The sequence below is a fragment of the Chitinophaga sp. 9-1-y genome, assembly GCF_059511905.2.
The window spans coordinates 1728784-1959469 of the sequence record NZ_CM197955.1 but is presented as its reverse complement, the minus strand read 5'-3'; the positions used below and the strand labels follow the sequence as shown (position 1 = coordinate 1959469).

General features: G+C 46.6%; 187 protein-coding genes and 3 tRNA genes (2 of these 190 running past the window's edge). 71 read left to right on the top strand and 119 right to left on the bottom strand.

What is annotated here, in order from left to right; genetic code table 11:
* The 21 genes from AC5ZC7_RS07760 to AC5ZC7_RS07660 form a co-directional block, all read right to left on the bottom strand.
* Positions 1-207, bottom strand: partial view of a helix-turn-helix domain-containing protein gene (locus AC5ZC7_RS07760; RefSeq protein ID WP_496163135.1) — the beginning only. 348 nt of this gene lie to the left of the window's left edge; 207 of the gene's 555 nt are visible here — the first part of the coding sequence; it begins with the start codon at positions 205-207; its stop codon lies off the left edge, out of view.
* A gap of 89 nt (positions 208-296) precedes the next feature.
* A complete protein-coding gene (locus AC5ZC7_RS07755; RefSeq protein WP_496160161.1) occupies positions 297-1922 on the bottom strand; it encodes a SusD/RagB family nutrient-binding outer membrane lipoprotein in 1626 nt (541 codons plus the stop codon).
* Positions 1923-1937: 15 nt separating this feature from the next.
* The gene (locus tag AC5ZC7_RS07750) at positions 1938-5720 is read right to left on the bottom strand and encodes a SusC/RagA family TonB-linked outer membrane protein (protein WP_496160162.1); all 3783 of its coding nucleotides are present in this window, start codon (positions 5718-5720) and stop codon (positions 1938-1940) included.
* A gap of 181 nt (positions 5721-5901) precedes the next feature.
* The gene (locus AC5ZC7_RS07745) at positions 5902-6966 is read right to left on the bottom strand and encodes a FecR domain-containing protein (RefSeq protein WP_496160163.1); all 1065 of its coding nucleotides are present in this window, start codon (positions 6964-6966) and stop codon (positions 5902-5904) included.
* Positions 6967-7034: 68 nt separating this feature from the next.
* The gene (locus tag AC5ZC7_RS07740; RefSeq protein ID WP_496160164.1) at positions 7035-7598 is read right to left on the bottom strand and encodes a sigma-70 family RNA polymerase sigma factor; all 564 of its coding nucleotides are present in this window, start codon (positions 7596-7598) and stop codon (positions 7035-7037) included.
* Between the two features lie 193 nt (positions 7599-7791).
* Positions 7792-9579 (bottom strand): DEAD/DEAH box helicase, encoded by a 1788-nt coding sequence (locus tag AC5ZC7_RS07735; protein ID WP_496160165.1) that lies wholly within the window; start codon positions 9577-9579, stop codon positions 7792-7794.
* A 186-nt stretch (positions 9580-9765) separates the two neighbouring features.
* Positions 9766-11073: a 30S ribosomal protein S12 methylthiotransferase RimO gene (gene rimO, locus AC5ZC7_RS07730; protein ID WP_496160166.1), complete on the bottom strand. Its 1308-nt coding sequence runs from the start codon at positions 11071-11073 to the stop codon at positions 9766-9768.
* Positions 11074-11294: 221 nt separating this feature from the next.
* Positions 11295-12176: a cupin-like domain-containing protein gene (locus AC5ZC7_RS07725; RefSeq protein WP_496160167.1), complete on the bottom strand. Its 882-nt coding sequence runs from the start codon at positions 12174-12176 to the stop codon at positions 11295-11297.
* A 207-nt stretch (positions 12177-12383) separates the two neighbouring features.
* Positions 12384-13346, bottom strand: a complete 963-nt coding sequence (gene ftsY / locus AC5ZC7_RS07720; RefSeq protein WP_496160168.1) for a signal recognition particle-docking protein FtsY — start codon at positions 13344-13346, stop codon at positions 12384-12386.
* 292 nt (positions 13347-13638) lie between these two features.
* The gene (locus AC5ZC7_RS07715) at positions 13639-13812 is read right to left on the bottom strand and encodes a DUF4295 family protein (RefSeq protein WP_496160169.1); all 174 of its coding nucleotides are present in this window, start codon (positions 13810-13812) and stop codon (positions 13639-13641) included.
* Between the two features lie 75 nt (positions 13813-13887).
* On the bottom strand, positions 13888-14070 hold the full coding sequence (gene rpmG, locus AC5ZC7_RS07710; RefSeq protein WP_089896023.1) for a 50S ribosomal protein L33: 183 nt from the start codon (positions 14068-14070) through the stop codon (positions 13888-13890).
* A 30-nt stretch (positions 14071-14100) separates the two neighbouring features.
* On the bottom strand, positions 14101-14337 hold the full coding sequence (gene rpmB / locus AC5ZC7_RS07705) for a 50S ribosomal protein L28 (RefSeq protein WP_089759466.1): 237 nt from the start codon (positions 14335-14337) through the stop codon (positions 14101-14103).
* A 193-nt stretch (positions 14338-14530) separates the two neighbouring features.
* Positions 14531-15118, bottom strand: coding sequence for a carboxymuconolactone decarboxylase family protein (locus AC5ZC7_RS07700; protein ID WP_496160170.1), 588 nt, complete (start codon positions 15116-15118; stop codon positions 14531-14533).
* Between the two features lie 111 nt (positions 15119-15229).
* Positions 15230-15784 carry a peroxiredoxin gene (locus AC5ZC7_RS07695; protein ID WP_089896021.1) on the bottom strand — a complete coding sequence of 185 codons (555 nt, stop codon included), beginning with the start codon at positions 15782-15784 and terminating at the stop codon, positions 15230-15232.
* 426 nt (positions 15785-16210) lie between these two features.
* A complete protein-coding gene (locus AC5ZC7_RS07690; RefSeq protein ID WP_496160171.1) occupies positions 16211-17116 on the bottom strand; it encodes a serine hydrolase in 906 nt (301 codons plus the stop codon).
* A gap of 181 nt (positions 17117-17297) precedes the next feature.
* Positions 17298-18026, bottom strand: coding sequence for a bacillithiol biosynthesis deacetylase BshB1 (bshB1, locus tag AC5ZC7_RS07685; protein WP_496160172.1), 729 nt, complete (start codon positions 18024-18026; stop codon positions 17298-17300).
* Between the two features lie 35 nt (positions 18027-18061).
* A complete protein-coding gene (locus tag AC5ZC7_RS07680) occupies positions 18062-18523 on the bottom strand; it encodes a hypothetical protein (RefSeq protein ID WP_496160173.1) in 462 nt (153 codons plus the stop codon).
* Positions 18524-18607: 84 nt separating this feature from the next.
* Positions 18608-19231, bottom strand: a complete 624-nt coding sequence (locus AC5ZC7_RS07675; RefSeq protein WP_496160174.1) for a DUF4294 domain-containing protein — start codon at positions 19229-19231, stop codon at positions 18608-18610.
* A gap of 78 nt (positions 19232-19309) precedes the next feature.
* Positions 19310-20314, bottom strand: coding sequence for an alpha/beta fold hydrolase (locus AC5ZC7_RS07670; protein ID WP_496160175.1), 1005 nt, complete (start codon positions 20312-20314; stop codon positions 19310-19312).
* Between the two features lie 130 nt (positions 20315-20444).
* Entirely contained in the window at positions 20445-22928 is a 2484-nt protein-coding gene (gene ccsA / locus AC5ZC7_RS07665; protein ID WP_496160176.1) for a cytochrome c biogenesis protein CcsA, read from the bottom strand.
* Between the two features lie 102 nt (positions 22929-23030).
* Complete coding sequence (locus AC5ZC7_RS07660; RefSeq protein ID WP_291921763.1) at positions 23031-23429, bottom strand: cytochrome c maturation protein CcmE domain-containing protein; 399 nt, start codon at positions 23427-23429, stop codon at positions 23031-23033.
* A gap of 237 nt (positions 23430-23666) precedes the next feature.
* Between AC5ZC7_RS07660 and AC5ZC7_RS07655 the strand changes: the two genes are divergently transcribed.
* Genes AC5ZC7_RS07655 through AC5ZC7_RS07645 form a run of 3 tightly spaced genes read left to right on the top strand, consistent with a single transcriptional unit; the run spans position 23667 to position 26642 of the window.
* Positions 23667-24710, top strand: a complete 1044-nt coding sequence (locus AC5ZC7_RS07655) for an arginase family protein (protein WP_496160177.1) — start codon at positions 23667-23669, stop codon at positions 24708-24710.
* A gap of 16 nt (positions 24711-24726) precedes the next feature.
* Positions 24727-25314, top strand: coding sequence for a hypothetical protein (locus AC5ZC7_RS07650; protein ID WP_496160178.1), 588 nt, complete (start codon positions 24727-24729; stop codon positions 25312-25314).
* A gap of 32 nt (positions 25315-25346) precedes the next feature.
* A complete protein-coding gene (locus tag AC5ZC7_RS07645) occupies positions 25347-26642 on the top strand; it encodes a radical SAM protein (RefSeq protein ID WP_496160179.1) in 1296 nt (431 codons plus the stop codon).
* Positions 26643-26759: 117 nt separating this feature from the next.
* On the opposite strand, the gene AC5ZC7_RS07640 is transcribed toward AC5ZC7_RS07645, so the two are convergent.
* The gene (locus AC5ZC7_RS07640; RefSeq protein ID WP_496160180.1) at positions 26760-27647 is read right to left on the bottom strand and encodes a helix-turn-helix domain-containing protein; all 888 of its coding nucleotides are present in this window, start codon (positions 27645-27647) and stop codon (positions 26760-26762) included.
* Between the two features lie 101 nt (positions 27648-27748).
* Positions 27749-28987, bottom strand: coding sequence for an MFS transporter (locus tag AC5ZC7_RS07635; RefSeq protein ID WP_496160181.1), 1239 nt, complete (start codon positions 28985-28987; stop codon positions 27749-27751).
* Positions 28988-29129: 142 nt separating this feature from the next.
* On the opposite strand from AC5ZC7_RS07635, the gene AC5ZC7_RS07630 reads away from it, so the two are divergent.
* The 3 genes from AC5ZC7_RS07630 to AC5ZC7_RS07620 all read left to right on the top strand — a co-directional run bounded on the left by AC5ZC7_RS07630 (position 29130) and on the right by AC5ZC7_RS07620 (position 33016).
* Complete coding sequence (locus AC5ZC7_RS07630; protein WP_496160182.1) at positions 29130-30020, top strand: hypothetical protein; 891 nt, start codon at positions 29130-29132, stop codon at positions 30018-30020.
* A 155-nt stretch (positions 30021-30175) separates the two neighbouring features.
* Positions 30176-31627 (top strand): DUF5723 family protein, encoded by a 1452-nt coding sequence (locus AC5ZC7_RS07625; RefSeq protein WP_496160183.1) that lies wholly within the window; start codon positions 30176-30178, stop codon positions 31625-31627.
* A 99-nt stretch (positions 31628-31726) separates the two neighbouring features.
* Entirely contained in the window at positions 31727-33016 is a 1290-nt protein-coding gene (locus AC5ZC7_RS07620; RefSeq protein WP_496160184.1) for a glutamate ligase domain-containing protein, read from the top strand.
* Between the two features lies 1 nt (position 33017).
* Here AC5ZC7_RS07620 and AC5ZC7_RS07615 read toward each other — a convergent pair whose 3' ends face one another.
* From AC5ZC7_RS07615 to fbp, 5 genes are all read right to left on the bottom strand, one after another.
* Positions 33018-33575, bottom strand: coding sequence for an NUDIX domain-containing protein (locus AC5ZC7_RS07615; protein ID WP_496160185.1), 558 nt, complete (start codon positions 33573-33575; stop codon positions 33018-33020).
* Positions 33576-33586: 11 nt separating this feature from the next.
* Positions 33587-34114 (bottom strand): YfiT family bacillithiol transferase, encoded by a 528-nt coding sequence (locus AC5ZC7_RS07610; RefSeq protein ID WP_496160186.1) that lies wholly within the window; start codon positions 34112-34114, stop codon positions 33587-33589.
* 12 nt (positions 34115-34126) lie between these two features.
* Positions 34127-34891 carry an ATP-binding cassette domain-containing protein gene (locus AC5ZC7_RS07605; RefSeq protein WP_496160187.1) on the bottom strand — a complete coding sequence of 255 codons (765 nt, stop codon included), beginning with the start codon at positions 34889-34891 and terminating at the stop codon, positions 34127-34129.
* Positions 34892-35122: 231 nt separating this feature from the next.
* Positions 35123-35614, bottom strand: a complete 492-nt coding sequence (locus AC5ZC7_RS07600; RefSeq protein ID WP_496160188.1) for a CAP domain-containing protein — start codon at positions 35612-35614, stop codon at positions 35123-35125.
* Between the two features lie 158 nt (positions 35615-35772).
* Positions 35773-36783: a class 1 fructose-bisphosphatase gene (gene fbp / locus AC5ZC7_RS07595; RefSeq protein ID WP_496160189.1), complete on the bottom strand. Its 1011-nt coding sequence runs from the start codon at positions 36781-36783 to the stop codon at positions 35773-35775.
* A gap of 140 nt (positions 36784-36923) precedes the next feature.
* On the opposite strand from fbp, the gene AC5ZC7_RS07590 reads away from it, so the two are divergent.
* The 3 genes from AC5ZC7_RS07590 (at position 36924) to AC5ZC7_RS07580 (ending at position 41055) form a co-directional block, all read left to right on the top strand.
* Positions 36924-38192 (top strand): aspartate kinase, encoded by a 1269-nt coding sequence (locus AC5ZC7_RS07590; RefSeq protein ID WP_496160190.1) that lies wholly within the window; start codon positions 36924-36926, stop codon positions 38190-38192.
* Positions 38193-38269: 77 nt separating this feature from the next.
* Positions 38270-38545 (top strand): hypothetical protein, encoded by a 276-nt coding sequence (locus AC5ZC7_RS07585; RefSeq protein WP_496160191.1) that lies wholly within the window; start codon positions 38270-38272, stop codon positions 38543-38545.
* 65 nt (positions 38546-38610) lie between these two features.
* The gene (locus tag AC5ZC7_RS07580; RefSeq protein ID WP_496160192.1) at positions 38611-41055 is read left to right on the top strand and encodes an outer membrane beta-barrel protein; all 2445 of its coding nucleotides are present in this window, start codon (positions 38611-38613) and stop codon (positions 41053-41055) included.
* A gap of 20 nt (positions 41056-41075) precedes the next feature.
* Here the strand turns inward: AC5ZC7_RS07580 and AC5ZC7_RS07575 are convergent, their stop codons facing one another.
* The 22 genes from AC5ZC7_RS07575 to AC5ZC7_RS07470 all read right to left on the bottom strand — a co-directional run bounded on the left by AC5ZC7_RS07575 (position 41076) and on the right by AC5ZC7_RS07470 (position 67317).
* Positions 41076-42515 (bottom strand): NADH-quinone oxidoreductase subunit NuoN, encoded by a 1440-nt coding sequence (locus AC5ZC7_RS07575; protein WP_496160193.1) that lies wholly within the window; start codon positions 42513-42515, stop codon positions 41076-41078.
* Positions 42502-43953, bottom strand: coding sequence for an NADH-quinone oxidoreductase subunit M (nuoM, locus tag AC5ZC7_RS07570; RefSeq protein WP_496160194.1), 1452 nt, complete (start codon positions 43951-43953; stop codon positions 42502-42504). Before nuoM ends, AC5ZC7_RS07575 begins: the two co-directional genes overlap by 14 nt.
* 23 nt (positions 43954-43976) lie before the next feature.
* Positions 43977-45869 (bottom strand): NADH-quinone oxidoreductase subunit L, encoded by a 1893-nt coding sequence (gene nuoL, locus AC5ZC7_RS07565; RefSeq protein ID WP_496160195.1) that lies wholly within the window; start codon positions 45867-45869, stop codon positions 43977-43979.
* A gap of 10 nt (positions 45870-45879) precedes the next feature.
* Positions 45880-46188 carry an NADH-quinone oxidoreductase subunit NuoK gene (nuoK, locus tag AC5ZC7_RS07560; RefSeq protein ID WP_496160196.1) on the bottom strand — a complete coding sequence of 103 codons (309 nt, stop codon included), beginning with the start codon at positions 46186-46188 and terminating at the stop codon, positions 45880-45882.
* Positions 46185-46718 (bottom strand): NADH-quinone oxidoreductase subunit J, encoded by a 534-nt coding sequence (nuoJ, locus tag AC5ZC7_RS07555; RefSeq protein ID WP_496160197.1) that lies wholly within the window; start codon positions 46716-46718, stop codon positions 46185-46187. The genes nuoK and nuoJ overlap by 4 nt, the downstream gene beginning before the upstream one ends.
* Entirely contained in the window at positions 46715-47230 is a 516-nt protein-coding gene (gene nuoI, locus AC5ZC7_RS07550) for an NADH-quinone oxidoreductase subunit NuoI (protein WP_496160198.1), read from the bottom strand. The genes nuoJ and nuoI overlap by 4 nt, the downstream gene beginning before the upstream one ends.
* 11 nt (positions 47231-47241) lie before the next feature.
* Positions 47242-48192: an NADH-quinone oxidoreductase subunit NuoH gene (nuoH, locus tag AC5ZC7_RS07545; protein WP_496160199.1), complete on the bottom strand. Its 951-nt coding sequence runs from the start codon at positions 48190-48192 to the stop codon at positions 47242-47244.
* Positions 48193-48196: 4 nt separating this feature from the next.
* A complete protein-coding gene (gene nuoG / locus AC5ZC7_RS07540; RefSeq protein WP_496160200.1) occupies positions 48197-50890 on the bottom strand; it encodes an NADH-quinone oxidoreductase subunit NuoG in 2694 nt (897 codons plus the stop codon).
* Positions 50877-52151: an NADH-quinone oxidoreductase subunit NuoF gene (gene nuoF / locus AC5ZC7_RS07535; RefSeq protein WP_496160201.1), complete on the bottom strand. Its 1275-nt coding sequence runs from the start codon at positions 52149-52151 to the stop codon at positions 50877-50879. Before nuoF ends, nuoG begins: the two co-directional genes overlap by 14 nt.
* Before the next feature lie 2 nt (positions 52152-52153).
* Entirely contained in the window at positions 52154-52618 is a 465-nt protein-coding gene (nuoE, locus tag AC5ZC7_RS07530; protein WP_496160202.1) for an NADH-quinone oxidoreductase subunit NuoE, read from the bottom strand.
* Between the two features lie 11 nt (positions 52619-52629).
* Entirely contained in the window at positions 52630-54375 is a 1746-nt protein-coding gene (gene nuoC / locus AC5ZC7_RS07525) for an NADH-quinone oxidoreductase subunit C/D (protein ID WP_496160203.1), read from the bottom strand.
* An 85-nt stretch (positions 54376-54460) separates the two neighbouring features.
* Positions 54461-55099: an NADH-quinone oxidoreductase subunit NuoB gene (locus AC5ZC7_RS07520; RefSeq protein ID WP_496160204.1), complete on the bottom strand. Its 639-nt coding sequence runs from the start codon at positions 55097-55099 to the stop codon at positions 54461-54463.
* A 44-nt stretch (positions 55100-55143) separates the two neighbouring features.
* A complete protein-coding gene (locus AC5ZC7_RS07515; RefSeq protein WP_496160205.1) occupies positions 55144-55566 on the bottom strand; it encodes an NADH-quinone oxidoreductase subunit A in 423 nt (140 codons plus the stop codon).
* A gap of 315 nt (positions 55567-55881) precedes the next feature.
* On the bottom strand, positions 55882-56325 hold the full coding sequence (locus AC5ZC7_RS07510) for a CBS domain-containing protein (RefSeq protein ID WP_496160206.1): 444 nt from the start codon (positions 56323-56325) through the stop codon (positions 55882-55884).
* 198 nt (positions 56326-56523) lie between these two features.
* Complete coding sequence (locus tag AC5ZC7_RS07505) at positions 56524-58338, bottom strand: beta-galactosidase (protein WP_496160207.1); 1815 nt, start codon at positions 58336-58338, stop codon at positions 56524-56526.
* A gap of 170 nt (positions 58339-58508) precedes the next feature.
* Positions 58509-60206 carry a GMC oxidoreductase gene (locus AC5ZC7_RS07500; protein ID WP_496160208.1) on the bottom strand — a complete coding sequence of 566 codons (1698 nt, stop codon included), beginning with the start codon at positions 60204-60206 and terminating at the stop codon, positions 58509-58511.
* Between the two features lie 83 nt (positions 60207-60289).
* Positions 60290-61987, bottom strand: a complete 1698-nt coding sequence (locus tag AC5ZC7_RS07495; RefSeq protein WP_496160209.1) for a GMC oxidoreductase — start codon at positions 61985-61987, stop codon at positions 60290-60292.
* 32 nt (positions 61988-62019) lie between these two features.
* Positions 62020-62595, bottom strand: a complete 576-nt coding sequence (locus AC5ZC7_RS07490; protein ID WP_496160210.1) for a gluconate 2-dehydrogenase subunit 3 family protein — start codon at positions 62593-62595, stop codon at positions 62020-62022.
* A gap of 245 nt (positions 62596-62840) precedes the next feature.
* A complete protein-coding gene (locus AC5ZC7_RS07485) occupies positions 62841-63590 on the bottom strand; it encodes a L,D-transpeptidase family protein (RefSeq protein WP_496160211.1) in 750 nt (249 codons plus the stop codon).
* Between the two features lie 263 nt (positions 63591-63853).
* Positions 63854-64672 (bottom strand): hypothetical protein, encoded by an 819-nt coding sequence (locus AC5ZC7_RS07480; RefSeq protein ID WP_496160212.1) that lies wholly within the window; start codon positions 64670-64672, stop codon positions 63854-63856.
* 300 nt (positions 64673-64972) lie between these two features.
* Positions 64973-66103, bottom strand: coding sequence for a 4-hydroxyphenylpyruvate dioxygenase (gene hppD / locus AC5ZC7_RS07475; protein ID WP_496160213.1), 1131 nt, complete (start codon positions 66101-66103; stop codon positions 64973-64975).
* Positions 66104-66159: 56 nt separating this feature from the next.
* The gene (locus AC5ZC7_RS07470) at positions 66160-67317 is read right to left on the bottom strand and encodes a homogentisate 1,2-dioxygenase (RefSeq protein ID WP_496160214.1); all 1158 of its coding nucleotides are present in this window, start codon (positions 67315-67317) and stop codon (positions 66160-66162) included.
* Between the two features lie 872 nt (positions 67318-68189).
* Between AC5ZC7_RS07470 and thrA the strand changes: the two genes are divergently transcribed.
* The 5 genes from thrA (at position 68190) to rpe (ending at position 74685) form a co-directional block, all read left to right on the top strand.
* A complete protein-coding gene (gene thrA, locus AC5ZC7_RS07465) occupies positions 68190-70631 on the top strand; it encodes a bifunctional aspartate kinase/homoserine dehydrogenase I (protein ID WP_496160215.1) in 2442 nt (813 codons plus the stop codon).
* A gap of 77 nt (positions 70632-70708) precedes the next feature.
* Positions 70709-71635: a homoserine kinase gene (locus AC5ZC7_RS07460; RefSeq protein WP_496160216.1), complete on the top strand. Its 927-nt coding sequence runs from the start codon at positions 70709-70711 to the stop codon at positions 71633-71635.
* A gap of 19 nt (positions 71636-71654) precedes the next feature.
* Complete coding sequence (gene thrC, locus AC5ZC7_RS07455; protein WP_496160217.1) at positions 71655-72950, top strand: threonine synthase; 1296 nt, start codon at positions 71655-71657, stop codon at positions 72948-72950.
* 24 nt (positions 72951-72974) lie between these two features.
* Complete coding sequence (locus tag AC5ZC7_RS07450) at positions 72975-73985, top strand: tetratricopeptide repeat protein (RefSeq protein WP_496160218.1); 1011 nt, start codon at positions 72975-72977, stop codon at positions 73983-73985.
* A 34-nt stretch (positions 73986-74019) separates the two neighbouring features.
* Positions 74020-74685 (top strand): ribulose-phosphate 3-epimerase, encoded by a 666-nt coding sequence (gene rpe / locus AC5ZC7_RS07445; RefSeq protein WP_477076382.1) that lies wholly within the window; start codon positions 74020-74022, stop codon positions 74683-74685.
* Here rpe and AC5ZC7_RS07440 read toward each other — a convergent pair.
* Together AC5ZC7_RS07440 and AC5ZC7_RS07435 are read right to left on the bottom strand one after the other, a co-directional pair.
* The gene (locus AC5ZC7_RS07440; protein ID WP_496160219.1) at positions 74666-75055 is read right to left on the bottom strand and encodes a response regulator; all 390 of its coding nucleotides are present in this window, start codon (positions 75053-75055) and stop codon (positions 74666-74668) included. The genes rpe and AC5ZC7_RS07440 overlap by 20 nt on opposite strands.
* Before the next feature lie 9 nt (positions 75056-75064).
* Complete coding sequence (locus tag AC5ZC7_RS07435) at positions 75065-77713, bottom strand: PAS domain S-box protein (RefSeq protein ID WP_496160220.1); 2649 nt, start codon at positions 77711-77713, stop codon at positions 75065-75067.
* A 508-nt stretch (positions 77714-78221) separates the two neighbouring features.
* Between AC5ZC7_RS07435 and AC5ZC7_RS07430 the strand changes: the two genes are divergently transcribed.
* The 3 genes from AC5ZC7_RS07430 to AC5ZC7_RS07420 all read left to right on the top strand — a co-directional run bounded on the left by AC5ZC7_RS07430 (position 78222) and on the right by AC5ZC7_RS07420 (position 80683).
* Complete coding sequence (locus AC5ZC7_RS07430) at positions 78222-79178, top strand: PhoH family protein (RefSeq protein ID WP_496160221.1); 957 nt, start codon at positions 78222-78224, stop codon at positions 79176-79178.
* A gap of 261 nt (positions 79179-79439) precedes the next feature.
* Positions 79440-79922, top strand: a complete 483-nt coding sequence (locus AC5ZC7_RS07425) for a nuclear transport factor 2 family protein (protein WP_496160222.1) — start codon at positions 79440-79442, stop codon at positions 79920-79922.
* Positions 79923-80143: 221 nt separating this feature from the next.
* Positions 80144-80683 carry an inorganic diphosphatase gene (locus tag AC5ZC7_RS07420; RefSeq protein ID WP_496160223.1) on the top strand — a complete coding sequence of 180 codons (540 nt, stop codon included), beginning with the start codon at positions 80144-80146 and terminating at the stop codon, positions 80681-80683.
* An 87-nt stretch (positions 80684-80770) separates the two neighbouring features.
* On the opposite strand, the gene AC5ZC7_RS07415 is transcribed toward AC5ZC7_RS07420, so the two are convergent.
* Positions 80771-81544: an NlpC/P60 family protein gene (locus tag AC5ZC7_RS07415; protein ID WP_496160224.1), complete on the bottom strand. Its 774-nt coding sequence runs from the start codon at positions 81542-81544 to the stop codon at positions 80771-80773.
* A 92-nt stretch (positions 81545-81636) separates the two neighbouring features.
* Here AC5ZC7_RS07415 and AC5ZC7_RS07410 point away from each other — a divergent pair, with 92 nt between their 5' ends.
* From AC5ZC7_RS07410 to AC5ZC7_RS07395, 4 genes are all read left to right on the top strand, one after another.
* Positions 81637-82212 carry a sigma factor-like helix-turn-helix DNA-binding protein gene (locus tag AC5ZC7_RS07410; protein ID WP_496160225.1) on the top strand — a complete coding sequence of 192 codons (576 nt, stop codon included), beginning with the start codon at positions 81637-81639 and terminating at the stop codon, positions 82210-82212.
* Complete coding sequence (locus tag AC5ZC7_RS07405; protein ID WP_496160226.1) at positions 82202-83278, top strand: zf-HC2 domain-containing protein; 1077 nt, start codon at positions 82202-82204, stop codon at positions 83276-83278. Before AC5ZC7_RS07410 ends, AC5ZC7_RS07405 begins: the two co-directional genes overlap by 11 nt.
* Before the next feature lie 73 nt (positions 83279-83351).
* Positions 83352-83933 carry a sigma-70 family RNA polymerase sigma factor gene (locus AC5ZC7_RS07400; protein ID WP_496160227.1) on the top strand — a complete coding sequence of 194 codons (582 nt, stop codon included), beginning with the start codon at positions 83352-83354 and terminating at the stop codon, positions 83931-83933.
* Between the two features lie 17 nt (positions 83934-83950).
* On the top strand, positions 83951-84310 hold the full coding sequence (locus tag AC5ZC7_RS07395; RefSeq protein WP_496160228.1) for a zf-HC2 domain-containing protein: 360 nt from the start codon (positions 83951-83953) through the stop codon (positions 84308-84310).
* Between the two features lie 47 nt (positions 84311-84357).
* Here AC5ZC7_RS07395 and AC5ZC7_RS07390 read toward each other — a convergent pair whose 3' ends face one another.
* A complete protein-coding gene (locus AC5ZC7_RS07390) occupies positions 84358-84837 on the bottom strand; it encodes a deaminase (RefSeq protein WP_496160229.1) in 480 nt (159 codons plus the stop codon).
* Positions 84838-84965: 128 nt separating this feature from the next.
* Positions 84966-87566 (bottom strand): ATP-dependent chaperone ClpB, encoded by a 2601-nt coding sequence (clpB, locus tag AC5ZC7_RS07385; RefSeq protein WP_496160230.1) that lies wholly within the window; start codon positions 87564-87566, stop codon positions 84966-84968.
* Between the two features lie 205 nt (positions 87567-87771).
* On the opposite strand from clpB, the gene AC5ZC7_RS07380 reads away from it, so the two are divergent.
* Positions 87772-90114 carry a right-handed parallel beta-helix repeat-containing protein gene (locus AC5ZC7_RS07380; protein WP_496160231.1) on the top strand — a complete coding sequence of 781 codons (2343 nt, stop codon included), beginning with the start codon at positions 87772-87774 and terminating at the stop codon, positions 90112-90114.
* Positions 90115-90207: 93 nt separating this feature from the next.
* Here the strand turns inward: AC5ZC7_RS07380 and AC5ZC7_RS07375 are convergent, their stop codons facing one another.
* The 3 genes from AC5ZC7_RS07375 to AC5ZC7_RS07365 are packed head-to-tail and all read right to left on the bottom strand — an operon-like array spanning position 90208 to position 93107.
* Positions 90208-91050, bottom strand: coding sequence for a glycine betaine ABC transporter substrate-binding protein (locus AC5ZC7_RS07375; RefSeq protein ID WP_496160232.1), 843 nt, complete (start codon positions 91048-91050; stop codon positions 90208-90210).
* 1 nt (position 91051) lies between these two features.
* Complete coding sequence (locus AC5ZC7_RS07370; RefSeq protein WP_496160233.1) at positions 91052-91888, bottom strand: ABC transporter permease subunit; 837 nt, start codon at positions 91886-91888, stop codon at positions 91052-91054.
* Between the two features lie 25 nt (positions 91889-91913).
* Positions 91914-93107, bottom strand: coding sequence for a betaine/proline/choline family ABC transporter ATP-binding protein (locus AC5ZC7_RS07365; RefSeq protein WP_496160234.1), 1194 nt, complete (start codon positions 93105-93107; stop codon positions 91914-91916).
* A gap of 579 nt (positions 93108-93686) precedes the next feature.
* Here AC5ZC7_RS07365 and AC5ZC7_RS07360 point away from each other — a divergent pair.
* Positions 93687-94961 (top strand): DUF937 domain-containing protein, encoded by a 1275-nt coding sequence (locus tag AC5ZC7_RS07360; RefSeq protein ID WP_496160235.1) that lies wholly within the window; start codon positions 93687-93689, stop codon positions 94959-94961.
* Between the two features lie 127 nt (positions 94962-95088).
* Here the strand turns inward: AC5ZC7_RS07360 and AC5ZC7_RS07355 are convergent, their stop codons facing one another.
* Both AC5ZC7_RS07355 and AC5ZC7_RS07350 read right to left on the bottom strand, forming a co-directional pair.
* A complete protein-coding gene (locus tag AC5ZC7_RS07355; RefSeq protein WP_496160236.1) occupies positions 95089-97023 on the bottom strand; it encodes a DUF3857 domain-containing protein in 1935 nt (644 codons plus the stop codon).
* Between the two features lie 3 nt (positions 97024-97026).
* Positions 97027-99060, bottom strand: a complete 2034-nt coding sequence (locus AC5ZC7_RS07350; RefSeq protein WP_496160237.1) for a DUF3858 domain-containing protein — start codon at positions 99058-99060, stop codon at positions 97027-97029.
* Positions 99061-99111: 51 nt separating this feature from the next.
* Here AC5ZC7_RS07350 and queG point away from each other — a divergent pair, with 51 nt between their 5' ends.
* Positions 99112-100026: a tRNA epoxyqueuosine(34) reductase QueG gene (gene queG / locus AC5ZC7_RS07345; RefSeq protein ID WP_496160238.1), complete on the top strand. Its 915-nt coding sequence runs from the start codon at positions 99112-99114 to the stop codon at positions 100024-100026.
* A 67-nt stretch (positions 100027-100093) separates the two neighbouring features.
* On the opposite strand, the gene AC5ZC7_RS07340 is transcribed toward queG, so the two are convergent.
* A complete protein-coding gene (locus AC5ZC7_RS07340; protein WP_496160239.1) occupies positions 100094-100894 on the bottom strand; it encodes a DUF4350 domain-containing protein in 801 nt (266 codons plus the stop codon).
* Positions 100895-101288: 394 nt separating this feature from the next.
* On the opposite strand from AC5ZC7_RS07340, the gene AC5ZC7_RS07335 reads away from it, so the two are divergent.
* Both AC5ZC7_RS07335 and AC5ZC7_RS07330 read left to right on the top strand, forming a co-directional pair.
* Entirely contained in the window at positions 101289-105386 is a 4098-nt protein-coding gene (locus AC5ZC7_RS07335; protein WP_496160240.1) for a two-component regulator propeller domain-containing protein, read from the top strand.
* 691 nt (positions 105387-106077) lie between these two features.
* Complete coding sequence (locus tag AC5ZC7_RS07330) at positions 106078-106371, top strand: DUF5110 domain-containing protein (protein ID WP_496160682.1); 294 nt, start codon at positions 106078-106080, stop codon at positions 106369-106371.
* A gap of 29 nt (positions 106372-106400) precedes the next feature.
* Here AC5ZC7_RS07330 and AC5ZC7_RS07325 read toward each other — a convergent pair whose 3' ends face one another.
* The gene (locus AC5ZC7_RS07325) at positions 106401-106757 is read right to left on the bottom strand and encodes a hypothetical protein (protein WP_496160241.1); all 357 of its coding nucleotides are present in this window, start codon (positions 106755-106757) and stop codon (positions 106401-106403) included.
* Between the two features lie 184 nt (positions 106758-106941).
* Between AC5ZC7_RS07325 and AC5ZC7_RS07320 the strand changes: the two genes are divergently transcribed.
* Positions 106942-107487, top strand: coding sequence for an alpha/beta hydrolase (locus AC5ZC7_RS07320; RefSeq protein ID WP_496160242.1), 546 nt, complete (start codon positions 106942-106944; stop codon positions 107485-107487).
* A gap of 272 nt (positions 107488-107759) precedes the next feature.
* On the top strand, positions 107760-109589 hold the full coding sequence (locus tag AC5ZC7_RS07315; protein WP_496160243.1) for an alkaline phosphatase: 1830 nt from the start codon (positions 107760-107762) through the stop codon (positions 109587-109589).
* Positions 109590-109634: 45 nt separating this feature from the next.
* Here the strand turns inward: AC5ZC7_RS07315 and AC5ZC7_RS07310 are convergent, their stop codons facing one another.
* The 9 genes from AC5ZC7_RS07310 to AC5ZC7_RS07270 all read right to left on the bottom strand — a co-directional run bounded on the left by AC5ZC7_RS07310 (position 109635) and on the right by AC5ZC7_RS07270 (position 121358).
* On the bottom strand, positions 109635-110339 hold the full coding sequence (locus tag AC5ZC7_RS07310) for an NrtR DNA-binding winged helix domain-containing protein (protein WP_496160244.1): 705 nt from the start codon (positions 110337-110339) through the stop codon (positions 109635-109637).
* Positions 110340-110419: 80 nt separating this feature from the next.
* The gene (locus AC5ZC7_RS07305; protein ID WP_496160245.1) at positions 110420-111079 is read right to left on the bottom strand and encodes a beta-phosphoglucomutase family hydrolase; all 660 of its coding nucleotides are present in this window, start codon (positions 111077-111079) and stop codon (positions 110420-110422) included.
* Positions 111080-111463: 384 nt separating this feature from the next.
* Positions 111464-111970: an SRPBCC family protein gene (locus AC5ZC7_RS07300; RefSeq protein WP_496160246.1), complete on the bottom strand. Its 507-nt coding sequence runs from the start codon at positions 111968-111970 to the stop codon at positions 111464-111466.
* A gap of 27 nt (positions 111971-111997) precedes the next feature.
* Entirely contained in the window at positions 111998-113170 is a 1173-nt protein-coding gene (locus tag AC5ZC7_RS07295) for a redoxin domain-containing protein (RefSeq protein ID WP_496160247.1), read from the bottom strand.
* A gap of 28 nt (positions 113171-113198) precedes the next feature.
* Complete coding sequence (locus AC5ZC7_RS07290) at positions 113199-114401, bottom strand: redoxin domain-containing protein (protein ID WP_496160248.1); 1203 nt, start codon at positions 114399-114401, stop codon at positions 113199-113201.
* A 30-nt stretch (positions 114402-114431) separates the two neighbouring features.
* Complete coding sequence (locus AC5ZC7_RS07285) at positions 114432-115817, bottom strand: RagB/SusD family nutrient uptake outer membrane protein (RefSeq protein ID WP_496160249.1); 1386 nt, start codon at positions 115815-115817, stop codon at positions 114432-114434.
* 20 nt (positions 115818-115837) lie between these two features.
* Positions 115838-119335, bottom strand: a complete 3498-nt coding sequence (locus AC5ZC7_RS07280; RefSeq protein ID WP_496160250.1) for a SusC/RagA family TonB-linked outer membrane protein — start codon at positions 119333-119335, stop codon at positions 115838-115840.
* A 450-nt stretch (positions 119336-119785) separates the two neighbouring features.
* The gene (locus tag AC5ZC7_RS07275) at positions 119786-120742 is read right to left on the bottom strand and encodes a FecR domain-containing protein (protein WP_496160251.1); all 957 of its coding nucleotides are present in this window, start codon (positions 120740-120742) and stop codon (positions 119786-119788) included.
* A gap of 70 nt (positions 120743-120812) precedes the next feature.
* Positions 120813-121358 carry an RNA polymerase sigma-70 factor gene (locus AC5ZC7_RS07270; protein ID WP_496160252.1) on the bottom strand — a complete coding sequence of 182 codons (546 nt, stop codon included), beginning with the start codon at positions 121356-121358 and terminating at the stop codon, positions 120813-120815.
* Between the two features lie 133 nt (positions 121359-121491).
* Here AC5ZC7_RS07270 and AC5ZC7_RS07265 point away from each other — a divergent pair, with 133 nt between their 5' ends.
* The 3 genes from AC5ZC7_RS07265 to AC5ZC7_RS07255 all read left to right on the top strand — a co-directional run bounded on the left by AC5ZC7_RS07265 (position 121492) and on the right by AC5ZC7_RS07255 (position 124308).
* On the top strand, positions 121492-122487 hold the full coding sequence (locus tag AC5ZC7_RS07265; protein ID WP_496160253.1) for a YncE family protein: 996 nt from the start codon (positions 121492-121494) through the stop codon (positions 122485-122487).
* A gap of 160 nt (positions 122488-122647) precedes the next feature.
* Positions 122648-123448 carry an alpha/beta fold hydrolase gene (locus AC5ZC7_RS07260; RefSeq protein ID WP_496160254.1) on the top strand — a complete coding sequence of 267 codons (801 nt, stop codon included), beginning with the start codon at positions 122648-122650 and terminating at the stop codon, positions 123446-123448.
* 26 nt (positions 123449-123474) lie between these two features.
* Complete coding sequence (locus tag AC5ZC7_RS07255) at positions 123475-124308, top strand: hypothetical protein (protein ID WP_496160255.1); 834 nt, start codon at positions 123475-123477, stop codon at positions 124306-124308.
* 2 nt (positions 124309-124310) lie between these two features.
* On the opposite strand, the gene AC5ZC7_RS07250 is transcribed toward AC5ZC7_RS07255, so the two are convergent.
* The 4 genes from AC5ZC7_RS07250 to AC5ZC7_RS07235 are packed head-to-tail and all read right to left on the bottom strand — an operon-like array spanning position 124311 to position 130220.
* The gene (locus AC5ZC7_RS07250; RefSeq protein WP_496160256.1) at positions 124311-125417 is read right to left on the bottom strand and encodes a response regulator; all 1107 of its coding nucleotides are present in this window, start codon (positions 125415-125417) and stop codon (positions 124311-124313) included.
* Positions 125418-125420: 3 nt separating this feature from the next.
* Positions 125421-125975 (bottom strand): chemotaxis protein CheB, encoded by a 555-nt coding sequence (locus AC5ZC7_RS07245; RefSeq protein WP_496160257.1) that lies wholly within the window; start codon positions 125973-125975, stop codon positions 125421-125423.
* A 30-nt stretch (positions 125976-126005) separates the two neighbouring features.
* Entirely contained in the window at positions 126006-126827 is an 822-nt protein-coding gene (locus AC5ZC7_RS07240) for a CheR family methyltransferase (RefSeq protein ID WP_496160258.1), read from the bottom strand.
* Between the two features lie 6 nt (positions 126828-126833).
* Complete coding sequence (locus AC5ZC7_RS07235; RefSeq protein WP_496160259.1) at positions 126834-130220, bottom strand: response regulator; 3387 nt, start codon at positions 130218-130220, stop codon at positions 126834-126836.
* 328 nt (positions 130221-130548) lie between these two features.
* Here AC5ZC7_RS07235 and AC5ZC7_RS07230 point away from each other — a divergent pair, with 328 nt between their 5' ends.
* From AC5ZC7_RS07230 to AC5ZC7_RS07205, 6 genes are read left to right on the top strand one after another with little or no spacing between them, the layout of a single operon-like run.
* A complete protein-coding gene (locus AC5ZC7_RS07230) occupies positions 130549-130923 on the top strand; it encodes a response regulator (RefSeq protein WP_496160260.1) in 375 nt (124 codons plus the stop codon).
* 7 nt (positions 130924-130930) lie between these two features.
* Entirely contained in the window at positions 130931-132082 is a 1152-nt protein-coding gene (locus tag AC5ZC7_RS07225; protein ID WP_496160261.1) for a HEAT repeat domain-containing protein, read from the top strand.
* The gene (locus AC5ZC7_RS07220) at positions 132082-133512 is read left to right on the top strand and encodes a glycosyltransferase (protein ID WP_496160262.1); all 1431 of its coding nucleotides are present in this window, start codon (positions 132082-132084) and stop codon (positions 133510-133512) included. The genes AC5ZC7_RS07225 and AC5ZC7_RS07220 overlap by 1 nt, the downstream gene beginning before the upstream one ends.
* Before the next feature lie 15 nt (positions 133513-133527).
* Positions 133528-135006 carry a glycosyltransferase gene (locus AC5ZC7_RS07215; RefSeq protein ID WP_496160263.1) on the top strand — a complete coding sequence of 493 codons (1479 nt, stop codon included), beginning with the start codon at positions 133528-133530 and terminating at the stop codon, positions 135004-135006.
* A 19-nt stretch (positions 135007-135025) separates the two neighbouring features.
* Positions 135026-137887, top strand: coding sequence for a tetratricopeptide repeat protein (locus AC5ZC7_RS07210; protein WP_496160264.1), 2862 nt, complete (start codon positions 135026-135028; stop codon positions 137885-137887).
* Positions 137888-137909: 22 nt separating this feature from the next.
* Entirely contained in the window at positions 137910-140138 is a 2229-nt protein-coding gene (locus tag AC5ZC7_RS07205) for a DUF4838 domain-containing protein (RefSeq protein ID WP_496160265.1), read from the top strand.
* Positions 140139-140177: 39 nt separating this feature from the next.
* Here the strand turns inward: AC5ZC7_RS07205 and AC5ZC7_RS07200 are convergent, their stop codons facing one another.
* Complete coding sequence (locus tag AC5ZC7_RS07200) at positions 140178-140537, bottom strand: SnoaL-like domain-containing protein (RefSeq protein ID WP_496160266.1); 360 nt, start codon at positions 140535-140537, stop codon at positions 140178-140180.
* A gap of 41 nt (positions 140538-140578) precedes the next feature.
* On the bottom strand, positions 140579-141085 hold the full coding sequence (locus AC5ZC7_RS07195) for a VOC family protein (protein ID WP_496160267.1): 507 nt from the start codon (positions 141083-141085) through the stop codon (positions 140579-140581).
* A 166-nt stretch (positions 141086-141251) separates the two neighbouring features.
* Here AC5ZC7_RS07195 and AC5ZC7_RS07190 point away from each other — a divergent pair, with 166 nt between their 5' ends.
* The 5 genes from AC5ZC7_RS07190 to AC5ZC7_RS07170 all read left to right on the top strand — a co-directional run bounded on the left by AC5ZC7_RS07190 (position 141252) and on the right by AC5ZC7_RS07170 (position 148335).
* Positions 141252-141869: a WHG domain-containing protein gene (locus AC5ZC7_RS07190; protein WP_496160268.1), complete on the top strand. Its 618-nt coding sequence runs from the start codon at positions 141252-141254 to the stop codon at positions 141867-141869.
* A 225-nt stretch (positions 141870-142094) separates the two neighbouring features.
* Positions 142095-143459: a TolC family protein gene (locus tag AC5ZC7_RS07185; RefSeq protein WP_496160269.1), complete on the top strand. Its 1365-nt coding sequence runs from the start codon at positions 142095-142097 to the stop codon at positions 143457-143459.
* Positions 143460-143472: 13 nt separating this feature from the next.
* Positions 143473-144519, top strand: a complete 1047-nt coding sequence (locus AC5ZC7_RS07180) for an efflux RND transporter periplasmic adaptor subunit (protein ID WP_496160270.1) — start codon at positions 143473-143475, stop codon at positions 144517-144519.
* A gap of 11 nt (positions 144520-144530) precedes the next feature.
* On the top strand, positions 144531-147629 hold the full coding sequence (locus tag AC5ZC7_RS07175; RefSeq protein WP_496160271.1) for an efflux RND transporter permease subunit: 3099 nt from the start codon (positions 144531-144533) through the stop codon (positions 147627-147629).
* Between the two features lie 190 nt (positions 147630-147819).
* Entirely contained in the window at positions 147820-148335 is a 516-nt protein-coding gene (locus AC5ZC7_RS07170) for a hypothetical protein (RefSeq protein WP_291927939.1), read from the top strand.
* Positions 148336-148445: 110 nt separating this feature from the next.
* On the opposite strand, the gene AC5ZC7_RS07165 is transcribed toward AC5ZC7_RS07170, so the two are convergent.
* Positions 148446-149315 carry an aldose epimerase family protein gene (locus tag AC5ZC7_RS07165; RefSeq protein WP_496160272.1) on the bottom strand — a complete coding sequence of 290 codons (870 nt, stop codon included), beginning with the start codon at positions 149313-149315 and terminating at the stop codon, positions 148446-148448.
* A 106-nt stretch (positions 149316-149421) separates the two neighbouring features.
* Between AC5ZC7_RS07165 and AC5ZC7_RS07160 the strand changes: the two genes are divergently transcribed.
* Positions 149422-150138, top strand: a complete 717-nt coding sequence (locus AC5ZC7_RS07160; RefSeq protein ID WP_496160273.1) for a 3-ketoacyl-ACP reductase — start codon at positions 149422-149424, stop codon at positions 150136-150138.
* A gap of 141 nt (positions 150139-150279) precedes the next feature.
* Here the strand turns inward: AC5ZC7_RS07160 and AC5ZC7_RS07155 are convergent, their stop codons facing one another.
* Positions 150280-151053, bottom strand: coding sequence for an outer membrane beta-barrel protein (locus tag AC5ZC7_RS07155; RefSeq protein ID WP_496160274.1), 774 nt, complete (start codon positions 151051-151053; stop codon positions 150280-150282).
* Positions 151054-151080: 27 nt separating this feature from the next.
* Complete coding sequence (locus AC5ZC7_RS07150) at positions 151081-151902, bottom strand: alpha/beta fold hydrolase (RefSeq protein ID WP_496160275.1); 822 nt, start codon at positions 151900-151902, stop codon at positions 151081-151083.
* Positions 151903-151987: 85 nt separating this feature from the next.
* Between AC5ZC7_RS07150 and AC5ZC7_RS07145 the strand changes: the two genes are divergently transcribed.
* A complete protein-coding gene (locus tag AC5ZC7_RS07145) occupies positions 151988-152404 on the top strand; it encodes a hypothetical protein (RefSeq protein WP_496160276.1) in 417 nt (138 codons plus the stop codon).
* On the opposite strand, the gene xrtN is transcribed toward AC5ZC7_RS07145, so the two are convergent.
* The 3 genes from xrtN to AC5ZC7_RS07130 all read right to left on the bottom strand — a co-directional run bounded on the left by xrtN (position 152394) and on the right by AC5ZC7_RS07130 (position 158567).
* Entirely contained in the window at positions 152394-153734 is a 1341-nt protein-coding gene (gene xrtN, locus AC5ZC7_RS07140) for an exosortase N (RefSeq protein WP_496160277.1), read from the bottom strand. The two genes, AC5ZC7_RS07145 and xrtN, sit on opposite strands and share 11 nt — an antisense overlap.
* A complete protein-coding gene (locus tag AC5ZC7_RS07135) occupies positions 153728-156235 on the bottom strand; it encodes an XrtN-dependent VIT domain-containing protein (RefSeq protein WP_496160278.1) in 2508 nt (835 codons plus the stop codon). Before AC5ZC7_RS07135 ends, xrtN begins: the two co-directional genes overlap by 7 nt.
* A gap of 187 nt (positions 156236-156422) precedes the next feature.
* On the bottom strand, positions 156423-158567 hold the full coding sequence (locus AC5ZC7_RS07130; RefSeq protein WP_496160279.1) for a prolyl oligopeptidase family serine peptidase: 2145 nt from the start codon (positions 158565-158567) through the stop codon (positions 156423-156425).
* A 194-nt stretch (positions 158568-158761) separates the two neighbouring features.
* Between AC5ZC7_RS07130 and AC5ZC7_RS07125 the strand changes: the two genes are divergently transcribed.
* The 3 genes from AC5ZC7_RS07125 to AC5ZC7_RS07115 all read left to right on the top strand — a co-directional run bounded on the left by AC5ZC7_RS07125 (position 158762) and on the right by AC5ZC7_RS07115 (position 164731).
* Entirely contained in the window at positions 158762-159670 is a 909-nt protein-coding gene (locus AC5ZC7_RS07125) for a helix-turn-helix domain-containing protein (protein WP_496160280.1), read from the top strand.
* Positions 159671-160202: 532 nt separating this feature from the next.
* On the top strand, positions 160203-163235 hold the full coding sequence (locus AC5ZC7_RS07120) for a SusC/RagA family TonB-linked outer membrane protein (protein WP_496160281.1): 3033 nt from the start codon (positions 160203-160205) through the stop codon (positions 163233-163235).
* Between the two features lie 35 nt (positions 163236-163270).
* On the top strand, positions 163271-164731 hold the full coding sequence (locus AC5ZC7_RS07115; RefSeq protein WP_496160282.1) for a RagB/SusD family nutrient uptake outer membrane protein: 1461 nt from the start codon (positions 163271-163273) through the stop codon (positions 164729-164731).
* Between the two features lie 116 nt (positions 164732-164847).
* On the opposite strand, the gene AC5ZC7_RS07110 is transcribed toward AC5ZC7_RS07115, so the two are convergent.
* From AC5ZC7_RS07110 to AC5ZC7_RS07085, 6 genes are all read right to left on the bottom strand, one after another.
* Complete coding sequence (locus AC5ZC7_RS07110; protein ID WP_496160283.1) at positions 164848-166005, bottom strand: galactose-1-epimerase; 1158 nt, start codon at positions 166003-166005, stop codon at positions 164848-164850.
* 297 nt (positions 166006-166302) lie between these two features.
* The gene (locus AC5ZC7_RS07105) at positions 166303-168282 is read right to left on the bottom strand and encodes an alpha-L-arabinofuranosidase family protein (RefSeq protein WP_496160284.1); all 1980 of its coding nucleotides are present in this window, start codon (positions 168280-168282) and stop codon (positions 166303-166305) included.
* A gap of 173 nt (positions 168283-168455) precedes the next feature.
* Positions 168456-169931, bottom strand: a complete 1476-nt coding sequence (gene araA, locus AC5ZC7_RS07100) for an L-arabinose isomerase (RefSeq protein ID WP_511911430.1) — start codon at positions 169929-169931, stop codon at positions 168456-168458.
* A gap of 10 nt (positions 169932-169941) precedes the next feature.
* Complete coding sequence (locus AC5ZC7_RS07095) at positions 169942-170640, bottom strand: L-ribulose-5-phosphate 4-epimerase AraD (protein WP_496160286.1); 699 nt, start codon at positions 170638-170640, stop codon at positions 169942-169944.
* A 7-nt stretch (positions 170641-170647) separates the two neighbouring features.
* Positions 170648-172321, bottom strand: a complete 1674-nt coding sequence (locus AC5ZC7_RS07090; RefSeq protein WP_496160287.1) for a ribulokinase — start codon at positions 172319-172321, stop codon at positions 170648-170650.
* A 146-nt stretch (positions 172322-172467) separates the two neighbouring features.
* Positions 172468-174003, bottom strand: a complete 1536-nt coding sequence (locus AC5ZC7_RS07085) for an alpha-L-arabinofuranosidase C-terminal domain-containing protein (protein ID WP_496160288.1) — start codon at positions 174001-174003, stop codon at positions 172468-172470.
* Positions 174004-174275: 272 nt separating this feature from the next.
* Here AC5ZC7_RS07085 and pepE point away from each other — a divergent pair, with 272 nt between their 5' ends.
* The 7 genes from pepE (at position 174276) to AC5ZC7_RS07050 (ending at position 178645) form a co-directional block, all read left to right on the top strand.
* The gene (gene pepE, locus AC5ZC7_RS07080; RefSeq protein ID WP_496160289.1) at positions 174276-174983 is read left to right on the top strand and encodes a dipeptidase PepE; all 708 of its coding nucleotides are present in this window, start codon (positions 174276-174278) and stop codon (positions 174981-174983) included.
* Between the two features lie 49 nt (positions 174984-175032).
* A complete protein-coding gene (locus tag AC5ZC7_RS07075; RefSeq protein ID WP_496160290.1) occupies positions 175033-175623 on the top strand; it encodes a TetR family transcriptional regulator in 591 nt (196 codons plus the stop codon).
* Between the two features lie 38 nt (positions 175624-175661).
* Positions 175662-175738: transfer RNA gene (locus tag AC5ZC7_RS07070), tRNA-Ala, on the top strand.
* Positions 175739-175797: 59 nt separating this feature from the next.
* A tRNA-Trp gene (locus AC5ZC7_RS07065) sits at positions 175798-175872 on the top strand.
* A gap of 58 nt (positions 175873-175930) precedes the next feature.
* Positions 175931-177142 carry a cytochrome c peroxidase gene (locus AC5ZC7_RS07060; RefSeq protein ID WP_496160291.1) on the top strand — a complete coding sequence of 404 codons (1212 nt, stop codon included), beginning with the start codon at positions 175931-175933 and terminating at the stop codon, positions 177140-177142.
* Positions 177143-177195: 53 nt separating this feature from the next.
* Positions 177196-177277: transfer RNA gene (locus AC5ZC7_RS07055), tRNA-Gly, on the top strand.
* Between the two features lie 21 nt (positions 177278-177298).
* The gene (locus tag AC5ZC7_RS07050; protein ID WP_496160292.1) at positions 177299-178645 is read left to right on the top strand and encodes an SDR family NAD(P)-dependent oxidoreductase; all 1347 of its coding nucleotides are present in this window, start codon (positions 177299-177301) and stop codon (positions 178643-178645) included.
* Positions 178646-178647: 2 nt separating this feature from the next.
* Here AC5ZC7_RS07050 and AC5ZC7_RS07045 read toward each other — a convergent pair whose 3' ends face one another.
* Positions 178648-179367 (bottom strand): SDR family oxidoreductase, encoded by a 720-nt coding sequence (locus tag AC5ZC7_RS07045; protein ID WP_496160293.1) that lies wholly within the window; start codon positions 179365-179367, stop codon positions 178648-178650.
* A gap of 80 nt (positions 179368-179447) precedes the next feature.
* A complete protein-coding gene (locus tag AC5ZC7_RS07040; protein ID WP_496160294.1) occupies positions 179448-180380 on the bottom strand; it encodes a helix-turn-helix domain-containing protein in 933 nt (310 codons plus the stop codon).
* A 39-nt stretch (positions 180381-180419) separates the two neighbouring features.
* On the opposite strand from AC5ZC7_RS07040, the gene AC5ZC7_RS07035 reads away from it, so the two are divergent.
* The gene (locus AC5ZC7_RS07035) at positions 180420-180764 is read left to right on the top strand and encodes an ADP-ribosylation/crystallin J1 (protein ID WP_496160295.1); all 345 of its coding nucleotides are present in this window, start codon (positions 180420-180422) and stop codon (positions 180762-180764) included.
* Between the two features lie 278 nt (positions 180765-181042).
* The gene (locus tag AC5ZC7_RS07030; protein ID WP_496160296.1) at positions 181043-181513 is read left to right on the top strand and encodes a hypothetical protein; all 471 of its coding nucleotides are present in this window, start codon (positions 181043-181045) and stop codon (positions 181511-181513) included.
* Positions 181514-181578: 65 nt separating this feature from the next.
* Here the strand turns inward: AC5ZC7_RS07030 and AC5ZC7_RS07025 are convergent, their stop codons facing one another.
* The 6 genes from AC5ZC7_RS07025 to AC5ZC7_RS07000 form a co-directional block, all read right to left on the bottom strand.
* A complete protein-coding gene (locus AC5ZC7_RS07025; protein ID WP_496160297.1) occupies positions 181579-182910 on the bottom strand; it encodes a DEAD/DEAH box helicase in 1332 nt (443 codons plus the stop codon).
* 152 nt (positions 182911-183062) lie between these two features.
* Entirely contained in the window at positions 183063-184052 is a 990-nt protein-coding gene (locus AC5ZC7_RS07020) for a DUF6528 family protein (protein WP_496160298.1), read from the bottom strand.
* Positions 184052-185611: a RagB/SusD family nutrient uptake outer membrane protein gene (locus tag AC5ZC7_RS07015; protein ID WP_496160299.1), complete on the bottom strand. Its 1560-nt coding sequence runs from the start codon at positions 185609-185611 to the stop codon at positions 184052-184054. The genes AC5ZC7_RS07020 and AC5ZC7_RS07015 overlap by 1 nt, the downstream gene beginning before the upstream one ends.
* A 21-nt stretch (positions 185612-185632) precedes the next feature.
* Entirely contained in the window at positions 185633-188767 is a 3135-nt protein-coding gene (locus AC5ZC7_RS07010; protein ID WP_496160300.1) for a SusC/RagA family TonB-linked outer membrane protein, read from the bottom strand.
* Positions 188768-188847: 80 nt separating this feature from the next.
* Positions 188848-189870, bottom strand: coding sequence for a FecR domain-containing protein (locus AC5ZC7_RS07005; RefSeq protein ID WP_496160301.1), 1023 nt, complete (start codon positions 189868-189870; stop codon positions 188848-188850).
* A gap of 84 nt (positions 189871-189954) precedes the next feature.
* Positions 189955-190488, bottom strand: a complete 534-nt coding sequence (locus AC5ZC7_RS07000) for a sigma-70 family RNA polymerase sigma factor (protein ID WP_496160302.1) — start codon at positions 190486-190488, stop codon at positions 189955-189957.
* 178 nt (positions 190489-190666) lie between these two features.
* On the opposite strand from AC5ZC7_RS07000, the gene AC5ZC7_RS06995 reads away from it, so the two are divergent.
* Entirely contained in the window at positions 190667-191128 is a 462-nt protein-coding gene (locus tag AC5ZC7_RS06995) for a hypothetical protein (RefSeq protein ID WP_496160303.1), read from the top strand.
* A 72-nt stretch (positions 191129-191200) separates the two neighbouring features.
* Here AC5ZC7_RS06995 and AC5ZC7_RS06990 read toward each other — a convergent pair whose 3' ends face one another.
* From AC5ZC7_RS06990 to AC5ZC7_RS06950, 9 genes are all read right to left on the bottom strand, one after another.
* Positions 191201-193603, bottom strand: a complete 2403-nt coding sequence (locus tag AC5ZC7_RS06990) for a TonB-dependent siderophore receptor (RefSeq protein WP_496160304.1) — start codon at positions 193601-193603, stop codon at positions 191201-191203.
* Between the two features lie 264 nt (positions 193604-193867).
* Positions 193868-194923, bottom strand: a complete 1056-nt coding sequence (locus AC5ZC7_RS06985; protein WP_496160305.1) for an SO2930 family diheme c-type cytochrome — start codon at positions 194921-194923, stop codon at positions 193868-193870.
* Positions 194924-194946: 23 nt separating this feature from the next.
* Complete coding sequence (locus AC5ZC7_RS06980) at positions 194947-196224, bottom strand: parallel beta-helix domain-containing protein (protein ID WP_496160306.1); 1278 nt, start codon at positions 196222-196224, stop codon at positions 194947-194949.
* A 21-nt stretch (positions 196225-196245) separates the two neighbouring features.
* Positions 196246-198996 carry a carboxypeptidase-like regulatory domain-containing protein gene (locus tag AC5ZC7_RS06975; RefSeq protein ID WP_496160307.1) on the bottom strand — a complete coding sequence of 917 codons (2751 nt, stop codon included), beginning with the start codon at positions 198994-198996 and terminating at the stop codon, positions 196246-196248.
* 142 nt (positions 198997-199138) lie between these two features.
* Positions 199139-200035 (bottom strand): LytTR family transcriptional regulator DNA-binding domain-containing protein, encoded by an 897-nt coding sequence (locus tag AC5ZC7_RS06970; protein WP_496160308.1) that lies wholly within the window; start codon positions 200033-200035, stop codon positions 199139-199141.
* Between the two features lie 61 nt (positions 200036-200096).
* Positions 200097-200483: a hypothetical protein gene (locus AC5ZC7_RS06965; RefSeq protein ID WP_496160309.1), complete on the bottom strand. Its 387-nt coding sequence runs from the start codon at positions 200481-200483 to the stop codon at positions 200097-200099.
* 55 nt (positions 200484-200538) lie between these two features.
* Positions 200539-201303 (bottom strand): hypothetical protein, encoded by a 765-nt coding sequence (locus AC5ZC7_RS06960; RefSeq protein ID WP_496160310.1) that lies wholly within the window; start codon positions 201301-201303, stop codon positions 200539-200541.
* A gap of 7 nt (positions 201304-201310) precedes the next feature.
* On the bottom strand, positions 201311-201829 hold the full coding sequence (locus AC5ZC7_RS06955; protein WP_496160311.1) for a hypothetical protein: 519 nt from the start codon (positions 201827-201829) through the stop codon (positions 201311-201313).
* 27 nt (positions 201830-201856) lie between these two features.
* Positions 201857-203449, bottom strand: a complete 1593-nt coding sequence (locus tag AC5ZC7_RS06950) for a Na+/H+ antiporter (RefSeq protein WP_496160312.1) — start codon at positions 203447-203449, stop codon at positions 201857-201859.
* A 165-nt stretch (positions 203450-203614) separates the two neighbouring features.
* Here AC5ZC7_RS06950 and AC5ZC7_RS06945 point away from each other — a divergent pair, with 165 nt between their 5' ends.
* Positions 203615-204868, top strand: coding sequence for a thioredoxin fold domain-containing protein (locus AC5ZC7_RS06945; RefSeq protein ID WP_496160313.1), 1254 nt, complete (start codon positions 203615-203617; stop codon positions 204866-204868).
* On the opposite strand, the gene AC5ZC7_RS06940 is transcribed toward AC5ZC7_RS06945, so the two are convergent.
* Both AC5ZC7_RS06940 and AC5ZC7_RS06935 read right to left on the bottom strand, forming a co-directional pair.
* Positions 204843-205550: a LytTR family transcriptional regulator DNA-binding domain-containing protein gene (locus AC5ZC7_RS06940; RefSeq protein WP_496160314.1), complete on the bottom strand. Its 708-nt coding sequence runs from the start codon at positions 205548-205550 to the stop codon at positions 204843-204845. The genes AC5ZC7_RS06945 and AC5ZC7_RS06940 overlap by 26 nt on opposite strands.
* The gene (locus AC5ZC7_RS06935) at positions 205547-206572 is read right to left on the bottom strand and encodes a histidine kinase (RefSeq protein WP_496160315.1); all 1026 of its coding nucleotides are present in this window, start codon (positions 206570-206572) and stop codon (positions 205547-205549) included. Before AC5ZC7_RS06935 ends, AC5ZC7_RS06940 begins: the two co-directional genes overlap by 4 nt.
* Before the next feature lie 221 nt (positions 206573-206793).
* Here AC5ZC7_RS06935 and AC5ZC7_RS06930 point away from each other — a divergent pair, with 221 nt between their 5' ends.
* A complete protein-coding gene (locus AC5ZC7_RS06930; protein WP_496160316.1) occupies positions 206794-207690 on the top strand; it encodes an alpha/beta fold hydrolase in 897 nt (298 codons plus the stop codon).
* Between the two features lie 59 nt (positions 207691-207749).
* Here AC5ZC7_RS06930 and AC5ZC7_RS06925 read toward each other — a convergent pair whose 3' ends face one another.
* A complete protein-coding gene (locus AC5ZC7_RS06925; RefSeq protein WP_496160317.1) occupies positions 207750-208589 on the bottom strand; it encodes an NAD(P)H-binding protein in 840 nt (279 codons plus the stop codon).
* Between the two features lie 132 nt (positions 208590-208721).
* Here AC5ZC7_RS06925 and AC5ZC7_RS06920 point away from each other — a divergent pair, with 132 nt between their 5' ends.
* From AC5ZC7_RS06920 to AC5ZC7_RS06910, 3 genes are all read left to right on the top strand, one after another.
* On the top strand, positions 208722-209339 hold the full coding sequence (locus AC5ZC7_RS06920; RefSeq protein ID WP_496160318.1) for a DNA-3-methyladenine glycosylase: 618 nt from the start codon (positions 208722-208724) through the stop codon (positions 209337-209339).
* 87 nt (positions 209340-209426) lie between these two features.
* Positions 209427-209936, top strand: coding sequence for a sigma-70 family RNA polymerase sigma factor (locus AC5ZC7_RS06915; RefSeq protein WP_496160319.1), 510 nt, complete (start codon positions 209427-209429; stop codon positions 209934-209936).
* A 5-nt stretch (positions 209937-209941) separates the two neighbouring features.
* The gene (locus AC5ZC7_RS06910) at positions 209942-210583 is read left to right on the top strand and encodes a hypothetical protein (RefSeq protein ID WP_496160320.1); all 642 of its coding nucleotides are present in this window, start codon (positions 209942-209944) and stop codon (positions 210581-210583) included.
* Between the two features lie 120 nt (positions 210584-210703).
* Here the strand turns inward: AC5ZC7_RS06910 and AC5ZC7_RS06905 are convergent, their stop codons facing one another.
* From AC5ZC7_RS06905 to AC5ZC7_RS06885, 5 genes are all read right to left on the bottom strand, one after another.
* Entirely contained in the window at positions 210704-211393 is a 690-nt protein-coding gene (locus AC5ZC7_RS06905; protein ID WP_496160321.1) for a hypothetical protein, read from the bottom strand.
* Positions 211394-211592: 199 nt separating this feature from the next.
* Entirely contained in the window at positions 211593-212471 is an 879-nt protein-coding gene (locus AC5ZC7_RS06900) for a heme-binding protein (RefSeq protein WP_496160322.1), read from the bottom strand.
* Between the two features lie 36 nt (positions 212472-212507).
* Entirely contained in the window at positions 212508-213575 is a 1068-nt protein-coding gene (locus tag AC5ZC7_RS06895) for a ferritin-like domain-containing protein (RefSeq protein WP_496160323.1), read from the bottom strand.
* Positions 213576-213597: 22 nt separating this feature from the next.
* Positions 213598-215481, bottom strand: a complete 1884-nt coding sequence (locus AC5ZC7_RS06890) for a GMC oxidoreductase (RefSeq protein ID WP_496160324.1) — start codon at positions 215479-215481, stop codon at positions 213598-213600.
* Positions 215482-215524: 43 nt separating this feature from the next.
* On the bottom strand, positions 215525-216022 hold the full coding sequence (locus AC5ZC7_RS06885) for a hypothetical protein (protein WP_496160325.1): 498 nt from the start codon (positions 216020-216022) through the stop codon (positions 215525-215527).
* 545 nt (positions 216023-216567) lie between these two features.
* On the opposite strand from AC5ZC7_RS06885, the gene AC5ZC7_RS06880 reads away from it, so the two are divergent.
* The 3 genes from AC5ZC7_RS06880 to AC5ZC7_RS06870 all read left to right on the top strand — a co-directional run bounded on the left by AC5ZC7_RS06880 (position 216568) and on the right by AC5ZC7_RS06870 (position 218727).
* Positions 216568-217224: a GNAT family N-acetyltransferase gene (locus tag AC5ZC7_RS06880; protein WP_496160326.1), complete on the top strand. Its 657-nt coding sequence runs from the start codon at positions 216568-216570 to the stop codon at positions 217222-217224.
* Positions 217225-217254: 30 nt separating this feature from the next.
* A complete protein-coding gene (locus AC5ZC7_RS06875) occupies positions 217255-217599 on the top strand; it encodes a hypothetical protein (protein WP_496160327.1) in 345 nt (114 codons plus the stop codon).
* Positions 217600-217683: 84 nt separating this feature from the next.
* Positions 217684-218727, top strand: a complete 1044-nt coding sequence (locus AC5ZC7_RS06870) for a methylated-DNA--[protein]-cysteine S-methyltransferase (protein ID WP_496160328.1) — start codon at positions 217684-217686, stop codon at positions 218725-218727.
* Between the two features lies 1 nt (position 218728).
* On the opposite strand, the gene AC5ZC7_RS06865 is transcribed toward AC5ZC7_RS06870, so the two are convergent.
* From AC5ZC7_RS06865 to AC5ZC7_RS06845, 5 genes are all read right to left on the bottom strand, one after another.
* On the bottom strand, positions 218729-219187 hold the full coding sequence (locus tag AC5ZC7_RS06865; protein ID WP_496160329.1) for a DUF2147 domain-containing protein: 459 nt from the start codon (positions 219185-219187) through the stop codon (positions 218729-218731).
* A gap of 69 nt (positions 219188-219256) precedes the next feature.
* The gene (locus AC5ZC7_RS06860) at positions 219257-220522 is read right to left on the bottom strand and encodes an RNA polymerase sigma factor (protein ID WP_511911429.1); all 1266 of its coding nucleotides are present in this window, start codon (positions 220520-220522) and stop codon (positions 219257-219259) included.
* A 7-nt stretch (positions 220523-220529) separates the two neighbouring features.
* Positions 220530-220883, bottom strand: a complete 354-nt coding sequence (locus AC5ZC7_RS06855) for a YciI family protein (RefSeq protein ID WP_496160331.1) — start codon at positions 220881-220883, stop codon at positions 220530-220532.
* Positions 220884-220975: 92 nt separating this feature from the next.
* Positions 220976-221431: an SRPBCC family protein gene (locus AC5ZC7_RS06850; RefSeq protein WP_496160332.1), complete on the bottom strand. Its 456-nt coding sequence runs from the start codon at positions 221429-221431 to the stop codon at positions 220976-220978.
* A gap of 233 nt (positions 221432-221664) precedes the next feature.
* Positions 221665-222762: an epoxide hydrolase N-terminal domain-containing protein gene (locus AC5ZC7_RS06845; protein ID WP_496160333.1), complete on the bottom strand. Its 1098-nt coding sequence runs from the start codon at positions 222760-222762 to the stop codon at positions 221665-221667.
* 241 nt (positions 222763-223003) lie between these two features.
* On the opposite strand from AC5ZC7_RS06845, the gene AC5ZC7_RS06840 reads away from it, so the two are divergent.
* From AC5ZC7_RS06840 to AC5ZC7_RS06815, 6 genes are all read left to right on the top strand, one after another.
* Positions 223004-224026 carry a substrate-binding domain-containing protein gene (locus AC5ZC7_RS06840; protein ID WP_496160334.1) on the top strand — a complete coding sequence of 341 codons (1023 nt, stop codon included), beginning with the start codon at positions 223004-223006 and terminating at the stop codon, positions 224024-224026.
* Positions 224027-224117: 91 nt separating this feature from the next.
* A complete protein-coding gene (locus AC5ZC7_RS06835) occupies positions 224118-225254 on the top strand; it encodes a DUF2961 domain-containing protein (protein ID WP_496160335.1) in 1137 nt (378 codons plus the stop codon).
* A 25-nt stretch (positions 225255-225279) separates the two neighbouring features.
* Positions 225280-226842, top strand: coding sequence for an aldehyde dehydrogenase family protein (locus AC5ZC7_RS06830; protein ID WP_496160336.1), 1563 nt, complete (start codon positions 225280-225282; stop codon positions 226840-226842).
* 153 nt (positions 226843-226995) lie between these two features.
* Entirely contained in the window at positions 226996-227769 is a 774-nt protein-coding gene (locus AC5ZC7_RS06825) for an L-fucose dehydrogenase (protein WP_496160337.1), read from the top strand.
* A 12-nt stretch (positions 227770-227781) separates the two neighbouring features.
* Positions 227782-229431, top strand: coding sequence for a UxaA family hydrolase (locus AC5ZC7_RS06820; RefSeq protein WP_496160338.1), 1650 nt, complete (start codon positions 227782-227784; stop codon positions 229429-229431).
* Positions 229432-229648: 217 nt separating this feature from the next.
* Positions 229649-230686: the 5' portion of a DUF6786 family protein gene (locus tag AC5ZC7_RS06815; protein WP_496160339.1), read on the top strand. Its footprint extends 195 nt past the window's final position; the window shows 1038 of its 1233 coding nt (coding positions 1-1038); its start codon is at positions 229649-229651; its stop codon lies beyond the right edge, outside the window.

Genomic DNA, 230686 nt, shown 5'->3' with positions numbered 1-230686 from the left:
CCGAACTTTAAATTCGCCCTCATAGCTGCCAGAGCGAAGCAACAACCCCTTCTTCCCAAACTGATTGTAAAGATTTACCCAGCGCTGAATACTCTTGTCGTTTCCTCCAATTTTACGTGCTGCAGAAGCCAGAGAATCCTTACCAGAGATCACCGACTGTACTGCACATATTTTTTGTTGATAACTGTATTTGATTCTTTTATTCATAAAAAATGCCCCCTAAAAGTGTCTAACTTTTAGGGGGCACTTCATTTCCTGGCAGCCTCTTTAATTGGTCACTATTCTGATTTACGTAGTTATTGCATCCAGTATACTTTTTGGGCTACCTGCTCAACGGGGGTAGCGCCATTGGTGGCTTTCTTCCAGTTTTCGTGGTTATTTACGTTTTCATCATCCGGGTAAGGCAGTTTATTGAAGGTACCCGGATTATAAAGTGGATCTTTAGGCGTCAGCCCGGTCCTTCTCACAATTGCCCAGGACTCTGCCGGCTGGAACATGGTAGCCAACCAGGCCTGCGTGGCAATTTTTTTCAATGCGGCAGCATCATCAGCGCCGTTATAAGCCACCGCCGGGTGATTGATAAATGCGCTCATCTTCGCGGCATTCGGTACAGGCGGCTTTTGTAACCATATCGGCGACTGCTGCGTATAGGCATACCAGAAATCAACAGATGCCTTTAAGCCCGCTTCGTATTCCGTTTTTGCCAACGCCGTATTTTTTGCAACGCCCATACCCCGCTGGTAAATTTCCGCTTTCAGGAAATGTACGTCCGCCTCAGTGATCACCAGGATAGGATAATTAACACGGTCGTACGCGATGAAGTAATTGAACGTGGCAAATTTATTCTCCGGATCACTTCCAATTGCCTTTCTTTCTGTTCCATTATCAAACGGGCGCCCTCCATCCGGTACAGAGCCATCCTGTGGCTGCGGTACCCATTTGTTGTCGTTGTTGGTCATAAAGAATACCACGCACCGGGGATCATAGATATCTTTACCGGAAGGATCATTGGAGGAAGACATCTGCTTCCATACATTACTGCTCATCCGGATATTGGAAATAGACAACTCCCGGTAAGAATCCCATTTGCTGCTCATCGACCCCAGGATATTGCCAGAGGCGCCGGCAATAAGATTAGGCCATAAACCAAAATTGTCATTTTGCAGGGCCGTGGGCGACTGGCCCGCCGGCAAAGGCTTGTTACCATTCAGGATATCTGTAATAATACTGCTGGCTAACGCATTTTCTTTATTATAGAGTCTAACGGCATAGCGTAAACGCAATGCATTCGCAAATTTTTTCCAGGCAGTAAAATCATTCTTCAGGTAACTCTCGAAAGCGCCGATACTGGTTTGTGAAGGATCCGCGGTAATACTATCCGCTGCATTTTTCAGGTCCTGTAATACGCTTTTATATACATCCGCCTGGGCATCATAAACAGGGCGATAATAGCCTACCCCGTCGCGCGCCTTTGAGGCCTGAGAATAAGGAATATCTCCATAGTAATCCAGCATACGCAATGTTTTCGATGCCATCAGTACCGCTGCCATATGCCGCACATTATCAAAAGTCTGTGGAGTAGGCTGTTCTGCAATCTTTTTCAGCAATGCTTTATAAGTAAGTAAATCCGGATAATATTGGCTCCAGAAAGTACCGGCATAGTTAACATAAGGCGCCACCGTATTCTGACAAGCCTGTTGATTGGTCATCGGGTAAAGGAGGCTTACATTAAGCGCATCATCTCCATACTTACCCAATGAAGATACCAGCCCGTTAAATAAACCAGGAACGGAAGCCGTTTGCTCATCCGCCTGTTTATATGGCTTATTAATTTCGTCAAAGTCTTTGGTACAGGCGCCCATTCCGAGAATGGCAGTACCTACCAGCATACTATATATAGATCGTTGTATATTCTTCATCATGGAATGTTTTTGGTGTTATAAAGAAGCTTTCACGGTAAAACCAAAGGAACGGATACGCGGCATAGAGGAATACTCAATACCCTGTACGTTACCAATACCGTTTACACCCTCTGGATTAAGTCCTTTCGGAATGGTAGTGAACAGATAGAACAGGTCTCTGCCAATCAGGGAAACGCTCATCTGCTGAAGCACCCTGGTTTTCTTCACCCATGACTGTGGTATCTGATAAGTTAAAGCCACCTCGCGCAACTTCATCCAGCTGTTCTGAAATACGGCAGCAGAGCGGGGCACGCCCAGGTGGTTCCAGGAAGTATAGGTGGAGAGGTAATACCATTGATAACTTACCACATCATTATTAGGTTTACCATCTGCAAATACACCACCGAAATTCACACCAGTGTTTGCTTTGGTTCCATCAGGATATACCATCGGCAATCCACCGCCATCACGCTCTTTCAGGGTTTCATTTAGCAATCCATTTCCCATGGCAGCCGCATAAGTACCGAAATAAGTATCGCCTCCAAACTTCCCATCCATCATCAGGTACAACGACACGTTCTTATACCTGAAGGTATTGCCAATACCACCCGTTAAAAATGGTTGTGAATTACCAATAGGCACTTCTTTGTCTGTAAGCACCCACTGCGTACCAGCAACATAGTTTTTACCTTCTACATCATAATTCAATAAAGCACCCGTTTTAGGATTCACCGCCCGCTTTACTACTTTCTCGCCATTCAGGTACGTATAGTCTTTACCGTAGAGTGTACCATAATTATCTCCCACTCTCACCCGCTGGGAAACACCGCTACCGCCAAAAAAGGTACCCAGTGTCAACTCTTCAATACCATTGTCGAGCGCCAATATTTTATTCTGTGCATGTGCACCATTAACAGACACATTCCAGGAAAAATCTTTGGTGCGTACCGGTGAAGCAGTGATCACAAACTCAATTCCCTTATTACCCAGCGAGCCTCTGTTCAACTGAATATTATTAAACCCGGAAGAAATAGGCAGCGGATTAGTCAATATCTGGTTGAAGGTTTTCATGGAATAAGCAGTGATCTCCACATTCAGGCGACTGTTAAACATCGCGGTACTTAATCCAATTTCGTATTGGCGACTCCGTTGTGGCTGTATCCCCTGGAATTTCAACATAGAAGGATAAGTTTGCGCCGCCTGCTTATTAAAAGCTGCGGTATTCAGTACGTTGAAAACAGAATAAGGATCTGTATCGCTACCTGTTTCAGCATAAGACAATGTCAACTTTCCGAAATTCAACCAGGAAATGTTGTGCATAGCTGCGATACCATCTGTAAATACATAACTTAAATTGGCAGATGGATAGAAATAAGCATTGTTTCCTTTAACGAGTGTGGATGACCAGTCATTTCTGCCAGTCACCTGCAGGAAGAGGTAGTTATGATAAGAAAGGTCGAGGAAGCCAAAAACGGAATTAATCTTCTTGGCAAACCGTGTTTCTTCTGCCGGATCTGGCGCGTCTGCACCATTATTTAGCGCGAAAATGAAAGGATTAATAAACTCTCCGTTTGTTTTGTTACTTACAGTGTAGTCTTTCCGGTAGTAAGATTCTCCCCCTACCGTAAAGCTGGCATTGAACATTTTAGTAAAGAGCCCGTCCTTATATATTCTCGCCATCGCATTCAGGTTACGGCTTAAATTGCGGGACATGGCTTCTTTATAAGCGCCGGTAGTTCCCTGTATGTTCTTGGGATATTCCCGGATCTCTGTTCCATCACTGGAATTATCAACGCTTCCCTGTGCAGTTAAGGTTAACCAGTCGGTCAGTTCCGATGTCAGCCGTATACCGCCTATTAACTGGTTACGATTAAACACCGTGTTATTCTTATAAATGTTCCAGTAAGAATTAGCCATATAAGAATAATAAGGATACTTCGGTGAGCCGGCGGGAAAGTTACTGCTGTTCGTAACATCCCGTTGGGTTCCATTCAAGCCGAAGTCATTTAACGCTTCTACATCCGAACGGTAGTCGCGGGTGGCCGCGTAGGAAAAGCCGGCCATAAAAGCACCGGCGCCTACGGGTGGGGTGTTCAAACGTTGATAATTTATATAACTACCAGTAATATCTGCAGCTAATTTCTTACTGATCTTCAAACTGGAGCCAATGTTGAAGGTGTTGTTCCTGTAATTACTGTTGAGAATATTGGCCTTACTGTCATCCCTGGTATAGGAAAAACGTACGGTACCCACGTCACCACCACCGGAAACAGATACGCTATGCTGACTTACATTCCCATTTGGAAAAAATGGTTTCCAGTTATCTGGTTGTGCAGAATAAGGACGCGTTACACCATCATACCATAAAATATCTTTATCGTCGAAGCGCGGCCCCCAGGAAAGCCCGCTGGGAAAAGAAAACAAATCCCAGGCCTGCGTACTGTTGTTATAAGGCAACATACCATAGGCGCCGGTCTGATAATCTCCTGCTACAGCGGTACCCGTGTAAGTACCTATCTGTGCACGTTTGTTATTAATTAAAGGGAATTGCTTTTCCTGGTTGGCAGTCCACAGGGAACCTACTAATCCTGAACCATATTTGTTCTGGAAATCCAGGTACTCATAAGCTTTCGTGAAACGATTGGAGTAAGAATAATCCACGCCTAATCCTTTTCTCTTTTCTCCTTTTTTGCGGGTTACCAGGATCACACCATTTGCACCTCTTGCCCCATACAATGCCGCCGCAGCAGGCCCTTTCAGTACCGTCACATCCTCAATATCTTCCGGGTTAATGAAGTTGAGCCCCGTTCCCCAGTCGTTGTAAGAAGAAACATCAGCTCCCTGTTCTGTACCAACAGCCCCTCCGCCACCATTATTTTTATTGTTGTTAATAGGATCATTGTTTAAGGCTACGCCGTCTACAATAATCAGTGCCCGGTTATCGCCGGTAAGCGTGGTGTTACCGCGGATCACCAAACGGGAAGAACCGCCTTCCACCCCACCGGATGCCTGGCTGATATTTAAGCCGGCTACTTTACCCATCAACCCCTGTGCAATGGTAGGCGCCTGGGCTACCGTAATATCATTTCCGGTTACTTTCTGTACCGCATATCCCAGCGAGCGTGGGCTGCGTTTCACGCCCATAGCAGTTACCATCACTTCTCCCAATGCCTGCTCATCTGTTTCCAATATAACAGCATAGGTAGATGCTGCTGTAACCGGAATTTCCTTCCGCTTAAATCCAATTCCCGAGATCACCAACACTTCTCCCTCATTCACTTCCAGCGAAAAATTGCCGTTCGTATCTGAAGTAGTTCCTTTGGTAGTACCCTTAATGGCAATGGTAACACCCGGAACAGTGCTACCGGTGGCATCTTTCACGGTACCTTTTATAGGTCGTGCATTGGTGCCATCCATGCTTTCTGACAGGAATACCGCAATATCCGCATCATCGGACTTTTCTTTTTTCAATACAATCTGGTTACTGATCGCTTCAAAGCGTATATCAAACGGCGTGAATAGATCAGCAAATACTTTCCCCAGTTTTTCTTCTTTGGCCGACAACGAAACTTTCTCTTTTTCCGGTATCGTATTACGGGTATAAGAAAACTTCACATTCGCCAGGGTACTAATTTTATTTAATACCAAACGGAATGCTTCATTATTCACAGAAAGGGAAATCCTTTTTTCTAAAATACCTTGTTCTGTCAACGGCTTTGAAGCCGCACCCGCGGGAAAGGCCAACGTCAGAAAATAGGGTATCAGGGCTGCCTTCATAAAGAAAGACATCGTGCTACAATAAAAGTGAAATTTCTTCATAACTAAAACGATTAAGCGATCATGAATTGTGGTTGAAGATGTTTATGTGCATAGCGATTCTGCGGCGTATATCCATGGGAAGTCCGCCTGATCCTGGTTGTCAGTTTTTTTAGAGATTATTTAATAACTAAGTGATTGCTTCCGCTAAAATTTAAACGTGCATTGTCTCTGTCAGCACTCACTAATGGCAGCCATTTCCTTTTATGATGATACCATAGTTACTGATTGTATAGGATGCGTCTACAGTTTTGGTAATAACTTTCAATATATCTTCCAGGCTTTCGTTACCTAATGAAATGGTCAGGTAGCAATTAGCAAATACATCTGCATTGTACCTGATGGGGATGGCATACATTTTCTCCAGCGTTTTAATAACAGTATCCAATCGGGCATCTTCAAAATTTAATGCACTGTTTTGCTCCAGTACGCTGTTGGCTTCCATAGGATGTGCATCGGGACGTATCACTAATCCGGACTGCTCCCTGGAATAGGTGCAGATCTGTTGCGGTAATACAATTTTAGCCGCTAACTGCTCCAGGTCCTGCCCTTTTAAGTACACAGATACCTTACCGGATGCCACTGCCACTGACTCTTGCTGCCCCGAACTCGTAATACGGAAACTGGTGCCTAATACTTTTACCACTACTTTATTGGTGTATATATAAAAAGGTTGTTGGGGATTTTTCGCAATATCAAAAAATGCATCTCCGGTCAGTGTTACCTCCCGCTTGTCTCCATTCATCAGCAGGTTATAGGTTATCCTGGCACCGCTTGCCAGTACTACTTTAGAGCCATCTGGCAGGAAAAGTAATTCTTCTTTCTTGTTGCCATTATAACGAATCACCTCTCCATTATAGGCGATAGGCTTTTCAGTTTCTACCGCCACCGCATGACCCGGATATTTCACCAACTTCACCAGCAGCAATAACCCCGCTACGGCGGCTGCAATTGCGATATATCTATAGATAACTGGCCTTCGTTTCACGGGTTCTTTGATAACACCTGCTTTGATGTGATCCAGCATTTGCGCATATCCTTCCTCGCTGATAGGTGTTGGGGTTTCCTCCTCTGCCAGTTGCAGGTCCAGTAGAAATTTCCTCGCAGCGGCTGCCAGCAGCACATTTTCGGCATCTGCCGCCAGCCACTCCTGCCAATATCCGGCATAGGGACTGTTGGGGTTTGCCACCCAGTCAACAAACCGGTTGTCCAGCAAAAGTGCATTTATCTTTTCTTCGGATTGATCCATAGCAATAGCAGTGTCTATAAAGTAATGTCCGGAATTACATTTATATACTCACCTGCCGGCAACTTTTTTTATTTTTTGGAAGAAAAATGCGGATATCCTTTTTTGAGAGATTGTAATGCGCGTTGTATGAGATTAAGCACCGACTGGTAATTCATGTTCATGAGCTCAGCCATCTTTTCGTAGGGAATATTTTGATAGAAGCGGAGAAAAACGGCTTCCTGCTGGCGTTGGGGGAGCTTTTCCAGCAATTGTTTCAGGGTTTGAGCGGTTTGCAATTCGCCTTCCCGGCTCATTATTTCCAGCTCTATATGTTCTGCACGCAGGTTATCGAAAGCCAGCTGCATTTCGCTTTCACTCACGTACGATTGTTTTCCCTGTACTTTAATCAGCTTATTGCGTAAGGCCCGGAATAAGTAGAAGCGGGGCTGAGTGGTATCTGCCAGGTTATGCCGGTATTTCCAGATGTCAAGAAAGAGATCCTGTATGCTGTCGCGGATCAGATCTATATCATCTGTGATCTTCAATCCATAACGCACCATTGCCTTCACATGCGCCCTGTAAATGGCTTCTAACGCTGTTACATCACCGTTTTTCAAACGGCTCCATTCCATATCGTGTTCGCTATTGAGCAAAGAAAGGTTGTTTTACAGAGTTGGAAAAGTACAGGTGCTCTACAATACGTTCTCTAAAATAGTTAAAAAAAGATTGGGGCAAATATTTTTTTGGAGAACATGATAAAGTGATAGTGGCAACGTGTATAAAAACAAAAAGGTCATCTCAAATGAGATGACCTTTTTATTATATCGCTATTCCGTTAAATCCGGATTAGTATTTTTTCTTGTACGGAGGCTTGCTGCCACCGAAAGATTCGCGTCTGTCGCCACCTGGACGGCTACCACCAGGGCGGCTGCCACCTTCAGCACTCCAGCTTCTTTTACGCGGACCATCTTCTCTGCGCGGACCACGATCGCCACCAGTGCGTGGACGTCTGTCGCCATCCTGCGACATTTCAATCCTTACACTACGGCCATTGTATTCCACTTTCTTGAAAGCTTCAGTTACTTTAGATAACTCTTCGTTTTCTACTTCAAAGAAAGAATAAACACCTTTCAGATCGATGCGACCAATTTTATTGCCACGTAAGCCTGTGTTATCGCACAGGTAGCGGAGCATATCACCACGGTTGAAATCATCTACTGAACCCAGGTTGATGAATAAGCGGGTGAATTTGCCATCGCTTCTACGCGGACCTCTTTCGTCACCGAAAGTAGTGCTACGTCTGTCGTCTTTTGCATTCAGATCAGGCGCATCCTGGTAGTATTCCAGGAATTGGTTGAACTCGAGGGAAGCGAAACGTTTGATCAGTTCTTCCTTAGTCATAGCGGCAAACTCTTCGTTGATGCGCTCCATGTAAGGTTCAATCTGTTCTTCGTTTACTACTACGTTATGTACTTTGTGTACCAGGCCAAACAGTTGTTTTTCACATACTGCGAAACCATCCGGTACTTCTGCTTTTACAAACTTCTTCTGGATAACTCTTTCGATCTGGCGGATTTTACCGGTATCACGGCTGCTGATGATAGCAATAGAGATACCTGATTTTCCGGCCCTACCGGTACGACCACTTCTGTGGGTGTAGTTTTCTACATCATCCGGTAAATCATAGTTAATTACGTGCGTAACGTTATCCACGTCGATACCGCGGGCGGCTACGTCAGTAGCTACCAGCACCTGCAGTGCTCTTTCACGGAAACGCTTCATTACTTTATCACGTTGTTGCTGGGTCAGATCGCCGTGCAACGCATCTGCGTTGTAACCATCCTTAATCAGCGATTCCGCAATTTCCTGTGATTCAATTTTGGTACGGGTAAAGATGATACCAAAAATTTCAGGGTTGAAATCCACGATACGTTTCAGGGCCGCATATTTTTCGCGCGGACGCACCACATAGTATTCGTGTTCTATATTAACGTTACCGCTGTTTTTGCTACCTACGGTCAGTTCAAACGGATCTTCCATGTATTTTTTGGCGATACGGCGAACTTCCTGTGGCATAGTAGCTGAAAACAACCAGGTAGTTTTACCTTCTGGTGTGTTAGACAGGATGCTGTTGATATCTTCCTGGAATCCCATGTTCAGCATTTCATCTGCTTCATCCAGTACTGCGTAACGTACGTTATCAAAATTAACGGCGCCACGGTCTATAATATCCAGTAAACGACCTGGAGTGGCCACTACAATGTGTACACCTCTTTTCAGTTCACGCAGCTGTTGTACAATGCTGGAACCGCCATATACCGCTACGATGCTAACATCGCCGAGATATTTACTAAAATTTTTCAGATCATTGGTGATCTGGAGACAAAGTTCACGGGTGGGGCATAAAATCAGGCCCTGAGGTTTATTTATTTTCAGATCCAGTTGCTGCAGCAAAGGCAGACCAAAAGCGGCTGTCTTACCGGTGCCCGTCTGGGCCAGACCTACGAAATCGCGGTCACCTCCTAATAATACCGGTATTGCCTGTTCCTGGATGGGAGTTGGGGAAACGAAGCCCAGGTCCGTAATTCCCTTCAAAATAGGCTCTTGTAAGCCCAGTGATTCAAATGTTGTCATTGATTTGCATTAATCAAGCTCCGTCGGGAGCTGTGGATGTAGCTTTTAGCAATTAGCTATCAGCTGTTAGAAATATTTTTTTAGCTCCTAGCGGTTAGCTATGGGCTGTTCACATGAGCTCTTAGCGGTTAAAATTAGCTATATAAATCGCGCACCTAATAGCTAAATGCTAACAACTAAACGCTCTTACACCAGCTCTCCTTCGAGGTCATAGTCGAATGCTTTGGTGATACGGACTTCTACGAAATCTCCTGGTTTCAGGCGTTTGTTAGTGTCGATGATCACTTCATTATCTACTTCCACCGAATCAAACTCGGTACGGGCCAGATATCTGCCCGCTTCTTTTTTGTCTATTATTACCTTAAAGATCTTTCCTACTTTCTCCTGGTTTTTTTCCAGGGAGATTTCCTGTTGAACTTCCATGATTTCCTGCGCTCTTCTTTCCTTCTCTTCTGCCGGGATATTGTCTTCCAGCGCATAAGCACTGGTGCCTTCTTCATGGCTGTAAGTAAATACACCCACCCTGTCAAAACGCATTCTTTCGAGGAAGCCTTTCAGTTCTTCTACATCGTCTTCTGTTTCGCCGGGGAAACCAGCAATCAGGGTAGTACGTAAACAGATACCAGGTACCTTTGCGCGGATATTATGTACCAGCTCTTCTATTTCTTCGCGTGTTATCTGACGTTTCATTGCTTTTAACATGGCATTGGAAGCATGTTGCAATGGCATATCAATATAGTTGCAGATATTGGGGAACTCGTTCATCACATCCAGAATTTCCATAGGGAATTTGGTGGGATAAGCATAGTGGAGACGAATCCACTCCAGCCCTTGTATGCTTGCCAACGCGCGCATCAGGTCACCCAGGCGACGTTGCTTGTACAAGTCCAGACCATAATAAGTCAGTTCCTGTGCAATCAGCATAATTTCTTTTACACCTGATTTCACCAGCTTCTCAGCTTCCATTACCAATTCTTCAATTGGTTTGGAAACATGGGTACCACGCATCAGTGGAATAGCGCAAAAAGAACAGGTTCTGTTACAACCTTCTGCTATTTTCAGGTAAGCATAGTGAGATGGGGTACTCAATAATCTTTCTCCTACCAGCTCTGCTTTATAATCTGCATCAAATTTCTTGAGGATCAGGGGCAATTCCATGGTACCGAACCAGGCATCCACACCGGCAATTTCTGATTCCAGGTCGCCACGATAGCGCTCACTCAGACATCCGGTAACATATACCTTGTCCAGTTTGCCGCGTTGCTTTAATTCTACCTGTTCCAGGATGGTGTTAATCGATTCTTCTTTGGCCTTGTCAATAAAACCACAGGTGTTCACCACCACAATATTGTGATCACGTTTAGCACTTTCATGCACCACGTCGATATCGTTAGCAGCGAGCTGTCCGCTCAATACTTCCGAATCCACCATGTTCTTGGAACAACCAAGCGTAATAATATTAACCTTGTCTTTCTTTAAAGTTTTTGTCTTCAAGCGCGAATTGTTTTTAACAAGCGGACAGGCATTCGCTGCGCCGCTACCGCCACGAAGACACACAGACACTAATTGTATTTAACAGCAGACTTACTGTACGTGACTTGAGTCTTAGTGGGGGTTGAAATAAGGAAGGTGCAAAGGTAGCGAAAAGAATTGATAATTAGAAATTTATGCTAAGTAACTGTTGTTTAGTCACTTAGCATAAAATGTACTTACTACTACCCCATGGCCTGCAGTGCCTTGTCGGCACGTGCTCTGGCCATTTTTCTTTTATAATGATACCACCACTTGGGGGCCATCTTAATCATCAGGTTATTCATGCCTCTGAGTCCTACTATATGGTATAGTCCGTTTAACTTACCCAGGAGAGAAGGATCTAATGCCCGTAAACTCATGGCGAAGCCGCCGTCGAGGTACTCCATATGGTGCCAGTAACCGGCCGGCATAAACATGGTGTCGCCATGGTTCAGGATAGTGGTATATCCCTGCGCATGTTTCAAAGCCGGGAATTGCTCCGTATCCAGGTTTTCATGCCAGTTCACGAAGTTGGCAGCACTTTCTACCGTAAAAGGCATGCGGTAAATGAAGGGCGACTGCTTATTTTCCAGTAATAACACCCGCTTCCGCCCCAGGAACTGGGTATGGAAGATGTGCGACAGGTCAATGTCGTAGTGCATATGCGCCACTGAACCAGCACCTCCTACAAACAGCATAGGGTACTTCTTCAGGAAGCCGGACGAGAACTGGTCGGGCCAGCTAAAATCCTCCACCAGCTGAGGAGCGTGCTGAAAAATATTAAAGAGAAAAATGCGGAGGGCTACCGGACCCTGCTCCACCATATTCAGGTATTCACCAAAAGAAATGTAATCATCCGCTCCGTTAACAAGGGTATTTTCGCCGGCGCGTTCATTATTGTATACCCCTACTGTCTTGTCTCCCACAATCGATTTGAAATAATCCCATGTCCACTTTGAATAAGCCGGCCAGTTTTTGCTAAGGCCTCCTGCCGGGATAATGACAGGTTTACGTGGAGTGTAGTAGTTCTTCTTGAATTCCGCTGGTGTAATATCTTCAACTCGATCTATGTGCTGTACTATCATACTTACGAATTGTTAAAAAGGGTACAAAAAGGGAACAATTATTCAAATTTAAGGAAAGCAGTGTTATTTATTGAAACAAAGAAACTGGTTGAATGTTAACGAAAACACCGGGCTCCGTACAGGGAGCCCGAGTGGTGAATTATTTGAAGTAAAATATTAAACAAGCTTTATGCCAATTGGGAGATAACATTCACAAACATCACAAAATCAAGAATTTACACTAAACAGTGAATCCACGAAAGATTCTTTATTAAACACCTGTAAATCTTCCATTTTTTCACCGATACCGATGTATTTTACCGGTATTTTGAACTGGTTGGCGATGGCTAATACCACCCCGCCTTTAGCGGTACCATCCAGTTTGGTAATTGCCAGGGCAGTTACCTCCGTAGTGGCCGTAAATTGTTTGGCTTGTTCCAGTGCATTTTGCCCGGTAGATCCGTCCAACACCAGTAATACTTCATGGGGTGCATCAGGAATTACCTTTTTCATTACCCGCTTGATTTTGCCTAACTCATCCATCAGGTGGAGTTTATTATGCAAACGGCCGGCAGTATCTATAATAATTACATCTACTTCTTTGGCGGCACCGCTCTGTACAGTGTCAAAAGCCACCGCTCCGGGGTCAGAGCCCATTTGTTGCTTCACAATAGGTACCCCTGCCCTTTCACTCCAGATAGTCAGCTGATCTACTGCAGCCGCACGGAAAGTATCCGCTGCACCTAACATTACTGATTTACCTGCTTTCTTAAAGTTATAGGCCAGTTTACCAATGGTGGTGGTTTTACCTACACCATTTACGCCTACTACCATAATGACATAAGGCTTTTTACCAGCAGGCACATCAAAATCACGGAACCCACTGTCCGGTGCGTCTACCAGGATAGCTGCAATTTCTTCCTGCAACATCCTGTTTAACTCACTGGTTCCCAAATATTTATCTTTTGCGACACGTTGTTCTATGCGGTCAATGATTTTTACAGTGGTTTCTACGCCTACATCAGCAGAAACAAGGGCATCTTCCAGGTTATCCAATACCTCGGTGTCTACCGTTGATTTTCCTGCAATGGCGCGTCCTATTTTACTCAGGAAGCTCTCTTTGGTTTTTTGTAAACCCTGATCCAGATTTTCTTTCTTCTCCCTGGAAAATAGTTTATTGAAAAAGCTCATAGTTTAGTTTAGTTGGGTCGAGACAGCTTTTGGCTTTTCGCTTTTAGCAGTTAGTAAATGCTGCGAAGATAAGCACTTATCGCCTTTACTGCATTTTTTATTACCAGCCAGGGCGATTTTGGTTTTGGGCTTCCGCTTGTCAACAGTTATTGAATGCGGTAAAGATAACAAGTTATCACTTTCCAACCTCCACAGTATTGGCCGGATACCTGCTCGTGGTTAGCGGCCGGACCAAATACAAAAAGCTGTCCGTATAACGGGACAGCCTTTCAGTATTATTAGTAAAGCCGAATTACTTTTGATTCATGTACTCCTGGACTTTGTCCTTGTGTACGATTGCGTCTTTAAAAGTATAAGCGCCGGTTTTAGGAGAGCGTACTGCTCTGATTACCTTAGTCCATACTTTAGACTCAGCTGCTGCTTTAGCATCTTTAACCTTCGAGTTTTTTGAAGCTACTTTTGCCATTGTATTCTATTGTTTTTATGGTCAAACGGCTAATTGGCTGGTATGCAAATACAGCCAGTCACCATCAACAATTATTTATTTAATTTCTTTGTGTACGGTAACTTTCCTTAAAATAGGATTGTACTTCTTCAACTCCAGACGCTCAGGAGTATTTTTCTTATTCTTGTTAGAGATATAACGGGAAGTTCCGGGCTGACCAGAAGTCTTGTGCTCTGTGCACTCCAGAATTACCTGTACTCTATTACCTTTTTTTGCCATTGTGTATTACAAATTAAGTGAGTCTTAGAATTAGATTTCCTGACCAGCTGCACGCAATTCCTTCACAACTGCATACAAACCTCTCTTGTTGATGGTTCTCAAACCGTCAGCAGATACTTTCAATGATATCCATTTGTCTTCTTCTGCCAGGAAAAAACGTTTCTTTTGCAGGTTAGGAAGAAACCTTCTGTTTGTCTTAATGTTGGAGAAGGAAACATGGTGACCCGTGATCGGCTTCTTTCCTGTCACCTGACATACTCTTGCCATGATCTAAAAATTTAGGAATGCAAAAGTCCAATTTTTTTATGGATTTTGCAAATATTATTAAATGAATTTATTCACAAGTACATTAAAAGCCCCTTATAAAAGGCCTTAACTTAAGATGTGAACACAATGCAAAAGATTGATAATCAAATGACTATCAGGCAAATTTTCATCTGTCTTTTGCCGAAAAAATATTTTACAATAATACAACTAAACTACGTAAAACTGCACCTAATCTTACCGACTCCAATATTCTCTGTTGATCCGTTCCATGTTTCAACAAAGCTTCTTCGTGGGAAGTCACGCACATTTCACAACCATTGAGTGCAGACACCACCAGGCTCAACAACTCAAAAAATTCTTTTCCCAATACCGGGTTAGCCATAATGCTCATCCGGATACCAGCAGGCGTATTGGTATAAAACTCTTTATTCACAAAATGCCTGAAACGATAAAATACGTTATTAGCATTCATGAGGGAAGTACAGCTAATTACTTCTGCGATCTCTTTCTCTGTTGCTCCTTCCTGGGTGGCCAGCTTTTCAAAAGCTGCCTGCAGCACAGTATGCTTCTCATTCACTGCCACGGCTACTCCGATCATATAAGCCTCTTTCTTCGACAGCGTAGCTGCAGCAAGAGAATTAGACACATTGATCTTCAGATCCTTCAGATAACGTGCATCCACATTTACGAGTGACTGCAGTTTACCGGATACCTGCTCACCTGTCAAACCCACTGCTTCCAACAATTGTACTGCCGTATCCTGATTCGTAGTTGCAAACATAATATGTATTTTTTTTATTTCATGATTTTACCAACTGAATATTTTACCGGCGCACAGCATCGCCTGCTCCGGCAAAATATCCAATCAGTAAAATAAAAAATGACTTAATGATTAAGCAGTCAGGGTAGCTTCTCCCTTAGTCCAGTTGCAAGGGCACAGCTCATCTGTTTGCAGGGCATCCAGTACACGTAAAACTTCTTTTACGCTACGGCCTACAGACAGGTCGTACAGGGAAACCCAACGTACAATACCTTGAGGATCTACAATGTAAGTAGCACGGTAAGCAACTTTCTCGTTTGCTTCCAGGATACCCAGTTCAGTAGCGAGGGATTTGGAAGTATCAGCCAGCATAGGGAACTGCAGGCCACGCAGATCTTCATGATCTCTTCTCCATGCAGCATGTACAAACTCACTGTCAGTAGAAGCACCGATCAATACCGCATCACGGTCAGCGAAATCCTGCGCATGTTTGTTGAATTCTGCGATTTCAGTAGGGCATACGAAAGTAAAGTCTTTAGGCCACCAGAACATCACCATCCATTTACCAGAGTTTTTCAGCTCTTCTGAAGACAATTCGTAAAATTCTTTACCTTTTTCAATAGATACAACTGCCGTTTTTTTGAATTCGGGAAACTCTGACCCTACGGATAAGATAACATTTTTCATAATAACTATTCTCTTTTTGATTTACAGACTAATGATTTTATGCTTTTTGACGGCGCAAAGATCACATTACATTCATTAGTAATCAAATAGATTTTAAAAATGTGACATTGAGTTTCTCTATATATCGTGTTTTTCACCATGGGGACAAGGGTAATGAACTATTACCGCCTATATACTCAAAAAAAATATCCTGGAGTTAACATTTTAATGGTATTTCTGTAACATTTTGGCACGTTATTTAGTTATATAAGTGGAACTTTTTAACACAATTAGCATGGAAATGAAGAAAAAATACTTTTTACTGGTGGTTATAACGATTGGACTTGCTTTGATTCCGTTTATTAAAAACAGTATCATTAAACACGATGAATTTGACGCTACACGAGATCTGTTCATTTAGTGTTTAGCGGGTCCCATTGACCGTATCTAAAACTGCCCCAAAGCGGGGTCGGGTTTCCATTGGCTGTCCGGTTCATAGTGCTGCCAAATCGCAAAACCCACCTTCCGCAACAGTTGCCACGCCTCATTATCAGGAGTCCAACGCTGATCCTGGTTGTTTTTGGTAATTATACAATATACATAGTCGCCATGAGGCGCATTCACCATTATTACTTCCGAACGTGATTCGTCCACCGCGCCATTTTTCGACGCGGTACGAATGTTTGGGGGCACTTGTACTAACCCCTGCCCATCCCAGTAGTTACGGGTAAGATTCCGGTACATCCGTTCACTGGCCGCCGCACTAATTACTTCTCCCTTGTAAATCATTTCCATTAACCGCGCCATTTCACGCGGACTGGTTTGCCCCCATCCATATTCCTGTCGGTTGGCCTCCCGCCCCTTCGTCCGGGAATTGACCCGTAAATGCTCAAATCCATGCGCTTCCAACCACTGATTAATCGTTAGCCCCCCTCCTGCCAATGATTGTAGCCACAAACTCGCCGTATTATCACTCATCGTCAGCATTAACATCACCACTTTATCCAACGCTATCTGCTCGCTGTCGCGAAACGAACCCAGGATATCTTCTCCCTTATACAGCAACGAATCCCGGTACAACAGGTTCTGATGGTATTGCAGCTCCCCCTGGGCCAGCTTGTTGAAAATACCTACCTGGATAGCCGTTTTAATCATACTGGCAGTAGGAAACGTGGTATCGGCATTTATAGCCACGATACGGTCCTTTTTCAGGTGGTGTACATAAACACCCACCTGACCATGAAAACCGGTTAAAAGCGGCCCTAAAATAGCCGTAAGCGCTTTGTCTGTTTTTTGGGCACCGGCGGAAAAGGTAACAAGCAACAATAACGATAGGATGGATAGTTTTCTCATATGTTGTAAAGCTGAAAGCGTAAAAAGCGATTAAGGCGATTGATATAAGCGAAATAATCAATATCTCCTTCTTCTTATAAAGCTAAAAAAAGAAAGCGGAAAGCAAAACACCATAGTTTCTGCTTTCCGCTTTTTGTCACAAAACACAATAGCTTTCAGCTTTGCGCTTTATGCTTTATGCTCACGTAGTGATGTTGATCAAATCAGCAAAACTCCGGACCCCTATCTTTTTAGCAGAAGTATAGCCTTCCGCATACTCCACTCCTACCATTTTACCGAACATTTTAGCGCGGTAAACAACACTGTCGAAGAAGTTGGTACCAGAAATATACGTTTGTGGTTCATTGTCTTTCGCCGCCAGGAATTGAGAGCTAAACGCCTTGATAGCAGCCAGTTTCCGGTCTATTACGGGTGTAATATCTATCACAAAATCCGGCTCATGATAGCGGTCCTGTATGAAATGAAACACCTGCTTAGGTCGCCACGCTTCCTGCGGCTGTCCATCAAAAGTAGTTTCGATCTTTCTCAATCCGGCCATGAAAGCGCTGTCGGAGATCAGTTGGGCAGCACGTCCGTGATCAGGATGACGATCCTCTACGGCATTGGCCAGTATAATATCAGGGCGATACTTACGGATAGCTGTAATAATGGCCATTTGCTCCATGGTATCGTTTCTGAAAAAGCCATCTGCCAGGCCCAGGTTTTCCCTTACTTCCAGTCCCATAATTTCCGCAGCAGCTGCTGCTTCCTGTATGCGCAGCTCCGGTGTACCACGGGTACCCAGTTCTCCGCGGGTTAAATCAACTACGCCTACTTTCATCCCCTGTTGTGCATGCATCATCAATGTGCCCGCACAGCCCAGTTCCACATCGTCGGGGTGCACGGCTATCGCCAGTATATCTAGTTTCATATGCTGTAAATTGAGGTGCAAAGATGGGGAATTTATCAATCTTCTGAACTGGTGATCACAACAACGGCCCCGAACACTTTATTCGGGTTCATTTTCTCCTGTTGTTCCTTTGTGAGAATATTTATGGAACGGAAAGTTTTCTGATCCAATGTCATGAACCGGGTTTCATTTGTTGGTTCTATGGGATGGCCATTTACGATGTATAAAAACGCACTGTCGTTTTCGTATTTATGCAGCAGGCTATCATATTGGGAGGATTTGCTGCTTAACAGCACCTGTACTCTTCTGCGGGCAAAAGGTTTGGTCTCTATGTATACTACGCCGTTTTCAGCCTGGCTGCCATATTTCAGCACTGCTTTAGACCCTTTGGCGATGGTAATCAAACCAATGCGATCCGGGGATACCTGGCCAATGGCGGTCTGGGTTACTACTACGCTGTCCAGCACATATACCGGATCATCGTCTGCTACGGCCTGCGCCATAGCACCTGTTGACATAAAAATTGAGCTGATAAGTAAGATCCATGCTTGCTTCATAATAAATCGGTTGCGTTCAGGGCGAATCTTACGAAGATAAACGAATTAATTATAGGCGCGGTAGTGCTGGTACATTTCCAGTTCCTGTACAATGATTTCAATGTCTTTATCTTCCTGTTTGTCGTAATCACTTTTAAGATTACCGCCAAAGAAGAAGGCTACGGTTTGCCATACACGGGCATTAAACCCACCTTTTAATTCTTTGATGATCTCATAGCAGTTTTGACCTGTTTCCCGGTCAATCAGTTTCATGAGTACTTTACCCTGGTATACGGAGAGGTTTTCCAGTTTATCACCAAACTGGGCTTTTAATTCTTTTTCTTTGGTAGCCAGGAAAGCTTTGCGTTCCCTTTTGTTCATGTTAGCCATGCTGGCATTCACATCTTTCAACACCTTGGCGGCAGATCTGGCGTAAGGATAAGTTACATATACGGCATTCCGTAAACGGCTCCAGCGTTCGCGTTCTTTGCGCAGTGCTTTCGGCATTTTTTCCACCACATCAAATATTGCCAGTGTGATAACGGGGATAGTATCTTTTCCTACTACGATGGCGTGCAACGGGATAACATCTGCTCCATGCGCTTCCTGGGCCATCGCACCTGTATGACAAAGGGATATCCCCAATACCAGGAAAACAAAAACGATGATTTGTTTGAAACGAAGGCGCATAGTTTACTAACGTTGCTTAGATATAGAATGTTATCACAAGTTATAAAAGATTTCAGATTTGCGGCTAACTAAATAGTGTTACGGAACCGGCGTCATTCTTAACTTATTGATGGCGAAGTCACTGATGGCTTTCTCCACTGCTGGCAGATCTTGTCCAGTGAGTGCAGAGCCCATTACATGTGCACCGGCGCCGGGAATAGGAACGGATGCTTTCATCGTGGCTGGCGTCCCCAGCTCCTGCTCCATCTCGAGGATAGCGGATACTTTTACGGTAGGGTCCTGGTGGGTTTCATCTTTATAATAATAGAGATTCAATACCGGCTGATGTATTTTTTCAAAGGTGGCGGGTGTCATCGTGGATGCCAGCAGGTTTTGCAGTTGCACTACACCTTCCAGGCGATAACTGTTATACCAGTACCTGGCCCGTACGACATCCGTGTCCGTGCCGCGGCGAAAATCTCCTTTGCTCACCCAGCGGGCCAACTGCAGTCCCCAGGGATGATTGGCCAGAAATGCCAGTTTATCGTTGATAGCAATGTTGGGCGACATATTAATAAGCGCATATACATCATCAGGATAAGCAGCAGCCAGTTGCAGCGCCAGTGTTCCGCCGGTGGAGGTCCCCATCAGGATCACTGTGTCGCCCAGTGCTTTGCCTATACTCAATGCTTCTTCTGCATCTTTCCATAATCCTTCGGCAGTCATGTGTAACAAAGGATCGGAAGTATCTATTCCATGTCCGTCCAGCCTTGATAAATACAAATTACAGCCGAAACGTTTGGCAAAATTGCGGTGTACAGGATTCCCCTCTTCCTGGCTGGCGGAAAAGCCATGCAGGTATACCACCGCATAAGGTGTTTTATGATGCAGGGAATCATGCCAGACAATGCGGGCCTCGTTATCCGGTTTCAAGCGGTGTTGGGCTTCCTTATTATGGATATAGGCTTCCAGCGCCGGGCCGGCTGCTGGTACGGATGGCAGCTGATGATTATATACCGGATCGGCCGGTTTGGGTCCGAGCAAGTATACCACTGAAAGCGTGGCTATAACGATGAGGGCTATACGCAACCACCTACGCATCATAAGAACATTTAATAACTAAATGTAGATAAGAATTCTGATATGCCACGCACCCCGACTACATTTAATACAAAAAAAATCCTCCAACAGCGTCGCCATTGGAGGATTTCTTTTTATAAAATATAAACAGTACCTATCTTCTTCTTACTTTCTGATAAATACTCATAAAGGTACCTATAATCGTAACGATAATACCCAGCCATAAAACGTTGATATACGGGAATATCAAGGCTTTCATCACAATATAATCGCTGAAACCATTGGCTTCTTTAACCTTCAGTTCGATCTTATTTTCTGCAGGCATAATCTTGGAGAACCTTACATTCAGTCCCAGCGGCGCCAGTGTATCTTCCACACTGTATTGATAGCTGCTGTCGCGAATAAAGTAGATCGGCTGTAATTTAAAGTGATCATCCGTTTGGGTATATACCTCCAGCTCTGCACCTACGGCCAGGTCGCCGCTCTGTGCGATATAGTTGCGGCTTTCCGGTTTGGTGTTCAACCCTTTCAGTACAATAAATCCTTTGGAGAAGAACACAGAGTCGCCTTGTTTCATCAGGTGCGTCACATACGGTGTAGTGTCAGCTTTTGCTTCTTCTTCCTTGTTGGGTGCAGCAGATACGTAGGTATAAATATCCTTGGTCAGGTAGTGCCTGGAAGCAGGATTGGAAGAGATAGAATTCTCTTTCTTATTCACAAACGCATCCGGGTAAAGCGTAAAGCGCTCTACTACATTACCAGTTTGCTTATCCTTTTTCTCATAATTTACTTTGTAATACGTTTTCGCATCACCTTGTGCGATTGAGTCGCCGGCATAGGTAACATGGTAGTCGCCCATTTGCACCGGTACATCTTTCGGTAGCATGATGTTTTCACGCGGATTCTGTTTGCTTTCTTTTCTGAAGAAGCCATCATTCAGCATCTTCATCCGGTCATGCGAAATCACTTCCATTTTGGCGGAAGAAATAAGTATACCCAGCAATACCATACCGAAACCAATATGTGCTACAGAAGCACCTGCATTTTTCAACTTGCCTTTCAGGCCGGTGAAAATATAGGTGAGGTTACCTACGATAGCATAAATGCTGGCAAACAGCATCATATAAATAGCTGTCAGGAATCCGGCGCCATATTTATCAAAGGTGATGGTACCTTTCCAGGCAATCAGGCCGGTTAACAGTAATGCCACCAGTGTAGGTATGGCCAGTTTTTTGGTAATCTCTCCACGTGGAGTATCCTTATATCTCATGAATTGTACGATGGCGGTTAATACACCCAGTACAATTGCAATCCAGATCTGAATTTTGTTATAGTGGAAAATTACGTCTGATGGCGGTGCAATATCATTCATATTGAACGCCCCTTTGATGCCGGTGAAGCTCATCAACTTGTTCCACACCGGGATAGAGGTGGTGAAGGTTACCTGGATAGCGGCAATCAGCATGATCAGGGAACCTACAAACAGCCAGAACTCACGGGAGTAGCTGTTTTCTTCTTTCTTCACAGATGGAATTTCCTTTCTGCGTGCAATCAGCAGTGCAATAGATGGTATAGTGAATACCAGCATGGCAAACAGCAACTGTGCGGTCATCCCCATATCCGTAAATGAGTGTACGGAGGTATCTCCCAACACACCACTCTTGGTGAGGAAGGAAGAATAGAGGATCATGACGTAGGAAATAAAGAAGAAGAAGATGGTAGACTTCAGGGAGTGTCCGGTGGCTTTATAAGCCAGCAGCGTGTGTACACCGGCCACCATGGTCAGCCATGGCACCAGAGACGCATTTTCTACAGGATCCCAGGCCCAGTAACCACCGAAGTTGAGGGACTCGTAGGCCCAGGCAGCACCCATCATAATACCGGTACCCAGCAATGCAATGGCAAACAGGCCCCATGGCTGTACAGGTTTTACCCAACCGGTATAATCGCGGGTCCAGATGCCGGCAAAAGCGAAGGCAAAAGGAATGATCATGGAAGCGAAGCCCAGGAACAGGATGGGTGGGTGAATGACCATCCAGTAGTTCTGGAGGGTAACGTTCAAACCATTACCATCATGGATATGCTGCATGTAATCTGCCGTCTGGAAAATAGGCGCCAGTTGGTTTTCAGGCGCCTGGCGCAGTAACATAAAAGGATTGCTACCTACTTTGTAGCCCAATATAAATATACCGAGCAGCATGCTGGCCATAATCAGCTGTGCAAGGGAGAAAATAGTCATTACCGGTGCTTCCCATTTTTTGGAAGTACGGATCAGGACAATCCCCAATATACTGTTCCAGATACTCCAGAGCAGGAAGCTACCTTCCTGGTCGGACCAGAGACTGGACAAAAGATATTGAATAGGCAGGTCGCGGGAAGTATTACGCCATGCGTATTTATATTCAAAAAAGTGATTATACAGAATATAGTACAGGCAGGAGAAGACACCGATCACAGCAGCAGACTGGATCACGAAAGACCAGCGTGCCAATCGTTTCCAGGAATCCTGTAAAGCTGGCTCTTTAAGTTTAACGGCATTATAATAAGCCACCGTGGCTACTATAGATGCTACAAATGCCAGTATGGCAAAGAAGTGGCCTAGTTGGCCCGGCAGTAAATGTTCCCCTACAAACTTCATAAAATTCCTCTAGAGATGTGAATATTCCGGCATTGCCCATTTTGAAATACCTGTTTATACCGGTATATGCCGGACAAACCTCAAAATGTTCAAATGATTACTTTAAAGTTGTTTGTTGCCGACAACCACCTGGTCGTCTTTATATTTAGAAGGGCATTTCATCAGAATTTTGCTGCAATGAAACTCTCCTCCTTCCATTTTACCGGTGAGTACAATGGATTCAGCTTTCTCGAAGTCGGTTGGTTTGGCGCCGTAGAATACGACTTTATGAGATTCCCCGGTTTTATCGTGTACATAGAAGCTAAATAAGTTAGCATCTTTGATGGGATCGTAGTTCATGGCTTTTAAGGTATCGAGCTTCCCGATGACATGAAATTCCTTTCCTTCCTTCTCACGGGCTGTTGCGAAAGTTTCATAGGTACTAAAATCCCCCACCATTGTTACAATCACTCCAATTGCCACCGCAATTACCACCAGCAGAATAATATTTGTTTTTTTCATATGAAAATTATCTTCCCTATTGATTTGATTCAAACAGCAAAACCCTTTACCAGCGCGCACCTAACTTCTCTTGCCTTTTCCTTTCTTTTATTTGTTTCCGATTAATCGGCAAAATTAAGTCAAAATGACCTTCTTCGGACAAATTTTATATAAAAGGCAATTCTTTTTATCAGAAGGACGGCTGTAAGTAAACATAATCCTATCTTTGCGCGGAATTTAGAAAAGTACGATTTTATCATGGCAGATTTATCACAATTTGACCCTAACTCAGTTGGTCTTTTATCCAACAACGTTTTTGGCTTACCTTTTTCTGAGGAAGAAGCCCGGCTGGTATTATTACCTGTTCCCTGGGAAGTAACCGTTTCGTATAATAATGGTACTGCCCGTGGACCGGAGCGTATATTCAGGGCCTCCTTCCAGATCGATCTTTATGACGCTGATGTGAAAGATGGCTGGAAACAGGGTTTCTACATGCGTGAACCAGATAAGCACCTGTTACTGCGCAGCGATTACCTGCGCAAAGAAGCGGAGCTGTACCTGAAATTCCTGACTGAAGGGGGAGATATTTCTGAAAATGAGTTCCTGAAAAAAACACTGGTAGACGTAGGCAACGGTACCCGGGCAATGAACGAATGGGTGTATACCCAAACCAAAGCATTGCTGGAAAAAGGCAAGCTGGTAGGACTGGTAGGCGGTGATCACAGCACGCCTCTGGGCTTCTTCAAAGCTATGGGTGAACATGCCGGCGATTTCGGTATTCTCCAGATCGATGCACACTGCGATTTGCGTGATGCATACGAAGGATTTACCTACTCCCATGCCTCCATCATGTACAATGCCCTGGCAGAAGTACCACAACTGTCGAAGCTGGTGCAAGTGGGGATCCGCGACTATTGCGAAGAAGAAGTAGGTTATATTAATAATAGCGAAGGCCGGGTAGTGACCTTCTTCGATAAACAAATCAAAGAAAGACAATTTGAAGGGGAAACCTGGCAGTCGATCTGCGATAGTATTGTAGCTACTTTACCTCAGCAGGTGTATATCAGCTTTGATATTGACGGGCTGGATCCAAAACTGTGTCCGCATACGGGTACGCCGGTAGCGGGTGGTTTTGAAGTAGAGCAGATATACTACCTCTTTAAGCGTGTACTGGCCAGTGGCCGCAAGCTGATTGGGTTTGACCTGAACGAAGTGAGCGCTTCCCACGATGAATGGGATGCTAACGTAGGCGCCCGTGTATTGTTCAAGTTGTGTAACCTGTTGATCAGTTCTAATTCCTAATCTTACATTCCTGTACATGCATAGTTTGCGCATCCTTCATCCCAATACCAGCAGCAGAATCCGGTTATTACCGGTGATGCATGGTTTGGTAGGTATCCTGTTTCTGATTAATGCGATTGGCGTATACCGCAGTCCGCAGCCTAACTGGTTCCTGGTCGTTTTTTTCCTGGTAGTAGGGCTGCTGGCAATAGCATTTCCATTTACCATGAAACGGTTTAAGCAATTTTCAGAAGCCAATACCGTAGCACGGATGATAGAAGCGCTGATCTGTTTTACAGGCAGTTTGTATTTTTTGTCGCACCTGCAGCCGGTAACAGCCTTGCTGTTGCTCCTGACAGGCATCGGGATCGCTTATGTAGGTTGGATGGAATATAAAATTTTCCAGCCCTCCTATGTAAAAATGGATACTACCGGTATCACCCTGCCCACCACCTTCTCTAAAAAGCTGGTTGGCTGGAACGAGCTGAATAACGTAATTTTGCGGAACGACCTACTGACAATAGACTTTAAAAATAACAAGATTCTGCAGCTGGAAATATTGGATGAACCAGGCCAGGAGCAAAGAACGGTGTTAAATACCTTCTTTCAGACCAGGGTTCAGTAACGGTTTCTACCTGCAGATCATAAAATCACAAAATGTTAAAACAAACACCTTACATATTATATTCTGACGGTGAAGGGAATATTTTTGAAGATACCAGCATGTATGTAACTGGCCGCAGTGGCTGGGATGCATGGCCGGTGGAAGCAGATGAGTGGATCGAATTACCGGAAGGAGGCAATTTGTATGAGTTGCCAGGACGCCGTGGTATTGGTATCAATGCTGCCACTGGCGATATGCAGCTTTGTGATAAAGGATGGGCAGTAGCAGCCTTCATTCCGCCGGCACATACCGGTTTTTACCTGGCAGCTTACGAAACCATGCCGGATGCGCCTACGCTCCCGCTGTTTTGCTATACTGCAGTAGGTTGGCTGGATGGTAAGTTTTATGTACCTGCCACCCGTATTGAAGCCGATATCCGCCAGGAATGCGCCGGATTCGACGATAAAAAAGTAAAACAAGGGGTAAAAACCCTCGTGGAAGCCTATCCGCATAACAGGCTGGTACAACACCTCGCGGAGAATTGCGCCCTGACTTATGAATGTCCTGCTGCGCGTAATTATTTTATGGGGAGATGGGAATGCCCTATTCCTTCCTCACCTGCATGTAATGCCAACTGCGTAGGTTGCATTTCATTCCAGCCGGAAGAAGAAAGCATTGTTTCTACACAAGACCGCTTACGTTTTAAACCAACGGCAGCAGAAATCGTAGAATATACCGTACCGCACCTGGAAACCGCCCCCTTCCCTATCGTGAGCTTTGGCCAGGGTTGTGAAGGAGAGCCTTTACTGATGTGGGAAACCATCCGCGAGTCTATTATCGAAATACGTAAACATACGCCTAAAGGCAGCATTAATATCAATACCAACGGTAGCAAGCCCGATGCTGTAAGAGCCTTGTGTGAAGCAGGTTTGAACAGTATTCGTGTGAGCCTGAACTCAGCCCAGGAAAAATATTATACGCCTTACTATCGTCCTAACAACTACGCTTTTGAAGACATCATCGAAAGCCTGAAAGTAGTACGTGAATTTGGTGGCTGGACTTCCATCAACTACTTCGTATTTCCGGGTATGACCGATAGTGCGGATGAGTATGAAGCCTTGCGTAAGCTGATCCGGGAAACTGGTTTGAATATGATTCAGTGGCGTAACTTCAACATTGATCCGGACTGGTACCTGGGCAAACTGGGTGTTACCGAAACCGGAGAATGCCTGGGCGTGAAACAATTACAGGAACTGATTCATGAAGAGTTCCCCGATCTTAAATTCGGGTACTTCAATCCGCCTATGGAACGTATTACCGGCGATTATATGGAGGATTTCGCGCATTAATTAAGCAGAAAGCTGAAAGCAGAAAGCAAAAAGCTATAAAAGCGAATGACCAGAGCGAGTATTTAATTTACTCATACGCTCTGGTCATTCGCTTTTATAGCTTTTTGCTTTCTGCTTTCAGCTTTCTGCTTCCTCGAACCGATACTGCCTCGCATACGCCGAAGGAGACATCCCTGTTACTTTGCGGAATACGCGGTTGAAGGTGATAGGATTGTTATAGCCCGTTGCATAAGCTACTGCAGCGATGCTGTCGAAGTCGCCATTGATAATTTTTTTGCAGGCTACATTAATCCTGATTTCATTGAGGAATTCAAGGTAAGTTTTGCGCGTGTGTTTTTTGAAGTATTTGCAAAATGCGTAAGTAGTCAGATGGGCCACGCCTGCAATTTGTCCGAGTGAAATATTTTCTGCGTAGTGTTCCAGTGTATATTGGTAAATATCATTCATGCGCAATCCTTCTGACTCACTGTAGGAATGCCTGGAGAATCCGGTGGATAAAGACTTCCAATCCTTTACTTGTTTAGAAAAATAAACCAACATACCTACAAATGCCAGTAGTCGTTCTGGTCCGCTGAGGCGGGATATTTTCAGTATATCTGTGGCTATTTTGTCGGCGTGTTCGGCAGGTAGTTGCAGGCTGTTTGCGGTGAGTGGCAGAAATTTGCGCACGGTTTCCATTTCCTTTAAGGAAAATAATCCCTGCAACGCCTGTTCATGATCGAAGAAAATGTGAATGGCGTGAATATTCTTCTCCTGTAAATTTTCAAAATACCGGGCATCCCCTTTAAACATATGTGGTTGGTTAGCGCCAATCACATAAATCTCCCCGGCCTTAAATGGCTGGGTGTAATTGCCGGCAATCAGGGTGCCTTCTCCCTTAATGATGAGTGTCACCTGTGCCTCTTTATGACGATGCAGGTAATTATAGAAATAGGGGAGAATATCTTCCTGTATCACAACCGCTCCTTGCTCGGCCACGGGAACAGTAAATTGAATCACTTTCATTAACCAATTTTACTACTTTTTACGCAAAATTAGCCTTTTGAGGACAATAATTGTAAAGTCTTTAACAATTTCAACCATGTCCCCCTCCCATTAATCACGCGCTATGCCAGGCTGGACGCCCGCACCGTTTCTTTACGGGCAGCTAATTTCTTTTGCAACCACCAGAAGCCTGCGCCAGACAGCACACAACCCAGGGCCGTAAGCGCCCACCAGGGCTTAAATCCCAGATGTTGCACCACAAAAGCGCCGGTAGTGGGCGACACAATATTGGCCAGCGAATAGGAAATCGTATACAGGGCTGCATATTGCCCGCGGTTATGGTCTTTACTCCGGGCAATCCAGAAGCTATTCATGAAAGGAAGGCAGAACATTTCCCCAAAAGTGATCACCAGCATGAACAAGCCTGCTACGGCCCAGAACGGCGGCAACACACTCAGCAGCAGGTAGGAGATACATACCATCATAGCCCCTCTGGCTACAAACAGGAGGTTAGGCCTGGTGCCTTCCAACCGGTATACCATGATCATTTCCACCAGGGCAATGAGGATCCCGTTGATAGACATGTTCAGGCCAATCTGCCATTCTTCCATGTGCATCACGTCTTTAAAATACAAGGGAACAATACTGCTGAACTGGAACAGGCAAATAGCATTTATCGTAGCAAACAACAGGAACCATAGGTAAATGGCGTCTTTCCAGACTTTATCTTCCTTTATCACGCGCGCTTTCTCCGTTTTAGCGGGTGCCGGCACCGGTGGCAGGAAAATACGCATTAATATGGCGGCAGTCATACAGGTAAATCCATCTACCCAAAAAAGCAACTGGTAACTGAAGCTGGCCAGGATACCGCCTATGGCAGGACCTACCGACCAACCCAGGTTCACGGCCAGGCGGTTCAGGGCATAGGAACGGGTACGGTTTTCCGGGGCGCTATAGGCTGCCACCGCAATACTGTTGGCTGGCCGGAATGCGTCTCCCACAGAGCTCATCACAAATACACAGATACATATTTGCTCAAACGTGCGCATCTGACCCAATAAAAGGAACAATAATCCGTTAGAGAAGAGGCTCCAGAACTGGACCTGGTAAAAACCAATTTTATCGGAGAGCCATCCGCCCAGCAATGCGCCCACAATAGCGCCGCAGCCAAAACAGGCCATCACCAGTCCTGCCTGGGCAATAGAGAAATGCAGATGTTGCGTGAGGTACACGGTCATAAAAGGAATCACCATGGTACCGCTTCTGTTGATCAGCAACACGAGTGATAACCACCAGGTTGCAGGAGAAAGCCCTGTGTAGGCATTCTGATAAAGACGGATAGTTTGCTTTGCGAGGTTCATAAAATTGGCGAAAAATAAATTCCAGAAACCGGATTAACAGCACAGTTTTTGCGAAGATCCGAAATTCATCTTTTGATGAGTGATTATTTTTTCTGGATCAAAACATTAACTTTGGTCTAAACAGGCGCTCAATAAGGTTATCATGGAGGAAAAAAACGGTAAAAAAAATATCCAGGCATTAGGTGTTACTATCGGCGTTCATGCGTTGCTGTTAGTGGCGCTGATATTTACCGGTTTTTCTGCCCCTCCGCCCCTGCCCGACCAGGATTTGGGCATGGAAGTAAACCTGGGTACCTCTGATGAGGGTATGGGAACAGAGCAACCACTTAATCCCAATCCGCCCAGCGCAGCAGCGCCAGAACCAGCACCTGCTGAAAGCCCTGCTACTGCAGAAAAAGACGCCAGCGAACCTCCCCAGGATATTGCCACACAGGACGAAGAAGAGGCACCGGAAGTAAAAAAACCGGAAAAACCAGTAGAAAAGCCCAAAGAGCTTCCTAAAAAACTGGAGCCTAAACCGGTGGTTAAACCTGCTAAAAAACCAACAGAAGCACCTCCCAAACCAGCACCTCCTGCACCTAAACCCAAAGCAGTATTTGGCGGCGGCACCGGCAACAGTGCCAACAGCGGGAATAACGCAAACGGTTCCAACAACGCTACAGGAGAAGGAAATACCGGCAAACCCGGCGACCGTGGCCAACTGGGTGGCAACCCTAACGGCGGCGGATATACGGGCGGCGGACTCGGAGGAGGACGTTCCGACTTCCACCTCAACGGCAGAAACCTGATCGGAAGACCACAGGTAACCTACGATGGTACCGAAACAGGCTATGTAGCGATCAATATTAAAGTAGACCAACAAGGAAATGTGACATCTGCCACTTTTAGCATGAAAGGATCTACTATCAGCAATCCACAGCTGATAGAAATTGCGAAAAAAGCGGCCAGAAGTGGACAACTTAAATATAATGCAAACCCGGATGCTCCCGAAGAACAGTTTGGGACCGTACGTTTCTATTTCAAAGCAGAATAATGTGATTGCCGTGTTTTAAGCATCGTGTAGCCACCTACAGCTATCGCCGTATAAAAACCGGACCTGGACTTCCTATAACTCTACCTATGACTTCAAGCGCAAATAAGTACAAGATTTTTGTGTCATTTCGAGAAACCTATTTTTTATCGCCAGCAATGATTGTAAGACTTAACCGTATCCTTTTCAGCACATCAGTACTGCTACTACTGACTTATACCGCTATGGCACAATCTTTCCCTGGGTACAACAACAGCAATTATGCGGGTATTTATGGCGTACTTTCCAACCCCGCCAGCGCTGCCGGCTATCGTTATAAATGGGATGTCAATATTGTGGGTGTAGACGTAAATGCCGGCAACACATACGCCAGTGTACCCAAGTCGATACTATTCAGTATACCGGACACCCTGCGCCGCAACCGGGACTATTTCCTGGATGAAGGGGCCAACAGAAAACAAAATGGCTGGGCGATGGCTGAAGTAGTATTGCCCTCTGTATTATATGCCATCGATGAAAAACAGTCTGTATCATTTGTATGGCGCATGCGCAGCAGCGGCAATGCGGGTGATGTGACCACCCCTATTGCCAATTTCTTTGGTATCAATTTCCCCAATACCGGGTATGAACATGTGAACTTAAGTATTCCGCAAACCGGCGTTAGTGAACACATCTGGCATGAGCTGGGACTGAGCTACGCCCGTGTGCTGAAAGAAACATATACAGGTCGCTGGAAAGCCGGTGTTACTCTGAAATTGCTGAGTGGTGTGGCAGCAGGCTATGCTTCCGTGAAAGATGCCGCATTTCGCCTCAACAGTAACCAGGATGCCTCCATCACCAGCGGTACCTTGCGTTACGGTTATAACAAAGAACTGGATCATTGGGAATCCCCTGCGCAAAGCAACCTGAAACTCTTTAATAATGTTGGGTTGGGAGCTGATATCGGGGTTATTTACGAATTCCGCCCGGACAATGGCGGCTTTGGAGCCTATGACGGCACGGATGCAGACGATTACAAATTTCGTATAGGCGTTTCCATTACAGATATTGGTAAAATTAAATACACCAAGGGAGCCATTAATACTGATCTCAGCCTGGTAAAAGACCATGTAGTACCAAAAGATATTGAATACCGGAAAAAGGAAAGTTTGCAACAATATGCACGCAGGCTGAACAATTATTTCACCCCGCTGCCCTCAGATTCTACCTTCAATATGACTTTACCCACCGCCCTGAACCTGATGGGCGATTACAATATCGACGGTCGCTTTTTTGTAAGTGCACAAGCCGTAATAGCACTAACGGCAGGCCATACTGATATTAGTAAAACATACGCACTGACACAGTTCAATATTACCCCCCGGTACGAAACCTATCTCTTTGGGGCTTACCTGCCAATGACCATCAACCATAATGGTCAGGCTGATATTGGTGCCGCATTTCGTATAGGCCCTGTACTGATAGGTTCTTCTACTCTTTTTACCAACCTTTTTGAAAGACGTATTGATCATGCAGCGGCTTTCGTAGCTTTGCGATTAAATTCAAGCATGTTCAAACGGGGCGAAGGCAAAGGTGGCAAAGGCCAGCTGGGCTGCCCGGTTAATTATTAAAAAAAATTACGAATTACGAATTACGAATTACGGATTTGCGAGTAGGTCCTCTGAAATCCGTAATTCGTAATTCGTAATTCGTAATTGTAATTTACAATTATGGCCTCTTACAAAGAAACGCTGGACTATCTTTTTGCGCAGCTGCCTATGTTTACCAGGGTGGGCGCCAGTGCTTTTAAAACAGATTTACATAATACGCTGGCATTGCTGGAGATACTGGAACATCCACAGCGCAGTTTTAAAACTATACATGTTGCCGGCACCAATGGGAAAGGCTCTTCCAGCCATATGCTGGCTGCCATTTTCCAACAGGCAGGCTACAAAACAGGTTTATATACTTCTCCTCACCTGCTGGATTTCCGGGAACGTATCCGTATCAACGGGCAGGTAGTACCGGAAGATTTTGTGATTCGCTTTACCGAACAAATGCGATCACATATTGGCGATATACAACCTTCTTTTTTTGAGCTAACAGTAGCAATGGCTTTCCGGTACTTCCAGGAGCAAGCCGTGGATATTGCCATCATAGAAGTAGGATTGGGCGGCCGTTTGGACAGTACCAACGTCATTACGCCAGAGCTGTCACTGATCACGAATATCAGCTTTGATCATAAAAATCTTTTGGGAGATACTCTCCCCCAGATAGCCAAAGAAAAAGCGGGCATTATCAAAGCAGGTGTACCCGTGGTTATCAGTGAAACGCAATCAGAAGTGGCCGATGTTTTTATTAGTACTGCTGCCGGACTTAACACCTCTATTCATTTTGCAGACCAGGAGTGGATGGAGTCTTCCAGCGCTATTGAAGGCAACCATCTGAATATAACGTTAATGGATACACGCCAACAACAAATGCGGCGTTTCCAACTGGACCTGAATGGTCAATACCAGGAAAAAAATGTGATGGGCGTATTGTCTGCCGTCAAGGTATTACAACAAAATGGCTGGCATATTACCTGGGAGCAGGTCAGTGAAGCGTTATCGCATGTAAAAAAGCTGACCGGTTTAAGAGGGCGCTGGGATGTCATCCAGCAACATCCCCTCACGGTGCTTGATGTAGGCCATAATGAAGCGGGTATCCGGGAAATCATGGAGCAACTGGGACATGTCAATTATCAGCAGCTGCATATTGTGGTAGGGTTTGTAAAAGATAAGGAAGTAGAAAAAGTACTGCCTTTATTTCCTCCTACTGCACATTATTATTTTTGTAAAGCGCAAATTCCCCGCGCCATGGATGAAGTAGCACTGGCAGAAATGGCTGCTACCAATGGATTACATGGTCATGCCCATGCTTCCGTGCAGGCAGCCTTACAGGCGGCCAGGCAGCACGCCCAGCCCGATGATCTGATCCTGGTATGTGGAAGCTTTTTTGTGGTAGCAGAAGTAATGTAAACTACTTCATCCCCATTTTACCGAGACGCAGCAACGCGTAGAAGATACAGGTGGTATGCAGACTTTGCTCGATCTTGTGATCTAATACCAGTTGCTGTAGTTCCCCCAGCGGCATGGTGACTATTTCAATTTCTTCGTTATGATCCAGCTGTTGTTCCTGTACTTTTACGCCACCGGTGGCGAGGAACATATGCGTATAATTGTTGCTGGACGCAGGATTGGGAGCAATGCTACCTAATGATATCCATTCCTTAAATTCGTAGCCGGTTTCTTCCAGCATCTCCCGTTGCATGGCAAACAGCGGAGAAGGATCGGTGGGATCCATGGTACCACCAGGAATTTCCAGCAAGGTTTTGCCCACGCCATGCCGGTATTGACGGATCATAATTACCTGCCCATCTTCCCGTAATGCCACACCATTTACCCAGTTATTGTATTCCAACACATAATAAGGCGCTATTATCTTACCGGAAGGCGTTTCACATTTATCAACACGGGCAGTGAGCCAGGCGTCTTTAAACAGGTATTCCGATGATAGTATTTTCCAATCCATATTCATAAATCAATGCTTTACCAGTCCATTCTTTCTTTCAGGCGCAGTATGTGCTCCAGGTGGTGTTTTCCATGCCAGGCGTAATTGGCGGCATGGGTCTTTAAATTATGTTGGGTTCCATTGGCCGGGTGGATAAATGTCCGTTCCCAGTCCGCAGGCGTTAAATGTTCCATCAGGTTGGTCCAGCGGGTATGCAGTGCATGTAAAAGGGTAATGGACATATTGATGGGTGTAAATTTTACATCCGGCAGTTCTGCCCAGGCGCCTTCTTCGTATGGCTTAATGATGGGTTGTTCTTCTGTGAGGGCCAGCTTCATGCGGGTATACCCGTTCATGTGGCTGTCGGCCAGGTGATGCACTACCTGTGCCACCGTCCAGCCTTCCGGCCGGTAGGGTGTTTGCAGCTGGTATTCATCCAGTTGCTGCACGGCAATTTCTATCAACTGGGGCAAATAGCGGATATCATTAATAAACCCCTTCAGCATAGCCGGTGTATACTCCGGTAAAGGAACAAACCGGCCAATAGGATATTTAAGTGCTTCCATCGGGTATTGATTTTATTCTTCCCGCAAATCCTTACCAGTCAGGTGAATGAACACATCTTCCAGGTTCGCTTTCTTCACTTCTTTTTGCCGTTCGAAACCGGAAGACACCAGTTGGTCGATCAAAGCATCAGGTGAATTGATGGCAATGATACGTCCGCTGTCAACAATTGCGCAGCGATCACAGAGGAATTCTGCTTCATCCATATAGTGGGTGGTGATGACTACCGTAGTACCCTGGCTGCGTACCTGTTGAATCAGGTCCCAGAGGTTACGTCTGGCCTGGGGATCCAGCCCAGTGGTAGGTTCATCCAGGAAAATGATCTGAGGTTTGTTGATCAGGGTGGTAGCAATAGAAAACCGTTGCTTCTGACCGCCGGAAAGCTCTTTGAACTTTGCTTTGGCCTTGTCTTCCAGGTTAAACATACCCAGGAGTTGCATGGGTGATACCGGCTGGTTATAGAGGCCGCCGAACATTTCGATCAGTTCTACCAGGTTCAGGCCAGGGTAATAACCAGAGCTTTGCAGCTGTACGCCGATAATCTTTTTTATATCGTTTGGATCTTTGTCGAGGTCGTAGCCTCCAACAATGACCTTTCCTTCCGTCTTATCCCGAAGTGTTTCAATAATTTCCAGGGTCGTTGATTTACCCGCACCATTAGGGCCTAACAGGCCGAAGATCTCCCCTTCATACACCTCAAAGCTGATTCCTTTTACCGCGGTAAAATCCCCGTATTTTTTAACCAGGTTGCTTACCTCAATGATCTTTTTCTTTTCCATGGGGGCAAATTAGTAAAAGTGGAGCAGAAAGCAGAGCGGATTTTGTCTTTGTACAGGATTAGACTGATTACACTGATTATATTTTAAAGATTATGAAAGAAGAAGGGAGATGAATGCAGATATATACCGGCTTTCGTCTCCCTTATTTCCTAATCAAAAAATAAAAAATCAGTTTAATCAGTCTAATCCTGTACAAAGACAAAATCCGCTTTGATCATTCGCCAGGATAGCTTATTGTTTTATAAAGACCTGCGTAAAGAAAGTGATTCTGCCTTTGTCGGCGGTACCGATGCCGATCAGGGTATAATCACCCAGCATGTTTTTGCGGTGGCCGGGACTTTTAATCCAGCCATTCACTACGGCTTCAGCGTCCAGGGTGCCATAAGCTACGTTTTCAGCGGCGCTGGATACGCGACCCATTTTCTTGGAAACGTTGGCTACCCTTTCTTCGAATCCTTCGTGTCCGAAGCCGGTGCTGCCGTTGGCCATGTCGCGGCTATGCCGGAGCGCCTGCTGGCTGATGGTGGCATCCAGCTGTAAAGGCTTCAGGCCTTTAGACTGACGGAACTTATTGGTGTAGTAGAGGATTTGCTCGGTCATACTACCACCGGTGTTACTGCTGTCTGCCGAACGGGTGGTGGCACGTGAACACGCGCTGGCCTGGAAAAAGGCAAACATAGCTACCAGTAACGTAAGGATCCGTTGGTTCTTCAAAATCAACATAGAATAAAAATGGTTAATAATTAAAAATAAATAATGGCTAATACTTAGACTATTAAAACAACCTCATGTTTAACAACTGTTGTACCAGAAATTAAAAACGGTGTACCAGGAACATTTTGTATTCCTGATACACCGTTTTTTTATAGCGTTTTTTGATGTTAGTCGTTGATGATATGCTGCCAGGTATCCATCATGGTTTTGGATCCGATGAAAATAGGCATGCGCTGGTGCAATTGTGCCGGTTTGAGTTCCAGCAGGCGCTGTCTGCTATTGGCCATGGCTACGCCGCCGGCTTTCTCCATGATAAAGGACATGGGATTACACTCGTAGCAAAGTCTCAGGCGTCCGGAGGAGTATTTGCCGAAGGCAGGGTACATGAAGATACCACCCTGGATCAGGGTCCGGTGTATTTCCGCTACCATACACCCAACGAAACGATGGCGATAAATCCGGTCGTTCTCATTACGGGCCATGAAATGGTCGATTGACTTGCGGATCTTTTCTTCATACAAGTGGTAGTAGCCTACGTTTACGGAGAAAATATCGCTATCGGGCGGGCATTTCAGGTTGGGGTGCGACAGGCAGAACTCTCCGATAGAAGGATCCAGCGTAAAGCCCTGTACACTGCGGCGGGTAGCATATACCATCATGGTAGAAGAACCATAAATGATATAGCCGGCGGCAATCTGGTAGATCCCCTGCTGCAGGAAATCTTCCAGCTCGCACTCTGTTCCTTCCGGGCTGAGGCGGCGATATACAGAGAAAATGGTACCGATAGATACGTTTACATCTATATTACTGGAGCCATCTAACGGGTCCAGCAGCACCACATACTTTGATTTTTTGGAATGCTCGTCATGAAAAGGGATAAAGTTTTCATTTTCCTCGGAGGCTACTCCGCAGCAATAAATACTGGTTTCCAGGGAACTGATAAACTGTTCGTTGGCAAATTCATCTAATTTTTTTACGGATTCGCCCTGCACGTTGGTTTTGCCGGCTTCTCCGAGGATGTCCGCAATACCAGCCTTATTTACCTCTACATTCACCCTTTTTGCTGCCAGCCCTATATCGCGCAGCAAACCGGAGAGCTGTCCGGTTGCACCCGGATAATTCCGCAACTCCTGGATGGTGAATTCATCCAGGGTCATTACTTTTTGCTTAAGATTCATAACGTTAGGTTGTACGAACGAAATTAACGGAATTGCCCCTATTTTAACGGGACTGTCATTTATCCATAAACAGATTTTAAAACAATTCTAAACTTGTCTTACTTTGCCAAATAATTTTTTAATAGAAGATAAACTATCATATGAAGGTTTTCAAGTTTGGTGGCGCAAGTTTAGAAAGTGTTGAACGTATCCGGCAGGTGGCGCAAATAGTACAGTCATTTCCGGACGAAAAACTCCTCATTGTTATTTCTGCCATGGCAAAAACAACCAATGAGCTGGAAAAGGTAGCGGAAAGTTTCTTCCAGCGGAAAAGGGAAATTGCCGCACAATTACTGTTTAATATTGAGCAACATCACCTGAATGTAGCCGAATCCCTGCTGGGTACCCGCGAGCATCCGCTGTTTACACAATTGCAGCAGTTATTTACGGAAGCAGAATGGACACTGGGCGAAAAACCGTTACGTACCTACGACTATTACTATGATCAGCTGGTAAGCGTGGGCGAGTTACTGAGTACCGCTATTGTAAGTGCATTCTTTAATAGTATCGGCCTTAATAATACCTGGCTGGACGTTAGAGATATTTTCCGGACAGACGACAACTTCCGGGATGCCAACATTGACTGGACCTATACCCAAAGGCAGGTAACTGAAAAGGTGCTCCCTCTCTTCCACCAAACCAACATCGTGATTGCACAGGGCTTTATTGGCGCTACCGACCAAAACGAAAGCGTAACCCTGGGCCGCGAGGGCAGCGATTACTCCGCCGCTGTTTTTGCCAATATGCTGGACGCAGAAAGCCAAACGATCTGGAAAGACGTGGAAGGCCTCAAAAATGCAGACCCAAAATTGTTTCCCAATACGGTGAATATACCAGAGATCACGTATGGAGAAGTGATTGAAATGGCGTACTATGGCGCCCAGGTCATACACCCAAAAACTATCAAACCATTGCAAAACAAGCAGATACCCTTGCTGGTAAAATGCTTCCTGGATAAAAATCTACCTGGCACGGTAATTAAGGAAACGGCGGATATAAAACAGCTGCCCCCTATTATTGTGCTGAAAAAGAACCAGGTATTGCTGAATATCACGTCCAAAGATTACTCCTTTATCACAGAAGATAAGATTAGCGACATCTATGAGATCTTCCACGGGCTAAAGGTGAAGATAAACCTGATGCAAAACGGGGCGATCAACTTCTCTTGTTGCATAGATAATAACCCGGAGAAGATAGAATTACTGATCAAAACCCTCCACGAGCAGTTCAAAATCGTGTATAATGAAGGACTGGAATTGCTGACGGTAAGGTATTACCAGCCCAGTTTGCTGGAAGAACTCAGTAACGGGCACACAATTCTTTTGGAACAACGTTCCCCCGCTACCATACAGCGTCTCTGGAAAAAATAAACTTATCCCGTAAAATTATTCCCCTCATCCGTGCAACTTTTTTTGTACCTGTTCGTCTTTAGTTAAAATGAATTGGTATGAAAAAAGTTGCTATCGTTTTAGGCCTGAGTACTTTCCTGATGCTCATGTTAGTACTGGGATCAAACCTGGCAGCCCACGGCCATCATTCAGCCAATAACCCGGATGAACTGCCTATATATCTGATTACGCTCGGGAATTTCCGGGAAATACCCGCAGCCCCTGCTAACCCTTCATGTACAATTACGTTGACAGAGAAGATGCCGCTGGAAACAGCGAAAGACCTTATGGACGTGGCATTTAGGTATTATCAGCAACATTACCCGAAACCCTAGCATGTAAGGTTACCTACTTATTTATTGGTTTAGCTTTTGAGAAAACATATAACGGAAACGATCGTATGAAAACAATCATCGTAGCTCTGGGAATGCTGTTTTGTTGCGCCCCTATGGCTTTTGCCCAACAATCTAATGCTACAGGAAAAATAACACTTACCATAACAGACAATGCAGGCAAGCCCCTCCCCTTTACCAGTGTAATGCTGCGGAAGGCGAAAGACTCTGCCCTTGTAAAAGGAGAGATGACCACCGAAAATGGTACCTGCGCATTCGACAAAATTGCCGCCGGCCATTACTTTATTCAGGCCTCCCAAATGGGTTATACCACGTCGTATAGTACTGCCTTCCAGGTAGATGCTGCCCATAAAGCGGTAGCCCTGGGCAACATGACGTTGCCACCCCTGGGTAAAAACCTGCAGGCAGTCAATGTTACCGCCCAAAAACCTTACATAGAAAGCTCCGCCGGTAAAACCGTAATGAATATTGAAAACAGCATGGCTGCGGCGGGCAATACCGCACTGGATTTATTACGCAGAGCACCTGGTGTACAGGTAGACAACAACGAAAACGTAACGCTGAAGGGACAAAGCGTAACCGTCATGATCGATGGTAAACTGACGTACTTAAGCGGCGAACAGCTTACCAATCTCCTGAAAACTACTCCCGGGGAAAGCATTGCGTCGATAGAAATCCTGACCAGCCCTTCCGCCAAATACGATGCCTCCGGTAACGGCGGGATCATCAATATCAAAACGAAAAAAGGGAAAATGACGGGGATAAACGGTAGTATCAGCACCACCCTTACCCAGTCGAGGTATGGCCGCTACGGCATATCCGGTAATATTAACTGGAGAACGGAGAAATTCAACATCTTCGGCAACTTCGACCAGGGCGATTATCCCCGCCAAGTGACCCGCGACTATAAACGCTCCGTAAAGGAAGCTGATGGCAGCACCACTTTCCTGCAACAGGATGTTTTTCAGCGTAACCGCTTCAAAAACAATTATCTCAAAGTAGGGATGGACTACTTTATTAATGATAAACACACCATTGGTGTGCTGGCGAATGGCTTCAAAAATTCGTTCTCGAACCAGATCTACAGCCAAACCCACCTGGGCAAACCCAACCTGCCGCCGGATTCTGTGTTGAACTCACTCACCAGAAACCAAAACAAATTCGACAATATTGCGCTTAATCTGAACTATAAAGGCGTTCTCGATACTGCTGGCGGCCGCGAAATCAGTGTTGATGCAGACTATGCCCAATTCAACAACCATCGGTTGATGCAGCTGAACGACAGTATGTTTGATACACATACCAAATTAAACAGGAATCCTAATAGCATACAAACACTCGGCAATACACAGGTTATCATTAAAAGTTTAAAAGCAGACCTGAGCTGGCCCCTTAACAAAGACATCAAACTGGAAGCAGGTGCCAAAGCCAGTTTTGTTACCACCACCAACGCATTGGAGTTCGACTCCCTGTATAAAGGAATATTCATGCCCGCCCCCTCACTGAGCGACCGGTTTAACTACCAGGAAAATGTATATGCAGCCTATGCCAACTATAAACAACAAATACATAAGACAGTGCTGCAACTGGGTTTACGGGTGGAGAACACCCAATCTACCGGGCATTCATTTTCAGTAGACAAGTATGTAAAGCGTTCTTATACCGACTACTTTCCTAACATTAACGTAGAACAAAAAATAAATGATAAAAATAAAATTAGCCTGGCGATGTCACGCAGGATTGAACGGCCCCAATATGGACAGCTAAATCCTTTTATGTTCTACCTGGACAAATACACCTATTTCCAGGGGAACCCTTATCTGAAGCCACAGTACAGCAATATCGCGGAATTATCCTATACCTTTAAGGATAAGTACATTGCCACCCTGCGATACTCCCGTATCAAAGACATGATGGAAGAATTTATTACACAAAACGACAGTACCAAAGCATCTATCAGTACAGAACGGAACTATGATAAAACAGATATCTATAGCCTGTTGCTGACCATCCCGGTACAAGTCACGAAATGGTGGACGAGCGATAATAGCGTTGACCTTTCCTATAACCAGTATAAGTTCGAGGATCCTACCTCCAACGCCCCCTACTTCCGTTATAACTTTAACTACTATATCAGCAGCACCAATACCATCACGCTGCCGCATGATATCAAAGTAGAAGTAATGGGATATTACAATTCGCCATTTGTGTTCGGTATTTTCAGGGGTTATAGTCAGTATAACCTGAACCTGGGCGTACAAAAGCTATTCCTGAATAAAAATGCTACAGTAAAAGTGAGTTACAATAATATATTACGGAATGAAAGTTACCGTGGTGCGGCAGAATTTGCAAACCTGAACATGAGTATTTTCAATACCTGGCAGTTCAGAACCGTAAATCTTACGTTCAGCTATAAATTTGGTAGTGCTACTATTAAAGCAGCCAGGGAGAGAAAAACCGGTACCACCGATGAACAGAACAGGGCAGGGTGATTACACCTGTTAGCTTATTGCTACACCAATATCTTCATCATTTGCTGTATCAGTTGCATCATGGCAGTAGGATATATACCCAGTCCTATCAGGAGTATAGTTAGCAATACCAGGGTAATGTTCCCTGCCATGGGTAAGGCCGGCACCACCGTTGTTTGTTCCCCATCTGCCGGTACTGCAAACATCGCAGCCACCAAACGGATATAATAATACAGTCCTATCACGCTATTGATGACCAGCATCAGTAACAGGAACCACTGGTGACCATTCACTCCAGCCATCACCACATAAAACTTTCCAATAAACCCGGCTGTTAGCGGAATGCCAGCGAGCGATAACAACATGGCCGTAAATACCGTTGCTATCCAGGGATAACGCCAGAACAGGCCTTTATAGTCCGCAATGGTTTCCGCATCCTGCCGGCTGCTGGACATCACAATCACTACGCCGAATGCGCCGATACTGGTAATAAAATAGGCCACCAGGTAAAATGCCAGCGCCTCCAGACCTGTTTGTACTCCCGACAAAAAAGCCACCAGGATATACCCCATATGCGCAATAGATGAATAGGCCAGTATACGCTTGATGTTTTGCTGCGTAAGTGCCAGCCAGTTACCGGCAAACATAGACGCCACGGCTATGATAGCCACTATCCACCATAACATGGGGTAATCATTGCCGTGAATATCCTGGTAAAAACGAATCAATAGTACCAGCATCGCACCTTTTGAAGCCGTAGCAATAAAAGCGGCTACCGGTAAGGGTGCTCCTTCATAAATATCGGGTGCCCACATATGAAAAGGTACCACACCCAACTTAAAACCTATGCCAATCAACATCAGGCCGAAACCCGCCATAACGCTCACCGGTAAATAGCCCGCCTGTCGCAACGCCATTCCGATACCGGGAAAATCCATATGGCCGGTAAAAGCATATACCAACGCCATCCCGAACAAAAGAAATGCAGAAGATAACGCCGCCAGCATCAGGTATTTGATGCCCGCTTCGTCAGAACGCTCGCGTGCCCGCAGGTATGCTATCAGTCCATATAAACTGATGCTCAGGATCTCCAGGCCCAGGAACAGGGCCATAAAGTGCCGGCTCACCACCAACACCAAAGCCCCTACAGTAGCCAGTATCAGCAATATATAGTATTCCTCTTTGCGCTCTTCCCGTTCTTCAAAATAATTGAAAGACAACAACAAGATAATGAAACCCGCTACCAGGATCAGTCCCGAATTAAACAGGGAGAACTCATCAATCACCACTAAGGGAGGATAAGTATGCGGAATATACCGTATAGCCGGAATAACGGCCATCATAGACATGATAAAAGCAATCAGCGTGAAGCCATATACAATACGGTGATTACGCCATATCGCTACGAGCAACATGGCTCCTACCGCCGCAGCGCATAAGGTAATCAGCGGTCCAAGGCTTAGAAAATCAACGAACGACATAATCGATATTTTGGGAAGTATGTAGTACCGGCTGCGGATGAAATCCCAGCCAGCAAATAACAATAACCAGGGCTACTATAATCACCAGTTCCCGTCCATTCAGGTCCGGCACCGTATACTGCCGGTCACACGGACCAAAAAAAACTTTCTGCATAATACGCAAAGAATAGGCGGTGGCTACTACCAGGCCAATAGTGGCCAGAATAGTCAGCAAATGATTCGCCTGCCAGCTTCCCAGTAATACCAGGAATTCCGCCACGAAATTGCCTAAACCCGGCAATCCAAGCGATGCCATTACAAAAATCATGGCCGCACTCCCCATCATAGGCACACGCAGCCAAAGCCCCCCCATTTGCCGCATATTACGCGTATGAATACGCTCGTACAACGCGCCGGCTATAATGAATAAGGCCCCCGTGCTAATACCATGTGTTATCATCTGCATCACTACGCCCTGATAGGCAATTTCATTTAATGAAAAAGCACCTAACAACACAAATCCCATATGACTAACACTTGTATAGGCAATTAGCCGTTTGAGATCCATTTGTGCGTATGCCAGCATGCCGCCGTACAAAATACCTATAACACCCAGTAACATCGCCACCGGCGCCACCTCCACAGCTGCAACAGGAAAAAGTGGTAACACAAAACGAAGGATACCATACGCACCGGTTTTTAATAAAAGCCCCGCCAGTACTACACTACCTGCAGTAGGCGCTTCAGTATGGGCATCCGGTAACCAGGTATGAAAAGGTACTGCCGGCAACTTCACCAAGAAAGCAACCAGGAATCCCAACATCAGCCAACGTTCGGTGGATGGCGCCATCGGGGTATGCAACAAAGCAAAATAATCAAAGGTATATACCTGTGTATTAGCCCCGTGTACAAAGTAAAGCCCCAGTATTGCCAGCAACATTAATAATCCTCCGGCCTGTGTAAACAGAAAAAATTTGTTGGCTGCATATTCCCGGTGCTCATGCCCCCATATTCCTATCAGGAAGTACATTGGTATGAGCATCATCTCCCAGAAAAAGTAAAACAAAAAAAGATCCATGGTAAGAAATACGCCGGTAATACCACAAAGTACAAACAAGAGATTGAAATGAAAGAAGCCAACCCTGGTATTAATTTCTCTCCAGGAAATCAATACAGACAAGGCTCCCAGGAAAAATGTGAGGGCCAGCATCAGCAGGCTGAGACCATCCATTGCCAGATGCAGGCTAATACCGAAATGAGGCACCCAATCTACCTGGTATTGATACCACCACCGATCGCCCGATGCCGGACGGCTGATCCAAATGCCGGCAACAATACCCAGGTTCAGCAACAGGCTACAGAGTGCTATCCAGCGGCTCGCTGCATAGCTTCCCGCACCTGCTACCCAGGATAACAGCGCCGCAGCGAAAAGGATGATTAACAATACCAGCAGGATCATATTATTTCGTTTAATCGTTAACGTTATATATAAATTCGCCAGATCAATACCGATAAAATCGCCACTGCGCCCAATACCACTCCCAGTATATACCACCGTAGCAAACCGCTTTGTGTACGCGCCAGCACATTATGGCACCACTCCATGGCTGAAGCCAGCCCGGTGTACAATTTGTCGATCAGGTCCTTACTATTGATACGTGACAGGTATACATAAGGGTATACCAACCCGATATTATACAGTTTATCGACATCCCATCCTCTGCTCCAATACCCGCGCAACCAAAGCATAGCCGGCATTTCCAGGAAATCTGACATGCCCTTTGGATGCTTCACTATCCACACATAAGCCAATCCAATACCACTCAACGCCAATACAGCCGACAAACCCTGTGAAACCCATTCCATGGCAACACTGTCTTTCAGCACCGTTACAGCCGGCAACACCGGCAACAACCAATTACTGAAAAGTGTTACATGGCCGAGCGTATGCGGCAGCTCAATAAAACCGGCAACGGTAGAACATACTGCCAGGATATACAATGGGATCATCATGCTTTTGCCCGGTAAATGATGCACGGTTGTTTTTATTTCTCCATAAAAAACCAGGAAAAACATCCGGAACGTATACATCCCCGTAAGCAAGGCTCCCAGCAGCCCAGCCAGCCAGAAACCGATATGCCCGCCGGTGGCCGACCACGACAACCAGATGATCTGATCCTTGCTATAAAAACCTGCTGTAACAAAAGGAATAGCCGCCAAAGAAGCGCATCCAATCAGGAATACCCAGTATACACCCCGTAGCTGTTTTTTTAATCCGCCCATCTTAAACAGATCCTGCTCATGATGCAACGCCACAATGATGGCGCCCGCAGCCATAAATAGCAGCGCCTTAAAAAATGCGTGCGTCACAAAATGGAATACAGCGGCCGACCAGGCGCCACAACCCAGTGCCAGGAACATATAACCAATCTGACTAATGGTAGAATAAGCCAGCACCCGCTTAATATCTGTTTGCACCAACGCGCTGAAACCAGCCAATACCAGGGTAACTGCACCAATTACCGCGGTAGTGGTTTGCGCCGCCGGCGCCAGTTCAAACAATGTATGCGTACGGGCAATGAGATATACGCCTGCAGTGACCATTGTGGCAGCATGAATCAAGGCACTCACCGGTGTAGGCCCGGCCATCGCATCCGGCAACCAGGTTTGTAAAGGCAGCTGGGCCGACTTTCCTACTGCGCCGCCCAACAACAACAACGCAATCCATGTAATTACCGGACCACCTTTTGCCCACAAGTGGCTACTGCCCTCCAGGATTTCGGGAATACGTAAAGTGCCGTTGTATTGAAACAACATAAATAAGGCAATGGCCATCGCCGTATCGCCTACACGCGTTACAATAAACGCTTTCCGCGCCGCATAACCGTTGGCCCTGTCTTTATACCAGAAGCCAATAAGCAGGTAGCTGCAAAGACCTACGCCTTCCCAGCCGAAGTACAATAACAATAGATTATCGGCCATTACCAGTGTCAACATAGCACCCACAAACAAATTCATGCAGGCGAAAAAACGTGCGTAGTCCGGCTCTTCGTGCATATAACCAGACGCATAAACATGTATAAGGAAGCCTACTATCGTTATCACACCAACAAACACTACTGATAAGGCATCCAACCGCAAATCAAAACCGGCCTTGAAGCCGCCTGCTTCCAGCCAGTCGCCTGCGTGTTGCACCATAGCCTGTTCGCCATGAGTGGCAAACTGTATGGCTGTCAACACGGCTACTATCGCCGCCAGACCGATGCTACCACATCCGATTACGGTAACGGCTACACGGCTCATACGTTTCCAGCCCAACATGAGTAGCAGGGCGCTGATAAAGGGGATGAGCGGTATGAGTGCAGGGAGTATCATTTTATTTTTTTTATCCGTTCATTTTTGAGGCTTCATCACTATCCAATGTTTTTAGCTGATGATATAACTGTAGTATCAATGCCAGTCCTACCGATACCTCTGCAGCTGCCATGGCCAGTATGAAGATGAACATCACCTGTCCATCGGCCGTTCCCCAGTGAGAAGAAGCCACCACAAAGGCCAATCCGGCGGCATTGAGCATCACTTCCACCGATAAGAGCATGAAAATAATGTCACGCCGTACCAGTATACTGATCAGCCCCAGCACAAATAAAACGCCGGCGAGCAACATGCCCGCAGTAGTAGGATGCACATTCATAATTCATGATTATTTTCCAGAAACCGGTGTAATGTTTTCTCCTTCTGCCGCCCAAGGTGATAAGCGCCCACAATACCGGCCATCAGCAGCATTCCGGTAAGTTCTACTGCCAATATATAAGGTCCGAACAAAGCCATTCCTACTGCTTTTGGTTGCACGGCTATTATCTCCGCCCCCGGATGATGATGCTGCACAACCAGGAACACCAGCTCTCCCAGCAATACAATACAAAGTATAGAAGGAAATATCCAGATACGTGGCCGCAACCATAATTTTTCCTGCGCTGCCGACTCCTTCCCAAGATTAAGCATCATCACAAAAAATATCAGCAACACCATAATGGCGCCGGCATATACGATCACCTCCAATGCCGCCATAAAAGGCGCACCGTAGAGATACAATACCACGGCCACAGCCAGCAGGGATACAACCAGGTAAAGCAGCGCATGCATGATATTATAACGCGTAATCACCATTAAAGTGGCCAGAATGGCGATAGCAGCAGCGATATAGAAGGCAGGTCCTATCATGGTAATAAACTTTTTACATCTACCGGCGGTTCCTCCTGTTGGGCATCACCTTTATCTTTTCCCCGTATAGCCATGCCTGCTATGTTATAGTAATTATATCCGGGGTATTTTCCCTCGCTGTTAATCAGCAAATCCTCTTTTTCATATACCAGGTTTTGTCGGTTATATTCCGCCATTTCATAATCAGGCAGAAGTTGTATTGCATAGGTGGGACATGCTTCTTCACAAAATCCACAGAAAATGCAACGGGAAAAATTAATACGAAAAAACTCAGGATATCGTCTGCCCGACTCGTCTTCAGTAGATTGTAAGGAAATACAGTCTACCGGACAAGCGGCAGCGCAGAGATAACAACCTACGCAACGCTCACCTCCATCCGGATCGCGGGTGAGTGCAATCCGGCCACGCCAGCGGGCGGGTAGTGGTGCTTTTTGCTCCGGATACTGAAAAGTTTCCCGTTTATGAAACATATGCAGGAAAATCAGCCACATACTTCTTACCAGACTAAGCATTGTTGTACATTTTAAGTATTCAACCAAAGTTTAATGGCCGCCGTCACCATCAGGTTCAATATCGACAGCGGAAATAATACCTTCCATCCATACTCCATCAACTGATCATACCGGGGTCGCGGCATAGATGCCCGAAACAGGATAAACATCGCGATGAAGGCAAACGTTTTTATCACAAACCATAATACTGGCGGCAGAAAAGCCGGCCCGAGCCAGCCACCAAAATACAGGGTAACTAACATCCCGGAAATAAGCGTGATACCCAGATACTCTCCAATAAAAAACATTCCGAATTTCATTCCTGAGTATTCCGAGTGAAAGCCTGCTACCAGCTCACTTTCCGCCTCTGGTATATCAAATGGTAACCGGTGTGTTTCGGCAACACCTGCTACGAGAAAAATGAGAAAACCGATGAACTGAGGAACAATAAACCACACTTTCTTCTGCGCTTCCACTATCTCACGCAGATTAAAAGAGCCGCTCAGTACTACTACTCCCATCAGGGCCAACCCCATAAATACTTCATAGCTGATCATCTGTGAAGCTCCGCGCATGGCCCCCAGCAACGCATACTTATTATTGGAAGCCCAACCGCCCAACACCACGCTATATACGCCCAAAGAAGACATGGCCAGGAAAAATAACAGGCCAATATTTAAATCCGCTACAATAATATTTGGTGCAAAAGGCATCACCACAAAGCTCATGAGCACACTAAGCATTACAACTGCCGGTGCAAATACAAACACTACTTTATCCGCAAAAGGAGGAATCCAGTCTTCCTTGAAAAACAGCTTAATAGTATCCGCCAGCACCACCAATAGCCCAAAAGGTCCGGCTCTGTTAGGTCCGTACCGGTCCTGCCACAGCGCGAGCATCCGGCGTTCCACCCAGATCAGGCCAGCCGCCGTATTTAATAGTGCAAAGAGCACCCCTCCTATGATCCACCAAAAGTTTGTCATATCGTTATACTTTTATCAGCTGCGGCGCTTCGGCAATCTGTATGCCCGGCAGACCCACAGGTATACCAGCTACCCCTTGCTGTAAGGTATTGTTAATGATGACCGGCAACGTATAATCGTATCCGTTATCTTTAAAATGCAACAGATGTCCTGAAGCTACTTGTAATTTTTTCGCATCTTCACTGTGCAGCATGATGTAAGGTGTGGGAATACGTTCGGCTATTCCCGGCGTATGACTGCTCAGTTCTTCTGAACCGAAAATATGATACAGGGGTACCAGCAGTAAATGTTCTGCGAGTGGCAGATAGGGTTCCGGGACTTCCGTAAAGAAAGGCGATTGACCGTTACTATTAGCGGCAATCAATCGTTTCCCTCCATTGCCATCATGCAGGGGACCACCAGTTTCCACCTGGAATTTATTCACAGATTGTACAGAGTTCCAACCGGGCGCCCAGAAGAATGGAATCATAGCGGAAGGTGGTTCTCCACGATATCCTTCCATTGTAAAAGAGAGGGCAGTATCCTGGTCTTCCGGCGGCTTGGGTTCACTCACCTGCAAGTTGGCCTGCATAGCCGTACGACCACTATACCGGTGCGGCTCCCGTGGTATTTTCTGTCCGGCCATACGAAAATCAGCTGTTGGCGTAAGTGTTTCTATTCCTGCAAATACCGGATACCTGGCAACCAGGTGTGTAACTAATTCGTCGAAGTGTTGCAGGGCGCCCAGCGTAGCATGCTGCTGGCCGGCGGCTATTTGCAGCAGCCAGCCCCAGCTTTCCCGGACCGCGGTGACAGGTGAAAATACCTGGAAGAAACGTTGCGCACGGCCTTCGTTGTTGACCAGAGTACCATCAGATTCTGCAAACGTGCCGGCGGGTAACAGGATAGTCGCTTTCTCAGCCGTGGCATTATACAGATGATCCAGTAAAATAACATCGTGTACCCTGCTAAAAAAAAGATCGGCCCTGTGCTGATTCAAACGGCGGTACAGGTCATTTTCCAGGATGATCACCGTATCTGCTTCATTATTCAACGCACGGTCTACTGCCGATTCCAGCCGGTGGCCATCCAGCATTTCCAATCCCATACTATTACATTCCGGTACTGTGAAGGTGAGCATGGCATCAATACCCTGGTCATGTAACGCCCAGGCAACGTTGGCGGCAGCTTTTATCACGGCTTCGCTACCGCTGCCATAACCCGCTATAATCAATGGATTTCTGGCAGTTTTCAGTATTCCCGCTATTTCGGCAGCAATGGCTTTCCCTTGCTCTGACATGCCGGTTACTTCCGGCATTTTGCTGCTCAACAGGTGACTAACGCCAAAGCCTATACGTGCTATATTATCAGGTGCGGTATGCCAGGCTCCGCGGGCCAGTTCATCCAGTTTTGTTTCCTGCACATTCAATATGTACAGGGGACCCTTACTATCCTGTACCGCCTCCCGGACCGCTGCATCCTGCCAGGCTGGAATATGTACACTGTTAATGGCTTCGCTTACCGGAATACGGCGGATGGCCTGTCGGACAGAGAGTGCCAGCATAGGCGCTGTATTGGTCACATCTTCGCCCAGGATCAGCACCACATCGGCCGCCGCTGCTTCCTGCAGGGAAGCTGCTCGTACTGGCCCCTGCCGCAAAATTCTGAGGGAAAGGGATACGAGGTCGTGATCTGCTTCCGCAACACCCAGGTAAAAATTATCTTCCCCTACCAACTCTTTCAGTACTGCGTTGGATTCCAATGAAGCGCGGGGTGACCCGATGCCGATAGTTTTACCAGGCTTCATCCGGCTTTGAATATGTTGCAACACAGGGATACCGTTCGCTTGTTCGGCCGGCCCATGATATACCATAGGGGTTTTAATCCGTTGCGGGCTGTTTACAAACTCATAGCCATAGCGACCACGATCACAGAGGAAATAGCCATTCACATCACCATTGAAACGATTGGTAATTTGCCGGATGACGCCATATCTTTCTCCAGCCAGTATATTACAGCCCAGGCCACAGCCCTGACAAACAGAAGGCGCAGAGGTAAGATCCCATTTGCGGGTATAATGTTGTTTGAGTGTTTTATCGGTGAATACGCCTGTGGGGCAAATCTCCGCCAGATTACCACTGAACTCACTTTCCAGGACACCATCCTGCTGACGTCCGAAGTATACGTGATTATGTGCCGCAAATACGTCCAGGTCTTTTCCGCCGGCAAAATCTTTATAGAAACGCACGCAGCGATAACATTGTATGCAGCGGTTCATTTCATGATTAAGGAATGGCCCTAAGTATTGGTTGTTGTATGTTCTTTTTGTGAAATGATAATCGCGGTAAGAATGACCGGTCATGACGGTCATGTCCTGCAGGTGACAGGCGCCTCCTTCATCGCATACAGCGCAGTCATGTGGGTGATTGGTCATCAGCCAGCCGATCACCTGTTCGCGGAATTTTTTGGCGTCTTTATCGTCAACGGACAAACGCAACTGATCCTTTACCGGCTCCATGCACGACATTACAATACGCCCTTTGGTATCCTGTTCGTCTTTAAACACTTTTACAGCGCACTGGCGACAGGCGCCTACCGAACCAAGGGCGGGGTGCCAGCAAAAGTAAGGAAGGTTTAAACCGAGCGACAGGCAAGCTTCCAGCAGGTTCTTGCCTTCCTTTACTTCATAAGGTTTATTATCTATGTTAATGATGGGCATATGGACATTTTTTTTCTTTGATATGTTGCTCAAAGTCTTCCCGGAAATATTTCAGCGCACTTTGCAAAGGTTCCATAGCGCCGGGTGCCAGGGCGCAGAAAGTATTACCGGGACCGAGCAGCCGGGTATGTAGTTCCAGTTGTTCCAGGTCGGCATAGGTGCCGTGACCCTGTTCCAACGCATATAGTATTTTTTCTGTCCAGGGCAGTCCCTCCCTGCAGGGCGTACAGAATCCACAGGATTCCTGTGCAAAGAAGTGTTCCAGGTTATGAACAAAGCCTACCGGACAGGTACGATCATCTAATACTACCATAGTACCGGTACCCAGGCGGCTTCCTGCGGCGGCTACTCCAGCGAAATCCATTTTCACATCCAGGTGGGCATCGGTTAAAAAATCTGTTGAAGCGCCGCCGGGCAGTGCGCCACGAAAGCGATAACCTGCTTTCATGCCACCAGCGTGTTCCTCCAGCAACTCCCGCATTGTAACACCCATAGGTAGTTCCCAGGCACCGGGCTTATTGACCTTACCGCTTACCCCGTATATTTTCGTACCCCCATCGGCGGTATAACTCAATGATTTGAACCATTCGCCGCCGTTGTTCATGATATGCGGTATGTAAGACAGTGTTTCCACATTGTTCACGATGGTCGGCTTGCCGAACAATCCACTTACCTGTGGAAATGGCGGCTTGGCGCGGGGTACAGCGCGTTTACCTTCCAGAGAGTTGAGCAGGGCTGTTTCTTCCCCACACATATATCTGCCTACACCGGTATGCAATTGCATTTCCAGGTGATAGTTTTTTCCGAGGATATTTTTACCCAGATAGCCGGCCGCATAAGCATCTGCAATCGCCTGGCGCATAATATGCGCGGCATCTTTATAGGCCCAGCGCATGAATACAAACGCTTGCGTGGCCTGTATGGCGTAAGCAGAGATGATCATGCCTTCCAGCAATTGATGCGGATTACCTTCCAGCAACCACCGGTCTTTGAAAGTACCCGGCTCCATTTCATCCGCATTGGCGACCAGGTATTTTGGACCGGCTACATTCATGGGTACAAAACTCCATTTCATGCCGGTACTGAAACCGGCGCCTCCTCTACCTTTTAGGTTAGCGTCTTTTACTTTTCCGGTCACTTCCTGCGGTGTTAGTTCCTGCAATACTTTGCGCAGTGCCGTGTAGCCGCCCACGGCCTCGTATTCCTTCAGATGAAGCGTGGCGCCCGAAGCGGGAATATGTTGAGTGAGCGGTCGTTCCATACTTATAAGTATTGATCCAGTATTTGTGAAAGGTCTGTCGCTTTCAGGTCTTTGTAGAGATCATTATCAATCATCAATGCCGGTGCATGATCGCAGGTACCGAGGCAGGCATTTGGCAGCAGGGTAAAGCGTTCATCCGGTGTTGTTTGTCCGAATTTTATCTGCAGCAGCTCCATCAGTTGTTGCTTTATCTCCGTATAGCCCATCACGTAACAGCTGATACTATCGCACAACAAGATCACGTGGCGGCCCACAGGGTGCCTGAAAATCAGGTTGTAAAAAGTAGCCACACTGTCTACCTCTGCGGTGCTCATGTCGAGCAGGCGGGCAATATCAGCCACGCTATCGTCTGATATCCAGCGGCGCTGCTGCTGTACAATTTTCAGGGCTTCAATAACTGCCGCCTTTTTAACCGGCACCAGTTCCAGCTCATGGGTGATTTGTTCTATTTCGATAGCAGAAAGCATATGTTATTCAATTATCGGTCAATGTCTGCGAGTACATAATCCATTCCTCCCAGTATAGAAAGCAAATCGGCCACGGTATATCCCCGGCTGATCAGCGGAATCATCTGCATGTGTGGAAACGAGGGCGTTCGCACCCTGACGCGGTAAGCAGCGGTATTTCCGTCGCTGACCAGGTAGTAGCTGTTCCAACCTTTTGTGGCTTCTGTAGCCACCATCGCCTCACCGGCGGGGATAACGGGTCCCCAGCTAACGTTGAGAAAATGATGTATGAGTGTTTCAATGTCTTGCATCGTGCGGGCTTTCACCGGAGGGGTAGCCAGTGGGTGGTGCGATTTATAATCACCTGCGGGCATATTGGCCACACACTGTTCTATAATGCGCAGGCTTTGTCTCATTTCTTCCACCCGTACTACCGCCCTGTCGTAGCAGTCGCCGTTCTGGGCAACCGGGATTTCAAAAGCGAAATTTTCATACCCTCCGTAGGGTCTTTTCCTGCGCATATCCCATTCCATTCCGCAGGCGCGGAGTCCGGGGCCGGTAACGCCCCAGTCAATAGCTTCTTCCAGGGTATAGATCCCAATACCTTTGGTACGGGCTTTAAACAGGTAATTTTTCATTACCATGTTATCATATTCTCTCAGCTGTTTGGGGAAATAGTTAAGGAAGTTTTTCACCAGTGGTTCCCATCCGTTGGGCAAGTCCTGCGCTACTCCGCCAATACGGAACCAATTGGGGTGCATACGGCCGCCACAGATAGACTCTATGATTTCGAAGATGCGTTCGCGGTCGGTGAACATATAAAATACGGGCGACAACTGTCCCAGATCCTGGGCGAAGGTTCCATACCATACCAGGTGACTTGCAATGCGGAACAGTTCACAAAGCATAATACGGATTACCTGGGCACGTAGCGGAACCTCAATCCCCCCCAATTGTTCCACCGCCAGCAAGTACGACAGGTTATTGTTCACCCCGCCGAGGTAGTCAATACGATCGGTGTAGGGGATATAGGTGTGCCATGACTGGCGTTCGCCCATTTTTTCGGCCCCGCGGTGATGGAAGCCGATGTCTGGTACAGCATCCACAATATCTTCTCCGTTGAGTTGAAGGATAATGCGTAATACCCCATGAGTACCGGGGTGTTGAGGGCCGATGTTGAGGAACATAAAGTCTGAGTCCTCGCTATGGCGTTTTAAGCCCCATTCTTCGGGTTTAAACCGCAGGGCCTCCTGCTCCCTGTCCTGCTTCTCGTCATACAGCTTAAACGGCCCCATTTCCGTGGCGCGTGCGGGATGCTCCTTACGGAGCGGATGCCCCTCCCAGGTGGAAGGCATAAGGATACGTTTTAACAGCGGGTGACCATGGAAGCGGATGCCAAACATATCGTATACCTCACGTTCATACCAGTTGGCGGCCGCCCATATAGGCGTAATGCTGTCCAGTGCCGGGTATTCTCCGTGTAAACCGGCTTTGATACGCAGGAATTCATTTCTGTCAAAGGAAAACAGGGTATAAACAACGGTAAAGTCATAGGGTTTATGCCCGTTTTGTTGCCGTTTACAGGCACGCTCATCGATAGCCGTGAGGTCATAGAGCATGCGGTAAGGCAGTTGTATGTCAGATTTAAGAAACTGCAGTACAGACGCCACGTGTTCGGCAGGCGTCCAAAAAGTAGGCGTCCCATCCTTTGTAGCCTGTGGCAGGAAGGTGATATCACCGAAACGGGTGCTTAATTCCGCTGCAATGCTCGTAGGCATGGCCTATCAGATTTTAAACAATTGAGGTAAAAGTGGCAGCTTCTTCCAACTGGTTATTTCATATATCCGTAACTGTTAGTAAGTATTAAATTTCGTCAGGTGTTTTAAATTGCGTCATCTGCTGTCGTTTGTCACGCAGGGCATCTTTCATGGAAATTTTTTCTGGTCTGACTACGCCTTGTTCTCCAATCACCCAGCTCAGCGGACGTTTTTCTTTACCTACGCTGTCACGCAGCATCACGAGCCCCTGCATAAATGCGTCGGGGCGGGGGGGACAACCGGGTACGTATACATCTACCGGTAAAAATTTATCCACTCCCTGTACTACACTATAGATGTCGTACATTCCTCCGGAATTGGCGCAGGAACCCATGGATATTACCCAGCGTGGTTCCATCATCTGCTCATATAAACGCTGGATGACGGGCGCCATTTTAATGAATACTGTACCGGCAATGATCATGACATCCGCTTCGCGTGGGGTGCCTCTGATGACTTCTGCACCGAAGCGGGCTACATCATATTTGGGGGTCATTGCCGTTGCCATTTCAACAAAACAACAGGAAAGGCCGAAGTGGAAAGGCCAAAGCGAATTTTTCCGCCCCCAGGCAAGGAGGCTTTCCACCGAAGTAAGCATTACACTTTGCTGGATAACTTCTTCCATAGAAGTATTGCCGGAAACTTTGCCCGTTATATCATTTGCATTGGTTAACCACCATTTCATAAATGAGTTGATTATGCGTGATTCATAAAATCAACATCCTGTTGTTACGTAAGTGCCTTTGGTGTTGGAGTCTTAATATCCGTGTAACCGTTAACGTTAGCGGCTTTTTTCTTTTGCAGTTTTTTATAGGCGCGTAATATTTTCTTCCCATCGGGCCCGAAGTCCAATGCGCCGTTACGCCATTCGTAAATCAGTACAGCCAGTAATATGAAGATAAAAACTGTTACGCCCAGAAAGCCAGCCCAGCCTACTTCTTTGTAGGCAATTGCCCAGGAAATAATCAATACTGTTTCAATGTCAAAGATGACGAAAAGCATTGCTACCAAATAAAATTGAGAAGGGAACCTAAGTCGGGCGGAGCCGGTGGAGATAATACCGGACTCATATGCCTCGCCAGTTGCGCGGTCTTTATGGCGTTGGCCTAATACATAAGATAGTCCCAGTATGGTACAAATCAGTACCAACACAATAGCACCATATGCTAAAAATGGCCAAATGGGGGTGTTGTCAGAAACAGCGCTTTTCAAAGTGTTCGCCCTCCGAGCGATTTACTTAAAAGTCCGCTATGCCAGTCTGTTAAAAAAACCAGTAGTCTGCTTTCCAATCTACTGAAACAATGCTATCAGGTATCTGTATATACGTCTGTAAACCGCTTCATTCAAAGAGGGATACCGAACCGGGTCCGGTTTCATAACGTTGTCATCCGCATTACGGTAAAGACTATATGAAATTGAAGTTACAAAAATTAGTGCGAATCTGCAAAACTGTTTCCACTGCGGAAATCAGGTATGCGTGCCCGTAATATAACATTCCAGGCTGGTAATGATATATCGTTGGTCATCTATTATGAATTTCACCACATCACCAATAGAGATCAAACCAATTAATCTGCTTTGTGCGTCTACTACTGGCAGGTGACGAATTCTTTTATCAGTCATCAACGCCATACAGTCTTCGATGGAATCGTCTTCCAATACTGTAATGGGGCGTTCTGTCATGATTTCACGGATCAGGGTTTCTTTGGAGGCTCGTCCTTTCAGAATAACTCTGCGGGCGTAGTCCCGTTCTGAAAAAATTCCCAGGAAGCGATCCTGACTATCTACCACTGTAAGTGCCCCTACGTTACGGTCCACCAACATTTGAAGGGCTTCAAAAACAGTGCTGTCCGGGTTTACTGAGTATACTGCATGACCTTTAGCCTGCAGGATATTACGTACCTTTCCCATGGCAAGCTTTTTAAGAAAGTAAATAAATGAAAAACCACCATTTCTAAGTTACAAATTTTCACTGTCAAAAGCAAAGCGGTGAAAATATTTGTTTTGTGTACAATCAACACAAAGGATACATAAAAGGGGAAAGCGATGGAGGCGATTGACCTGTCAATCGCCTCCATCGCTTCCCCCTTTTGCTGTTAGCTTTCTGCTTTACAGGGTTGCGGCGCCTGATACCGGCGCAGCTGTTTCCTGGTGTAAATCGAATACTACAATTTCATTGGCACCTTTCTTCAGCCAGGGAGCAGGGCAGTACAGTCTTTTTTGTGGTCCTATTTCCCAAAAACGGCCCAGGTTATGACCATTTACCCATACGATCCCTTTTTTATAGGCAGACATATCAATATAAGTATCCCCGGTTTTATTGAGGTTAAAGCTGCCTTTGAAGAACTGTCCTGGTTTAGTGGTATTATTGGCAGAAGCGCTGAGGTCTTCCACAAATTTTTCTGTCATCGGTAAACCATATACGTCCCAGTTCATCAGTGTCATCCCGTTGAGGACTACACGATCCGTGATACCTTTGCGATCAATAAGGGCATCAGCGAAGTTGATGCGGCCCATTCCTTCTACCAGGATTTCCAGTACCGGGTTGGGTACCTCGCTTACCGGGATATCAATGGTTTTTTCTCCCAAACGACGATCCAGTTTACCTACATATTTTCCGTTGATGAACACCGTAGCATAATCATGCAGGTCCTTAATAGTGAGTTTACCACTCTTATGGCCAATCAGTGTGGTTTTATACAACATAAAGCCATAATCCTGTCCGAAAGCTTCAAACGGTTTAGGTTGCGGTGTATGCGTAGCTGCCGGCAAATGATCCCATACAGAAGTAAATGCGCTAAGCTGGAATTCCGGGATGGTAATAGTTGGAATAGGTGCCGGGATAGCCGGTAATTTTTTACCCTTCGGGAGATAGGTACCTAGCAGTTGACGCAAAGCCTGGTACTTGGGTGTCGCGGCTCCCTGCTCGTTAACAGGTGCATCATAATCGTAGCTGGTTACATCAGGCTCATAACCACCTTTGCCACCGGAATTAGCCCCGGCAGTATAACCGAAGTTGGTGCCACCGTGAATCACATACAAATTAAAAGAGCGTTTGGTATCCATGAGGAATTTTACTTCTTTGGAAATACCTTCAATGCCCGGGCGCTGCCATTGTTCTCCCCAATGGGTTAACCAACCCGGATAAGATTCACTGCTGAATGCAGGAACATTAGGGTTCTGTTTTTTAGCTGCGGCGAAATCCTCTTCAGAACCGCCGGAATCCAGTCCAATGGCGGCACCTTCTACTCCACCTGCTTCCAGCATGTAAGCAGTAGCGCCATCTGCCGTGTAAAACGGTACGTTGATACCATTTTTCACCCACATCTCTTTCAAAGTATTCAGGTAGTCTTTATCGTTACCATAACTACCGTATTCATTTTCTATCTGCACCATTACAACCGGGCCGCCGTTAGTCACCAGCAAAGGTTTTATTTCCTGCGACAGGCGATCTACGTAGGTACGTACCGCCGCAATATAACGGGGATCCATACAACGTACTTTAATATCCGGTGTTTGCAACAGATAAGGTGGCAGGCCGCCAAATTCCCACTCCGCACATACGTAAGGACCCGGACGGAGTAATACCCACATTCCTTCTTCCTGTGCTATTTTGATAAATTCCGCAATATTGTGATTACCACTGCTGAAATCAAATTGTCCTTTTACCGGTTCATGATAGTTCCAGAACACATAAGCTGCAATGGTATTACAGCCCATGGCTTTCGCCATCTGAATGCGGTGACGCCAGTATTCATGGGGAATACGTGCAGGATGCATTTCACCACTAATCATCTGGAATGGTTTACCATCCAGCATGAAATCAGTTTTACTCAAGGCAAAGGAATGTTTGCTTTGCGCCTGTACAGCCTGTCCCATCCAGCAAGACAGCGCCAGCATGCCGCTTAAAATTACTTTCTTCATTGTTCAAATAATAAGTTGCAGATAAGCGTACAAAATACGCGAAAAAAAGCAGAAAGCAAAAAGGATAAAGCAAAAAGCTATTGTAGCGAATGATCAAAGCGTAATATTTGCAATGATCATTCGCTACAATAGCTTTTTGCTTTATCCTTTTTGCTTTCTGCTTTCCACTTCTAAATATTCCCTTTCTTTAGTTCTTTAACGGCATGATCACATGCCCTGGCGGTAAGCGCCATATAGGTGATAGAAGGATTTACGCAAGAGGAGGAAGTCATGCAGGCACCATCGGTGACAAATACATTCTTTGCAGCATGTACCTGGTTAAAACCATTCAGCACCGATGTTTTAGGATCCTTACCCATGCGGGCGGTGCCCATTTCGTGAATGCAGTGTCCCGGAGGCGGTGCCTCATCGTAACCATGCACATTCTTTAATCCGGCGGCTTCCAGCATTTCTATGGCACTCGCCTGCATATCTTTACGCATGGCCATTTCATTGGCCTTAAACTCACAGTCGATGTCTAATGTTGGTAATCCGTACTTATCTTTCTTGGTTTTGTTCATGGTTACCTTATTCTCAAAATAAGGCAGGTGTTCACCCCAGGAGCCAATGCCCAGGCCCCATTTACCCGGCTCTGTTTGGGCCGCTTTCAGTTGTACGCCAATACCTTCCCAGCTGGCACCTCTGTCTCTGCCAGCACCGCCCTGGTAGCCGAATCCACGTACGTAGTCGGTACGCATGGTTTTGGCGTTAGTATTACGGAAACGCGGAATATAGATCCCGTTAGGCCGGCGGCCACTGTTGTAATATTGATCCTCAAAACCGTCAAAACTGCCACCAGCGCCTACGCCGAAGTGGTGATCCATCAGGTTATGTCCCAGCTGTCCGCTGTCATTTCCAAAACCATTCGGGAACCGGTCAGATACGGAATTCATCATAATCCAGCTGGTACCAAGTGTAGAGGCATTCAGGAAAATGATATTTGCATAATATTCTACGGTTTGTAAGGTATGCGAATCCATTACTCTTACACCGGTTGCTTTGCTTTTATCTTTGTCGTATAATACTTCCAACACAATAGAATCCGGGCGCAGCGTCATGTTGCCGGTAGCCGCGGCAGCTGGCAATGTAACGCCGTTGCTGCTGAAGTAGCCGGTAAACGGACAACCACGGGCGCAGAGATTACGGAACTGGCAGGGACCACGATCTTTCAATCCTTTGGTCAGGTGTGCTGCACGGCCAATGGTGACGATACGGTCGTTGTATTTTTCCTTTACCCTTGCTGCCACATGCTTTTCCAGGCAGTTCATTTCCATGGGTGGCAGGAAATAGCCATCCGGCAATTGTGGGAGTCCTTCTGCTTGTCCACTTACCCCAATATACTTTTCCACGTATTCATACCAGGGCGCAATGTCTTTATAACGGATAGGCCAATCCACGCCGTGACCGTCTTTTCCGTTGGCGGTGAAATCGAGATCGCTCCAACGGTACACCTGGCGGCCCCACATGAGAGAACGGCCACCTACCTGATAGCCACGCAGCCAGTTAAAAGGTTTTACTTCATTATAAGGATTCTCTTTATCATTTACCCAGTATTGTTGGGTAGCTTCATCAAAAGCATAGCAGCGGCTCTGGATCGGGTGTTTGTCCCGCATCTCGTTGGTAGTATTGAGATGATGTGCAAATTCCCAGGGCGCTTTGAGGGCCGTAGTGTAGTCTTTGATATGTTCAACGTTCCGGCCTCTTTCCAGTACCAGGGTTTTCAAACCTTTTTCACTCAGCTCTTTCGCTGCCCATCCGCCACTGATACCGGATCCCACCACAATAGCATCGTATGTATTTTCTTTTTGCGCCTTTATATTCAGGTTCATATCACGAAGTGTTATAAGTGATTAGCGGCCAGGGCATAGCTTTTCCTTCAAAAGCTATCTCCTGACCGCTAAGTACTATGGTGTTAAATATTGCCTTTCTTTAATTCTTTCACTGCATAATCTACCGCACGGGCTGTCATGGCCATATACGTGAGGGAAGGATTTACGCAGGAAGCTGAAGTCATGAAAGAACCATCGGTTACGAAAACGTTTTTCACTGCATGCATCTGGTTAAATCCATTGAGCATAGAGGTTTTCGGATCACGTCCCATACGGGCGGTACCCATTTCATGGATGGCCATACCTGGATAAGAACCGTTGTCGTATGTTTTCACGTTTTTGATACCGGCTGCTTCCAGCATTTCTGCGGCATCATTCATCATGTCTACGCGCATCTTCTTCTCGTTCTCCTTGAATTCTGCGTCGAATTTCAGGACTGGCTGGCCCCATGCGTCTTTCACGGAGTTATCCAACGTTACTTTGTTATCTTCATAAGGTAAGCATTCGCCGAAACCACCCAAACCAATGCCCCATTTACCGGGCTCGGTAAGCATTTCTTTGAAGTCTTTTCCTACGCCCATTTCGGCAATACCCCTACTCCATCCGGAACGGCTGGCGCCGCCCTGGTAGCCAAATCCGCGGATGTAATCGCGTTTGTCGCTGCCAATGTTGCGGTAACGTGGTACGTAGATGCCGTTTGCACGGCGACCGAAATAATATTTATCATCATACCCTTCTGCGGTGCCGGAGGCGCCGTTGCGGAAGTGGTGATCCATCAGGTATTTACCGAGTACGCCACTATCATTTCCTAATCCGTTGGGGAAGCGGGAAGATACAGAGTTCATCATCACAAAGGTGGAACCCAGTGTAGATCCGTTGATGAAGATGATTTTAGCGTAATATTCCACCATTTGTTTGGTGTGCTTGTCGATTACTTTTACACCGGTCGCTTTACCTGCTTTTTCATCGTAGATCACGGAGTTTACGATGGAATCCGGACGCAGCGTGAGGTTGCCGGTAGCTCTGGCAGCAGGCAGTGTAGAAGATTGCGTGCTGAAGTAAGCACCAAACGGACATCCACGGCTGCAAAGGTTGCGGTACTGGCATTTCTCACGGCCAGGTAATGGTTGTGTGATGTTAGCCACACGTCCCATGGTGATGATACGGCCTTTGAATTTTCCTTCCACCGCTGTTTTGACATCTTTTTCCACGCAGTTCATTTCCATGGCGGGCATAAAGTGACCATCGGGGAGCTGTGGCAATCCTTCACGGGTGCCACTGATACCAGCAAATTTTTCTACGTAATCGTACCAGGGAGCAATATCCTTATAGCGGATAGGCCAGTCTACTGCGATACCATCTTTCAGGTTGGCTTCAAAATCAATATCGCTGAGGCGGTACGACTGGCGGCCCCACATAATGGATTTACCACCCACGATGTCCGGACGATACCAGTCAAAGCGTTTTACTTCGTTATAAGGACTTTCTGAATCATTGATCCAGTATTTTTCGTTGTGTTCTGAGTAAGGGTAGTCGCGGCTCAGCTTAGGATGTGTTTCGCGCTGATCAACGGTGATACGTCCACGGTGTTTGAATTTCCAGGGGTCCTCCATGGCAGTATCATAGTCTTTCACATGCTCCAGTGGTTTACCACGATCGAGCATCAATACTTTGAGTCCTTTTTCGGTCAGCTCTTTGGCTGCCCAGCCACCACTCACACCTGAGCCAATCACAATGGCATCATAGGTGTGCTCGTCCTGTGCTTTTATATTCAGGTTCATGTAAGATCAGATTTAAGCTTAAAAAAGAAGGATTATACAGCCCAGGCTTTTTCTCCTTTGGTGTAAGGAATACAGCCTTCGTACTTACCTGGAATCGGTACATAGCGCAGTGCTTTGGTACAGCCTGCCTCTGACGTGAAATAGCCCAGCAGGGTTAATTCTTTCAGGTACTGGAAGTAGTGGGTAGGATCTCCTTCTTTTTTGTTAGGACGCTTGTTGTAGTTCACGCGTTCTTCTTCAATCGCTGTGAGCAGTTTGGTACGTTGCTCAGGGGTGATCTCCATGAAACTTTTCTTGAATTCTTTGTTGCTGGCAGCGTCAATTTTCACCAAGCCGTCGAGGAATACCTGCTGGTCTTCCTTTTTATAGCAGTCATTCATCATGGTAATAATGAATTCCTCTACTTTGGCATCTTTGGCGCCAGGGGTATCGGTTCTGGGGATGATGGTATCTGCTATTTCCGCCAGGATTGCTTTGGTTTCCGGCTTTTGCAAATCATAGTTTTTCGGAGCGGAGCCTGTACAACTTTCTAAGGCTGATAACGTGGAAGCGGAAATGGCGGTGCCCAACAAAATCGCCACATTCCTGATTGCGTCTCTTCTGTGCATACTGGTAAATTGATTTGACCTTCGAACAAGTTGGAAAAAAAATCGCTAAAATCCAAATTAATATGGGCAAAAGGCAGGAATAATGGTGTAAAAGTTACACTAAGGGGGTTTTCAATAATCGAACTACCTGATTTTAAAGGGGTTCCGGGTAAGTGAGCTTGAAAAAAAGTTTGGGAGATAAAAAACGCTAAAGCGATTCTTATCTCCCAAAATATTTTTCATTTTTTGTAATTGCTGTGATCTGTTTACATCACGTATTTTCCTTTATCATCTACCAGTACTACCGGCAGGCGGTGATGCTTCTCAAAATAATCGTAAGCGCCTCTCAGTTCTGTCCAGAATTGTTTGGAAGAACCGTCGGTCAGTGTAAATGTACCCAGGTAATTCATGGAGCCTGTGTTGCCAAATTTCACGGGAAAAACGTGTACGGGGATAAAGTCTTGCCCGGCATTTTTAGCGTTCACGGCCAGGATGTATACTTCGTCAATGAACTCATCTGTTAACGGGATACAACCTACGGTAATGCAGTTACCGTGAATATAGATTTCGCCACCTGGATTTTTGGCGTCACTCAGGATACGATCCGAAAAGTTGGGATAGTTGATCCCGAGTGAGAGGTGGTAGTTGCTGTTTGGATTGAAGTCGTTGATATAGTAGAAGCCTTCTGGTACCTGCCGGTCGCCTTCCTTGCGTTTAGGGCCCATTTTACCGGACAGTGTGCAAACACGGTACGACTTAAACAGGCGGAAAGTATCTGATGCATTATTCTTCACCCATATTTCCATTTCGCTATCGAGTTTGAAGGAGCGGATGAACATATACTTTGCAGGATAAGTCAGTCCTTTCTTTTCGAACTCTTTTTTCAGCAACTCTTCCTTCTCACGATATGCCTCCCCTACTTTGGGAAACATTTTCTGGTTTTCGAGGAAAGATTGCTGGGCAAACAGGTTGCCTGCACCTAATAAAACCAAAACGATTACAACAAGTCGCTTCATATACTAATTCAACAAAATTTTAATATTAAACCAGATTTACGTAGGCAAGATAAAACAATAAGAGGGCAAAAATAAAATATATTACCATGCTCACTTTCTTGCTGGCAATCTTCAATATATAATGCTTGTGCCCCTGATAGATCAATATAGCCGTAAAAGCCTGGAAAATCCCACCTAACAAAAACAATATACCAAACAGTGTTTGTATCCTCATAAAAAACGGAACAGTTATATTTATATTGTAAAGTTAAGTGATTATCGCGTTACTGTAGCTTAATCCATTCCAGTTTTACTACCGCCGCGTCTACTCCGGAAGTATAAGTACCGCGTACAGGGTATTTGGCGCCGTTATAGGCATACGAATAAGTGCTGGTAACTACACGGGAAGAATTGATGCTGCTGATATTCTCCGTCAGGATGTTATGAGCTGATAAGTTCGCTGCGCTCAGTTCTGTCAGGCAACCCAGTTCCGCTTGTTGCTGCTGTGGGTTTTGTTGTTTGTCGTACGTATAGCTCACTGCAGAAGTGTGCACAAACTTAGCGTAGCCGGGTTGTTTGCCGTAGTTATCCAATTGCGCTACGTTACCATCGTTATCCCAGGTCAGTTGCTGATAGCCGGTATTTTCCCAGTTACCCTTCACCGGATTTTTCCCGAACTGGTAGCGTACGGCGAGTTTACCGTTTTCATTATATACCAGTGAATCATAAGTATACACGCCATTATTGCGGTAGTAGCTGATTTTAGCTACTTTGTCGCCGGCATAATCAAAAGACGTGTAGAGGTCGCCGGTAGTGGCATTTTCTTCGTCCGCAAACAGGCTTTTTACCAGGCGGCCATTTTCATACACCGGAATTTGCACGTCTGTGTAAGAAGCATTTTCTGTTTTACGAAACTGGGTGATTTTCTTAATGGTTTTATCCGCATTATATTCCAGCACAGTTTGACCAGCCGGGGAAGATATTTTATGCAGATAAGTACCTGGTTGAGTGCCGTTATCAGCGCGAAATGCCGAAAAAACGAAAGTTGATGCCATTACAAGTACGGCAAGCCCGGCCCGTTGGGCAGCAGATGTGTTGAGCATAGGTTACAAATATTAAATTTTTACATTGTATAAAGAATACGCAAAACTATGGTGAACATAAATGAGATATGGTTATTAAGTTGTTAACAACAAATGAATTAACATAACCAGGTCTTCAATTAGGCTTTTCATATGGTTTTAAAATATACATTAAAAATAATAAATATTTATTAAAACCAAAATAAAAAAAGCCTGCTTGAATTTCAAGCAGGCTCTACATTTAAGTTGTTGTAACCATCATCAGCCGGGGCCAATGAGGACTCCTGCTAAAGAGGAGTGGCTAAAGCAAGCATAGATAAATTATAAGTTGCCGCGCAAGGCCTGTTCTCTTTCTATTGATTCAAACAGTGCCTTGAAGTTGCCTTTACCAAAAGACTGTGCTCCTTTGCGCTGAATAATTTCGAAGAACACGGTAGGTCTGTCCTGTAGTGGTTTGGTGAAGATCTGCAGCAGATAACCTTCATCATCTCTATCTACCAGGATACCCAGTTCCTGCAATGGTGCAATGGCTTCATCTATTTTGCCCACGCGATCCAGCAGGGTTTCATAGTATTCAGACGGTACTTTCAGGAACTCTATCCCCCTGCGTTGTAGTTCTGACACGGTTTTCACAATATCATTGGTAGCAATGGCCACGTGTTGAACGCCAGGACCGCCGTAAAAATCCAGGTATTCTTCAATCTGCGATTTCTTTTTACCTTCTGCCGGTTCATTAATCGGGAATTTCACACGCCCGTTACCGTTACTCATTACTTTACTCATGAGTGCAGAATATTCGGTAGAGATATCCTTATCGTCGAAGGAGAGCAGGTTCCGGAAGCCCATTACGCGCTCATAGAATTCCACCCAGGTATTCATTTCATTCCAGCCTACGTTACCTACACAGTGGTCAACGTACAACAGGCCGGTATCTGTTGGATTGTAGTCTGTTTTCCATTCTTTGAAACCTGGCAGGAACAATCCTTTATAATTCTTGCGTTCTACAAATACGTGTACGGTATCGCCGTAAGTATGAATACCGCTGCGTACTACTTCTCCAAATGCATCTTTTTCTACCGTGGGTTCCATATAAGGTGTAGCACCGCGTTTTACGGTTTCTTCATAAGCAGAACGGGCATCATCTACCCATAATGCCAGTACCTTTACGCCATCACCATGTTTGGCAACGTGACGGGCAATTTCTGTATCGGGCAGCAGGGAGGTAGTAAGTACAAAGCGTAATTTATTTTGTACCAGCACATAGGAAACCCGGTCTCTTACACCGGTTTCAGGGCCGGCATAAGCAACTGACTGAAAGCCGAAAGCTGTTTTGTAATAGAGGGCGGCCTGTTTGGCGTTGCCTACGTAAAACTCAACGTAATCTGTTCCGTTGAGGGGTAAAAAATCCTGCTGACCAGTTAAATTGTCTGCATTCACTAATGCTGTTTCCATAACATTCAATTGTTTTGGTGTTTATAAGGTGGTTGGTTGCCGTTAATATTATTTTGTTATTCTGCCCAGCTCATTACATAGCTGCCATCTTCAATGCCCAGTGCTTCTTCTGTGATTTGCAGGGGATGGAAAGTATCCACCATTACTGCCAGTTCTTTTGTTTCTTTTGCGCCAATACTTTTTTCTACGGCTCCCGGATGCGGGCCATGCGGAATACCCGCCGGATGGAGGGTGATCATGCCGCGTACCACATGTTTACGGCTCATAAAATCGCCGTCTACATAATATAATACCTCATCGCTGTCGATATTACTATGGTTATAAGGCGCCGGAATAGCCTGTGGATGGTAATCAAATAAGCGAGGGCAGAAGGAGCAAACTACGAAGTTGTTGCCTTCAAACGTTTGGTGCACGGGTGGTGGCTGATGTACACGCCCGGTGATGGGTTCGAAGTCATGAATGGAAAAGGCAAATGGATATTCGCATCCATCCCATCCTACCACATCAAAAGGATGGTGTTTGTAGTGAATCGGGTATATCACACCTTTCTTCTTGATGCGGATCAGGAAATCGCCGGCTTCATCGATGGTTTCCAGGTTTTGCGGCTGGCGGATATCCCGTTCGCAATACGGCGAATGTTCCAGCAGTTGCCCATATTTGCTCAGGTATCTTTTTGGATAACGGATTGGGCTAAACGATTCTACAATAAACAGGCGATTGTCTGCACTATTGAAAGAGATCTGGTAAATGGTACCACGGGGAATAACGAGATAGTCGCCGTAGCCAAATTCGAGTTGTCCGTATTGTGTCTTCAGTACACCACTGCCTTCGTGTACGAAGATCATTTCATCTCCGTCTGCATTCTTGTAGAAGTAACCTTCCATGCTTTTACGGGGAGAGGCCAGTACAATATGCAGATCACTGTTGACCAGCACGGCTTTGCGGCTTTGGAGGAAATCGTCTTCCGGTCTAATATTGAAGCCCATGAAACTGCGGTGCTTCAGCATTTTTTCTTCCGCCACCTTGGGAGCTACGGAATAAGGCTCATCCACTTTCACAATTTCCGTAGGAGGATGACAATGATATAATAAGCTGGAGTGAGACGAAAAGCCTTCCGTGGAAAACAACTGTTCCGAATACAGCTGGCCATCCGGTTTACGAAACTGGGTATGGCGTTTATGCGGTATTTGTCCGAGTTTATGATAATGTGGCATAACAGGTAAATTGAAAAAATTGTTTTGGTGTACAATTGTTCTGGTGTACAATTAATGATTGAATGGGTGTATGATTCCTGTTGGTGTATGATCGAAATTATATGTCCACGCGCAACCCGTAAAGGCAGTAAAAAATATCAGATACACATGCACCCGGATAGCCCAAAACTATCAATACAAAGTTACGGTATATAAACACGAAGAATGGCCGGTAGCGGCTGTTGGAAGAGGTTATGCCAAAGTCGAATCCATGGCAAGCGTGGCCATGAGAAAGTAGTAGTTAAGCTGACTATTGCTTGTATATTTCAGTGAAATGGACAAGTGGCAATTGTTTAGGCAACTAAGTTAAGGATATAATTCTATAATATCCAAAATTGTGTTTTAAACGGTGAGAAAACAAAACCATAAATGGGGTGTCAATCCTTTTTGGGCATTTCCCACAAACACGACCTGATTGTCATTAAAAAGTCATGTAAGTGTAATTTTCAGTTCATATTGAAATAACAAAAACATACATAAAAGCCAATTTCATTATAGCAAAATCAATAAAACCACATTTATAAATCACACAAACAAATAAAAAGCCCATTTTTTGAAATATTTCTAAATATCCCCACTGCACTTTTATTTACCGGTGTAATTGTAGACTTTTGTTACACAATCGTCATATTTCAAATAGTGATACCGTTTTATACATATCAATTCTCTGTTACTCCTGCCACTCAGCAGGACGCGGACACTATTATGCCGACAACGTCCACAACAATTATTACAACCCCACTGCGGGGTTAGTTTTCACATATGATCCAACGACCACGAAGGTGGTACTTCACCGGGAGGACCCGGAGTTTATCTACGTATAAATTTTCCATATGCAAGTATTAAAATTTGGCGGCACTTCTGTTGGAAGCGCCAAAGCAATAGAACAGGTTTGTTACATCCTCAAAAAATATAAACCTGCCGGACAATATGCCATCGTTGTATCTGCATTGGGCGGAGTAACGGACAAGCTTATACGCTGCGGACAACTCGCAGAGCAGGGCCAGGAAGACTACAAAAACCTATTGCAGGAAATTGAAGCCCGGCATCTCGATACCATCCGTGAACTGTTCCCTATTACCGCACAAAGCAGCCAGATAAGCCAGCTGAAGAAAAAACTGAATGCCCTCGAAAACCTCTGTGATGGCATCTTCCAGGTAGCAGAACTCAGTGCGCGTACCCTGGATAAAATCATGAGCTACGGCGAACTGATGTCCTGCACCATTGTAGCTGAAAAATTAAAACAACAGGGACTCTCCGCCACCTGCAAAGACAGCCGGGAACTCATTGTAACCGATCATCACTTCGGCCATGCCAACGTAAATTTTGTTGCCACCAATCATAATATTACCCAGTACTTTGCACAGTCGACCGTTGACTATGTTGTATTACCGGGCTTCGTAGCCGCTACCGCCGAAGGCGATACCACTACCCTGGGCCGTGGCGGATCCGATTATACCGCCGCTATTATTGCTGCTGCTGTAAATGCTGATGTACTGGACATCTGGACAGATGTAAGCGGCATGATGACCGCTGATCCCCGTATCGTATCACAGGCCATTCCCATTTCGCATATCTCTTATGTGGAGGCAATGGAGTTGTCGCACTTCGGCGCCAAAGTCATTTATCCACCTACTATACAACCCGTGATGAGTAAACGTATTCCTATCTGGATCAAAAACACATTTGCCCCGGAAGATCACGGTACCCTCATACAAGACAGTGCAGACCGCAGTTTCCCGGTTACCGGCATCTCCGGCATACAGCATATTGCCTTGCTTACCCTCGAAGGAAGCGGCATGGTGGGCATTCCCGGCTTCTCTAAAAGACTGTTTGAATCGCTCTTACGGGAACGGATCAACGTGATCCTGATTACCCAGAGTTCTTCCGAACACTCTATTACCGTAGGTATTCATGAAGCGGATATGCTCAAAGCCAAAACTACCGTTGACAGCGAATTTGGGCAGGAAATACTCGAGAAACGCATTGAACCCCTGCAGGTAGAAAAAGACCTTTGCATTGTAGCCGTGGTAGGTGATAAAATGAAGAATCATCACGGCACCAGCGGCAAACTCTTTGGCACCCTGGGTCGCAACGGTGTCAACGTACGCGCCATTGCGCAAGGTTCTACCGAGAAAAATATCTCTGCGGTGATTAACAAAGCCGATATCAAAAAAGCCCTCAACGTCATGCACGAAACCTTCTTTGAAACCCCGCTGAAGCAGGTAAACCTCTTCATTGCCGGTGTAGGCAATGTAGGCAGCAAGCTGCTGGAACAATTACAGCAGCAGGAACATTACCTGCGGGATGAACTGGGTTTACAGGTGCGCGTAATTGGCCTTGCCAACAGCAAACGTACCCTGGTGGCGGATGGAGGCATTACGCTGGACAACTGGCGTTCCCAACTGGAACAGGGCAGCCATATGAGTACCGCCGACTTTGTGCAACAAATAAAAGCACTGAACCTGCGCAACAGCGTATTTGTAGACAACACTGCCAGCGGCGATATCGCTGCCGTATATCACGAGTTTTTGCAACACGGCATTTCGGTAGTTACCTGCAATAAAATTGCTTGTTCTTCTGACTATGTTTATTATAAACAGCTGAAAGACCTGGCCCGGAAATACAATGCGTCGTTCCTCTTTGAAACCAATGTTGGCGCCGGGTTACCCGTTATCAACACCCTGAATGACCTGATCAGAAGCGGCGATAAAGTACATAGTATCGAAGCCGTTTTATCCGGCAGCCTGAACTTTGTATTCAATCATTTTGTGAATGGGGCCAGCTTCCGGGAAGTGGTGAAAGCCGCGCAGGATGAAGGATACACAGAGCCAGATCCGCGTATTGACCTGAGTGGTAAAGACGTGATGCGGAAAATACTCATCCTCGCACGGGAAAGCGGAGCTGCCATTGAAATGGATGAAATCACCAACCACTCCTTCCTCCCGGCGGCTTGCCTGGATGCCCCATCTGTGCCTGACTTCTATGAAGAGCTGGATGTTCATGCCGGCCATTTCCAGGGACTTCGGGAAACCGCTGCCGCCGCAGGCAAACGCCTGAAATTTGTGGCGAGCTATATCAATGGTAAAGCTTCGGTAGGATTGCAAAGTGTGGCCCCGGATCATCCGTTCTACCAGTTGGAAGGAAAAGATAATATCGTGTTGTATACAACCAGTCGCTATAAAGACCAGCCACTGATTGTAAAAGGAGCCGGCGCCGGTGCAGATGTTACCGCTTCGGGCATCTTCGCAGATATAATCCGCAGCGCCAGGTGATGATCTTTTCATTAATCCTTACCAAAGCCTTGCAAACGTAGGAATCTATTATTAAATTAAACTAACTAAACGGTTATATGGATAGTATAAAAGTATTTGCGCCAGGAACTGTAGCCAATGTGGCCTGTGGCTTTGATGTGATTGGCCTGGCGCTGGATGCGCCGGGAGATGAAATGATCCTGCGCAGGGTCGCCGAACCCGGAATCCGCATTACTGCCATCCATGGCGCAGACCTGCCACTGGACCCGGCCCGCAACGTAGCAGGCGTAGCTATTCAGGCATTATTACAGAAATACGAACAACCGGATATAGGCATTGAAGTAGAGATTTTCAAGAAAATACATCCGGGCAGCGGCATTGGTTCCAGCGCCGCCAGCAGCGCCGGCGCCGTGGTAGGTGTGAACCATTTACTGGGAGAGCCTTTCACAAAAAAACAACTGGTTCGTTTTGCCATGGAAGGCGAAAGGCTGGCCTGTGGCTCTGCACATGCCGACAACGTAGCGCCGGCCATACTGGGTGGCTTTACACTGGTAAGAAGTTACCGTCCGCTGGACATCACCACCCTACATACCCCGGAACATTTATGGGTAACCGTTATACATCCGCAGATAGAAGTAAAAACCTCGGATGCCCGTGAAATCCTGAAACAGAAGGTGCTGATGACCGATGCCATCCGGCAGTGGGGTAACGTGGGCGCACTGGTGGCTGGCTTGTACCAGGATGATTATGAACTGATCAGCCGCTCACTGGAAGATGTGATTGTAGAACCGGTGCGTGCCATTCTCATTCCTGCCTTCCATGAACTGAAACTGAAATGCAAAGAAGCCGGCGCACTCGGCGGCGGTATTTCCGGTTCCGGCCCATCTGTATTTATGCTGAGTAAAGGAGAAGAAAATGCCCGCAAAGTAGCGGCTACTATGGATAGCGTTTACGCACCACTGGGAGTAGACTATAAAATCTATGTGTCCCAAATCAACACCGCCGGTGTTAAAGTGATTGACTAACCAAAACAACGTATTATCCATGCAGTATTTCAGCTTACAAAACAAGCAGCACCAGGTAAATTTCGAAACAGCAGTAGTACAGGGATTGGCACCAGACAGGGGGTTATATTTTCCGGAACAGATCCCCACATTGGACAAAAATTTTCTTGCTCACCTGCACGACTATACGGATCATGAAATCGGATTACAAGTTATCCGCCCATTTGTAGGAGACGAAATACCCGAAGAAGCATTAAAAAAGATAGTGGCCGACACCCTGCACTTTCCTTTCCCCGTGCAGAAAGTGACTGGTCACACCTTTGCCCTTGAACTATTCCACGGTCCCACCCTTGCCTTCAAAGATGTAGGCGCGCGTTTCATGGCAGGGTGCCTGGGCTATTTCCGCCGCAACAACAGCAAGCCCGTTACCGTGTTGGTAGCCACTTCCGGCGATACCGGCGGCGCAGTGGCCAGCGGTTTTTATAATGTTCCCGGTGTAGAAGTAGTGATCCTCTACCCTTCGCAGAAAGTGAGTATACTGCAGGAAAAGCAACTGACTACACTGGGTAAAAACATCCATGCCCTGGAAATACAGGGCACCTTCGACGACTGCCAACAACTGGTGAAAACGGCCTTCCTCGACCGGGAATTACAGGATCATCGCTCGCTGACCAGCGCCAACTCTATTAATGTGGCCCGCTGGCTGCCGCAGATGTTCTATTATTTCCTGGCGTATAAACAAATGAAAGCAGCTCATCCCAAACTGGTATTTTCTGTACCGAGCGGCAATTTCGGCAACATTTGCGCGGGCATGATGGCCGCAGCCATGGGCTTACCTATTGCTCATTTTGTGGCCGCTACCAATATTAATGATACCGTTCCCCGTTTCATGACCAGTGGCAAATATGAGCCGGGTAAGGCATCGCCTACCCTCTCCAACGCTATGGACGTGGCGGATCCGAGCAACTTTGTGCGGATACTGGAGTTATTTGGGAACAGCCTGCCCGCACTTTCAGAAAAACTGACGGCCTATAGCTTTAATGATAAAGACACTGCCCGTACCATGGAACAGGTTTGGAAAGAAAACCATTACATGCTGGATCCACATGGGGCTGTAGGCTTTATGGGCCTGCAACGTTACCTGGAGGATGCGCCTGCACTGACCGGTGTATTCCTGGAAACCGCGCATCCGGTGAAATTTGAAGATACTGCGCCGAAGTCTATCCGCGAGGAAATATATACCCCGTCCAAGGTGATGTCTTTATATGGTAAAGAAAAAGAAGCTACTTTATTGCCTGCCGACTACCCCACCTTCAAAAAGTGGTTAATGCGATAAGGATTCTGTAGTTTTGGCGCTCGTATGAAGTATTTATCTATCCTCCTGTTATTAGCGGGTGCCGTAGCCTGTAACAATGGCGGCACCCGGCAGCCGGCAGCTACTGCCAATGCCGACACCGTATTACAAAGTGACATTATCCGTCCTGTTTCGGACTCTATCCGGCAGTTTCCGGACAACCCGGAGTTGTATTACCGTCGTGCGCTATTACTGTTTAATACCAATCCGGCGCTGGCGCAGGCTGATTTCGAAAAAGCCGCCAGGCTGACACCCGCCAATACAGACTACTGGGCCGGCGCAGGTGAAGCCGCCCTGATGGTGAATGACTATAAAAAGGCGGCAGATTACTTCCGGCAGGCATTAACTACCGCTCCCGGCTATACGTATCTTCAATACCGCCTGGGTACTGCCCTGATAGAAAATAAAGCTTATACGTCTGCAGATAGTATCGCCAATGTACTGGCCACTACTGCAGAAGGACGGGATAAAGCCTTTTACCTGAAAGCCCGCATGGCGGAAGACAAGCAAGATACCGTTACCGCTATCCGCCACCTTACCTCTGCTATTCATGCCGCCGGCGCACAGCCTGAATTTGAAGCCGTGATGGAACTCGCCGACTTGTTGCGCAGCCGCAAAGCACCTGCTGCACTGGCATATTATACACAGGCATGGCGGTTAGATACTGCCAACGCCTGGCCTTTATATGAAGCGGCACAGTTCCAGGAAGAACTGGGTGACCCCGCCAATGCACTGCTCTCCTACCGGAAATGTATTGTAGCAGATCCCGGCTTTGAAAAAGCCTACCTGGCCCTGGGAAAAATTTACAGTGATAAAAAAGCCTGGAAAGACGCCTATACGTATTACAACCTGGCCGCCAGATCAGCGCCCACCGATGCCTGGGCTTATTACTACCGTGGGCTGACACAGGAACAACTGGGTAATAAAGCCATGGCGATAGATGACTATGCTAAAGCCACTTCGTTTAAAAAAGATTTCAGAGAGGCAAAAGAGGCGTTGCAAAGACTGAAGCCTTAATTGCTTAAATTTACATGACTCAAAAATACTGCAGTTGGAAAAACATCCTGTTTTAGTGGCGCCATCTTTACTGGCAGCGAATTTCCTGGAGTTGGGAAAAGATATTGATATGGTGAACCGCAGTGAAGCCGACTGGTTTCACCTCGACGTAATGGATGGCAGATTTGTACCTAATATCAGTTACGGCCTGCCGGTGATTGCGCAAATAAAGAAAAGAGCGAACAAGCCCTGTGATGTACATTTAATGATTGAAGAACCGGAAAAGTATGCTGCAGACTTCAAAAAAGCCGGGGCAGATATCTTAACGGTGCACCTCGAAGCCTGTATTCATCTTCACAGAAACATACAACAGATAAAAGGACTGGGCATGAAAGCTGGCGTTGCATTAAACCCGCATACGCCTATCAGCATGCTTGAAAATGTAATCCGTGATATTGATGTAGTACTGGTTATGAGTGTGAATCCCGGATTCGGCGGCCAAACGTTCATTGAACAAACCTATCATAAAATCAAACAGCTGAGAAAGCTGATATCAGACACCCATGCACACGCATTGATTGAAGTAGATGGAGGGATAGGAACCGAAAATGCCGGGCAACTCATTCATGCAGGCGCTAATGTGCTGGTGGCAGGCAGCGCAGTATTTTCATCCGCTGACCCGGAGAAAACAATTCATGCACTTAAGACAAGTGCGCAATAATTTCCTTTGATAGTGGCTTGGTGAGATAACCTGTTACAAAATCATACGCGCTTACCCGCTCGCGGTCTTTTTCATCAATAGAAGAGGTAAGCACAAAGATCCGGATACTTTTGGGTAGCTGACCACAAAATGCAGCATACTCTTCCAGGAACTCCCAGCCATCCATCACCGGCATGTTCAAATCCAGCAGAATAAGATCCGGCAATGCAGCAGTATCCTGGGCATTTTCACGGATATAATCCAACACATCCTGCGCATCCGAAAACACACGGATGTTAGTGCTGATAGCCTGCCGTTCGATCATGATTTTAGCAATCTGCTGGTGAATCGGGTCATCATCTACAATAAAAATCGTATTGATCAACTTCATAAAGGGGGTTTATTCTGATCTAAATGTAATAATAAATTTTGTTCCCTCTCCAGGATGGCTTTCTGCTCTTATACTTCCACCCATTGCTTCTACCTGGGTTTTGGTGATAAAAAGGCCTATTCCCTTTGCATCTTTGTTCTTATGAAACGTTTTACGGAAGCCAAATAACTTATTGCCGAAGCGCTCCATATCTATGCCCACACCATTGTCCTGCACACTTAGCAGGATGTTTTCATTCTCCTTCCAGGTTTGCAAATGTACGGCAGGAGTACGTTCGGAAGAACGATAGCGGATCGCATTTGTAATAAAATTCTGTAAAATGCTGTCCAGGTATACCCTTGGGTATTCAATAACCGGCTCCTCGCCAAAATTATACGTAATCTGGATGTTACTGGTTTCGATATCCACCAGCAATACATCCCTTACTTTCTGCAGCCTTTCTGAGAACAGCAGCTTTTCCTTCTCCACATTCACATCTTTCCTTATCTGTACTACTTCTACAAGGTCGTTCAGGGTTTCATCAATTTTTTTGATCACCTCATGGACCATGCCCAGGTATAGGTCTCTCTCCTGCTGTGCTACTGCCTCGTTATGCATTTGCATTAATGCCTTCAGGTTGGCGATGGGCGCCCGCAGGTTATGGGAGGTAATATGGGCAAAATCTTCCAGCTGTTTGTTCTGGTTCAACAGGTTCTTGTTCAGATTAGACAGTTGGTCATTGGCTTTTCTGAGGTCCTTCTGCATTTTACGGCTGTCGGTGATATCCCGCATGAATACAGAGATACCGCCGTCCTGCATGGGTGTGAGGAGGAAGTCGTACCACTTATCTACCCCCGGGAAGTAGATGCCGAACGACTGGGAGGCTTGCCGGAGGATACATTCCTGCAAACGGGCATAGAATACGGTACCGCTGAGGCGGGGAAATTCCTGGAAGATATTGCTGCCTATGGCTACCGGGTGACCAATCATTTTTTCGGCCTTGCGGTTCAGGAAGTTGACGTTCCCGTTTCTTTCCATAGCGGCATATCCCATATCGATGGTATCGAAGAAAAGCCGCATCAGCTCTGTATTGCGGGTGAGCGCATCCCGTATTTCCACTTGTTCAGTAATATCCTGTACTACGCCATACATCCTCACCAGGCGGCCATCTACATAGCCGGGCTGCCCGATGGAGCGTACCCTTTTCACTTGTTGCCGTTCGGATACAATAGTGAGTTGTGCATCAAAAGGCTTCCCTGTTTCCAGGCATTGTTTCAGGAGGGTATCGAGAATTTCTCTGGCTTCCTGGGTATAGTATCCTTTGGCTTTTTGCAGGTCGATGGTCGTACCTACCGGGCAATCGTGGATATGATAAGATTCGTCTGTCCAACGCACCTTATTACTGTCTATATCCAGTTCCCAGCCCCCAATTTTACCGATGGTACCGGTTTGCTGCAGGAATTCCTGGTTTTTCCTGTTTTCCAGTTCCTGCATTTTTTTATCGGTGATATCATTTACCAGCGCCACTACAATCATCTCCTTATCTATCGGCTCTATCACGGGGAATACGGTCAGGTCCAGGTATACCTCGCGGCCCACGGTAGTCCAGCGTTTATCCTGGGAGAAGTCGATTTTCTTTTCCACGCGCAGCGACCTGTTTTCTTCCAACGCCTGAATGAAGAGCTTATCCAACTCAAACATGGTGGAGAGGTCGTCGTTCATGACATTGAAAGGTTGCCGGCCGGCGGGATATGGAGAATTAAAGAAGAAGCGTTGGGTTTGATTGATGCGGCGAATAAACCCGAAGTTATCGAACTGAATATAGCCGATGGGTAGGTTTTCGATGATATTATCGAGGAGTCGTTCACTTTTCTGGAGGCTGAGTTCAGAGAGTTTTTTCTCTGTGATATCGTCCAGGATGAGGAATACGTTGACCATATTTCGCTGCTGATCTGTGAGCGGGAATAGGGTAGCCTCAAAGTAAACGGGGTATAGCCGGGTAATATTTTCGTTTCTTTTTTCGCGGTAGCTGAGTAATATTTCGCGTTTGAGTGTTTTGCCGGTAACGATCACTTCTTCAAACAAATCGGACAGGCCATTGAGGCGGTAGAACGGGTCCTGTAGCCATTGGTAGCCGGGTTTTGTAAAGAAGGGATGGGCATCGCCCCATATTTCGCGTTGGCGGCTATTCATATCCACGCTCTTGCCATCGGTTGAAAACTGTTGCAGGCCGAGGGGAAGATTTTCCAGTACCTGGCTGTAATAGATTTCATTTTGTTCTCTTTTTATTTCGGCGAGTTTGCGGGAGGTGATGTCGATGCCGATGAGTATACAATGTTCCAGGTCTCCGTTGGTATTGAGTAACGGGCTGATACCGGCTTCGAGCCAGAGGGGAGTATGTTCGTTTTTAAGAAAGCAACATTGCTCCTGTACCGGTTGGCCGGCGAGGAGGGTATTCCATATTTTCTGCCACTGGTCTGGGTTGGCTGGCCGGAGAATGTGGGTGAGTTGCTGGCCTGTCAGTATTTCGGACGATTGCTGCAAAGCGGCTACCACCTGCGTATTTACCGCAGTCACCGTACCAGCGGCATCTATTGTAATAGAAAGTGCACAGGCATTAATAGCGGCTTCAAGATGTTGTAAGTGCCGGTAATGCTGTTCCAGCATAACTACATTCATATGATAGCAGAATCTAAGATCGTTGTATCAGGAAGTCCTAAAGTAGGCATTATATAATAAAAAATCACTATTATGTTGGTAAAAGTAATAAAATGTTGGATAAAGGTCAATTCTTTACAAATGCGTGCTTAACAAGGGGATGAATGGTAGGGTTTGATCATTTATCCACGTGTTGTGGATTTCCAGTTTTCTGAAATTGCTAACCGATCAATATCTTTGGGTTAGCTATATAGATTAACATTTTTTAAATACTATTAGCGATGAAAGTTTTGATTATCATGGGACGGAGCGTAACAAACCTGTAAAGGAAGCTGCGGCACATTGTAACCCTAACAAAGTAATAGAATTGTGTATAACCGCACAGGTGGAAGGATTGGGCGTAATTGATGAAGTAGCGGGGGAGAATTTAGTGATAGCTTAACAATTGCGTCTTCCAGGTTGTACAAGATTTAAATATATTCGGATTGAAAAATACCGATCATTTCCTGGACAATTAAATCAAGAATCATTGACTGAATCCATTATCAATTTAGACAGTATTAATCCCATTGAGTTTTTCGGTGTTAACAACGGAAAACTAGATCTGCTGAAAAAGAAATTCCCATTGCTTAAGATCCTGTCCAGGGGCACCCAGTTAAAATTGAGTGGGGCACCGGAAGAAGTGGCTACAGCGGAGGAAAAAATCGGCCAGATCGTTAAATACCTGGAGCGAAATGGTAATCTGACGGAGAACTATTTTGAACAGATTCTTGGAGACGAAGAAGGTACCAAAATTGACAATTTCAGTGAGCGTAACCCCAATGAAGTATTGGTATTTGGCCCCAACGGACGTACGGTAAGAGCCCGTACAGCCAACCAGAAAAAAATGGTATCCTTAGCGGAGAAGAATGACATCATTTTCGCGATTGGTCCTGCTGGTACTGGTAAAACCTATACTGCTGTGGCGTTGGCGGTGCGTGCGCTAAAGAACAAAGCCGTAAAGAAGATTATTCTGACCCGTCCTGCAGTAGAAGCAGGAGAAAGTCTGGGTTTTCTTCCGGGAGATTTAAAGGAAAAGATTGACCCATATCTGCGGCCATTGTACGATGCGCTGGATGATATGATCCCTGCGGAGAAGTTGAGTTATTACATGACTAACCGCGTGATTGAGATTGCTCCACTGGCGTATATGCGTGGTCGTACCCTGGATAATTCGTTTATTATCCTGGATGAGGCGCAAAATGCCACTGATTTGCAGATCAAAATGTTTCTAACCCGTATCGGTGCATCTGCCCAGGCCATTATTACCGGTGACCTTACGCAGATAGATTTACCTAAAAATCAACAATCCGGTCTGGAAAGGGCTTGCCGTATCCTTCGTAACATTGATGGTATTGCACATGTAGAACTTGATGAAGAAGATGTGGTAAGACACCGTTTGGTGAAAGCCATCATCAAGGCCTACGAAGCCAATAAGGACAAATAACAGATGTAGTATTTGGCTATTTTGTTACCGGGTATTTTTCCGCCGCAAATGCGGAACAGGGGAAAATATCGGGTAATAAAATGGCCAAATATTAAAATATTAACTCTTTGTTAACGGCGATTGCCGTAAGTTCACCTCTTTTTATCCAAGGGAAAGATTCAGTCCGGAAGCCTGTGAATGAGCTATACTATCGTTGTACGACTTTGCAGAATTGAAGTTTACCCCTATTTTTGTTGTGATATATCATAATTTATCGACCGCATGACCAATTTTTTTCGAATCATGACACTGGCATTGACTACAACGTTGCTACTGGGCAGTTGTAAAAAGCGGGCTTCCCCTGAAGAGGTAGCACTGGCGTTTATGCATGCGATTCAGGATTCGAACTACGACCAGGCAAGAGACTATGCCACCAAGGAGTCTCAACAGGTAATACAGATCTACGCAATTTTTGATGGCCGCCGTAGTGGCCCGGAAAGAGAAAAGATCAAAAATGCGCGGATAGAGGTAGTCAACATCGAAGAAAACGGCGACAAAGCAGCTGTCACCATACTCAACTCCTCTGCCCACCAGAAAGAAGTGCTACAAATGGTAAAAGAAAACGGACAATGGAAAATATCCCTGACGTTCGACAGTATCATACCTAACTACGCACCACAAACAGGTAACGCATTTGATTCTACCGGGGTTTTATCCGCAGATACCACCGCTGCTACCGGTATTATTATGCCTGAAACTAAATAATTTCTCCCCTTTTACACAAAAGGAAGGGATAATTTTTAGCTATTAACGGGTAGTTCCCTTAATTTTGCCACGCATTAATGAATTGAATGTGTGGCGATTTTCCTGTTTTTACTTACCGGAAACCTGACCATATCTTCATGAAAAGTGAGGTGAGTACCTTATTCACTTTTCTGCATTAATCCAATATTGAACAATAAACCTTAAAGTAAAGTACATTTATTATGATGACAAATCCCTGGCACAGTGTGAGCCCAGGCTCTGAAGTGCCAAATGTTGTAAATGCAATTATAGAAATTCCAAAGGGATGCCGTGCCAAATATGAACTGGATAAAGAGAGCGGTTTACTGAAACTGGACCGTGTTTTATATTCTTCTGTATATTATCCTGCCAATTACGGTTTTATTCCACAGTCTTACTGCGATGACCATGATCCATTGGACATCCTGGTATTGTCTCAGATAGAATGCGTACCTATGTGCATCATCGAAGCCAAAGTCATCGGTGTAATGCAGATGGTAGATGGTGGTGAAGCGGATGATAAAATCATCGCAGTAGCAGCGAACGATATGAGTGTAAATCACATCAACGATATTTCTGAACTACCGCCTCATTTCATTGATGAAATGCGTCACTTCTTTGAAGAATATAAAAGACTGGAGAAGAAAACCGTTGTGGTAGAAGAATTCCAGAACAAAGCTAAAGCAGCAGAGATTATTACGCAGAGCTTCGAAGATTATCGCAAGATCTTCAAGCAAAGCTAAAAGCATAAAGCAGAAAGCAAAAAGCTATTGTCGCGTATATCATTCGCTACAATAGCTTTTTGCTTTCTGCTTTATGCTTTTAGCTTCTTAGAAGTATCTTTTGATAATCCGTAGCTGGTGCGTACGGAGACCAGTATCTGCATTAATGATGCCCTGGTTATCGATCGGATCAATGCGGACTTTGCCGGAAGAATGGATAATTTCGTGGTCATTGAGCAAGATGCCTACATGTGTAATTCTGCCTTCTTCATTGTCGAAGAAAGCGAGGTCACCGAGGTGGGCTTCCTGTAAAAAATCGACCAGGTGCCCCTGGGTGGCCTGCTGATAAGCATCCCGCCAGAGCGGAATACCGGACAATTTAAATACGTTTTGTGTAAACCCGGAGCAATCCACCCCAAACACACTGACGCCACCCCAGAGATAACCGGTGTTTAAAAACTGCATGGCAGCCTGCTTTAACGCCGTCACCCCTGCTACAGCAATATTCGTATAGGGAAGTGGCTTATCTTCGAATTTTACGGTAATATTGCCCCATTGGGTAGCGTTATTATCGGCACTCTTTACCAGGCAACCAAAAGGGACCTGCATCGGTTGCCCATTCATGGTAACACGGTTCACCCAGCCAGGAAAATACCAAGTGGCGGGTGTTTTGAACAAAACTTCATCAATTGGTTCCAGGTGAGCCATGGTAGCCCAGCCAGTATATTCGTCGTATTGGTTTTTCACCTGCACCCAGCCCCCGGGAGCTGTTTCTATGATTTCTACACAGGCGCCCCACAGCAATTGGGAAATCATTTCACTCTTATGTGACGCGGCATTCCGTAAAGGCGCAACTGGCACAATGACAATGGCGTATGGCATATTAATTGTATAAATCCGTTTTATTATTCAATAATTTGATGCGCTAAATGAACTTTTTCCGCTTTTGTACGTAAATATAAAGTAATAAGTTTATGCAACAACAGTTAACCAATTTATCGGACAAAGAGCTAATATCCCGCGCCAGGAAGCAACATGATCGCGAGGCAGAAGGCGTATTGATGGACAGGTACAGTCATCTGCTGGTTGCTGTTACCATGCCGCATTTGAAAAATAATCCCAATCTGGACCCCAATATTGTTTTTCCTACCCTGCTACAAAGACTTAGTGCCAGTCTTAAAACGCAGACCATCTACAAGGCCAATGAGTGGATCTTACATATTCAGAAAGGATACCTGGGTAAACCGGAAAAAAACACCCCTTTCTATCCATCACGCGATGGCAGAGATTTATTACACATAGAAAACACCGTAGACAAAGCCGCCACCAACATTATTGACCGGCAGGATCTGATTGTACGTCTGGAACAGGCATTAGAACGACTTCATACAGACGACAAATCCATCATCACGCAATTTTATCTTGAAAATAAATCTTTTGCGGATCTTTCAGCAGCCACCGGCCTATCGCGTGACAAGCTGAGATCCCAGCTGAAAGCAGCCAAAGGAAAACTTGCCAAGCTATTTATGAATCAGGGATATGTTAAGTAGTAAACCGAATAATGATAAAGTACTAAAGATTTTTTCCGCTATCCGTTGCCTCAGCAGAGATCAGTTACCCCGCTACCTCGATGGCAGATTGACTGACGTGGAAAGACATCTTGTAGAACAACATCTCACAGACTGTGATCTGTGTTATGATGCCCTGCAGGCATTAGAGAAAGAGGAAAACACCGATAATTACCAGGATCTCACCAATAAACTACAACGCTACGTACATAACAGCATTCAACCTGTTTCGCATGTACAGAAAGTAGCGCAGTATACCCGCAAAGAAAAGAACAAGGAGCATATGCTCACCTACTTTTGGGTAGTCGCATTTATTGGTTTGGGCGTTGGCAGTATTTATGTATTGCGTGGTCATATGCGGAACCAGCCGCCGGTAAGAGTAATGGCAGCTACCCTGCCCTCCCGGGATTCCGTGAAGGATACCGTGGTGACCACTACCCCGGTAATAACACCGGTAAACAATACACCAACAGCTGCCCCCCCCGTGCCGGCTACGCATCCGGCAGCAACTACTACCAAGCCAGTGATTGCCGCCAATCCCCCCCGGCCGGATTCTATTGCCCTGAAAAAAGCGGCTGCGTTAAAAGCACAGCAAAGGAAGGCAGCGGCAGACAGTGTAAAACGACAACAGGCATTACAAAAACAGGCCGATTCCATAAAAAAGGCCGCCGCTGATAAAGCAAAAGACGACGACAAAAAGCCGGATCCCAAACCAGAAAATAAACCCGCTCCCAAAGAGGATAAGCCCGCTCCTACCCCGGATCCACCTAAAAAGGAAACACCGGTAACAGCCGTCAACAGCGATGAATATCTCTACAAAGCCGCCATGGTGTATCAGCAACAAGGTAACCTCGGTGAAGCTATTGACCGGTACAGGAGAATTGAATCTGTGAGCTCTGGCAAATATGTGGAGATGGCACGCTATCAACTGGCGATCTGCTACCGCAGTAAAGGACAAATGGGCAAAGCCCGCCGTATGTTCAGAGAAGTAATTCGCATGGATGGCACCATGAAAAATGCAGCCCAGCAAGCTTTAGACAGCATGTAATAAAAATATATCAAAAATATTATGGACTTTTGTGAATGCTGCATCCTATATGCAGCATTCCATTTATTAGCCTGTGAATAATCCAGACATACAACAACTAACAGACCAGGAGCTACTGCAACGGTTCAAAGCTGATAACAACAGTGATTGGATAGGTGTGCTGTTTGACCGCTATGCCGTACTATTACTGGGTATGTGCATGAAGTACCTGAAGAACGAAGAAGATGCGCGCGATGCCGTGCAGCAAATCTTTCTCAAGATGTTATCCGACATCAATAAACATGAGATACAATATTTCAGGGCCTGGATTTACCAGGTAACTAAAAACTACTGCCTCATGCAGTTGCGGCAAAAACATATGAAATACAAGGAAGAAATTTCCGATAAACATATGGGAGGCATCGCAGCAGAGGAAGAAGATAAGCGGGTATACCAGGAAAAGGATATCTTGCTGGAAAATATGGGTCAGGCCATCAACCTGTTAAACCCCGAACAGAAAGTTTGTGTACAGCTGTTTTACCTGCAAAAGAAATCATACCAGGAAATTGCTGATCAAACAGGGTATAACCTGCTACAGGTAAAGAGTTATATCCAGAATGGCAAAAGGAACCTGAAACTTTTACTGGAAAAACAACAACGCGCAAACAACAGTTAATTTGCATTAATAGTGATATGAACGAGCATTTCAACGATATCTTTGGAACTACTGGCTGTCCTTCACAACAGCAGCTGCTGGACTATGTGCAGGGTAAGCTGACTGCTGAAGAACAACATGAGGTAGAAATGCACCTGGCCGACTGCGAACTTTGCAGTGATGCACTGGAAGGGCTGGCTGCCATCAAAGATAAAGAGAAGATACCCGGATGGATCAGAGAGATGAAATGGGAGCTGTTAAAGAAATTACATAAACGCTACCGCACCAGGAGAAAATCGGATAATTATATATACCTCACCGTTATTATTCTTAGTATCCTGTTTTTGATGCTGGCCTTATTCTGGGCTTATCATTTTTCAATACACCGGGTTAAATAAAAATCATATAAAAAAAATGCAGTAACACTACTGCATTTTTTTTATAGTTAATATAGTGTTTTGTCTCCTTTCTCTTTCCAATCCCGGAAAACACCTAACGCGGCATCTGTCGGCATTGCAATCAGCGGAATTTTTTTATCAGTATGTGACTTGTTGATTTCTTTGTAAATAAATGAGTCATCAAAATTAATGGCTGCCGCATCTTCCTTGGTATTGGCGTAATATACACGCATGGGCCTGGCCCAGTAAATAGCCCCCAAACACATCGGACATGGTTCACAGGAAGTAAAGATTTCACAGTCGTGTAACTGGAATGTACCCAGCTTTTTACAAGCCTGCCTGATGGCCACTACTTCTGCATGGGCGGTAGGATCGGTATCTGTCAGCACCTGGTTCCATCCTTCTCCCACAATCTCCTCTCCTCTTACTACAATAGCACCAAAGGGGCCGCCATCACCATTTTCCATGCCCCGGCGCGACAAAGCAATGGCATGCTGCATAAATCGTTTTTCTCTTTCTCCCGGCATATGGTCATTTTTTAGTTCATTCAAATTTAACGAAAGCTGCGCAGAATACCCGCGGTGATAAACAGCATAAAAAAGCCCCGCGAAGAATCGCGGGGCTTATCGTTAACTATGTATCGTCGTATTTAGAATTAATTGTTTCTGATTACTACTACGCCATCAAACACATCTATCAACACTGGTTTGGATTTGTCAATATCACCGCTGAGAATTTTCTTACTCAGGAGATTAATGATTTCCTTCTGAATCAGGCGTTTCAATGGTCTTGCACCAAACTGCGGATCGTAACCCTGAACGGAAAGGTATTCAAGCGCATAATCTGAAAATTCCAATATCATGCCATTCTTTGCTACCATGTCCTTCAACTGTTGTAACTGTATGTTAATTATTCCTTTAATTTCACTTCTCATCAACGGCTGGAACATAATCACCTCATCAATCCGGTTCAGGAATTCAGGGCGAATGGTTTGTTTCAGCAGATTCATCACTTCATCCTTCGTCTTATCAACTATCTCTTCCCTATTGGAATCGTTAATGTTTTCAAAATTCTCCTGGATAATATGGCTTCCCATATTGCTGGTCATGATGATGATGGTGTTTTTAAAGTTCACCACACGGCCTTTGTTATCTGTTAAACGACCATCATCTAATACCTGTAACAAAATGTTAAAAGTATCCGGGTGCGCTTTTTCGATTTCATCGAGCAGGATAACAGAGTATGGTTTGCGGCGTACGGCTTCTGTGAGCTGTCCACCTTCATCATATCCAACATATCCCGGAGGTGCTCCTACCAGCCGGCTTACCGAGTGTTTTTCCTGGTATTCGCTCATGTCTATACGCGTCATCATGTTTTCATCATCAAACAGGTATTCGGCTAATGCTTTGGCCAGCTCTGTTTTACCGACCCCGGTAGTACCGAGGAAAATGAAAGACCCGATAGGCCTGCGGGGATCCTGCAATCCGGCGCGGCTGCGGCGTATGGCGTCAGACACAGCGATGATGGCTTCGTCCTGACCAATTACCCGCTGATGCAGTTCTTCTTCCAGGTGCAGTAATTTATCTTTTTCACTCTGCATCATTTTTGACACCGGGATGCCGGTAGCCTTGGCTACGTTTTCCGCGATATCTTCCGCATCTACTTCTTCTTTAAGAAGACGTTTATGATTGGCAGATATTTTATTCAATTCTTCGGTGAGGTCAATGACCAGCTTTTCCTGTTCTTTTACCTTACCGTAGCGGATTTCTGCTACCCGGCCAAAGTCGCCGTTACGTTCTGCCTGTTCGGCTTCCAGTTTCAGGTTTTCGATGGCAGATTTAGCATTCTGGATCTGATCCACTACTTCTTTCTCGGCCTGCCATTTCGCTTTAAAGGTGTTACGTTCTTCGCTCAGGCGGGCTATTTCTTCCCGCAGTTCGCGGAGTTTATCTTCATCATTTTCCCGTTTAATTGCTTCTCTTTCAATTTCCAGCTGACGGATTCTTCTTTCCAGTTCATCCAGTTCTTCCGGCATGGAATTCATTTCCAGCCTGAGTTTAGCAGCGCTTTCGTCGATCAGGTCAATGGCCTTGTCGGGTAAGAAGCGATCGGTGATATAACGATGTGATAATTCTACCGCCGCAATGATGGCTTCATCTTTAATCAATACATGGTGATGGCTTTCGTATTTTTCCTTCAGTCCACGCAAGATAGAGATGGCATCTTCTACGGAAGGCTCGTCTACCAATACTTTCTGGAAACGGCGTTCCAGGGCTTTATCTTTCTCAAAATATTTCTGGTATTCGTTCAGGGTGGTAGCACCAATAGCACGAAGCTCTCCTCTTGCCAATGCTGGCTTCAGGATGTTAGCAGCATCCATGGCACCTTCCATGGCGCCTGCGCCGATCAGGGTATGGATTTCATCAATAAAGAGGATGATTTCCCCGTTACTTTCTGCTACTTCTTTTACCACGCCTTTCAATCTTTCCTCAAACTCACCGCGGTATTTAGCACCCGCCATCAATGCACCCATATCGAGGGCATAGATGATTTTAGACTTCAGATTTTCCGGAACGTCGCCGTTGATGATACGGTGGCCTAATCCTTCTACGATGGCTGTTTTACCAACGCCTGGCTCTCCGACCAGGATAGGATTGTTTTTAGACCTGCGGGAGAGGATATGTAAGGTTCTGCGGATTTCCTCATCACGACCAATAACCGGATCCAGTTTACCTTCCCGGGCCATTTCGTTGAGGTTCTTCGCATACTTTTGAAGTGTATTATATTGGTTACCGCCGGTTTGCGAGTTGACGGTATCCCCTTTGCGCAGTTCCCGGATAGCGGCTTTAAGCCCTTTTTCCGTCAGCCCTGCATCTTTCAGCAATTTAGCGGTATCATCGCTACCGCCGAGAATACCCAGCAGCAGGTGCTCTACGCTTACAAATTCGTCTTTGAATTCTTTAATGGCTGCGCCGGCCCTTAATATTACATTATTGGCGTCGCGGCTGAGGGATTGACCGCCTTCGCCGGCAGCCATCCGTGGGTATTTATTGATCTGCTCATTGAGTTTACTGTTGACGAAAGTAGTGTTCACATCATTCTTCTTTAGTAAGTATTCAATGGGGCTATCTTCATCATTTAACAAGGCTTTCAACAGGTGCCCTGTTTCGATAGACTGGTTTTGGTTATTGAATGCCAGTTGCTGTGCCTGTTGCAGTATTTCCTGCGATTTTATAGTGAAATTATTCAAGTTCATAAGTGCGTTTTTTGTCTCCTTTTTTGATTTCTCAAACGTGTTTAGGTAACAACAAACCGCGATCCAATGTTCTATAACCGGTAATTATGACATATAAAGCAAAGTATTACTGCATTTTTAGCAGAAAAATAGCGTAGTAACTGCTAATTTTTCATTATAACCGGGTTTTTATAGTGTCTATATTCGTGGATCAGTTAAACCAACCATGAAACGAATTACCTATATCGTATGTGCGATTACGTTATCGCTCTTTTCCGGGCGCCTGCAGGCACAGCAAGCAGCAATTTATGCGGGAGGTGCGTCCACCGCTAAAGCGAAGGCGTTGAGCTTACCAGAGGGCCTCATACAGGCAAAGGCGATGCTCAGGCAGCACCCGAATGCCAACATTACCATTTACCTGCGGCCAGGCACCTATTTCCTGGATAGCACCCTGGTATTGTCTTCTGCAGACCTGCCACCGGGCAAAGGCAGCATCACCGTGACCCCTGCAGGGAACGACAAGCCACATGTAGCACCAGCGAAGGTGACCATCAGTGGAGGGCAGCCATTACGCCTCCAGTGGACTTTATGGAAAGACGGCATTTACAAAGCCCCGCTGGACATACCTTTTGAATTTAGCCAGCTGTATATTAATGACGAACAACAGATCCGCGCCCGCTATCCCAATTTCGACAGCGGTGCCAAACATTTCAATGGCACGGCAGCCGATGCCCTCAGCCCGGAAAGGATAAAAACCTGGCAGCATCCTGAAGGAGGCTATATACATGCCCTGCACCAACACGAATGGGGGGGTTACCACTACCGCATTACCGGCGTAAATGGTGATGGCACACTGAAACTGGAAGGTGGTTACCAAAACAACCGGCAGATGGGCATGAACGAAAAACAGCGTTTTGTGGAAAATATCTTCGAAGAACTGGATGCGCCCAGGGAATGGTATTATGACAAAGCAGGTAAAACGCTTTATTATAAACCTGTTGCCGGCATATCGCTGACCAATGCAACTGTCATCATTTCCCGGCTACCGGAAATTGTGGCATTAAAAGGCAGCGCGGACAAACCCGTGAAGAATATAACGTTCAGGAATATACGCTTTGCGCATAGCAATGCTACGTTTATGGATACCCGTGAGCCGCTGTTGCGGAGCGACTGGGCCATTTACCGCGGCGGCGCTGTATTGCTGGATGGCACCAGCCATTGCAGTATCCGTGATTGTGAATTTGATCATAATGGCGGCAACGCGATTTTCCTGAGCAACTATAACCGCCACGCTAACATATCCGGCAACCTTATCCATGATGCCGGCGGCAGTGGTATTTGCTTTGTAGGAAACCCGGATGCCGTAAGGGCGCCCTTATTCGAATACAATCAATCGCCGGTATTTGCAGGCATGGACACTGCTGCAGGGCCTAAGAACCTTAACTATCCTGCCTCCTGTGTGGCTTATGATAACCTCATTTACCGCACCGGCCGGATAGAAAAACAAAGCGCCGGCGTACAGATATCTATGGCGATGGATATTACGGTATCGCATAATACTATTTATGACGTACCACGTGCAGGCATTAACGTGAGTGAAGGCACGTGGGGCGGACATATCATTGAGTACAACGATGTATTTAATACCGTATTGGAAACCGGTGACCACGGCGCCTTTAACTCCTGGGGCCGTGACCGCTGGTGGTATCCCAACCGGAACCTACTGGATAGCATGGCAGCTGCCCACCCCTGGCTGATCAAACAAGACGCCATGAAAACCAATATCCTGCGGAACAACCGTTTCCGTTGCGATCATGGCTGGGATATAGACCTGGACGATGGTTCCTCCAATTATCATATCTACAACAACGTTTGTTTGAATGGTGGGCTTAAACTACGGGAAGGATTCTACCGTACCGTAGAAAATAATATTATGCTTAACAACTCTTTTCACCCACATGTATGGTTTGAAAACAGTCATGATATTTTCCGCCATAATATTGTTAGTCGTACCTACAAGCCCATTGGGATTGAGTTTTGGGGAGATGAGACAGACCACAACTTTTTCCCGGAGCAAAATGCGATCAAGCCCCCTACGGATGGAAATTCGCTGGCAGGTGACCCCATGTATATTTCCCCTGCTACCGGTGATTATCGCGTACAGCCCCAATCACTGGCCTTAAAAACAGGTTTCCGAAACTTCCCGATGGATCAATTTGGCGTTATTACGCCGGCATTGAAAGCAAGGGCGAAAAAGGCCCCCTTGCCGGTATTGGAAAAGGAAGTGCTGGTAGAAGAACCCAGCTTTTCCGGTTGGCAGGGCGCCCTCATGAAAAATATTGAAACCCTGGGAGAACGCTCTGCCACCGGTTTACCGGATAACAAAGGCGCCTATGTAGTAGCGGTACCAGAAGGACATAAGTATCCCATACGCAAAGGGGATGTTATTCTGCAGCTGGGCGATAAAAAAATCAATACCAAAGAAGACCTGGAGAAAGCGGATACATTTTATGGCGATAAGAAAGTGCCACTCGTTATTTTCAGGAATCAACAAAGAATGACGCTGTAAAGAGCTAAAAGCAAAAAGCCGAAAGCAAAAAGCCATTTTCGCGTATATCACTCGCGAAAATGGCTTTTTGCTTTCGGCTTTTTGCTTTTAGCTTTACCAGCTATCTACCAAGTCCTGGTGCTGCGCCATCCAGGTTTTCACGGCGGCATCTTCTTCTCTGTCCGCATCTGCCAGTGCGCCCATGAGGGAGCTGAGTTGTTCGCTGTTTAACTGGAATTTACGGAAGAAGGCAACAGCTACGGTGTCGGTTACACTAAATTCATTGTTAGCGATGGTTTGAATTTTTTCAGTAGTACCGAATACCTGTTGCGGGTCATCGAGGAAACGGAGTTGATAGCGGGAAAACATCCAATGAGGCGCCCAACCGGTGATGACGACAGGCTGTTTTGCATCGATGCTTTTCTTCAGGGTGGCCATCATGGCTGCTTCGCTGGAGGCTTGCAGCTTGTAGTCCAGTGCATAGGTTTTTACCGCTTCTGCTGCTTTGCTCATGATACCGGCACCGGCATCGATGCCTACGATGTGTTGAAGGAACTTATCTTTAGTGTTGTTGAGTTCCGCTATGCTGTGAATATTTACATAGTCCGGTACTACCAGTCCTACCCTGGCGCCATCAAAGTTGGTATTTAATACGGTTAGTTGCTGACCAAACCTTTCCATATAGCGCTGGTGTGTAACCGGCATCCAGGCGTCGAGGAATATATCGGCGTCTCCACCGGCAACGGCCGCAAATATGGGCGCCACGTCTGCATTTTTCAGGATTACTTCGTATCCTTTCTTCTCGAGTACATTTTTAGCCAGGCAGGTCATCGCAACGCCTTCTGCCCAGTTGACACAGCCAATAGTAATTTTCTTTTTACCGTTGGCGCCACCGGTGTTACAGGCGGCTATGCCGAGTATAAGGGCTACCAGGGTGAATAAAAATATTTGCTTCATATCAGGTTGTTTTTGAAGTACGTTGTTTTCTTTTTCCAAATGACTGGGTGATGCGATCCAGGATGATGGCCAGGATGACTACGGCAATCCCGCCTTCAAAGCCCACGCCTATTTTCAGTTGCGTGATTCCTTTCAGGACAACTTCTCCCAGTCCGCCGGCAGCAATCATGGCAGAAATCACCACCATCGACAAAGCCATCATAATGGTTTGGTTAACGCCTGCCAGTAAGGTAGGCATGGCCAGTGGCAATTCTACTTTGAAGAGCAGTTGCCGGGAGGTGGCACCGAAAGAGCGGGTGGCCTCCACGATATCTTCGGGGACCTGTTTAATACCCAGGGTAGTAAGTCGCACCGCCGGTGGCATCGCAAAGATGATGGTAGCAAATACACCGGGTACTTTTCCCAATCCGAAAAATAATACGGCGGGAATGAGGTATACGAATGCCGGCATGGTTTGCATCAGGTCCATCAGTGGGCGCATCAATTTGCCGGCTATTTTGCTTTTAGCGGCCCAGATACCCAATGGAATGCCTATTAACAGGGCAATAACGGCCGATACAAGGACTAATGCCAGTGTTTCCATGGTTTGCCCCCAGTATCCCATGCCATAGATAAAACCCAGGCCCAGGAGAGTCATGATACCCACGCCCCAGCCAGCCCGTTTCCAGGCCAGGACTGCCAGTAAAGCAATTACAATATAAAAGGGGGTGAAAGTCAGCAGCCATTGTACGCTGCCAACCGTTGCTTCTACCCCTATTTTGAGGGCCTTAAAAAAGGAACCAAAGTGATAGGTGAGCCAATAGATGAAGTGTTCAATATATTTTCCTATTCTGATCATATGTTAATTCGTTTATTCGTTGGGGTTATACCAGCTGACGACCGGTGGTTTCAATGATGAGTGATGTTTGCGAAATCAGTCCCAGCAGTTTATTGTTTTGTGGGTCTACCACGGCTACCGGCTTATCTGTTTCCGCGATAAAGGGCAGCATTTGTTCAACGGTAGTATCCGGATGTGCCACGGGGACATCGCGGTGAATGGCTGCTTCGATGGTTTTATCGCCCCGTCGTTTTACTTCCAGTACTTCCCGGAGATATACAAAGCCGAGGAAGTGTTTGTCTACGGTTACTGCCGGGAGTATATCGAGGCCGGTAGCGCGCATTTTACGCAAGCTTCCTTCCGGACCGTCTTTCCGGAATACTGCCATAGTAGGTTTGGTATCCATCATGGAAGAGGCGGTGATAATAGTTTTGCGATCGACTTTTTCCACGAAGGAGGATACATAGTCGTTGGCAGGCGTAGTGAGAATTTCCTCCGGTGTGCCTATTTGTATTACTTCTCCATCTTTCATGATAGCGATGCGGTCGCCGAGGCGGATGGCTTCATCGAGGTCGTGGGTGATGAATATGATGGTTTTGTGCATTTTTTCCTGGAGGTCGAGCAATTCGTCCTGCATTTGGGTGCGGATGAGCGGATCGAGTGCAGAAAAGGCTTCGTCCATGAGTAATACTTCCGGATCGTTGGCCAGTGCGCGGGCCAGGCCTACGCGTTGCTGCATACCACCGGATAATTCTGATGGGAGCATTTGTTCATATCCTTTGAGTCCTACGAGTTCTACTACGTTGCGGGCTTTGTCCGTTCTTTCTGCCACGGGCATGCCTTGCAGTTCCAGGCCGAATGCGATATTTTCCAATACTGTACGATGTGGCAGCAATCCGAATTTCTGGAACACCATGGAAATTTCCTTTCTGCGTGTTTGTTGCAGGGCAGCTTCATTCAATTGCGTGATATTGGTACCGTTGAGTAAAACATCTCCCGCAGTGGGTTCTATTAAACGGTTCAAACAGCGCAGCAGGCTGGATTTACCGCTGCCGGAGAGACCCATGATCACAAAAAATTCTCCTTTCTCTATCTGGAAAGAAGCATTTTTTACAGCCACGGTACAGCCGGTAGCATCTAGTATGGCTGCTTTGCTTTTACCTTCCCTCAGCAGTTGCAGCGCGGCATTTCGCTCGCGGCCAAAGATGAGGGTCAGGTTATTGATTTGAAGTTTAGGCATGTTTAATAGTTTTTAGCGGTGTCGGAAGCCTGGCAGCCGGTGGTATCCAGTGTGGGAAGGCAGGATCAGCTACCCGCACAGCAAAGCCCAATACGATGATGGATCCTCATCGTTATCAATTTTTGCATATGAATAAGCTGATCTTTTCCCTGGCGACATAGGTATCCTATGTGCATGCAACTGCGTAAAACAGCTAGCCGGAAATGGAAACCGGGCGCGATGTGGCCCGACAAATGATCAATCCAATAAATATTGACTGTTATAGCGTATTGCGTGGTGCACGGAAGGCACATTCAACAGTCGGAAAATGCGTAAAGCAAAGCAAAGGTACGAAAAAATGGCTGCCCTGCCAAGGGAAACAACCAAAAAGGTATCTATCTACCTAAAAATCAATATTTTATTTACAATTTATTATATATCAAAATTGTTATTTCCCGGCAATTATACGGGGATTCAAACAACAACGGGGACTCTGTTGTTATACCATTCCTATAACATACAATTGTCTGTTTCCGCTAACAGCCGGATGATCGAGCATCAGAACTGATAAATACATTCATCATCTTAAACCCTACAATTATGTCTTTCGACTTACTGGAAAGCGCTAAAAGTATTTTCAACAACAATGTGGTTGGTCAGGCTTCCTCACAACTTGGGGAAAGTGAGGGTGGTATTCAGAAAGCCCTTGGTGGTATTATACCTGTTATTTTGGGTGGACTGCTCAACAAAGCGGGATCATCGGGAAATAGTGCCGGCGGGTTACTGGATATGGTGAAGGGGGTAGCCGGAGACGCGAATCCATCGGCCATAACCGGCGCTCTTCAGGGCGGCGCAGGAGGGCTCATGAGCAAAGGAGCTGATTTACTGCGTAGCCTGTTTGGCGACAAAGTGGGTTCCATTGCAGGCATGTTATCTTCTTTTGCCGGCATCAAGGAATCATCTGCCAATACCTTGCTGCAAACCGCTGCACCGGCTACATTGGGCACGGTAGGTCAGTATGCTGCACAAAATAATCTTAGTCCTAACTCTTTCCTTTCTTTACTGGATTCTCAAAAAGATAAGATACTGGGTGCTATTCCTGGTGGATTAAATATTGCCGGCATCCTTGGGCTGGCCAACCTGGGAGACCTGGGTAAAAAACTGGGTATTGGCACTGATACTGCCACTACTACCGCCGGTGCAGTGAATATCAAGCCGGGTGGCGGTAGCAGCAATCGTTGGGTATGGTCGCTGTTACTGATCCTGATTGCCATCATCCTGCTGTGGTACCTGATGCGCGGCTGTGGCGGCAATAAACCTGCCGGCACGCCGGTAACCGACAGCATTACTACCAGTCAGCTGGCAGATTCTGCTGCCATGGGTGTATCCGCAACGCCTCCATCCACCACTCGTGAAAGCATCAAAGTAACCCTCCCGAATGGCACCGTACTGGATGCATATAAAGGCGGTATTGAAGACCAACTGGTAACTTTCCTCAAAGACAACAGCCGGCCGGCCGGCAAAGATGTATGGTTTGATTTTGATAACCTGAACTTCAAAACCGGCAGTGCCGAACTAACAGAAGAAAGTATGAAACAGGTAGGCAACATTGCCGCCATTATGAAAGCATTCCCGAAAGCTAAAATAAAAATAGGCGGTTATACCGACCGCACCGGCGATAGCACCGCTAACCTCCGCCTGTCTAAAGAACGCGCTGAATCTGTGGTTACCTCGCTGAAGAAAGAAAAAACCAGTGCAGACCAGTTACTGGGTGCAGAAGGTTATGGCTCTCAATTTGCGAAAGCCGCTGCCAATGCTCCTGACGAAGAAAGGAAAAAAGACAGGCATATTTCAGTGAGTGTTCGGGAGAAATAGTTCCTATTGAGCAGAAAGCAGAAAGCAGAAAGCAAAAAGCTATTAAAGCGAGTGATATACGCGTTAATAGCTTTTTGCTTTTTGCTTTCTGCTTTTTGCTTTCTGCTTTCTGCTTTCTGCTTTCTACTTATTCTTTCACCAGCACTACCCTATTTCTATCTGCTTTATAAATGGTGGCCAGGAATTTTACCAACTCAGGAAAATCAGTAGCCGGGAACACGCCTGCCTGTCGTTCGATTTTTCTTATGTAGGCGATTGTATTTCCTTTTACCATGGCAGCTGAGCTGTAGGTACCAAACTTTCCACTCACTGTTACCGGTTCTGGCATGGCTTCCGGCCGATAGCCCGCCGGTAAAGTGATATTAACGGTATCAATATCCCGATACGCCATGTCAAACCTGATTTCAGATTTCCGCTCTTCTTCTGCATCCAGTTTCATACCTCCGCGATTAAGAATATCGGGTACCAGGAACATTCGTTTACCCGTTACCGTTGCATAGTTGTGTCCTTTGATCTGGATCTTTTCTTCAATAGACGGAATCGCGGTAGGTAATTCTTTGCAACGATAACCAGTGATATCATAGCTGGAAAGATCAAGCCCTTTCCGTAACAGCTCCAGCTGCTTTTCTTCACTCAACTCGTGAATAATACTATGCAGCAGATCCTGCTGTAGTCCGCTGTGGATGGTTACTGCGCTAATATCGATGTTGCCACTGGAGTCCACTATGGCATTAACAGTACGTAATTGTTGATTACAATTAATGTCGTAAGATGGTGTTCGAACCAGTTTACTATCCTTTTCATCCAGGAGCAATACAGGTCTGTTATCCGTAAAACTGCTGAGATATCCGGCAGGCAGTGTATTACTGGTACATTCCAGCCAGGTAGTATCCTTGCTGCCTGGCACACAAAGAATAACATGGTTAAACTGGGAGGAAGGAAAGTCTTCCCGGAGGGTATGCGAAAACTCTCCGGATTTTACCAACACGCAATTCGATTTAATACCTGCTTCTTTCAGCAGTGCCATCATGTAATTAGACAATGCCTTACAATCCCCATATCCTTTTGATGCAACAGAAGCTGCGTCGAAAGTTTGCCAGCCACCTATACCAAACTGAATACTGATGTAGCGGGTATTTTGCTGCATGTATTTATATAATACATTTATTTTTTCATTCCGGGAAAGTCCTTTGGTCAGTTCCTGTACTTTGGCTTTGATATTCTCCGGCAACACGTCTCTGCCTTCATTCAGTTTATAAATAAAGGTGCCGAAGTCTTTCCAGGAACTCATGTTTCCCTTATAACGGGCCACTTCAAAATCAGTAGGCCCGAGAAACACGGCCGGGGTGCGATGGTAAAATTCACCTGAATTTACTTCCTGTTTTAATGCCGTCAGCTGCTTTACTTCCCAGGTATACGTTTTGGTATTTTTATCTGTAGTAACCACCGGTTCACCCGTATACAGGTAACTACGATAGCGCAATGCATACTCCTGCGGCGTTGTAACGGTGAGCTTACTTTGCTCTACTGTGCAGTCGATCGCGTCCTGTGGTTGCCAGTGTGGCAGGAACGCGGTATTATTAAAACGTAATTCTACTGTATACTCTACCGTATACGGATACACATTATAATAAAACTGGTGAATCTTCATCCGGTCGTCTGTCATGAGGCTACCATCTCCTACAACGCTGACATCCCTTATTTCGCTTTGTTTCAACCGTTTTACCAGTTCGCCGTTAGCATCATATAATGCACCGGAGATGGAACGTATTTCTCTTAGTTCATCATAGTATTCGTATAGGCGCACATCGGCGGCTCCTGCTTCATCCAGCACGGTGGTTACGTAATGAAGGGTAATGCGGGTATCTGACAGATCAATGATTTTAACAGTGGTTTCATCCAGTCGTTTCACCACGTGTGCATGTTCTTTCAGCGCTGCGGGTATTGTTTTAGCCGGGTATACCGGATCCTCTGCCGTTGCTGAGGAGGTGATGAGCATCAACACCGGTAATATAGCGAGCGGCCACCAATATCCTGCGCTTATTACTAACAGTTTGCGCATATACTATTTTTTCTTTTTTAAGACAATTTGCTCCGCCTGTTTTTTTACGATCAGGTCAAAAAATTCGCGCAGGGTGGAATAATCATCCGGCTCGAACCTGGCTTTGGTCAGTTTAATGCGGCAACGCAGCTGGATATGATTTTCTGACTGCTGAACCAGGTACTGGAACTCGCCTTCATTTTCATTGAATTTGGCGATGGTGGGCTTAGGCAATTCATCTACCACATACCCTTCCGGCACCTCCATGTTAAACGAGTATACTTCATCTGACACGCTCGTCATTTCTACCGGGAATTTGCGTTCCATAGATTTAAAGGGATTGCTTTTATAGGCTTCTCCCATCATTGGGTTGATATATAATATATCTTCATTTCCCAACTGCATTTTAAATTCATACTTTACCATTACCGGTTCTTCCAGGTTTCCGATATCTTCAATTCCTTTATTCTTCAATTCTATTTCACCGGTATAACTTTTCTTTATTTGCGTAAAATATTCATTCTCCCCTTTTTCTTTCACCTTATTACGCACCGCATAGGATTCAAAGTAGGTAGGTCTTTGCATAAAGGCGCCCTCGATCATACCATCGTTCAATTTTCCCAACAGCATCACGCTGGTGAATTTTTGTTCCTTCAGCGAGTCAGCCCACAGGGCAAGCGGCGTAGCAAATTCATCTACTGTTCTGGCGGCGCCGTTATAGCAGTCAGAAGGTAGCTTGCAGAAGCCCATCAGCGGATGGGATGCATCAAGTGTTACATATTCATCGCCCAGGTTTACACCAGCTATCACATAATTAAATCGGGTATACAGCGGATAAAACTGGTATACATAGCCATTGTCACGGGTGCTGAGAATGACTGGCGACGCAAAGAGTCCCGCTTTTTTCAGCATCGCTACCAGCAGGATATTTATTTCTGCCACACTTCCATTCTTTGCGCTAAAAACGGTTTTCAGTGATCTCTTCATCCACAGGGCCTGATGAGTTGTGCAGGTAAAGTTGTCGCGTACCCAGGTAAATATTTTCTGTGCTTTTTCCCTGTTTGTTTTGGCATCTTTTACCAGTTCCTCTACTGTGCTTCCGAGGAAACCGTTACTGTTGTCCAATGCGCCGGCCATATCCGGGTCCTTCAGCATATCTTTCATCAGTTGTTCCCAGGTACTTTGTACCGGTTTGCGTGGCTGGTCGGGCCAGTTATAGGCCGACAGCTGGAATTCTATACGGTTTACGTAGTTATCAGTAGTGGTGATAAAGCTTTCACTATGAATGGCCGGTACTTCTTTCAACGCCCATTTATACGTAGTGATGTTAGGCGAAACGGTGACCGTTTCGGAAGGGCCGGTGGAGCCATGTGATTCACTACGGAAGGTAAAAGTAGAGCGGCTGTATTCCTTTGTTTTCACTACATACTTTTCATATCCCTGTGGGATAAGCACATAATCGAAATACTCAGGAATGGATACACTGTACTCACTCCACAGCCGCGGGTATTCGCCCTGGAAGTCCCAGGAGCGCAGGTGGTGGTAGGAAGGAGAAGCAATACTGTAGGTATACTCGATAATGGTACCTTCTTTTACTGCGGGAAGGGTAAATTTCTTCACCAGCAAAGACTTATCCTGTTTATCGCTGAATACATTTTTGCTGTCCATTTTTGTTTCCACCACTTCTCCATTTTCCAGGTTGTAAGCGGAGGCTTTGACGTTCAGCAATTTCTCTTCCTGTGTTTCTGATCTGTACAGGGGAACTTCTACGGTGGCTACGTCGTAGCCATTTTTGTCGATTACCTTAATGCGGCGGTGGACTTTGTAGACCAGCCGCAGGTCATCACCATCTGTTTCAAACTTTGAGGAGCCGATTTCGGCCAGCACAATGGCATGGGCGCCGGTATCCTTGTCAAATTTTTCGATGATGAATTCGTTTTTGTCAACTTTCCCAAATTTCATTTTGGAGCGATCCTGGGCAATGGCACGCAGGGAAAACAAACTACCTGCCAGGCAGGCGAGCGTAACAATGTTATAGCGCATACAGTATAAGGGCATAGCGGATAATATGCGGAACTAAGGTATAAAAATTCACGTAATTTCGCGGAGATGACGCACACTTTATTCATAAAAGAGCTGGCCCGGGAACTGGGGTTTGACCACTGTGGTATTGCAAAGGCCGTGCAACTGGATGAGGATGCGCGCAGACTGGAGACCTGGCTGAATAAGGGCATGCATGGCAACATGCAGTATATGGAAAATCATTTCGACAAGCGTATAGATCCCCGCAAGCTGGTAGATGGCGCCCAGTCTGTTATTACCTTATTATTTAACTATTTTCCGGCGGAGCGGCAACGCAGCGATGCCCCGCGTATTTCCAAGTATGCTTATGGGCATGATTATCATGAGGTAATCCGGGCGAAGTTGAAAACCATGTTGTTCCGGATGCAGGAGCATATCGGACCCGTGCAGGGACGCGGATTTGTGGATTCCGCACCGGTACTGGAGCGGGCCTGGGCCAGGCGCAGTGGGCTGGGCTGGATAGGTAAAAATGGGAACCTTATTCACAAACAGGCCGGTTCGTTTTTCTTTATTGCCACCTTGATTACGGATCTGGCCCTCGACTATGATGGCCCGGTGGGCGACTATTGCGGATCTTGCACCCGTTGCCTGGATGCGTGTCCTACCGAAGCGCTGGTAGCGCCGGGCGTAGTAGATGGCAGCAAATGTATTTCTTATTTTACCATAGAACTGAAAGAGCAGCTGATACCTGATAAGATGAAGGGGCAGTTTGACGACTGGATGTTTGGCTGTGATACCTGCCAGGATGTATGCCCCTGGAACCGGTTCTCCAAAGCGCACCAGGAGGCGGAGTTTACACCTATACCCGCTATCCTCAACTTCTCTACCCGCGACTGGGAAGAGCTGACAGAGGAAGCATTTAAAACTATTTTCCGTCACTCTCCCCTTAAACGCAGCAAATTTGGGGGCATTCGCCGCAACCTGGATTTCTTAAGCTCTTAGCCATTAGCTTTTAGCAAAATGCAGCGGAGATTAACATAGGATGTTCTCCGCTGCATTTTGCTAAAAGCTAATGGCTAACCGCCGAAATCAGCCACTGCGTGAGGTCTGCTGCGGCCTCCACATTTTGGTAAGATGCTGGTAGCCGCTTTCCATCTACATATTCGTTATAAAACCAGGGATCTCCAACGGCAAACACCTTTCCTTTACCCACTTTGGCTACGGCCATAATCACATGTTCTCCGTCTTTAAAAACGGCGCTGGCAGGCGGCTTTACCTGTATGGTAGATAGTTCCTTGATATATACTTTTTCGCCGTGGGTAAAAATATCATGCCCAACAGGGAGCTGAAAGGTGCCCTGCTCCCAGTTCTTTCCTTTCACGCGGTTGCGGCTGTCGCCATTGAAGTGGATACCAAATTTTTCACTCAGCTCATTAAAGTGGTCAAATTCAGCGTTGGCGGAATCATTTTCCATCAGCACCAAAACGCCGCCGGCTTTTACCCATTTGACGATGGCGGCGGCATCCTTTTCATTCATGTAGTTGGGATGGGAGGATTCCTTTTCGGTGTCCGGATCGATGATCATATAGATATCGGTTTTGGCCAGATTGGCCGCTGTAGGTGCTTCCAGGAGGCTATCCCTTCTAACGCCCAGGGAGTCAAAAATGCCACCCCATATGGATAGTCCGCCCATGTCTGTTTCGGTCCAGATGTAATGCCAGCGCACGGGAGTACCGTCTTTGCCGGGTTTAAACTCGTTGTTGTAATAGTAATCGAGGGTAACGGTCAGTCCTTTACCCGGCTGCTGTTGGGCGATAGCGGTGATCACCAGGCTACATAACAGCAGCATACTTGTCAGGATACGTTTCATGGATGTTCAGATTAGTAAAAAAGTACTCATTTATCTTTAAAGCTAATAACCGCCCCGTCTTAAAATTATCTTGTAATCCTAAAATCACCATCCAGGGCTTATTTTCATTTTTTTTAAAATATTATTTGCTAATTTCTTGACAATCGTTTTAGCTTCATTTACTTTTGTAGAGCAAGAGGCTGGCTACCCCAACAAAAGCGCAAATATCACTCGTTATATACCGGTTATGCCGGACAAGCTGATTAACTTTTTATGGACCTGAGTGCCATAACGTGGAATTTTAGCAATAAAGGTCGAATTCTTTCGACCTTTCTTTGTTTATAATCGTTTTGTACTATATTGTTGCGCCTTAATAATTGTCAGGATAACATTTTTTTTCAACCAAGGAATGTACATGCGGAAGAGTGTCTTCATATGCTTTTTTTTACTACTACTTATACAGCATCTACGGGGTCAAACCCAGACCTACCAGTTTAACCGGATAGATATTAACCAGGGCTTGTCTAACAACCAGGTGAACTGCGTATTCAGGGATAGCACTGGTTTTATGTGGATAGGCACCGTATCGGGGTTAAACCGGTTCGACGGCTATCATTTTACCATATTCCAGCACGACCTGCGCGACAGCAGTTCTGTCTCCGACAATAATATCAGTAAAATCATGGCGGGTCCGGGGCAACAGCTCTGGATACAAACCCGCACCGGCATCAATATATATAACCCGTTAAAAGCTACCTTTAACCGGCATCCCGAAACCCTCCTGCAGCAATGGGGCATACCCGGCAACGTGTTAACGGATATTGTAAAAGACCCATCAGGGCAATATTGGTTCCTGCACCCCACGGCGGGTATTTTTTTGGCAGATGGATACCACAAAGCACTTTCACTGGTACATACGGCAGACAGCAACAGCATTGCCAGCAACAGTGTTGCCGTCATGACACCCGCCAAAGACGGTGGTTATTGGCTGTTACACAGCAATGGCATCCTGGAAAAATTGGATGCCCGCAGTCATCGCATCGTTTACCGCAACCGCACACTGGTAAAACCTGAAAGACCTGGCACTGGCTGGTCGATGGTAGCCGATAATGATGGTGACCTCTGGATATTCAGTAACAATGAAGACAACGGCGTTTACTATTTTGCGGTAAACGCACGCAGCTTCCGGCATATTGATCAAACCACTGGGGGTTTGGCGCTCAACAATAATATTGTAAAAGGCATTGTACCGGATAACAACGGCCAGGTATGGATAGGGACGGATCATGGCGGCATCAATATCATCGATAAAAAGGCATCCACTGTCCGCTACATAGAAAATATCCCCGAAGATACACGCAGCCTGAGCCAGAACAGTACCACCACCCTCTATAAAGATAATACCGGCATCATATGGGTCGGTACTTATAAGAAAGGATTGAATTATTACCATGAAAACATGGTAAAATTTCCACTTTACCAGTACCAGGCGTATAGCCGTAACAGTTTACCCTATAATGATGTAAACCGGTTTGTGGAAGACGACCAACACAACTTATGGATAGGTACCAACGGCGGCGGCCTGATTTATTTTGACCGCCGCCGCAACACCTTTACGCAATACCGCCATGACCCTGGCAATTCCAACAGTATATCCGGCAACGTTATTGTGAGCCTTTGGATAGACCATCGCAGGCAACTATGGGTGGGGACTTATTTTGGTGGACTGGACCGGATGGAGGGGCAGCGGTTTGTACATTACAAGCATGATCCCAAAGACAGTACCAGTATCAGCGACAACAGTATCTGGGAGGTGCTGGAAGACAGCCATCAACAACTGTGGGTAGGCACGCTCAGCGGCGGCCTTAACCGCATGGACCCGGCAACACAGCAGTTTCAACACTTTCAGCGGGAAGTGCCTTCCCGGTATATTGCCGCACTACTGGAAGACAAAGCCGGGAACTTATGGGTGGGCACATCGGAAGGACTCGATGTCAGAAGCCCCGGTACTGGTCTTTTTACCCACTACAGCAGTAATCCGTCGGTACCCGGCAGCTTGAGCCATAATAACGTGGTTTGCATTTTCCAGGACAGCCAGGACCGCATCTGGGTGGGCACCCGCGAGGGGCTGGATCTTTTCAACCCCGGTAACCACACCTTTCAGACCCTCCGTAAAGAAGACGGGCTACCAGATAACTCCATTCTCAATATCCTGGAAGCCAATGATCATAGCCTTTGGATGAGTACCCCCAATGGCTTGTCCAATATGACTATACACCCGGGCACTAACGGCAAAGGCAATACGTATTCGTTCAAAAATTATGATGAGTCTGACGGACTACAAGGCAAAGAGTTTAATGAAAATGCCGCATTGAAAACCAGTCGCGGCGAACTGATATTCGGTGGAGGTAATGGTTTTAATATCTTCTATCCTGATCAGATGACTATTAACAAAAACATCTCTCCGGTAGTATTAACGGATCTGCAGATCTTCAATAAAAGTATTTTACCGGGTGAAAAAGTCAATGGCAGGACACTGCTTACTGCTGCCATTTCGGAAACACGCAGCATTACGCTGAAGCCTGGTGAAAATGTATTTTCCCTGGAATTTGCGTCCCTGAATTACTTCCATCCGGAGAAGAACCGGTATGCTTATATGCTGGAAGGCTTTAATAAAGAGTGGCTATACACCGACGGTCTGCAAAGAAAGGCCACTTTTACCAACCTGGATCCGGGGGAATATACTTTCCGCGTAAAGGCCTCCAATAATGACGGCGTTTGGAATGATACAGGACTTACCCTACACATCCGGGTATTACCTCCCTTCTGGAAAACCTGGCCCGCATTTCTTTGCTATGCGCTGCTGATATTGGGCGCGTTGCTATTGGCCCGGCGCATCATCCAGGAAAGAGAGCGGCTCAAATTCAGGATGGAACAGCAAACACAAGAAGCCGCCCGCATGCACGAACTGGATGCGTTGAAAATACGTTTCTTTACCAATGTAAGCCACGAATTCAGGACACCACTGAGCCTTATTATCACGCCACTGGAAAAAATTATTCGTCAAACTACGGAAGGGAATTTAAAAGGACAACTGGAGTTGATGCAACGGAATGCCCGGCGCCTGCTCAACCTCGTCAACCAGTTGCTCGACTTCCGTAAAATGGAAGTACAGGAAATAAAGCTGCATACTGCTGAAGGCGACCTGGTTGGCTTCGCCCGGGAACTGACAGCCTCTTTCTCCGACCTGTCTGATAAAAAGCATATACAACTGACCTTCCACAGTAATGTACAGGAACTAAAGATGTTGTATGATGCTGACAAGATAGAAAAGATCCTGTTCAACCTTCTTTCCAACGCCTTTAAATTTACGCCGGAAGAAGGTAGTATCGCGGTGCAGGTGAATTACCCTGAAGGCGCCACGCAGGTAGAAATTGCGGTAAAAGATAATGGTATTGGCATTCCATTGGAAAAACAGGCATATATCTTTGAACGTTTCTTCCAGCATGAAGTACCGGCTTCCATGGTGAACCAGGGCAGTGGCATAGGATTGTCTATTACCCGGGAATTTGTCAAAATGCATGGTGGCAGCATTAGCGTAGACAGCGCCCCGGAAATGGGTAGCTGCTTTACGGTGATACTCCCCGTAAAAACCGCTGCGGTGGTAGTACCCGGGCAGGTAGAGGAAACAATCCGGCCCACAACAGCCCACACACCTCCTGCTGCCATTAATCCTAACAGTAAAAAACCGGTGCTGCTACTGGTAGAAGACAATGAAGATTTCCGCTTTTACCTGAAAGATAACCTGGGGCAATATTTCCAGGTAATAGCCGCAGAAAATGGGTTGGCGGCATGGAAGATATTACAAACCACCTTGCCTCATCTCATAGTAAGTGATATTTCCATGCCTGAAATGGATGGACTGGAATTATGTAAAAAAGTGCGTTCCCAACAGCAAACCGCGCACCTGCCAATTGTATTGCTCACAGCCCGGGCAGAAGAAGCGCAACAACTGGAAGCCCTGGAAACAGGGGCCTCCGACTATATCACCAAGCCATTTAACTTCGAGGTGCTCCTGTCTCGCTTAAAAAATATTATTTCCCAACAATCCTCGTTACGGAAAACCTTCCAGCAACATATTGAGGTCAATCCCAGCGAAATAGCTATTTCTTCCGCTGATGAACAGTTTATCCAGCAGGCGTTGCAAATTGTAGAACAACATATTTCCAACCCGGATTTTTCGGTAGAAGAGCTGAGTCGTACGCTCTTTATGAGCCGTGTATCTGTTTATAAAAAGATATTGGCACTCACCGGCAAATCGCCCATTGAATTTATCCGGGGTATCCGTTTGAAGCGGGCGGCCCAGCTACTCGAAAAAAGCCAGCTTACAGTCGCTGAAGTAGCGTACGAAGTAGGCTTCAACAACCCGAAGTATTTCTCTAAATACTTTAAGATGGAGTATAATATGCTGCCTTCGCAATATAAAGCAGAAGGCGGAAAGCATAAAGCATAAAGCCATTTTAGCGAATAAGCAGAGCGGATTTTGTCTTTGTACAGGATTAGACTGATTATACTGATTACATTTTTCTGATTATGTAAGATAGATGAATAATATATGTTGTCTATCTTACTTAATCATAAAATCGTAAAAACAAAAATCAGTATAATCAGTCTAATCCTGTACAAAGACAAAATCCGCTCTGTTCAATTCTCCTATCAACATTTTTACCCCTTTAAATAACGAAATGCTACCCTTCCCTGCAGCAGGCAATGGATAATTTTGTGGTTGATTATCAAATCTGTCTATGTTCAAGCACAATTTTAAGAAAAGCAATCGTTTGTATCTGTTGATCGAAGTTCTCCTGTATGGTTTAATTACCATCTCCCTTATCGGGTTGTTACTGCTATAAACTATTTAAAGCCAGCCACTTTCCACTCACCGATTAACATTTGATACCCTGATCAGGATCATTTCATTACCCGGGTAAATCTTCCGGTTAACATAATCGCCCTACATTTAAAACATACGGCTACCCTATGTTTCGGGGTGTCCATTTATTTTTGTTTCCACACGTTCTGAAGTTAACACGTTTTTGAAAACAACCAAACGCATTACATCACGCATACTACTATACGTAAAAGAAGGCGCCACTCTGCCAATGGGTTCTGTCTTATAATATACAAACGAACACAAAGCAGACACCATACAGTTATATGTATATACCGGTAAAGACGGTGATTTTACTTTATATGAAGATGAAAATAATAACTATCAATACAAGAAAGGCGCTTACAGCAACATCCCTTTCCACTGGGATGAAGCAGCGCAAAGGCTCAGTAAAGGAAAAAGAACGGGGAGTTTTCCGGGAATGTTACAGCAGCGGTACTTCCGCGTGGCATTTGTTGACCAACAAATGCCTGCTGATCCGGATATTCCACAACAAGCAGGTCACATGATAACATATAATGGAATAGCAAAAACGGTCCGGGCCTTCTGACCTGGACCATATTCATCAGACTGGTTCAGTTAAAACACCAATACGTTATTGAACTCCTTTGCCATATAAAACACGTTAAACATGAAAATCTGGTACAAAGTCAGCAATTTTTCGACGCGGCAGTCTGTCATACGAACGCTTACTGTATGTAGTATGGCTGCTGTTGTTGCGCCTCCCGCGCTACATGCCGCCGCCCGTAACGGGAAAGCATATACGTGCCTGGTAAAACCTACAATATTATTACGCTGAACGAAAATGAGCTGACGCTGGTACAACATGGTGATGGCTGGCGGAACATCTGGATGTTCAAGCGGAAAGGGTTTGTATTTTAAAAATCCACTTATGCCCCCCGTTGGGCCTTTCCGCGGGGGGATTTTGTTTAGCATGATGAATTAATATAACACGACTACTTAAGATACTCAGTATTAATCAATGCTGTTTTGGTTGTTACCTGTTGCCGGAGTTTTTCAGCTCCGGCCATTTTATAAATACCCATCTCTCCTTCCGTCTGTCATACGTAATTCGTAATTCGTCATTCTTTTTGCTATCTTTCAATACACAAATAACGTCATGGAAATTAAAGTACTAACTGCACCGGGGTTGGGTAGCTCCGGTCCATTACACTGGCAAACGCTGTGGGAAGAGTCGATACCCGGTACCAGGCGGATCGAGCAAACAGACTGGGATGCGCCGGTTTGCGAACGCTGGATAGCAGAAATAGAGAAAGCTGTTAAGGCCGCGGGGCCACAGGTGGTGATTGCCGCCCATAGTTTGGCTTGTATTGCGCTGGCACATTGGGCCAGGCAAAGCAAAACACCCATTACCGGGGCATTGCTGGTAGCGCCGGCAGATGCAGAAAGGCCTGAATTTCCGGAGGCTGCGGTGGGGTTTTCGCCTATTCCGCTGGTAAAGCTGCCTTTTGAAAGCATTATTGTTGCCAGCACCAATGATCCTTATTGCTCGCTGGAAAGGGCTGCTTTTTTTGCCGGGAAATGGGGTAGCCGCTTTGTAAATGCCGGGGCCAGGGGCCATATCAACAGTGAATCCGGTTTGGGAGCCTGGGAAGAAGGGCAAAACCTGCTCAAAGAATTGGTGCAAAACTGGCCCACCCTCTGATAATTTGCTCTCCATACGTTTAACCTGTAGTTTCTACGAATTCCACGTCCACCTTCCTCCGCTTATCCAATACTTTCCTTTTGCCGCCAAAAAAATATATCTTAGTCGCTGAATGCTCAACTAAATCGATTTTTCAGCGGCAACAATTAACATAATGATAAACTACTACCGGAAGGCTGCCAGATAAGATTGTTGCTACCTTTGCCCCCTTTAAACGGGGGACGCTTTATTTATAAAGTAACCATTGCATTTTACAACAGATGAATTATACAATGAAGAATTTTGTTTCGGTTTTGTCGGGCGTATTGCTGGCGGCCAGTGCAAATGCACAAATCAGACAATACACGATGGCGGCGGCGCATTCGCATAACGACTATGAACGTGCCACCCCCTTTTATGCTGCGGCTTCTTTGCAGTTTGGGTCTATTGAGGCAGATATACACCTGAAAGACGGTGTTATATATGTCGCACATGATCCCAGCGCCATCACCCCTTTCCGCACCTTTAAAGAAATGTACCTGCAACCGGTACTGCGGCAGTTTGCCTTATATAACGGCAAACCATATGCAGATAACTCTCCTATGCAGTTACTGATAGATATTAAAACCGAAGGCAGTCCTACCCTGCAGGCATTACAGGCGCTGCTGCTGCCTTACCGTCAATACTTCGACCGCAGCACCAATCCATCTGCGGTAAAACTGGTGATTTCCGGCAACCTGCCTCCTATGGCGGAATGGGAAAAATTTGATCCCATTTTCTTCTTTGATGGCAGACCCGACAGCGTATACCCGGCGGCGTTAAAACAGCGTATTGCTATGCTGAGCGTTGATTTTGGACTATACAGCCAGTGGAATGGTAAAGGTACCCTTGTACCGGCTGAAATGAAAAAAGTGACCCAGGTTATTGACAAGGTACACCAACAAGGCTATGCCTTCCGTTTCTGGGGCGCGCCTTCCACCAGGAGTACTTACTATAAACTGATGGACCTTGGAGTTGACTGGATTGGCACCGATCATCCGGAAGAGCTGTACGACGTAATGCATAAAACCACGCATACCACGGCTGGCGATATGCCGGTACATCCTGTATATACACCGAGTTACGTGTCTGATGCCACGCAGGTACGCTCTAAAAACGTAATCCTCTTTATTGGCGATGGTACCGGGCTGGCAGAAATGTTTGCTGGTTATACCGCCAACAAAGGTGCGCTCAATATTTTCCAGATGAAACAGGTAGGCTTGTCTAAAACCCAGTCGACCGATAACTACCATACCGACTCCGCTGCCGGCGGCTCTGCGCTGGGTACAGGCAGCAAAACTCATAACCGGGCTATTGGTATGGACAACACCTACGTAGCTATTCCCGTACTTCCTGAAGTACTGGCCCCTAAAGGCATACAGAGTGGTGTGATTGTAACGGAAGAAATTACCGGCGCCACCCCAGGCTCTTTCTATGGTCATACGCCAGACAGGGATAGCACTTATACCCTGAACAGGCAACTCCTCAGCAGCAAACTGCAACTGGCCGTAGGCGGTGGCAGGGAAGAGCTGAACAGAGATGGCGGCGCAGCACTGTCTGATGCAGGTATTCAGCTGTATGACAACCTGGATAGCTGGGACCCGGCGATGAAAAAACGGACCCTGGTGATATTGAGCGACAAAGTGGTTACTTCCATGCGTAATGGTCGTGGTGCTTATCTGAAAACAGCGTTGAAAAAGGCATTACAGCAGCTGAATGCTTCGGGGAAAGGTTTCTTCCTGATGGTAGAAGGCTCCCGTATTGATCATGGTGGTCACTTCAACGACCTGGATTACCTGGTACGTGAAATGCTCGATTTTGACGATGCTATTGGAGAAGCCCTGCGCTTTGCTGACAAGGACAAACAAACCACCGTTATTGTGACAGCGGACCATGAAACCAGTGGTCTGGCGCTGATGGATGGTGATATTGCAAAAGGCACCTTACGCGGTCACTTTGCTACCAACGATCATACTGGTATTCCTGTGATGGTATTTGCTTATGGTCCTAATTCCAACTTGTTCCGCGGGGTGTATGAGAATAATGAAATACACGCGAAGATGCTGAAATGCTTCCGGTTCTAAAATAGTTGATGGGGGGACGCGTTTCGCGTTCCCCTTCTTTCTCCCTTAGCGCAAGTTGCCCGGATCTGTTACAAAGTTCAGGAAGGCATTGAATTTAGCGTTGTACTTGCGTTTATCCAGTTTGAAGTAGAAGGCGCCCCGTTTGGAGCTAAGGCGGTCTTTATCTTTCTGTTTTATCAACAGTCCGGTAGACAGCACTTTACGGCTGAAATTACGTTTATCAAAGGTAACATCGTATACGGCTTCGTACAGAAGTTGCAATTGGGGGATGGTAAATTTCAGTGGCAGCAGTTCAAACAAAATGGGGTGTATGGCGGCTTTATAGCGAATTTTCTCCTGGGCCATCGCCACCATTTCTGTATGGTCAAAAATCAGGTCTGGCAGTTTATCCAGCGAAATCCATTCTGCGTGGTATTCGTCGCTGATCTGTAGTTTGAGCTGGTTGAGGTCAAGCAGGGCGAAGTAGGCAATGGAAACGGTGCGTTCTACCGGGTCGCGGGATGGCTCACCGAAAGCAAAGAGTTGTTCCATGTATACGCCTTCGAGGCCGGTTAGTTTATGGAGCACCCGCTCAGCAGCTGTTTCAAAGCTTTCATCCGGCTGCACAAATCCGCCCATCAGGCTCCATTTATTCTTCTGCGGCTCGAATCCGCGCTTGATCAGCAACAGCTTCAATTCTTCCCCATCAAAACCGAAAATGATACAATCGACTGCTACCAGCATTCTTGATTGCCCCGAATAACGTGTCATACCGCGAAATATTTATATAGGCCGGCAATTTATGGTACAAGGCTGACATTAGGAAATTATATTGCGATATTTCCGGATAATCAAAACAACTGTTGCAACACCGGATCGGTATAATCTGCCACAAATGCAATGATATTGTTGTAGGCATCGAATTCTTCCCGTGTATGCATAGTAGTGAGCACAACGGCTTTCATGCCTGCATTCAATGCCGCTTCCACTCCTTTGGGAGCATCTTCAAATACAATACAGTTGGCCGGCGTGGCGCCAAGCAGGGAAGCGCATTTCAGGAATACTTCCGGGTTGGGCTTACTGGTAGCTACATCATCCGCGCTTACGATCGCCTCCAGGTAACGGCGTATATCCAGGTTATCCAATACATAATTGATGTTGAAGGTATTGGCAGCAGAGCCAATAGCCATAGGAATGCCCGTAGCGGCGGCCTTTTCCAGGAATGCAGGCAGTCCTGCAATCAGTTCCAGGTGAGGGCGGAATGCCTCCTGGTATAGTACTTCTTTCTCATGCGCAATATCCTGCATCTGCTGTGAGGTGAAATGATTCTCCCCGAATATGCGCATCAGCAACTCTTCATTCTTGCCATACATATGGCTCCTTACGATCTCCCGTGGCAGGTTAGCGCCCAGTTTGTTCAGCATGTTATACCATCCTTCGAGGTGGTATTCCATGTCATCAATCATGGTACCGTTGAGGTCGAATATAAATGCTTTTTGCTGCTGGTTCATAATGCCTTTTTTTGTAAGGCGCAAAGATACGCGGAATTTATTAGCAGTTAGCCATTAGCTTTTAGCAATTAGACAATGCAGCGGAGATCATCAAATGTTGGTCTTCTCCGCATTAGCTAACTGCTAAAAGCTAATGGCTAATAGCTATTCCAGCATGTTGGTCTTCTCCACATTAGCTAACGGCTAAAAGCTAATGGCTAATAGCTATTCCAGCATGTTGGTCTTCTCCACATTAGCTAACGGCTAAAAGCTAATGGCTAATAGCTATTCCAGCATGTTGGTCTTCTCCGCATTAGCTAACGGCTAAAAGCTAATGGCTAATAGCTATTCCAGCATGTTGGTCTTCTCCGCATTAGCTAACTGCTAAAAGCTAATGGCTAATAGCTATTCCAGCATCTTCTTCAATCCAGCTTCGTAATTATCTATTTCAGCAGCCAGTGCATCTACCAATGGTTTACGGCTGTTCTTATCTCCTTCCAGTATAATACCCCAGCGTATTACCGAACTATCGTCCTTATCCGGCAGGGATTCTACCAACGCGGTAACGGTAGCATGGGTAATTCCGTTGGGTAAAGGAGATTCGATATTGAATACAAAGAATTTGTAGGACTCATGTACCTGTTCGATAACATCCCGGCGTTTACGATTATCCGTGAACGTGATATCACGGTAACGGGTTTCTCCTTCGGTTACGATTTGTACATCTTTGATCATACCATTTGAGTAATCCTTTACCTGTGGCAGGTTACGGATCACACGCCATATTTTTACGGGCTGGGCCTTAATCACCGTTTCATGTGTATAATCGGGGATGATTTTCTTAGCTGCCTGCATTTGCGCCATCACGGCGGTACTACAACAGATTAACAACAGTGTCCATAATTTTTTCATAACTCAGTACTATTACAGGTGATTTGTTTATTTACCAAAAATTTCCGCCAGCTTTTGACTTAATTCTTCTCCACGCAGGTTTACGGCTACAATTTTTCCTTCCTTATCGATTAAGAAATTGCTGGGAACCGCATTGATATTATATTCCTTAGCGACTGCATTTTTCCAGCCTTTCAGATCGCTGACATGTGCCCATTCCAGGCCGTCGTCTTTAATGGCTTTCAGCCATGCGTCTTTCTTATCATCCAGTGATACGCCGAGGATTTCCAATCCTTTGCTGTGGTACTTTTCGTAGTTGTCCAATACGTTAGGATTCTCTGCCCGGCAGGGACCGCACCAGCTGGCCCAGAAATCGAGCAATACATATTTACCGCGATAATCCGACAATTTGATGGGTTTACCTGTTGTATTGTTTTGGGTAAAGTCCATCGCTGTTACGCCGATAGCGGTTTTCTTTGCTATGGCTTCGGCTCTTTCCATGTCTATCTTTTTCTGTTTTGCTTCTGCCAGCCACGGGTATTCTTTCGATAAACGGCTGATTTCTGCCAGGATCAGGGCTTTGTCTTTGCGGGGATGCAGAAAGTCCAGTGCGTACATCAGTACAGGTGTATGCGGGTTCATTTTTACCAACAGCTTAATGCGTTCATCCATGTCATCACCCAACCAGCCAAACTGGTCCATTAACGCACGTTCCAGCGCCGTATCTTTTGTCAATGAGGCTTTATATTGCAGCTGTCCTACCTGTATCATGTTCTGATAATTACGGTGCACAATAAAGTTCACGTCGTTGATCAGGTTATTTTCCTTACTCCCTTCAATGAATACATAAGGAGGATTCTTGATTTTTATGAAAGCGGTATCACTACCGCGAAAATCAATTTTCAGGTCGTCTTTACCGGCCCATACTGTGAGGCGATCTTCCTCAAATTCATTGAGAATATAGAATTGAGGGCGGGTGGCGTCGAGCTTCACACTGTAGGAACCATCTGCTTTCAGGTGAATGGTATCTATGGTTACGCGGTCATCGCCTACTTGTTTCTGTACCCTGAACGGAAATTTTTCCTGTTGTTCTGCCGGAGGCGGAAATTTTATTTTACCGCTTACGGTAATGAATTTTTTTGCCTGCTGTGCGGAAGCGGAGGTGGTGATTCCCGCTGCCAGCAATAGAATACACGTTAACTTGTGTTGGTACTTTTTCATCTGTATGTAGCTGTTTTAAAGATATTAATTATTGCATTGGCACCATCGGAGTGGCTTCTGTTACTTTGCCATTTTCTTTGGCTGGCTTTTCTGCAGGTTTTACGTTACCGCCAAAAAGGGACGCCAGTTTCTTTTCTATTTCGCCGCTGCCATCCGGGTTGAAGCCTACTTCTTTCATCAGGATAACGCCCTCCGGGCTGATCAGGTAAGTAGTAGGCACACCGGTAATAGCGAAGCCTTTGCCGGCAATATTGCTGTTGTCTAAGGCCTGTTTCCAGGGGTTATTTTCTATTCCCACTGCCTTCAGCCAATCGCTTTTACTTTTATCGATAGAGATGCTGTAAATCTCGAATGGTTGATTTTTGTATTGCTGGTATACTTCCCGCATGTGTGGAAACGACTGCCGGCAGGGGCTGCACCAGCTGGCCCAGAAGTCGATCAGCACATACTTTCCCTTAAATTGATTGAAAGCCAGTGGTTGATCTTTTTCATCCGGGAGCGTAAAGTCATTTACCTTTTTACCCACGGCGGAATTCCTGAGCCCTTGTGAAAACTCCAGGAACTCTTTTGCTTCCTTTGTTTTTTTCATTTCGGGAGATAGGTTCGCGTACAGTCGCTCCTGTTGCTCCGGGCTCATGTTCTCCCGGGCATCTGACAGGCTGAATACGGAAGCAAACGAGTTGGGATGCTGTTTTACCAGCTTTTCCAGTAACGGGTTGATATACTTTTGTTGCAGGCTTCTCTGCTTTGCGTCAAAAGCGGCATAGCGGGGATCATCTTCCTGTAGCCAGGCTTGGCCGAATTCTTTTTTCAGCTCATTGCTGATTGTTTCCCAGGCAGCTGATTTTTGTTTTCCGTACGCCTGCAATAGTTCAACGGCTTCTGAACCCTTTATCGTAGAGGCGCTCAGCCCTTTTACCACATCCGAAGTAACGGTGTAGGTAACCGGTTTATCCATCAGGATACCGAAGGGCGTATACATTTGTCGCTCTGCCAGGATATATTCCGGGAGCAACATCAGGAACACCGGCTCTTTAAAAGGAATTTTAAACGCGTAGTGGCCATTTTCTATGATAGCAGAATCGTTGTATGTACGGGAATAGATGTACATTTTATTGTGTCCTTTCAGGTCGCCGGTGATGGTGCCCTGTAACACTATTTGTTGTTGTGTTTGGGCGTAGCTGCACATCCCTATCAGGGTGGCTGCAATCGCGCCGGTCATTTTTCTCATTTGCATTTATTTATGTTTCCGGTATGATGATTAATAACCTGCATTTTGTTTAATGAGGCCTTTGGTAATATCAATTTCGTGTTGCGGAATGGGCCATGCATAACGATTGGCGGGCAATTGCGGGTTAGGCGCCGTATTAGTGCGGATGGCATCGTAGCGGGCAAATCCTTCAAAAGCCAGTTCCCAGCGGCGCTCCTGCAGTATCCTGGTGATCAGGACTGCCGGTGTAGCAAAGTCGGCTGCCGTGTATACTTTCGGTGGTCCTTTTTTCGTATATGCGCGGGCGTATACCTGGTTGAGTAAATCAATAGAAGTGCTATTTACGCCTTTGGTTTGAGCCAGGGCTTCCGCCAGTGTAAGCATTACTTCCGGCAAGCGGATCAGGGGTACATTATCCCGGATATTCAGATCTGTAAACTTGCGCATTACCGGGTCATGATATAACATCAGGCTATCGTGGCGCTCGTCGCCGGCAGTATATGTATTCAGGAAATCAGGCAGGGGATTATTGAACCCGTATGCATAGTAGATGCCATTGTTATCATTGTACCTGGATGTTTTATTGAAGCTTTCCGGGAGCGCAAATAATATTTCACTGCTCAACGGATAGCTACCCTGGCTGGTTTTATAATTATCCGGCCACAGGTCCCAGAAGGTGGGTTGCAGATGATATACATTTCCCGTCAGGGCTGCCTGTGCGTATACTACTGCTTTATCGTAAGCCTGGCTGTATAAACAAACCCTTGCCGCCAGCGCATTGGCGGCGCCCCTGGTGGCCCTGCTACCCTGGCTAAGTGCATCGCCACGGGTTACCGGCAGGTCGGGGATCGCCGCATCCAGGTCTTTCAATATTTGCGTGTAAACTTCTCCGTTAGTAGCACGTGGTACATTTTGTGAACCGTCATAACCATCGAAGGGATCCAGTCGTAATGGTACCCCCATATTACCGGACTTTCCCTGTAATGCGCCATCACCGTAAAGGCGCAACAATGCCAGGTAGCAGTAGGCCCGTATAAACCTGGCTTCTCCGATGAAGATGGCTTGTTTGTTTTTATCGAACTGCGCATATTTGGGCAGTTGGGAAATGATCACATTACACTGATTGATGGTGGCATAAGGATTTGACCACATAGGCGTATACCGGTCGTCGCGTGGGTCCATAGTGCCTTTGACCACATTTTGATCGAAAGTACTGGCAATACCGGCAGTTACATCTCCCACCTGATAATTATCACCTGATACGGCGTTCATCAGGTTTAGATAAGTGCTTCCGAGGTAGCCTTCTGCAGTTTGTTCATTCTTCAGCAATTCCGATTCCACCATAGTGCCTTCCGGTTTCAGATCCAGTTGTTTGCTGCAGGCGCTTATCAGCAGCAGCAACGTAAACAGGCTTATATGGTACGTATATTTTTTCATATCCAGCTCAGTTTATAATGTTAAAAAGAAGCCTTTATACCCAGCCTCCACGTACGTGGAGAAGGCATCGTGAGTTCGTCAAATCCCATATTTAAGGCAGAAGAGCCATATGCACTCACTTCGGGATCCAGTCCGGAATATTTCGTGAGAATAAAGAGATTATTTACTTCTGCATATACTTTCAACGCGGTAAATATCCGGGCGGTTTTCAGTTGTTGAGGGCTAAAGTTGTATCCCAGTACCAGGCTACGCAACTTTACAAATGATGCGTCTTCCAGGAAACGGGAATTTTTCCGGTCCAGCGTATAGTCGTACGAGGTACCAAAGCCCGCCAGTGAGTAATTAGAAGCATTGATCAATGCCGGGATATCTGTTTTTTGTCCGGGAGTTTTCCAGTAATTCACTAAGTCGCCCGACAGATTGTATAAATTATTGGCAACTGCGGAACTGCCCAAATAGCTATACATAGCAGCTTTTGCACCATTATACATTTTATTACCGGCAGAGAAAGAAAAGAAGCAGTTCAGTTCCCATCCCTTCCAGCTAAAGCTATTTCCAAGCCCACCGAAAACGACGGGCATTGCATCTCCCATATACTTCCGGTTTACATAAGGTGCATCCGGGTATTGTTTCTGTATGGGCACTTCAGATATCTTTCCGCTACCATCTGACCATTGTGGCTGCCCGTTATTGCTATTTACGCCTGCCCAATCGTATAAGTAGAAAGCGGTGGCAGAATGGCCGACACGCCAGAAGCGACTACCGGTGACTTCATTTTCTGCGGCCAACTGTTCTTCGTCGATCTGATGTAAGCGGGTAACCGTATTACGGTTGCCTGAGATATTGAAAGTAGTATTCCAGCTAAAATTCTTCGTCTTTATATTCTGGCTGTTGATGCTAAATTCGATCCCTTTATTGGTAAGATCTGCACGATTCTGTTGCTGCAAATCGAAGCCCATAAAGAAAGGCAGCGCAGACTGCAAAATGGCATTAGATGTTTGACGGCGGTAATAGTCGATTGCACCGCTTACCTTTCCCTGCCAGAGGCTATAGTCCGCTCCGATGTTCCAGGTGGTAGTACGTTCCCATTGCAGATTGGGGTTAGCTGGTTGTTTATTGTCGATCGTAGGTAGGTTACCGTAAGTAGCGCCATATACATTGATAACGTACTGTCCCTGGTTACCATAGTAGCCGTTGCCACCATCATTACCCGTAAACCCTACGCTGGCACGCAATTTCAGCTGTTCAATTAATTTGGATCCTTTGAGGAAATTTTCCTCGCTGGGCGCCCATCCCAACGCAAAGGAAGGGAAACCTACATAACGATGATTCGCGGAAAAGCGGGAAGATCCATCGAGGCGATAGGTAATGCCGGCCAGGTATTTATGTTTGTATTCATAGCTCAGGCGGCTCAGGAAAGATACCTGTGCCCATTGTTGCTGCAGGGAGTTCTGTACTCTTTTATCGCTGGCGGTAAGAATGCTGAGCATATCATCATTCATAAATCCTCTTCCACTTACACTATTGATATTTTCTACCGACTTCTCAAAACTTTGTCCCAGCATAGCACTCACGGCATGTCCGTCTCCCAGCACTTTATTAATATCCAGCCGGTTATTAATGACCCATTTGCGGAGTTGTTGTTGTGTTTCGGTAGCGGAGCCGCCTATGGTTTGAGGGCGGTCGATGATGCGGTTATAAGCGCGGGAGCTGATCCAGTCGATCCCTACATCAGAATGCGCAGTTAACCAGGGGAGCAATTTGAGATCTGCAAAAACATTCCCCAGCACCAGGTTATCGGTGTTATAGTTTTTACCTGTTCTCGCCTCTCCTACCGGATTCGACACATTCTCCGGGCCAGTGGGATTATTCCCATACAACCAGTTGTATTTGCTGCCGGTGCTATCAAAGACACTGATATTTGGCGCTTTCTGAATAGCACTGCGATAGATACTTTGAGCACTTAAAGCGTTATTCACCGTTTGGTTCAATGTCATGCTGACACCCACTTTCAGTGATTTGCTCATCTGGTTATCAAAGTTCACGCGGCCCTGGTAGCGGGTTAAATCATTATTGATAATATATGATTGGTCTTTGGTGTAGCCAAGACTTACATAGTAATTGGTTTTGTCTGTTCCCCCGCTCATAGACACAACTGCATTGTTACTATAGGCATTACGGACTACCTCGTTGAGCCAATTGGTATTGACATTAGTGGGGAATTTATAATTCAATGGTGTGTACCAGTTGCCGGAGGTAGCTTTACCGATAGAATCCTTTTGCCGGAACAGTTCCGTATAAAAATCGCCGTATTGTTTACCATTCATAATAGATGGTAACTGCCGTGGTTTGCTCAGGGAAGAGCTCACCTGTACGTCTACACGCATTTTTCCTTTCGCTCCTTTTTTGGTAGTGATGAGGATCACGCCGGCAGAACCACGGGAGCCGTAGATAGCAGTAGAGTAGGCATCTTTCAGCACTTCTATGGATTCGATATCGTCTGGATTGAGGGTGGCGAGTGGATTTTTTTCGAAGGTGGTAGGCTGGCGGTATTCATTGACTACCTGGTTGCCACCGTAAGAAAAGGCAGCAGATCCACCTTTATTATAATCTACTGTATTGAGGTTGGGATCGATACCGTAAATGGGCACCCCATCTACTACAATCAGCGGGGAGTTTCCACTGCTGTTGAGCGTACTGATACCACGGATAGTGATATTGGAAGCAGCTCCCGGCACACCGCTGGAGGGCGCAATGAATACACCGGGCAGTTTTCCTACCATAGCCTGATCGATGGTGAGTGGCGATTGTCCGGGCTCTTCACCGGGTTTATAGGTAGCTACAGCACCCAGCAGGCTACGCCTTTCCTGTACACCGTAGCCGATGGCTACCGCCTCGGTTAAGCGGAGTGCTTCCATGTATAAAGCCACGTCCCGGCTGGCGATTGTGCCGGACAATACTTTTACCCCTGGTAGTGTAACTGCGCCATAACCAATGGAGGTAAAACTCACATTATAAGTACCGGCAGGCAGGCTGATTTCAAAGGCACCCTCTGCATTCGTAATGGCATAGTATTTTGTACCCACTACTTTCACGGTAACACCTGGTACCGGCGGCCCCTGCGCGCCTTCCCTGACGATTCCTTTTATTTTACCGGGACCAGTTTGCGGCATTTCCAGCATGGTGGCCGGTGCGGGCGCTTGTTTAATAATCAGCAGCACCCCATTTTTTTCTACATACTTCAATGGCGTATTGGCCAGCAAGGCATCCAATACTTTAGCCAGCGGTTCATTTACAAACTTTAATTTCTTTACCTGGTAGCGTACCAATTCCTGGTTATCATATCCAAAGGAAAGATGGTACCCGGACTCCAGTTTTTTCACACAGGATGCAAGGGATTCGTTCTCGAATTTCTCTGTTACCCTTACTTGCTGTAATAGTTGGCTATACCCTTTACTGGCATACAGGAGGGTGAAACCTCCCAGTATAAAAACAGTGACCATTACGCTCCATCTCATAAGACCTGGTATAAAAGTTAGCGTAAGCGATTTTTGCATATATTTGGTTGATTTTAGTGTTAACTAAATGCATATGACAGTCATCAAGCGTGTCTCCAAATCACTGCCTGACTGTTGTATAACTTTCTAAAAACCGTCGCTGCGCCAACAGAGGCGGTTTTTTTTAGCTGTTAGCCTTTAGCTGTTAGCTGTTAGCCAATGCAGCGAAGACCAGCATTTGATTATCTCCGCTGCATTGGCTAACAGCTAACAGCTAAAGGCTAACAGCTATATGGGACATAGCTATCGCATAGGATGGTATGGTTTTCCCATCCTCATTTATTTTGGTTGCATCCTCCTTGTATGCGGGTTTTTTAGCTGTTAGTTATTAGCTTCCAGTCTTTAGCTAATACAGCGGCGGTAATCAAATGTTAGTCTTCGCCGCATTTGCTAAAAGCTAACTACTAAAGGCTAAAAGCTTTTACGATGTATGGTAATCTCTTTTTCCTTTATGTCATATTGTAAAGGGTGAATAGTGCTGATCAGGTCAAGTACCTGGGTGATCGTTAATTCTTTGCTGCACCGTAACGTATATTCGTCTTGCTTCATTTCTGCCGGATTAAACCGGATATGTACGCCATACTGATTTTCCAAAATGAGGGCCAGTTCAGCGAAACCAACCTGCGAGAGGCTGATCATGCCGCTGGCCCATTCATTTATTTGTTGGTTATCGATTTTCGATTTCATGTACTGTTGTGCGGAGCGGCTAAAGGTGAGCTGATCATTAGCGCTGAGTACATCCAGCCCCTTTTGTGCGTGCAGTACCTTTACCATACCGGTTTTCACGGTCACCTGTGTTTCATCGAGGGTACCGTACGCTTTCACGTCGAACGAAGTACCGAGTACCTGTACATTGAGTTCGGAGGTATGCACTTCAAACGGATGTTTTGCATCTGGTTGTATGTCAAAAAATCCTTCTCCATCGAGCTTTACGGTACGTACTGCGCCAAATTGCTGCGGATATTCCATCCGGGCGCCGGCATTGAGCCATACGTGGGAGCCATCTGGCAATACCATTTCCTGCTGATGCCCGGGAGCCACCTGCACAATGATCATATGATGACGTGGTTGCCATTGCTGCACAAACCACCATCCTCCCGTGAGCGCCATTCCAGCCACCACTGCTGCCGCTATCCACCAACGGGACCGCATCTTCACAACGGGCGCCGTTACCGGTTCCAGCTGCCCATGGATCTGTTGTAACAGATCAGCTTGCAGCTGCTGCCGATGGGCTTCATCCCGGAATGTATGCATGGGTTGTTCGGGCTGGCGATCATACCAGTCCTGCAGCCATTGCAGTTCTTGTGGAGTACAGGTTCCGGTTTCAAGCCGCTGGAGGATCTTTTCTATTTTATCTTGAGCATCCACGCTTTTAACCATTTGTAATATTAAAGACACCCGTGTAAAACGGTAGTACTAGATGAGGAAAAAATATTTTTTATTTATAGCGCTGTAGCTTGTCTTTCAGTCGTTTCAGGGCAGAAGTCAACTGATTTTTTACAGTTTGACCGGAGATACCCAGGCGCGTAGCTGTTTCCTGCACCGTGAGGCCATCCCGGCGGCTTAGCAGATATACTTCCTTCATTTTTTCGGGCATATCGGCGATGGTATCCCTGATGATAGTCTGAATTTCTGTCAAAAAAAGGTGGTCATCTGCCGAAGGCAAAACAGGCACGGGAAAATCAGCAAATATATCCAGATGTTTCTGATAGTGTTGGCGGTGGCGGAGATGATTGAGCACACGGTATTTGAGCGAAACAAAAAGGTATGCATCCAGCTGTTCCCGGATTACAATTTCCTTTCTCTTATGCCAAAGGGCCACAAACACTTCCTGTAAGCAATCCTTTGCGTCTGCTTCATTTTGCAACCTGGCGTAAGCGGCGATGTATAATTTCTCCCAGTAACGGTGATACAATTCATCAAAGGCAGCTTTATCATCCAGCAACTGCATACGTTCCAGCAACGCGGTATCCGGCAAGTGCATCTATCACCAAAAGGTTTAAACGTAAATATATGGAAAAGCGCTTCAAAAAAACAAGGGGTATTTAGTGTTAGGCTAAACACTACAGGTTGTCTCCAGAATCAACCACGAGTTTTGCCAGATAACAATTCATGCCATGAAACAAGCACTCACCGCTCTATTTTTGTTTTCTGCCACCGCTACTATGGCGCAATCCGGCACCTACCAGGTCACCAAAACTTTCCCCGTACCGGGAGATGGCAAATGGGATTACATTGCCCTGAACCCTGTAACCGGCCATTTATATGCCGCGCATGGTACAGTAGTTAACATCCTGGATAAAAAAACCGGCCAGGCTGTTGGCACCATCAGCGGTACCACCGGCGTACATGGGGTAGCTTTTGCCGAAAAATTCCGGAAAGGATATACTACCAATGGTAAACTGAATACCGCTACCGTGTTTGATATACAAACCAACAAAGTACTCGGGGAAGTAAAAACAGGCGAAAAACCAGATGCGATCTTGTTTGATCCCTTCTCCCAAAAAATCATTGTTTGTAATGGCAATAGTGCCAGTCTGACGGTGATCGATCCTGCCAGCGACAAAGTAGTAGCCACCGTAGCATTGGGAGGCAGCCCCGAAACCGCTGTTACCGATGGGAAAGGAGACATTTACGTAAACCTGGAAGATAAAAGTGAAGTAGTGAAAGTAGATGCCCGTACGTTTACTGCCGGCCCACACTGGTCGCTGGGTAAAGGAGAAGCGCCTACCGGCCTGGCTATTGATGTGGCTACGCACCGCTTATTCTCCGGTTGCGATAATAAGCTGCTGGTAGTCCTCAATGCCGATAACGGCAAGGTAGTTACCTCCCTGCCTATTGGCGACGGCTGCGATGGCGTAGCATTCGATGCGGGTACCCACATCATTTTTGCGTCCAATGGCGAAGGCACCTTATCTGTTATTGAGGAAAAAAGCGCCGATAAATACCTCTCCCAAAAACCGGTTACTACCCGTAAAGGAGCCAGAACACTGGTAGTAGATCCTCAAACGCATCATGTATATCTTCCCGTAGCTGATTTCTTGCCTGCCAAAGGCAATACCAAAGCGGATATTGCGCCAGGCACCTTTAAAGTGCTGGAAGTGGGTAAGTAGTTGGTTCGTAGGAATTACTTATATTTGAAGATGTGACTTTCTGAACTGTGTAAAACCTGCAAAAGCGGACTAAACCAAGCTAATAACCGGGTTTAGTCCGCCCACTCAAAATTACCAGTTTAGCGGCTATAGTGCATCATTTCAAATATATATCGTTGCTATGGACATTATTCAAAGAAATAACATCCACGTTGTTGGTAACCAGGATGCCCATCAAACCCTTATGTTTGCTCATGGTTTTGGATTAGATCAACACACTTTTTCAAAAATTATCCCGGCTTTCGAAAACGATTACCAGATTATATTATTTGACAATGTTGGCGGCGGCAAAGCCGAGTTAAAATCGTACAGCCCTAAACGTTATGAATCCATCAACGGCTATGCCACTGATGTAGCAGATATTATCCAGGCATTAGATGCCAAAAACCTCACTTTTATCGGGCACTCTGTAAGCGGGATAATTGGCCTGCTGACCAGCATACTTTATCCCGGCATGATAGATCGCCTGATCCTGTTAGGAGCCAGCCCCCGTTATCTCAACGATCCAAAAGACGGCTATATCGGAGGGTTCGACAACGCCGCGCTGACCAGTTTATTTGAAGCCATGGAAGGCAACTACCACGCCTGGGCCAGCGGGTTCTCCAAACTGGCGATGCGCAATGAAGACAGGCCCGAATTAGCTGAAGCATTTGCTACTTCCTTATCGGCGATACGCCCGGACATCGCCATCCAGGTAGCCAGGGCCATCTTTTACATGGATCACCGCGATGCCCTGCCTAAAGTAACCATTCCTACCCTGGTAATACAAACAGCCAACGATATTGCCGTACCTGCCGTGGTAAGCGAATACCTGGAAGCCCACATCCCGAACAGCCGGCGAACGGCTGTACAAACGCATGGACACTTCCCACAGGTTTCTGCACCCGCCGAAGTAATTGCCGCTATACAGTCTTTCCTGTAATTTCTTTCATTCTTCAATTTAATACTGTGAGTACCTGGGAGCGTAAAGCCTTAAATTTTATCAATCAAACCAGTCGATGGGACAAGGATAAACATATCTCGTCCTTTCTGGCCTTCAGTATTTCACTGGTGAAAAACCTGACGGCGGCAGATATTGCCCTGCAACTGGAATTTGAAGATGAGGATACCGCTAAAGTGAAGTGTGCATCTCCAGTTCACCTGAACGACCTGGTCCTGAACCCAGAGCCTATTAAGAAACTATTATATACACAAGGATTTAAAACGATTTACTGGCGCGACATTCCGCCACCAAAAGAAAACGTATTCCAGGAAATACTACAGGCCTTTTCATCCGCCATTATTATTCCGCTGAATACAATGCCCAACAACAGCCTGCTGGTACTGGGATGGAGTTCGCCGCAGCAATTTGAAGGCGACTTCCTGGAATGTATTGAAACCATCCGCCTACGGCTTAAAGAAGTATTGCTGCAATCCCAGCAACAATTATATTTTCAACGCACCGCCATCCGCTTTGCTGCCATCCTCCACACGATCCCTTACGCATTGGTGTTTATCAACAACGATGGGTTTTCCGGATGGGTGAACCAGGAAGGCGCCACCTTGCTTGGGCTTTCAGGGCCGGGAGAACAGTTACCGGCTATCCTTTCCGATGCCATGATGCAACTGCGGAATAATGCATTGAACATAGAAGACATCTATAAAGAAGCAGTACTGTTATTTTCTTCTCCCGAAAATTCCATTTCCAACTGGATCTGGAAACTGGATAATAAGACATTGAAAGTATCCTGCTTACCCGTTACCACGCAACAAATCAGTGGCCGCCTGTGGATATTTGAGTAGCCTTAATAGCGTTGCCGCCACAGGAAATAAAAGGTACTTCCTTCCCCTGGCTGGGAGTCTACCCATACCTTACCTCCCTGCTCCTCTACCAGCAATTTGAAGATATTTAACCCGATACCACTCCCCTCTTCTTTACTGCCGTTATCCACTCTTTCGAACAAGCGGAAAATCCGGTCGGTATCACGTTTGGCAACGCCGGGGCCATTGTCTTTCACATAAAATTCATAAAACTCTTCTTTATCAGTGCCCCCAATCACGATACTGCCTTCCTTTTTGTCATTATACTTAATAGCGTTGGAAATCAGGTTCTGGAACACCTGTTGCAGCTTTAGTTTGTTGGTGTTCAGCACCGGCAGCAAACCTTCGGTGGAAATATGGATATGGGCCGGCGGGAATAATAATCTCGACAGCTCCCCGATCAGGCCATGTACATCTACTTCTTCAATGGTTTGCTCCATTTCGCTTTGCCGGGTATAGTCCAGCATAGAAGTGATCATTTCTGTGAGGTGGTTGGTGGCGCCCAAAACAATCTTCATATACTCTTTCAGGTCGGGCGCATTTTGAATACGCTCATCTTCATTGATCAATGCCAACAGGCCGATAGCGCCTGACAACGGGGATTTCAGGTCGTGCGCCACTACATACATGAAGCGCTCCAGTTGTTTATTGACCTTCTCCTTCTCTACCATGGCTTCTTTCAGCTCCTGCTGGTAGAAATACAGTTTTTCAAACACACTTACCTTGGCCCTTGTTACATTGATGTCAAGCGGCTTTGAGAGATAATCTACGGCACCTTCTTCAAAGCCCCGCATCACATATTGTTCGTCTTTATTAATAGCAGTAACGAAAATAATAGAGATATCCTTGGTTTTGGGATTGCTTTGTAATAGCCTGGCTACTTCATAGCCATCCATATCGGGCATTTGTACATCGAGCATAATTAACCCGATATCGTTATGACGCAGCACTGTTTTTAGTGCTTCATTACCGGAGGTAGCCTGTATAATTTCGCGGTTATCCCCTTCCAGCATATGTTCCAGGGAAACCAGGTTCTCCGGTTTATCATCAACGAGCAGGATGGTGAATGTCTTCGGTTTTTGCGGCTTCATTTGTCAACTTTTATTTGCTATGCTTATATTTTTCAAATATGTTATTATCTGTTCTGCAGCCATGGCTTTTACGCCGGCGCACTGATCCAGGGCGGCCTGTGGCATCATGGCGAACAAGGCGGTGGCCGGGTCCTGTACAATTCCAGTACCACCCCGGGCAACGATTTGGCAAAGCCCGGCTGCGCCGTCGTTATTAGCGCCGCTGAGCAGAATTCCCAGCACCCCGGAGCCAAAGGCAGTGGCGGCAGTGCTAAAGCTCATGTCTATAGCCGGACGACTATAATTCAATGGCTCTGAATAGTCAAGGGAAAAGGTGCTGTCTTCTTCTACCAGCAGGTGATAATTTTGAGGAGCGAGGTAAATATTCCCTGGTAGTAAGGGTGCTTTATCTTCTGGTTCTACAATTTTCTGCTGCACCGACAATAGTTTGTCCAATTCACTCTCCACGTTTTTCAGGCGATGTATCACTATCACAATCGGGATATTAAAAGGAGATGGCAGTTGGCTCATTAACTCCACCAGTACCGGCATACTACCAGCGGAACCTCCGATTATCACAAGACGGTATTTACGGGGAACTGTCAATGACTATACTTTACGCCTGAAAATTTTATTTGGAATGCTGACTGCTTCAAATTTATGTCGGTGTTCATTATACAGGAGCGATTCTTTTATACCCAATGCCAGATATCCCAGCGAAGTTAAGCTATCATAGAATAATTTAACTACCCGTTCCTGTAGGGTTCTGTTAAAATATATAAAAACGTTCCGGCAACAGATCATTTGAAATTCGTTGAACACCTGGTCTGTTACCAGGTTGTGTTGAAAGAAAATAATGTTCCGTCGCAGGGCTGGCTGTATAATTGCGTTATCATAACGGGCCGTATAGTAATTGGAAAAATCATGGATACCGCCGGATTGTATATAATTATAGGTATATTCTTTCATATTTTTCAACGCAATGACACCGGCTTCTGCTTTGCGCAGGTTGGCGGTATTCATATCGGTAGCGTATATACGACAACGGTCCAGTAAACCGGCTTCCTCCAGCATGATAGCCATTGAATATACTTCTTCCCCGGTAGCACAGCCGGCATGCCATATTTTAATAATAGGATAAGATGCCAGCCTTGGCAGTACCTGTTCCCGAAGGGCTTTATAGAAAGATGGATCCCGGAACATTTCTGTCACATTCACAGTAATATACTGGACCATTTCCTGGAAAAAATCGTTTTCGTTTAGCAGGCGATGTTTTAATTCAAACAGGCTATTGATTTTGGTATACCCGGTAAACCGGATGAATCGTCGCTTCAGGGAAGCCGGGGCATAGTCTGTAAAATCATAGCCATATCGCTGTTGAATAATTTTCACCAGTTCCGTGAAATCGTTGTTACTGATATCTTCTACCATAGATTGTTATGATAACCATACCCTTAACAAAGATAATAGTTTTATGTTGTCTACCGGTTTAGCGATGTAGTCCGAAGCGCCTGCTTCAATACATTTCTGGCGGTCGCCGGCCATGGCTTTGGCGGTGAGGGCAATGACCGGCAGCTGTTGAAAACGGGCATCAGCGCGGATTTGCCTCATGGCTTCAAAACCATCCATTTCCGGCATCATGATATCCATGAGTACCAGGTCCAGTTGGGGATGGTTATTGAGCACCTGCAATGCCTCGCGGCCATCTGCTGCGGTGAGTACTTCTATCCCATGCTCTTCCATAAGGGCGCTGATAGAAAAAACATTGCGCATATCATCATCGGCGAGCAATACTTTTTTCCCGGAGAGATCGCCATCCATCGGTGCTTCCGGTGGGATCCCCACATTTGTTTTCTTTTGTAATTTATAGAGGAACAGTTCCAGTTCATCCATCAGGCGATCAGTAGAATGAGAGGAGTTGCGGACAATGGCCGACGCATACTTTTTCAACTGTTGCTCTTCCTGACCGGTGATATCCTGGTCGAGATAAACGATGAGCGGCGTATTCCCGGCGGTGGAAATACCCGACAACGCCTGCAATTGGCCAATACCGGCGTTTAAGTCGCTCCCAATCTCCACAATCACTGCATCATATTTTTTAGCGGTCAACAGTGAGGAGGCCGACCGAATATTATCGGCCATATCATACTGGGTTTCCAGGTTCCTTTCGTCGCTCTTCGTTTTTAACTGTGTATCAGCGCCCAGCGGACCGGCAGACACCAGCAATACTTTCTTCAACCGGGCTTGTATCTGGGAACTGATGTTGACGAATACCTCTTCGAGGTCTTTGAGCTCCAGTGGCTTTCTCGTATATCCATGGATGTTATCCCCTGCTATCGCCTGAATATCGGCTGCGGTCACCACATGGATCAGTATTTTGCTTAGTTCTTCACTGCTCCTCAGGATCTTGAGAATGCTGCCACCGTCAATAACCGGCAGGTTCATATCCAGGATAATCGCTGCCGGCAGGTATTTGCGGGCATAAGCCAATCCATCCTGCCCGTTATGTGCAACAATGGTTTTAAAGCCTTTGTTGCGGGCAAAGTCCCGGAGGATATCGGCAAAATAAATGTCATCTTCAATAATCAGTATAAGTTTGTCCTGCTTGCTGAAGTTATGCCGGTCGTCGTCCACTTCCACCGCAACGGGGGGAGTTACTACGGGGGTAATGGGCGGCGCCGCCTCGTAACTTTCCGACGGCTCCATAGGTTGACCATTTGTTGGGATCACTACCGAGAATGTGCTACCGTTAGGCGTACTACTATCCAGGTGTATTTCCCCGTGCAGGAGCAGCATGAGTTCCCGGCTGATGCTCAATCCCAGGCCGGTGCCGCCAAATTTGCGGTTAGTAGCGCCATCTCCCTGGTGGAAGGCCTGGAATATCAGGTCCTGTTTATCTTCCGGGATACCGGGACCGGTATCCGTCACGCTGATACCCAGGGTATTTGCATTACTCATGTACCAGGAAATGCTGATCACACCGCCATTGGGCGTAAACTTAAAGGCATTGGACAACAGGTTGCGGACTACCTGTTGCAGGCGGAGTTTATCCGTAACAACGGTAGCGGGAACATCCGGCGCGATATTTTTTATAAACTGGATTTTCTTTTCATTCGCCACAATGTCAAAGAGGTCGGACAGATCCTCCATCATGCCGGTCACCGTTACTTCCTCGAAATTCATTTCCACTTTGCCGGCTTCAATTTTAGAGAGGTCCAGCACATCATTGATCAGGTGCAGGAGATCTGACCCTGATTTATAGATGATACCCGCGTATTCTATTTGTTTTTCGGTGAGATTTTTACTTTTATTTTCCTGCAGCATTTTGGCGAGAATCAACACGCTGTTGAGTGGCGTGCGTAGTTCATGCGACATATTCGCCAGGAACTCCGATTTGTAGCGGCTGCTGGATTCCAGTTCCGTGGCTTTGAGCGCCAGGGCGCCACGGGCGGCTTCCAAAGCTTTGTTTTTCTCCACCATCTCCGCATTTACCTGTCTCATTTCTTCTTCCTGTACCCGCAGCTCTTCTTCGGAGGCTTGTAGTACTTCCGACTGGCGGCTTAACTCCTCATTGGATTGCCGCAGCTCTTCCTGTTGGCTGATGAGGATTTCTTTTTGTTCCTGTACCTGCTGTAGTAATGTGAATACTTTTGCGCGGGAATTGGCGGCATTAACGGCAACGGATATATCTTTTTCGAGCAGTTCCAGCAGGCGGAGCTGTTGTGCGCTGATAGCGTTAAAGGAAGCCAGTTCCATCACGCCGAGCAATTCGTTTTTAGACCAGAGGGGAATCATTACAATGGCGCCCGGCACAGCCTGGCCACTGGCGGAGCTGAGTTGCCAGTAGGTAGCGGGCAGGCCATTGACAACCCGGATATTCCGGTTACCAGCGGCGGCGCCAATAAAGCCATCATTCATCCCTACCCTTTGCGGCAGGGAAGCCGGCATACTAACGGCTGCGGTCAAACGAAGATCCTTATGGGCTTCATCGTAACAGTAAAAGGCGCCAGCGGTAAATCCAACAAAGGAGGTCAGGGTATGGAGGCAATTACGGACCAGTTCATCACGTTGATCTACGCCCTGCAGGCTGTCGTTCATCGTATTTACGCCGGTGAGCAGCCAGTTTTTCTCGTTGGCGGCCTCGTTGAGGTCTACCACTTCTTCGAGTTTATTATTCAGCGCTGCCTGCGCTTTTAGTCGTCGTCTGAATTCCACGTAGGTAATACGCATCAGGATGAATCCTACCAATAGAATAAATGCATTATTTAACAGCAGCATTTTTACCGCCCTGGTAAAAGACTCACTTTTCATGCCTTCCCGGAGGGCGAGCAGGCGGCGTTCTTCCGCATTTACCGCGCCAATCCTGGCTCTTACTTTATCGACCAGCAGGGTTTCTTTCTCCGTAATAGCGCTGTTATCTTTAACACGTTGCTGATCGGCTGTATGATCCAGTACATTCCAGAAGCTTAACAAATGATTGATTTCATCTTCCAGCGAATCCACATTTTTCACCTGCACCGGATTATCGTCTACCATAGAGTGCAGATCATTCAGTGCGGGTGCTACTTTCGGTAACGCCAGTTCGTAAGGCTGCAGGTACTTCCGTTCGAAAGTGCTGCGGAACCCGCGCCTGGCAGCCTCCATATCAAATATCAACCGTTGTACCCGTTCAGAATTATTTAATACACGATAGGTGTGTTGCACCCAGCCAGCTTCTTCTGTTTGTGTATCAAACGTTCGCCAGGTTAGGAAACCTCCCAGTAGTACTAATAAAACTACCAGCGAAAATCCAAGGTACAGCCTGTTAATCAGTGAAATTTTCATTTTGTATGCGGCAAAAAGGTAATTGTTCTATTTTACAAAATAACTATCTTAGATATAAAAGTACCGAAATGCCTTCATATTCAATACCTTTGAGCACCGTTAAAATATTCATATTCCTGTTATATTAAAAATTTGTACCGGCTGAGAAAAACCTAACCATACGCTTTCTAAGTATATATCAAAGCAAACTGCAGGTGAGGTAAACATAACAACGAAGAAAACCAGTTTCCAGATTTCATGGTCTGTATCAAAAATAAAATTTATAATATATCTGCGTCTCTTAAACAATGTGGTAATTGTATTGTTTACGGGATTAAATTCAACTACTATGTCTAAAATACTGTTAATTGAAGATGACGAAATTATGCCGAAGGTAGTTGCCAGAATTCTTCCTCTTCCTGATTATCAGCTGGATCATGTATCCAATGGCAAAGAAGCATTTGAGAAGCTGGAAGCCACGAATTATGACTATGATCTGATTATCACAGACATTATGATGCCCTATGCCAACGGTTTTGAAATTCTCAGTAAAGTTAAAAATCATGAGAGAGAAAAAAGCATTCCTGTAATCATTGTTTCCAATGCCGGTAATGAAGATATGATTATGGAAGCCTTCAAACTGGGTGCGGATGATTTTCTCAAAAAACCTATTATACCTGCCGAATTAATAATCCGGGTGAAAAGATTATTAATGAATAAATAGCTGCATCTTGTATATACAAATACCTGATTTCCTGGAACCAGCCTGGAACCTTTTCCAGGGAGCGCCGGTGGCTATACAGCTGGCGATGATATTTATTGTAATTGCAACGCTCATTACCCTTCTCGCTTATTTTTCTATCCTGAGAAACCGTTTCCTGGGCTATCAGCGTGCAAAGAGACTGGCCAAATTACTTCCGCCTTTAGACAACCTGATTGTGGAAGAAGTATTGGCCAACCCGGATCCACTGGCGCAAACCCAGCCGGATAAGGTGCAGCTGAACCTGGAGCCGTTTTACCAACTTCCGTTGAGTAAAAAATGGGCACGGCAAGCTGTTACCGACCGGATCATTCACTTTCGCCGGAATGTGAGAGGTAATCCCGGGCGTTTGCTTCGGGCGCTGTACATGCAGTTGGAACTGGACCAAGACAATGTGAAACAGATGAAATCCTCCAAATGGGAGCGGAAAGTCCGGGCCCTGACAGAGTTCATCGAAATGGACATTCCCATTGCCGACGTAACGATACTGCCATTAACGAATAGCCATAACCGTGAGTTGAGGGCGGCCGCCAGGCATGCATATATCAAACTCAGTAAAAATGAGCCTTTCAAGTTTTTTGATGTGGTCACCGATCCCCTGCTGATGTGGGACCAGGTAGAATTGTTCCGGATCATTACCACTACGGAAGATATCGCCATTCCGAATTTTGCGCGTTGGGTCACCTACTCTTCCAATAGAAGCGTGGTGTCTTTTTGCTTAAAGCTGATTGTACATTATAACCAGCTACCGGCAGTACCGGCCGTGAAACAACTGTTGGATACCAAAGACCACCACCTCCGTGCAGATGCGATCAATTGCCTGGGTAAGCTCCGGGTACCGGATGTAGAAGACAAGCTGGTATATATGTACAGCAGCCAGCCACTCCAGTGCCAGATAGAAATTCTGAAGGCGGTAGGACGCATTGGTGGCGGACAACATATCGATTTTCTGAAACAGGAATTCCTGCATTCTACCAATTTCGATCTGCGTAAGAGTGCAGCGAAGTCCATCGTAAAAAATGAATCGATCGCTAACAAGATATTACAGGAACTGCTGGACACAGCAGATCCGGGCAGCCTGCTGATTCTTAAACATTGTATGAACCCGTTAATCAAATACTGATGAATGGATTATTAGAAACGGCAGGGAGGATTTATGAAAGCACACTTTTCGTATATGGATTGGTGTTGTTATTTACCTATGCCCTGCTGGCCATCTTATCCATGCTGGCCATTAGAAAATATGTTAAACGGGACAATGAACATCAGCTGGAAGTGTTGTCCAGCTCTCCGCTGGCACCAGGCATTACGATCCTGGCGCCTGCCTATAACGAAGGGCTTACCATTGTATCCAATGTACGCTCCCTGCTCACGCTGAATTATCCGCGTTATGAAATCATCATCATCAACGACGGTAGTGCAGACGATACTATGGAGCAACTGATCAAAGAATTTAAAATAGTGCCGGTAGACTTTGCCTATAATGTAAGGATTCAAACCAAACCGGTACGGAGTATCTATAAATCCACCGACCCGGCCTATTCTTCCCTGGTAGTCATTGATAAAGTAAATGGGAAAAGTAAGGCTGATGCCGTTAATGCAGGCATCAACATCGCTGCATTCGATTATTTTGTATGTACCGATGTGGATTGTATTCTCCATAAAGATACGCTGCTGGAGCTGATCCGGCCGGTGATGCAGGAAGTGAGAAAACGGGTAATTGCGGTTGGCGCCACCCTTCGTATTGCCAATTCATCGGAGTTCGATGAAGGCGTGATGACGCGGATGCGCGCGCCTAAACAGCTGCTGCCCCGTTTCCAGGAAGTAGAGTATATCCGGTCTTTTGTACTGGGAAAAATGGGATGGAGTTATATTAACTGTGTTCCTAACGTATCCGGCGGATTGGGATTATTCGACCGGGAAGTAGCCACCCGTTGCGGTGGATACGATCATAGTTCCTTTGGAGAGGACATGGAGTTGCTCACGAGGATGTGCCGGTATGCGCACGACAATAAGATTAACTACGCCGTTCGCTATATCCCTAAAACCCTTTGCTGGACAGAAGCACCGGCCAGCATTAAAATATTCAGCCGGCAACGTGTTCGCTGGTCACGTGGACTGGCACAGCTCATGGCGGCCCACTTTAGTATGTTCCTCAATCCCCGCTACGGCCGGATGGGGCTCATTGTATTCCCGTTCAATTTCTTTTTTGAACTACTGGCGCCCCTGGTGGAATTCTCGGGTATTATTGTATATATCATATTGGCAGCACTCCATTTGATCAACTGGCCATATGCCCTGCTTTTGCTGCTGTTCGTATATACGTATGCCGTCATGATTACCACCATCTCTATCCTATGGGACCAGCTTTCGTTCCGCTATTACAAATCGTGGCGGGAGGTGGCTTCCCTTTGTTTAATGCCCTTCCTGGAGTTTTTATTATATCATCCGCTGATTGTAATTAATTCCCTGCGGGGCTATTATAACTTCCTGACTGGCAAAAGAAGTACCTGGGGTAATATGCAACGGCAAGGTTTTGGAAAAAAGAAATAAAGAAAAGAGCAACGTATGCTGAGAAATATTTTTGAACAAGGCGTATTTATATATGGTTGTACCTTATTATTCATGTACGCCCTGCTGGCGTATATGTCTTACCGTGGTATTATACGCTTTCGTAAAAAAAACAGCTTTACCAACTATGATCACCTGCTGGATTCGCCGCTCACACCGGGCATTTCCGTGATAGCGCCCGCTTTTAACGAAGGCGTTACCATTATTATGAATGTTCGCTCCTTACTAACGTTGAATTATACACGCTTTGAGGTTATTATCGTGAACGACGGCAGTACAGACGACACCCTGGAAAAACTCGTCAACGAGTTTCAGTTGGTGCCGGTAGACTTTGCCTATAACGAAAGAATTGTTACCAAACCGGTAAAACAGCTGTATAAGTCGACCAACACCGCCTACGACAAGCTGCTGGTGATTGATAAGGTGAACGGAAAAAGTAAGGCCGACGCGTCCAATGCGGGTATCAATGCCGCCTCATTTGATTATTTCCTCTGTACCGACGTGGATTGTATTATAGAGAAAGATACCCTGCTGCGCATGATTAAGCCCTTCATGGATGAAGAGATTAAGAAAACCAGGGAAGTAGGTGAGCCTTGCCCCCAGTGCGGATTTATACATGTAGTGGAAGATAGCCGCCAGGTAATTGCTACGGGCGCTACACTCCGGCTCGCCAATTCCACAGAAGTAGATGAGGGTGTTATCATACGGGTACGCCCCCCCGAAAGACTATTACCCCGCTTCCAGGAAATGGAGTACATACGGGCTTACGTGTTAGGGAAAATGGGATGGAGCGGGCTAAACAGCGTACCCAATGTATCAGGCGGACTGGGATTATTTGACAAAGAAGTAGCGATCAAAGCAGGAGGCTATGACCATGCCTCTTTTGCGGAAGACATGGACATCGTTACCCGCATGTGTGCTTACATGCTGGACAATAAAATGAAGTACGCCATCCGTTATATTCCCACCACCCAATGCTGGACGGAAGGGCCTCCCAATATGAAAATATTCAGCCGGCAGCGTACCCGCTGGGGACGCGGACTGGCAGAGATCATCACCATACACCGGAAATTATTTTTCAATCCCCGGTATAAAAAACTGGGATTGGTGGTATTACCTTATAACCTGTTTTTTGAATTCCTGGCGCCGGTCATTGAATTCATTGGTATCCTTTATTACATCTATCTCGGCGTTACGGGTCAGGTAAACTGGCAATATGCACTTATCTTATTGTTGTTTGTATACCTGTATTCTGTCATGATCACCACGCTGGCCATTTGCTGGGATCAGATCACCTACGGTTATTACAAAACCTGGCGGGAAGTAATCGGACTGGCACTCATGGCATTTTTCGAGCCGTTGATGTACCACCCATTGATCGTATTTTTTGCATTGCGGGGATATTGGTATTTTCTTATTGGTAAAAAATCTACCTGGGGAAATATGCAGAGACAAGGATTTGGTAAACGAAAGTAAACTTATAAACAGGAAAGCGATGGCTGTATTAAAACATCTGTTCACAGGTATAGTAGTGTGTTTGACGTTGCAAACGCAGGCGCAGGTTTTTAAGCAGAAGAATAGTGCAGAAGCGCTGTACAATCAGGCAGTGGCGGAAACGAAACAACAGCATTACGACAAGGCGATTGCTTTATCGCAGCAGGCTTTGCAGCAACAACCAGATTATATTGATCAGCAGTTATTGCTGGCCAGGTTATATATGCTCACCAAACAGTACGACCTCTCCCGCAAATATGTGAAAGAAGTACTGACGAAGAATCCCCGGTACCGGGATGCTTATTATTATGCCATCAATGTAGAATTAACCACCGGCAGATATACCGAAGCAGAATGTTATGCAGATGAAGCCCTGGCTTATTTCCCCGGCAGCCTCGAATTTATGCGCAAGAAACTGGGCATCCTGGACCTGCAACACAAGGTATACCGCGGCAATGAGCTGGCGGAAACCATGATGAGTAAATACCCGGAAGACACCACCGTACGCAACTCCTATATAGAACATTACCTGCTCACCGGCCGCTACTATCAACAGCTGAATAATGCTGGTATGGCGCGTCAGAGCTACGATAAAGTTCTACTGGCAGATCCACGCAACCAGCAAGCCAGGGAAGCGAGCCTGGCTGTGGCCCTCAAAGGCGGCAGCTACCAATCGGCGCTCGACCAGGTAAATGAAAACCTGAGCACAGCACCCGGCTCTTATGACTTGCTGATGCGTAAACTCGGCATCTTACAAGACATGCATGCCTATGTAGACGCCCTCAGCACCTTGAAGGAAATACAACGGCGCTACCCCAACGATGCCAAAACCCGCACGCTGGAAACAACCCTGCGGATGGAAGCAGCCGCCTGGTACGCTAACACCGACCCCTATACGCTGTACGAAGGCGTAGTGGAAAAAAATCCCGGCAACCGTGAAGCACTCGACAAACTCATTGGTTACAGCATGGCCCGTGGCGCTTATAAAGAAGCGTTGGCATGGATCAACAAAGGCCTGAAAAATAATCCAACAGACGCCCGTCTACTCGCATTGAAGATGGATGTACTGGAAGGAGATCATAAATACAGTGCGGCAGCGGCATTAGCCAGCACACTCTATCAACGCTCCCCTAACCCGGAGTTGAAAGAGCGACTGATAGTACTGCAAACCGCCAGTGGACGCGATTACCTGGCACAACAGCAATATGACCTGGCGTTGGCTTCTTTCGAAAGCGCACTCGCTGTGAGTCCTAACGATACGACGGTACTCAATCTTTTAGCCAATACCTACATCTCTCAAAAAAATACACCAGCCGCCTTAAAAGTGCTGGACCAGGCACTCAACTATTACCCGGACAATACTTACTTCTTACTAAAAAAGTCCGGTGTACTGGCAGATGCCGGCAGGTATGAAGAAGCCGCCGCTATCGCCGCGCAGCTGTCCAACCGCTTCCCTTCAGACGATCGCTTCAGCAGTAACCTCGCAGAAATGCGACTGACTGCCGGAAGGGTATTGATGAAAGCAGAAGAATACGACCTTGCCAAACAACAGTTTGAACAGGTATTGGCTGTAGCACCCTCCAACCAGGATGCACTGGAATATATGATCAACCTGCAAAGCGCCACCGGCAACCCCGACAGCGCCCTGTACTATGCAGATAAAGCATTGGGATACTATCCCGGCAATCGCGACTTCCTCCTGAAGAAAGCATCGGTACTACAGGATAACCACGATTATGCTGCCGCAGCAGCCATCACGGCAGACCTGATGGCCCGGTACCCATACACGCTCAAATACAAAGCCGCTTATATCAACAGCCTGACCTACGCCGGTACCGAGTACCAGCGCCGGCAACAACCGGATAGCGCACTGGCCATGTTTAACCAGGTGCTGGCGTTGAATCCGAAAGACTCCATGGTACTGCTGTATAGCATCAATGCCCTCAACGGACAACAACGCTACGACAGCGCGCTGGCATATACGGTACAAGGCTTAAAATATTATCCTAACAATGATGCGTTTTTAATGAAGCGCGTGGTAACACTGGAGAATAAAAAAGACTTTGCCGCCGCCGCACTGGCCGCAGATTCGCTGGTAAAGCTACAGCCCACCACCGTAAACACTGACTATCGCGATTACCTGCAAAGCAAAACATTGAAGAACCAGTTTGGATTATATTATCTGAATTCCAGCTACGACTACTCCGACAACAAATACAATATTGCGACGATAGAATACCGCCGGTTTATAAAACGGGGGTCTTATGCATTCCAGCTCAACTATGCCGGCAGACAAACTGGTAACGGCTTACAGGGATTAGCAGAGATGTATTATACCCACCACCCTAAATTATACTCCTACGGTATGGTGGCGTATTCCAATAAAACGGTGTTCCCGCAACTGCGCGCTGCCTACTCTATCTTCAAAACCTTTGGAAAAGATTTTGAGGTGGAACTGGGTGGACGTTACCTGAACCTGGACAGCGTGAGCAGTATTTCCGGCGTAGTGTCTGTAGCTAAACCATTTGGTGATTTCTGGGTGAACCTGCGTGGCTTCGTGATCAGCGAGTCTTCAAAAAACTATACCGCATTTAACCTGACTTCCCGTTACTATATGAACAGGCGGCAGGATTACCTGCAGGTAGTAGCGGGCCTGGGAACTTCTCCGGACGACCGCAGCCGGCTGGTGAACTTTCCGAATCTTTCCGGGCTGCTGACGCATAGCATTGGCGCCGGCTATCAGAAAGTACTGCATTACCGTACCACGCTGGGATTATTTGGCACCTGGATTAACCAGAAAATTACTGATACCGGGTTCCAGAACCAATATGATATTTATGTAACGCTTCAGCGGAAATTTTAACTGACTTACAATGTACAGGACTATGAGTTACCTTTTGTTGACGATGACGACGTTGTTGCACACGGCATGTGCACCAGGTAAAGCAGACGACTTATACCTGGTAAAGCAGGGCCAGAGCGCTTATGTGATTGTTGTACCGGAATCGGCTACCAAAGCGGAAACGAAAGCAGCCGGCATATTCCAGGATTATGTGCAACGCATTTCCGGCGTAAAACTAACGGTGATCCCTGAACGTCAATATAAAGATCAGCCAGCCGTTTTTATTGGTAATACCGCCCACTCATCAGGGCCGGAGAAAATAAAAGGCGATGGCTATTTCACCGGAAGCAAAGACAAACAACTGTATATCCGCGGCGGCAGCGGACAAGGTGTGGTATATGGTGTATACCATACATTAGAAACGTATATGGGTTGCCGTAAAGATACCAAAGGACCGGCAGTTGTACCCACATCAAAGGATATACGCATTGCCGGTGGGATATCTGATTTACAGGAGCCTGCCTTCCTATACCGGGAAAGCTATTACCCTGCTTCTACGGACGCGGAATACCTGTCGTGGCACGGATTACAGCGCTTCGAGGATTTATGGGGACTATGGGGCCATTCCTTTTTTAAGCTCGTACCTCCCGCTACTTATTTTAAAGACCACCCGGAATATTACTCCCTGGTAAACGGAAAACGCCAGGCCCAGCAATTGTGCCTGAGCAATGAAAACGTATATACATTAACGGTAGCCTGGTTTAAAAAGGCGATTGCAGACAATCCGGATGCCATGTATTGGTCTATTGCCCCGGAAGATGGGGGCGGCGCCTGCACCTGTAACTTATGCAAAAGAGCAGATGTGGAAGAAGGCGGCCCACAGGGATCGCTGATCCGGTTTGTGAACCGTGTAGCCAGCCAGTTTCCGGCGCAGCGCTTTACCACGCTGGCATATGGCTATACCTCTAAACCACCGTTGAAAACGAAACCTGCCGGCAATGTATACATCATGCTGAGCACCATTGATGCTTTCCGGCAGGAGCCATTGTCGCAAGCCCCTTCTGCCGCAGCGTTCCGGAAAAACCTGGAGGGATGGGGCGCTACTACCGGCAACCTGTTCATCTGGGATTATACCACGCAGTTTACTAACTACCTGGCCCCGTTCCCGGATTATAATCACCTGCAACCCAATCTTCAATATTTTGCGACCCATAAGGTGAAAGGCGTTTTTTCGCAAGGCAGCGGGGAAACCTATGGTGATATGGCGGAATATAACAGCTACGTGCAGGCGGCACTGTTATGGCAGCCTAATGCAGATCTTAAAACGGTGAAAGAAGCGTTTTTAAAGGGTTATTACGGCCCTGCCGCTCCTTTTGTGGGGCAATACCTGGATGCACTGAGTAACGCCGTTAAAAGCACGCGCAGTACCCTGGACATCTATGGCAATCCCATCTTCAATACCCGCGATTATTTATCTCCAACGCTGATAGACCAATACTCTACCCTGCTGGACAAAGCCGAAGCAGCAGCAGGTGATAACACGCCATACCTGCAGCATGTATACCAGACCCGCTTATTCCTGGAGTATGTGGTATTGCAGCAGTCGCGTTTTTATGGCAATGAAAAGTATGGTTACTTACAGGCAGATGGCAGCGTGGTGCCGAAATGGCCAGCGCGGGTAACGCATTTTGTGGAGCAGTGTAAAGCTGCCGGTGTAACGGAGTTGTCTGAAGGCGGTTTATCGCCGGATGCCTATGCCCAGGAATGGCAGGCGTTATTCTCCCGTAAATGGATCAATGGCCTGGCGCTGCATGCGCCGGTCACCCTCGTTAACGCCTATACGCCGGAGTATACGCCTAAAAAAGAAGCAACCCTGACGGATGGCTTATTTGGCGGCAACGACTTCAGCTATAACTGGTTGTTCACTTATGGAAAAGATATGATAGCTACTATTGACATGGGTAGCAACAAAACCATTCATCAGATACAGCTAAATTTTTTACAGGACGCCCGGCATTATATCTTTAATCCAACACAGTTACTGATTGCTACTTCTACCGATGGTATTAATTTCAAAGAAGCGGGTGTGAAAGATATTCCTGTTCCGGGGGAAGACTTCGGGGTACATATCATTCCTTATTCCTTCTCCTTACCGGCTACATCAGCGAGGTACCTGCGGGTAACGGCGAAATGCCCGGCGACATTGCCGGACTGGCGGCTGGTGGAAGGAAAAAAGCCGGCACTGTGCTGCGATGAGGTGAGTGTGGAGTAGCACGTCTCCGGCTTCATCCTGTTTTGAGTTTATACAATATCACATGAAAAATTGCTCTGAAATAATTTTGCCGTCTTTTACATGATATACGCAAAGCTCACTCATGGTCATACGCTCCTTGCCTGTCATTTTAATATCCATTGTCAATACAAAGGCAATCACATTGCCCGCAATAAGCGGTGACGATACCGTAACACCATACCGGGCTTCCACCATAGCGTTGAACTTTTTGTCTTTCTCTATTAAAGCCTTGCGTCCTCTGGTTTCTTTTTCAAATTCGGGGGTAGCATAGGGTTCTATGCTTACTGCATCATCTGCATACAGCTCCTGCTGTGCCACATCAAATTTTTCTTCCCGGCAAAGGGCCGCCAGGCGGGAGGCAATCTGTTCTACTGTCATAATTATGCGTTTTTATTGATACAAATTGATACAAAATGCTGTTACCGGGTCTTTTCCATTTGTTTGATAGCTGTCCATCCCTCCGGCGTGATACCCATAATTTCGGTGACCACACCCAGCGGCTGGTAAGTATCAAAGAAGGCCATCCTGGCAATGGGGTGATCTACTTCGCTGATTACCGGGTAACCCTGTTCCCGCAGGTCGGCGGTCACCCGCTCAAATCCGCTGACTGGTAAACGAAAGGCAAGATGTTGTGTGCCGCCTGCTGGAAATTTGGCCAGGTAGTCATGAAACATACTTTGACCGGAAAGCGGCTGGACCAGTTCTATGAAGGTGCCCCCGTTATAAGTCTGGGTAGTCAGCCAGTCGCCTGCCACTACCTTACCGTAATAGGTCATATCAAGATCCTCCGCACGGACATGCTCTGGTTCCGGGAAACCAATACCCAGCGCATTGGAGAGAAATTTCACCGCCGAATGAATATCCGGAACTACCCAGCCAATCTGGGCCAATTCCAATCCTGCAATAGTATTATTAACACTGCTCATACCCGTTTGTTATTAGTGTAAAACAAAATTAAACCGGAGAAAATTGTCATCGCGGGGGTATTTACGCCAAAAAAGAGGTAATTTATGACCCACTGACCATCCTCCTCCAAAATAAAATTTGGATAATAAACACTGTTCAGTATATTTGCACTGTAAACAATTCAACGTGGGCATTATAGAAAGAAAAGAGCGTGAAAAAGCAGAAATGCGCAGACGTATTGTAGACGTAGCTGCTAAAATGATTGTGGAAGAAGGATATGAAAAGGTATCCATCCGCAACATAGCAGATAAAATAGAGTACAGTCCTGCCACTATTTATCTTTATTATAAAGATAAAGACCAGTTGTTGTATGATGTGCAGACAGATGCTTTTGCTACCCTGTCGAGAGAGTTTCAGACGAAGATCACCGAAGAAGCACCGTTTAAAAGGCTGGAGCAACTGGCGAAGGCTTATGTGGATTTTTCCAGGGAACATCCGGAATTGTATGACCTGATGTTTATCATTAAAGCACCCATGAATGCCCTGGTAGAAGAAGAGAAATGGAAAAACGGGGATCCTGCATATGATGCCTTGTTTTACCTGATGAAAGATTGCATTGAGAAGAGGTTGGTGAAGTTTAAAGACCCTACCATTGCTACGCTTTCCGTATGGGGTTTTGCGCATGGCTTGATTAGCCTGCACCTGCGTGGCAGATGCTCAAAAGTATCGAGGGTTTCCGAAGAAGATATGCCGAAAGTAGTAGACGAAGCGATCCAGGATTATTTACGCATGATTAAAATGTAATTTTTTTTTCCATTGCCTAAAATATATCGCGGAGTTGATCGTCTTAACAAGTAGTAGCCTGTCAAATTTGCCCGGCAGTGAGAAAGCAATGTGTCGTTAAAATCAATTAAAAAGCCTTCCCGGCTTTTTTTTAAGCGCAGTATTAAACACCGTTCAGTATATCAACAATGATAACAAAAGCCGCACTGGCTTTATTTTTTTCGGTTTAAATAAACACCGTTCACTATGTACACATCACTCACAAAAGGAGCATTGTTAACAGGCCTGCTCATGGCGGGTTTCAGCTCCTTCGCACAAAACACCGTGCTGGATCAATACATACAATCCGCCTTCAGCAACAATAAAGGGTTGAAAGATCAAAATTTTCAGCTCACCAAATCGCTACTGGCATTGCAGGAAGCTAAAAGCCTGTTTGGTCCCAATGTATCCCTACTTGGTAGTTACACCAAATCGAATGGTGGACGCACCATTGATTTCCCCATCGGTGATATCATGAACCCGGTGTATAATAGCCTGAACCAGCTCACCAACAGCCATAACTTCAAACCATTGGAAAATGTGGCCGTTCAATTAAACCCCGACAACTTTTACGACGCTAAAATCAGGACCAGTTTGCCGCTGATCAACGCCGAAATTTATTACAACCAAAAAATTAAGAAAGAACAAATCACCCAGCAGCAGGCAGCGCTAAATGTGTACAAACGGGAGCTGGTGCGCGATATTAAAACCGCCTACTATCAATATTACCAGGCTTCCCAGGCAGTAGCGATTTATAACAACGCCCTTTCATTGATCAACGAAAATATCCGCATCAATGAAAGCATGGTACGCAACGGCATTAGGAATAACACAGCCCTGTACCGTTCGCAAACAGAAAAAGAGAAAACAGCCGCCGATATCAACAAAGCCATCAACAACCGGCAGAATGCCCAGGCATATTTTAACTTCCTGCTTAACCGCGGCCTGGAAGAAAACATCACCCTGGACAGCACCCTGCTCATCACGCCGGAACAGTTACCTGGCAAGGATATCAACGAACGGGAAGAGTTAGCACAATACAAAAGCGCTACTACCGTATACCGCCTGAACGAACAATTGCAACGCTCCTACCTGGTTCCCAAACTCAGCACCTTCATTGACCTGGGCTCGCAGGGAACGGGCGCCCACTTCGATGCAAATACCCGCTATTATCTCTTCGGACTCAACCTGGAATGGAACCTGTTTGCTTCTCATAAATATAAATACAAGATCAAACAAGCCTCCAATGAAGTTGCCACCATCACCAATGCGGCTTCACAAACCACCGATCAGTTACGCTTACAGCTATACGAAGCCCTCAACAATTATCAAACCGCACTGCGCAACTTCAAAAGTGCACAAAGTCAACTGGCTTTTGCCGAAAGGTATTTCCGGGATCAAATGAAAGTATATAAGGAAGGACAACTACTCTACATAGAACTACTGGACGCACAAAATCAACTGACCCAGGCACAACTACAAACTACCGTATCACAGGCCGCTGTGCAAACGGCGTATGCCGGGGTAGAACGTGCACAGGCATCTTACAATATCGACAATCACAACAACTAATAAATGCATGCTCATGAAAAATACATTGCTTCTCCTCCCGATTTCTATGGTCCTGTTTTCCTGCGGCACCAAGCCGGCTGCAACAGCTACCGTTTCAGATACGATCCCGGTAAAAATAATGCCACTCGCCAAACAAGGTACCGCTACCACGATTAACGCGTCTGGCCAGTTTACTACCGATGATGAAGTATATCTTTCCTTCAAAACAAACGGTATCATCAGTAATATACTGGTAAAAGAAGGGGATCCCGTACGCAAAGGTCAGCTGCTGGCCACTTTGAACCTCACCGAAATAGATGCACAGGTACAAAAAGACCAACTGGCTTTTGATAAAGCCCAACGGGATTACCAACGTATTGTACGCCTGCATAACGACAGCGTAGCCACACAAGAGCAGCTGGAAAACAGCAAAACCGTGATGGATCAGGCTAAGCAACAACTGAGTACCACCCAGTTTAACCGCAGCTATTCTGCTATCCACGCCACACAGGATGGTTACGTACTGCATAAGCTGGTGAGCAGCGGCCAGATGGTGACTGCCGGTACCCCGGTGTTGCAAACCAACGGCGCCAGCAGTGCACATTGGTTATTGCGTGTAGGCGTTAGCGATAGAGAATGGGCGCAGGTGAAAAATGGCGACAAAGCAAGCATTGAAATTTCCGGTGTTCCCGGTGATACCCTCACCGGCATGGTGACACGCAAATCAGAAGGCATTGATGCCCAAAGCGGGACCTTCCTCATTGATGTACAGCTCTCCGGCAACAAGCCCGCCGCTATCGCGGCCGGCATGTTTGGCCGTTGCCATATCAATACCAGCGCGGCTGCCAGCCACAACACCGCCTGGAGCATCCCCTATGCCGCCCTCCTGGATGGCAATGGCAGCAGCGGATTTGTATTCGTGACCAACGACAACAAAACCGCTCAGAAAATACCCGTCACCATTGCCGGCATGGAAAAAGAAAATGTACTCATCAGCAATGGCATGGAACAGGCAAAGGCACTCATCATTTCAGGTAGCGCCTATCTCAAGGATCAATCTCCCATCCGTATCATCCAATAACAATTACTACCATGAAAATATCCAGATACGCCGTCAAAAATTACCAGTTTACCCTGGTGATATTCATCATGATCATTGTGCTGGGCATCACCACCATCCTTAATATGCCCCGCTCTGAAGATCCGGAAATGAGAGCACCGCAATATAGTCTCATCGTGGTATATCCCGGCACCAGCCCTAAAGACATGGAAGACCTGGTAGTAGACCCATTGGAAAAAGAGATCTATGCACTGGATGATATCAAACGCATACGTACTTCCATCAGCGATGGCGTAGCCGTAATGCGGGTGGAATATAAATACAGTTCCAACGTAGACCAGAAATACCAGGAACTCGTAAGAGAAGTGAATAATAAACGGAAAGACCTGCCGGCAGATATTTACAGCATAGAAGTACGTAAACAGGAACCCTCCGATGTAAATGTAGTACAGGTAGCCCTCATCTCGGAAAATGCTTCCCGTGATAAACTCCGCTACTACGCCGATAAATTACAGGATGAACTGGAGAAAGTATCTTCCCTGAAAAATGTAAAACTACATGGCCTGCCCGATCAACAGGTACGGGTAGAATTACAACTGGACAAAATGGCGCAACTGCACCTGCCCGTTAACACGGTAATGGCTGCCGTGCAAAGTGAAATGGCCAATATACCCGGTGGCAGCATCGACGCCGGTGAAAAAAGTTTCAACATCAAAACCAGCGGCAACTATCAAAACATAGAAGAAATCAGCAACACCATTGTATCCAATGCCAACGGCAAAAATGTTTTCCTGAAAGATATTGCCCGCGTTTATTATGGTTTTGAAGATGAGAAATACTTTGTGCGACTGAATGGACACCGTTGCGTAGTGGTTTCTGCGGCGCAGAAATCCGGTGAAAACATCACCAAAACACAGCAACAATACAAGCCGGTCATAGAAAATTTCAAAAAAACATTGCCCGCCAATATTGACCTGGTACAATACTTCGACCAGGCCGATGCCGTGAATAACCGCCTGAGCGGATTGGGTAAGGATTTCATCATTGCTATCCTGCTGGTAGCCTTCACCTTATTGCCCTTAGGACAGCGTCCGGCATTGATTGTAATGATTTCGATTCCGTTATCATTGTCTATCGGTATCGTGTTGCTGCAATTGTTTGGTTTTAACCTCAACCAGCTGAGTATTGTAGGATTGGTGGTAGCGCTGGGACTACTGGTAGACGACAGCATTGTGGTAGTAGAAAATATAGAACGCTGGATGCTGGAAGGACACAGTCGCATGGAAGCCACGCTGAAAGCTACCTCACAAATTGGCTTAGCCGTAATAGGGTGTACCGCAGCTTTGATCATCGCGTTCATGCCACTGGTATTTATGCCGGAAGGTAGCGGCGATTTTATCCGCAGCCTTCCCCTGGCCGTGATATTCAGTGTACTGGCTTCTATGGCGGTATCGCTGACGATTATTCCTTTCCTTTCCAGCCGTTTGCTGAAAGAACATAGCGGCAACCCGGAAGGCAATTTCTTTATGCGTTTGCTGAAAAGAATGATCCATGGCAGCTATGCTAAATTACTGGACAAAGCTTTGCATCGTCCGGTGTTAACCGTAGTAGTGTCGTTAGCGATCTTTGGGGCGGCCATCGGATTGTTTAAGGTGATTGGTTTCAGCTTATTCCCATCTTCCGAAAAACCACAATTCCTGATCAATATTTTTACGCCGCCACAATCCAATCTTACTTATACCAACGAAGTGGTACAGCAGATCGAAAAGGAGCTGAAGCAGGAAAAAACGATTAAGTCCTACGCCAGCAACATCGGTAAAGGCAACCCACGCATCTACTATAACGAAACCCAGGAAAACGAAAGAAGCGATTACGCGCAGATCTTTGTACAACTTGATGACCATGCCAGTCCGGCGGCAAAAAACAAGCTGATTGAGGCCCTGCGTAAAAAATGGACACCCTATCCCGGCGCCAAGGTAGAAGTGAAAAACTTCGAACAAGGTCCGCCCATGGTGGCGCCGGTAGAGGTACGTTTATTCGGCGATAACCTGGATAGTTTACGTTCCATGGCCGCCAACGTAGAAAAGTTGCTGGAAAAAACACCCGGCACCATTTACATCAACAACCCGGTAAGCACCCTGAAATCAGATATCCGGGTAAAGATAGATCGTGAAAAAGCACAGCAGCTGGGCATTCCTACGGCCAATATCGACCGCGTGGTACGTTTAGCCATCTCCGGTATTAACCTCGGTCAATACAACGATCAGAATGACAATGACTATGACATCCTCCTCACAAAGCAAAAAACAGGCAAGCCTACCATGGATGTGTTCAAAGACTTATACGTCAATAACAGCCAGGGGACCGCGATTCCGCTTTCACAGGTAGCACAGCTACAGTTGGAAACATCTCCCCTGACGATCCGTCACCAGGAGAAAAACCGGGTAGTAGCTGTGAGTGCCTTTATCCGGAAAGGTTTCCTGACAGACAAGGTAATTGAAGACGTGGTAAAACAAATGGATGCGCTGAAACTCCCTGCTGGCTATACTTATGAGATGGGAGGAGAAGTGGAGAGCAGGAAAAACTCCTTTGGTGGATTCATGAGTGTGATCATTGTGACCGTATTCCTTTTTGTTGCCGTGCTGATTTTGCAGTTCAAAACTTTCAAGAGTATGTTGATTGTATTGTCTGTGATTCCGCTGGGCATCGTAGGAGCTGCTATCGCACTGTGGCTGACAGGTAATTCCCTGTCGTTTGTAGCCATCATAGGCTTGATAGCGTTGGCGGGTATTGAAGTAAAGAATACCATTTTGCTGGTAGATTTTACCAACCAGTTGCGTATGGAGGGGCACTCGCTGGAGGCCGCGATTCGAGAAGCCGGAGAAGTACGTTTCCTGCCAATTGTACTCACCTCACTCACCGCGATTGGCGGCCTGATACCGGTGGCTATCTCCACCAATCCTTTAATTGCCCCGCTGGCGATTGTACTGATTGGAGGCCTGATCAGCTCTACCCTGCTATCCCGTATAGTAACGCCGGTAGTGTATAAGCTGATTCCGCCCAGGATAGAAGCGAATCCGAAAAATAACCATACTACCAAAGCGGTGAAAGAGCATTTGGAAATAGCATAAAGCTGAAAGGCGAAAGCAAAAAGCTATTAAAGCGGATGATTGAGCGGGTAATGAAGTAATTTATCCCCGCTGGTCATCTGCTTTAATAGCTTTTTGCTTTCGCCTTTATGCTTTCTGCTCCCATTTAAGATTTGTTCCTTATTTTTACAGCTAATTTGTAGTCAACCATTCCTTTGAAAATTAGTTTCTTATGAAAAAAATCTTCCTGTCATTTGCAACCATGCTATTGGTGATCTGTATCAGTACGCAATCATCACAGGCACAATTGAAGCGTTTTAGTATCGGGCCTTTTGTAGAAGCAGGCTTCCCTACGGGCGACTTCAGTAATACTCATAATACCGGCTATGGTATTGGTTTAGGTGCTGACGTAAAACTGGTAGCAGGTTTAACTGCGGTAGGTTCCGTGAGCTACTTCCATTTTGGTGGTAAAAGCGGTACTACCAACGGTGTAGGCTATGATTACAAGGATTTAAATACCGTTCCTATTCGTTTAGGCTTACGTTATAAGCTGATTTCGCTGTTGTATGTAAAAGTAGAAGGTGGTACTGTTCAGTATACCGGAAAAAATTACAATGGTGTAGGCGGGCTGGTAGCACCAGGTTTGGGTATCCGTTTACTCGGTCTGGATGTAGAAGCCAAGTATGAGGCATGGTTCAAAGATGGTACCCGTGGCTTCTTTGGGCTGAAAGCCGGATATAATTTCTAAAGCAGTTAGCTTTTAGCTTTTAGCAGTTAGCTAATGCCGCGAAGATCAACATAACATTATCTCCGCGGCATTAGCTAACTGCTAACTGCTAACTGCTAAAAGCTAACCGCTTAATACAGCATTGCTGTCCAGGTTCTTTCAAAGCTGCCACCAGGTGCCAGCTGATTAATCCCCTCTTTCTCTTCCAGCGCGCCTGTAGCTGCTACATTATCTGCAATCCCGCACCAGGGTTCAATACATACAAAATCACCGTCTTTAGCGGCCCATATGCCCATATACGGGAATCCTTCAAACTCCATGGTTAAGCCATGCGGTGTAGCTTTGCTTTTGATGCTGATGGCGGTAGAGGCCAGATTTTTGAATACCAGGGCATCGTGGTAGAACAATGATTTCTGCAGGCCCAGTTCATGGGTATGTTCCAGCATGGGTACCGGCGTCATTTCTATTTGTCCGCCGGCCGACAGTGGCCAGATACCTGTGGTTTCTTCTTTATTGAAATAGAGGTAATAGTCTTCATAGCCTGTACTATCTACCAATGGTATTTTAAATGCCGGGTGGGCACCTACTGAAAAGAATAATGTTTTATCGTCGTTGTTGACTACCCGGTAGGTTACCTGTAGCTGGTCATCTTGTAGCAGGTATTGAATGGTAAAATCGAAATGAAAAGGATATACGGCAAGGGTAGTTGGATTATCTGTGAGATGGAGACTTACGTGGTCTGTTCCCTGCGTCATAATGCTGAACAGTTGTTCCCTGGCAAAGCCGTGGCGACCGAGGGTGTACGACTGACCATTGTAATGGTAGGTATTGTCTTTTAGTCCGCCTACTATCGGGAAGAGCACCGGGCTTTTTTTGCCCCATACCGCGGGGTCTCCGCTCCATAGATATTCAAGTCCATTGTCTTTGCGGATGATGCTTTGCAGTTCTGCGCCCTGTGGATTTATTACCACAGTAAGTTTTTCATTGGAGATTGTGATCATTGTTGGGTACTGTTATATAGTGGATATAATGCGAAGATAATCCGTAAATGTAACAAAGGGTTGTACCTTTGCCAGGTATTTTTTGTCATTAAGAAATGAACGCATTATGGAATCTTTAAAAGGAAAGAAGGCCCTGATCACTGGTGGTGGTAAGGGTATTGGTCGTGCGCTGGCAGTGGCGCTGGCACAGGAAGGTGTTGATATCGCGCTGATGGGCCGTAGTGCAGGTTCACTGGAAGAAGTGGCCGGAGAGATCAAAGGCCTGGGCGTAAAAGTGGCATATGCCACCGCAGATGTGAGTGATATGAACGCGGTGAATGCAGCAGTAGCTCAACTCACCAAAGAAATGGGCGTAATAGATATCCTGATCAACAATGCGGGTATTGCGGCGTTTGGCGGTTTCCTGGACCTGGAGCCGGCACAGTGGGAGCAAATCATACAGGTTAACCTGATGGGGGTTTATTATGTTACCCGTGCAGTGTTGCCGGAAATGATCGCCAGGAAAACAGGTGATATCATCAATATCTCCTCTACCGCCGGACAACGGGGAGCTCCGTTGACCAGCGCCTACAGCGCTTCTAAATTCGGGCTGCTGGGATTAACCGAATCCCTGATGCTGGAAGTAAGAAAGCATAATATCCGGGTAAGCGCTTTAACACCAAGTACCATTGCTACTGATATGGCGAAAGACCTGAACTTAACAGACGGTAATCCGGATAAGGTATTACAACCGGAAGACCTGGCGGAGTTTGTGGTAGCGCAACTGAAGCTGAACAGACGAGTGCTGGTGAAATCAGCGGGATTATGGTCAACAAACCCATAAATTAGCAGAAAGCTGAAAGCTGAAAGCAAAAAGCTATTGAGGCGAATAATCAGAGCGGATATTTTTACGCTTTAATTATTCGCCTCAATAGCTTTTTGCTTTTTGCTTTTTGCTTTCAGCTTTCAGCTTTCTGCTAATAAACTATTTCTTTATGCGGTAAGCATAGCCGATAGATGCAGTAGCTGCACCGGTATTGTTTTTACCGTTAGCGCTTCCTTTTTGGATATTGAGGAAGCCATAGTTTCCACCGCCTTCAACAAATACCTGGTTGCGTCCAAAGAGATAGGCCAGTCCTACGTTTCCACTTACGCCGAAGTTGAAAGTATTCAACTGATCTTTGATATCAACGGTTCTGTCGAAAGGTTGTGTGCCAGGCAAAGGCATTTTGCCTTCGTTATCCAGGTAAACAGTTTGATTGCCGCCGGTTACTACTTGTTTGCCGCTCAACAGGAATCCGAAAAACGGACCGGCATCTACGTACAGGCGTAACGGAGATGTAGGCCCCAGGTTCCAGCCAAATTTCGCCAGGATAGGCACCATCAGGTAGTTCAGTTTAGCCTGGCTTTTGAAATTAGCATAGAGGTATTGCGTTCCCGGAGGTAATTGAGCTGCCTGTGCAGGTGTAACAGGAAATGCTTGTAATCCATCTTTTTTACCACCCTGGGAAGAATAGCTGATCATTGCTTCCACAGAGAAGAGTTTGCTGACATGGTATTCACCAAATATACCGAAATCAGGCCCCTGACGGGATTTATAACCTTTGTTGAGAGGGTTTTCTTCACCACTGCCAGCAGTGAGATTAGGGATACTGATGCCTCCTCTGGCACCGAGGTCGATTTGCTGCGCACTTGCTTTTGTACAACAAAACATGACAATAGCAGGCAAAAGCCACTTAATAGAGCTTTGGATTTTCATAATTATAGAATTGTAACATCGAAATTACTAATTTCTAACATTACTCAACCAACCTGCTACAAACAATAAAACATCCCGGCTATCGGGCTCATTGTGCATTTCGTGATACATGCCTTCCCATTCCCGGTAAGTAAGCAGTGTGGCGGGCGCTCTGCGGGCAAAAAGACGGGAACCTTCCACGGCGGTAAACTCATCGGCGTTGCCATGGATTAACAAAGCGGGTACGCGTAACTCATCCGCGTGTAACAGGCACCAGGCCCCATTCCGGATCATATCGTTGGCAAGGCGCAGGCTTAGTTTGTCGTGCCGCAAAGGATCTGCCTGAAACTTTTCTACTGCCCCCTTATCATGTGAAATTTTATTGATATCCAATCCTTGTTTAATCCGAAGATTGGGCGCTAATGTACTGGCGGCTTTCAGGAAACCTTTGAGGAATGTTCCCGGGCGCATGCCGATGATCAGCGCCGGAGCGGAAATCACGGCTGCCTGAATATCCGGATGCCGTTTTAGTAAGAAGCCCGTTAATACACCACCTCCCATACTGTGGCCATACATGACTACCGGTTGCTGCCAGGTATCTTTTACGTATTGTAAAAACGCCTGCAGGTAGTCAAACATAAATTCAAATCCTTTGGAACCACCTCTGGGGCCATCGCTTTTACCATGGCCGTAGTGATCAATACCCACTACCGCAAAACCTTCTTTCATAAAAAATTCCGCCACATGGTCATAGCGCCCAACATGCTCTCCAATACCATGTACAATGATCATGACACGATGGTGTTGTTCGGGAACCCAGTGGATACCATGAAACTTTGTTTGCTGATAATTCCAGTAAAATTCATTCATAGCCGGACTTTTGCTGGTACAAAACGAAGATAAAGAATATCTTTATCCCCTATTTCAACCAGGTAAAATTAACCGAACAACACACATGAGCAAACAAGTCACCACATCACCGGTATACAGCATTCCTTTAAGTTATCGTAAAATGGAAAACCTGCATATTGTTTTCTGGTTATTGAAAGATATCAGCTGGTGTATGATCTGGAAGCCCCTGGGCATTGCCATGATTTTTCCTACACTCATTATTTCCATCGTAATTGCCTGGCGTACCCGCCAGTATATGTCGGAGTTATGCCACAACGTAGCCATTACCGTTTGGATTACAGCCAACTCTTACTGGATGATCAGCGAGTTCTTTCACTTTGATACGCAGGTAATCATCGGAGCAATCACCTTCAAGCACCTGGCGCTGATTCCTTTTGTAACGGGTATCCTGATACTGGCTTATTTTTACGGGTATTATCAACCCCGGCATAAAGAAGAAACGGAAGGGATTACTGAATAAGATGAGCGGCCAGTAATTCACTGATTTTGGGTTCCAGTAAAGCGGGTTTTTCTACCGTAACATTTACCAGGTAGTAATGATTGCCGTTGCGGAGTGCATCCCATCGCCATTCGAGCTGGCTGCTGCTGCGACGGTTATGGCTTTCATACCACCAGGCGGTATAAAGGCGACTATTGTCTTTTTGTAATGTAGCAGTATACATTTTCACGCCCTGTATAGTACGTTCCTGTGCATTGGAGAATTCGAAGCCACTCCCCTTCCAGCAAATCATAGGCTGATGGTCTGTAAAATAGAAACCCGGAATAGGTTTTACATACAACAACGCATCCGGAGCCGTTTGCTTTACTACGTGATCGTTTTCGTTGGTGCGTACATAACCGGGCAGGGTTGTTACGGCTCCATTAAAGCTGCTGTTATTAACGGCAGGATGCCACGCCCATACCTGGGCAGCAATAATGCCCAACAGTAATCCCCCTTGTAATATAGCCGCATAACGGCGAGGCACCTGCGTGGAAGGTGTGCTGGCAGTTTTACCATAACGTTGCAACAACCATTTGATGCCTGGTATCATAGGCAACACTACATAGGCCAGCAGCGATAAAATCCCCACCCCGTCATGCGCCAGTGTACCCGGGGGCAGTGCAAACTGGACCAGCAAAATGATACGGAACCCGTTGGCAATGACGTTTAACCCCGCAATTACCAGCAATGCCAACAGCACCAATACGGCGGGTAATGTTTTCTGGTACCGGCGTTGATAAAAGGCGATCAGCATCACCCCGCAAAGCAGCGACGTCAGCATCATTTGCAGGCCCATACAGGCCACATCTACCGTAAAAGCCTGCTGTCCCAACTGAATCATATTGCCGCTCGTAGTAACCGCCGGATTTACGGTTGCCAGGATATTACCTGCAACACCTGTTAACCACAGTCGTAGCGGGAAACTAAATACATTTACCAGGTAGTCGATAACCGGCGTAGCCAGCATAGTGGTGATAAAAGTGAGAAAATGGAGACGGCCATAAAAATATTCTACCACAAAGAAAGCAGCGGATATCAATACCAGGTAACGCAATGTCATCACGGGCATTGCGCAGGAGAGCAGCAAAAATAACAAGGCGGCCCAACCGCACCTGGTGGTTCCCTTTAAGGCGGTATTCACCCTGAATACCATGCCCATAGCGAGTAGCGATAATCCAAAAAAAGCGCTGCGCCAGGCGAAATAGTGTTGTAGTTCGAAAATAGCGATACAACCATAAACTGCCAGCAACCAGGTTGCCGGCAGTTTTGCCCCTCTATTTGTACACCGTGTATACAATAACGTTAGCATGCTTTCTCTTTTTTGCGGAACAGCAGTTTCTCAAACCTGACATAGGTAAGCAAGGCTACTGCCACTATAAACAAGGCCCATTCATGCGGTTCCGGTACGGCGCCATGTCCTTTCAGGGAGGCATTCTTCAGGGTATTTCCGTCGTCTTTAATACCAAACTGATCGTAGTCTGCCTGTGTTTCCAGTACAATCAAACTGGATAGCGGCGTTACCAGGTATGCCTCTTTTGCGGCCTGAACAAGCAGACTGTCTTTGCCGGCATCCGAAGCCGTTACACGCGGCCCCAGTTCCTGTAATATATAGTTGTAGGCAAACAGTCGCGCCAAATGATCCGGACCGGACGTCCGGGTACTATCTGTGCTGCGGGCAATGCGTATGCCGGATTGCGGCATAATCAGCTGGCTGCTGTCTTCTTCCGGTTTCAGGAAACTGTTTTTACTGATTTGAGACAGCAATTGTTCCGTGGTGCCTTTTTCGTATATCAGTGACCGTGACTCCTTCAATGTGGCGAGGTAGGGCGATAAAGTAGTGCCTATATCGTATAGTCGTATACGTTGTTTCCTGAAGCAGGCACGTAAACTGTCTTCGAAATGGGTGGCGCCCAAATCGCTGAGTTGTGGCGATGTTTGTCCGGAAACAGCAATCACCATTGCCGTGGCGGGTTGCGGAATCTGATGAAAGGGGAACACGGAAAAGTTGAACTGTTGCAGGTCTTCGAACAACGCCTTTTTATTTTGCGCGTTCACGGCCACCATTCCTTTTTCCGGATGAAACACCCATACCGGCTTATTTTCCAGCCTGGTTATTATTTTTTGATAGTCTTCATAGTGCCAGTTCTGATTAACATCGAGATAATAATTGGCGGGTGTAAAGAATTCATAGGCCGGTGTATACGGCAATAGCGTATATCGTTGCCCGTTAAAATTAAAAGCGGCGTTGTTTATGGATTCGTTGGGGATTTTTAGTTCCCAATCGGTGTGGTAGTTACCCAGGTATGACAAGCGATTGCCTTTATCGTGAAAGAACCCGGAAGGAGTGGTCATTTCTTTTGGCCACTGTTGCATGTTCAGCGTTACATTGTAGGTGGCGTGTTCCGCCGGCGGACCTTCAAACCAGGTGGGTTGGTATAACAGCTGGCCATCTTTTACGGCCAGTGGTGCGGTAATCCCAATTTTAAATTTTCGTTTATCGCGTGGCACCACCGGGAATACGCGTACCACTACCCGGTTTCCTTCCTGCCAGTGTACTACAGACGGGTCGCGGTATTGATGACCAACAATTTCTTTATAGGCGCTATCTGCTTTTTGTTTGGTGGTCAGTATGCCTTTTTCTTCTTTGTCGTTCATCCAGAGGGATAAGGAAGTGACTACGCCGCCTTCCGGCAGGTGAAAAGTATAGATGGCTTCTTCATTCCGTAGCCCCCACTCTTTCCCGTCTTCATTGCTAACCACAATCGTATTTTCCGTATAGGCCAGGTGATATTGGGGCCATAGGTCTACGCGTGTATTCACATCTGTGGTACTTAAATGTTTGCCGCTCCAAAGGCGTTCTTCCGCAAAATGGCGTTTATCATAGGCCACGTTCAGGATGTTGATTCTGTCTTCTTCCGGGATGGAGGTGCGGCCAAAGAGGAAAGTGGAGAGGACGAACAGGGGATCATGTTTTACTTCGCTATCATATTCCCGCTTCGGCATCTCGAAAATACCGAAGGCATCCATGTCAGGTGCGGTGTAAATAATGTTGGTTTTTAAAATCATCTCTGTAACCGGACCAAACAACGGTTCCTGTGCGACTCTTATCCAGCCGGGCATGTTGGTTGTAGTTTGACGATAAATACGGTCCATGGCGTTTACCTTCGTCGCATACAAAAAAGAATAGGCAGCGATCACCATTACTGCCAGCCCCATGGTGATCAGGTAAATCACGCGGAAACGATATACCGGCCATACCAGGATGCGTACCATCCTGGTATGGAACCAAATTACGAATATGGGAGAAAAAGTGACCAGGGAAATACCAATGGCGATCAGCCCAATGATGCTGATGAGATACATACTCAGGAGATAACAAGCCAGGTATACCGGCGCCAGGAAAGTAAAGCCCAGCACCCCACACTGCAAACACTTCACCCATTCCGGGAATGCCTCAAACCAGGAAAATGCCAGGATATTGGCACCCATGATCACCAGGATAATCACAAACCATAGTGTGGTGGCGTCAAATACCGACATCACCATATTCACGGTATAAGCATCTACCAGGAGCAGCAACACAAATATGGCGACTATCTTTCGCCTGTCGGGATTGGGTTTCAGGTAGCCTCCTATCCAGACCAGGAAAAAATAAGCTAATAAAATGAGATGGTTCATCAGAAAACAAGCCGACCTAACCCCATCTTCCTCCCTGAAACCAGAGAAGGTTAGCACCAATATGGCAAGACATAGGCATACTATACCAGACATGAACGATGCCGGCAGGCGTTTGGAAATTCCAGTTTCCATATATAGGTTTTGAATACAGGGTAAAATTATAAAATAAAAAGCACTTTGCAATACAAAGCGCCCTTTATTTTACCACATGTAAAGTTTGGAAGAGCACAAAAAAGCCCCGCGAGGAATCGCGGGGCGTAATCTCCGTTATAGCTTGTGAAAAAACGGCCATTGATGGCGAACAAATTAAGGTATAGGGCTATTTAGCTTCGTTGGTATTTCTGTCTGGTGGGTTCACCTGCAGCAGGTGTTGCACAAAAAAATCGCGGCGTTTTCCGCGTCCGTAAGGGCCGCCATCGCTATGTCCCATGCCGGGTATCGGCAGAAAATCAAAGCTTTTGCCTTTTTTAATGAGGGCATCCACCACGCGATAGGTAGATTCCGGCGGTACGTTGGTATCGGCCTCGCCTACGATGAGGAGGAGATCGCCCTGCAGTTTACCTGCATTGGTAACGTTGGACTGCTCCTCATAGTGCTTGTCTACCGGGTATCCCATCCACTGCTCGTTCCACCATTGCTTATCTACCCGGTTGTCGTGGCAACCACATGAGGCCACTGCGGCTTTATAAAATTCCGGGTGAAAGAGGAGTCCGCCGAGGGCATTTTGCCCGCCGGCAGAGGTACCGTATAGTCCTACCCTACTGGTATCTACAAAGGGATATTGCCGGGCCAGTGCCTGGATCCATAACATACGATCCGGGAAACCTGCATCCACCAGGTTTTTCCAGCATACATCATGAAAAGCTTTGGAGCGGTTGGCGGTACCCATCCCATCAATTTGTACCACAATAAAGCCCAGGTCGGCCAGTGCCTGCATATCTGAGTAGTAGCTCATGAAGCTCTTTGGCACATAGGCATCCTGTGGACCGGCATAAATATTTTCCACAACCGGATAGCGTTTAGTGGAATCGAAGTTAGAAGGACGGCACATGATGCCCCAGATATCTGTTTTGCCATCGCGGCCTTTTGCGGTAAATGGCGTTGGAAAAGGCACACCGGTAGCCTGCCAGGCGCTGACGTCCGCTTTTTCCAATACGGCAATAAGTTTGCCGTCGGCAGTGCGGCGCAATTCATTTACTGGTGGCACATTTACCTGCGAGTATTTATCTATATAAAATTTTTTATCGGGAGAAAAGAAAACAGTGTGGTTACCGGTACCTGGTGTCAGCTCCAGGAGCTTACTTCCGTCGAAGCCGATACGGTAGTAATGTATAAAGTAAGGATCTTCCCCGGCGTTTCTGCCACTGCCGCGAAACCATATCTCTCTTTTCTTCGCGTCTACGCTGTCGATTTCCCGCACGATCCAATTCCCTTTGGTGACCTCATTTTTCACGTCGCCGGTGAGGGTGTTTACCAGGTAAAGATGCTGCCAGCCGTCTTTTTCGGACGTCCACAACAGTTCGTTGGTATCGGGTAAATAGTGGGTAAATATTCTTGATTCATAAATAAAGGTGGTGGTTTTTTCCTCTAGTACCGTACGGGTGTTACCGTTAGTAACGTCCACTTCTATAATGCGGAAGCGCTGGTGGCCGCGGTCTACTTTTTCATAGAGAAAATGGCGGTTATCCGGTTCGCGCCAGTGCAATACGGGGGCGTCAAAGAAATCGATGAGGGGTGTATTTACTTTGGTAGCAGAGGTAGTGGCGGGGTCAAATACATACATTTCGTAGGTGGTAAAGGGATCGCCTGGTTGCTTGTAGGGCTGGGAACGGAGCTGGCCGCGGGTAGTGCCGGGCTGGCTGGTCAGCACGTAATATACCGCAGTATCCTCTACCGGGTGGATGCGATAGCCTACCAGGTGCTTACTATCCGGCGACCAGGCGAGGGAGCCATAATAATCTTTCGTGGTGTCGCCATCATGGGTAAATTGTTTGATGGAGCCATCCAGCAGTGAACGTATATATACATTCCCGTTAATGGTGGTGGCTACCCATTGCTTGCTGGGAGAGATGCTGTCGGTAGCAAAACTTTCCCAGCGACGGGGTTCCGGATGTTGGAAAGGGCGGTTAGCGGCAGGTGTTCCGTTAAATTTTGCAATTTTTGCAGTATCTGCGATCACCTCTTTTTTCCCGGTGAGGGCGTTTACAAGGTAGTAAGTCTTTGTGCTGTCTTTATCCTCTGCCTTATACCAGAAGGAATTTCCACCTGGCAGCCAGTTGGCTTCCACATTATGCCGGAATACGGTTTTCCGGGTAACGGTATCCAATCGCGCCATGTTACGATAACGCTGCAATATTTCCGCATGTCCGGGCAGATAGGGCGTTAGCTGGTTTTGTTGTGCCCATAATCCGGCAGGTACAAGGCCTGGTAATACCAGGAAAAAAAGGAATTTCAGGTACTTCATACTGTAATGCTGATCGGTGGTATGTACATGCAAAGCAGGCAACTTATGCGCATAAGTTGCTCCACGAATTTTTTTTAAAAGTACTACCTGCCGCGCGTAGTTTTTAAACGATTTTTAATAACTTGTTCTCATATCTTCACCTAAATTCGGCTGCAAAAGCTATTAAGGTGTTAAAAAAAGAATAATGTAAGTAAATGAAAGTATTACAGTTTACGATCCCTGTAGCGCATGACAAAACCATTATCACACAAAAAGATTCGCTGCCGGCGTTCTATCCGCATCTGCATCGTCATGAAGAAATTCAGCTCACCTGGATTCAACATGGCCATGGTACGCTGATTGTAGAGAACAATATGCATGCTTTCTGGTCCAATGAAATTTACTGGATAGGGAGTAATCAACCCCATGTGTTAAAAAGTGAGGAATTACCATTTGGCAGTAAGAACAAAAAAAACGTACAGGCGCTAACGGTATTTTTTAACCCGGAAGGCAAACTGGCGCCGTTATTTGATTTACCTGAATTTAAGAAGATCCGGAGTTTTGTAGAGCAATCACGGAATGGCTTCAAGATCCCGGAGGCGCATGTGCTGGACATTTCCAGCCGTATGCTGAAGATTCACCAATCGCAGGGTATTGCGCAGTTCCTGGCTTTTGTGGAGTTGATGAACTTTTTCCTGACCATCAAAAGCCTGGAGCCGTTGATTACCGGTTCGCGGTTATCGGCGGTAAATGAGCAGGAAGGTATCCGTATCGGGTACATCTATAATTACATCATGCAGCATTATGATACGGAGATAAAGCTGGAAGATATTGCCCGGGAGGCGCATATGACGCCCCAGGCCTTTTGCCGGTATTTCAAGAAGCATACGCGACTCACGTTTGTGTCTTTCTTAAATGAAGTACGTATTAATGAAGCCTGCAAAAAGCTGGCAGGTGGCTCGTTCGATAGTATTGCCACCGTAGCTTACAATTGTGGTTTTAATAGTATCGCCAACTTCAACCGGGTATTTAAGAGTATAACAGGTAAATCACCCCGTAGTTATTTGCGGGAATATGAGCAACTAGATAACACGGGCGATGGTACGCCTATAAAATCTGCCTAGTGGCCCGGATACACCCTGATGGGCCAAATCCCGGCGGAAATGACAGCAGTAAAAACCGGTGCTTTCTATCTCCCGAAGGGAAAAAAAACCTTCTCCTACTCATTTATGAACGTTTTCAGGGGGCTGATATATCAGCCCCTTTTTTTTATTGATCCGCTATAAGCGTCTGCCATACGCCTTCACAAGTGTTAATACATAATTAATCTATCACCAATACAAGGTAAAAAACTATACTGTTACATTTGTAAAATTCATTACCTTTCTGGCCGAGTCCTGTGTATGTAGTCATGTGTATAGTGCCAACCATTTTTTTTCATCATTTTTGAAACCCAGTGAAAAACTAAAAAACAAACCTACAACATGCAATAGTGCAATAACGATTTAGCAACAATTATTCATTAACAACCAAAACCAGTAATTCAGTAAACAATCAACAGGCAGGCCGTAATCTGTACGAATCACGTTTATCAAAATTCACTTCTTTATTCATCAAATTATGAGGTATTCATTCACTGGAAAATTATGCTTTCTGATGGTCTTTCTATTGGCAGTCACCAGCGCTGCGATAGCCCAGAAGACCATTACCGGAAAAGTTACCGGGGCGGCAGACGGAGCAGGTCTGCCTGGTGTAAATGTATTAGTGCCGGGCACCAGCAATGGCACCAGTACAGATGCAAAAGGGAACTACAGCCTTTCTTTACCGTCAGGTGCTAAATCGGTTTTGTTCTCATTTATCGGCTATGAACCGCAAACAATCACGGTTGGCGATAAAAGCGTTATCAACGTATCCCTGAATGCTACCACCAAAGGATTGGGAGAAGTAGTAGTGGTAGGTTATGGTACACAAACCCGCCGCGATGTAACCGGAACCATTGCTTCCGTAAAAGGATCAGACATCAAAAACCTGCCGGTACCTGACGCTGCTTCTGCCATACAGGGCCGCGTAACGGGTGTGGACATTGTTCGCTCTGATGGCGCTCCCGGCAGCACCCCGGCTATTCGTATACGCGGTACCGGTACTATCAACAACGCGGATCCCCTCATTATTATCGATGGTATCCCCGCCGTCAACCTGAGTGATGTTAATCCTAACGACATCGCCTCCATGGAAATCCTGAAAGATGCCTCCTCCTCTGCTATATATGGTACCCGTGCCGCCAACGGCGTGGTAATCATCACCACCAAAAAAGGCAGCTACGGTGAAAAACTCAAAGCATCTGTCAATGTATACCGCGGTATATCCAATACCATCCGCTATATTCCGCTGCTCACCGCACCTGACCTGGCCATGCTGAAACAGGAACGTGCTACCAACGATGGTGGCGCCGTAGATCCTATCTGGAAAGATCCTTACTACGCTACCCAACGCACCGACTGGCAACGTGCCCTCCTGCGTTCCGGTAACGTCACCAATGCAGACGTTAACTTACGCGGCGGTAATGCTACTTCCAACTACATGCTCAGCGCAGGTTATTACAATGAAAACGGTCTCATTGTCAACTCTTATTTCAAACGCTACTCTGTTCGCATCAACTCAGAACATAAGCTGGGCAAACGTTTCAAAGTAGGCGAAAATATGCAGCTGACCTATAAACAAAATGCAGGTCCGGATACTTATTCTTCCCAAACCGGTCTTATTTTCAGCGCCCTCCGCTTCAACCCTGCTATCCCGGTACACAATCCCGACGGCAGCTACGGCAGCTCCAAAGCGAGCAATGAACTGGGAGATATCAACAACCCGGTATATACTGCTGAAACCACTGATCAATGGGGTAAAACCTACCGCATGCTGGCCAGCGTATACGGAGAACTGGAAATTACCAACGGACTTACCCTCCGCGCTAACTACGGCTTTGATGGTAACATCTACAACGAGTATAACTTCCAGCCGAAAGTACTGGATCAAACCCGTGCCCGCGACCACGCCGAGTTATTCAACCGCAGCACCACGGAAAACAACCAGCTGAGCGAAATTTTCATGACGTACAATAAGTTCTTCAATCAGGTACATCATGTTACCGTTACCGGTGGTTACTCTCAGCAAACTTATAATGGTTCCTTCTTCCGGGCCGACCGCTGGGGCTTCAACGACGAATCTCCCGATCAACGCGTGCTGAGCAATGGTAACGATATCCATGACGCACAAGGCAACTTCAAACCAGCAAATGCACTGGCATCAGGCTTTGTAAGAGGCTTCTATGGTTATAAAGAAAAATACCTGCTGACCGTTACTTTCCGTGCAGATGGTTCCTCCAAATTTGCACCTGATCAGCGCTGGGGTTACTTCCCTGCGTTCTCTGCAGGATGGCGCGTTTCAGATGAAGCCTTCTTCAAAGAAAATGTAAAAGTAGTCAGCAACCTGAAAATCACCGGTGGCTGGGGACAGCTGGGTAACCAGAACGTTGCCGACTTCCAATACCTTGCACCTGTTCTCAAAGACAGACGCTATAACTTCGGTGATATGCCATACACAGGTATCTGGAATGCCAGTCTCGCTAACCCTAATATCACCTGGGAAAAAGCAGCGATGACCAACATCAGCGTAGAAGCCGGCTTCTTCGATAACAAACTGAATACCACCATTACCTGGTTTAACAAAAATACCCGCGACATGCTGGTGCCTGCACCAGAAATGGACCTCCATGGTACCGCTACTATCCCCGATCGTAACATCGGTCAGCTGAACAACAAAGGCTGGGAAGTGGAAGTTGGCTACCAGGGCGGCAACCATGGCTTCCGTTACAACGTGAGCGCCAACGCCTCCTTCATCAAAAATGAAGTCACTAAATTATACGATCCTTCTTCTTACATCGGCTCTACCGTGTATGGCAGACAAGGCGTAGAAATTTCCCACACCTATGTAGGTCAGCCACTGGCATCTTACTATGGTTGGAAAACCGATGGTATCTATCAAACAACCGCCGATATCCAGAACGATCCTAATGTTGCACACGATCCTAACAGAAATAAAATTAAACCAGGCGATGTACGCTTCCTGGATGTGAATGGTGATGGTATCGTGAACGACCAGGACCGCGTAAACCTGGGCAGCCCGAATCCTAAAATGGTGTACGGTATCCAGGCCAGCGGCAGCTACAAAGGCTTTGACCTGAGTCTCTCTTTTGCCGGCGTAAGCGGTGTGAAACTGTACAACGCAGATAAAATGCAGGGTATGGATCCTACCTATTCTTACAACATGTATGCAGAAGCGTTAAACCGCTGGCATGGTGCAGGTACCAGCAACAGCGTGCCACGTATGTCTAAAAACGATGACAACGGTAACGCCCGTGTATCTGACCGCTTTGTAGAAAACGGTAATTATTTCTCCCTGAAAAACGTTTCCCTGGGATATACTATCCCGTCTAAATTATGGGGTCGCAGTGGCATCTCCGATATCCATGTATATGTAGCGGCACAGAACCTGTTTATCCTGACACCATACACCGGCCTGACACCACAACTGGGTTACAACGGTACCCCGGATGGTAACAGACAACGTGGTGTAGACGTAGCCGCCTATCCACAGGCCCGGACCTATACATTTGGCGCTACCCTTAACTTTTAATTCACGGGAACTTTAAATTAACTACTATGCAACGGATGAAACATATATTTTTAGCAAGTGCCTTGCTGCTGGCGGGTTGTAAGAGTGTGCTGGATGTACAGCCTAAAGGTAACTACACCACCGGTAACTACTGGCGTAACCAAAGCGATGCCTTAGACGGCGTTACCGGTATGTATAATGTATTGTTGGAAGAAGATTATACCGGCTTTAACGAGTTTGTATTCGATAACTGCTCAGATGACCAGGTACGCGGTGGCGACCACGGTTACGATGGTGCTATTGAAGACTTCTCCTACGATCCTACCACCTATAGCGTAAGAGTAGGCTGGAGATGGAAATACGAAACCATTAACCGCGCTAACAACGTATTGATCTATGTTCCTAAAATCACGGATATAGACCCGGCTATTAAAGCCCGTTGCCTCGGCGAAGCACATTTCTTCCGCGCTTTTGCCTACTGGCGTTTGTTGCTCATCTATGGTGATGCCCCTATGGTAACTGAAGATGACGTATTGAAATCCAACTACAAAAAACCTAAAGTAAGCGCCGACGAACTGCGTGCACAAATTGAAACAGACCTGATAGCTGCTGCTGAGCAACTACCGGAATCTTATGGTGACGCCGACAAAGGTCGCGTTAGCAAAGGTACTGCCTGGGGCCTGCTGTGCAAGCTGTACATGAACTGGGAAAAGCTGGATAAAGCCGTGGAAGCAGGTAGCAAAGTAGTTAGCAATACGCACTATGCTTTGGCACCTAACTATGCGGATAACTTCAGTGTAGCTACCGGCAATAACTCAGAAATGTTAATGGCTGTTCAAACTGTAGATGGCAACGGTTATTCCGATTTCATCACTTATCACGCACCCCGTAACTGGAATGGATGGAGCTTCTTCTACCCTACCAAAGGGCTCGTAGATGAATTTGAAGCTGGCGACCCACGCAAAAACATCTGCATCATGCAACCTGGCGATAAAGTAAATATCGGTACCGGTATTGCTACTTACAATGCAGATGCATCATGGAGTGGTTATCACTATAAAAAATTCTGCGCCTGGAAATCTTCCGGCGGATTGGATTACTCCCTGAAAACGCCTTTAATGCGCTCTTCCGATATCTACCTGCTGGTGGCTGAAGCCAAGATCCGCCTGCATGGCGCCGGCGCCGGTGATGCGGAAATTAATGCCGTTCGCAAACGTGCTTCCGCTACGTTGACTCCGGTTACCAACGGTGGTATGAAGGAACTGATGCATGAGCGCAGGGTAGAATTATGTGGTGAAAACGAGCGTCACCAGGATTTAATCCGTTGGGATAAAGCGAAACTGGTAGACATTGTGGCATTATACAAACAGCCTAAACTGGCGTATGATAATACCCAAATTATCAACGGTGGTGCTGCGAGAACGTTTGTTCGTCCGAAGAACTACTACTTCCCAATGCCACAGCAGGAAATAGACAGAAGCCAGGGCTTATTGATACAGAATCCGAATTTCAAGTAAGCAGAAAGCGGAAAGCATAAAGCAAAAAGCTATTAAGGCGAATGATCATTGCGAATATTAAATACGCTTTGATCATTCGCCTTAATAGCTTTTTGCTTTATGCTTTCCGCTTTCTGCTATTTTGTAGAGAATTTGTACACGGTAGTTTGCGCAAACGTTTCACCTGGTTTCAGGATCACACCAGGAAAAGAGGGTTGATTTGGTGAATCAGGGAAGTGTTGTGTTTCGAGGCAAAGTGCAGCATGTTGCACATACTTCTGACCATTACGTGTATTGGTTAGCTTACCATCCAGGAAGTTACCGGTATAAAACTGCATACCAGGTTGCGTGGTAGCTACTTCCATAAAACGACCACTGGTTGGATCATACAAGGTAGCTACTATTTCCAGCGCGCCTTCTTTCTTATCCAGGACCCAGTTGTGGTCGTACCCACCATTTACCTTGCCGATATCTGCACCAATTTTCTTAGGTGAAGTAAAATCCATCGGCGTTCCTTTCACTGCTTCCAGCTTACCGGTAGGAATGAGTTTATCATTTACGGGTGTATATTGATTGGCTTTCAGCGATAATTCATGACCCAGGATGGTGCTGTCTTTACCGGCAGACAGGTTAAAGTACGCGTGATTGGTAAGATTTACCGGGGTAGGTTTATCGGTGGTTGCTTTATAGGTGATCTGCAGGGCATTATCTGGTGTAAGGGTATACACTACTGTTGCCTGTAAATTGCCCGGATATCCTTCTTCCCCATCTTTACTGTTATACACCAGTTGCAGGCTGCTGTCGCCTGCCGGTGTAGCAGCCCAAACTACTTTATCAAATCCTTTCAAACCACCATGGAGGCTATTGCCATTGTTATTGGGGGCCAGGGTATATTCCTTGCCATCCAGTTTAAATTTGGCGTTGGCAATTCTGTTGGCGTAGCGGCCAATCAGTGCACCGAAGTAAGGTTGTCCTTTTTGCTGATAACCGGACAGGGAATCATAGGATAATACGACGTTCCCTTTTTGTCCTTGTTTGTCAGGGGTGATGATGTCTGTAATGGTACCACCATAGTTCAGTATTTTCACTTCCATGCCATTGGCATTCTTCAGGGTATATTGCAATACATCCTGACCATCTGCCTGGCCGAAGTGAGTGGGGCCGGAAGCCGGAGTAGCAGCTACTGCTGTGGAGTCCTTACTTTCTTCTGTCTTAGCTGCATTGTTATTACAGGAAGCCAATAGGGTACCACCGGAAATCAATAGGGCAGTCATCGCCTTAAAATTCATGTCCATAACGTATTTTGATAATTAATGATTAAGTGAAAAGTGTTACTAAATATCGGGATTATCCGGTGAAAGTCAAACAATTTTATTTCTTTTTTGGTGTCACCTGAACAACTAAAAAAGCCTTGTAAAATACGGCGCAAGTATATTACAAGGGAGTTGCAGGAAAACCTCTCTCTTTTATACGCCGGTCACCCGGAAAAGGTACTATGAGATGAACTGAAATTAATGTCTTCTTAAAATAAAAACCGTTGACAGCCAATTGCATGTCAACGGTTTACACTATACGAAAGTGCGCTCGTCAGGTTACTGTTTCCTCTTTACACGGATCACATCAAAAGACCAGGGAGCCATGTGTACGGAGATTGTTTTTCCTTTTATGTCAATGCTTTGCTCCACAGGAGCGATACGAGTGGGGTGCTCCAATGAATTAAGGCCTTGTAAATCGTTGTGTTGTAAGATGGTTAAATGGCCGGTTGTGGCGAGTTTCGCGCCTTGTACTGTTAACGTAACGGGCGCAGCAGTAGCAGCCGCATTCACCAGTTTTATCACCAGTTCACCGGCAGCCTGGTCGAGTACCGCAGACGCATACACGCTGTCCTGTCCGCTGATGATGCTGTTCCCTTTCAGTATAGGTACTACAGCACTGCCTTTGTTGTTGGCATACAGCTTCTGCACGTAATAGTTGGGGGTGCCGTAGGCACGTAGATTATCAAACCAGATCAGGTCGGGTGTCCATTGCCAGCCGTCAACGTGCGCGAGCAGCGGCGCATACGATGCCATGGCCACTACGTCGGTATTGCGTTCCAGCCCTGTCATGAAAGCGGCTTCCGCCAGGGCGCATTGCCAGGTATTTTTATTATCGCCGTTTCCAACGCCTTTACTATGGGCGGCATATTCGCCGGCGAAAATTTTTGGACCGTGACGGTCATAGGTATCGTAGCGGCCAGCGTTTTGCAGGAACCATTCCGGGGAGCTGTAATAATGCTCATCGAGTATATCTGCCTGCAACTTACGCAGCGTATCATTCAGGAAGGTAAACTTGTCGCCGTCCGGACCGGGGCCCAGGCTGTTTACCAATTGCATCGCCGGATACCGGGCCTTGATAGCTTTAGCGAAAATGGTATATCGCTCTACATACTGTGGTCCCCACTGCTCATTGCCTACGCCCATCATCTGTAGGTTAAACGGCGCCGGATGGCCCATCTTAGCGCGCAGCGCGCCCCAGGTGGTATGTATATCTCCATTGGCAAATTCTATGAGATCCAGGGCATCCTGTATGTAGGGATCCAGTTCATTCACAGCCACCACTTCGCCGCTATTGTACTGGCAGGCCATGCCGCAGTTGAGAATCGGCAACGGCGCCGCGCCGATATCTTCCGCGAGCTGGAAGTATTCGAAGAATCCCAGTCCGAACGACTGGAAATAATCCGGCGTAGCACGGTGGGCAAACTCATTATTCCAGCGGTTCATGATTACCGTCCGTTCATTAACATCTCCTACTGTTTTCTTCCACTGGTAACGGTTGGTCAGTTCCCTCCCTTCTACAATACAGCCTCCGGGGAAACGGAGGAATCCCGGGTGCAGATCTGCCAGCAGTTGTACCAGGTCGGCGCGCAATCCGTTGGGGCGCTCCTTCCAGGTATGCTGCGGGAACAATGACACCATGTCTATATCCAGGACGCCAGGACCACTGAATTCCACCTGCAGCTTCGCTTTAACGGCAGTAGCTGTGGCGGTGACACTTGCTTTGTATTGCTGCCAGTCGTTGCTGTCTGGTATAAGCGTAGTGCTGCCAATCGCTTTTCCTGCTTCATCCAGCAAGGTGGCGGTTAATTTCACGGCATCACGTCCCTGCCGACGGGCATACACAGCAAAATGATACTGCTCTCCTGCTTTAATCCCCATGCCCCGGAAACCTTCATTGACCAGCGCGTAGCTACGTGTACCCGTTACTGTTATTTCAGCAAAACGCGGATTAGCCGGATGACCGGCCTCACGATTGATGATTAGTACCTGACCATTGCCTGCCACTTCTTTCGGAATATTCCAACCCATTAAGGGGGAGCTAAATTCAAAAGAGCGGTTCTTCACCAGTTCAGCGTAGATACCACCGTCGGCACTGAGGTTGATATCTTCGAAGAAGATGCCCCACATATGCGGCGATACGGTAGCTTTTATTTCGTTAGCTTTTATGGTAAAGTTCAGCGGTTGCTGTGCTACTAACGGCGTAGTATATACGCCCAATAGCATAGAGAAAGCCGCTATCATACCTCGTGTGTTCATATATCGTTGATCATTTTACGCGGTGATGTTTGTCTTTGTACAGGATTAGACTGATTATACTGATTTATATTTTTTGATTCTAAAAGATAATAACAGATGCTCTTCTATCCCAATCCACTGAAAACAAAAATCAGTATAATCAGTCTAATCCTGTACAAGACAAAAATCTTGTATTAAAAGCTCACATCATTCCAGCGCAATTCATTTTTAAACTCCCGCAAATCGGTATTCTTACCTATCAGTGCCAGTTCAATACCTGCCATATCGGCGAAGTCCTGCATATGTGTGGCTGTAAGGTTCTGGCTGTAACAGGTATGATGCGCGCCGCCGGCCAGTATCCAGGCGGTACATGCTTTTTTCATGTCCGGGTATGGCTTCCAGAGTACGCGGGCTACTGGTAGTTTAGGCAGGTCCTGTGGCGGTGCTACGGCTTCTACTTCATTCACCAGCAGGCGGAAACGGTTGCCCATATCTACGAGAGAAGCATTGATAGCCGGGCCTGCGGCGGTGTTGAATACCAGTCGTACCGGATCGGCTTTTCCGCCGATGCCGAGTGGATGCTTCTCGCAGGACGGTTTACCTGCTGCGATGGAGGCGCAAATTTCCAGCATGTGTGAACCGAGCACCATCGGGTTAGCGGGGTCAAAATGGTAGGTGTAGTCTTCCATGAAGGAGTTACCACCTGGTAAACCGCTGCCCATTACTTTCATGGCTCTTACAAGTGCGGCCGTTTTCCAGTCGCCCTCTCCGGCAAAACCGTAGCCTGCCTGCATGAGGCGTTGTACTGCTATACCGGGTAGTTGTATCATGCCATGCAGGTCTTCGAATGTATCGGAGAAGCCTTTGTAGTTGCCTGCTTCGAGGAATGCTTTGAGGCCGAGTTCTATCCTGGCAGCATCTTTCAATGCCTGATCGTGCAGTAGCGCGCCTGATATCGTGTAGGCGTCGGCGTATTCCTGTACGAGTGCTGCCACAGCAGTATCAGCAATGCCATTGATGACACTAACGAGGTCGCCTATACCGTGAGTATTGCAGGAGAAGCCGAGTTTACTTTCTGCTTCTACTTTATCGCCATCTGTAACGGCAACATAGCGCATGTTATCACCGAAGCGTACGAAGCGCGCACCTTGCCAGTCGTGCCAGCCGGCAGCTACCCTGGCCCAGGCGCTCAGTTCTTCCACTACTTCCGGATCCTGCCAGTGACCGGTAATTACTTTCCGGTTGATGCGCATCCGGCTCATCATAAATCCGAACTCCCGGTCGCCATGCGCGCTTTGGTTCAGGTTCATGAAATCCATGTCTATTTCGCTCCAGGGGATATCGCGGTTGTATTGGGTATGCAGGTGGCAGATGGGTTTGGCCAGTGCTTTTAGTCCGCGTATCCACATTTTGGCAGGAGAGAACGTATGCATCCAGGTAACAACGCCGATACAATTGGGGGCGGCGTTGGCTTCCATGCAAACCGCATAAATTTCTTCCGGTGATTTTACGGTGGGCTTATATACTACGGTTACGGGTATACGCGAGTTATTGTTAAGTGCGGCCGCAATTTCCTGGCTATGCAGTGCTACCTGTTTCAATGTTTCTTCTCCATACAGGTGTTGACTACCTGTTACCAACCAAATTTCGAATGTTTTCAGATGAAGCATATTATTGGATTTATTGGCCGTAATAGGATTGCGGGCCGTGTTTACGTTCAAAGTGTTTTTTAATCAGGGCGTCTTTCAAACGCGGCGCGTTGCCGTTGATGGATTCTGTGAGGTAGGCCATCTGGGCAACCGCTTCGAGTACGGCGCTGTTATAGACTGCCTTCTCTGCTGTTTTGCCCCAGGTAAACGGGGCATGATTCCCTACCAGGATCATTTCTATGTCCTTGTAGGTAAGGCCGCGTTGTGTCAGTGCCTGCATGATCTGAAAGCCGGTCTGGTATTCATAGTCGCCGGCAATCATGTCATCAGGCATGGGTGGGGCGCAGGGAATATCTACGGTGTTGTGATCTGCATGGGTGGTGCCGTAAATGGGAATATCACGCTGGCTTTGCGCCCATGCGGTAGCATAGGTAGAATGCGTATGTACAATTCCGCCGATCTGTTCCCAGTGTTTATAGAGTACTGCATGGGTGAGCGTATCGGAAGAGGGGCGTAAATGGCCATCCACTGTTTTCCCGTCAAAGTCCACGATGACCATGCTTTCTGGTGTGAGTGCAGTGTATGGCACTCCGCTGGGTTTGATGGCAAATACGCCTTTGTTGCGATCGGCGGCGCTCACATTACCAAAGGTAAAAATCACCAATCCCAGTGCGGGCAACTGCATATTAGCTTCATAGGCGGCCTGCCGGATGTCCTGGTAGCTTTGCATACAAATTTTAATCTATGGTGAGGGCGCTGGTGAAAGCGCCTAATGCTTTATACTTTTCATACCTGTTGGCGTATATGCCTGCCCGTTGAGCATCGGGTGTATACGTTTTTTCGAAGCCTTGTCCCATGGTTTCCATGGCGTCTTCCACGCGGGTAAAGAGGCCGGCGGCGGTGGCCGCAAACATAGCGGCGCCCAATGCGCAGGTTTGTTCAGAGCGGTGAATACGGATAGGCATGTTCATCACATCGGCCATCATTTGCATGATGAAGGCCGATTTTTTCGCTACGCCACCAATGCCAATCAATCCTTTTACGGGTACTCCTTCCCGTTCGAAGCGGTCTACAATGGCTTTGGCGCCGAAGCAGGTAGACTCGGCCACGCTGCGAAAAAGCCGGGGGGCGTCTGTAGCCAGGTGGAGACCGGTGAGACTGCCTTTGAGCGATTGATCCGCGTCGGGGGTACGGCGGCCGTTCAGCCAATCGATGGCCAGCTCACTGTGTTCGTCCGGGGTAATCTGTGCGGCCTGCAGTGATAGTTCCGCAATCATTTTGCCGCTCATTTCCGCGGCCAGTTTTGCGGCGGTGGCGGCATCTATCAGGGAGGTAGCCGGCAGCAGCTGTTGCAACGGCCACGCCAGTACGTTGCTGAACCAGGCATAGGCGTCACCGAAAGCCGATTGTCCTGCTTCCATGCCCATCATACCAGGGATCACTGATCCGGGCACTTGCCCACAGATTCCTTTCACCAGCTTGTGTTGCATATCTTCCATGGGTGCTACCAGCATATCACAGGTAGAGGTGCCCATTACTTTACTGAGGTGGTAAGGCGCTATTTGCCCGCCTACGGCGCCCATGTGTGCGTCAAAGGCACCGATGCCAATAACTACACTGGTAGATAATCCCAGCCGTTCTGCCCAGGCTGCACTGAGATAGCCTGCCGCTTCACTGCTGGTGTAGGTGCGGGTAAACAACCGTTGTGTGAAGCCCTGTAACAGTGGATCTATGGCGGTGAAAAATGCATCCGGCGGCAATCCGCCAAACTCTGCTGCAAACAAGGCTTTATGCCCGGCGCTGCAAACACCTCTCTTCAACTGGCTCACATGCGTGCCACCAGAGAGCAGAAAGGGGATCCAGTCGCAATGCTCTACCCAGGAGTAGGTGGCGTTCCTAACGGTTTCATCTACACGAAGTATATGCAGCAATTTAGCCCAGAACCATTCGGAAGAATAGATCCCCCCTACAAAGCGGAGGTAGTTTTCCTTAAAAGTGGCGGCGGTAGCATTAATCGCAGCAGCTTCTTTCAACGCAGTATGATCTTTCCACAATACAAACATGGCGTTTGGGTTATCCCGGAAAGCGGGTGTCAGCGCCAATGGTGTACCGCTTTCATCAACTGCTACGGGGCTGGAGCCGGTGGTATCCACTGAAATGGCTTTGATATTCGCGGCTACGCTGTTACCGGCTTGTTGCAGACATTGTTTGATGGTGGCCTCCAATCCTTCGATATAGTCCAGCGGATGCTGGCGAAAACGGCTTTCTGCGGCGTTGCAGTACAGTCCATCTTTCCAGCGGGGGTAATAAAATACCGCTGCGGCTACTTCCTGCCCATTTTGTACATCTACAATAATGGATCGAACTGAGTCGGTGCCAAAGTCCACGCCTATTACATATCCTGATTTCATATTTATTGTAAAATTGACACTTATAAAAAAGCACAAAAAATTACGAATAACGGTGAGCGGCGGAAGTTGTTTACTATACCTGGTGGTACGCCCGGTATTGCATCATCGTGTAAACACCTCCTCCACTACACCATTATTCGTATTGGCTATTTCAATTCCAGTACTACCACGGAGAAAGGTGGCAGCTTTACGCTGATGGTATTCTTCTTCAGCGAAGCGCCTTTAAAGTCGGCCGGCTTAATATTATCCGGCTTGCTAAAGCTATTATAGTCCTGCAGTTTGGCGGATGTGAGTATCCGGCCGCTGACAGACTTATAATTTTCTGTACGGGTATCCAGCGTGATTTCCTGGGTTTTGTGAGCATCTATGTTCACCAGTGAAATATGCGTCACCCCGTTTTTATCTTTCGAAGCAGATGCTGATACGGCAGGCAGTTTTTCATTGCCCAGCGTATAGTTGTTGCTATGAATATCTATGGGAATCAGGGTGGCATCCTGGTGTACACTGTACATCTCCATCACATAGTAAGTAGGTGTGAGGATCATAGTATCTCCTTTGGTGAGAATCACAGATTGCAATACATTGACAGCCTGTGCCAGGTTGGCCATGCGTACACGGTCGGAGTGGTTGTTAAAGATATTGAGGGTAGATCCGGCAAGCATCGCATCCCGCATGGTATTTTGCTGGAAAAGAAACCCGGGGTTCGTTCCCCCTTCTACGTTATACCATCCTCCCCATTCATCTACCACCATGGCTATTTTCTTACCCGGATCATATTTATCCATAATGGCAGCATGTTTATGGATGAGTGTATCCATGAACAGCGCCGATCTCATGGTAGTGAAGTATTGCTGCTCGTTGAAGTCTACCGCATCGCCTTTCTTATTCCAGTCTATCACCGAATAGTGGTGAAGGGCAACCCCATCCAGCAGAGAACCGGGAATATTTTTCATCAGTACTTCCGTCCAGTTATAGTCAGAACTATTCGCCCCGGAAGCAATTCTGAAAATGTGCCCCTGCATGAAGGTGGCAAATTTACGATACAGGTCTACATAGTACTCCGGGCGCATGTTACCGCCACAGCCCCACGCTTCATTACCGATTCCCCAGAAATTTACCTTCCATGGTTCCTGCCGGCCATTTTGCCGGCGCAGGTCAGACATAGGGCTTTTGCCGCTGAAGTTGGCATATTGTACCCAATCGGCCAGTTCCTGCACGGTACCACTGCCCACATTGCCGGAGAGGTAAGGTTCCGCGCCCAGTTCTTCACACATATTCAGGAAATCGTGGGTACCGAAGCTGTTGTTTTCGGTTACATTTCCCCACCAGCTGTTAACGATAGTAGGTCTTTTATCTTTGGGCCCTATGCCGTCTTTCCAATGGTAAGTATCTGCGAAACAACCGCCTGGCCAACGTAAATTAGGAATCTTCATTTTACGCAGTGCCGCAATCACATCTTTACGTACACCATCGGTATTAGGAATATGCGAAGTATCGCCTACATAAAATCCGCCATAAATACAGTTGCCCAGGTGTTCTGCAAAATGTCCGTAGATATTGCGGTTGATGGTTTGTGTGGGCGCTTCCGGCTTAAAAGTGACCGTGTTCTGTGCCTGTATGGCCTGCGTGGAAAGCAGCAGCCCCAGGATACCGGTGCGGATGTATTGATATTTTTTTTTCATAACGAGAATTTTAAAATGCCGTCAGACAACCATGACTTGTTGTGACCATTCAAAAGAACAAAATAATTGTCAATTTTACAATTAAAAAAGAAAAAAAATATTAAAACGAGCCACCATGAACAGATGTAAGGCATGCCACCAAATAAAAAACGTATTTTATTAATATAAAAAGCAGGGATATTGCAGTCGTGGTTATCTACTTTCAGCAGGGTCCAGGGGATCGGAATATATTTTAGGGAGATGACCTACATTTGCCGGGTAATTTTCTGACCATGAAGCATTTTATATTGGCGAGCACCTCCACCTTATTTGGAGAAACCTACCTGGCTTACCTGCAACCATCTATGAAGGTGTTGTTTGCGGGTGCAGATGAAATCATCTTTATTCCATTTGCACGGCCGGGCGGCATTTCGCACGATGACTATACCAGCCGGGCGGCGGAAGCGTTTGATGCCATTGGTATCCGGGTACGCGGACTGCATACATTTGATGATCCGGCGGCGGCCATTAAAAATGCGAAAGGCTTTTTCACCGGGGGAGGGAATACCTTTCTGCTGGTAAAAACCCTGCATGAGCTGGGGCTGATGACCACTTTGCGGGATGCGGTTAACAGTGGTACTCCTTATATGGGATGCAGCGCCGGCAGTAATATTGGCGGTGTGACTATGAGAAACACGAACGACATGCCCATTGTATACCCTTCCAGTTTCGATACCATGGGACTTATTCCGTTTAACCTGAATCCACATTACCAGGACCCGGTTGAGGGCTCCCAGCATATGGGAGAAACCCGGGAAACCCGTATTAAAGAATACCTGACGCAGAATACAGTGCCGGTATTAGGCCTGCGGGAAGGTAGCTGGGTATATGCACGTAATGGCACTTTAACGCTGCAAGGTAAGTTGACGGCCCGCGTTTTTGAAGCGGGTAAAGACCCCTATGAACTCCCTGCGGGCAGTTCCCTGGCCGATCTGAAATAAAAATCTCCCGGAGCACTTAAAAGAACAATCATTCTTTTATCTTTGCGGCATGCGCGCTAAAGATGAAAATAAAGCCATAGTGATCCGGGAGAAAGCCATGGAAATGATTGTCCTGGAAGGATTTGATGGATTAAGTATGCATAAACTGGCCAAAGCGGCTGGTATATCTGCATCTACCATCTATATCTACTTTAAAAACCGGGAGGACCTGCTGAATCAGCTCTATGCGGAAGCATCCAACAACTTCGTGCAGTCGATGCTGCAAAACTTTAGCGCCGACATGACCTTTGAAGAAGGACTATGGCAGCAATGGCATAACCGCTATCACCATATCCTCCGGCATCCACTACATCATCGTTTCTGGGAACAATTCAGGAATTCCCCGCTTATAGAAAAACAAAACAATCCCTGTGAGCTGGAATTTAAGCGTACCATGCGGGATTTTGTGGCCAATGCCGAGAAAAAAAACGAAATCGTACAGCTGCCACAGGAAATTTTCTGGGCGATTGCTTACGGCACTTTTTATACACTTATCAAATTTCACCTCGATAACTCCACGATGGCCGGCCTTCCTTTTTCTCTCAATGATGCCTTGCTGAAACAAACATTTGACCGGATCATGCATGCGTTACGCCCATAACGGCAACGTATATACTTTTTATGTATATTTGCAGTGGTAGGAGTATAGCTCAGTTTGGAAGAGCATCTGCCCTGCACGCAGAGGGTCACCAGTTCGAAGCCGGTTGCTGCTACCATTTTTCTCTCCTATTTCCTTACGGCAACGCATCTACTTTTTTATTACCTTCGCACAGGTGAAAGCGTAGTTCAGTTGGAAGAACACTTGCCCCACAGCTTGAAGTCACCGGTTCGATCCCGGTCGCTTTTACCATTTTTTATTACCTGGTAAGGGTATTTTCCGGTTGAAGTGTGGTAATAGAAAACCACATATGCCAAAAGTAAAGCGCCCCATAAGTTTGTTGGTCTTACCACTTATTACCGCAGCGATCATCCTCAATACCTTGTCTTGCAAAAAAGATCCTGCCACCACTCATCATGATCCGGACCCCGTTCCAACACCTGGTACCAGCCCTGGTGCGCCTCATCTGCCGGCTACGCTATATGATTATGTAAACACCCTCAATAATATGCCTGCCTGGATGAAGGCACATATGAAAGCACATCCGGAACTGGACAATACACCCGCGGACAATCCCATCACCAATGCGGGCGCCACTTTAGGCCGGGTACTGTTTTATGATAAATCCCTGTCGGTTAATAATACCATTGCCTGCGCTTCCTGCCATCACCAGGCCAATGCTTTTGCAGATATCACTGCTTTATCGAAGGGATTTGATGGCGGGCATACCCGGCGCAATGCCATGCCGGTGGTGAATATCCGCTTCTTCGTGGATCGAAAAATGTTCTGGGACTTCCGGGCGGGTGATATTGAAACACAAACACTGATGCCCATCCTGGATCATATAGAAATGGGCATGCCTGATTTAGCCACTTTGGAAAATAAGTTAAGTAAGATAAATTATTATCCGGCCCTGTTTAAATCCGCGTTCGGCACCACCGATGTTACTGCTGCTAAAATAGGCAAAGCATTATCACAGTTCCTGCGCTCCATTGTTTCCTTTAATTCAAAATATGACCAGGGCGTAGAAAACAATTTTGCCAACTTCACGCCACAGGAATTAGATGGCTTGCATATCATGCAGCGCGACTTCTGTACAGAATGCCACAGTGATCTGGGTACCAGTGGCCTGGGACAGAAATCCTCTTTTCTGACGCTGGAAAATACCGGTATCAATACAGGGATCGGCTCCAACAATGGATTGGAAACAGATTACACCGACAAAGGCTACGGAGAAATTACGCATCAGGCCAAAGACCAGGGTACCTTTAAAATTCCCAGTCTCCGCAATGTGGCTTTAACAGCGCCCTATATGCACGATGGCCGGTTTGCTACACTGGATGCCGTGCTGGATCATTACGCCACTGACATTAAGGGCAACCCTAACCTCGGCATACAGCTGGTACCCGGTGGCATCCATTTAACAGCAGATGAGAAAAAGAACCTGATCGCTTTCATGCATACGCTCACAGATGAATCGCTGTTGAAAGATGCGAAGTATGCTGATCCATTTGTGAAATAAAAAACGGTTCTATCACTGTTCTGCATACACGCTTAAATCATTACTTTTGCCACGGCAACAGTATGGACTAGTTTGGAAAGTCACCTCCCTGCCAGGGAGGAAATATCAGTTCGAGTCTGGTTATTGTTGCCTCCATTTTATTTAAGCACCATCATTATGCAGGAGTTCTCAACAGAAGAGTGGGATAAATTTTATACCATACTACAGTTTCTCAGCAAACACCCTTTTGACTCCCCTGATACCGAACGTTTAAAAGGATTAGTTACCAAAGTATATAAAACTGCCCGTAAGGAAATCCGGCAAACAGCATTGTCGCGCCGCGGAGAATCTGACCAGCGTAAGCTGGAGAATACGGTCGTGTTTCAGCAAGGGCTACAGTCTTCCGTAGACCAGGTACTTACCGACACCATTTATTTGCCCATCCAGCAGGAACTAGAAAGTGCCTGTATTTGTTATGCCTGCCGGGAGCGCTATACCACCGTACATTATCACTATCACCGGCTTTGTCCCCGCTGTGCACAAATTCACCAGGAAAAGAAAGTACAACGTGTATCCCTCACCGGTAGAGCAGCCATTGTCACCGGCGCACGCATGAAAATCGGGTATGTAACGGCATTACGCTTGCTTCGTGACGGCGCCACCGTGATCGCCACCACCCGCTTCCCGGCGGATGCACTGCTGCAATACACCAAAGAACCGGATTACGCGGAATGGAAAGACCGGCTTACCATATATGGCCTGGATTTAATCAGTATCCCGCAGGTAGAACAATTCATACAATACTGCTATCAAAACTTGCCAGCGTTGGATATCCTTATCAACAACGCCGCGCAAACCATTCACTATCCACCGGAATATTACCAGCCTTTAATAGATAAGGCTGCGCAGTTACCGTTACTACCGGTGGCTGATCAGGCGCGGATTGCCGGAACCGCCCCCACCACGCCTACGCTGATTGGTAACAGCGATGTATTCCCACCCGGACAACTGGACTATTTTAATCAGCCCCTGGACCTGAGAAGCAGCAACAGCTGGGTGATGCGGCTGGATGAAATAGGCACCACCGAAGTACTGTCTGCCAACCTGGTGAATAATATATCTCCGTTTATGCTGAACAGTCGCCTGAAGGCGCTGATGCAGGCATCTTCCTTCCCGGATAGATTCATCATCAATGTAACGTCTTCAGAAGGACAATTCAGCTATGCGCAAAAAACCATTTATCACCCGCATACCAACATGACCAAGGCGGCCCTGAATATGATGACCCGCACCAGCGCGACCGACTATGCAGCGGCAAATATTTACATGAACAGCGTAGATGTGGGATGGGTGTCTACCGGCAACCCGGTAGAAAAGAAATCCAGGCTGGAACAAAATGGCTTTCTGCCACCACTCATGCTGGACGATGCCGCTGCACGTATCTATGATCCTATGGTACAGGCAATAAATGGTACTCCTGCATTCGGGAAACTCTATAAAAATTATGAAGAAGTATCCTGGTAAGATTACAACGCCAGGCCGCCGTCACAACGTATTACCGTACCCGTTATATTGCCATTCCGCATCAGGAACAGGATGGTATCTGCAATATCATCCGGCTCCCCTACCCTGCCTACCGGTGTTTGTGCTGCATAGGCCTCAAAGGTAGCGGCTTTATCTGCTGCCGGCAGGAAATCCCACCAACCTGTATTCACTACACCCGGAGAAACGGCGTTGATCCGTAAAGGTTGTATTTCTTTGGCGATAGAAGGGATCATTAATTCCAGTGCGCCGTTGATAGCTGCCAGTCCGGATACGCCCGGCGCTTGTGATACCGCAGAGATGGCGGTAATCAGGGTAATGCTGCCGCCTTTATTGATATAAGGCAGGGCCGCCTGCAGGGTATTCAACTGGGGCCAGAACTTACCTTCAAAACCGGCTCTCAGGTCGTCCAGCGACAAATCCGCAAACTTACCGGCGCCTTTTGCACCGCTTAATGCAATCACCAGGTGATCAATGCCACCCTGTGTGCTAAAAAACGCGTCCAATGCGGCGCGGCTGTTGCTGTCCAATGCGGCGGTTTGAACGCCGGGATGCGCTGCCGCTGCACTTTCCAGGCTGGCAGCAGAGCGGCCTGTTACGATTACATTCGCTTTTTCTTTGGCCAATAATGCAGCAGTTGCCAAACCAATACCGGTGGAACCGCCAGCAATAACTACTTTCTTACTTTCAAATGTGGTAGACATATCGTGATCTTTTATGTACACAAAGTTGGTACATAAAGCAGGATGTGTTGTTAACCGGATTATGCATTGTATTAACCCGATTATGCATTTTTACGATACGACAAGGGCGTTTGACCGGTTTGCTCCCGGAAGAAGCGGTTGAAACCCGCGGGGTCACTGAAGTTTAGCTGATAGGAGATTTCTGATATCGCGGTATCTGTATAGCGCAATACGGCTTTAGCTTCCTGCACCAGCATGTCTGCAATAGCGGCGGATGCCGTATGCCCGGTTACTTCCTTCACGGTACGATTCAGGTGATTAGGCGTCACACCCAGCAATGCTGCATAATCCGCTACTTTTTTCTTTGTCAGAAAATGTTGGCTCACCAGTTTCTTAAACCGGGGCACCAGGTAGGTATTGCGTGTATCTGTAGCCGTTAGATGCAATTCCTGCGTGAGATAACTTCGCTTTACCTCCAACAGCAACAGGTAGAGGTACATACGCATCGCCTTGTTACATCCGGGCTGATGACGCCTTAACTCCTCATTCATCTTACCCACAAAATCTGCCACAGCCGTAATAGCGGCTTTATCCAGCTGTATAAAGGGTACACCGGAATAATCGAAGAAAGGAAACTCTATGGGTATCCTGTCTGCCGGCAGCAGGTCTTCCAGGAAGTCGGCATTGAATAAAATGTAGTACCCGAAAGTATCTGCACTGATATTGTCTTTGCTGAACACCTGCCCTGGAAAAGTAAAACTCAAAGTACCTGCCTGATGCCGGAACTTTTCCAGGCCCAGCTGCACATCTACGCCTCCGCTTAAAGTAATACTGATCCGGTAAAAATCGGATTTCAGCGGGCCTACCGCAGGCCGCAGTCCTTCACTGGAATACACTTCGAAACCAGGAATGCGTTTCTCTGCTTCCAGGTTATTATACCCGAAATCGGAGATGTCATTTTCCTGCCGGTGCAGGTGGCGGAAGTCGCCCAATACATATTGTGGTATTTCCGGTTGCCTGGTTTTGGTACTCATTTGCCTATATTCGTTGTTAAAAATAGACAAAAATCAACAATGGAGTTAACCACCCTTTATCGACCCGTAGGACCAGCAGAGCTGGCATTAATTGAACAATCAGGCTGGAAGCGATTTCCGCCAAGGCTACCCGACCAACCTATTTTCTACCCGGTGATGAATGAGGCATATGCCATACAAATCTCGGTAGAATGGAATGTACCTGCTTATGGCGCCGGCTATGTGACCAGGTTTGAGGTAGACAGCAATTTCCTGCAACGCTATAACGTAGAAAATGTAGGCGGGGTAATACATAATGAGTTATGGGTACCTGCGGAAGAATTGGCGGAGTTTAATGATCATATTGTGGGGTTGATTGAGGTGACGCAATCTTATGGCCAATAACGCATCCTGACCTTACACATATACCTGTCATCAGCCATCATTTCATTGAAATGGTGGCTGATGACATTTTAGCCCAACTGATCATGATCTCCCTGTAGCCAGCAAAGAAAAAGGTGTTATTGGTCAAAATTTGCCTTGTTCAACGATAGCAGGAACGCGAACTTTAATAAGTGCGATACAATAGTGTTGTTTGTTATAATGTAGAAGCCCCCTTGTTACGCCAGTACCACGAAGTATGAATCCCTTTATAATATCCTTCATTAATTAAATCACTATTTATGAAAAAGATCCTATCAGTATTATCATTCTGTTTGCTGGGTTTTGCTGCTAATGCCCAGTTTGGTTATTCTATCGGAAGTGTTAATTGTTTTACCTCTATGGGCTTTAATGTAGGCGCGCAGAAAATGGAGGCAACCTATCAGCTACTTCCTGCGGCGAGCATGAATTGCAGCGGAAATCAATCTGATTACCAATATAATCTCGGTACAGAGGTACAGGTGAGTTTCGATTATTCTTCCTGGCCTGCTCAGTGTACTTACAAGGCGAATAACGCGCTGAACACCATCACGCCAACGGCAACGGTTCCCAGTGGCGCTCCCAACGGTTCATACGTTTATGATTACTATGAACTGAAATCTGTTTGTGGCTCCAAACTACTTTTTGAAGTTTACAGAAGCATGAGTGGCAACGTTATTTCTATATTGGTATATAGTCATGACCTGGTGATATCGGGGCTTGGCTGTTACTGATATCCTAAAATAAAAACGGACGTCTCAGTATCATTGAGACGTCCGTTTTTAAAATATTGTAGATCTTATCTCGCGATATCAATCTTCACTTTCTTATTCTTGATTTTCTCATTTTTGATTTGTTCCAGCACGTGTCCTACTTTGGATTTCACGACTGCCACAAAAGAGAAAAAGTCTTTCACTTCAATTAACCCGATATCTTCCTGTTTCAGGTGGGCTCTCTTGGAGAGGAAGCCTACGATATCTACCTTATTCACTTTATCTTTTTTACCGGCGGCGATGAAAATGGTGGTCCATTTTGGTTTGTCTGGTATCACAGCGGTAGCGGGCAGTTCGATGTTTTCAACGATTTCATCTGCCAGGTAAGGCATCCGTTTTTCATCGGGTGCCAGTATAACGATAGCGGTACCACTGGCTTCCATCCTGGCGGTACGGCCGTTACGGTGTGTCCAGCTATCTTCTGTATGTGGCAGGTGGAAATGTATGATATAACGGATATTCGGAATATCGAGGCCACGGGCAGCCAGATCGGTGGTCACCAGTACGTTTACGGAGCCGTTACGGAATTTGCAGAGGGCCGCATCGCGTTCCTGTTGTTCCATAGCGCCGTGATAGAAAGTATTGATGATACTTTTTTCTGACAGCAGTTTGCTGGTGCGTTCTACGGCATCGCGGTGGTTACAGAATACGATGGTAGAGCGGTTACCGAGGTAACAGATAAGGCGGAACAGGGTGTCTACCTTATCATTTTCCGGCGACAACACTTCTTTGATGGTGAGTCGTGCTACCGGGGTACCTTCTTCTGGCAGGAAGTTCAGCTTCTGTGGCTCATTGAGTGCCAGGAATTCCGGGATCTCTACGGCTTCAGTAGCGGACGTTAATATGCGTTTCTTAATATTGGGCAATGATTCCACAATAAAAGATACTTCTTCCTGGAAGCCCAGTTCCAGTGTTTTATCGAATTCGTCCAGTACCAGCGTTTCAATGGCTGCTACGGTAATATTTTCGCGACGGATGTGATCTCCCAGGCGGCCAGGTGTTCCCACAATGACTGCCGGCGGCTGAACCAGGTTATTTTCTTCTGTTTCCCTCAGGTGACCACCATAGCAGGCAGTGATTTTATAGCCGGTTCCCATGAGTTTAAACACCTTCTCAATTTGAAGGGCCAGTTCGCGGGAAGGCACCACAATCAGGGCCTGTGTATTTTTATTGGCAGGATCCAGCAGTTCCAGTATGGGCAGCAGGAATGCCAGCGTTTTACCGGAACCGGTAGCCGACAACAGGATTACATCAGCGTGTTGCTTGTTCGCGTCCACCGATGCCTGTTGCATGTCATTGAGTGAATCGATCTTTAGATTGGTAAGGATATTACCTAATGAGTACTTTTCTTTTTGCATTTGCAGGCAAAAGTACGAAGAAACTATGAAGCGGAAGCAGAAAGCAAAAAGCAGAAAGCAAAAAGCCCTTGAAGCGCTTGGCCATTGCGAATATTAGATACGCGTTAATCATTCGCGTCAAGGGCTTTTTGCTTTCTGCTTTTTGCTTTCTGCTACTTACAAAGATGCACCTGGTCATTGGCCGGATAGCTGAATGTATTTGGTATTACCCATCTTGCTTTATAAATTTTCCAGCCTTTATGGGAGAAGACACTATTCCCTTTCGCATCCAGTACTTCGTCTGTCCACCATGATTCTTTTGGCCGCACCAGCAGCACCGGCAAGCCGTTTCCGGCGGAGGATATGCTTTTGATATTGGCCTGTAGTACGTCTGCCTGGGTCAGTTGTTTACTGATCACATTAAAAGTATATACGTTGGTGGTATTGGTGAGCCATAGATTTTTTTCACCATATACCGGGAACAGGTCGTGCGCTTCGGTGCCAGGAAGGTTAATGACCGTATCCGGTACCAGGTCAGGGGCGGCACAATTGAAATTATACTTAAAACTCCGCATGGTAGCCATGGCAGCGGACCAGAGTCTTTGCTGCCCGGCATCCCAAACTACGTTGTGACCAAAGTCGATGGCCACTTTTTTCGTATATACGCCATCAGGGAATTGAAGCGTATCTGTTTTAAACAGCATCAGGTAGTTGCCTGTGCTGGAAGCGCTGACAATATTACCGTCGGGCAATAACTCAGCGGAGTGGGTATTTCCACCGGCATAGGCATAGAACACCGTTTTTTTATCCGCGATCCTGATCAGGGCCACGCCTCCACCAGAGGCATTGGTCAGGATATACTGATTATTATATACGGGTTTAGCATCGCTGGGGTTGCTAAACCACTTAATATGTTCCGGTTTTACGTTGGAATTTTCCGGTTTCCACTCCCAAACCAGGGCGCCGGTAGGCACATCTACAATCACCACCCGGTTTTGTGATTGCTCTGCCAACACCATGCATTTCGTGCAAGCCGCCACGGTGGCGGGTGTATCTGCAACAACTACCGGTGGCGTCACTACCGGCGCCACCTTGCTTTTACCAGAACAGGCTACGGCCATGCCGCTCACCAGGCAAAATATATATCCTATTTTTTTCATCATCAATAATTATCGTTTTGGGTGAGATTAGGATTCAGGTCGCGCTGTGTTTGCGGTACCGGCCACCAGTAATCCCTTGCTTTATTAAACGTTCTTTTTACGATCTGTTGATTTTCAGAATTAAAAATCGCTGCGTTCATCACGGTTTCCGCCAGTTTCCAGCGACGGATATCTGTGTAATAACTGCCTTCAAACGCGAATTCAATGCGTCTTTCATGCCAGATCAGCTGACGCATAGCAGCCTGTGTTTGTGCGGCAGGTATCTCATATGGCTGCAGCCCTGCACGCTGGCGCACGCGGTTAATGGCATCATATACACTGGCATCCGGGCCACTCACTTCATTCTGCGCTTCTGCGTACATCAATAATACATCAGCAAAACGGATATACATATAATTTGTTTCTGAGCGCATGGCCTGGTTAATCAGGTTAGTGGTAGGCTCTTTATCATAGATACTGTACTTCTTCACCCCATAGCCGGTAATCTTGAAAGGTGCTGTGGGCGTGGTCACCGCACCAATATATGTATCGCCGGGGAATACCATGCTCTTGTAAAAACGCGGGTCCCGGTTTTCATAAGGTTTTGCCGGATTATACAGGGGAGATGTTTCTTTCGGACTGCCATCTTTCATATCATACGCATCCACGATGCTGCGCAATGGTGCGTTGGTATTGTATTGACGGTCAATAAGGTCAAAAGAGTTTCCCAGCTCGGGGATTTTTGCGCCCACATCGAAAATACATTCCTGGCTGTTTTCATTGGCTGGCAAAAACAGGCTCCTGTAGTCGGCAAACAAGCCATAGCCCGTGCCTGGCAGGTCTATTACCGCTTTGGCCGCATCCGCAGCCAGTTTCCAGGAAGCAATATTACCGGAAGGATTATTCAGGGGACTGGCATCGAAGAGCAGGATCTTTGCTTTCAGGGCCATAGCAGCACCTTTCGTAGCACGACCAATATCTCCGCCACTGTATTTTACCGGGAGCACCGCCGCGGCTTCATCCAGGTCTTTCAATACCTGCTTTACTACTTCAGCCCGGGTATTGCGGGGTAGCTTGCCCTGCTTAACGGGATCCGGGGCTTCGAGGATCAGGGGTACACCGCCATAGTAAGTGGAGAGCATCCCGTAATAGAGTGCCCTTAAAAACTTCGCTTCTGCCGCCATACGCGCCTTTAACGCGCTGTCCATAGGCACGGCAACAGCACGGGCCAGGAAGTTATTACATCTCCCTAAACCCACATTACAATCACGCCAGCGGGCATTGATGATAGTGGAGTTAGTAGGCGTTTGCGTACCCAGGGCAATGGAATTAAAGCCCCTGGAGTCGTCGTAGTTATAAGCATTAGGCGTGGCTGTTTCTTCCCACAACACGGTGGCGTCTCCGCCCAGCACACCTTCCAGCCGGAGGGCAGCATAGCAACCGGTGAGCGCCGCCGTTACATTTTTCTCAGAAGTCCAATAGCTTTCATCTGTGTAGCGGTCGTTGGGCATGGTATCCAGCGCCTTGTCCGAGCAAGCAGCCAGCAGCATCATCCCTGCAACTATCAAAATCAATTGTTTCATCAGCTATAATTTACAGGTGGATTAAAAGGTGACGTTTACACCGAAACTGTATGTTTTCAAAGAAGGGTACTCATAAAAAGTATCTCCTTTGATATTTTTCTCCGGGTCAAAGTTTTTAAAAGGTGTAAACGTGAATAGGTTTTCACCGTTGGCAAATACAGCTACCCGCTTCACTTTCACGCGGGTCAGCCAGCCTTGTGGCAAATCATATTTCAATTGCAGGTTTTTCATCCGCAGATAAGAACCGTTTTTCAGCCAGAAAGTAGAGGGCTGGAAATTCTCTGTGGCGCCGGTGGCGGTGGTGAGAATTGGTAAGGAAGCATTGCGGTTATCTGGTGTCCAGGAGTTATTGACCCATTCTTTGGTAACGCCGGCGCCATTGTTAAACGGCATCGCCAGGTTCACCGTAGGATACAGGTTAATCCCCTGCACACCCTGGAAGAAGGCATTCAGCGTAAGTCCTTTATAACCGAGGTTAACATTGAAACTATAGTTATACTTAGGAATAGAATTACCGGCAATCACGCGGTCGTACGCATCAATTTTGCCATCGGGCTTGCCGTCCGGTCCACTCAGATCCGCGTATTTGATATAACCGGGTTTCACCGCGTTGCTGATTTTGGCGCTGTTGTCCACGTCTTCCTGCGACTGGTAAATACCGATGGCCTGGTACAGGTAGTAGGCATCAATAGGCGCGCCTGCTTTGGTAATGCGGCGGGTGCTGATGATAGATTCTCCGTTCAGGCTAATCACCTTATTTTGCACATAACTAACGTTGGCGGATATACTATAATTGAAAGCACCAATATCATTCCTATGTGTTACCGTAACTTCATAGCCTGAATTATTCACGGTGCCTACATTGGTCACCGGACCTGCCAATCCCCCACCCTGTTGAGGAATGGCTATCGGGCGCAGGATATCTTCTGTACGTCTTTTGAAAACATCTACACTCAGGGCCAGCTTACCATTCCAGGCACTGGCGTCCACACCGAGGTTGTAAGTGCTGGTAGTTTCCCAGGAGATATTCTGATCACTGAATTTAGTGACCGCAGCGCCGGGATTCACGGTATTGTTGAAGGAGTAATCCTGTCCCAGGTTCACGGTGCTCATGTAACCGTAGAGATCCGCGGCATCATTGCCCTGGTTACCCTGGTTTCCCAGCTTACCATAAGAAGCGCGCAGCTTCAACAGATCAATGATACGGGATGATCCGAAAAAAGCTTCTTTATCAATACGCCAGCCGGCAGATACCGCGGGATATAATCCCCAGCGGTTACCGGGTGCGAAGCGGGAAGAGCCATCATAGCGCATGGTGGCTTCCAGTAAATATTTATCGGCGTAATTATAATTCACCCTGCCGAAATAAGAGGCCAGCACATCGCGGGTCACGCGGCCATTGGCGGTAGGGTTCAGGGAACCGGCATCAAGATCGGTGAGGGTATTATCGAAATAGCCTTCGATATGTGCCGTTGTATTTGCATTTTCAAAACGGTTGTAACTGGTACCTGCCATCACATTGAGGTGATGCCGGGTGTTAAAATCGCGTTGCCAGTTCAGGGTTTGATAAAAGGAAATATTGACATTATTATCGTCGTAGCTGTTGGAAGAAGGATTGATGTTATAGTTATTGGGCGCGCCGGTTTTAGGGTTATACGTCACCAGGTAAGGTACAAAGCTACGGGCATAACCATCCAGTTTATCCACGCCAAAGTTGATATTGTACGTGATATTAAACGGCAGTTGGTAATCGGCGTAGATCTTTGCCAGCAGGCGTTGCGGTGCATGGTAGTTACTTCCTTCTTTCAACAGCATCAGCGGGTTTTCGATCGTATTTCTACCGGGGGTAGTAAATACGCTGCTCCCATATTTTCCGTCTTTGGTATAGGGAGAAAAAATAGGCAGTACCCTGGTGAGTCGCGTAAAATAATAGCCGGTGGCATCTCCGCCGCCGAATGGCGGTTCCGTATAGGTGCGGTAGTTGCCGATGATGCTGGTACCCACATGCAGGCGTTTAGATACCTGCGCCGATACGTTTACATCCAGCGTATACCGGTTAGCGTGATTGGCGGCAATGAGAATACCGTCCTGGTCCATATAGCCTAATGCAATGCTGTACAGTATGTTGTCGGTTCCGCCGGAAAAGCGCAGGTTATGCTGTTGCAGGTTACCGTTTTTCAACACCAGGTCGAACCAGTTAATATTCGGATAGGCGTATGGGTTAGTTGCCATACCGTTCTTATATTCTTCAATTTGCGCAGGCGTGTAATCCACCGCTGCCGGCGACTTTCCTTCATTGATCATGGCCTGATCTTTCATCTGCATGTATTGGATGGGGTCCCATACTACATCCGGTAAGGCGGTAGGTTTCTGAATACCGTAGGAATAGCTGTAGTTCACTTCCATTTTTCCTTTCTTACCGCTTTTGGTGGTAATCAGTACCACGCCGTTGGCGGCCCTGGAGCCATAAATAGCGGCGGAGGCGTCTTTCAGCACCGTAATATTTTCGATGAAGTCGGGATTGATTTCGTTGATATCATACTCCACGCCATCTACCAATACGAGTGGGTTGTTGTTGTTGAGTGTACCTACGCCCCTGACGCGAATGGTGGCGCCATCTTGTCCGGGTTTACCGCCCGCTTGGTTTACCCAGAGGCCGGATACACCGTGTAACGCCTGGCTGGCAGAGGTAACCGGTGTATTTTCTTTGGTGCGCATATCGAGTGTGGATACTGCGCCGGTCAGGTTTACCTGTTTCTGCGTGCCATATCCTACTACGACCACCTGGTTTAAAGCAGTAGGTACTTCTTTCATTTTTACCACGAGTGATAGCTGCTCACCTGCTTTCAGCTGGTACCCCGAAAGGGTTTGTGTTTCATAGCCTACGTAGGTAAATACAAAACTATAAGGGCCGCCAGCTTCCAGGTTCGTAAAATGGAAGAGGCCTTTTTCATCTGTCTGCATTCCTTTCGTAGTGGCGTTACCGTTCAGTTTAACGGCCACGGTTACACCGGGCAGGGCTTCGTTCTTCTCTCCTTTCACCATACCCGTTACGCCCACATGAGATTGTGCCTGCAGCGGGATACCGGGGATGATGAGCAGCATCCACAGCAGGGCCGTACAAAAAAATAGAGGTTGCTTTGTAGCGGTGATCATATACCAAATTTTAGGCAATACATTATTACTTTCATCCATGCTGATGAAATAGGTTTGTTGAAAAAATGTCGCTGAAATGTTTATTTATAAATATGAAATCCAGTACTGTCTTGTGTTACATTAAGTTTATTCAACAGCCCGATGGTATTTAAAATGGTGGCTGCTGATTCTGTTTTCAATAGTTGTCCGGAGAAATAATATTTCTTCAGCCGGGCGGGCGAATAGTTAATATGGATATTGTATTGTTGCGCTAATCCTGCCAGCAGTTGTGGCAGTGGTACTTTCGTATATACAAACGCGTCGTTGGTTTCTTCCACGGTACCCATGATGGGTGCAGGCGTTGGCGTTAGGTCGGCCGCTTTACTACGGTGCACTTCAAAGGTTTGGGTGGCTATCCTGAAATCCGCGGCCTGACCGGGTTCCAGGTAAATAGCGCGTGCCATGGAAGTATCTGTTGCCGGTTGTATGCTAACTTTTCCCGACAATAGTTTAATGTGAGTAGTTGTACCCGCATTGATTTCAAATACGGTACCCAGTACGGTAGTCGTAACCTGTTTGGTGTACACAATAAAAGGATTGGCAGCGTTGGCGGTAACGGTAAACTGCGCCTTTCCTTCGAGGTATACTTTTCGTTGGCCGGCATGCCATTTCAACTGGCTGTTGGATCCCAGTTCCACTACAGATCCATCTTCCAGCGGAATGCTGATTTTTTCCCGGTCTTTGTTTACCCGGATCATTTCGGGTGCAGCCGCGATGGCTGTGGGTGACGCTGGTGTATGTGACGGCGCAGGGCTTTCCTTACCGGAAGGCCGGTACACCCATACCAGCAAACCGGCCAGCATAGCGGCAGCAGCGATAATGATTTTCGGGAGCATACGTTTCACCGGCGCTACGGTACTTTGTTGCTTCACTGCATCCAGCATGGCCATGCTGTGCGCAGCGGGCAGTCGCTCGGTGGTTTCAAATGTTTCCCACTCCTCTTCCGGCAGCCACTGTTCCAGCAATTCCGGATGCTGTTCCAGGTAATCGGCTACTGCGGCCGCCTCCGCAGCATTACAATCATTCGCAAAGAAGCGCCGGATCAGGGCAGGCGTTATTTCCATAGTTAAAATTGTCAGGCCGTTCAGTATATATTACGTTGGAAAAATGCGTTGTACCCACGCGGACAGAAAAAAATTTCCGGGAGTTTATAACCGGGACAGAATCAGTAACAACACCATGACTTCTTTGATTTGCTTGATTGCCCTGTTGACCTGGTTCTCCACGGTTTTAAGGGAAAGCGACAAGTGTTCGGCTATTTCTTTGTTGGTTAACCCGTTAATACGGTATTGAAATATTTTCTTTCTTTCTGCCGGCAGGGCTTCCATGGCTCTGTGGAGCAGTTGCATATTATCGCGGTGAATCAGGGAGGCCGACATATCTGTCTCTGCTGCCGGCATTTCCGGATCTACCGGTTCCATTCTTTGCTGTGCTTTTTGTCGTAGTACATCTATTAAGGTAGTACGCGCGATGCGGAAAATTTGCCGGGACAGCGGAATATCAGGGTTGAGACGGCTGTGGTACCGCCACAGTTTAATAAAGGTAAGCTGTACCAGCTCCTGCGTAACATCAGCAGCGCCAGTGCGTTTCAAAAAGTAGTAATACAGTTTTTCGTGATACTGGTAATACATCTCTTCAAAAGTGGCCGTGGATCCTGGTTGTATGTAGTTTGATTTGTTCAAAACAATAATTAGCAATCATTACATTGTTCACAAAGTAACCTACAATAGCTTTTATTTGGAAATTAATTGATTGTTAACTCGTTCTTCATCGCGATCGCACATAATTACAATCTTTTTTTTGAAATAAAAAGGGGATACCGGTAAAAGCGTTTTGCCGCTTTTTGCTTAATTTCAGCTTATGAAAATACCTTATATAGTACTGGCGCTGGGAACCGGCATCCTCACATCCTGCCATCAGCAAGGGCAGCAGCAGAAAACCGTTGTAACAGATTCCTTACCGGTTGAAACGGAAAAAAAGGTCAACTGTTATGAAAAGACCCTGGGTAAAGATACCATTCAGCTCACCCTTACCTACCAGGATAGTATAGCCACTGGCAAACTGGTATATAATTTTTTTGAGAAAGATAAAAATACCGGTGACTTTAACGGTATCGTTCACCAGGGCATTATCCGCGGTAAATATACTTTCTATAGTGAAGGCGTAGAAAGCAGCAGGCCGGTGATTTTTAAAGTCACTAAAGAACAAGCTTTTGAAGCAGTACCTGAAAGCTTTGATCAACAAGGCATTCCTGTGTTTCCAGCAGATGATAGTCAGTTGAAGTTTGATAGTGTTCCACTGGAAGCCGGGGCATGTAAGTAATGATATTAGTGTAAATAAAAGCGCCCCCTGCTAAAAACGGGGGGCGCTTGTTTATTGATAACACGACAATTATTAGAATTTGTAAGATACCGTTCCGGTGAACTGGGTTGGAGGTATCGGGTTAACGCTATAGTTTTCGTGTACGTAGTAGTTGTAAGTATTGGTAACGTTAGATACTTTCGCCATCACGCCGAAACGTTTGAAGTTGTAACCTGCGCTTATATCGAGGGTAGAGAAACCTGGTACAGAGATCAGGCGGCTTGGTAACGGCTTATCTTTAGGCTGTACCGTGTTGTTCCAACCTGCGAAGCGCTGACCGATATAGTAGTAACCTACACCGAGTTTCAGGCCTTTCAGTTTAGTTTCCTGTAAAGTATAAAATACACTGGCGTTAGCGGTGTGATTAGGGTTACCTACTAAACGCTCGCCGGCAACAGAACTACCGGTTACGCCTGGTGTATTTTCAATGGTCATGTTATTGTAGCTATAACCGGCAATTACATCCAGACCTGGCAAAGGATGACCTGCGATATCCACTTCCACACCCTGGCTCAGTGTTTCGCCAATCAGTGCTTTAAAGTTGGTATTGGTGTTCGCCTTTCCGGTAGAATCGAATGGCGCCGTTTGTGTGTAGTTGTTATTCTTAATACGGTAAACGGTTACGTTTACAGACAACCGTCCTTTCAGGAAGTCATTTTTCACCCCTGCTTCATATTGAGAAATAATGGAAGGAGGCAGGTTGTTGTTGTAAATATCTTTTCCACTGTTAGGTGTAAAGGAAGTAGAATAGCTCGCAAAGATTGCAGAGGTTGGAATCGGTTTGTATACTATTCCAAAGCGAGGTGAAAATGCCTGGTCATATCGGGCAGTACCAATGGTTTTGCCACCTTTGAAGTCATATACAGCCGGTCCTTCTGTTTGCAGGTAAGAATAACGGACGCCTGCCATTACTTTTACTTTTTCTGAGATGCTGATCAAATCCTGTACGTATACACCAATTCTGTTTACTGGCGCATTAGTCACGGATTTCAGGGTATCTACCGGCTTATCTGTACGGCGGGCATACATAGCAGGATCAAATACATTGATGCTATCATACACACCGGCAGTTTTATTCACAGATGTTACGGCATAACCGTAGGTGCCGGTCAGGTACCTGTCGGCATCTACCCCTGCCAGGATGGTATGTTCGATACGGCCGGTTTTCAGCGTACCGGTTACGTCTACCTGTCCGGAGAAGTAATCCTCGTTAGTAGCGTTGGCACCTAAAGCGCGGAACAATTTACCGTCTGTTTTGGCCTGTATTCTTTCCAGTGAATAATAATCACGCTGGTATTTAGAGTAAGAAACGATACCGTTCAGGCTCCAGTTGTTGCTCAATTTATGCCTGATATTGGCGGAAGTAGTGGTTTGCTGCGTGTTTGCATTGTTCCAGGCTTCACCATAGAAAGTATTACGGGAGGCTGCATAATTAAGTGAGTTATCACCAATGGATCCGATACCAAAATCAGGTGTAAAATTATGTTTCAGGTAATCTGCCTGTACCAGTAATTCTGTGCGGTCGCTGAGTTTGAACAGGAAGGAAGGGTTGATATAATAACGTTTGGAATGCACCTGGTCGCGGTAGCTGTCTGCTGTTTCGAAGGTACCATTTACGCGGTAAGCAATTTTAGAAGACAGTGGGCCATATACATCGAAAGATGGTTTTAACAGGCCAAAGCTACCTGCGCGAACGTTTACTTCTCCACCAAAGTTGAACTTAGGTTGTTTGGTTACCATGTTCAGGATAGCACCCGGAGAAACGTTGCCATACAGGATGGCGGCACTGCCTTTCAGTACTTCTACTCTTTCCAGGGAGCTCATTTCCGGCATAGCACCGGAGTTAACGCGGGCACCGTTTTTAAAGGTGTTGGTGCTGGAGAAACCGTAACCACGTGCGTTGAAGGTTTCCTGTGTACCGGCCCTGGTAGATGCCATGTACACCCCATTGATATTTTTCACCACATCGCTCATGCGTTGTGCCTGTTGATTTTCTATTACTTCGTGGCCGATCAGGGCTACTGCCTGTGGTAAATCCATAGCAGGTACCGGTAATTTACCGATGGCCACCGGCTTGCGGTTAATGGTGCGGGTATGGGTACCATCTACCACTACCTCATTCAGCTGACTGGAAGTGGCTTCCAGTGCATAGTTTACGGCTGTGATCTGGTCTGCTACTACTGTTACCTGGTTGTTACCAGTTTTGGTACCAGTGCAGGAAATCACTAATGTATAATTACCTGGCTTCACATTTTTAAAAGCAAATTCCCCGTCTTCATTGGTGAGGGTACCTTTTTTGGTGTCCTTCAGTCCAATGGTCACAAATGCTGCTGGTTGTCCGTCTGCTGAGCTAATTTTCCCTTTGATACCGCCGGTTTGCGCCAGTACTGAGAGATTTACTAAAATGAGTCCGATGATAAAGTATAAATGTTTCAACTACCGTTATTTTGCGCAAATGTCCGGCAAAGTGAACCGTAATGATGATCGAATCGGGAAATTGATTTACGCAATCCGGAAAAAATGCGGAAGCTGTCTTGTCCAGGATTAAACTGATTATACTGATTTTTTATCTATTTAATTAAAATAAAACGGGGTATACATGTTACATATAACATATATACCCCGTTCCGGATCCGTCTTATGGTCATCAAAAAGGGAAAATCAGTATAATCGGTTTAATCCTGGACAAGATAAACGCCCTTATTTCTTCATTTCGTTGATCCATTGTTTAATCAGCGCCACCCCTTCTTTATGTATGACCGTACGTGCCAGCTCCGGCATAGCGGTGCCTGGTTCTACGCTGTTCATGCGGTAAGCCAGGATAGAATGTTGGGCATCACCGGGAATTACATCGTAATCGAGGCCACCTGCGCCACCACCGGCAGAAACCGGCGATTTCCGGATACCCAGGTTATCGGGACCGGTTTGCTCATATTCCAGGAAAAGGCCTGTATTATAGGCATCTCCCCCCTTGGTATGGCAATGGGCACAATTCACATCCAGGTAGGCCCTGGCCCTTTGATTAACGGTGAAATGTACACTGTCTTTCCAGTTGGGAAGTTGCGGTACCTTGTCCATGGCCGGCAAGCCACTGAGTCGACCACCGGAAGCCCACTGCTGCAGCTGATTCTGTGCCTGCCCGTTGCGGGTATAATTCAGGTTGCGTGCCTTTGGCCCAATGGGGGTGAGTACGCTGTTATTAATATGGCAACGCTTACAATCGTTGGTATTAGGCATCTGGTATACGGTAGACTGTTGCTGCCCGCTATCGTCCAGGAAGGTAATCGGGATCTTTTTGCCCAGGATCCACTTCTCAGCGTCCTGCTGGTCCTTGTTCCAGAGGTAATTCATTACCTTCCATTGCTTATCTGCCGGATCTTTGAAGAGAAGCCGGGTTTCGATCATGATCTTTTCATGGGCCGGGTTGGTATAAGCAAAGTTCTTCACGATGAATGTCGAATCGGGAAAATCCAGCGGACCATGATCGGTATACTGCAACGACTTCCCTTCCGGCAATACAATGAAGCGATCTTTTACGGAATAATCCGTGAACAACGGTGTTGCCAGTTCATAGTTCAGTATTCCTTTGCGTGGCGTCAGTGATTTAAGCGCGCCCGTAAAGAAACCATAATCCGATAATTTCGCTTTAAACTGAAACGGGCCTGCCGCCGCAGCAGGCGCCGGTTTCTGCTGACAACTCTGCGTGGCAGCTATCCAAACTAAAAAACACGCTATTATTAAGCTAGGCTTCCTCATCTCCCTAAAAAAAATTTATACCACTATTTACAAACATAAGGCGTCACATCAGTGCTGGGATGCCATTTCTTAGACGTCATATTCAGCGCGTCTACATTGACGAATAAATTCGGACCGGTTTGTTTAATACACAGCGAATCCGGGTTTACCGCCGTACCCTTGGTCAGGATATTGGTAGTAATACCATCATAGGTGATGAAAGGCAGGCGCGCATTTTTACGGGAAGGATCCATGGCGTTGAGCTGCTGTTCTATACCCACCAGTATTTTACCGGTATGGTGCTCATATACGGCCTGTGGGAAAGCAGGACCTACTTCCATCGTGTTATCGTGAATGTATACATTTTTAGGAATCGGGAAATAATGATCATTGATTTTGGCGCCGGCACTTTCATCGATAAAGAACCCGGATACCACGGAAATGGCGCTGGAGTTATTATTGATGATCCGGTTGTTATACAGCTCAATATCTGAAGCCGCCAAAATCACTACCCCGCTGCCCGGTGCGGCATTGCCCACACCCCAGGTAGAACCGAAGCTACCGGATTTGGCAAAGTTTCTTTCGTTGTTATCGTGGAAATAGTTGTTGTATGCTTTTACGAAACCACCGCGTTTGGATAAATCGGGTAAGTCGAAAATGAGGAAGCCGGCGGTATTGCCCCAAAATTCATTGTCGTATACCTGTGCGTGAGAAGTGTTTTCTATTTCGCAGCCCGCCACATTCTTAAACGCTTTACATTTACGAACAATGGCGCTATCGGTTTGTCCTACGTAAATGCCCGCATCGGAAGCGCCTTGTGCATAGCAGTTTTCCACCAATACATTTTTACACATCACCGGGTAAATGGCGTAGCCACCGCTGGTAGAATCGGATACCGACCAGATAGCGTGCAGGTTGGTGATCACTACATTTTCGCTTTTGTTGATCTTGATCAGGTCTCCTTTGGAATCGCGCAGGGTAAGGCCATCGATGGTGAAGCCCTTTACATCCGTTACTCGAATCCCTTCCCCACCCTGGCTTTGGGCCGAAAAATCGAGGATGGTTTTATCTGGTCCGGCGCCCTGTATCAGGATATGCTTCAACTGGGCGATGCTCAGGTTATCGAATTTATAGAGGCCTTCTTTCAGCGTAATGGCACTGCTATCGGTAAGCGACAACAACGCTTCCGCAATTTTAGTTTCATCGCCGGGACCAAAATTCAGGCGGGTTTTGTACCCCTGCGGGTCTTTCGCGGCTTCCGGGTTATTATGACAAGCCGCCAACAGGGCAATCAATAATAAGCAGATATGATATCGTTTCATATATGGGTTTGTTTTTTAAAATCAGAAAACATTATAGGCAAAAGTGACGTAGTACATACCACCAATAGCGGGGCTACCAAAACCGTTCCTGTAGTAGGTATTGGTGAGATTCACCCCACCCAGTTTAATGGTAGAATGTGCCTGCAGCAAGCGATAGCTCACCTGTGCATCTATTACCGCCGAAGCAGGCACGGTGCCGCTGCCAAAGCCAATCTGGTAGAAGTAAGCCGGACGATAGCGGAAGGTGGTATTGAAAGAGAAGCGTTCTTTCTTACCAAATCCTGTATTACCGAAATCTACGTTGAATTTGTAATTAGGCGTATTAAAATTATTCACCTGGCTGTTGTTACGGTTCTTCAGGAAATCCGAAGAGAAGTTCACCTTCGCCAGGAAATGATGGGAAAGGTCTACACTCACACTGGCAGCGTAGCCATAGGTATTTACTTTCTCGGCCCCGTTGTAGGCGATATTGTATTGTATGTATTTGCTGTGATCGAGGAAATCGTTCGGATCCTTACTACCGGGTGTATTGGCCACATTCACGTAGCCGATAAAGTTTTTCCAGGTGGAATAGTATCCTAATACATCGATGAGTACGCAGCCACTGATCAGGGAAGAATAACCTAACTCAAACGCATCTACGGATTGTGGCTTGATATCTTTGAGCTGAAAGGTTTTCAGGTCTGCCGGATTCTTGGTGCGTTGGAAAGAGTCTACGCTTTCCAGGGTGTAGGCCGGGAACTGATCGAAATGATATACGCCGTTGAGCAGGCGGTCGGAGCCACCGGAGGCGAAGCTGTTATAATCTACCGGCGTGCTTTGCAGCGATTGGATATTAGAAGGGAAGCTGTATGCATTCTGGTAAGAGAAGCGGATAAAGCTTTCCTTATTTACTTCCAGTACAGCCGATGCCCTGGTAGTGACGCGGGGTTTGGCGAACAGGGTATTTTTATCGTAGCGGAAGGCGGTAGCCAGGCTTAGTTTCTCATGTATTACTTTTTTGGTAAGATGGGCATATGCACTGTACTCTGCAACATCAATCGGTGCATCATTGTCGGGGAAGAGGGTGCCTTTTGAATCGAGGCGATAGAGGCGATAGTTCAGCCCCGCAATCAACTCTGCAAATTTTATGAGGTGTGTAAAATTGTATTGGGTTTCCGCATTAAAGAGGCGGCTTTTGTCGGTGAACAGGGTACCTCCTTTAGAAGTAGGGATACCGGAGATACTGTCTTTCAGGTGGAGAAACAGCGGGCTGCCGGCGCCAGGGCGGCCCTGGTCAGCGAAGGTCCTGGCAAGGTTGCTGGCATCCTGGTAGCTTTTACCCTGTGACATGGCCTCCAACAAAGCGCTGGTGTATTGTGGATACCAGCCATCACCGGTATTACCATCGTAGCTTGGCTTCCAGGCTTCGTTGATCAACTGGGCGGTTGGCATGGCGATGATGGTATGACCAGAATTTTCGCGGCTGGTGTAGGCGCGTACAAACCAGTGTTCTGCTTTTAGTTCTGCGCGGTATTGTCCCAGGTGGAAGCCTTTCAGTGCATAGCGGGTATCATTGCTGTATACCGCATCGCCTTGTCCGTAGGTGCCGGAGAGAATTGCTTCCAGCTTGGGTTTTATCTTGTAGCGCAGTTCCACATTGGCTTTAAACATTTTAGCATCGCTGCTGAGGTAGCCATATTCCGGGTACCCGGTGCGGGCTACCTGGTGGCGGCCTTCTGCCAGCAGGGGGTTGATGATAGGCGCCAGTTCAGGCACCTGTTGCAGGGCACCTTCCAGGAAAGGATTGATGTCTACAGAAGTTTTGCTGCCATAAATATTCACCCCGTTGTAGTTGGGGTCTTGCAGCGGGCCACCAGGGCCGTTGGTATTGGTGGTATCGTTGGCCATCCAGTCTTTCGCCTGGGTGTATTGAACGTTTATTTTGAAGGCAAATTTGTCGTTTACTTTTTTGGCCCAGCGAACGGTCCAGTCGTAGTACGGTGATGGCCCCAGCGGGTCATTCGACTTTCCTTTTTTCACGTGGTTAACGCCCTGGGTGATCTGGGCGCTGAGGCCCTGGTATTTAAAGGGATCCTTCCCGGTCATTACCATGGTACCATTCAGGCCGCGGGAGCCGTACAGGGCAGACGAAGCGCCGGAGAGCACTTCAAGGTTATCCACATCCAGCTCGGTCAGTCCAATGATGGCGCCGATGGGGAAGTTCAGGCCAGGTGCCTGGTTATCCATCCCATCTACAATCTGGGTGAAGTTGGTGTTGCCGCTGGTATTAAAACCGCGGGTAGTAATGGTGGTGAACAGCAAACTGGAGGTGGTTACATCTACGCCTTTGAGGCCTTGTATCATGTTATAATAACTGGGCTGCGGGGAGTTGATGATGTCTTTGGTGCCAATTCTTTCGATGGTTACCGGTGATTCTATTTTCTTTTGTACAAAACGGCTGGCTGAAACCACCACTTCTTTACCGAGTACCGAAGCGGGCGTAAGCTCTATGCGTTGGAACCCGGGGCCGGAAATGATGATTTCTTTTGTTTCAAAGCCTACCGATGACAGTATAAGGGTAACAGGATAATTTTTCCTGGTAGAGAATTTAAAGTTGCCCTGATCATTGGTATAATCTCCGTTGGGTGCTTCCTTCATGGTAACAGACACTACGGGTACTACTTCCTTGGTGGAACTGTTGCGAACATTTCCCGAAATGACAATTTGTGCCTTTGCGCTAAACTGTATCAGTAAGCAGCAAACCAATCCTATGAATATGGATCTTAACATCGGCAGGGAGATTTAGATGGTTTGGTTGTGGATTTTTACTCGTAATAATGGCCATGTGATATAGCGATATTACCAAAATCCCCTGATCGAAAACGGCAGTGGTAGTGTATTTGGGGCGAAATAGGGGCTATTGGGGGTAAAATCAGGCCACCGGGGCGAATCGTTCCTGTAACGTGGGCAAACAGGTAGCCGATACAGGTATGCTGATGTCATCCAATCCTTCCAATTGCAGGTAATAACCTTTTGTATTTTTCTTAAAAAGAACCACTTTGGTGAGGTTGATCAGGTAAGACCGGTGTGCGCGCACAAAGGTACCGGCAGGTAAACAGGCTTCCATTTTTTTCATGGACGTCCTGATCAGTTCTTTAGCGATCGAATTGCCGGACAGATAAAATACCTGTACATAATTATCTTCTGCCTTCATGAGCAGCAATTTATTAGGATGCAGGGTAAGCACCGGCTTATCATGTTCATCGCGGAGTAATAAGCAGGGGTCCTCAATTTTTGCAATGGGTTCCGGTTGCTGTTCCCGCTCTTGTTCCAGGTTCTTCAGCTGGGTTATTTTTTCCCGGGTAAAAAACCATAGCAGTGCAATGCAGTAAGGCAAAGGCAGGATCAGGGCGGTATAACGGAGGGTATTGATAAACTCTGTCCAGGTAAAGAAGAAAGTATCTGTAATGGTTACGTTAACGATGGTGACCATAAGCGCCACCAGGATCACTTCTCCCAGGAACCAGCAGCCATAGGTGGCATTGGTGAGTTTACGGCGCCATTTTAAATTAGCCAGTAAAAATTGGGTAATACCTAATACCACTACCCCACATAACGTAAAAATGAGGAATAATGGCAGCAGGGAAAGATGTTGCCCTTCATACCAGATATTGATATTAAAGGGCAGGAAAATATACATGAAAAGAAAGCTGAACACACTGCAAAAAGCGATCAGTGAAATTCTGTTAGCTACCGGGTCCAGTAAGGTAAAGCGGGGTTGCTCTGCGGCATATTTTGAGATAAGTGGCAAAGTTTGCATGCTTTTCATATCGTGGATGATTTTCTATATTCAAGATATGTAAAAAAAGCCGGAATAAGCACACCGCTGTTTACCATTCCCGCCATAAATCGGTGATCCCGTCTCCTTCCGCATAATCTTCCGGTTGTAAGCCGGCAGCCACGGTAATCATGTCGAAAATATCGCAGAGGTCCTCGCGTTCCCCCGTCTCTATAAAACCGGCAATTTCTTCATTCATTTCATTATATGCTTTCACGGCCGTTTCAAACAGGCCCAGTTTGGTGGCTTCTTCGGCGCTTTCGCCTGCGGTTTGTAAGCCGGCAATCAGCTCATTTAAAATGTTGGCAGCGGCTTCGCAATTTTCCGGGCTGTATTGGTCCATACCGCCAATGTCATCTTCATCAGGATAAAATTTTTCGCTCCACTCTTCAAATGGGTAATGTGCCTTTACAGCCGCTAATCTCTCCGCGTATGTCATTGTTCTTTTTTTGAGGGGGCAAATATAGGTTATTCTGCTGCCCTTTTTTCCTGCCTTAGTAGAGTTTTTTCACCTCCCCGATATAACTCCCGGAACAAGTAACCACCGGCGCATTTCTTTCCCGTATATACTTATACAACTTACTATTGAGGGGATCTATGGTTCCTCCTTTCTGACTAAGCAGGTCAATAGCCGTTACGCCAAAAGCCTGCACTTCACAGCACATGCTTTGCAACATGACCAAAATTTTCGGCAGTGGATCCGGCGTAGCAATGAGTGCGGTAATATATTTTCCCTCTTCTGTACGGGCCCCACAATTCATGGCGTATATTTTATTAAAAGAGATTTCCACTGCTACGTCATGCACTGTTTTTTGCGCATGATAAAAGTTATTCCGGCTTTCCAGGAAAGTCTTCATCGCTGCTGCATTATAATGGATCGCTTTTACCGTGCTATCGGCTTCCAGGAAGGCAGGGCCTTTTGAAAACGCACTTTCTGTAAAACAAACAGCACTCAGCAGGATGCTATCGTTCCGCGTTAATAAATTAATAAAAAAGTTGTTGGGATAGAACCGTATAGCGATGCGCTGGTGATGCACCTCACCATGCAACGGCCGGTTCAGCGGCGTACCTATTCCGCTGTTGGATGGCATATAATTTTTTAGCAGTGTATTCAACTGCTGCATTAAAGCAGTTTTAGTGACAGCTTTCGCCACCGCTGCATTCACCGCATCGAAATCTTTTTTGGCAAAGTGTTGGCCATGGGCGGAAAAGCACAGCACCAACATAAGGTTGACAAGGACATAGATACGGGATAGCATATGGTTATTATTTAAAATCAGGTATTTCTCCCGGCTTCAACTCCCTCCCCCGCCGCTGTTCCGCTATTGCCAATGCTTCCGCCGGCAATGGGTTGAATCCTTTGGGCGCCTTATGTGCCGGACCTTTATAAATGCCAATAAATGGTTTTGAAATGGTGCGCCGGGTAACGGGATCGGTCATACGAAAATACTGGGGATACCAACCTTGCACCACCCGGGTATCCGGCAAAGGCTTTTTTGCCACTTTTTCCCTATTGGCTAATATTTTTTCCAGGGAGATGCGACTGATATCCGTTGCCGAGAAGAAATATACTTTTCGCCCCCGGAGCGACTGGCCCGAACTGCTTTTAAATACGCCGGCATGGTGCCATTCCGTAGCAAATACTTCCAGCTCCTTCGCCGCTATTTTAACCTGGAACTGTTTCGACAGCAACGCCGCTACCTCACCGGCTTTCAGTAATCCTTTATCTTCCGCGTCCTGGTAGTTTTCGGACTTTCCCTGCCGGAGGTAATCACTCATTTTCATGCCGGCAAGATACAATTTATTTACCCACTAGATATTCTCCAGCTTCATGTTTAATATTTCCTCCTCAATATCTACCAACTCATGATATTTCCTGATAATTTCATGTTCCGTATGGGGATTTTTATTGAGTTCGTGTAATACTTTGCGCTGATGCTCCAACATCTTCAGGTATATCTTCTTATATATTTTATGATCCACCTTTTCTGTCTGACTATGTATAGTTACTGACTTACGATGCACCAGGTCTTCCCGTAACTGCTGTAAAGCCGTATTAGCCGCCAGTTCTTTTGCATGATACGTATCCAGGAAGTGAATACTTTCCCGTACCAGGGCTTCGCGGATATTTCTTTCCTGCTCTTCCGGCGACAAGTGCTTATCCGGATCTTCCATCTTCAACCACCGGATCAGCAAAGGCAGCGTAAGCCCCTGTACCACCAGGGTCATTAATATCACCGTGAAAGTGATAAATAAAATCAGGTTGCGTTGCGGAAATAATTGACCATTATCCATGTACACCGGGATAGATAACGCCGCCGCCAGCGACACCACCCCTCTCATGCCCGCCCAGCCTATAATCAACGGGCCTTTCCAGCCAGGACGATTATCTGCCGTAGTAATATAACGACTTGCAAACACCGTAAAAGCAGAAGCCCCCAGGGTGGATAGCAACCGCGTTACCATCAGTACCACCGTGATAATAAGGCCATATTTAATCGCAGCTCCAAGACTCACAGTGCCCAGTTCTTTGATAATCACCGGTAACTCCAATCCTATCAACATAAATACCAATCCATTCAATAAAAATCCCAACGTAGACCAAACATTGGCACCCTGCAGGCGGCTTCTGTAATTCAAAATCCGCTGACTCCGGGCGGAAAGGAAAAGTCCGCCACTTACCACCGCCAGCACACCGGAACCGTGAAATGATTCTGCCGCGATATACATCACATAAGGTGCGGTGAGGGTCAGCAATACATCCATCTCTGTACTGGTAGGCAGCCAGCGATGAATAATGTAATACAGCACTCCTACCAGCAACCCAATGGCCACGCCCATTACAATCACCACCACAAAACTAACGGCGGCATCACGGAATACAAATACGCCCGTCATCACCGCTACTTTAGCAAACCCAAATACGATTAAACTGGAAGCATCGTTCATCAGGCTTTCGCCCTCCAATATCGCTGATAAACGCTTCGGTACTTTCACATACTTCAGGATAGTAGTAGCAGATACCGCATCTGGCGGCGATACAATGCCGCCTAACAGGAAACCCAACGCCAGCGTAAAACCCGGGATAAGTGCATGCGATACCAACGCCACCACCAATGAAGTCACCATCACAATCAGAAAAGCAAAACTGGAAATCACCCGGCGCCATCGCCAGAACTCTTTCCACGATGTATACCACGCCGCTTCATATAACAAGGGTGGTAAAATAATCAGCAAAATCAGCTCCGGATTGATTTGTATAGACGGCAGAAAATGAAACATGCTTAAAACCAGCCCTCCTATCACCAGCACAATCGGATAAGCTATTTTCAGTTTCTGCGCCAGCATCACCAAAGACAAGATAATAAAGACCAGGATAATATATTCGATGACGTTAGCAAGCATATGAGGACAGAATGTATAACAAGATAAAAAAACGTTCTGTTAATCAACATACTGCCCGGCAAGATTGTTGGAAAAGCCGGCAGCAACTTATTATATTTGTTAGCACGGCAATTATTTTCTCCCCGGAAAAAATAACCCGGTATACATCTCACTAAGTAAACACGTATGAAAACAAGCCTGGCCCTTCTTATTTCCTGTTTCATTACCGGATTTGCCTTTGCGCAACCATCGTCCACCACCGGCATTCAATTCTTTAAAGGTACCTACGCCGCCTTGCTACAGGAAGCACAGCAACAACACAAAATGATTTTCATAGATGTATATACCGATTGGTGCGGACCTTGTAAAGGAATGGATAAATTTGTTTTCCCCTTAAAAGAAGTAGGTGATAAATATAATCCTTCGTTCCTGAACTATAAGTTGAATGCAGAAAAAGGAGAAGGCATCGCACTCGCCAAAAAGTTTAATATCACCGCCTACCCTACATTCCTGTTTCTTAACAGCAATGGCTACCTGGTGCATAAAGTGATCGGGGAAAGTGAAGCACCGGTATTTATCCATCATGTTGATAAAGCACTGGCGCTGGCCACCGATAAAAATCAACTGGGTAACCTCGAGGCGGCCTTCGCTGCCGGCAACCGGGAACCGGCGTTCCTGCGCACTTATATCATGCAGCAAGCCACACTGGCCATGGATAACAGCCAAACCTTTGATGCCTGGTTCAATGCCATGCCAACGGCTGAATTAAAAAAGGAGACACAGTTGTTGTTTATCGGGCAGTACTTAAACGGTACACATACCAAAGCCCTGCCCTGGCTAATGAAACACTATGCCACTTTGAGCGATACCGCCAGGGCCATTATTACCAAACATATTTATAATGAAGTTTCGGAAAAAGGTATCCCAGTAGCACTCCGGGACAAAAATATACCGGAACTGAAACAACTCGTAGCCTTTGCGCAGCAATTGGGTACGGCCAACCAACAACAGGCCACCCGTATGAACCGGATTTATTTAATGTATGCGGAACTGGTAAAAGACACCGCCCTACTGAAGAAGAGTGGTTATACCATGGTAGGTAACCTGATGCAACTCAACATTGACAGCATTCGTGCAGAAGATGCAAGGCGATATGCCAAACTGCTAGGGCCATACCTGTCAGGAGAAAAAGACAGCAGCAAAATAGCCAACTTCCAGGAGGAAAAAGCCTTTGCGGTGAATACCTATTCGAAAGAAATATACATGTGGCTGTTTACAGCTGCTTCGGCCTTTGGCAACACGCTCGACGGCAGGGATAAGGGTTTGGAAGATGCGCTTAAATGGGCTAACAGAGCGGACCAATTAATTCCGGGCATCAAAGAAAACACCGCCCTGATGACAAAACTGAAAAATGCTATTTCTTCATCAGGTGATCACTGATCAGTTTCATCAACTCCTCTTTATAATTTTTACTGACAGGAATTTTGTGGGTACCTATCGTGATTTCATTATTGGAGATGGACTGAATTTTATCCACCGCTACTATAAATGATTTCTGTATCCGCAAAAACTTTGCTGGTGGCAGCTGTTCTTCTACTGACTTCATGGTGGCCAGTGTCAGGAACTTTTGCTGCTGCGTATAAATGGTGACATAGTTCTGGCTGCCTTCAATGAAAAGGATATCCTGGTAAGCTATTTTCTCATAGCTGTTATTACATTTGATAAAGAAGAAGGAAGCCGTGGCAGGATCGGCTGACTGCTGGGATTGCAGAAAGTCCTGCGCCCGGTTTACACTACGCAGGAAACGATCCGGTGTAATTGGTTTTACCAGGTAATCGAGTACATTCAGTTCAAACCCTTCCAGCGCAAAATTAGGATATGCCGTGGTGATGATCACCAGCGGTTTTACGGCCAGTCCACGGAGGAAATCAGTGCCACGTATTTTCGGCATTTCAATGTCCAGGAACATCAGGTCTATTTTCTCCTGTGACAATACCTGGCTGGCTTCCATCACGTTACTGCAGCTGGCGCTCAGTTTCAGAAAACCCGTATCCTGCACCAGCAGCTCCAGTCCTTCCCGTGCCAGGGGCTCGTCGTCAACAATGATACATGTTATGTTCATACAATATTGATGGTCAATAACACCCGGTAATTAGTGGCACCGGGAGTGATTTGTAAATGATAATTCCCTTTGTAAATCAATTCCAGTCTGCGCTTCACATTTTCCAGTCCTATGCCTCCGGTGGTGGTGTCGCTTGTTTGCAGGGTAGCATCTGTGCTGTTATCTATCTCCAGTGAAAACACCGGATGCTGATAATCCAGGTACAGTTGTATATAATTTTCGTTGTTCGTATAGGCGGATACGTATTTCCAGGCATTTTCCACGAAAGGCAGCAGTATCAGGGGCGCGATGGAAAAATTAGCCACCGTGGGCGCCACCTGGTAATCCAGTTGCAGCGTCTTTCCCTTGCGGAGCTGTTCCAGCTGTACATAGTTATCCAGGTAGTAAATTTCCCGTTCTATCGGAATATAGGGCGTATTACATTCGTATAGCTGGTACCGTAGCATATCTGCAAAGGTGGCCAGTGTGCCGGCGGCCATCTCCTGGTCTTTCCGGATGAGCACATAGATACTGTTGATGGCGTTAAAAAGAAAGTGCGGGTTCATCTGTGATTTGAGGAAGCGCAGTTCATTTTCCGTACGTTCTTTTTCCACTGCTTGCTGGTGGCGGTCGCTGAGGAGTTTATTCTTAATCAGTTTGGCCGCTATAAACATAAATGCAGTATAGAAATTAGTCATTGCTATAAAGCCGGAGAAGTAAAGTACATCGCGTACAATGTTATCCCGTTTTTCGCCGATCAAATATATTTCTATCCAGGCAATGAGCAGTGCCGAAATGATTAACAGCAGAAAGGCGATGCCACCGAATTTCCAGTACTTCTTCTGATAAAAATACCGGGGCAGCAGCCCGTAAATAATGGTGTACACCAGTGTTGCCTGGATCAGCAGCCAAATAGCAATAGACAGGAACGCTTCCGGCAACGTGCTATGGTAAGACCGATAGCTGAAAAAGGACCAGAAGAGCAGATCAGCTGTCCAAAACAGGATATGAAACCCTTTATATTTTGTGAAGAATTGACGCATAATGGGGCAAGGTAGGCGGCGCTCTACAATGTAGCAATATTAATTGACGAAACCATTGCTCCCGTTGATCAAATACAAAATAGTGCACCAACGGGGTGTTGAGCGCGCTGGTATCCGGGTGTGCTATCACCTTGTCCTTTCAAAATGCTATTTGGTCAAACTGATTTTTGCAGGTAGCGAAGAAGCTGTCCCTTTACAGCAACAACAAAAAACTTTCCTTTATGAAACAGTTTCTTTCACGTTTATCCGGCGGTATACTGCTGATCGCCTGCTGCTTACTGGTAATGGCGCCCATGCGGGGCAATGCGGCTACCCCGTATTCATTTGCCGTTAAAAAAGAAGGACATGGCAAACCCGTTATTTTTATACATGGGCTTTATTGCTCCGGCGCCATCTGGGATGAAACCGTAGCTCATTACAAAAAAGATTATACCTGTTATGAAATTACCTTGCCGGGCTTTGCCGGACAGGCGCCTATTGCGTCCGACAATATGCTGAAATCATTTACGCAGGAGCTGGCTACCTTTATCCAGGAAAACAAGCTCGACAAGCCCGCTATTGTTGGGCATAGTATGGGAGGCTGGCTGGCACTGGAATTGGCTATCTTGTATCCTGCGCTGCCTGGTAAGCTGGTATGTGTTAGTACCGGTCCGTTTTTACCCGCCTTTATGATGGGTGCTACTGCTACAGCCGATAGCAGCCGTTCCATGGCATTGCAGATGAAAGAAAGGATGTCGTCCCTCACACCTGACCAGGTGCGCGCCGCACAAAAGTATATCGCAGGCGGTATGGTGACCGACAGCGCCAACATTAAAAAAATTATGGAGATGGCCATTAACTCCGATTCCCGTACACAGGGAGAAGTGATGTACGAATTATACACGACAGATTTAAGAGGGCAGTTGGGAGCTATTACCTGCCCCGTGCTGGCGCTGGGCGACTGGCTCGCTTATAAAAACTACGGCGCCACCCGGGAAGGTGTACTGGAAAATTACCGGCAGCAATATGAGAAGGCACCACAAACCGTTTTTGCAATCAATGATGTATCCAAACATTTCATTATGCTGGATGAACCAACGTGGTTCTATGAACAGGTAGATCCTTTTCTTTCCAAATAAGAAAAAAAGATCGTCTCATTCCATAATGAGACGATCTTTTTTTGTGACTTTTTTTTGGATTACGCATTCCACACACCAGCACCAGCAGCCGTTTCAGCATAGGCGCTAAAATCTTTCGGTGCTCTTCCCAATGCGCGTTGCACGCCATCGCTGAGATAAGTGTTACGTCCGTCCAATACTTCAGTGAATAAGTAGCTAATCAGCCAGATCATATCTTCCGACACCTGGTATTCCACCATCATGCTTTTATATTCTTCCATAGACAACTGCTGATAGACCAATGGTCTGCCGGTAGCGCGGGCCACATCTGCCACGGCTTCTGCAAAGGTCATTAAACGGGGTCCGGTGAGTTCATAAAGTTGTCCGGCATGTCCCTCCTCTGTAAATGCAGCCACCGCTACATCTGCAATATCATCTGCGTCAACAAACGGTTCTGTTACATTACCTACAGGCAGGGCCACATGACCCGCCAGGATGGGATCCAGTAAGTACCCTTCGCTAAAGTTTTGGCTAAACCAGGCCGCGCGCAGGATGGTCCAGTCGAGGCCGGCATTCATCACAACTTCTTCCGCAGCCTGTGCTTCCTTTTCTCCGCGGCCCGACAGCAATACAATATGACGGATCCCTTTTTTCACCGCTGCCTGGGTAAATGCCTGTATCGTTTCCAGGGCGCCAGGCACTGCCAGATCCGGCTGATAGCTGAGGTACACCGCATCCATTCCCTGCAAAGCCGGCTCCCAGGTGGTAGCATCTTCCCAGTCAAAAGCTGGTGAACCACTGCGTGAACCGATACGAACCGGCCAGCCTGCCGCCGTGAGTTTTGCTGCCACCCGGCTACCTGTTTTACCGGTGCCACCTAATACTAATACGTTAGACGGAATATTCTTTTTCGTTTTCATACTTATTTTCTTTTTGACAAAACTAAGCCGGCCGCATTCCGGGAAATAGAACAAAACCGACAACCACTATTTTTTTGTCTGTTAAAAAGATAGGCTGACTGTTAACCGCCAAACGATTTGTACCTTCCTTACATGAAAAGGAAAAAGATACCCGTTGCCTTTTACCGGCAGGCAGATGTACTGACCATAGCGAAGGAGTTATTGGGGAAAACCCTGGTCACCAACATAGATGGTGTTCGTACGTCCGGGGTCATCGTGGAAACAGAAGCCTATGCGGGTGTTACCGACCGGGCTTCCCACGCATGGAATGAGCGGCGTACCAGCCGTACTGCCGTGATGTATCAACCGGGCGGTGTGGCCTATGTATACCTCTGCTATGGCATACATTATCTTTTCAACGTGATTACCCATACGCAGGAGATGCCACATGCGGTACTGATCCGGGCACTGGAGCCCGCAGATGGCCTGGACATCATGAAAGCCCGTTTTGGCCAGCAACCTACGCATAACATTACAGCGGGCCCGGGTAACCTGAGCAAGGCCCTTGGCATTGATAACACCCTCACCGGTGAAAGTATGAGCGGGCCGACGGTTTGGATAGAAGACGCTCCTGTATTACCGGATGACCAGGTAGTGATATCCACCCGCGTAGGTGTTGCCTATGCCGGGGAAGATGCTTATCGCCCCTATCGTTTTAGCGTAAGGGATAATAAGTGGGTGAGTAAAGGAAAAGGGCTTATAAAAAAATAATGGACCAAGTGTGATTTTTCAGATGTTGGTGCGAATAATGAAGAAAGCAAACAATTTTTTCATCCTGGTTTCTGACAATTATCACTCATGAAGTCACCTGGCAAATCGGATAACTTTCTGGCTGTTATTCAAACGCACAAAGGCATTTTATATAAAGTTGCTCATGCTTACTGCAAGGATGCGGAAGACCGAAAAGACCTGGTACAGGAAATCATCATACAGCTGTGGAAATCGTTTGATAAATATTCAGCGGAGTACAAATACTCCACCTGGATATATCGTATCTCCTTAAACGTTGCTATTTCATTTTACCGCAGGGAGCACAGACGCAAAGCAGTTGACAATCCGCTTTCTGATGGTGTCCTGAATATGACCGATCCCCCTCTCACGGACGACATTACAGAAAATATTGGTTTTTTGCAGCAGTTCATATCGGAACTGAAGGAATTAGACAAAGCGCTGATGCTATTATATCTCGAAGAAAAAAGTCACCAGGAAATAGCTGACATCATTGGTATCTCTGTCAGCAATGTGGCTACAAAAATCAGCCGGATCAAAGCCGTTCTCAAACAAAAATTCACCCATCTCAAACCTTGATTGCAATGGAAGACGCAGACATCATTCATCTCTGGAAAGCCTATGATAAACGGCTGGAGGAATACCTGTCATTCAACAGGCAAAATGCAGCAGACATTACGCACATGAAAGTTCAATCGGCCCTGGCTTCCATGACGCCCCTAAAAATATTCGCCGTCATAGCTGGCATAGTATGGGTAATTTTGGTAGACTGTATACTGGTCCGCACTTTCCATAGCGCCAGTTTCTTTTTCCTGGTTTCGGCCGGCATACAGGTATTACTGACCAAACTGGCCATCGGTATCTATCTCTATCAGTTAATACTGATTCAACAGGTAAACATCAATGCGCCCATACTGGGTACACAGGAGAAATTGTCCCGGCTAAAGTCCTCCACGCTCTGGTGCGCCCGGATACTATTCCTGCAGCTACCTTTATGGACTACCTTTTACTGGAACCAAAGCATGCTGGATAATGGCAATGGCTGGCTATACCTCCTGCAGATAGTAGTAACGGTGGTATTCAGCTGGGCGGCCATCTGGTTGTTTGTAAATATCCGGTATGAAAACCGGGGCAAAAAATGGTTTCGCTTTATCTTCAGTGGAAAAGAATGGGATCCGGTGATCAGGGCGATGGAACTATTACAACAGGTAGCGGAATACCGATAGCGGCGTGATTATCTGGCGGCTGTGGCAAAAGTTGATGCATAAAACCATAACGATAATAGCGTTAATTACCTGCAGCCGCCAGCGACAAGATGATTACACGATTAGTGTATAAATCTGCCGTTAGTGGGTGCCACCCTCTAAACTATTGTAGTACGCAATCAGCTTTACCAGGTCGGCATCATTTTTTACATTTAGTTGTTGTTTGCTGATGTACTCCCGTAACACTGTAGTATCGCCTCCTAAGGCTTCCAATACCGCTTTTTCATTTTTCCTAATTAACACGGGTACGTTGCCTTTAGCAATAAAATAGCTGTCATAGTTTTCTATAGTACGGGTAACTGTAGCAGCATTAAATGCTTTATCATCACGGATCTTCTTTACGGTTCTTGTCAGTAGTTGTGCTTTACCGTCTGCAAGCACCTGGTAGTAAGACGCTTCATTCGCATTTTTGGCTGGCGTGAAACCATTGCGAAACAACAGCGTACTATTGTCTTTCCGGCTATTAATGGTAAAGGATTTGACCGGTTGTGTAAAGACATTCATTTCCCCCCTTTCATTTTTAAACAGCACCCTGTCTTTAACTTCATCATACTTCAGGGCTACTCCCTTATAGGATTTACCATTTACCAGTTCAACATTACCTATTGCCCAATCGTCCTGCAGATAGGGGGATCCCTGTACATCTATATAAGTCTTTTCAAACACCGGAAGGCCATCTCCACCTTTCGATAACAAAGCCGCGCCGTTCTGGGCATATAACTGATGTACCGTAACGATACATAAACATCCGATTAAAAACCAAGATTTCATGGTAAGTACTTTTACATTTTAGTATGCTAAAGTACAAAAGAGTTACCCGTATTCCATATCCGTCATCGTTATGACACCGTTTGGTAGATATACAACTTATTGGCTGCTGCCATTTCGCAGTCATCGGATTGCCCCAAACGAAAAACCCGCCTTACAGCGGGTTTCGTTTGGGGGTAACACTTATCGAAGCACAAAAGGTTTACTGTTTTACCAGTGTATTAATATTGATATGGGGCCACATAATTAATCCTGGCTCGCCGAAACGGGGCAGAAAATTAAAGTTGGTTTGCTGGGTATATTGTAACTGGAGGAAACTGGTATTAGCCATAGTTACTTCTTCTACCCAAAAAACGGTGGTAAAATTATTAGGGTCTACGTGTTGGGTGGTAAAAGGAATATTCAGTATGCTGGAGGTATCCAATGCAAAGGTAGTCACCTTTCCGATCTGTTGATTTTCCAATGCTTTCCGGAGAGTAGCATTAGGATTTTTCACATCAAAATCAGGAAATTTGGTTTGCGCCTGCAGGTATTGGTCCAGGTAGCCCAGTGGCACGTCGGGGCCTGCCAGTGGCGTAGAATCATTATCCGCGATAGGCGGCGCGCCGGTGGACACAAAAGAGTTACCCAGCACCAGCAGGGCATCTCCATGCGGGATGCTGGCCTGCCTTGCAATGGTTTGAGCGGGTGATGGTAAAGCGGCGGCGGCAGCCAGCTGCTGTGGCTCAATATGCGCCAGGTTTAACCACATGCCATTTTCCACATGCAGTACTCCACCCGTGAGGTTATCCGTTACCGTGAGGTCATATATTACTGCCCCTACCATTTGTTCTACTGCGCCACCACGATTAGGTACAGGCGCACTCACCGCGGTGAAGTTGATGGTTTCTGTATAGTTCTGTATTAGCAGCAGGAAGCCTTCGGCGCCATTGGGCACCGCTACCAGGTTCCAGCCCTGGGAACCTTTCCAGGTACCCAGTAAGGCGGCTAACGGGCCCAGTTCATCTTCAATTTCCGCATTGGTACCGGCCAGGCGGACGAAGTTCTTTAAGGGAGGGAGACTTTGAAAGGATTGCATCATAATGTTGTTTTAGGAGTGGATAAAATATACAAGGATCTATTTTACATACTCAAAACTTGGCGCCGCATATAATCCATTTCCCATGGGTACCTGCATCAACCCAATGGCCTGGTACTTCAGGTCATACATCATCATGACTGCATCTTTCATTTTCTCTTTATGTCCATTCATGGTATCGTGCAGGATGGATAACATATTGCAGTAGCTTTTATTGAACCGGTACATCAGGTCCCATTCTTCGGTGCCTTCCTTAAAATCCTTCATTTTAATGTTCTCTTTGATGTTGTACACGGCATTCCAGTCCACCGGCAGTTTAGCCCCTGTAGGGCCTGATTTAGGGGTATCTGTGATCAGGTAATAGCGTTCTTCATGAATTTCATTGAAGCGGAAATAATGGGCATATTCCACTTCTTCGCCAAACAGTAAATGATCGCTGTCTTCGATGGTACCGTCAATACCTTCTCCCTGTCCTACAATTTCGCCGATGGCTTCCAGTGCAGAAGGGAGGTCATGTACCAGTATCAGGCCGCCGCCACCGCCGTAAAACTGCTCAGGTGTTACCTGGAGGGAAGGTTTGCCAGTAAAAATATTTTCTTTGGCCGACAGGGTTTTCAGTCCATCCGCGATCGCCTCATAAAACTGGCCGATGGTGGCATAATGGTCTGCTTGGGGTGGTGCATCTTTTACTGCCGGCTTTTCTATTTTCAGGAAAGTTTCAATCGCAGATTTGGAGAACTTCTCCAGGTTTACTTTAAAAGCGTCGTCGCTATGTGGCAGGTAAGTGGGGTATTCGGGGATGAACTTCGGATGCTGAAGGTCCGGGCTGCCGCCAACGGCATTCAGCAGGTTGCAGGCCAGTACCATATGGAGCATTTCTTCCATCACCACTCCCTTTATGATCCGGGATGATACACTATTGGTGCCGTCTTTTATAGCATATAATGCAAAGAGATAAGGAGGAATGGTAGAATGTTCCAGTTCTATGGCCCATTGCAGGTGTTTACGTAAACTTTCGATCGTAGCTATTTTACCATCGGTCAGCGCTGCATCCTGTTTAGATAAAAGGCGATGACGGATACCGGATATCAGGTTATTGGCTTCCATATTCAATTGATTAGATGAGTAACTATTTAAGTACGTTCAGGATATTTTCCGCAGCGGCAAAAGACAGGGCGGCCAGGGTAAGTGTAGGATTGGAAGTACCGAGTGTACACATGTTCCCCGCACCTACCAGGAAAAGATTTTCGTGATCCCAGGCCTGCTGTTTGGCGTTTACCACAGAGTTTTGGGGAGAGTCGCCCATTCTATGCGTCCCCACTACGTGACCTGCACCGCGGAACACATACCCTTGTTTATCGAAGGTGACATAGTCCGGTTCGGTGGAGGGATAGCTGGTATAATCTGCTACACCCATGCCTGCAAAAAGCTGATCAGATACACTTTTGGCTGCTTTAAAAGATTTCAGCGTGTATTCGTCAACATTATACTCTATAACAGGGCGATAGTTACCGAGGTTATCGAGGTAATCTTTACTGATGGTAACGCGGTTCTTTTTATCCGGCAGCTGTTCACATTCAAAATGCAGGAGTAATTGCCGGGAAAGCAAGTCGCCGATATAATCTCTCAACTCTTTACCAAACAAATTCAGTGTATAGATGGCTTTGTCCAGGTCTGTATCTGGGGATCCGGTAGGCCAGCCCCAGCCCCAGTTATCCACCGGGGATATCCAGGCCGCAAAATCTTTTCTGAAGTCTCCGTCGCGGAAAGTAGGGATGTTGGTAGTAGATCCCGGGCCACGGAAAGGATATACTTTTTCTTTCATCAGGCCCCAGGTGAGCAGCACGGTATGGTCCATGAGGTTGCAACCTACTTCACCGCTGGAGGTGCAGGCGCCGGATGCCAGCAGTATTTTGGCATTTTCAATCGCATTGGCTGCCAGCACAAATATTTTTCCGCGGGCGCGCTTTTCTGCTGCTTTTTTAGAGTTGGGATCGGTATACTGTTTATATACCACGCTGCTGACTTTCCCGGAAGTTTTGTCGATTTCAATCTGCGTTACTACCGCCTGGCTCACCAGGGTGATATTTTCCCGTTTGGAACTTTTGAGTGTTTTAAGCGCGTTGTATTTTGCCTGCACAGGGCAAATAGGTACGCAACTGGTATTTCCTTCGCAACGCTGCCCGGTATAAGGATCCCAGATAGCACCAACGGGGGTGTATACATCGGTATCCTTTTCGAAATGTTTTAGTTCCAGCTTATTTTTAGCAGGATTCCAAACCGTACCGGCATATGGGTATTTTGTGTTGGGCGTGGAGTTTCTGCCTTGCGGTGTGCTGGTACACCAGGGAGTATAGGTTTCTCCATCCAGGGTTACCTTTATGCCCTCCATATCTGCTATAAAGTGTTTATCGATATAACTCTGCGGAATTTTATACATGGGGAATACATATTCCTTGCCGAAGAAATTGTTGCCCATATTGGGATACCGTTGTTCTTCCACATCGCTGGAAACGCCTATTTCATGTTCAGCCATTTCGTAAAATGGTTTGAGGTATTCATAGTCGATGGGCCAGTCTACTCCTTTCTTGTATTTCTTGTACATTTTAAAATCGTTGGGGAGCATGCGCAAACAGGTGCCCAGCCAATGCAGGGTGGTTCCGCCCGGGGAGCGGGTATAGTCGCTGGCAAAGGGTAACGGGCCTTTCTGTACAAAATAGCCGTTGGTATCCGGATGCCCTTTGGTTACTTGTGTAATATCAAGTACGTTGGGCGATTCTGCATCTTTTACATCCGGGTAAGGCGCGTTGGGTACTTTGGCCAGGGCGGTATAATAAGATTCCAGGTAGCGTTGATAATTCTCATAGGCGCCGTTGGTATCAAAGGCCATACCGGCTTCCAGTCCGGCTTCCAGTACCAATACTTTTTTGCCGGCGTGCGTCAGCATTTTGGCAACAATGGCACCGGCAATACCGCTGCCTACAATTACTACATCGTATTCTATGTTTTCCATTTACGCAGGAGTTTTATAGGATTCACATTTTCGTATATACTTATTAGTTAGTTTTCACTTTAGCGGTAGGAGAAAGTGGCGGGATACTCCAGGAGCCAAAACCGGGTTGTTTGGCGCCTTCCGCATGACTGCCCATGGCCTTCCATGTCAGGCCTTCTTTATAGGCATTAGCAGAGATAAAGTGTTCCTCGTTATGCTTTATATCTTTGCCATAAGCGGCTACCCATTCCTTTGACAGGGGTAACCAGGATCCCCAGTACCATAGCTGGATGACGTTGCGGGTAACAGGTCCGTACTTCAGGCTGGCTAACAGTTGTTGCCTGATGGCTTTGTTGAGTGCAGGCTCATTACTGCCGGCGTCTTTAAGCAGGTCCGCTGCTACGGACAACCAATCTTTCGTGATGGTGGTACCCAGGATATCATGCAGGGCTTTGAGATAGTCGGCACACATGCCGGTAGTTTGTAATTCCACTTTTGAATAGCCGGTCAACGGCACGGAGATGGCCGTAAAAATGTCCAGTTCATTAAGCTTTGTTTCCATAAAATAGGTTTTAATATAAATGGGAAGGGAAGCGCATATAAGAAAATGTTTTACCAGCATGCTTTCAACAGGTAGCTCACCTGTTATGCAAACTGACATAACAATCCTGCACAGTATTTATGTACCGTGTATCAGCAACAAAACAATGTTCATCAGTTGCTGCTAAGCATCTGTCATTTCATTATTTGTATGCGAATATTTAGATAAATATCTACTGCATAAGTACGCAGTATTGTTCCGGGGAAAACCGTTCTTACAGAAGTCGGGTATTTCTTTTCTAACGTGACTAAACATGCTGTGGTCGTATATTTTGAGGGTATCACACGTATTTCAGGGTATATTATAAATAGGGAAACCGGCTCCTCCGATCAGTCAATTGGATGTTTGATTTGCTATTTTGAGTTGTCTGAAATTTCGAAAGCAGGTTTGTAATTGTATTGTATAAATGTAAAATAATTTTAGCAAAAAAACGAAATTGATTTCCAGTAAATTAGTTCCTGATTTCCAACACAAACTTTACCTTTATAGGATATACACCATATACCATGCATGACCAACTTTACTACGCTGATCCGCAAATTGTAGCCGTATGGGCAAAAGGATGGGCACACGCCCGGGAAGTGACGCCTCCGGTTGCTGACAGCGGCGCATATCGCATTGAAGTAGGACTCCCCGATCACGTAAGGCGTTATATCTTTGATGCACCTTCACCGGCTGTCCGCCAACTGGCCGACAGGATTACGGAGCCCTATGTTTTCATCAAAGTATGCGCACCACCGGAAGTAGTGCGTCCCCTGCTGCCGCCGAACTGGGTGTTACAATCGCCCGCTTATATGATGACCGCCCTGGAAGGCATGACGCCGGTAAACATGGAACTGCCGGAGGGTTATACCTTGAAGATCACGGAAAACCCCGACGTATCAATTGCACAAATTTTTGCTGCCAACGGAGAAGAAGCTGCCATTGGGCGTATTGGCTTTATGGAAGATTTTGGTATATACGACCGCATCGTCACCAATGAAAACCACCGTCGCCGCAAACTGGGTACAATCATTATGAAAGCACTGGAGTCGGTCGGGAATGCCCGTGGCATTAAAAAATGCCTGCTGGTGGCCACCGATGATGGCAAAGCCTTGTATGAAACCCTGGGCTGGAAACTGCATTCACTCTATTGCACCGCTGAAATTCCCGCATCTTCCTGATCATAATATTAAACATCAAACTCCTATCCTATGTCTTTATCATTGCCTGTTAAAAACAGTTTGACACTTGTTGTCATTACTATTGGCGTCTTATTGTTCTTTACCTATTCCTGGACCGCCTTCGCCACTATCACCAACCGAAGCGGTTTGAACGGCAGTCTTTACCTCTACTACCAGGTGAATCAACTGTTCTTTTTCTGGTATAATGTACTGGTAGCCATTATTACCGGTTGTATGACGGTCTTTCTGCTCATGGGACTTCAGCGAAAACAACAACGGCTCATAAAAAAGGGCTACCTGGTTTTTCTCCTGTTGGTAGTGATATTAGCCGCAGGTGAAATATATTTACATAACAGCTTTGCCGGAAAGGGCTAGATAATAGCGGGAGAAAAAATACTTGTTCATTTTCCGGTTGTTGTCCGGCAGTAACCTACGTACTTTTGAAAAAAAAGAATAGACATGCTGACACACGAGATCATGTACCAGGCACTTGTTGAGAAAGATGTGTCTTACGAAGGAACGTTTATTGCCGGGGTAAAAACCACGGGTATATTTTGCCGCCCTACCTGCACCGCCCGTAAACCCAAACCGGAAAATGTAGAGTTTTTTCATACCGCTAAGGAAGCCATCTTAAAAGGATACCGCCCCTGCAAGGTGTGCAATCCCCTGGAGAAACTGAACGAAACGCCCCCACCCATAAAGGAGTTACTGGATGCATTACATGCAGATCCGTCCCGTAAATTTAAAGATGCCGACCTGCTGCAAAGAGGGATAGAGCCGATTACCATCCGGAGATGGTTCCTAAAAAATCATGGCGTTACCTTCCAGGCTTATCAAAGGATGTTCCGCATCAATGCGGCCTTCAAAAAAATACAACAGGGCGAACCTGTTACTGCCGTAGCTTTTGATGCGGGTTATGAATCGCTGAGCGGCTTTGGAGACTCGTTTAAATCGGTGTTTGGTGTATCCCCGGTAAATAGTAAAAACAAGCAGGTAATTAACATCACCCGGCTGGAAACTCCTTTGGGGACGATGTTTGCCTGTGCGGTGGAACAAGGGATCTGTTTACTGGAATTTACGGATCGAAAAATGCTGGAAACGGAACTCACGTCGCTGGCAAAGCTGTTAAATGCCAACATCATCCAGGGGGCGAACCCGCATTTTGATACGCTCCAACAACAACTGGAGGAATACTTTGCGGGCAGCCGGAAAACGTTTACTGTGCCGCTATACTCTCCCGGAACACCCTTCCAGCAAACCATCTGGGAAGTATTACAAACGGTGGCTTATGGCACTACCAGTTCCTACAAACAACAGGCGATCGCCGTAAATCGTCCGGAAGCGGTGCGTGCAGTAGCAAATGCCAATGGCATGAACCGGATCTCCATCCTGGTACCTTGTCACCGCGTGATTGCGGAAGACGGCCAACTGGCCGGCTATGGTGGTGGCATCTGGAGAAAGAAATGGTTGCTGGATCATGAAAGAGCAAATGTGCATTCCTGAGTTATTTTACCCGGTCCCAGTAGATGGTTTTCCCAAACAGTGAAATCCCCACATAGCCCCTGATTTCGAGGCGACCACTTCTCACCTTCATCGTAGCGCGGTAGGATCTACCGCTGGTGGCATCATAAATTTCACCGCCTTCCCATTGCCCGTTGCGGTATTGAAAACCCGTTAACATGATCATGTTCGGCCATTCACGGCTTCTTAAGGCAGGATTGGGATTCTTCGTATCTTTACGTGGATTCCCTTTTTCATCCAACATATAGATGCCCCATAATAATTTTCCCAGGTACACATTTCCTGACTGATAAATTTCAATTTTCCCGGTTTTATCCTCATTCATCCAGGTGCCTAATACACTGTGGGCCGGGTTATCCTGGGCATTTATTTTTAGTAGAAAGAAAAAAAGACAGCAAAAAAACAGGGTTATTCTTTTCGCTACCAGGTGATATTTTTCCATTGGCGTATGCGTATTGTGCTGTTAAGTTAAGCGTTCAACAGCTAATATGCTACAAGGCCGTTTTTTAATTTAAGTAAGCGCCGCAATTTTCTGCTGTATAGTACGTTTATCCGTTCCCGTTTTGGCCAGTATCAATGCATGTTGGAGATGCTGTAAGGCCCTGGCGTTATCTATCTCGCTATACAATTCTCCCAGCAATACATAGTAGTAATGGTTACCCGGCAATTGCAGTTTTTCTGCTTCCACAATAGCTGCTGCCTTCCCTTTTACTTTCGACAAGGCATAAGTTCTGTTAAGTGCCGCCATAGGTGAATATACCAGCTGCAGCAGGCGATTGTACAGTTGCAGGATGTGCTCCCATTTTTCGGGGGTATCTGTTTTCTGTGTATTCCAATAGGCGATGGTAGCTTCTATATGGTACCGCGACATCTCCCTGCCTTGCGAAGCAGCATGTAAAAAATAAGCACCGCGGCCAATCAGTTCTTCGTTCCAGCGGGTTTCATCCTGGTCCTGGTACAATACGATTTCCCCATTTTCATTTCTACGCGCTTCAAAACGGGAGGCATGAAAGCACATGAGGGAAAACAGGGCATTGACACGGGGTTGATTGGTTTGTTGATTTTCAATCAGCAGGTAAGTGAGGCGCATGGCTTCCAGGCAAAGGTCTTCTCTTAAAACGGCATCCTGGCTTTCCGAATAATAACCTTCGTTGAATAACAGGTAGAGGGTAGTCAACACGGTATCCAGCCGGTCCTGGATTTCGGCATTCCCCGGAAATACGATGTCTACCTTTTCTGTTCTTAATTTTTCTTTGGCGCGGAACAGCCGCTTGTTGATAACGTCTTTGCTGGTTAAGAAAGCGTTGGCAATTTCTTCGATACCGAAGCCACAAAGGATACGGAGTGCCAGCCCTATTTGTGCATCCATGGGAATGGCGGGATGACAAATTGCAAACAGCATTTGTAACTGGCTGTCGGCGATATTTTCTTCAGACAGGTTGATCTCCATATTCACTGCTTCCGGAGATTCCGCCTTTATTTTGGCGATTATTTTCTCCGCGAAAAGCTGGTTACGTTGGTAATAATTTTTGGCTTTATTTTTTGCCACAAGGTATAGCCAGGCGGTGGGATTCTCCGGGATACCTTTATAGGGCCACGTTTCCAGTGCAGATAAAAACGTTTCGCTGGCCAGGTCTTCTGCAATTTCCATATGTTCCATACCAAACACTTTACAGAGTACGGCTGTAATTTTCCGGAACTCTGTCCGGAACAGGTGTGGTATCAGATCGGGTTGCATCATACGAACAAAAGCTCCGCCGTGGCGGGGCGGAGCCATTTACTTTTTAATGAACACCATCACCTTTGGCAATTTTACGCACTTCCACGGTGTTGCCTTCTCCTTGCAAAACGGGGCAGCCTTTGGCAAACTCAACAGCTTCTTCGATAGAATTACCTTTTACCGTGATGTAGCCGCCAATGGTTTCCTTTATTTCACCGAAAGGACCATTTGTTACCATCTTGTTGGCATGTACCACTTTGGCGTCCTCAAAAAATAATCCGTTGCCGACAACAAATTTGTTCTGGGCGGCGATACCGCCAATCCAGTCCATGGTTTGCTTCATCCATACCTGTATCTGTTCGGGAGAAGCTACCTTTTTGCCGTCCTGGTGTCTGAAAATTAACATAAACTCGTCCATCTTGTAAGTTTTTAGTGTGCCTGAATAATTGATACTATACCCTTATAACAAATGGAATTCCAGCAATGTGACAGCGGATATAAATTTTTTTTTCAGATAGCGGGCTGATACTCTATATGGTATTTGAGATCTGCCAGCCGTTGTTTTACATTTTTTTCGAGATGGCGCTTAATAAATTTGTCCAGTAAGGTAAAGGGAAAGCGGACAGCGAAAGAGTACAAAAATATGACTTCGGTAGTATGGTGATCAATGGGTTTGAAGGTCCAGGACCCCAGAAATGATTTAAACATATAAGGACCTTTGGTCATCCTCACGGCGGTTACTTTGGGGGGGTTAAAGGTAACATATTCCGTTACCATACCAATGCCGTTTTGCGCCACACAATAGGCTCTAACACCTTTACCGGCGGAGCTGGCGCCATTCATCAGGTCGGCCTTCTTCAGGAAAGTATCCCATTGAAGGCGCTTGCCATAATCCTGCGTATAGTCGAAAACATTTGCAGCATTGGCATTAATCTGGATAGCTGCAGTAAACTTGATTACTTGCATAACGGGCAATATAATTTTTTCGTGCTCAGGGTGATTTTGTTGGATAGCCTGCGCTAATTCTGCGCTGATACAAACGGCCTTATTGGTTGATCATCTTTAAAAGTACTAAAAGAATTACGAATTAAAAATTACGAATTACGGATTGGCAGGGAGATGTACACGATGCTACCAGTCGTGTTTACTATCTCCTTACCAATCCGTAATTCGTAATTTTTAATTCGTAATTCCTTTGTTTAACCTAGCAATGCGCCGAATGCGTGAATCTCGTGTGCATATAATTCAGGCACTTCCAGTGCAGCAAAACGTCCTCCCTGTGGCAGTTTATTAAAACTTTTCAGGTTTACCCGGCGGGCAGCCCATTCTTCCGGGGTATCGCTATCTGCCGGAAAAATAGATACCGCTGTAGGTACTTCCGTTCTGGGTACTGGTTTGGGGCCTTGTGGGCCAAAATTAGCGCGGGCATCTTCTGCGTATCTTCTGATGGAGCTGTTGATGGTATTGGATACCCAGTAGATCATGATGTTGGTGAGTAATTCATCTTTTGTAAAGCTGTTGGCGATATCGCCTTTGGTATCACTCCAGGCGTAGAATTTTTCCAGTATCCAGGAAGCGAGTCCTACTGGCGAGTCATTTAATCCATAGCCTAACGTTTGTGGCTTGGTAGACTGTATCATATTAAACGCGCCTTCCATAAACCACCAGCCCTGGATAAACTGACCGAACTGCTGTTCTGCCGGCGACATGGTGGACCAGTCTTCTGTTCCGTTCGGGTAGCCGGTATCCGTTAGGTGGATGGCTTTTACCTGTGCAGGATAATTTTGCGCCAGTGCGGTGGTGATGGCGAAGTCGCCGGCGGCGAGGAAGCTGGAATAGCCCAGTACTTCCGTTGCCAGCTTCGCCCAGAGATGGGCAGATTTTTCGGAGCTAACGGCCACGTGACCGGAAAAACCATGGCCAGGAACAGAAGGAATGATCAGGTCAAATGCGTCGGTGAGCAGTGGAATGACTTTATAAAAACGGAAAAAGGAATCGGGCCATTCGTGGGTGAGCAGCAGGGGTTTGTTGTTGCTGCCTTTTCCTTTTATATAGACAAAATGGATGTCGATGCCATCAATAGTGGTCATAAACTGCGGGAAGCTGTTGAGCAGGGCTTCCTGTTTGCGCCAGTCGAACTGATGCTGCCAATACTGCGTGAGCTCCCGCAGGTATTGTGGATTGGTGCCGTAGCTCCAGCCGGCATTTTCGGGTTCATCTGTCCAGCGGGTTTGTTGGAGTCTTACAGACAGATCGTTCAGTGTTTCTTGTGCTACATGGATGCTAAATGGTTTCATATGAAGTTGTTTAAAGTTTTTGTTTTTGATGATGATACAAAGCTAGTGGTGCTATGTGACAACAGTTTGTCAGTTGCAAACAGGCACCTTAAAATAATTTTTTTTTTGAGGCAAAAAAGGGACCGGTACCAACGGGCATCATTTGAGTGCGATGAAACCCTCACCAGGTATATATCTCCCAAAAAAAATAAAAAAAACAGGAAAAAAACTTGCTTCCTTAAACGTTTAAGCATATTTTTAAATGATGAAGAAGGTTTCACTGAAAGATATTGCCACCGCAGCAGGTGTGTCTACCGCGTTGGTATCTTATGTGCTGACCAACAAAGAAAAAGAGGCCCGGGTGGGAGAAGAGATCGCTAAGAAGATCCGGGAAATAGCCCGCAAGCTGAATTATCAGCCCAATCATATTGCCCGCAGCCTGAAGAGTGGGCGGTCGTTTACCATTGGTTTAATTGTGGCCGATATTTCCAACCCTTTCTTCGCCAATGTGGCCCGTACCATAGAAGATGAAGCGAAGCAACATAATTATACGGTGATTTTCGGCAGTTCTGACGAAAACGTGGATAAATCCCGCGACCTGATTAATGTATTAATTAACCGGCAGGTAGATGGATTAATCATTACCCCTACCGAAGGATCGGAAGAGGATATCCGGCAACTGAAAGCACAGAAGATACCTTTTGTGTTGATAGACCGTTTCTTTCCCGACATTGATGCCAGCCATATTGCGGTAAATAATTATGAATCGGCTTACCAGGCGGTGTCCCATCTTATTAAAACGGGGAGAAAGCGCATTGGCATGGTGGGATACAAAACCAACCTGCATCATATCAGCGAGCGGAAACGCGGCTATAAAGAAGCCCTGCAGCACCATCATATGCCAGGGGCCAATACCTTGCTTAAATCGGTTCGCTATTCGCATTTAAAAGAAGATATTGAATTGTCCATTGATCAATTGTTGAGTGGGCGGCAACCGGCAGATGCCGTGTTTTTTGCCACCAACAGCATTGCCATGGCGGGATTGAAATATATTAATTCGTTAGGGATACGCATTCCGGATCAACTGGCCGTGATCACCTTCGATGAAGGAGAGGCACTGGACCTGTTTTACTCGCCCGTTACTTATGTACGGCAACCCATCCTCGAAATAGGTAAAGCAGCGGTGCGTGTGCTACTGGAAGAAATCAAAGACAGTAAAAAAGCAATTGAACATATTTGCATCGATACCACACTGGTCGTGAGAAAGTCCTGCGGACAACGCTAACCTTTTCGTCACGCCCTTTGAGGAAGATGCCGCTGGTTTTACCACTATGCTTAAACGTTAAAGCAACCTTATTGCTAAAAATCCACTGATCATGAAAAAACTGCTGCTACTATCATTATCTGCCTGTTTAACCTGGGCCGCCACCGCACAACAATCCTTCAATGGATTAGACATGAACATGGGGAACTTATTCCGTCTCTCCAACGCCAAAACCCGCTCTATCAGCCCGGAAAACCTCACCGGCGAACCCGGCAAAGGCGGCATGGCTACCCTGGAGCAGGGTAATGCCCGCGGCGCCGCCCGGGAACTGGGACAAGGCTGGAAAGTAAATCCCTACATTTTTATTGAACCCGGCAAAACCGTTACACTGGCAGAAATGAGCGGCCCCGGCGCCATTCAGCATATCTGGATGACACCCACCGGCAACTGGCGCTATTCTATACTCCGCTTTTACTGGGATGATGAAACTACCCCATCTGTAGAAGTACCCGTAGGCGATTTCTTCGGCATGGGCTGGGGAGAATATGCTCCACTCAGCTCTCTCGCCGTTTGCGTCAATCCCGGCAGCGCCTTCAACTGCTACTGGGCCATGCCTTTCCGCAAGAAGTGTAAAATCACCATGGAAAATATCAATACCGAACGCATGACACTCTACTACCAGGTCGACTATACGCTGACAACCGTGCCTGAAGATGCGGGTTATTTCCATGCACAATTCCGTCGCAACAATCCCGTGAAAGAAGGGTCTTTCACCATGCTGGACGGCGTAAAAGGACAAGGACAATATGTAGGCACCTATCTCGCCTGGGGCGTGAATAACAATGGCTGGTGGGGCGAAGGGGAAATTAAATTCTTCATGGACGGCGACACCAAATTTCCTACCATTTGCGGCACCGGTACGGAAGATTATTTCTGCGGCTCCTACAACTTTGACGTTAAAGGCAAATACAATGAATTCTGTACACCTTATACAGGCTTGCACCAGGTGATCCGCCCGGATGGTTTATATAAATCGCAGCAACGCTTTGGCCTGTATCGCTGGCATATCATGGATCCTATCCGTTTTGAAAAGGAACTGAAAGTGACCATACAGGACCTGGGCTGGCGCAGTGGCGGTCGTTACCTGCCACAACAATCTGATATCAGCAGCGTAGTATTCTGGTACCAGCGTGAACCACATGCCCCCTTCCCTAAACTGCCTGCGATGAATGATCTGGAAGTAAACTAACTATTCAAATAAAAAATTCAGGAAGATGAGTCGAGCATTGTTAACAGGATTACAACTGATCGGAAATAATTTTTCGGGAGAAGGCGATCAGCTGTTCCGGGCATTTGATCCCGTACAGCAGCAATGGTTGCCGCAGGAATTCCGCGAAGCCACTACCGGTGAAATAGATGCGGCCCTAACGCTGGCCGCCAAAGCATTTATCACCTATAAAAAAACAACACCATCGCAGCGGGCCGAATTTCTCCATGCCATCGCGGATGATATTGTTTCCTTGGGAGATGAATTAATACAGGTAGCTGCGTCGGAAAGCGGGCTCCCACTTACGAGGCTACAGGGCGAAAGAGATCGTACTACGGGGCAGTTGCGGTTATTTGCCAACACCATTGCAGAAGGATCCTGGGTAAATGCACGCATCAACACCGGCACGCCGGATGTACGGCAAATGCAGATTCCTCTTGGCGTTATCGGTATTTTTGGCGCCAGCAATTTTCCGCTGGCCTTTTCTGTAGCCGGTGGCGACACCGCCGCCGCACTGGCTGCCGGTTGTCCCGTAGTATTCAAAGCACATCCCGCGCACCCGCACACCTCGTACCTGGTAGCCACCGCCATCCGCAAAGCCGTGTTACGCACACAAATGCCGGAAGGCGTGTTCTCCATGGTACACGGCACTTCCCATGAAACCGGTCAGTACCTGGCCGCGCATCCTTTGGTATCCGCCATTGCCTTTACCGGCTCCTTCAAAGGCGGCAAGGCACTATATGATACGGCTACACGCCGCGCCGTACCCATCCCGGTATTTGCGGAAATGGGCAGCGTAAACCCGGTGTTTTTCCTACCGGGAATATTACGGGAGAAAGGACCCGCCCTGGCCATGCAACTGCTGCAATCTGTGATCCTGGGCACCGGACAATTTTGTACCAACCCGGGATTGTTTATTACCCCCGGCGATGAGGCCACCACCGCATTCATCCAGGCATTGCAACAGGGCATCGGAACTTCGCCGGCCGGGCATATGCTGACACCGGGCATCTTACAGGCCTATCAACAACGCATACACGCGTTGCAGCAACAGGGCGTCCTTGTATTAGGCGCCGCCATCCCGGCACCACAACAAGCTACTCCTCACCTGCTGCAAATCACCGCGGAAAAAGCGCTGGAGAAACCACAGCTATTGGAAGAGGTATTTGGTCCGGCCTCCTTACATATTCATGCCGGCAGTATTGCACAGGTATATGCCGTGGCGCGTCAACTGGAAGGTCAGCTCACCGCTACTATTCACGGTACGCCCGACGACCTGCAGGAACATGCCGGTTTGATCGATATTCTCCGGGAAAAGGCCGGCAGGATTATCATCAATGGTTTTCCTACAGGCGTGGCCGTTAACCATGCCATGGTGCACGGCGGCCCCTGGCCCGCTACTACACCGGCAGCAGGTACTTCTGTAGGTACCGCGGCCATCTATCGTTTCTGCCGGCCGGTATGCTACCAGGACTTCCCGGCTTACCTGTTGCCACCGGAATTACAGGATCATAATCCCATGCACATCTGGCGATTAGTAAATGGTGAGTTTACAAGAATTACGGATTAAGAATTACGAATTACGGATTGGTAAGAAGATATAAGCGAATAGCATTTGTATCTGTTTCTGACAAATCCATAGTTCCTAACGCTCAATTCGACATACGCTTATATCTCCCCACCAATCCGTAATTCGTAATTCTTAATTCGTAATTCAATAAAAATGGACTTAGGTTTAAAAGACAAGGTCATCATTGTAACCGGCGGCGCCAAAGGAATTGGTGCGGCCATCACTTCCGTACTCGCACAGGAAGGCGCTTTGCCTGTTATTGTTGGCAGAAGTAAAGAAGATAACCTGCAACACCTCGCCCACATCGGAGGGAAAGGTGCACAGGTAGTAGCAGAACTCACCGACCCTGCTGCCTGCCAACAGGCCGTGGCAGCAGTTGTAGCGCAATATGGCCGCATAGACGGACTCATTAACAACGCCGGCATTAACGATGGCATTGGGTTGGAGAATGGCTCCTACGAAGGGTTCATGCAATCGCTACACCGCAACCTGGTACACTACTATCTCATGGCACATCATGCGCTGCCATACCTGAAAACCAGTAAAGGCGCCATTGTTAATATCACCTCTAAAACGGCAGAAACCGGGCAGGGCAACACTTCTGCCTATGCCGCCGCCAACGGTGGCCGCAATGCACTTACCCGCGAATGGGCCGTAGAATTACTGCCTTATAGCATCCGCGTAAATGCCATTGTAGTAGCCGAATCCTGGACGCCACTCTATGAAAACTGGATCAACACCTTTGAAGATAAAGCCGCTAAACTGGCCAGCATCGTGGCACGCATTCCACTGGAAAAACGCATGACCACGCCGGAAGAAATTGCGCAGATGGCGGTGTTCCTGCTATCTGAAAAATCCAGCCATACTACCGGTCAGCTGATTCATGTAGACGGCGGATACGTACACCTCGACAGATCGTTGTTATAAATCATTATCATCATGAAACAAACCACGCTAAAAATACATCCGGCCGACAATGTATGGGTAGCCCTGCAAGACATTCCCGGCGGCACCGCAGTGACCTGCGGAAATGAAACGGTAACGGCCATACGTAACGTTGCCGCCAAGCACAAAATAGCCGCGCAGCCTATTGCCAAAGATGCTGCCATTAATATGTACGGCGTGTTGGTAGGCATTGCCAACGAAGACATTCCCGCCGGAGAAGTTATCACCACGCAAAATATCCGGCATGCCTCCGGGAGTTTTTCGGTGAGCGGAGAACGCCAACAGCACTGGACTGCACCGGATATCACCCGCTGGCAACACCGCACCTTCAACGGCTACCACCGCAGCGATGGCCGTGTTGGCACTGGCAACTACTGGGTGATTATCCCATTGGTATTTTGTGAGAACAGGAATGTACAATTGCTGCACGAAGTACTGGTAAAAGAACTGGGCTACCGTAAACAACCTGTCTACGAAGCCATGCTGCAACAGCTCCTACAGGGCTTCCGGCAAGGCACCCCTACCGATTCCGTTACGATTACAGATTACACCACGGATACCATTCAGCCACTACGTACATTTCCCAACATCGATGGCATCAAACTGCTCACACATACTATGGGCTGCGGCGGTACTAAACAAGACGCCCGTACGCTTTGCGGTATCCTGGCCGGCTATATCACCCACCCCAACGTGGCCGGAGCCACGGTGTTGAGTCTCGGTTGCCAGAATGCGCAAATCGATATGCTGAAAGAAGAAATCGAAAAGCGGGTACCTGGATTTGACCGCACCGTAATCTACCTGGAACAACAACAAACTGGTTCTGAAAAAGCACTGATGACACAAGCCATCCAACAAACCTTTGATGGACTGGCCAAAGCCAATAACTACCAACGTCAGCCTGCTCCCCTCAGCAAATTATGTATAGGCATGGAATGCGGCGGCTCCGATGGATTTTCCGGTATCTCCGCCAATCCAGCCGTAGGGCGTGTAGCCGACACCGTGGTAGCATTGGGCGGCTCCGTGATCCTTTCTGAATTTCCGGAGTTATGCGGCGTAGAACAGGAACTGAGCGACCGCTGCGTAAATGCCGAACTGGCCACCCGTTACGTACAACTGATGCGCGACTACGCCAGCAGCGCAGAGGCCGTGGGATCCGGGTTTGACTCAAACCCTTCTGCCGGCAACATCAAAGATGGACTCATCACCGATGCTATTAAATCTGCCGGCGCCGCCAAGAAAGGCGGCTCCTCTCCTGTTACGGATGTCATTGATTATCCAGGATGGGTACAACGCCCCGGTCTTGCATTGTTATGCACACCAGGCAGTGACGTGGAATCCACTACCGCTGAAGTAGGCGCCGGCGCCAACATCGTATTGTTTACCACCGGCCTCGGTACCCCTACCGGGAATCCCGTAAGCCCCGTGCTTAAACTATCTACCAACAGCAAACTGGCTGCTAAAATGCCAGATATCGTTGACCTGGATACTGGCGCCATCATCAATGGCGAAGCTTCGCTGGATGAGGTGGCAGCAGATATACTGGAACTCGTCATTGCCACCGCCAGCGGGGAATACGCCACAAAAGCACAACAGCTAGGACAAGATGATTTTATTCCGTGGAAGAGAGGAATATCGCTCTAGCTGTTAGCCATTAGCTATTAGCAGTTAGCTGGTGTAGAAGGATGGTAGCGAACAACGGATATTGGAAGGACTTATTTTATTCCGTGGAAGAGAGGGACATCGCTTTAGCTGTTAGCTGTTAGCTGTTAGCTATTAGCAGTTAGCTGGTGTAGAAGGATGGTAGCGAACAGCGGATATTGGAAGGACTTATTTTATTATTCATTTTAATTCCATTGATATGAAATCCATTTTTATCTCCGGTTGCCTGGTTGCGGCATTAGCTGCATGCAACGGACCGGGCGCCACGCATGAACAACATAATATGAAACCGGTCAACTTTGGTGAAGACGTTAGCTTTCTGCAGCAACATTTAAAAAATGTAGTGGTATTAAAACATGCCGGCGACAGCGGCCGCGTAGTGATTACCGGCGATTACCAGGCAAGGGTGATGACCAGTACTACCGGAGGCAGCGCTGGCAGAAGCTTTGGCTGGATCAACTACGGCCTGGTAGCTGCACAAAAATTTGCCCCACATATCAATGCATTCGGCGGAGAAGAACGTTTCTGGCTGGGACCGGAAGGTGGGCAGTACGCGCTGTTCTTCCCTCCCGGAAAGTCTTTTGATTTCGCTAACTGGCAAACGCCGGGACTGATCGACACGGCACATTATGCACTCACAGCACAATCTGATACCGAGGTAACCTATCAGCAGGATGGCATCTTACAAAATTATTCCGGCAGTACTTTCAAAGTACATATCAACAGGAGTATACGTCTTTTAGGAAGTACAGATATCAGCAGCAAACTGGGATTTGCACCGCCGGTGGGCATCAGTAGCGTTGCCTATGAAACGGATAACACCGTTACCAACAGCGGTGACAGCGCCTGGCAGGAACAAAAAGGATTGCTGAGTATCTGGCTGCTGGGGATGTTCAAGCCATCTGATCAAACCGCTATTGTAGCACCTTTCCAGGCCATCCCCGATGCCAAATCTCATATCACAGATGATTACTTTGGTAAAATTCCGCCGCAAAACCTGTTGGTAAAAGACAGCCTGCTACTGTTCCGTGCAGATGGCAAATCCCGTGGCAAACTGGGCTTGTCGCCGCTGATCGCGAAAAGAGGCGCCGGCAGCATCGACCTGGAAAATAATACGCTCACGGTGTTATTCTACGAAGTAGTGCCAACTGGTCGTTATGTAAATTCAAAATGGGAATTACAAAAAGAACCGTTTAAAGGCGATGCCGTTAACTGCTACAATGATGGCCCTTTAGCC

What these genes read in the sequence shown, in the direction of transcription:
- AC5ZC7_RS07755 (WP_496160161.1), bottom strand. Translation starts at nt 1,922, where the DNA reads ATGATGAAGAATATACAACGATCTATATATAGTATGCTGGTAGGTACT.
- AC5ZC7_RS07750 (WP_496160162.1), bottom strand. Translation starts at nt 5,720, where the DNA reads ATGAAGAAATTTCACTTTTATTGTAGCACGATGTCTTTCTTTATGAAG.
- AC5ZC7_RS07745 (WP_496160163.1), bottom strand. Translation starts at nt 6,966, where the DNA reads ATGGATCAATCCGAAGAAAAGATAAATGCACTTTTGCTGGACAACCGG.
- AC5ZC7_RS07735 (WP_496160165.1), bottom strand. Translation starts at nt 9,579, where the DNA reads ATGACAACATTTGAATCACTGGGCTTACAAGAGCCTATTTTGAAGGGA.
- AC5ZC7_RS07725 (WP_496160167.1), bottom strand. Translation starts at nt 12,176, where the DNA reads ATGATAGTACAGCACATAGATCGAGTTGAAGATATTACACCAGCGGAA.
- ftsY (WP_496160168.1), bottom strand. Translation starts at nt 13,346, where the DNA reads ATGAGCTTTTTCAATAAACTATTTTCCAGGGAGAAGAAAGAAAATCTG.
- AC5ZC7_RS07715 (WP_496160169.1), bottom strand. Translation starts at nt 13,812, where the DNA reads ATGGCAAAAGTAGCTTCAAAAAACTCGAAGGTTAAAGATGCTAAAGCA.
- rpmG (WP_089896023.1), bottom strand. Translation starts at nt 14,070, where the DNA reads ATGGCAAAAAAAGGTAATAGAGTACAGGTAATTCTGGAGTGCACAGAG.
- rpmB (WP_089759466.1), bottom strand. Translation starts at nt 14,337, where the DNA reads ATGGCAAGAGTATGTCAGGTGACAGGAAAGAAGCCGATCACGGGTCAC.
- AC5ZC7_RS07700 (WP_496160170.1), bottom strand. Translation starts at nt 15,118, where the DNA reads ATGTTTGCAACTACGAATCAGGATACGGCAGTACAATTGTTGGAAGCA.
- AC5ZC7_RS07695 (WP_089896021.1), bottom strand. Translation starts at nt 15,784, where the DNA reads ATGAAAAATGTTATCTTATCCGTAGGGTCAGAGTTTCCCGAATTCAAA.
- AC5ZC7_RS07690 (WP_496160171.1), bottom strand. Translation starts at nt 17,116, where the DNA reads ATGAGAAAACTATCCATCCTATCGTTATTGTTGCTTGTTACCTTTTCC.
- bshB1 (WP_496160172.1), bottom strand. Translation starts at nt 18,026, where the DNA reads ATGAAACTAGATATACTGGCGATAGCCGTGCACCCCGACGATGTGGAA.
- AC5ZC7_RS07680 (WP_496160173.1), bottom strand. Translation starts at nt 18,523, where the DNA reads ATGTCAACAGGTGCTATGGCGCAGGCCGTAGCAGACGATGATCCGGTA.
- AC5ZC7_RS07675 (WP_496160174.1), bottom strand. Translation starts at nt 19,231, where the DNA reads ATGCGCCTTCGTTTCAAACAAATCATCGTTTTTGTTTTCCTGGTATTG.
- AC5ZC7_RS07670 (WP_496160175.1), bottom strand. Translation starts at nt 20,314, where the DNA reads ATGATGCGTAGGTGGTTGCGTATAGCCCTCATCGTTATAGCCACGCTT.
- ccsA (WP_496160176.1), bottom strand. Translation starts at nt 22,928, where the DNA reads ATGAAGTTTGTAGGGGAACATTTACTGCCGGGCCAACTAGGCCACTTC.
- AC5ZC7_RS07660 (WP_291921763.1), bottom strand. Translation starts at nt 23,429, where the DNA reads ATGAAAAAAACAAATATTATTCTGCTGGTGGTAATTGCGGTGGCAATT.
- AC5ZC7_RS07655 (WP_496160177.1), top strand. Translation starts at nt 23,667, where the DNA reads ATGGCAGATTTATCACAATTTGACCCTAACTCAGTTGGTCTTTTATCC.
- AC5ZC7_RS07650 (WP_496160178.1), top strand. Translation starts at nt 24,727, where the DNA reads ATGCATAGTTTGCGCATCCTTCATCCCAATACCAGCAGCAGAATCCGG.
- AC5ZC7_RS07645 (WP_496160179.1), top strand. Translation starts at nt 25,347, where the DNA reads ATGTTAAAACAAACACCTTACATATTATATTCTGACGGTGAAGGGAAT.
- AC5ZC7_RS07640 (WP_496160180.1), bottom strand. Translation starts at nt 27,647, where the DNA reads ATGAAAGTGATTCAATTTACTGTTCCCGTGGCCGAGCAAGGAGCGGTT.
- AC5ZC7_RS07635 (WP_496160181.1), bottom strand. Translation starts at nt 28,987, where the DNA reads ATGAACCTCGCAAAGCAAACTATCCGTCTTTATCAGAATGCCTACACA.
- AC5ZC7_RS07630 (WP_496160182.1), top strand. Translation starts at nt 29,130, where the DNA reads ATGGAGGAAAAAAACGGTAAAAAAAATATCCAGGCATTAGGTGTTACT.
- AC5ZC7_RS07625 (WP_496160183.1), top strand. Translation starts at nt 30,176, where the DNA reads ATGATTGTAAGACTTAACCGTATCCTTTTCAGCACATCAGTACTGCTA.
- AC5ZC7_RS07620 (WP_496160184.1), top strand. Translation starts at nt 31,727, where the DNA reads ATGGCCTCTTACAAAGAAACGCTGGACTATCTTTTTGCGCAGCTGCCT.
- AC5ZC7_RS07615 (WP_496160185.1), bottom strand. Translation starts at nt 33,575, where the DNA reads ATGAATATGGATTGGAAAATACTATCATCGGAATACCTGTTTAAAGAC.
- AC5ZC7_RS07610 (WP_496160186.1), bottom strand. Translation starts at nt 34,114, where the DNA reads ATGGAAGCACTTAAATATCCTATTGGCCGGTTTGTTCCTTTACCGGAG.
- AC5ZC7_RS07605 (WP_496160187.1), bottom strand. Translation starts at nt 34,891, where the DNA reads ATGGAAAAGAAAAAGATCATTGAGGTAAGCAACCTGGTTAAAAAATAC.
- AC5ZC7_RS07600 (WP_496160188.1), bottom strand. Translation starts at nt 35,614, where the DNA reads ATGTTGATTTTGAAGAACCAACGGATCCTTACGTTACTGGTAGCTATG.
- fbp (WP_496160189.1), bottom strand. Translation starts at nt 36,783, where the DNA reads ATGAATCTTAAGCAAAAAGTAATGACCCTGGATGAATTCACCATCCAG.
- AC5ZC7_RS07590 (WP_496160190.1), top strand. Translation starts at nt 36,924, where the DNA reads ATGAAGGTTTTCAAGTTTGGTGGCGCAAGTTTAGAAAGTGTTGAACGT.
- AC5ZC7_RS07585 (WP_496160191.1), top strand. Translation starts at nt 38,270, where the DNA reads ATGAAAAAAGTTGCTATCGTTTTAGGCCTGAGTACTTTCCTGATGCTC.
- AC5ZC7_RS07580 (WP_496160192.1), top strand. Translation starts at nt 38,611, where the DNA reads ATGAAAACAATCATCGTAGCTCTGGGAATGCTGTTTTGTTGCGCCCCT.
- AC5ZC7_RS07575 (WP_496160193.1), bottom strand. Translation starts at nt 42,515, where the DNA reads ATGTCGTTCGTTGATTTTCTAAGCCTTGGACCGCTGATTACCTTATGC.
- nuoM (WP_496160194.1), bottom strand. Translation starts at nt 43,953, where the DNA reads ATGATCCTGCTGGTATTGTTAATCATCCTTTTCGCTGCGGCGCTGTTA.
- nuoL (WP_496160195.1), bottom strand. Translation starts at nt 45,869, where the DNA reads ATGATACTCCCTGCACTCATACCGCTCATCCCCTTTATCAGCGCCCTG.
- nuoK (WP_496160196.1), bottom strand. Translation starts at nt 46,188, where the DNA reads ATGAATGTGCATCCTACTACTGCGGGCATGTTGCTCGCCGGCGTTTTA.
- nuoJ (WP_496160197.1), bottom strand. Translation starts at nt 46,718, where the DNA reads ATGATAGGACCTGCCTTCTATATCGCTGCTGCTATCGCCATTCTGGCC.
- nuoI (WP_496160198.1), bottom strand. Translation starts at nt 47,230, where the DNA reads ATGCTTAGTCTGGTAAGAAGTATGTGGCTGATTTTCCTGCATATGTTT.
- nuoH (WP_496160199.1), bottom strand. Translation starts at nt 48,192, where the DNA reads ATGACAAACTTTTGGTGGATCATAGGAGGGGTGCTCTTTGCACTATTA.
- nuoG (WP_496160200.1), bottom strand. Translation starts at nt 50,890, where the DNA reads ATGCCCATCATTAACATAGATAATAAACCTTATGAAGTAAAGGAAGGC.
- nuoF (WP_496160201.1), bottom strand. Translation starts at nt 52,151, where the DNA reads ATGGAACGACCGCTCACTCAACATATTCCCGCTTCGGGCGCCACGCTT.
- nuoE (WP_496160202.1), bottom strand. Translation starts at nt 52,618, where the DNA reads ATGCTTTCTGCTATCGAAATAGAACAAATCACCCATGAGCTGGAACTG.
- nuoC (WP_496160203.1), bottom strand. Translation starts at nt 54,375, where the DNA reads ATGCCTACGAGCATTGCAGCGGAATTAAGCACCCGTTTCGGTGATATC.
- AC5ZC7_RS07520 (WP_496160204.1), bottom strand. Translation starts at nt 55,099, where the DNA reads ATGAAATGGTGGTTAACCAATGCAAATGATATAACGGGCAAAGTTTCC.
- AC5ZC7_RS07510 (WP_496160206.1), bottom strand. Translation starts at nt 56,325, where the DNA reads ATGGGAAAGGTACGTAATATCCTGCAGGCTAAAGGTCATGCAGTATAC.
- AC5ZC7_RS07505 (WP_496160207.1), bottom strand. Translation starts at nt 58,338, where the DNA reads ATGAAGAAAGTAATTTTAAGCGGCATGCTGGCGCTGTCTTGCTGGATG.
- AC5ZC7_RS07500 (WP_496160208.1), bottom strand. Translation starts at nt 60,206, where the DNA reads ATGAACCTGAATATAAAGGCGCAAAAAGAAAATACATACGATGCTATT.
- AC5ZC7_RS07495 (WP_496160209.1), bottom strand. Translation starts at nt 61,987, where the DNA reads ATGAACCTGAATATAAAAGCACAGGACGAGCACACCTATGATGCCATT.
- AC5ZC7_RS07490 (WP_496160210.1), bottom strand. Translation starts at nt 62,595, where the DNA reads ATGCACAGAAGAGACGCAATCAGGAATGTGGCGATTTTGTTGGGCACC.
- AC5ZC7_RS07485 (WP_496160211.1), bottom strand. Translation starts at nt 63,590, where the DNA reads ATGAAGCGACTTGTTGTAATCGTTTTGGTTTTATTAGGTGCAGGCAAC.
- AC5ZC7_RS07480 (WP_496160212.1), bottom strand. Translation starts at nt 64,672, where the DNA reads ATGCTCAACACATCTGCTGCCCAACGGGCCGGGCTTGCCGTACTTGTA.
- hppD (WP_496160213.1), bottom strand. Translation starts at nt 66,103, where the DNA reads ATGGAAACAGCATTAGTGAATGCAGACAATTTAACTGGTCAGCAGGAT.
- AC5ZC7_RS07470 (WP_496160214.1), bottom strand. Translation starts at nt 67,317, where the DNA reads ATGCCACATTATCATAAACTCGGACAAATACCGCATAAACGCCATACC.
- thrA (WP_496160215.1), top strand. Translation starts at nt 68,190, where the DNA reads ATGCAAGTATTAAAATTTGGCGGCACTTCTGTTGGAAGCGCCAAAGCA.
- AC5ZC7_RS07460 (WP_496160216.1), top strand. Translation starts at nt 70,709, where the DNA reads ATGGATAGTATAAAAGTATTTGCGCCAGGAACTGTAGCCAATGTGGCC.
- thrC (WP_496160217.1), top strand. Translation starts at nt 71,655, where the DNA reads ATGCAGTATTTCAGCTTACAAAACAAGCAGCACCAGGTAAATTTCGAA.
- AC5ZC7_RS07450 (WP_496160218.1), top strand. Translation starts at nt 72,975, where the DNA reads ATGAAGTATTTATCTATCCTCCTGTTATTAGCGGGTGCCGTAGCCTGT.
- AC5ZC7_RS07440 (WP_496160219.1), bottom strand. Translation starts at nt 75,055, where the DNA reads ATGAAGTTGATCAATACGATTTTTATTGTAGATGATGACCCGATTCAC.
- AC5ZC7_RS07435 (WP_496160220.1), bottom strand. Translation starts at nt 77,713, where the DNA reads ATGAATGTAGTTATGCTGGAACAGCATTACCGGCACTTACAACATCTT.
- AC5ZC7_RS07425 (WP_496160222.1), top strand. Translation starts at nt 79,440, where the DNA reads ATGACCAATTTTTTTCGAATCATGACACTGGCATTGACTACAACGTTG.
- AC5ZC7_RS07420 (WP_496160223.1), top strand. Translation starts at nt 80,144, where the DNA reads ATGATGACAAATCCCTGGCACAGTGTGAGCCCAGGCTCTGAAGTGCCA.
- AC5ZC7_RS07415 (WP_496160224.1), bottom strand. Translation starts at nt 81,544, where the DNA reads ATGCCATACGCCATTGTCATTGTGCCAGTTGCGCCTTTACGGAATGCC.
- AC5ZC7_RS07410 (WP_496160225.1), top strand. Translation starts at nt 81,637, where the DNA reads ATGCAACAACAGTTAACCAATTTATCGGACAAAGAGCTAATATCCCGC.
- AC5ZC7_RS07405 (WP_496160226.1), top strand. Translation starts at nt 82,202, where the DNA reads ATGTTAAGTAGTAAACCGAATAATGATAAAGTACTAAAGATTTTTTCC.
- AC5ZC7_RS07395 (WP_496160228.1), top strand. Translation starts at nt 83,951, where the DNA reads ATGAACGAGCATTTCAACGATATCTTTGGAACTACTGGCTGTCCTTCA.
- AC5ZC7_RS07390 (WP_496160229.1), bottom strand. Translation starts at nt 84,837, where the DNA reads ATGCCGGGAGAAAGAGAAAAACGATTTATGCAGCATGCCATTGCTTTG.
- clpB (WP_496160230.1), bottom strand. Translation starts at nt 87,566, where the DNA reads ATGAACTTGAATAATTTCACTATAAAATCGCAGGAAATACTGCAACAG.
- AC5ZC7_RS07380 (WP_496160231.1), top strand. Translation starts at nt 87,772, where the DNA reads ATGAAACGAATTACCTATATCGTATGTGCGATTACGTTATCGCTCTTT.
- AC5ZC7_RS07375 (WP_496160232.1), bottom strand. Translation starts at nt 91,050, where the DNA reads ATGAAGCAAATATTTTTATTCACCCTGGTAGCCCTTATACTCGGCATA.
- AC5ZC7_RS07370 (WP_496160233.1), bottom strand. Translation starts at nt 91,888, where the DNA reads ATGATCAGAATAGGAAAATATATTGAACACTTCATCTATTGGCTCACC.
- AC5ZC7_RS07365 (WP_496160234.1), bottom strand. Translation starts at nt 93,107, where the DNA reads ATGCCTAAACTTCAAATCAATAACCTGACCCTCATCTTTGGCCGCGAG.
- AC5ZC7_RS07360 (WP_496160235.1), top strand. Translation starts at nt 93,687, where the DNA reads ATGTCTTTCGACTTACTGGAAAGCGCTAAAAGTATTTTCAACAACAAT.
- AC5ZC7_RS07355 (WP_496160236.1), bottom strand. Translation starts at nt 97,023, where the DNA reads ATGCGCAAACTGTTAGTAATAAGCGCAGGATATTGGTGGCCGCTCGCT.
- AC5ZC7_RS07350 (WP_496160237.1), bottom strand. Translation starts at nt 99,060, where the DNA reads ATGCCCTTATACTGTATGCGCTATAACATTGTTACGCTCGCCTGCCTG.
- queG (WP_496160238.1), top strand. Translation starts at nt 99,112, where the DNA reads ATGACGCACACTTTATTCATAAAAGAGCTGGCCCGGGAACTGGGGTTT.
- AC5ZC7_RS07340 (WP_496160239.1), bottom strand. Translation starts at nt 100,894, where the DNA reads ATGAAACGTATCCTGACAAGTATGCTGCTGTTATGTAGCCTGGTGATC.
- AC5ZC7_RS07335 (WP_496160240.1), top strand. Translation starts at nt 101,289, where the DNA reads ATGCGGAAGAGTGTCTTCATATGCTTTTTTTTACTACTACTTATACAG.
- AC5ZC7_RS07325 (WP_496160241.1), bottom strand. Translation starts at nt 106,757, where the DNA reads ATGCTAAACAAAATCCCCCCGCGGAAAGGCCCAACGGGGGGCATAAGT.
- AC5ZC7_RS07320 (WP_496160242.1), top strand. Translation starts at nt 106,942, where the DNA reads ATGGAAATTAAAGTACTAACTGCACCGGGGTTGGGTAGCTCCGGTCCA.
- AC5ZC7_RS07315 (WP_496160243.1), top strand. Translation starts at nt 107,760, where the DNA reads ATGAAGAATTTTGTTTCGGTTTTGTCGGGCGTATTGCTGGCGGCCAGT.
- AC5ZC7_RS07310 (WP_496160244.1), bottom strand. Translation starts at nt 110,339, where the DNA reads ATGACACGTTATTCGGGGCAATCAAGAATGCTGGTAGCAGTCGATTGT.
- AC5ZC7_RS07305 (WP_496160245.1), bottom strand. Translation starts at nt 111,079, where the DNA reads ATGAACCAGCAGCAAAAAGCATTTATATTCGACCTCAACGGTACCATG.
- AC5ZC7_RS07300 (WP_496160246.1), bottom strand. Translation starts at nt 111,970, where the DNA reads ATGAAAAAATTATGGACACTGTTGTTAATCTGTTGTAGTACCGCCGTG.
- AC5ZC7_RS07295 (WP_496160247.1), bottom strand. Translation starts at nt 113,170, where the DNA reads ATGAAAAAGTACCAACACAAGTTAACGTGTATTCTATTGCTGGCAGCG.
- AC5ZC7_RS07290 (WP_496160248.1), bottom strand. Translation starts at nt 114,401, where the DNA reads ATGAGAAAAATGACCGGCGCGATTGCAGCCACCCTGATAGGGATGTGC.
- AC5ZC7_RS07285 (WP_496160249.1), bottom strand. Translation starts at nt 115,817, where the DNA reads ATGAAAAAATATACGTACCATATAAGCCTGTTTACGTTGCTGCTGCTG.
- AC5ZC7_RS07280 (WP_496160250.1), bottom strand. Translation starts at nt 119,335, where the DNA reads ATGAGATGGAGCGTAATGGTCACTGTTTTTATACTGGGAGGTTTCACC.
- AC5ZC7_RS07270 (WP_496160252.1), bottom strand. Translation starts at nt 121,358, where the DNA reads ATGCACTTGCCGGATACCGCGTTGCTGGAACGTATGCAGTTGCTGGAT.
- AC5ZC7_RS07265 (WP_496160253.1), top strand. Translation starts at nt 121,492, where the DNA reads ATGAAACAAGCACTCACCGCTCTATTTTTGTTTTCTGCCACCGCTACT.
- AC5ZC7_RS07260 (WP_496160254.1), top strand. Translation starts at nt 122,648, where the DNA reads ATGGACATTATTCAAAGAAATAACATCCACGTTGTTGGTAACCAGGAT.
- AC5ZC7_RS07250 (WP_496160256.1), bottom strand. Translation starts at nt 125,417, where the DNA reads ATGAAGCCGCAAAAACCGAAGACATTCACCATCCTGCTCGTTGATGAT.
- AC5ZC7_RS07240 (WP_496160258.1), bottom strand. Translation starts at nt 126,827, where the DNA reads ATGGTAGAAGATATCAGTAACAACGATTTCACGGAACTGGTGAAAATT.
- AC5ZC7_RS07235 (WP_496160259.1), bottom strand. Translation starts at nt 130,220, where the DNA reads ATGAAAATTTCACTGATTAACAGGCTGTACCTTGGATTTTCGCTGGTA.
- AC5ZC7_RS07230 (WP_496160260.1), top strand. Translation starts at nt 130,549, where the DNA reads ATGTCTAAAATACTGTTAATTGAAGATGACGAAATTATGCCGAAGGTA.
- AC5ZC7_RS07220 (WP_496160262.1), top strand. Translation starts at nt 132,082, where the DNA reads ATGAATGGATTATTAGAAACGGCAGGGAGGATTTATGAAAGCACACTT.
- AC5ZC7_RS07215 (WP_496160263.1), top strand. Translation starts at nt 133,528, where the DNA reads ATGCTGAGAAATATTTTTGAACAAGGCGTATTTATATATGGTTGTACC.
- AC5ZC7_RS07210 (WP_496160264.1), top strand. Translation starts at nt 135,026, where the DNA reads ATGGCTGTATTAAAACATCTGTTCACAGGTATAGTAGTGTGTTTGACG.
- AC5ZC7_RS07205 (WP_496160265.1), top strand. Translation starts at nt 137,910, where the DNA reads ATGAGTTACCTTTTGTTGACGATGACGACGTTGTTGCACACGGCATGT.
- AC5ZC7_RS07200 (WP_496160266.1), bottom strand. Translation starts at nt 140,537, where the DNA reads ATGACAGTAGAACAGATTGCCTCCCGCCTGGCGGCCCTTTGCCGGGAA.
- AC5ZC7_RS07195 (WP_496160267.1), bottom strand. Translation starts at nt 141,085, where the DNA reads ATGAGCAGTGTTAATAATACTATTGCAGGATTGGAATTGGCCCAGATT.
- AC5ZC7_RS07185 (WP_496160269.1), top strand. Translation starts at nt 142,095, where the DNA reads ATGTACACATCACTCACAAAAGGAGCATTGTTAACAGGCCTGCTCATG.
- AC5ZC7_RS07180 (WP_496160270.1), top strand. Translation starts at nt 143,473, where the DNA reads ATGAAAAATACATTGCTTCTCCTCCCGATTTCTATGGTCCTGTTTTCC.
- AC5ZC7_RS07175 (WP_496160271.1), top strand. Translation starts at nt 144,531, where the DNA reads ATGAAAATATCCAGATACGCCGTCAAAAATTACCAGTTTACCCTGGTG.
- AC5ZC7_RS07170 (WP_291927939.1), top strand. Translation starts at nt 147,820, where the DNA reads ATGAAAAAAATCTTCCTGTCATTTGCAACCATGCTATTGGTGATCTGT.
- AC5ZC7_RS07165 (WP_496160272.1), bottom strand. Translation starts at nt 149,315, where the DNA reads ATGATCACAATCTCCAATGAAAAACTTACTGTGGTAATAAATCCACAG.
- AC5ZC7_RS07160 (WP_496160273.1), top strand. Translation starts at nt 149,422, where the DNA reads ATGGAATCTTTAAAAGGAAAGAAGGCCCTGATCACTGGTGGTGGTAAG.
- AC5ZC7_RS07155 (WP_496160274.1), bottom strand. Translation starts at nt 151,053, where the DNA reads ATGAAAATCCAAAGCTCTATTAAGTGGCTTTTGCCTGCTATTGTCATG.
- AC5ZC7_RS07150 (WP_496160275.1), bottom strand. Translation starts at nt 151,902, where the DNA reads ATGAATGAATTTTACTGGAATTATCAGCAAACAAAGTTTCATGGTATC.
- AC5ZC7_RS07145 (WP_496160276.1), top strand. Translation starts at nt 151,988, where the DNA reads ATGAGCAAACAAGTCACCACATCACCGGTATACAGCATTCCTTTAAGT.
- xrtN (WP_496160277.1), bottom strand. Translation starts at nt 153,734, where the DNA reads ATGCTAACGTTATTGTATACACGGTGTACAAATAGAGGGGCAAAACTG.
- AC5ZC7_RS07135 (WP_496160278.1), bottom strand. Translation starts at nt 156,235, where the DNA reads ATGGAAACTGGAATTTCCAAACGCCTGCCGGCATCGTTCATGTCTGGT.
- AC5ZC7_RS07130 (WP_496160279.1), bottom strand. Translation starts at nt 158,567, where the DNA reads ATGAAGTACCTGAAATTCCTTTTTTTCCTGGTATTACCAGGCCTTGTA.
- AC5ZC7_RS07125 (WP_496160280.1), top strand. Translation starts at nt 158,762, where the DNA reads ATGAAAGTATTACAGTTTACGATCCCTGTAGCGCATGACAAAACCATT.
- AC5ZC7_RS07120 (WP_496160281.1), top strand. Translation starts at nt 160,203, where the DNA reads ATGGTCTTTCTATTGGCAGTCACCAGCGCTGCGATAGCCCAGAAGACC.
- AC5ZC7_RS07115 (WP_496160282.1), top strand. Translation starts at nt 163,271, where the DNA reads ATGAAACATATATTTTTAGCAAGTGCCTTGCTGCTGGCGGGTTGTAAG.
- AC5ZC7_RS07110 (WP_496160283.1), bottom strand. Translation starts at nt 166,005, where the DNA reads ATGGACATGAATTTTAAGGCGATGACTGCCCTATTGATTTCCGGTGGT.
- AC5ZC7_RS07105 (WP_496160284.1), bottom strand. Translation starts at nt 168,282, where the DNA reads ATGAACACACGAGGTATGATAGCGGCTTTCTCTATGCTATTGGGCGTA.
- araA (WP_511911430.1), bottom strand. Translation starts at nt 169,931, where the DNA reads ATGCTTCATCTGAAAACATTCGAAATTTGGTTGGTAACAGGTAGTCAA.
- AC5ZC7_RS07095 (WP_496160286.1), bottom strand. Translation starts at nt 170,640, where the DNA reads ATGCAAAGCTACCAGGACATCCGGCAGGCCGCCTATGAAGCTAATATG.
- AC5ZC7_RS07090 (WP_496160287.1), bottom strand. Translation starts at nt 172,321, where the DNA reads ATGAAATCAGGATATGTAATAGGCGTGGACTTTGGCACCGACTCAGTT.
- AC5ZC7_RS07085 (WP_496160288.1), bottom strand. Translation starts at nt 174,003, where the DNA reads ATGAAAAAAAAATATCAATACATCCGCACCGGTATCCTGGGGCTGCTG.
- pepE (WP_496160289.1), top strand. Translation starts at nt 174,276, where the DNA reads ATGAAGCATTTTATATTGGCGAGCACCTCCACCTTATTTGGAGAAACC.
- AC5ZC7_RS07075 (WP_496160290.1), top strand. Translation starts at nt 175,033, where the DNA reads ATGCGCGCTAAAGATGAAAATAAAGCCATAGTGATCCGGGAGAAAGCC.
- AC5ZC7_RS07060 (WP_496160291.1), top strand. Translation starts at nt 175,931, where the DNA reads ATGCCAAAAGTAAAGCGCCCCATAAGTTTGTTGGTCTTACCACTTATT.
- AC5ZC7_RS07050 (WP_496160292.1), top strand. Translation starts at nt 177,299, where the DNA reads ATGCAGGAGTTCTCAACAGAAGAGTGGGATAAATTTTATACCATACTA.
- AC5ZC7_RS07045 (WP_496160293.1), bottom strand. Translation starts at nt 179,367, where the DNA reads ATGTCTACCACATTTGAAAGTAAGAAAGTAGTTATTGCTGGCGGTTCC.
- AC5ZC7_RS07040 (WP_496160294.1), bottom strand. Translation starts at nt 180,380, where the DNA reads ATGAGTACCAAAACCAGGCAACCGGAAATACCACAATATGTATTGGGC.
- AC5ZC7_RS07035 (WP_496160295.1), top strand. Translation starts at nt 180,420, where the DNA reads ATGGAGTTAACCACCCTTTATCGACCCGTAGGACCAGCAGAGCTGGCA.
- AC5ZC7_RS07030 (WP_496160296.1), top strand. Translation starts at nt 181,043, where the DNA reads ATGAAAAAGATCCTATCAGTATTATCATTCTGTTTGCTGGGTTTTGCT.
- AC5ZC7_RS07025 (WP_496160297.1), bottom strand. Translation starts at nt 182,910, where the DNA reads ATGCAAAAAGAAAAGTACTCATTAGGTAATATCCTTACCAATCTAAAG.
- AC5ZC7_RS07020 (WP_496160298.1), bottom strand. Translation starts at nt 184,052, where the DNA reads ATGATGAAAAAAATAGGATATATATTTTGCCTGGTGAGCGGCATGGCC.
- AC5ZC7_RS07015 (WP_496160299.1), bottom strand. Translation starts at nt 185,611, where the DNA reads ATGAAACAATTGATTTTGATAGTTGCAGGGATGATGCTGCTGGCTGCT.
- AC5ZC7_RS07010 (WP_496160300.1), bottom strand. Translation starts at nt 188,767, where the DNA reads ATGATCACCGCTACAAAGCAACCTCTATTTTTTTGTACGGCCCTGCTG.
- AC5ZC7_RS07005 (WP_496160301.1), bottom strand. Translation starts at nt 189,870, where the DNA reads ATGGAAATAACGCCTGCCCTGATCCGGCGCTTCTTTGCGAATGATTGT.
- AC5ZC7_RS06995 (WP_496160303.1), top strand. Translation starts at nt 190,667, where the DNA reads ATGAAAATACCTTATATAGTACTGGCGCTGGGAACCGGCATCCTCACA.
- AC5ZC7_RS06985 (WP_496160305.1), bottom strand. Translation starts at nt 194,923, where the DNA reads ATGAGGAAGCCTAGCTTAATAATAGCGTGTTTTTTAGTTTGGATAGCT.
- AC5ZC7_RS06980 (WP_496160306.1), bottom strand. Translation starts at nt 196,224, where the DNA reads ATGAAACGATATCATATCTGCTTATTATTGATTGCCCTGTTGGCGGCT.
- AC5ZC7_RS06975 (WP_496160307.1), bottom strand. Translation starts at nt 198,996, where the DNA reads ATGTTAAGATCCATATTCATAGGATTGGTTTGCTGCTTACTGATACAG.
- AC5ZC7_RS06970 (WP_496160308.1), bottom strand. Translation starts at nt 200,035, where the DNA reads ATGAAAAGCATGCAAACTTTGCCACTTATCTCAAAATATGCCGCAGAG.
- AC5ZC7_RS06965 (WP_496160309.1), bottom strand. Translation starts at nt 200,483, where the DNA reads ATGACATACGCGGAGAGATTAGCGGCTGTAAAGGCACATTACCCATTT.
- AC5ZC7_RS06960 (WP_496160310.1), bottom strand. Translation starts at nt 201,303, where the DNA reads ATGCTATCCCGTATCTATGTCCTTGTCAACCTTATGTTGGTGCTGTGC.
- AC5ZC7_RS06955 (WP_496160311.1), bottom strand. Translation starts at nt 201,829, where the DNA reads ATGAAAATGAGTGATTACCTCCGGCAGGGAAAGTCCGAAAACTACCAG.
- AC5ZC7_RS06950 (WP_496160312.1), bottom strand. Translation starts at nt 203,449, where the DNA reads ATGCTTGCTAACGTCATCGAATATATTATCCTGGTCTTTATTATCTTG.
- AC5ZC7_RS06945 (WP_496160313.1), top strand. Translation starts at nt 203,615, where the DNA reads ATGAAAACAAGCCTGGCCCTTCTTATTTCCTGTTTCATTACCGGATTT.
- AC5ZC7_RS06940 (WP_496160314.1), bottom strand. Translation starts at nt 205,550, where the DNA reads ATGAACATAACATGTATCATTGTTGACGACGAGCCCCTGGCACGGGAA.
- AC5ZC7_RS06935 (WP_496160315.1), bottom strand. Translation starts at nt 206,572, where the DNA reads ATGCGTCAATTCTTCACAAAATATAAAGGGTTTCATATCCTGTTTTGG.
- AC5ZC7_RS06930 (WP_496160316.1), top strand. Translation starts at nt 206,794, where the DNA reads ATGAAACAGTTTCTTTCACGTTTATCCGGCGGTATACTGCTGATCGCC.
- AC5ZC7_RS06925 (WP_496160317.1), bottom strand. Translation starts at nt 208,589, where the DNA reads ATGAAAACGAAAAAGAATATTCCGTCTAACGTATTAGTATTAGGTGGC.
- AC5ZC7_RS06920 (WP_496160318.1), top strand. Translation starts at nt 208,722, where the DNA reads ATGAAAAGGAAAAAGATACCCGTTGCCTTTTACCGGCAGGCAGATGTA.
- AC5ZC7_RS06915 (WP_496160319.1), top strand. Translation starts at nt 209,427, where the DNA reads ATGAAGTCACCTGGCAAATCGGATAACTTTCTGGCTGTTATTCAAACG.
- AC5ZC7_RS06910 (WP_496160320.1), top strand. Translation starts at nt 209,942, where the DNA reads ATGGAAGACGCAGACATCATTCATCTCTGGAAAGCCTATGATAAACGG.
- AC5ZC7_RS06905 (WP_496160321.1), bottom strand. Translation starts at nt 211,393, where the DNA reads ATGAAATCTTGGTTTTTAATCGGATGTTTATGTATCGTTACGGTACAT.
- AC5ZC7_RS06900 (WP_496160322.1), bottom strand. Translation starts at nt 212,471, where the DNA reads ATGATGCAATCCTTTCAAAGTCTCCCTCCCTTAAAGAACTTCGTCCGC.
- AC5ZC7_RS06895 (WP_496160323.1), bottom strand. Translation starts at nt 213,575, where the DNA reads ATGGAAGCCAATAACCTGATATCCGGTATCCGTCATCGCCTTTTATCT.
- AC5ZC7_RS06890 (WP_496160324.1), bottom strand. Translation starts at nt 215,481, where the DNA reads ATGGAAAACATAGAATACGATGTAGTAATTGTAGGCAGCGGTATTGCC.
- AC5ZC7_RS06885 (WP_496160325.1), bottom strand. Translation starts at nt 216,022, where the DNA reads ATGGAAACAAAGCTTAATGAACTGGACATTTTTACGGCCATCTCCGTG.
- AC5ZC7_RS06880 (WP_496160326.1), top strand. Translation starts at nt 216,568, where the DNA reads ATGCATGACCAACTTTACTACGCTGATCCGCAAATTGTAGCCGTATGG.
- AC5ZC7_RS06875 (WP_496160327.1), top strand. Translation starts at nt 217,255, where the DNA reads ATGTCTTTATCATTGCCTGTTAAAAACAGTTTGACACTTGTTGTCATT.
- AC5ZC7_RS06870 (WP_496160328.1), top strand. Translation starts at nt 217,684, where the DNA reads ATGCTGACACACGAGATCATGTACCAGGCACTTGTTGAGAAAGATGTG.
- AC5ZC7_RS06865 (WP_496160329.1), bottom strand. Translation starts at nt 219,187, where the DNA reads ATGGAAAAATATCACCTGGTAGCGAAAAGAATAACCCTGTTTTTTTGC.
- AC5ZC7_RS06860 (WP_511911429.1), bottom strand. Translation starts at nt 220,522, where the DNA reads ATGGCTCCGCCCCGCCACGGCGGAGCTTTTGTTCGTATGATGCAACCC.
- AC5ZC7_RS06855 (WP_496160331.1), bottom strand. Translation starts at nt 220,883, where the DNA reads ATGGACGAGTTTATGTTAATTTTCAGACACCAGGACGGCAAAAAGGTA.
- AC5ZC7_RS06850 (WP_496160332.1), bottom strand. Translation starts at nt 221,431, where the DNA reads ATGCAAGTAATCAAGTTTACTGCAGCTATCCAGATTAATGCCAATGCT.
- AC5ZC7_RS06845 (WP_496160333.1), bottom strand. Translation starts at nt 222,762, where the DNA reads ATGAAACCATTTAGCATCCATGTAGCACAAGAAACACTGAACGATCTG.
- AC5ZC7_RS06840 (WP_496160334.1), top strand. Translation starts at nt 223,004, where the DNA reads ATGATGAAGAAGGTTTCACTGAAAGATATTGCCACCGCAGCAGGTGTG.
- AC5ZC7_RS06835 (WP_496160335.1), top strand. Translation starts at nt 224,118, where the DNA reads ATGAAAAAACTGCTGCTACTATCATTATCTGCCTGTTTAACCTGGGCC.
- AC5ZC7_RS06830 (WP_496160336.1), top strand. Translation starts at nt 225,280, where the DNA reads ATGAGTCGAGCATTGTTAACAGGATTACAACTGATCGGAAATAATTTT.
- AC5ZC7_RS06825 (WP_496160337.1), top strand. Translation starts at nt 226,996, where the DNA reads ATGGACTTAGGTTTAAAAGACAAGGTCATCATTGTAACCGGCGGCGCC.
- AC5ZC7_RS06820 (WP_496160338.1), top strand. Translation starts at nt 227,782, where the DNA reads ATGAAACAAACCACGCTAAAAATACATCCGGCCGACAATGTATGGGTA.